This is a genomic window from Dactylosporangium sp. CA-092794 (genome assembly GCF_050948465.1).
In the GTDB taxonomy this organism is placed as follows: domain Bacteria; phylum Actinomycetota; class Actinomycetes; order Mycobacteriales; family Micromonosporaceae; genus Dactylosporangium.
In genome coordinates, this window is sequence record NZ_CP192044.1 from 10,791,886 (window position 1) to 11,021,653 (window position 229,768).

The window sequence follows — 229,768 nt, forward strand, 5'->3', positions numbered from 1 at the left end:
CCGCCGCCTCGCCAGCGGCCGGACCATTGGCCGGACCATTGGCCGGACCATTGGCCGGACCGACCGCCGAGCCGATGGCCGGGCCGGACGGTCCCCCGGTCCGCCTGGTGCCGGCCGGCCCTCCCCCGGCCTGGCCGCCGCCCGAGCCCGCGGACCGCACGCCCTTCGCGGAGCCGGGGCCGGAGCTGGAGCCAGACCTGGAGCTGCGGCTGGAGCCTGCGTCGCGGCCGGACCCGGAGCCGGCTCTGCCGCGGCGGGAGTTCCCGCGCTTCATCCACGGCGAGCTGGTGCCGCCCGTCGATGAGCCGCCCCCCGCCGATGTGGCTGCGGAGACGTGGACGCCCCGGCCGACCACTCCCCGCGAGGAGCGCACGCCCACGCTGGCGGAGCCGCAGCCAGGACCCGAGCCGGACGAGCGGGTGACGGCGCCGCTGCCCGTCGTGCCGGCGGCGCCGGATCCCGTGGTACCACTGGCGGAAACACCGTCGCCGCGAAGGCCCGGGCCCTGGGACACCGCGCCGCATCCGGCGTTCCCGGAGGCCACCGCGCGGATGTTCCGCATCCTGCCCATCGCCGCCGACCTGCTGCCGCTGGAGATCAGCGAGACCCGGCACGCGCGGCGCGTCCGGCGGCTGGTGGTCGCCGGGGTCGTGCTGGTCGCGGCGCTCGTCGTGGCCTGGTACGGCCTCGCGGTGCGGCAGTACGACGCCGCGCAGGAGGACCTCGGCCGGGCCGACGACACCCGGCAGGGCCTCATCCGCGACAAGAACCGCAACTACGGCGAGCTGACCCGGACCAAGACCCAGGCGGACGACATCGAGGCGCGGCTGCGCAAGGTGATGGAGCGCGACCTGTCCTGGTCCCGGCTGCTCGCCGCGGTGCGCGCCGCGGCCCCGGCGAACGTCGCGGTCACCGGCGTCACCGGGTCGCTGAGCCAGGACACGGCCACGGGCCCGTCCGCACCGCCGACCGACACCGTCGGCGCGCTCACGCTGACCGGCACCGCGCCGTCGAAGAAGGCCGTCGCCGACTACGTCGACGCGCTGACCAAGGTGACCGGCGTGGCCAGCCCGTTCCCGACGGACGCGACGCAGGAGGAGGACGGGGTGCGGTTCACCATCAGGATGGACGTCACGAAGGCCGCCCTCGGCGGCCGCTTCGCGGCGCCGTCGGCGAGCGCCAGTGGGGGCAAGTGATGCGCCCCGACCGCCTGTGGCTGCTCGGCGGCGCGCTCTGCGCGCTGGCCATCGTCGCGTTCGGCTACTTCTTCCTCATCGGCCCGAAGTACGCCGACGCCGGCACGACGCGCTCCGACACCGCCGACACCCTGGCCCGGATCGGCGACCTGCGCGCCGAGCTGCGCCGGCTGCAGCAGCAGAAGGAGCAGATCGGCACGCTGCAGGCCACCCTGGAGCGGGACCGGGCCGCGCTGCCGGCCGCCGACTCGGCCTCGGCGTTCCTCAAGGAGTTGCAGGACGCGGGCGTGGCGGCCGGCGTCACGGTCAGCGGCGTCACCCTCGGCAGCGCCGTGGACCTCAAGGCGCTGGCCGGCTTCGAGGTGTACGCGCTGCCGGTGAGCCTCACCGTGGCCGGCCCGACCGACAAGATGAACCCGTTCCTGGAGCAGCTGCAGCAGTGGCAGCCGCGGGCGGTGCTCATCTCCAGCGTCAACTTCGCCCCGAGCAGCGCGGCGAACGCGGACCGCTCCGCCGTCACCGTCAACCTGCAGGCGTTCTACGCCCCGGCGAGCTGAGCGCCGCCGTGCCGCCCGATCCCCGCCGCGACGACGGCTTCAGCCTGGTCGAGACGCTCACCGCGATCGCCGTCATGGGCGTGGTAATGACCGCGCTCACCACGTTCTTCGTGTCGGCCACCAACACGGTCAACAAGCAGCGCGGCCGGCAGATGGCGATCCGCATCGCCAGCGACGGCATCGAGCTGGTCAAGTCGATGAACGGCCCGAGCCTCGCCGCCGGGCGCGGCGCGCAGGCCGTGGCCGAGCAGTTCAAGAACGACAAGGTGCCCGGCCTCGACCTCGCCGCGCTGCAGTTGACGATGGTCCCGGCGACGGACCCCGGCGCGGCCGGCAAGTCCCCGGTGCTGCCGCTGGACGAGGCGGTGCCGGTCAACGACGCCGTGTTCACGCGGCACTATTTCGTCGGCACCTGCGTGATGGATCCGCGGCTCGCCGGCAACGCCCCGTGCGGGGTGTCGGCGCTGGTCGCCAACCCGCTGTCGTTCTACCGCGTGGTGGTCGCGGTCACCTGGCAGAACACCCGCGCCTGCACGTCCGACAGCACGCAGCGCGGCGTGTGCTCCTACATCACCGACACGCTGGTCGCGGCGGCCACGACCGACCCGGTGTTCAACCCGGGCGTCACGGTGGTGCCGCCGCTGCCGGACAACCCCGGCAACCAGACGAGCGAGGTGTCGGTGCCGATCACGCCGCTGAGCCTGACCGCCACCACGTCGTACCCGCCGGTCACCTGGTCGGCCGACGCGCTGCCGCCGGGCCTGACGATCACCAACGCCGGGGTCGTCAGCGGTACCCCCACCACCGCCGGCACCTACGTGGTGCGGGTCGCGGTGCAGGACAACGCCAGCAGCAACGACGCCTCGTTCAACTGGGTCGTGAAGGCGGCCCCGGCGATCACCCAGCCGCCGAGCCTGACTTGGACCTCGGGCTCCGCCGTGGCCTACACGATGGCGCTCACCGGCGGCACGGCGCCGTTCACGTGGACCGCGACCGACCTGCCGCCGGGGCTGTCGATGAGCTCGGCCGGCGTGATCGGCGGCACGCTCGGGGGCGGCACCCGCTTCCTGCCGACCATCACCGTGCGCGACGCCCTCGGTGTCACGAACGCGCTGGTCGTGCCGATCAACGTCACCGTGTCCGGCACCGGGCTGCGGATCACCGCGCCGACGTCGTCGGCGCCGGACAAGACCGGCACCAAGGGGCAGTCGATCACGTCGTGGACGGCGACCGCGACCGGCGGCACCGCGCCGTACACCTGGACGATCACCGGCGCCCCGACCGGCATCGCCCTCGCGAACACCAACAACACCGCCGTGCTGACCGGGAAGCCCTCCGCCACCGGCAGCTTCGTGGTGACGCTGACGGTGACCGACCGCAACGGCGCCGCCGCCTCGTTCTGGTTCGTCTGGAAGATCTCGTGAGCCTCCGGCAGCGGGTGCGCGATGCGGCCCGCCGCGGCGACGACCGCGGCATCACGCTCGCCGAGCTCGCCGTCACCACCGGGATCATGTCCGTGGTCATGGCCATCTTCACCACCGGCGTGGTGCAGCTGTTCCGGGCCAGCGACAAGAACGAGGCGGTCGCGCTCACCCAGGCGCAGCTCAACACCGCGTTCCTGCGCCTGGACCGGGAGCTGCGCTACGCGGCCGGCTTCGGCCCGGTGCACACCGACACGGCCGGCAACGTGTTCGTGGAGTACGTCAACACCGGCACGGCCAGCGGCACGCCCGAGTGCGCGCAGCTGGAGCTCTACACCGCGACCGGCACGCTGCGCCGCCAGGCGTGGCCGCAGCAGACCGGCCAGCGGCCACTGAACCAGTGGGCGGTGCTCGCCAACAACGTGATCGTCGCCAAGAGCTCGTTCGCGCTGATCCGGCCCACGGAGAACACCGCCTTCCAGCGGCTGCGGGTGGTGCTGGCGGTGGCCACCAACCCGGGCACCGGCCACACCGAGGCGACCTCGGACCTGACGTTCACCGCGCTGAACAGCAAGTCGAGCACCGACCCGAGCACGATCTGCCCGGAAGCGAGGTCCTGAGGCATGATCCGGTTCCTGCCCCGCCGCCGGCGCGACGACGGCTCCCTGCCCCTCGCCATGATGCTCACTTTGGTGGGTACCTCCCTGAGCACCCTGATGGTCCCGGTCATCATCACGCAGCTGCGCGTCACCGCGGAGACCGTGGAGCGGGCCAAGGCGGTGCACGCCGCGCAGGCCGGCATCGACGTCGTCATCGGCAGCGTCCGCGCGTCGGCCGGCAGCATCGCCAACCTGCTGTGCCTGCCGGCCGCGGACCCGCTGCTGGGCGTGGTCGGCGGCGGGCTGCCCGGCCGCTACCGGGTGTCGGTGCAGTTCCAGGACGCGACGAAGACCGCGATGCCGTGCGCCGCGCGGTCCGCGCACCTGGTGAGCGTGCCGTCCTACGCGGTGATCACGTCGACCGGCACGGTCCAGGGCGACGCCGGCGATCCGTTCGACCCGATCGCGTCGCGCACGCTCACCGCGACCTACGTGTTCCGGTTCACCAACGAGAACGTCGAGGGCGGCCTGGTCCGCTTCCAGGGCGGCACCTACTGCCTGGACGCGGGCTCCGGCTCGCCGGCGGTCGACACCATCCTCACCACCCAGCCGTGCAGCGCGGGCGCGCCCCGGCAGACGTTCGCCTACACCAAGAACCTGACGCTGCAGCTGGTCTCCTCCAAGACGTCGGCGAACCCGCTGGGCATGTGCCTGGACTCCGGCGCGACGCCGGGCTCGGGCACGCTGATCCAGTTCCGGCCGTGCGGGTCGCCGACGGTGCCGTACTACCAGCGCTGGAGCATCGACGACAGCTCGCACTTCCAGAGCACCAAGACCGACGGCACCGGCCTGGGCGGCCTGTGCTTCCACGCGAAGTCCGCGAGCACGGCCGGCGCGTTCGTCGAGCTGATCGCGTGCGGCAGCGCGTCGGGCAACACCGGCATCTTCGCGCCCGAGGCGTCGGTCGGCGCGGGGGCGGCCGGGCCGCCGTACCAGCTGGTCAACTTCAAGCAGTTCGGCCGGTGCGTCGACGTGACGAACTTCAACGTGTCGCTGGGCTACCTCATCGTGTGGCCGTGCAAGCAGGCGCCGAACCCGCTCGACGTGGGCTGGAACCAGCGGTACACGATCCCGGCCACCGGCACCGGGACGGGCAGCGCCCAGGGCCAGATCAAGACCTCCGACGGCAGCAAGACCTACTGCCTGACCACCGCCGAGCCCGGCGCCGCGTCGCACTTCGTGATCGTGAAGGTCTGCCCGGCCACCACCGACGCGTCGACCATGTGGACGGTGTCCTACCAGGAGCCGACCTACGGGGCGAGCTACGTCATCAAGGACCACAACGGCAGCTGTCTGAGCCCGGCGAACCTCGACGACCCGAAGCTGCCGACCACCGACATCTTCTACGGCAGCACCACGGTCAGCAAGCTGGTCGTGGCCTCGTGCGACGGCTCGAAGCTGCAGAAGTGGAACGCACCGGCCAACATCGAGGACCCGTCCCCGCTGAAGAACGTCGGCGAGCGGTGACCTTCCCGTAGGGGCCGCCCCGGTCGCGGATTTCAGGGTCGGGTCGGTGCATCGCCTGGATGGCAGCGCGGCCGGCATCGACGAGGCTGAGCCCATGACCATCACGTGCGAGGCACCCGCGGCGCGGGTCCCACTCGCCCGGCAGGCGCTCGTGGGCCTGGGCGCCGTGACCGGGTACCTCCTGGTTCGCGGCGCGGTCGAGGCGGCCGACACCCGGGCGCTGGACCACGCGCGCGACGTCGCGGGGCTGGAGCGCTCGGCGGGGCTGGGCGGCGCGGTGGCGGCACTGCGCGACGGGGTGAGCGCCCGGCCGGCGGTGGCGTCCGCGTTCGAGTGGCTCTACACCTACGGTCACTGGGTGGCGGCCGGCGCGGTGCTGGTCTGGCTCGCCCGCCGCCACGCCGGGCTCTACTACGTGGCCCGGGACGCGCTGCTGGTGAGCGCCGCGGCCGCGCTGATCGTGCTCCTGGTGTATCCGGTGACGCCGCCGGACGCCGGCAGCGACTTCGCCGCCCTGCCGAGCCTGCGGGCCGGTAGCGACCTGATCATCGCCCTGGCGATCGGCGCCGCGGCCCGCGGCGTCTGGGCACGCCTGGCCGGGACCGGGCTCGCCGCGCTGCTGGCCGCCTCGGTGGTGCTGACCGGGCACCACTACGTGGTCGACGCGCTCGCCGGGGCCGGGCTGGCCGGGGCGGCCTGGCTGTACCTGACGGTCCGCCGCCGCCCGGCCGCGCTGCGCGGGTACGCCGGCTGGGACGGCCTCGACCTGCACTGATTCCCACTGCGAGCCGCATCGCCCCGGCTACCCTGTGCGCATGGGCCGCCTCGACGCCGAGCACGCCGGGTTCCCGGCCGACGTGATCCCGCTGCAGTACCAGTCGGTCCTGCTCGCCGACGAGCGGCGGATGGGGGCCTTCGCCGAGGCGATCGCGAGCGCGGTCCGCCCCGGCATGCACGTGCTCGACCTCGGCGCCGGCACCGGCGTGCTGAGCTTCTTCGCCGCCCGGCAGGGGGCGCGGGTCACCGCGATCGAGCGCGATCCGGGGGTGTTCGCCACCGCGCGGGCGGCGCTGCGCGCGGCGGCCGGCGACGCGGTCACGATCCTGCACGCCGACGCCCGCGACTACCTGCCCGAGGAGCGCGTCGACCTGGTGCTGTGCGAGATGCTGCACGTGGGCCTGCTGCGCGAGCGGCAGGTCGAGGTGATCGGCGCGTTCAAGCGCCGCTACCTGCGCCACGTCGGCGGCCCGCCGCCCCGGTTCCTGCCGGAGGCGTGCGTGCAGGCCGTCCAGCCGGTCGAGCAGGACTTCACCTACTTCGGCTACCCGGTGCCGGCGCCGGTGTTCCAGCTGCCGCAGAGCGTCCAGCCGCGCACCGTCGAGGCCGCCCCGCCGCAGGTGTACCAGCAGTTCTTCTACGCCGACCCGCTGCCGTCGCGGTGCACGGCCGACCTGACGTTCGTGGCCGAGCGCCCCGCCCTGATCAACGCGGTGCGGATCGTCACCAAGAACCTGCTCGCGCTCACCTACGCCCCGCCCGGCAGCGTCGACTGGACGATGAACTACCTCGTCGTGCCGCTGGCCGCGCCGATCGAGGCGCTGACCGGCGACGAGGTGCGCATCCGCTTCGACTACGCCCCGGGCGACGAGATCCCGGCCCTCACCGGCGGGCTGAGCGCCGCCGTCCTCGCCCACGCACACTAACGGCACCGGCCCGGCGCTGGCGGATCCCGCCGCGCTGAGGCTAGTCGCCGGTCAGGGCGGTCAGCTCGTCGACGATCTTCTGGGCGTTCGTGGCGTGCTTGGCGTAGGCGCTGGCGAACGCGCTGCGCTGGACGGCCTGGGCGGCGCCGGTGATGCTCATCTGCTGCCAGCCGCTGACCTTGGTCAGCTTGGTGAAGAACTTCGCCGAGGCGAACGCCGGGTCCATGAGCTGCTCGGGGGTGCCCCAGATGCTGACCCGCTGCTGGAAGATGCCCACCGAGTCGTAGTTCGTGCCGGTGCCCTCGTGCGGCAGCTTCATCGACGCCGCGACCTTCGGGTTGGCCAGGTTGCGCAGCTGGGTCTCCTGCAGGGCGGTCGCGATCGCCACGACCATGGCCCGCTTCGGCAGGTCCATCTGCCGGGCCACCTCGACGACGATGTATGCGTTGTTCGTCTGCGCCTGGTCCAGCCCGGCCACCGGCTTCGGCACCAGCGAGGCGCCGGGCAGGGCGGCCTGGGCGACGCCGCGGGCGGCGTTGGCCCGGGCGTGGGTCTCGTAGAACTTGGCCGAGTCGAAGCTGGTGTCGTCGGCCACCGGAGCCGGCTGGCCAGGGAAAATTGCCCACGACACACCGACACTGATCAATGAGGCGACCAGGCTGACCGCGGCAAGCAGCGCCATTCTGCTGATGTGCAGACGACGTGCGGCAGCGCGCCTGCGCCGGGGGGTGGCGCCACGCACCGCGACAGCTTACGAACGCGGCGCCCCCACCGAAAGATGGGATCCCCCGGGTAAATCCGAGCTTTAAAAAAACCTAAGGAAATGCACGGAGCGTCACCGGCTCGCGTCGCCGGTCAGGCCCCGCCGCTTCAGCAGCGGCTCGATCAGCGGGTCGCGGCCGCGGAAGGCGCGGTAGACCTCCATCGAGTCGGCGCTGCCGCCCTTGGCGAGCAGGCCGTCGCGGAACGCGTCGCCGCTGTCGCGGCGCAGGCCGCCGCGCTCGGTCAGCCAGTCGACGGTGTCGGCGTCGAGGACCTCGCTCCAGATGTACGAGTAGTAGCCGGCGCTGTAGGCGGCGCCGCTGAAGATGTGCGCGAAGTACGGCGTGCGGTAGCGCGGCGGCACGAACGGGGTGGCCACCCCGGCCCGCTCCAGGGCGGCCGCCTCGAAGGCCATCGCGTCCTCGACGGCGTCGGCCTCCGGCGGGGTCAGCGTGTGCCAGGCCAGGTCGAGCAGGGTCGCCGCGAGGTACTCCGTCGTGGCGTACCCCTTGTTGAACCGCTCCGCCGCCTGCAGCCGGTCCACGACCTCCTGCGGCAGGGGTTCGCCGGTGCGGTGGTGCAGCGCGTAGTTGCGCAGCACCTCCGGCCAAAGCATCCAGACCTCGTTGACCTGGGAGGGGTACTCCACGAAGTCCCGGGGAACCCGCGTGCCCGCGAACTTCGGGAAGTACACCTGGGAAAACAACGTGTGCAGCGCGTGACCGAACTCGTGGAAGAGCGTGCGCACCTCGTCGAGGGTGAGCAGCGTCGGCTCGCCGTCGGGCGCCCGGTTGATGTTGAGGTTGTTGACCGCGACCGGCGCGGTGCCGAACAGCCGGGCCTGCGGCACGAGCGCGTTGGCCCAGGCGCCGCCGCGCTTGGAGGGGCGGGTGAAGAAGTCGCCGACGTAGAGCCCGAGCGGCCCGCCGTCGCGGTCGAACACCTCGAACACGCGGGCGTCCGGGTGGTAGGCGCCCAGGTCCGGCCGCTCCTCGAAGCGCACCCCGTAGAGCCCGCCGGCGGCGAAGAACACGCCGTCGCGCAGCACCCGCTCGAGCTCGAAGTACGGGCGCAGGGCGGCCTCGTCGATCGCATACCGCTCGCGGCGGATCCGCTCGGTGTAGTAGGCCCAGTCCCACGGCTGCAGCGTGAACCCGCCGCCGTCGGCGTCGATCACCGCCTGCAGGTCCTCGGCCTCGGCGGCGGCGTTGGCGGTGGCCGCCGGCACCAGCTTGGCCAGCATCTCCTCGACCGCCGGCACCGAGCGGGCGGTGTTGTCGGAGATGTTGTACGCCGCGTGATGCTCGAAGCCCAGCAGCCGCGCCCGCTCGGCGCGCAGCCGCACGATGCGCAGCACGATGCCGGTCGTGTCCCGCTCGTCGCCGCGCGCGCCGCGGGTCACCGACGCGGTGTGCAGGCGCTCGCGCAGCGCCCGGTCGTGCAGCGCGGCCAGCGGCGGCTGGCCGGTGGGCAGGATCAGGTTGAGCGCATACCGCCCCTCGAGCCCGCGGTCGGCGCCGGCCACCGCGGCGGCCGCGATCGCGTCCGCGGAGAGCCCGTCGAGCGCGGCGGCGTCGTCGACGACCACCGCGCTGGCCTTCATCTCGTCGCGGACCAGGTTGCCGAAGTCGGTGGCCAGCGCCGCCAGCTCGGCGTTGATCTCCCGCAGCCGCACGTGCTGCCCGGCCGACAGCTCGGCGCCCGCGCGGACGAACTCGGTGTGGTACCGCTCCAGCAGCCAGGCCGGCTCGGGCTCCAGGCCCAGCTCCTCCCGGCGCTCGTAGAGGCTGCGGATCCGCGCGAACAGCCCGGCGTCGAGCATGATGGCGTCGCTGTGTGCGGACAGCTTCGGCACCACCTCGGCCTCGATCTCCTGCAGCCGCGGCGTGGTGTCGGCGCTGGTCAGCGTGAAGAACACCGCGGAGACGCGCTGCAAAATCCGCCCGGAGCGCTCGAGCGCCACCAGCGTGTTGTCGAACGTGGGCGGCTCGGGGTTGGCGACGATGACCGCGATCTCCTCGCGCTCCTCGGCCATGCCCCGCTCGAAGGCGGGCAAATAGTGCTCGACGTCGATCCGGTCGAAGGGGGGCAGCTGGTAGGGCAGATCGCTCGGCGCGAAGAACGGGTTGTCCGTGGTCACCTACCGACTGTATCGGCCTTCCCCCTCCGGCCACCTCCCCTGCAATCTTTCGGACGAGCGGTATCAGGGATCGCAAAGGGTCTATTCGAGGGGTCCGGTGTACGCGGCGCGGAGGCGGAGCCGGGTCGGCTTGGCGTACTCCTCCATCGCGTGCGCCAGCCATCCCACGGTCCGCGCGACGCCGAACACCGCCTCCCCCGCCCCGCGCGGCATCTGCGCCAGGTGCGTGAGCAGCCCGAGCGCGAAGTCGACGTTGACCGCCGGCAGCCGCCGCCGGCGCGCCTCGTCGAGCAGCGCGTCGGCGACCTTCAGCCGCGGATGGTCCGGCACCGCCCGCCGGATCCGCTCCAGCAGCGCGTCTCCGCGCGCGTCCCCGGAGCGGTAGACGGCGTGCCCGAACCCCGGGACCCGCTCGCCACGGCGCAGCCGCTCGCCCATGACGTACGACGCCAGTCCGGGCGACCGGATCTCGGCGAGCATCGACTCGACCGCGAGCGACGCCCCGCCGTGCAGTGCCCCGCCGGTCACCCCGAGCCCCGCGGTGACCACCGCATACGGATCGGCCCGCACCGAGGCGGCCACCCGCGCCGCGAGCGTCGAGGCGGCCAGCTCGTGGTCGGCGAGCAGCACCATGGCGAAGCGCAGCACGTCGATGAGCCGCTCGTCGGCCCCTTCCCCGGCCAGCTTGCGCCACAGCCGCCCGTGCACGGTGTCGTCGCGCCGCATCACCCCCGGCGCCACGGGCAGGTATCGCGGCGGCGGCGGATCGTCGAACTCGTCCCGCTCCGGCAGCGCGTCCACCATGCCCGCGACGATCCCTTGCCCGACGGTCGCGACGGCCGCGGGCTCGAGGTTGAGCCGCACGGGATCGGCCACGGCCAGCGCGGCGACGATGGCCTGGAGCCGCTCGAGCCGCAGGACGGCCCGCGGCAGCGCCCGCTGGGCGTGCCGGGCCGCGGTGATGGCCTCGTCGTCGCCCAGCCACGGGTCGACGTCGAGGGTGAACGCCGGCGGCTCGAGCCCGAACCAGAGCCAGGTCGCCACCTGCTCCACCTGCCAGCCCCCGGCGAGCTCGATGGCGTCGCGGCCGCGGTAGTAGTGGCGGTCCTCGCCGAGCAGCGTCACCGCGGACTCGATGACCAGCTCGTTGCCGCCCGGCCGCCGGCGGGGCCGCCCTTTGCGGGCCAACTGCTCGACCTCCCGGGCGTCGAACACGCTGCGGCCGTCCTCCGCCTTGCGGCGGGTCAGCACGCCCCGGCTCACGTACGAATACAGCGTTGCCGGCTTGACCCCCAGCCGCCGCGCCGCTTCGTCGGCCCCGATCCAGCCGCTCATCGCTCGTCGCTCCACTTCTTGTCTCTCCGCATTTCCGCTGTGCTCTCCCCCGGGGTCACGTCTGCCGGCGTGGCGTATGAGGTGGCCGGCGCTTGATCGTGGCGGTTGTTGCGAGGCGGCGGTCGGTTCGGTGGCTGGTGGTGGTGGCGCCCGGCCTGCGCGTCAGGCGCCGTACGCGGGGCACGGCCGGCGATCACGTCCCACCCGCCGGACGGTGCACGCCGCAGCGACCGGAAGTCTCCGCGATCATGCGCAACGCGGCATCGACACCAACGGTTTTTCATGATCACGGAGTGTCTATGTACACCCGTGTACCGAAAGTCTCCGGGATCATGGCAAACCCGGTGTGCGGCAACCGCGAGCATCATGATCACGGAGACATACATCCGGTCTCCGCGCGCTGCTCCCACCTCTCCCACCTCCATGTCCTGCTCCCTCCCCTGCACGCCGCCCCCGCGCCCCTCTTCCGAGCGCCGCCGCCCCTTCCGAGCGCCCCCGCCGTCGAGCGCCGCTCCCTCCGCCTCCACGCGCCTCGCGCCGCCCCGCCGCCTCCGCGCGCCGCCCTCCGCGCGCCGCCCTCCGCGCGCCGCCCTCCGCGCGCCGCCCTCCGCGCGCCGCCCTCCGCGCGCCGCCCTCCGCGCGCCGCCGTCGGCGGCGGGTTGGCCTCCGCTTCCGGCTGTGGCGGCGGGCGGCGGGCGGCGAGGTCGAGGTCGAGGTCGAGGCGCGCGAGGGCTGAGCTGCGATGTTGACTGGTCAATGTTGATTTTAGTCAACATTGACACTTCTTTGTCCATGTCGTCAATGTGGATGGCATGTCGACCGTAAGCAAGCCGCGCATCCACTTCCTCGACGTCACCAATCGCGACGGGGTGCAGACGGCCCGGACCGGGCTGTCCAAGTTCGGCAAGACGATGGTGAATTTCTATCTGGGCCGGCTGGGGGTGGCGCAGTCCGAGATCGGGTTCCCGTTCCTGTTCCACGAGGTGCCGTATGTCCGCGCGCAGGTGGCGTTGCAGCGGGCCGGGGCATTCGGGGAGCTGCGGCTGTCGGGGTGGTGCCGCGCGGTCGCGAGCGACGTGGAGCGGTCGGCCCCGCTCGGGCTGCGGCACTACAACCTGTCGATATCGACCTCGGACCAGATGCTGCAGAACAAGTTTCGCGGGCGGCTGGACCGGGCGGCGCTGATCCGGGAGATGGTCGCCGCGGTCCGGGCGGCCAAGGCGGCCGGGGCGCAGACCGTCGGGGTCAACGCGGAGGACGGGTCGCGCACCGACGAGGGGTTCCTGACCGAGTTCGCGCTGGCGGCGCGCGAGGCCGGGGCGGACCGGCTGCGCTACTGCGACACCATCGGCGGCGACACGCCCGGGCGGATCGGGGAGCGGTTCGCCAAGCTGGCCGGTGCGGTGGGCATGCCCGTGGAGACGCACTGCCACAACGACCTCGGCATGGCGGTCGCCAACTCGCTGGCCGGCGCGTTCGGCGACCTGGCGGCCGGGCAGGACGCGTGGATCAACACCTGCGTCAACGGCATCGGCGAGCGGTCCGGCAACGCGGACCTGGTCGCCTGCATCCTGGCGCTGCGCCACGGGTTCGGGGTGCCCGAGGGGGCCGAGATCGGCGACCCGCTCGACCTGGCGTGGGCGCGGCGGTTCGCGGGGTGGGCGGCGTACGCCTTCGGCCAGCCGCTGCCGAACAACCAGCCCGGCGTGGGGCCGAACGCGTTCGCGCACGAGTCGGGCATCCACGCCGACGGGGCGCTGAAGGACCACCGCAACTACGAGCTCTACGACGACGAGCTGCTCGGCCCGTTCCCGGCCGACCGCCACGCCCGGGCCGGGCGGATCGTGCTGACCGGGGAGTACGGCGGGCTGGCCGGCTTCCGGCACGTGATGGACGACCTCGGGGTGGAGGTGAGCGAGGAGGCGCTGACGTTCCAGCTCGTGCAGCTGTGCAACGCGGCGACCGGCCGGCCGCTGACGGACGACGAGCTGCGGCTCATCGCCGCGTACCCGCGCGAGCTGGCGCTGCTCTACCCCGGCTACCTCGACGACCGCCCCTGATCACCGGCAAGCGGCTCGACGCTGCGGCACCGAGGACGGCAAGCGGGAAAGGCGAGGCCGGGTCAGAGCATGGCGTGCTCGACGATCCAGCCGAGCCGCAGCGTCTCCTCGTGCGAGAACTCGAGGGCCACGAGATCGGTGAATCGCCGGGTGACCTGCATCGGCGTGAACCGGTGCACGGCGCAGTCCATCCAGATCGGGATCTGGGAGGCCGGGTTGGCCAGGACGACGTGCCTGCCGCAGCGATGCGTGTTCGCCATGCGGGCCAAGCTATCCGCGCCGCCCGGCCCTACCTACCCGGCCAGCGGGAGCGAAGAGGTCCGCCAATTGAACGATCCACTATGGACAGTACGCCCGAAATCGACACACTCCGTGGCGGGTACGATATCGCCGCCCCTGCGGCTAACGCTAGGCAAAACCGGAAATTTCCGGATTTGACATCGGTCAATCGGCCACCTGCGGGCCAGCCGACTGGACACCGAGCGGGTCGCCGACGATACTCAGCGCAACGAATGGAGTCCAACCCCAATCCGTGATTTCCGCGAAACGCACAGTTCACCGCAGAAACGCCGTTTCGACCTGACAGACCGAGCGGGGCGGGTCATGATTTGCCCGTGACAAGCCAACTGCGCGTGATGTCGATCTATGAGGGGTTCTTCTCCGGCGGCGCCCGGGCCCTGCACACCACCGTTGTGGCCGGACTGCACACCGGAGGCACTCACCAGCACTCCGTGCTGAGCCTCTACAGCGCCATGCGCCGCGAGACCATCCTGCAGCGCATGGAGGAGGACGCCAGTTACCGCTCACTGAGCGCGATCGGCGTCGAGGTACGGTCGCTGGGCCGCCGCATCGGCGGTGGCGCCGCGGCCCGCAAGGCGTTCAGCGCGGCCGAGGTCGCCACCGCGGTCGCGCACGCGCGGCGCGCGGACATCATCCTGTCGCTCAAGGAGCAGCCGCTGCGGCTGGTGAACCAGCCCGGGTTCCCGCGCAAGCCGGTGATCGTCTGCCTGCACCGCTCCGACCCGCAGAACCAGGGCAGCGCCCTGGCCGAGTTCAAGACCGCCGTCGCCGACGGGCGGGTGGCGGCGGCGATCTGCTGCGCCGAGTCGACCCGGTCCGCCTACGAGGCGGCCGGCATCCCGTCGAGCCTGCTCAAGGTCATCCCCAACGGCGTGGACCTGACCCGGTTCCAGCCGGTGCCCGTCCGCCGGCGGGCCGCGCTGCGCCGCTCGCTCGGCGTGCCGGCCAAGGCGTCGGTGGTCACGCTGGCCGCGCGGTACGACCCGATGAAGAACGTCCCGCTTTTTCTCGCCGCCGCGCGCCGCTGGCTGGAGCGGGAGCCGGCCGGCCACGTGCTCATGTGCGGCGCCGGCATGACGACCGCCAACATCGAGCTGTGCGGGCTGCTCAACGACCTGTTCGACGACGAGCCGCGGTATCTCAACCGCCTGCACCTGCTGGGCATCCGCCGCGACATGGAGGCCGTCTACGCCGCCACCGACGTGGTGGCGCTGACCTCGGTCAGCGGCGAGGCGGCGCCGCTGTGCCTGATCGAGGGCGCCATGTGCGGCGCGGTGCCGGTGTCGACCGACGTCGGCGACACCGTGCCGATCGTGGCCGGGCACGGGCTGATCACCGCGCCGGAGCCGGAGGCGATCAGCGCGGCCTGGTCGGAGGCGGTGCGCCGGCGGGCGGAGTTCACCCCGATGCTCCTGGGCAGCCGGGAGCGGTTCAGCCACACCCGGATGATCGCCTCCTACGCCGGCGTGATCGACGGAGCGCACCGCGACCTGGGTCTGCGGGTACCGCAGCGGTTGTGATCGACACCCTTCCGGTCTAACGCTGCGTGCGCCTTCGACTACACAGTGGCGTCGATCGGTAGCGTACCGCGCATGAGCGAACGCGTTGCTGTCATCGGTGCCGGCCCGGCCGGTGCGACGGCCGCGTACTGCCTGGCCAGGGCGGGCGCGGACGTCGACGTCTACGAGGCGTCCGACGGTGTCGGCGGCATGGCCCGCTCGATCGACCTGTGGGGCCAGACCGTCGACATCGGGCCGCAGCGCTTCGAAAGCTCCGACCCGCGGGTCAACGAGCTGTGGCTGGAGGTCATCGGCGGCGACTACGAGATGGTCGCCCGGCGCACCCGCGTGCTCGTCGACGGCCGGCTCTACGACTACCCGCTGCGGGCCGGCAACGCACTGCGCAACCTCGGCGCCCTGGAGGCGGCCCGCTGCCTGGCCGGCTACGCGCGGCAGCGCCTGCGCCCGCGCGCCCGCGACGCCGCCGACAGCCTCGAGTCGTGGCTCGTCTCGCGCTTCGGCGAGCGACTCTACCGGCGCCTTTGGGCGAAGTACCCCGAAAAACTCTGGGGAATCGGACCGGAGGAGCTCGACGCCGGCCTCGCCGGGCGATGCCTGCGCGGCGGCGGCGAGCAGTTCCCCCATCCGCGGCAGGGCACCGGCGAGGTCTACGCCAGGATGTGCGACTTCGTGGAGAAGCAGGGCGGACGGGTACACCTGGACACGCCCGTCGCCCGCCTCGTCCTCGACGGCGCCCGGGTCACCGGCGTGCAGCTCAACACCGCCGAGATCTACGAGTACGACCACGTGGTCTCCTCGATGCCGCTAACCCTGCTCGCCGGCCGCCTGCCGGACGTGCCGCCCGCGGTCGCCGCCGCCAACGCGAAGCTGACCTTCCGCAACACCGTCGTCGTGTACCTGCGCACCACGGCCGAGTCGGTCTTCCCCGACACGTGGATCGACGTGCCCGGCCCCGGCCCGCGCACCGTGCGGATCACGAACTTCGACAACTGGGTGCCGTCGATGCGCCACGGCGAGCGCGAGACGGTGCTCGCCCTGGAGTACCGCTGCAATGGCGACGAGGAGTTCTGGCGCTGGGACGACGCCCGGTGCGTCGCGCTGGCCCGCCGCGAGCTCGCGGCCACGGGCCTGGTCCGGCCCGCGGAGATCATCGACGGCGAGGTGCTCCGGGTCCCCAAGAGCCATCCGGTGTACCGCCGGGGCTACCGCCGGCACCTGCGGCTCGTCGAGGACCACGTGCGGCGCCTCGGCGGGCTGCAGGTGATCGGGCGGTACGGCGCGTTCCGGTACGCCGACCAGGGCCAGAGCATCCTCATGGGCCTGCTCGCGGCGGAGAACGTGCGGCACGGCGCCGGCCACGACCTGTGGGCCCTGGACGGGGCCGCCGCGCACCCGCGTCCGTCGCGCATCACCGCCACCGGCCTGGCCTAACCGGGGAGAGCGCTCTCCATCAGGGGCGGTAATCCGCCCGATTCGTCCGTAATTAGCAGCACCCGGCATGCGCCACGTATTGACGGGAGGGGTCGGCGGGCGCAACATTTGGAGAGCGCTCTCCGAGAGCGTTCCGGCCGGTCCGCCACCGGCGAACGGCACCCGCCCCACACCCCTGGGAGCTGCACTTGAGAACCAGACGGCTCAGAAGAATCGTGATCCCCGTCGGCGTCACCACCGCGGTCGTCGCGTCGATGGTGGTCGGCGCCCTCCAGATCACCTCCGCCAACGCCGCCACCGGCACGCTGCTGTCGCAGAGCCGCCCGGCGCTGGCCTCCTCGAGCGAGCTCGGCGAGACCCCGGCCTCCGCCGCGTTCGACGGCAACACGTCCACCCGCTGGAGCAGCCAGTGGAGCGACCCGCAGTGGCTGCGGGTCGACCTGGGCGCCACCGCCACGGTCAGCCAGGTCGTGCTGCAGTGGGAGGCGGCCTACGCCCGCGCCTTCCAGATCCAGACCTCGCCCGACGGCAACATCTGGACGGACATCTACAGCACCACCACCGCGACCGGCGGCACCCAGACCCTCAACGTCAACGGATCCGGCCGTTACGTGCGCCTGTACGGCACGCAGCGCGGCACCGGCTACGGCTACTCGCTCTACGAGTTCCAGGTCTACGGCACGCTGCAGAGCACGCCGCCGCCCACGGACGGCCCCGGCTACGTGATGGCCAACCCGCCCGTCACCGGCGTGGTGCCCTCGACGGCGACCCCGCCGCCGACCAACCCGCCGACGACCCACCACGAGTTCCAGGCCAACTGCTCGGTCAGCCGCACCAACCTGCCCGACGACCCGATCGTCTTCTTCGGCCTGCCGGGCGCCTCGCACTCGCACACGTTCATGGGCAACACCACCACCAACGCCAACACGACGCTCGCCTCGCTGCAGGCCGGCGGCACCGCGTGCATCACGCCCGGCGACAAGAGCGCCTACTGGATGCCGACGCTGCTCAACGGCGACCAGGCCGTGCAGCCGGTCGGCCGCCAGGTCATCTACTACAAGAGCGGCGTCATCGACTACCGCAGTGTCCGGCCGTTCCCGCCCGGCCTGCGCTACGTCGTCGGCAGCCCGTCGTCGACCCAGGCCGAGTTCCAGAACCACCCGGGCCACGTCGAGGGCTTCGAATGCGGCGACCTCACCAACCAGTGGGACATCCCGGCCAACTGCGTGGCCGGCAGCCAGCTCAACGTGCGCTTCCAGGCCCCGAGCTGCTGGGACGGCCTGCACCTGGACACGCCGGACCACAAGAGCCACATGGCCTACCCGGTCGTCGGCGTCTGCCCGTCCGACCACCCGGTCGCGGTGCCGATGATCGAGTTCAAGATGGCGTGGCCGGTCAGCGGCAACATGGCCAACGTCCACTTCTCCAGCGGGCGCGGCTACTCGTTCCACTACGACGTCTACAACGCCTGGGACGTCCCGACGCTGAAGGCCCTGTCGGACCACTGCATCAACGGCGGCCTGCAGTGCGACCCGCGCGGCTTCGACCAGTACAAGCCGGACCGCGGCGCCGCCCTCAACGAGAACTACGTCCTGCCCTAACCACCTCAGCCACCCTCGAGTTCCCACACGGCAGGCCCGCCCGGTCACCCCGGGCGGGCCTGTCCGCGTCCGGGCCGCTCAAGGCCCGCAGTCGAGCTCGCTGAGCGACATCGAGATCATCCGGCGGTGCTCCTGCAGCGTCGGTAGCGTGTCCTTGGCGAAGCGCACCAGGTCGGCGTTGCTGCCGTGCGCCGCCTGGTCCTGGAACACCCCGATGGTGGCGACGTGGTCGAGGTACTCGGTCGGCACGTAGGAGCAGTCGAACTCCTTGCCGTTCAGCCGCGACCAGGCCTTCAGGATGTTCTGCTGCTGCGAGTCCGGCAGGTCCGGCACGCTCGCGCCGTTCTGCCGGGCCAGCGCCGCGAGCCGGGTGTTCGCCTTGGTGTGGTCGGACACCATCCGCTGCCCGAACGCCTTCACGTCGGCCGTGCCGCCCCGGGCCTGGGCCAGCTCGCCGCCGGCGACCTCGAAGTTTCCGCCGTATCCGGCCGCCGCCACGAACGCGGAGTCCTGCGCCGACAGTGCCGCCGGCGCCGCCGAGGCGGGCACCGCCCCGACCGCTACCCCGCTGAGCGCCACGACCGCAAGCATCGGCAATCGCATGACAACCTCCCTTCGCTCCCCCTTGATCTCCACCCGTGCCGCCGGCTAACTCCCCCTCGGGTTGCAAACCGGGTCCCTCGCCGGCTGGCAATGGTGTCCGCCGGGTGGCGACGTGCTACAGGTGCTCAGGGCCGGATGGAGCGACCGGGGAGTACCAAAACATGATCAACACCACCTCTGCAGGCCAGACGTATCCGCACATGGCGGTGGACATGGCCGCGGTGGAGCACAACATCGCGGTGATGGCCGCCTGGTGCGCGGAACGCGGGGTCGGACTCGCCCCGCACGTCAAGACGACGATGTCCGAGCCGATCGTGCGGCGCCAGGTGGCGGCGGGAGCGGCGTGGCTCACGGTCGCCACCGTCGGACAGGCGGGCGTCGTGTTGTCGTGGGGGTACCGCCGGGTGCTCATCGCCAACGAGGTGGTGGAACCGGCGGCGCTGGAGCGGCTCCGGGGCTGGATCGACGGCGAGGAGGCCGCCGAGATCGTCTGCCTGGTCGACTCCGCCGAGGGCGTGGAGCGGGCGCGGCGCGCCTTCGCGGCCTCCGCGCGCGGGCTGGGGGTGATGGTCGACGTCGGCACCGCGGGCGGGCGGACCGGCGTCCGCGACCCGCGCGACGCGCGCCGCCTGGCCGAACTCGTGCACGCCAGCACCGGGCTGCGGCTCGTGGGCGTGGCCGGCTACGAGGGCGTCGTGGCCGCCGCGCGCGACGACGCCACCCTGCGGGCGGTCGACGAGCACTGCCGCCGGACGGCCGGCGTCTTCGCGGACCTGGCCGAGCTGTACGAGACCGACGCGCCGGTCTTCTCGATGGGCGGCTCGGTGTTCCCCGACCGGGTGGTGGCGGCCCGGCCGGAGCGCGGCACCGTGCTGCTGCGCTCGGGCTGCTACGTCACCCACGACCACGGCATGTACGCCCGGGTGAGCCCGATCCCCGGGCTGGTGCCGGCGATCACGATCCGGGCCGTGGTGCTGTCCGCGCCCGAGCCGGGCATGGTGGTGCTGGGGGCCGGCAAGCGCGAGCTGCCGCACGACGCGGGGCTGCCGGTGCTGCTTTCGGCCCCCGGCGCGGAGGTGACGGCGTTGTTCGACCACCACGCGGTCGTGACCGGGGCGCAAGGGCTGCGGGTGGGCGACGTGGCCGAGCTCGGCATCTCGCACCCGTGCTCCGCGTTCGCCCGGTGGGACGACGAGTACGTCATCACCCGCGGCGGCTCTCGCTTCTCTTGACAAGACCGGCCGCGCGGGCGTCGTGGCGTCCGCGCGGCCGGTTGCCGGGTCAGCCCGTGTAGCCGGCGAAGATCTTCGAGAACTCGTACGGCGACTGCGCGATGTTGGTGCACATGTACAGCGCGCCGGTGCAGGCGTTGCGGTCGCGGGTCTCCTCCCAGAACGCGAGCATGCCCAGGTGGTTGGTCTGCGCGAAGGAGACCAGCTGGCGGGCGTCGTTCTGGTCGTAGGTACCGCCGTCGTCGTTCTTGCCGAGCATCGGGGTCACGCCGAGCATGCGCCACACCTGGGCGTCGGTCTTGCTCGGGTACAGGCCCTTGAGCTGGGTGAACGTCGACTGCGCGGCCTGCACCGCGAAGTTGCCGTAGTCGCCGCTGGAACGCTGGTAGTCCATCGCCATGATGTTGACCAGGTCCAGGTTGACGCCGGCGTCGCGGGCCGAGCGGACCACGTTGAGCCCGTCGCTGGTCAGGCCCTCGGGCAGGACCGGCAGGGTGAGCGAGATCTTCACGCTCGGGCGGGCGGACTGCAGCAGGGCCAGGGCCTGCGAGCGGCGGGCGATCGTGGTCGGCTCGGCGACCGCGGCGCCCTCGATGTCCAGGTCGATGTACTTGAGGCTGTACGCGTCGACGACCGCCTGGTACTCGGCCTCGACCGCGGCCGGGGTGGAGCAGGCCTGGGCCAGCTCGATGCCGCTCGCGCCGCCGAAGGAAATCTTCACGTCGCCGCCGCGGGCGCGGATGGCGTCGATCTGGTCCTTGGCCCACGCGGCGCGCGGGTCGTACGCGTTGAACCAGGACGCCTTGCAGCCCGCGCTGTTGACGAAGGCGAGCGTGAAGTTCTTGAGGTTGCCCGCGGTGGCCATGTCGGTCAGCGTCGGGGTGGGCCAGGCGCCCATGTCGACGTACGGCGCGACGGCGAGCGCCGTGCCCCCGCCCCCACCGCCGCCGGCCTGGGTGGTCGCGCTGACCTGGTTGCTGGCCCCGGAGGCGTTGCCGGCCGCGTCGCGCGCCTTCACCGTGAACGTGTAGCTCGTCGATGCCGACAGGCCGGATACGGTACCGCTCGTGCCGGTCACCGAGGCCGCCAGCGTCCCCGCCCGGTAGATGTCGTAGCCGGTGACCCCGACGTTGTCGGTGGACGCGCCCCAGGCGAGGCTGACGCTGCTCGACGTCGTGCCGGTCACCCGCAGGTTCGTCGGCGCGGTGGGCGCCTGGGTGTCGGCCACGCCGGCGCAGGAGCCGCCGTTGAGCTTGCAGTTGGCCGGCTTGCCGGACCCGGTCACGATGAACCCGAAGCTCGCCGATCCCCCGGGCGCGACGGTGCCGTTGTAGTCCCGGTTGGTGGCGGTGACATGGTTGCCGCTCTGGCCGGCCAGGGTGTCCCAGTAGCTGCCGAGCGTGGAGCCCGACGGCAGGTCGAACTCGACCTTCCACGAGGTGACGGTGGCGGCCGTACCATTCGTGATCGTGTACTTGGCCTGGTAGCCGCTGCCCCAGTCCGAGTCGTAGGTGAGCGTGGCGGTGAGCGAACCGGCGGCCTGCGCCGGCGTGGTGATCGCCGCGATGCCGCCGGCGGTCGCCAGCACCACCGCCGCGGCCAGGACGAGCCGTAGTCGGGATCTCATCACTGCCTCCTGCTGAAAGACAGGGTCTATTGAGGCACAACGATAAAGAAAGTTAACTGAAAGTCAATCCTCGGCTTTGGTACCGCCCGGAGCCGCCCCTTGCGCAGGGCAGCGCGCCGCACGGGTTTGTTCGTGCCGCCCACCGACGCCTTCTCTCGGCCCTCTTGGGGGTATTTCCGGATATATCCAGCCACTTCGTGGCCGGATATATCCGACATTTCGTATATGCCCGCTTGTGCAAGCCGGTCGCGTCGCGTGCCGCCGCCACGGACTGATCGGCCCAGCACATCGGGCCGCCCCGGGCGGCCCACGCACGGCAGCACGGCAGCACGGCAGCACGGCGGTGCGGCAGCACAGCGGTGCGGCAGCACAGCGGTGCGGCAGCACAGCGGTGCGGCGGTGCGGCGGTGCGGCGGTGCGGCGGTGCGGCGGTGCGGCGGTGCGGCGGTGCGGCGGTGCGGCCCAACGCGAGACAGCCCCTGAGCGGTGCGGGCGTTGCGGATATCTCGCCCCTTGGGCGAAATATCCGATCGGTGCCGCCGGGGCGGACGTTTGTCTCCGTGATCATGATGCCCGCCGTGGCGATACCCGGGTTTGCCATGATCCAGGAGACTTTCGGTACACGGGTGTACATGGACACTCCGTGATCATGAAAAACCGTTGGTGTCGAAGGCGGGCGCGGCATGATCCCGGAGACTTCTGGCCGCTGCGCGTCGGGCACCACCGCACGGGCAGGCGCGGACGCGGAGCAACGCGGACGCCGGCACAGGGCGGCCACGCGAAGCGGCACGGGCGCGGGCGCGGCACGGGCGCGGGCGCGGCACGGGCGCGGGCGCGGCACGGGCGCGGGCGCGGCACGGGCGCGGGCGCGGCACGGGCGCGGGCGCGGCACGGGCGCGGGCGCGGCACGGGCGCGGGCGCGGCACGGGCGCGGGCGCGGCACGGGCGCGGGCGCGGCACGGGCGCGGGCGCGGCACGGGCGCGGGCGCGGAACGGGGTGGGCTGGGGCGGGCGCGGAGCGGCGGGCGGTGGGGCATGATGTGCCGATGGGGCGGCACGACTACCGGCGGATGGCGACCTCGCGCGTCGTCGCCGACCCGTCGGGGCCGACGCCGGCGCCCTGGTGGGTGTGGTTGTTGCCGCCGGCCGGGTTCGGGCTCTGGGTATGGTCGCCGCTCGCCGGGCTGCTGGTGGCCGTCGGGTTGGCGGTGGCGGTCGAGGGCTTCCGGCGGTACCGAAGCCGCAATGGCATCAGGCTCGTGGGGGCTCGGGCGCGGGAGTGGGACGACGCGGCGGTGCTGCTGGGTGAGATCCGGCGGTGCTGGCCCTCGCTGGGCGCGATGGCGGAGCCGGCCGACATTCGGCCGACGTTGGCGCGGACCGGGTACCAGTTGGCGAAGCTCATCGCGGCGCGGGCGCGGCTTTCCCTGCAGGCGCGGCAACTGCAAGCGGTGCGGGCGGAACTGGTGGGCGGGCGGCTGCGAGACGAGGTCGACGAGCGGTACGACGCGGTGGCCGACCGGCTGCGTGAGCTCGACGCGGTGTTCGCGGCGCGGGTCGTGGCGCTCGGGCGGCTGGCCGCGTCGCTGCGGACGCACGAGCGGGCCGAGCGGGTGCGGGAGCTACTGGTGAGCGGGCTCGAGCCGGTGCCCGAGGCCGGGCCGGACCCGCTCGCGGAGGTTGCGGGGCGCACGGCCGTCCGCCTGGAGGCCTATCGCGAACTGTCCGAGTTGCGACCGCTACGGTCCGAAACGTGATCGAACGGGCGACGCCGACCCAACTACGATGAAGGACATGTCACCGGCTTTCGGGCTCGGGATCGACTTCGGTACCTCGAACACGGTGGCGCTGATGCGCTGGCCCGACGGGCGGGTCAGGCCACTGCTGTTCGATGCCAACCCGTTGCTCCCGTCCGCCGTCTTCGCTCCGACCAAACCCGGTCCGGCCGCGGCCGCGACCCCCTCCGGCGGCTCCGCTGCGCCGGGTTCCGGGGTTGACGACCTGGTTGTGGGCGGGGACGCGCTGCATCACGCGCGGTTCGATCCGGCGGGGCTGGAGCCCAACCCGAAGCAGCACATCGACGACCAGGGCATCCTGCTGGGCGCGCGCGAGGTGGCCGTCACCGACCTCATCGCGGCGGTGCTGCGGCACGTCTTCGCCGAGGCGCGGCGGGTCGCCGGGTCCGACGACTTCTCGGTGGCGCTGGCGCATCCGGCCGGCTGGGGTACGGCGCGGCGGGCCGTGCTGGCCGAGGCCGCGCGCCGGGCCGGGCTGGGCGAGGCGCTGCTGGTGCCGGAGCCGGTCGCGGCCGCGCACGCCTTCACCGCCGTGCTCGGCCAGCAGGTGCCGACCGGCAAGGCCCTCGTGGTGTACGACCTCGGCGCCGGCACGTTCGACGCGAGCGTCATCCTGCGCCGCCCGGCCGGGTTCGAGGCGGTGGCCGTCGACGGGCTCACCGACGTGGGCGGGCTCGACATCGACGCGACGATCGTGCAGTGGCTCGCCGAGCGGTATTCGCCCGGCAACCCCGAGCTGTGGGCCCGCCTCGCCGACGCGCAGGACGCCGAGTCCCTGCGCCACCGGCGGATGCTGTGGCACGACTCCCGCGTGGCGAAAGAGATGCTGTCACGGGCCCCCGCAGTGGTACTGCAAATGCCCGCTCCCCTCGACGTCGACGCCCAGCTGACCCGCGACGAGTTCGAGGCGGCGGCGAAGCCCCTGCTGGAGCGGACGGTCTTCACCACGGCCGCGCTCATCCGCCAGGCGGGCGTCGCCCCCGACGACGTGGCCGGGGTGCTCCTGGTCGGTGGCGGCAGCCGCATCCCGCTCGTGGCGACCATGCTGCACCGGGCCCTGGGGGTCGCGCCCACCATCACCGAGCAGCCCGAGGTCGTCGTGGCCGAGGGCTGCCTGCTGTCGCTGACCGCGGCGCCGGCCGCCGACCCGGCCGCGGGCCAGCCCGGCGGGCCGCTGTGGCCGGCCGCGGCCGCCGCCGCGGCTCCCTACGCCTCGATGGCCACGGCGCCCTCCACCGCCGATGCCCCACCGGCCACTCCGGCCACTCCGCTCGCGGCGGCCACTGCGGCAACGACGGCCGCTGCCACGGCGGGGCCGGCCCCCGTTGACGCCGCCGCGGCCGGGCTCGTTGGCGCCGCCGGCGCAGGGGTGGGCGCTGCCGGTGCGGGGGCCGGTGCCGTCGGCGCCTTCGGGGCGGAGCCCGCCGCCTTTGCCTCGGGACCACCAGCGGACGCCGCGCCCGTGAGCGCACAGCCGTTCGCACCGCCGTACAGCGCCCCGCCGTCGAGCGCTCCACCGTTCACTGCTCCGCCGTCGAGCGCGCCGCCATACGGTGCGGCGCCTTCGAGCGCGCCACCGTTCACTGCCCCGCCGTCGAGCGCGCCGCCATACGGTGCGGCGCCGTCGGGGGCGCAGCCGTTCGCCGCGCCGGGCGCGGGAGCGGCGCCGGGCTCGGGGGCGGCGCCGGGCTCGGGGGCGGCGTATGGGGCGGCGGCCGGTGGGGCCGGCCCGGTGTTCGGGCAGGCCGGGGTTCCGGTTTCGGCGCCGCCGGTCTCCGGGCCACCCAGGGGCGGGCAGGGGACGGTGTACCAGACGGGGCACTACCCGCAGGTGACGCCGCCGCCGGCGGGGCCGCGCTATGTGCCGCCGCCGATGGCCATGCCCGGGGCACCGGTGTCGCCGGGGCAGGCGAGCCGGGTCATTCCGGTCTACGACGAGCGGGTTCAGCCGGCGGTACGCCCGCACAGCCCGGCGGCGCCCGCGGCTTCGGTGGCCACGAAGCGGCGGGGGCGGGGCAACCTGCTCAACGCGCTGCTGGTCGTGGTGGCGCTGCTGGCCCTGGCCGGCGCCGGCACCACGATCTACCTGGTCCAGCTCAACAACGGCAAGCCGGCCGCGTCCAGCCAGTCGCCATCGGCGGACGCGTCGACGGCGACCGACGGGACGAGCGCCGACGCGGGCGGCCAGGCCGGGCAGGGCGACGTCGGGGCGGGCGGGGACACGGCGACCACCACCCCCGACCACACGGCGACGGCAACCGCGACCGCGAACCGCACCGAGACGGTGACGATGCCGAACCTCATCGGGCTGCAACTGGAGTACGCCAAGGAGGAGCTCAAGGAGCACGGCTTCACCGGCACCGTGAACACCAAGTACCGCCCGGCGGACGACGCCGACGACGTGGGCCACGTGCTCGCGCAGGATCCCAAGGCGCAGAAGCAGGTGGCGAAGAACGGCACGGTCACACTCACGGTCGGTTCGGAGCCGAAGCCCTCGGCCAGCGCCTCGGCGAGCTGCCCGCCCTCGACCTGCCCGAGACCGACGTCCACCTGACCGCTTGCGGCACCGCGCCCACACCGGCCCGCCCGTCCAGCGCTACGCCCCGCCCGCCCGTCCAGCGCCCCGCCCGCCCGTCCAGCGCCCCGCCCGCCCGTCCAGCGCCGCGCCCGTCCAGGGCGGGGCCGCGCCCGTCCACGCCAGCGCCGCACCCGTCCAGCGCGGGGCCGCGCCTGCGTCCGGGGCAGGCGGCGCCCGCCCAAGCCGGGCCGCGCCGCGCCCGTCCAAACCAGCGCCGCACTGTCCAGCCGGCACCCCTCCCGTCCAGCAGGCCGCGCCCGCCCGGCGGGCTCGTGCAGCGGGCCGCGCATCGAGCGCTGCTGCCGGTGGGATCTGCTGCGCTGCTACCGATCGCGGCGAGCGCTAACCCGACGCCCGCTGCGACCAGAAGTCTCCGCGATCATGCCGGACCCGCCACCGACACCATCGGATTTTCGTGATCACGGAGTGAACATGTACCCCCGTGTACCAAATGTCTCCGCGATCATGGCAAACCCGTGGTGCGACCGCGGCAACGTGCATGATCACGGAGACTTACTGCCGATCGATTGGCCGACATATGAGGATTTAAAAGGATATGTCGGCTGTCGGGGTATAAATCCGAAAAGTCGTGGCGCGGAGCGCCCGACTTTTCGGGTCGCTCTTGGCGACGCGGGGGGTGTGCGGGCCCGAGTCACGAAGTTGTTGGGTTTGACAAGGGTGGTGAGACTGGGGCCGCACTGTCCACTGCGGACACCCCCTCAGGAGCGGCTGATGTCGAACACCAACACGTACCTCGACCAGGTGGTCAGGCAGCAGGAGCGGCTCGAGGCCGACCTGCGGTCCAAGCGCAGCGCGGCGCCCGCGCCGGCGGCGGGAGCGCCGCCGCAGCCGCAGCGGCCCGGTGGGGGTGGGGCGGTGCAGCCGACGCCCAACGCGGTGGAGGTTCGGGTCACCGGGTTCGGGCGGTGGAAGACCGTGTTGGTGCCGCCGAACGCGTTCGTCGTGCACACCCGGCGCGGGCGGCCGGAGCCGCTGCACGTCGGGCTCGGGGTGTCGTTCCGGTACAACCCGGCGACCGACTCGTACCTGGTCGTGCCGGGGGCGATGCAGACGATCCTGATCAACGCGTACTGCATCTGCCGGGAGCTGCAGGGCGTGCTCGTGCAGGCCTACGTGCAGTGGATCATTCAGGACTTCGCCACGGCGTACCGGCGGCTGGACTTCGGTGACGCCGAGGACCCGATGCGGCTGGTGAACCTGCAGCTGAAGGAGCAGGCCGAGGCCGCGATCAAGGACAAGGTGTCCACGATGGGCGTCGCCGACGTGCTCAGCGACAAGCAGCCGATCATCGAGGAGCTGACCGCCCGGCTGCGCGGGGTCGCGGAGGGGTCGGGCGGGGCCGACGAGGGGCTTGGGCTGCGGATCGTCACCGTGCAGATCAAGGAGGCGGTGGTCAGCTCGTCGCGGCTGTGGGAGAACCTGCAGAAGCCGTACCGCTCGGAGCAGGGGCGCATCGCGCGGCTGGCCGAGTTGGCCGCGGAGCAGGCGATCGCCGAGCGGGAGTTGACCGCCGGGCGGCAGCGCGAGACGCAGCGCATCGAGAGCGAGCGGGAGCTGGCCGACCTGCGGGCGCACAACGCGGCGCTGGAGTTCGACCGGGAGACGGCCGAGGCGCTGCGCCGCTCGCAGCGCGAGCAGGAGGACGCCCGGGCCCTCGCGGACCTGCAGGACGCCACGAACCGGCACGCGCTCGCCCTGGAGCGGGAGCGGGCCGCCGAGGAGGCGGAGATCGGGCGGCTGCGCATCGAGCGGGAGACGGAGCTGGCCCGGCTCACCGCCGACGCCGAGCTGGCCCTGGCCACGGCGCGCGCCCGGGCCGGGCACGAGCAGGCGCTGCTGGACCTGGAGCGGGCCCGGCTGCGCGCCGAGATCGACAACGGGCAGTCCGCGGAGAGCCTGCAGGGGCGGCTGATCGAGCGGCTACCGGCGATCGTGGAGCGGCTGCCCAAGCCGGCCGAGCTGCGGGCGGTGACGATCGGCGGCACCGACGGCTCCAGCGTCGCCGGGCTCATCGCCGAGCTGACCGCGGTCGTCGACGCGATCAGGCGGCGCGGGTAACCCGCCAGGCACGAAACGGCGCCCGGCCGGGAGGGCCGGGCGCCGTCGCGGTGCGGTGGATCAGCTCGCCGGGTAGCTCGTCACGTAGCTCGGCACACCGATGGCGTCGTTGTTGACCGGCGCCCCGGTGTCGTTGACCACGTGGTCGATCGTGCCGGCGCTGAGGTTGACCGTCAGCACGTCGTGGAGCTTGACGCCCGGACGGTTCGGGACCTCGAAGCCGTGCGCGGCGTGGATGGTCGGGTCGACGTTGGTGAAAATGTAGCTGCCGCCGCCCCACAGTTCGTGGGTGCGCACCCGGTCGGAGACCTTGTACGCGGCCCAGCCCAGCACGCCGTTGTGCTGCCACGCCGCCTGGTTCGGCGGGTCGTAGGGCAGCTCGTTCTGGAAGAAGATCGTCTTGCCGCGCTCGCCGTTCCAGATGACGTTGTACTGCTGGTAGTGCTCGACGAACAGGCCCGTGGCCGTGACGTCGTCGCCGTTGATGATGACGCCGTTGCGGCCGGTGTTGACCGTCCAGCCGACCGAGCCGTCCACGCCGTGGTCGGCGCGCCAGGCCCAGATGTCGTCCAGGATCACGTCGTCGGCGTTGACCTCGAGGCTCACGTCGGCCTTGCCCACGTGCGGGCCGCCGACGCGGAAGAACACGTCGTGCAGCACGGTCGGGTCGTTCGGGTCGCCCAGGTTGAGCGCCCCGCCGAGCTCGGTGCCGACCTGCATCAGCGCCGGCGAGTTGACGGTGCCGGCGTCGATCATGATGCCGGACACCGAGATGCCCTTGCTGTCGGCGATCCACATCGGCACGGCGCCGTGGACGGCGGTCAGCGTCGCGATGCCCATGCCGAGCACCACGGTGTCGGGCCGCCAGACCAGGATCGAGCGGTCGACGTTGTACACCCCGGGCGTGAAGATCAGGTGCTTGCCCAGGGCGAGCTGGACGTTGATCGCGGTGATCGAGTCGGACGGCTTGGCCAGGTAGAAGTCGGACAGCGGGATGGACTTGCCGCTGGCCGGACCGTTGGCCCAGGTGGCGCCCGACGCGTTCTTGCGCAGCGCGGGCACGAAGACCTTCCACTTGCCCTGGCCATCGACGTAGATAAACGGCCGCTCCTTGCTCACCGGGGTGGTGGCGAGGGTGGTGTACGGCGGGTTCGGGAACTGCTGCGCCGGAGCGCCGGCGGTGCCGCTGAACACCTGGTTCCACACCGCGTTGGACCAGGTCCCGATGTTGCTGTCGCGGACCAGGTACTGCTGCTGCGAGCCGTTGGTGATCGTGCCGGTCACCGAGTCGGCCATGAAGCCACCGCTGGCGTACTGCGGGCCGGCGGTGCAGTAGTCCATGAAGGTCATGTTGCCGTTGACCTTCACCCGCCGCAGCGGCGCGGCCTGCGACGCCGCCCAGAACTCACCGGAGGCGCGGCAGCCGGACTCGCCGGCCACGTTGATGGTGAGGTTGGACAGCGAGCGCCAGAAGTTGACCAGCGCGGTGCAGTTGTCCGCGGCGAGGCAGCGGTTGTAGACGTCGACGTGGCCGTTGATGACCACGTCGGTGGGGTTCAGCCCGAGGCCGGCGACCTCGGTGTAGTACCCGACCTGGAAGATCAGCGGGTGGTCGGGCGTGCCGTAGGTGCCCGGCTTGAACAGCAGCGTGTAGCGCCCGGTGCCCATCTCGCTGTCGACCTGCTGCGCGTAGACGGCGTCGGTGACCGCCTTGATCTGCTCGACCGACATCGACGGGTCGAAGATCTTGACGTTCGGGCCGAAGTCGGGCTGGCTGCTCGGCCGGCCGGCCGGTGCGGCCGCCGCGACGCCCGGGGTGGCGACGGCGGCGGCCGTCATGAGGGCGGCCGCCCCGAGGGCGAACCACCGGCCGAGGCGGCGGCGGGGCGCCTTGCCGGAGGGGACTAATGCCATGAAATGCGACCTACTTTCCCTACAGTGGCGCGCCCCGGCCTGGTCCTCGGCCCAGGGGGTGGCCATCGCGAGGCGGGGGTGACGCGCCACGAACCGTGAGAGAGCGCTTTCACGGGTGGACGTTACCTGCTCCATCACGACTGGTCCACTTGTACAAATCGCCCGCGCCGGGCCCGCAACCGCTCTCCGGCGGCGGATCGTCGCACCCCCGCGGGTACCGCGCCCGCCGGTCCCCGGGAGAATGGCGGGCAAATGACCCCGTTGCTCACCGCCGACGTGTTCGGCTGGACCGTGCGACCCGTGCGCTGGCGCCGCGCCCGCGCACTGCTCGTCGTGGCCGGCGCCATCTCGCTCCTGGCGCTGCACTTCTGGTTCGACCCGCAGGCCGGGTGCAGCGACGCCGCCCCGTGCGGCCCGGACCCGCTCAACGCCGTGCTGTTCGGGCTGATCATGGCCCTGCCGCTGGTCGCGTTCGTGTCGCTGCCGGTCGCCGCGGCGCTGGCCGCCGGGTTCGTGGTCGCCGACGTGTCGTGGCAGTTCGGGCACCCCGCCCTCGCCTCCCCGGCGTGGCTCACCGGCGCGGACGCGGCCCTGGCCGTGCTGGCCTTCGTGGCCTCCAGACTGGCCCCGCCGGGGCTCGGCAGCGCGGCCGAGATGTGGGCGGCGACGACGTCGCATCGCGCGCCGCCGGTGCCGCCGATCCTGCCGCGGTACGGGCTGGGCTGGCGCCTGCTCGCCGTACCACTGCTGCTCGGAGCTCTGACGGTGACCCTCGCCGCGCTGGTGTCGCAGTCCGCCGCGCAGGCCCGGCTGGCCTCGGCCGAGCGGGTGACGGCCGAGGTCACCGCCCACGCCGGGGACTCGGCCATCGACGTGCGGCTGCCGGGCGCCGACCCGGCCACCGTGCGGATCAACGTCATCGACGCCGGCGATCACCCGGTCGGCAGCCGGGTGGCCGTGCGGGTCGCCGGCGACGGGCTGTACGAGCTGGTCAGCGAGCCCTACGACACCAGCGGCTGGCTGAGCCTCGCCGTCATGCTGGCCGGCCTGGCGCTGGGCTGCCTGGTCCGGGCCCGGGAGCGGCGCGCGGCGGCCCAGGCGCTGTTCGCGGGCGAGCAGCCGGCGACCGAGGTGTACGTCTGGGCGCTCGGCGGCCGGGTCGCCGTCTACGCCACCGACGCGCGCCCGGGCGAGCCGGCCCTCGTGGAGTTCTTCGCCATGACCGGCGGCGGCTCCCCCGACATCCGCCCCGGCGTGCTCTTCGGCGTGCCCGCGCCGCGGCACTGGTGCGCGGCCGCCGTCGACGGCGAGCTGCTCGTGCCCCGCGGCCCGGCCCGCAGCGGCCGGTTCGCCCCGCCGTTCGGCACCGTCGACGGCGCGACCGGCGACCTCGATCTGGCGGCGGTGCCCGACGCGGCCCGGCTGCCGCTGCGCCCCGAGGAGATCATGGCGCTGCGCCCGGAGGACGTGACCGCCGACCCGGAGACCGTGCACACCCACCGGCACAACCGGTTCTCCGGCTACGCGGTGGTCCTGTTCGCCGCCTGGCCCTTCCTGTTCCTGCTGTTCCGGCTGCTGCCGGACCTGCCGTACTGGGGCGCGGTCGCGGTCACCGCGCCGGTCACCGCGATCGCCTGCGTCAGCGGCTGGCGGATGTTCCTGCGCCCGCGGGTCAGCTGGAACGGCGCCGGGCTCAGCGTCGTGGGCAGCATCGGCGCCCGCCTGCTGATCTGGGCCGACGTCCACGCGATCCGCAACGACCGGCACGGCGGCGTCATCATCGAGACCGACCACAACGGCGCGGGCCTGGTGGTGACGGCGCGCGGCGAGGACCCGCTGCTCCCCCGCGTCCTGGCCGGCAACGAGCGCACCGGCGCCGAGCTGGCCGGCGCCCTGCGCCTGGCGGCCGAGCGCGCCGCCGAGCGCGCCCGCACCCGCGTGCGCGACGTGGTCTCACTCCCCCCGGCCCCGGTGCCGCCGGTCGCACCCGCCCTGCTCTACGCGGCCTGGGCGCTCGAGACCCTCGTCTATGCGATGGTGCTCTGACGCGGTACCGCTAGAGCTCGGCCAGCAGCGCCTGCGCCTCGGCGCGGGCGGCGTGCGCGGCCGGGCCTTCTCCGGCGGCCGCGAGGGACTCGGCGAGAGCGGTCAGCGCGGCCGCTCGGCGGCGGTGGTCGCCCAGGCCGGCGGCGATCCGCTCCGCGCGCCGGGCCGCCCGCACCGACTCGGCCGGCCGGTCCAGGGCGCGCTCCACGTCCGCCAGCGTCACCAGGTCGTCGCAGAGGCCCGGGTCGTCGCGGGTGCGGGTGTGGGCGTCCACCGCCCGGGCGGCGTGCGGCCGGGCGCGGGCCGGGTCGGCCACGGCCAGGTGCAGCGCGGCCAGCGCCCGGTGGGTGGCGCCCTGATCGCGCAGCGAGCCCAGCCGCTCGCGGATGGCCAGGGCGCGCCGGTAGTGCTCCCCCGCCGCGGCGTGCTCGCCGGTCTGCAGCAGCGCGTCGCCGAGCTTGTGCAGGGCCGCCGCCTCGCCGTTGAGATGCCCGACGGCCCGGCAGGCGGCGAGGACGTCGCCGAGCAGCCGGGCGGCGAGGGCGGCCTCGCCGTTGCTCAGGTGTACCGCGGCCAGGTTGTTCAGGCAGACGGTCTCGGCCTCGGTGTAGCCGATGCGGCGGGCCAGGGCCAGGGCCCGGCCGAACGCGGCCGCGGCGCCCGCGAGGTCGTGCAGGCTGAAGCGGGTCGCGCCGAGGTTGTTGAGCGTGCCGACCTGGGCTATCTCGTGGCCGTCGCGCTCCGCGGCACCCAGGGCGGAGCGCAGCAGCGGCAGCAGCTCCTCCTGGTGGCCGCGGCGCAGGAACAGCTCCACGAGCACCTCCGGCAGCTGCCAGCCGTGCCGGTCGTGGCCGTTGCGGGTGGCCCACAGGCCCGCCGCGGCCAGGTTCTCGCGCTCGGCCTCGCACCAGGCCAGGGCCTCGGCGTCGGTGGTGAAGGCCTGCGGGTTGACGTCGGCGGGCGTCGGCAGGTCCGGCACGGACGGGCGGTCCGGGGCCAGGACCTTCACGGCCGCGGCGCCGCTGAGCAGGTACCAGTCCAGCAGCCGGCGCAGCGCCTCGCGGGTCCGCGCGGGCGGGTCCTCCGCGGCGGCGCGGTCGGCGGCGAAGGCGCGCAGCAGGTCATGCAGCCGGTAATGGCGGGCCACGTCGTGGCTGACCAGGTTGGTCTTGGCCAGCGCGTTGAGCAGCAACTCGGCCTGCTCGACGCCGACGCCCAGCAGGGCAGCGGCCGCGGGTGGGGCGATGCTCGTGCCGGGGTGCAGGCCAAGCAGCCGGAACAGTCGGGCGGCCACCGGGGTCAGGGCGCGGTACGGCCACGCGAACACGCTGCGCAGGCTCGCTTCCCGCTCGTCGTCCTCGGTCTCGTCGCCGTCGAGCAGGTGGGCGCCGACCTCGTCGACCAGGTCGGCAAGGGCGACCCGGGGGCGCTCGGCCACCTGCACGGCGACGATGCGCAGCGCCAGCGGCAGGCCGGCGCAGCGGTGGGCCAGGGCGGCCAGCGCGGCGGGCTCCGCGTCGGCCCGGCGGGTGCCGATCGTGCGGGCGAGCAGGGCCAGGCTGTCGGCGTCGGGCAGCGGGCCGACGGTGAGATCGGGCGCGCCGTCGCGCACGGTGAGCCCCCTCAGGCGGGTCCGGCTGGTGACGATTGTCAGGCACTCGGGCGGGGTCGGGATCAGCGGGCGGACCTGGCCGCTGTGCCGGACGTTGTCGAGCACGACGAGGACGCGCCGGCCGGCGAGCAGCTGGTTGAACCGGTTCCGGCGCGGCTCCAGGCCGGCCGGCATGCGGTCGGCGGGCACGCCGAGCACGTCGAGGAACCGGCCGAGCGCCTCCTCCGGGTCGACCGGGGCGGCTGGGCCGTAGGCGTTGCCGTCGAGGTAGAGCTGGCCGTCGGGGAAGCGCGCGGCGCGCAGGTGGGCCCAGTGGACGGCCAGGCCGGTCTTGCCGACGCCGGGCATGCCGCTGATCGCGACCACGCCGGCGCCGCCGGATCCGGTCAGCGCGTCGAGCTCGGCGAGCAGGTCGGCCCGGCCGACGAACCCGGCGACGTCCTTGGGCAGTTGTCCCGGCGGCTTGGCCGGCGGCGGTTTCGGCGGCGGGACCGCGGGCAGCGCGACGGCCGGTTCGGCGTGCATGTGGCGGCGGTACCGCCGGCGGAAATCGTGCAGGAACAATCGCGCCTCGGGGTCGCGCCCGGCCGCGGACAAAGCGGAGATCCACAGCTGCGCGAGCGTTTCATCGGTCTCCTCGCCGCGGATGACCGTCTCCAGATCGAGGAGCACGCGATGGTGCTGCCCGGTGCGCAGGCGATTCGCGGCGAGCAGTTTCCGGGCGGTCAGCAGCGTCGCGTTCATGCTGCGCCGGAGGTGCTCCGCCGGCGCGGTGCGCAGGTCGGCCAGCGGTTCGCTGCGCCACAGTGCGATCGCATTCTCCAGAATCCGTACCGCCTCCTCCGGCCGCCCTTCCTGGGCGGCCGTGCGGCCCTGCGCGACGAGCTCGGCGAAACGGTGAAAATCGACTCGGCCGCGGTCGACGTCGAGCCGGTAGGCGCCGATACCCGGCACCCGGTGCAGCGCGCCGGGCAGCCCGGCGGCGCCCAATGTCGCGCGGATTCTGCTGGTCAGCGTGTACAGATTCATCCGCCGATCGACGCGGGTCCGATCGGCCCAGAGATGTTCGATTATCTCGTCCGTGCGGACCGGTTCCCCGGCGTGATAGAGCAGCACCGCGAGCATGCCGCGCTGTTTGGCCGCGCCGAGCGGAACGGGCCGGCCGTCGTCGTACAACGCCGTCGGGCCGAGAATGACGAAGTCCATCCGGCGCCTCCCCCTCGCCGTCACGGTTCGGTTCCCAGTGTGTTCCGCCCGCGCCACCCCGCCAAGCCGATTACAGATAGGCGCGAATCCGACACCGCCGTGTCCAGCGGTCGGCAAGCGGTTTGCAAGGTTTCACACAATGCCTCCGACAACCCGCCCGGCGCAGCGTTGCCCTACCGCGAAGTTCCGTCGAGGGGGGTCGTTGTCGATGGACGGTACGAACTGGTCGTGCGTCCCAATCAGTATTGATGCAGCCACATGGACGAGCCGGTCCGCGAGCCGGCACGTGCTCGTGGTCGCACACACCCTGGCAAGTTGTCACCGACTGCTGGACGTCGTTGATGAAATTGAACGTGATTCACGCGTTCAGGTCGTATTCACGGTGGCGCCGGACGTATTCAATCACGACGTCGCGCAATTGCTCGACGGGCTCGGCGCGTGCGTGGTGGCGTGGGAACAGGCGATCCGGCATCGCTTCGACCTGGCGCTCGCCGCGTCCCTGGGCGGGCTGCACGAGCTGCACGCGCCGATCATGGTCATGGCGCACGGCGCCGTGCGGGGCAAGCACGCCCGCCCGGCCGCGGGCGGCGGACCGCGGCTGGCCGAGCCGGTCGTCTACGGTCTCGACGCACCGCGGCTGACCCGCGACGGCCGGGTCGTGCCCGCCTCGCTCGTGCTGGCCCACGAGCGGGAGCGCGAGATCCTGCGCCGGCAGTGCCCGGAGGCCCTGCCGGTGGCGGTGCTGGCCGGTGATCCCTGCCTCGACCGGCTCCTCGCCAGTCTGCCGATGCGGCGGCGGTACCGCGAAGCCATGGCCGTCGCGCCCGGCACCCGCCTGGTGCTGTTCAGTTCGACGTGGGGCCGCGACGGCCTGTTCGGCGCTGACCCGGACCTGCTGCCCCGGCTGGTCGCCGGCCTCCCGGCGGGCCTGCGCGCGGCCGCGCAGCTGCACCCCGCGGTGTGGGCCGCACACGGCCGCCGCCAGGTGCTGGCCTGGCTGCGCGACTGCCGCGACGCCGGCCTGCTCGTGCTGGACCCGGCCGGCGACTGGCGCGGCGCGGTGATCGCGGCCGACTGCGTCGTCGGCGACCACGGCTCGGTGACCGCGTACGCGGCCGCCGCCGGCCGCCCGGTCCTCTACGCGGGCGGGCGCCGCGCGGCCACGGTCCGCGGCTCGGCCCAGGACCTGGTGGCCGCGGCGGCCACGCCGCTGGATCCGCGCCGCCCGCTGCCGGACCAGGTGGCCCGGGCCCGCCCGGTCGGCGCGGCCGCGGTGACCGCCGCCCTCACCGGGGTGCCGGGCGGCGCGGGCGCGCGGCTGCGGGCGGCGATGTACGGGCTGCTCGGCCTGCCCGCGCCCGGGCCGCACCGCCCGCCCGCCCCGGCGCCGCTGCCGCGCCTGCTCTCCGCCGAGCCCTGACCGCGGCCCCCGCGCCACCCGCCCCGGAGCGCCGCGTCCGCCGGCGCGGTCCATGAGGGCAGCGCCTGACCGTGGTAGTTCATGTCGGGCGGCCGCCGCAGGCGCGGCGAGGCGGACGTATGTCTCCGTGATCATGATGCGGACGCGGCCGCGCCACGGGTTTGCCATGATCCCGGAGACTTCCGGTACACGGGGGTACATCAGCGCTCCGTGATCATGAAAAACCGTTGGTGTCGGCGGCGAGTAGTGCATGATCGCGGAGACTTCCGGTCGCTGCGCCGTGCTCCGCGGCGGCCGGCGCCCGGCGGGTGGGACGTGATCACCGACCGCGCCGCCCAGCGCGGCGGGACGCGGCGGGGCACCACCTCGCCGCAATGACGCCGGCCGATGCGGGGGACGGGGCGGGTAGCCGCCCGAAGGTCAGGGAATCGCGTCCAGCTCCGCGCGGACGGCGGCGGCGCGCGGGGAGGCCGCCGCGGTGAACAGGTCGACGGCGGCCCGGTAGTGGCGGCGGGCCGTGGCCGGGTCGCCCAGGCGGCGGGCGACGCGGGCCAGGACGGTCAGGGCCTCCGCGTGTTCGTGGGGCGCGCCAAGGTCGCGCAGGCGGTCGGCGGCCTCGGCGGCGGGCCGCTCGGCCGCGGCGGCGTCGCCCGCGGCGAGGAGGGCGGCGGCGAGGGCGAGCGTCGCGCGGGCGGCGTTGTACGGGTCGGCGCCGGCCGGTGCGGCGAAGATGGCCCGGGCCTCGCGCAGCAGCGGGACCGCCTCCGCGGCGCGGCCGAGGCCGGGCAGCAGCCGGCCCAGGCTCACCAGGGTCAGCGCGGTGCCGCGGGCGCGGCCGAGGCGGCGGTTGCCGGCGAGGACGGCGAGCAGCTCGGTGGCGGCCTCCTCGGGGCGGCCGGCCTCGGCGTGGACGGCGGCGAGGCCCTCCCGGGCGTCGAGGGCACCGGCGAGGTCGCCGGCGTCGGCGTAGCGGCGGACGGCGGCCCGCGTGTGGGCCTCGGCCGCGGCGAGGTCGCCGAGCTTCGCGCTGGAGCGGCCCAGGCGCTTGAGCATGACCGCCTCCGCCCACGGGTGGCCCCAGCGGCGGGCGGCGGCGAGGCCGTGGCGGTCGACGGCGGCCCGCTCCGGCGGGGCGGGCTTGCTGAACAGCAGTACCGGCCAGACCGCGTCGGCGAGGTGCCAGGCAAGCTCGGCCCGGTCGTGGTCGAGGGCGGCCCGGCCGGCGGCGACCAGGTTCGGGTACTCCCGCTCGAGCCAGTCGAGGCCGTCGTTCCGGCCGGCGAAGGACGGCAGGGCGGCGGGTGCGGTCCGCGGCGTGTAGGCGGGGCGGCGGCGGTACGGCGTGACGCGGGCATCGGCCCGCCGCGCGGCGAGGAGGTACCACTCGGCGAACAGCTCGACCGTGGCACGCCGGTCGGCGTCGGTCTCGTCGGTCCGGGCGCGGTCGAGGGCGTGGACCCGCAGCAGGTCGTGGTACCGGAAGCGGTCCTCCTCGGTCTCGTCCAGCAGGCTGGCCTGCAGCAGCCGGTCGAGCGCGCCGGGCGGGCAGCCGGGGATGGTGGCGGCGACCGCGGCGGCGACGCCGGCGGAGAACTCGGCGCCCGGGTGCAGGGCGAGGCGGCGGTACAGCGCGGCCGCGCCCGGGTGCAGGTGCCGGACGGACACGTCGAACACGGCGCGGACCGACGGGCCCTCGGGCGCGGCCAGCGCGGCGAGCCGGGTCGTCTCGTCGGCGAGCTCGGCGGCGACGCGGGCGACGGACAGCCGCGGCCGGGCGGCGAGGCGGGCGGCGGCGACGCACAGGGCCAGCGGCAGCCCGCCGCACAGCTCGGCGATCGCCCGCGCGGGCGCGCGCTCGCCGCCGATACGCTCGGGCCCGGCCGCGCGGGCGAGCAGGGCGAGGCCGTCGGCGGCGGGCAGCGGCGCGAGGTCGAGGATGCGCGCGCCGTCGGGGACGAGGCCGGCGAGGCGGCTGCGGCTGGTGACCAGGACCGCGCCGGCCGCCGAGGCCGGGATGAGGGGTCGCACCTGTTCGGCGGAGTGCGCGTTGTCGAGGACCGTCAGCAGGGCGCGGCCGGCCGTGACGGACCGGTAGAGACCCGCCCGCTCGGCCGTCGTGGGCGGGACCATTTCCGGGGGTACGCCAAGTGCCCGCAACAGCGCGCCCAGCGCCCCGGCCGGGTCGAGGGGCGCGCCCGGGCCGAAGCCGCCGAGGTCGAGCCAGAGCTGGCCGTCGGCGAACCGGTCCTGCCCGTGGGCCCAGCGCAAGGCGAGCGCGCTCTTACCGACGCCGCCGGCCCCGGCGAGAACGACCACCGGCGGCGGGTCGGCCGCGGCGAGGAGGGCGTCGAGCCGCGCCAACTCGCCGTCCCGCCCGGTGAAATGGGCGGCCTGCGCAGGCAATTGGCGCGGCACCGGCGGCCGATGCGGCGCCGCATGAATGTGGACGTCGCGCATTGAGCCGGATTGCACCACGGGCCCGAACGCCGAGCCGGAGAGATCATTTGAAGTGTTCGCGGCCTCGCCGGGCACGGGGCGCCTCCAGACGGCTGAGGCTGTCTACAGACTCTACCGCCTGGTCGCAAGCGCTTCGGTATTCATTGGTCGTGCACTAATTGCACAATCAACCAAATGGCATGTTCAGCCCAGGGTTGCAGATATGCCCCCCAATGCTGTATCTCATTTCTGGCCCGAAGTTGGCCATCCGATCACGTCAATCCCTCGAAAGGGCCTTCATGTCACAGGCCGCGACCTGGCTGATCTGGCTCCTCCCCGCAGTGATCACCGCAGCCCACCTGTGGCTGATCTGGCTGTAGCCCAACTCGCAACTTGCAACGCCCTGGCGGCCACTCATGGCCGGGTGGTCGCCAGGCGAACTCACGGATGGAGAATAGGGCCACAGGGCCATAAAGTCCAGTGGGAGTTCAGCGGGGCCAGGTGGACAGGGCGCGGTCGATGGCGGACAAGGTGGTGGACCAGCTGGCGTCGAGGTTCCGGGCGGCGTGGAAGCCGCCGTCGGTCTCGAGGTCGATGAAGCCGTGGATCGTGCTGTGCACGAAGCGCACCGCGTCCACGCCCGGGGGGCCCTGCAGGTCGTACCCCCGAAGCAAAATGGTGCAACCGGCGACGATTCTTGCCTGGGCGGCGGCGCCGGTCGGGTCGGACAGTGGGCGCTTCGTGGCGGCGTAGCGGCCGGGGTGGGCGGTGGCCCAGGCGCGCAGCGTGCCGGCGTAGGACTCCAGGGCCGGGTGGCGGGTGCGGCCGCGCAGTGCCGCGTCGAGGCGGTCGGCGATCTCCTCCGTGGCCTGGCCGGCGGCCGCGTCCAGCAGGTCGGCCAGGTTGCGGACGTGCTCGTAGAGGCTGGGAATGGCCACACCCAGGCGGCGGGCCAACGCTGTCATGGTGAGGGCCCGGATGCCCACCTCGTCGGCGAGTTCCAGCGCGGCGGTGCACACCTGCGCGCGGGAGAGTCCGGCCCGAACCATGCGGGCCAGCCTAAACGGCCCATTGCGCGGAGGCCGTTGCTGTCGGAAACTGCCCGTCGGCGTGCCCTCGTTGCGATGGTCATCTACCGTCCATAAGCACACCAGAGGGGGCAGACGATGAGGCGATCCACTTCGGTACCGCTGGGCCGAAGCTACCTCGCGATTGCGGCGCTGGCCGCGACCGGCGGCCTGGCCGCGTGCGGGCGCCAGCAGCAAACTTACTGCGCCGACTCCAGCGGCGTCGTCGTGCCCGACGCGCGGTGCGACAGTGGCACGCCCGGGTATTACTACTACTCGGGCAGCTACGGGCGCGGCCGCTCGCCGGGGTACCGGCTCAGCGGTGGCAGCCGGGTCTCGTCCACCGACTCGGTCGGGCGCTCCAACGCCGGGCTGCCCGCGACCGGGCACGTGAGCAACGGCCACGTGAGCTCCGGCGGGTTCGGCTCCAGCCACGGCAGCAGCGGTCACGGAAGTTCGGGCGGCTGAGGTGCGCCGGATCGCCGAGGGCGTCGTCCGGCCCGACTGGCGGCAGCAGCTCGCCACGCAGGGGATCGTCTACAACGACACCCCGACGCCGGACGGCGGCACCATGTCCTACTGGCGCGAGGGGCCGTTCTACGACTTCACCTCGGCCGAGATCGACGCGCTCTCGACCGGGGCGGCCACGCTGTTCGAGATGTGCGTCGCGGCCGGCGACTTCATCGTCGACCACAACATGTTCCAGCTGCTGGGCATCCCCGAGCTCGCCTGGGAGCAGATCAAGCGCACCTGGTGGGACGACGAGACCGAGCCCGGCGGCCGGTCCAAGGGCGACTTCTCGCCGAGCGTCTACGGCCGCTTCGACGTGCGCTACGCCGGTGAGTACGCCGGGCGCCCGCAGCTGCTGGAGTTCAACGCCGACACGCCCACGGCGCTGCCCGAGTCGGCGGTCTCCCAGTGGTACTGGCACCAGCAGACCGGCCAGGGCAAGGACCAGTGGAACGCGATCCACGAGATGCTGGTCGAGGCGTGGCGGCGCAACATCAGCCGGCTGCGGCAGGCGCGCACCCACCTGCTCGACCCGATGACCATCCACTTCGCCTGTGACCGGGGCGAGGACAGCGGCGAGGACCTGTTCAACACCGAATACATGATGGAAACGGCGCGCCAGGCGCTGGGTCCGCTGGGGTACCGCACCAAGTTCCTCTGGATGGACGAGATCGCCGCCGGCGACGTGGCCGCGGGCGACCGCTTCTACGACCCCGACGGGCAGCACATCGACGTCGTTTTCAAGCTGTACCCGTGGGAATGGATGGTCACCGAACAGTTCGCCAAGCAGTGCTTCCGCGACATGCGCGACCCGCGCCGCGACAGCACCGTCTGGATCGAGCCGCCCTACAAGATGCTGTGGAGCAACAAGGGCCTGCTGCCGGTCCTGTGGCACCTGTACGGCGACGACCCCGACAAGCGCGACCTGCTCCTGCCGGCGTACTTCGAGCAGGAGCGCCCGGCCTGGATGACCTCCTACGTGCGCAAGCCGCTGCTGGGCCGGGAGGGCGCCAACGTGTCGATCATCGTCGACGGCGTCACGGTGGCCAGCGCCCCCGGCGACTACGGCGGCCCGTTCGTGTGCCAGGCGTTCGCGCCGCTGCCCGCATACCCCGACTCGCGGGGTGGCGAGTGGCACCCGGTGCTGGGCGTCTGGATGATCGACGGCGAGCCGGCCGGCCTCGGCATCCGGGAGAGCGCCGGCCTGATCACCGACAACCTGAGCCACTTCGTCCCGCACACCATCGACCACAACGGCTGAGATTCTTGGTAGGAGTGACGGCATGAACGGTACCGCCGCCCTGATCGCGGTGCTCCAGGTGCTCATCGTGATCCTCGGCGTAGGCGGCGGCTGGTGGCTGCTCAACGCCGTCACCTCGTTCGACGACCACGTGGAGCTGTGGCAGCGGGCGAACTGGGGGTACCTGGTCCAGCGGGTCGGCTTCGTCGCCGTGCAGGTGATCGGGGTGTCCAGCCTGATCGGGCAGGACCTGCACAACTGGAGCTCGCTGGCCTGGGTCGGCGGCGGCATCGTGTGGGCGACGGTCCTGGCCATCCTCGGGTTCTGGATCACCGACTGGATGATCCTGCGCACCCGCGCCACTCCCCTCGGCGCGCTCAACGGCGTGCCGCTCTCCGTCGGCCTGGTCCGGCTGGGCTTCTACGCCGGCCTCGCGTTCGTCGTGCGGGCCACCTTCGTCGGCCAGGCGCCGAACCTGGGCACCTCGCTGCTGTCGACGCTGGTCTTCACCGTCGCCGGCGTGGCCGGCCTGGTCATCGCGTTCTACCTGCACGGCCTGGTCGCGCACGGCAACCTGCGCACCTCGGTCGTGGCGGGCGGGGTCACCGAGGGCCTGGAGTCCGCGGCCGTGCTCACCGCCGTGGGCCTGGTCCTCTACGGCGCCATCGCCGGCGACTTCACCACCTGGCCGGAGAGCCTGGCCGGCTTCGGCGCCGCGCTCGGGGTGGCCTACGTGGGCCTGTACGTGGCGCGGTACCTCATCGACTGGTTCGTCCTCACCGGCGAGTGCACCCTGAAGACGATCCACGCCCAGCAGCAGAAGGGCGCCGCCGCGCTGCTCGCCTTCCTGCTCGTCATGGTGGCGCTGCCGATCAGCGCGGTGGTCAACCTCTATGTCGAGTGAGCCGGCCGTCCTCACGACGCCCCGGCTCACCCTGCGCGAGATGCGGGAGCAGGACCTCGACGACCTGGCCGCCCTCCTGGCCGATCCCGAGGTCATGCGGTACTACCCACGGCCGCGCACCCGCGCGGAGACCGCCGACTGGATCGAGCTGAACCGCCGCCGCTACCGCGAACACGGCTTCGGCCTGTGGATCATGCACCTGCGCGCCGGTGGCGCCTTCGCCGGCGACTGCGGCCTGACCGTCCAGCGGGTCGACGGGGTGGACGAGCTCGAGCTCGGCTATCACGTGGTGCCGCACCTGCAGCGCACCGGCCTGGCGTCGGAGGCCGCCGCGGCCTGCCGCGACCACGCCCGCATCGCCCTGGGCGCGCGCCGGGTGATCGCGATCATCCATCCGGACAACGTCGCCTCGCAGCGGGTAGCCTCCAACGCCGGCCTGACGTTGGAGAAGCGCACCTCCGGCTACGCCTCGGGCGAGCAGGAGGTCCTCGTCTTCTCCGCGGCGCTGTGATCCGATAAGTCGGGCGCTCCGCGCCACGACTTATCGGATTTATCGCCTGACGGGCCGTATGTCCGATTCGGCGACCGTATGTCTCCGCGATCATGCACGCACCCACGCCGGCACCCCGGCTTCGCCATGATCGCGGAGACATACGGTACCTATGCGTACACTTTGGCTCCACGATCATGAAAAACACGTGGTGCACACGTCCCGTCGAGCATGATCACGGAGACATAGCGGGGGCGCCGGGCGGCAGCCCGGTTGTGCGGGGCCGAATGAGGGCGCGGGAGCGGCAGCAGCCGACGACGGCCGCGGGACGGCCATGATCGCGGAGACATAGCGAGCCGCCGGGCGGCGGCCCCGGCTGCGCGGCGCGCATGAGGGCGCGGAGAGCCACGGGGCGACAGAAGTCGGCGGCGGCCCGCTGACCGTCCGTCCGACGACACCGCTCCACTCGCCCCCTCGGGTTCGCGCGAAGCGTGGCGGAGGGCCGGCGGTGCGCCGCGATCACGGAGGCATAGCGAGCGGCGCGCAGGTGGCGAAGCCGCTGGGCTAGGCCTTGCCGACGATGACGGCGAGCAAGGCGCCGTCGGCGCCGTTTGGCCGGATTTATCGCCACTTAATGGCATCTTCCGACCATCGAGGGTGCGCGATACCTCACAGTTCGGCCGGTTTCACCCACACCCCACCCGGGTAGGGCATCGATATGGAAAGCGCGGTGTTCAGCAGTGACGTCACAGACCAACCGATGACGATCGAGCCAGAGGACGCCGCGGAGGACCCGTTCTGGTGGCCGGCCGATCCCGGCGTCAAGGGCCCTCTCGCAGACGAACGTTTCATCCTCTAAATACGGATAAGTCGGATAAATCCGGATGCGGAGCATCGGGATTTATCCGATGATGCCCGCTGACTCGGGCCGCGTCACTTGCAGACCGTTCCTCCCGCGAGACACCGGTCGGGCCTTGACGGCCCTCCCTGCCAGGCCCGCGGCGCCAAGAGCAACCGATAAGTCGGGCGCTCCGCGCCACGACTTATCGGACATATCATCATTTATCGTGATCAGAGCGCTTCAGCCGGAGGTGCCGCGAGTTCGAGGGCCTCGGTCGCGCGGCCGCGGCGCCGGGTATCGTCCGGCCATGACCGGCGTCGGCGACCCGCCCGTCTGGCTGCTCGACGTGGACGGTGTCATCAACGTCAAGCGGCCCGGCTGGCATGCGGCGCCGTTCTCGGGCCGGGCGCACGACGCGGACCTGGAGTACCGGCTGCGGTGGGCGCCGCGGCTCACCGCCCGGATCGGCGCGCTGCACCGGGCGGGCGTGGCGGAGGTGCGGTGGTGCACGACCTGGTGTGCCTACGCCGACCAGCTTGAGCGGCTGTTCCGCCTGCCCCGGCTGGAGCGGGCGTGGACCGAGGACCTCACCGGCGACGAGACGCCGGCGGTGAAGCTCGCCGCCGCCCGGGCCGTGCTCTCCGCCGGCCGGCGGCTCGTCTGGACCGACGACGCCGAGGTGCCGCAGCCGGGCCCGGCCCGCGACGACCTGGTCGCCGGCGGTCGCGCGCTGCTGATCCGCCCGGACGCCCGGAGCGGGCTGACCCCGGCGCACCTGGCCGCGATCGAGACCTTCGCCCGCGGACATTAGCGCCGCGCGGAAGGCCCGGTAGCCCCGCCCAGGGGCCAAACCCCGGCGCGGGCTGACCCCAGCACACCTGGCCGCGATCGAGGCCTCCGCCCGCGGACATTAGCGCCGCGCGGAAGGCCCGGTAGCCCCGCCCAGGGGCCAAACCCCGGCGCGGGCTGACCCCAGCACACCTGGCTCGCCCACGGGGCAGGAGCGCCGCGCCGGGCTAAGCGATGGACTGGCCGCCCCACTCCTCAGGAGCGACGTCGGCCAGGGTCTGGGAGAAGGTCCAGCGGTGTCCGGCGAGGTCCTCGGCGTGGTACTGCCGCTCGCCGTACTCGAAGTCGGTCGGCTCCATGACGATGCGCGCGCCGTGCGCCCGGGCGCGCTCGCAGTGGGCCCGGGCGTCGTCGACCCGGACCAGCACCGCGTGGGTGACGCCCTCGCCGCCGGGCGGCCGCCGGTCGGAGCCGGTGTCGGCGACGATGAGCGCGCCGTCGCCGAAGCGTAGTTGCGCGCGGTGATCCTCGCCGATGCGGACCCGCTCGGCGAACCCGAACGCCGCCGCCAGCCAGGCTACGGCGGCGCGCACGTCGGGGTACGTCAGGATCGGGACGACCTGGGCCGCGGGGATGCTGCGGTTGACCTCCATGGCGCGATTGAACCACTCGCGGCGGCCGCCCCGCGCGAGGGCGGCCCGGGCGCGGGACATAGGCTGCCGGCATGCTCGAAACGGTCGTACCGGGCGTCCACGCGTGGGTGCAGCCCGACGGCACCTGGTGGGTCAACAACGCCGGGTTCGTCGCCGGCGACGGTGACGTGTTCGTGGTCGACACCTGCGCGACCGAGGCCCGCACCCGGCGGTTCCTGGCGGCGGTCGAGGAGGCGGCGCCGGGGTCGCCGATCCGCAAGGCGGTCAACACGCACCAGCACGGCGATCACACGTACGGCAACAGCCTGCTGCCCGCGGCCACGGTGCTCATCGGGCACGAGCACATGCGCGAGGGGCTGCTGACCGACCCGATCATCGACGGGTGCCCGCCGTTCTGGGAGCCGGTGCCCGACTGGGGCGGCGTGACCCGGCGGGTGCCGGACGTCGCGGTCCACGACCGGCTGACCGTCCACGCCGGCGGCGCCCGCATCGAGCTGCTGCACCCGGGCGGCCCAGCGCACACGACCGGCGACCTGGTGGCCTGGCTGCCCGAGCACGGCGTGCTGTTCGCCGGAGACCTGGTGTTCAGCGGGCTGACCCCGCTGGTGTTCATGGGCTCGGTCGCCGGCGCGCTGCGGTCGCTGGACTGGATGGCCGCCCTGGAGCCCGCCCACCTGGTGCCCGGGCACGGGCCGCTGCTGTCCGGCGGCGAGATCGCGGCGACCTTCGACCGGCTCCGGCGGTACTACCAATGGATCCTGACCACGGCCGACGAGGGCCTCGCCGCGGGCCGCACCCCGCTGGAGGCGGCCCGGGCGTGCGACCTCGGCGAGTTCGCCGGCTGGGCGGACGCGGAGCGGCTGGTGCTGAACCTGCACCGCGCCTACGCCGAGCGCAACGGCACCGACCTGGACCTGGTCGCCGCCCTGATCGACGCGGTGACCTGGCGCGGCGGCCCCATGCCGACGTCGGTCTGAGCCAAACGCCCCTCGCTGACGAGGCGCCGCGACCGGAAGTCTCCGTGATCATGCGCAACCCGGCACCGACACCAACGGTTTTTCATGATCACGGAGTGGTGATGTACCCCCGTGTACCGAAAGTCTCCGGGATCATGGCAAACCCGGGGTGCGGTCACCGCGGGCATCATGATCACGGAGACATATGTCCCCCGGCGGCCATCGGTGCCGCGTGGCGCGGAGCGCCCGGCTTGTCGCGGTTGTTCTTGGCACCGCGGGCCTGGCAGGGAGGGCCGCCAGGCCCGAGCGGTGTCTGACGGGAGCAACGGTCGTCAGTTGCACGGACCGGAGTCATCCGGGGTGAGACGGAACACCGGCCAGCCGATCTCCGTGCGCCAGCGGTCCGGGACCGGGGTGTCGCGCGGCCCGATCAGGTAGGTCTCGTCGATCGGTCCGTCCACGGCCAGGGCGTGCCCGACCACCCACGCGCCCAGGCGGCCGTAGGTGACCTCGATGTCGTCGTGGGGCCCCTGGTGGACGGCGACGGCGAGGTCGGCCGCGGGCAGCTCGACGACCTCGATCCGGCCGGACGGGCGTGGCCGCCGGACCGGCCGGTAGACGGTCATGACGCCCGCGCCGGCGGTGAACAGCTCGTTCGCGTAGTGGCCGCCGGGCGGGCCGGTGCGTTCGGCGGGTGGGAACTCGGCGTCCAGGGCGGCCATCGCGGCGTCGTACCAACCGGTCGCGTCGGCCAGGGCGACCTCGCCGGTGACCGCGGCGACGGTGCGGGCCGGCACCGAGCGCAGCTCGACGTGGAGGTCCTCCGGGTCGGGGCGCAGCAGGCGGCGCAGCGAGACGACCGCGGCGCGGGTGCGGTCGAGCTCCTCCTCGAGGCGGCGCAGGTGGCCGGCGATGAGGTCGGCGCGGCGCTGCGGGTCGTCGGTGGCGAGGATGGATTTCACCTCGGCCAGTGGTACGTCGAGCTGGCGCAGCCGGTGGATGACCTGGGCGGGCGGGATCTGCTCGGCGGTGTAGTACCGGTAGCCGGTGAACGGGTCGACGGTGGCCGGCTCCAGCAGGCCCGCCTCGTGGTAGCGGCGCAGGGTCCGCACGCTCAGGTGGGTCAGCGTGGCGAACTCGCCGATGGTCAGTCCGGTGCGCATGCGACCAAGTCTTGACCCTCTCCCGGCGGGAGGGTCGAGGTTGGGTTCATGACCGATTTCGAGATCACCACATACATGGCCGCGCAGAACGCGCGGGACGTCGACGCGGCGATGGCGTGCTACGCGCCCGACGCGGTCGTGACCGACGACGGGCACACCTACCGGGGCACGGACGAGATCCGCGGCTGGCTGGCCGGGGCGGCGAAGGAGTACACCTACACCACCGAGCCGGTCTCCACCACGCGGCTCGACGACGAGCACTACGACGTGGTGCAGCACCTGGAGGGTGATTTTCCGGGCGGGGTGGTGGACCTGCACTACCGGTTCACCCTGCGCGGCTCCTCCATCGCCGAGCTCACGATCGAGCCATGAGGACCTGGTTCATCACCGGCGGCACGCCCGGGGGCTTCGGCATGGCGTTCGCCGACGCGGCGCTGGAGACCGGCGACCGGGTGGTGCTGACCGCGCGGCGGGTCGAGCCGCTGGCTTCGTGGGCCCGGGCGCACGGCGACCGGGCGCTGGTGCTGCCGCTGGACGTCACCGACGGCGCGCGGGTCCACGCGGCGGTGCGCGCGGCCGAGCAGCGGTTCGGCGGGATCGACGTCCTGGTCAACAACGCCGGGCGGGGATGGTACGGCTCGATCGAGGGCATGCCCGAGGACGCGGTGCGCCGCACGTTCGACCTGAACCTCTTCGCGCTGCTGACCGTCACCCGCGCGGTGCTGCCCGGCATGCGGGCGCGGCGGCGCGGCTGGGTGGTCAACATGTCCTCGGTCGCGGGGCTGCGCGGCGTGACCGGATTCGGCTACTACAGCGCGGCCAAGCACGCGGTCGAGGCCGTCACGGCGGTACTGCGTGACGAGGTCGCCCCGCTGGGCATCCGGGTGCTGGCGGTCGAGCCGGGGGCCTTCCGCACCAACGCGTACTCGGGCTTCGCCGACGAGCCGCTGGCCGAGACGGTCGACGGCTACCGCCCGATGCTGGAGAACGTGCGGGCGGCGATGATCGAGCAGGACGGCAAGCAGCCCGGCGATCCGCGCCGCGGCGCCCGCGCGGTCATCGCCGCGATGGCGCAGGACCCGCCGCCGCACCGGCTGGTGCTGGGCGGCGACGCCTACGACGCGGTCACCTCGACGCTGAGCGAGGCGCTGGCCGACATCGGCCGGTCCGAGGCCGCCGCGCGGGGCGCGGACTTTCCGCCCGGGGAGTGAGCCGTGCATCGCCCGGCCGGCCGGGCGATGCACGGCTCCACGGGGCTCAGGGCCGGCCCAGGGCGCGGTACTCCCAGCCGGCGCCGCGCCAGATCTCCGGGTCGAGCGCGTGCCGGCCGTCGACGATGCGCCGGTGCGCGACGACGGAGGCCATCGCCTCGGGCGCGATCTCGCGGAACTCGGACCACTCGGTCAGCAGGACCACGACGTCGGCCTCGTACGCCGCGTCGAGGGCACTCTCGCCGTACTCGAGCTCCGGGTGCACCCGGCGGGCGTTGTCCAGCGCGGCCGGGTCGAACACGCGCACCCGGGCGCCGGCCCGCTGCAGGGTGCTCGCCACGTCCAGCGCCGGGGCGTCGCGGATGTCGTCGGAGTTGGGCTTGAACGCGGCGCCGAGCGCGGCGATGCGGACCCCGTTGAGGTCGCCGCCGACCAGGTCGCGCACGAGGTCGACGGTGCGGGCGCGGCGGCGCTGGTTGATCGCGTCCACCTCGCGCAGGAACGCCACGGCCTGCCCGACGCCCAGCTCGCCCGCGCGGTGGGCGAACGCGCGGATGTCCTTGGGCAGGCAGCCGCCGCCGAAGCCGAGGCCGGGCTTGAGGAACTTGCCGCCGATGCGCGAGTCGTAGGCCAGCGCGTCGGCGAGGTCGTGCACGTCGGCGCCGGTCGCCTCGCACACCTCGGCCATCGCGTTGATGTAGGAGATCTTGGTGGCCAGGAAGGAGTTGGCCGCCACCTTCACCAGCTCGGCCGTCTTGCGGTCGGTGACCACGACCGGGCTGCCCTGCGCGATCATCGGCGCGAAGGCCGCGCGCAGCTGCTCCTCGGCCCACGCCGACGCGACGCCGAAGACCAGCCGGTCCGGGTTCATCGTGTCGTCGACGGCGAAGCCCTCGCGCAGGAACTCCGGGTTCCAGGCCAGCTCGATCTCGCTGCCCGCCGGAGCGGTGCTGGCGATGAGGTCGGCCAGATCGGCGGCGGTACCCACCGGCACGGTGGACTTGCCGACGACCAGTACCCGGCGGTGCAGGTGGCGCGCGAGCTCGCCGGTGGCGCCGTAGACGTAGCTGACGTCGGCCGCGTGCGAGTCCTTCATCTGCGGCGTGCCGACGCAGATGAAGTGCACGTCGCCGAACTCGCCGGCCTCGGCGAACGACGTGGTGAACCGCAGCCGGCCGGACTCCAGCGCCTTGGTCAGCAGCTCGGGCAGGCCGGGCTCGAAGAACGGCACCTCGCCGGCGGCCAGGCGCTCGATCTTGCGCTGGTCGACGTCGACGCCGAGCACCTCGTAGCCCTGGACGGCCATGCAGATCGCGTGCGTGGCGCCGAGGTATCCGGTACCGATGACGGTGAGCCGAGGCAAGGTTTCGGTGCTCATCGGTTCTCCTTTTTTTGCGAAGGGGTGGGCGGTACCGGGACGTCGCGTCCCGGTACTCAGGGTGGAAACGGGGTTCAGGCGCAGGGAATGTTGCCGAAGCCCTTGTCTGCGGCGGTCACCTTGTTGTCGCAGTCGGCCTTGTTGCCGTTGACCGGCGTGAAGTTGAAGCCGTAGCCGGGCCCGTTGACCTCGGCGGTGTTGCCCTTGAAGACGTTGTTCGAGCCCCAGCCCTTGACGACCTCGTGGGTCTGGAAGCCGTCCAGCTTGGAGTTGTGGCCCTGGTTGCCCTGGATCAGCCAGTCGTTGCCCTTGACGTCGATCCAGGAGTCGGCGTGCGAGCCGCTGAACTTGGCGCCGTCGAAGGTGTTGTTGATGACCTGGCCGCCGGTCGTACCTTCCTTGATGTCGACGCTCTCGGAGGTCGTGTCGGTGATCGTGTTGCCCTCGACGACGTTGCGGTCGCTGTTGTCGGGCTTGCAGTCGCTGACGGTGCACCAGTTGGACTCGGCGGTGCCGACGTAGATGCCCTCGCCGAAGGTGTCCCGCCGGTTGCCGGTGTTGCGCACCGTGTTGCCGCGCACCACGTTGTCGGAGCTGAAGTTGCGCAGGTGGATGCCCTCGTCGCCGATCTGCTCGACGGTCAGGCCCTGGATCAGCGCGCCCTGCACGTGGTCGGCCATCAGGCCCTTCTGCCCGTTGCGCAGAGTCAGGCCGAGCACCCGCCAGTAGCTCGCGCCGTCGAGGTGCAGCACGTAGCCGGCCTTGACGCCGCCGCCGTCGAGCACCGCGCCGGAGCCGCCGCACAGGTAGATCGGGTTGTCCTTGTCGGCGGCCTTCGAGGCCACGAACTTGCCCTCGTAGACGCCGTCCCGCAGGACGATCACGTTGCCCGGCTGGGCGGCCGAGAGCGCGTCCTCCAGGTCCTTGGCGTCGGACACGGTGGTCGTGGCCTTCGGGCAGTCGGCCGGCACCGCGCTCGGCGCCGGTGCCGGCCCCGCCGGGCCGGTCGGCGGCGCTCCGGCCGAGCCGCCGGCGCCGGGGGCCGGGCCGACGGGGCCGGTGGCGCCCGCCGTCCCGCTCTGCCCGCTCGGCTTCGCATCGCCGCCGCCGCCGGAAACCGCGACGATCGCGATGACCAGCGCGATCACGGCCACCAGCAGCGCGCCGCCGGTGAGCCAGACCAGTGGGTTGCCGGGGATGCGGGGCCGGGGGGCCTCGGGCCCGCTCGCCGGGGGCTCGCCGATCGGCTGTTCGCTCATCGGTTCAGTCATCGGGCAAAGTCCCCCAGCATGGGTACCCGGGCTCGGCCGCGGACCGTGGAGAGCTCGACCGTGTTCTCCATCGCGGGGTTGATGACCTCCGTCGGCGGCGCCGAGACCAGCGGCCGCTTGTCGGCGTACGGGTGGAACTTCGCGATGCGCCGCCTCGCCCCGCCCTTCACCGCCGCGAAGAGGATCAGCAGGAAGATGCCGGCCCACAGCAGCGTCATCGGGCTGGCATAGTGACGGAACTTGACCCAGAACGAGCTCGTGTCGTACCACGCGAACGTCTGGTTCTCCGTGACGTCCAGGTCGCCGCCGGAGCGGGCCAGGTCCAGCGCGCTCGGGCCCACGCCGCCGACGACGTTGAACGCGATGGTCGAGCCGTCGACCTTGCCGACCATGGTGATGCCGTGGTTCTTCGCGCTCTGGATCGTGTTGCCGCGCACCTCGACGACCGATGCGCGGACGTACACCGCGGTCTGCGCGCCGGTGATGACGTTGCCGGTCACCGCGGAGTCGGTCACCCCGTCGCGCACGGCGATGCCCTGGCGCTTCTGCCCGCTGAGCTGGTTGCCGGTGATGGCGATCCGGCTGCCGCCCTGCCGCGCGACGATGCCCATGTCGCTGCCGACCACGCGGTTGTTCTGCACGCCGATGTCGATGCCGCCGAGGACCTCGATGCCGTAGTGCTTGTTGTTCTGCGCGACGCTGTTGGAGATGGAGTTCGCGCCGTAGGTCGCGGTCGACTCGCCGGAGGCCGACGGGCCCTCGGCCAGCGCCTCACCGTTGACGGTGAACCCGTTGCCGCCGTTGTCCTGCGACGTCGCCCCGCTGATGCGCACCTCCTGGGTGGCGCGGGACATGACGAAGCCGTCGCCGCCGTTGCCGCGCGACACCGTCCGCTCGATCACCGCGCTCGACGCGCCGCGGTGCATCACCAGCCCCGAGGACAGGCTCTTCTCCACCACCGTGTCGGTGATGGTGATGCCCTGGGCGCTGGAGATGAACAGTCCGAACTCGTTGCCGGTCATGGTGGAGTGCGAGATGTTCACCGACACGTACGACAGGCCGGGCGTGGTGAACCGGCTGTCCGGGCTGGTCAGCGGCCCGCTCGGCTGCGCCGTCACGCTGCCGGCGGTCGGCGGGTCGCTGGACTTCGCCGGGCCGTCGCCGTTCTGCCCGGCCAGGCGGTCGTCCTTGGCCTGGTGCCGCTCGTCCTTGGTGAGGTGCTCGGGCGAGCTGACCTGGCCCGCGTCGGGCCGCTCGGTGCCGGTCAGGCTCAGCCCGCCGGTGCGGCCGCTCCAGAAGCCCAGGTTCGCGACGGTCGTGTACGACATGGTGAACTGGCCGCCGATGGCCCGGATGTAGGCCCGCCCGTCCTGCACGTCGGTGTCGGGCTGGTTGGTGCGCGGGTCCCAACTGGTGATCGTGGTCGGCGCCTGCGGTGTGCCCGCGATGCTGAGCTCACCGCCGAAGGAAACGATCGAGACGAATCCGTTGCTGTTGCTCACCAGGCGTAGCGTAAGCCCGCCCGGGTTGGTGAGGTTCAGCTTGGCCCCGTTGGACAGGTAGATGTTCTCGGTGAGCATGTAGGCGCCGTCGTTCTGCCGGACGAAGGTCTGCGGCGCCAGTTGGAGCAGGTCGGCGATCTGGTACGGCGTGCCGCGCTGGGTCAGCACGAGGGTGTATCCGCCGCCGGTGTCCAGCCGGTACGGCTTGGACCAGGTCAGCCCGCCCTGCATCGCGGCGACCGTGGCGACCGCCCGCACCTGGTTGAGCCGGGCGTCCTCGTAGTCCACCAGGGCGGCCTCGCGCCGCGCGGTGGCGTCGGCGGGGTCGTCGGAGGTGGTGCCGGGGCTGGTGGGGTCCGCGCCGGCGGCGCCGGGCAGGGTCAGCGTGCCCGCGAGCACGGCCAGCAATAACCCGGCCAGGACCCGGCGGGTGCGGCGCGGATGCGCGGCGTGCGGCATCGAAGTGGTCACGGACGGGACCTTCCCGGTTCGAATGCGAGCCCGGACACGGGTGCGGGGAACTGCCGGGGCACCTCGGCGCCCTGGCGCAGCGAGGCCGCGTTCTGCCCCTCGCCGCCGATCTGGTCGCTGGTCCGGGTCAGCCAGCCCTGCTTGTTCATGGTGATGAAGGCGTACAGCTTGATGGGCAGCGAGATGAGGATGACGGTGACCGCGAGCAGCGGCAGCACGAGGATGTCCTGCGGGTGCCGACGCAGGTGGGAGTAGCCGCGGACGGCCCGGCCGAGCATGACCCAGATGAGCACCAGGGCGATGCCGCGGCCGGTGAGCTCGAGCCGGCTGAGGAAGAGGTACCCCAGCGCCATGCCCATGGTGACCGGCGTGAACAGGATCTGCAGCACGGTGATCTTGGTGACCAGCGGCATGCGCCAGAGCCAGCCCTTGTACGCCGCGGTGAGGTAGCACCGGTAGGAGTTGCGGCTCCAGCGGATGCGCTGCTTGAAGAAGGCCCGCGGCGAGCTCGGGAACATCGACAGCGCCTTGGCGCTGGCCTGGTGGACCGTCTTGTAGCCCGAGGCCAGCACCAGCCAGGTCAGCCGCCCGTCGTCGCCGGCGACGCAGCGCCGGCCGAGGAAGAACTCGTTCTCGAGGTGCTCCAGCACCGGCATGATCGCCGAGCGCCGATACGCGGCGGTACGCCCGGACAGGCAGGCGACCGCGCCGGCCCTGCCCATGGCGGGCACGTAGTCGTAGTAGCGCAGGTTGACCAGCCAGTCGGCGATGCGCCGCCAGACGCTGGTCCGGCGCAGGTAGACGTTCTGCTGGGTACCGACGCCCCCCACGTCGGGGTCCGCGAACGGCATCTGCACCGCGGCGAGCAGGCCCGGCTCCCAGCGGGTGTCGGAGTCGGCGAGGACGACGACGTCGAAGCGGGCGGCCCGGATGCCGACGCCGAGCGCGGAGCGCTTGCCCCGGTGCTCGAAGGCGATGGTCCGCACGCGCGGGTCGTTCACCGCGCGCAGCCGCCTCAGCACCTCGGTGTCCTCGACGTCGGGAACGATGATGATCTCGTCGGGGTCCTGGCTCAGCCAGCTTTCGAGGCACTCCATGAGGATGTCCGGGTCTTCGCGGTACGCCGGCACCACGACCGACACGGTGGTGCGGAAGTCGTTGACGACCGGCCTTGCGAACCGCGACAGGATCGCCCGGTAGAGCCATAGGCCCCAGACCAGGATTCCCGCTATTCCGAGTGGTACGACATCCCGCCACGATGTCTGGCCGACCGCCTCGACGATCCACGACCAGACGGCGTCGAGCATTTCAGACACGCCGTTTTCCTCCCCCTGACTGCTTGCCGCAGGCACACCCGGGCTGTCCGCGTCGTTCGTTGGCCGGGGCCTACGTAAGCACGCTTCGACCCACAGGCATAGGTCGTACTGCAAGGTTCTGCAGCACGCACGTCGGGCGGCGAAGTACGGCAGACCGGCGCTGCCGGGGTAGTCCGAAAGTACGAACGCGTCCGGGAGCCGGTGGCATTTGTGGGGATATGTCCCGCCTGATTGGTGGAGTAAGCTGGCGCGCGTCCGATTTGACCGATCATGGTCGAGTGTCCGGATGGTCGAGAAAAGGTGGGCTTAAGAAATAGGTAGTGACCGATTTTTTCCGGAATGTTTCGCAATGGCCACATCCGCCGAGTTTTGCCAATTTCAACGCTCAGCGTATCGAGATAGACAACCCAGCGTGACCATTATTTGAAGCGCGGAGGACCAACGCGTTACAAAATTGTCAGCGAGACAGGACGTGACGTTCATCACGGTCGGCCGCTTGGTTTCCAAGCAATTTCCCCCGCATTGTCGACGCGCTTCCCCGAAACACCCCTGATGAACAACCATCTGGCCGCGCGGCGGGCGGGCCGGACGGGGTGTAACGCCGGGCGTCGGCGCGCCGCTGCTTGGGCCCATGTTGAGCGTTGTCACCGACCGCCGGCCCGCGCCGGCGCCCACCCAACGGTAGGCGGCCCATGCGGCATCTTCGATCCCTGCTCGCCGCGATCGTCATCGCCCCGTCGGCCTGGCTTTTGCTGGCGCTCGGCGAGGTCCGCGCCGCCGGCGCGCACGCCGGCGGGCTGGGCGTGACGCCACGCCGCTGACCCCGCTCGATGTCGATGGTGGATCGGTTAATCCTTTCCGGCCCCGGCGCCGTACTAGCGATCAAGACCGCCGGCGCGTCGACCTTCACACCATCGAGAGGTTGTCAGCGTATGTCAGCACGCACGCCGAACGGCTGGGACGAGCCACCAGGCCCACGCCGCGAGGCCGGCCTGTCGCGCCGGCGAGGTACCTGGCTGGCCATCGGCACGGGGGCGGCCGCGATCCTCATGGCGGTGCTCGGCCTGGGCATCGCATCCGCCCAGACGCGCAGCTCGTCGGCCGCTTCCGGGACGATCGTCTGCCCGTCGGTGGCCGACAAGCTGCCCGCCATTCCCGCGGCGGCCCAGGACGAGGTGCAGCGCAACCTCGCGCTGCTCAACACCCAGATCCAGGAAGCCAACACCCGCCTGCGCAACAGCGTGGGCCAGGGCGGCCCCAACTTCGTCAACAACGCCATCCTCGGCCCGCTGCGCGACAAGCGCGTGGCCACCATCGACCGCATCGCCATCGCCATCGGCCGGCACGCCACCAAGCCCACCGGCCTCGACTCGCTCGCCCAGTGCCAGCTGGTGACCGGAACCGTCCCCGCCACCGGTACGGCACCCGCGGCCACCACCGCGCCCGCGGCCACCACGGCACCGGCCGGCGGTGGAGCGGTTGGCGCCGGGCAGATCGTCTGCCCGGCGGTGGCCGACAAGCTGCCCGCCATTCCCGCGGCGGCCCAGGACGAGGTGCAGCGCAACCTCGCGCTGCTCGACACCCAGATCCAGGAAGCCAACACCCGCCTGCGCAACAGCGTGGGTCAAGGCGGGCCCAACTTCGTCAACAACGCCATCCTCGGCCCGCTGCGCGACAAGCGCGTGGCCACCATCGACCGCATCGCCATCGCCATCGGCCGGCACGCCACCAAGCCCACCGGCCTCGACTCGCTCGCCGCCTGCACGCTGGCGGCGGCCTGACCGAACCGGCAAGGCCGCGGTGGTGACCCGCCCGGGTCACCGCCGCGGCAACGCCCCTGGGGAGGAACCATGTTGAGAGTGCTCGTCAACGCCGACCGGCCCGCGCCCAGGAACCGGTAGCCGGCCATGCGACATCTTCGATCCCTGCTCGCCGCGATCGTCGTCGCCCCGTCGGCCTGGGTCCTGCTGGCACTGGGGCAGTCCGGCGCGACCGGCGCGTTCCCGGCCGGCGGCCAGCTGCACGCCGGCGACTTCCTGCGCCCGATGCTGCTGCTCGGCGCGGCCGGCCTGCTGCTGGGCCTCGTCGGCACGCTGCGGGTCTCCCCGCTGGGCGCGATGGTCATGGGCATCGTGTACACCTTGAGCTACACGACGCTGCTCGTCGCGCCGTCGAAGGTGGTGAGCCTGTTCAGCCACCAGCTGTCGCTGTTCGGCCAGCAGGTCGACCTGGCCGCCCCGATCCGCAGCGGCACCACGATGGTCCTGGGCGTGCTGCTCCTGGTCGCCACGGCCAGCACCCAGCGCTGGCGCCACTGGCCCCGGCCCGCCGACGAGCCGGCCGACGCCATGCTGGACCTGGACCGTCCACTGGGCACCGACGGCCTCGACGCGCTGCCCCGCTTCGGCGACCTCAGCGACCTGCCCCGCCGCGCCGACCTGCCCCGCCGCGAAGCCCCCGAGCCGGAGGAGCCTGGCCAGTACGTGCCCGTCCCCACCCGCTACGACAACAGCACCTACGGCTGGTAACCACCGCGAAAGCCCCCGGCGGCCGCCGAACCCCCGACGGCCGCCGGCCCCGGCTCACGCCGCGTGACCGTAATGGCGCTCGCGATACTCTTGCAGGGCTCGGCGGACGATCCCGGACTTGCCCTCGCGATCGCGCCCGGCGGCCTGCTCCAGCCAGTCGAGCATTGACGGCGGCAAACGGAATGTGGCCGGCCGCATCACGGGCACGCCCTGCTGGTCCACCTGGACGAACGGCTCGGCCGACCGCTCGGCCGCCGCCACCAGGCCGCTGGTGTCCTTGCTGAGGAACCAGTCGCCGATCTCTTCCTTCGTCATGGCGGTGAAGTCCGGCAGCTCACCCATTGCTGTTCCTTCCGAGCCAACTCTCGAACTCGGCGCCGTTCATCGGCTTCGCGCGCGCCACCCGCCAGACGAACGAGTCGTCGTGACGAAACAGCAGCACGGCGATGGCCCGGCGCTCCGCAGTCACGGAAGGTTACCCGGGTCGGGCGCCACACATCTCGGAGCACGGGCGCAGCGACAGGAAGTCTCCGCGATCATGCGAACCTGGCGCTGACACCAAGGGTTTTTCATGATCGTGGAGTGGTGATGTACCCCCGTGTACCACAAGTCTCCGGGATCATGGCAAACCCGGTGTGCGGTCACCGCGCGCAGCATGATCACGGAGACATACGGCCGGCCCAGCCCCGCGGATCGGCGGTTGCGCCCGGCGGGTGCGACAGCCGCACCGGTCCGCCGCGGCGCCCCGGAGTCGGTGCCGGTGACCGCTCGCGGTCCACCGGCGGCGGCCTGACCATCAACCAGCACGATCGGGTGCTGGGCGCCCGCGTGGCGGTTACTCGCGCTCGGCGCGGCGCAGCCCGTGGGTGGGGGTCCACCACTCGACGACGAGCAGGGTGGCCTCGGCGTTGAGGTGCGTGTGCACGACCTCGGCGATGTCGGCGTGGAAGCGGTCGCCCTCCGGGCCCTCGGTGATCGGCCCGGCGGCGACCGCCCGGCCGGAGATCTTCGCCTCGCCCGGCCACTGCGCCTCGGCGCCCTCGACCGGGTCGATCGTCGCGCTGTGCAGCGCGAACCGCGGGTCGCGGCGCAGGTCGGCGCCCTTGCGCGCCTTCGACATCGAGCCGAAGACCAGCTCGCCGTCCTCGAAGGCCGCCTCGATCCCGGAGATCCGCGGCGCCCCGCCGGCCCGCAGGGTGGCGATGGTCTTGTGCCGGTGGGCGTCGAACAGCTCCCGCACCACCCGCGCGAACTCCGGCGCCGCCAGCTCGACATCCCGCCACGCAGTCATGGCCTCATCCTCGCACGATACCGATGCGTATACAGAGCTGTAGACGGCACCGTCATCGGACAGATACACTGCCGGCATGGGCAGTGTGATGATTCGCGTGGACGAGTCCACCCGCGACGAGCTGACCCGCGTCGCGGGCGAGGACCTCGGCGGGGTGACCGCCGACGAGGCGATCCGGCGGCTGCTCGCCGAGCACTGGCAGGCCAAGGCGATCGCCTCCATGGACGCGTTCCGGGCGAGCGACCCGGAGGGCTGGGCCGAATACGTGGCCGGCGCCGACCGGGAGGATCGGGCGGCCGCGCCGGCTGCCGACCCCTGGTCCGAGGCCGCGTGACGGTCGTCCAGCCCTGGGAGGTCTGGTGGGCCGACCTCGACCCGACCGAGGGTCGCGAGCAGGCCGGTCGCCGGCCGGTGCTCGTGGTGTCGAGCGTCTTCCACCTCAGGCTGACCGGTGAGGCGCTGGTCAGCGTGCTGCCGATGACGACGCGCGAGCGGCCCGGCTGGCTGCACCGGGTCCCGCTCCGCGCCCCGCACGGTCAAGGCGGGTTCGTCATCACCGAACAGGTGCGGACCGTTGCCCGGTCCCGGCTGCAGGGACGGCGGCCGGCCTGGGTGCCCACCCACGATGAGGTCGCCGCCGTGAAGCAGGTGCTGCGGCAGATGATCGACGTGTAGCTAGATCGCCGGCGGGACGAGCGGCTGGAGCCAGACCGGGTTGGAGAGGGCGACCATCGCGGAGAGGCGGCCGAAGGCGGGGCGGCGCACTTCGATCCGGACGAAGCCGGCGCGGTCGGCGGTGGTGGTCCAGCGGACGCGGTGCGCGCCCGAGGCGCCGATCGCGGCGCGGGCGGCGCAGCCTTGTGCGGTGATGATGGCGAGGGTCGTGCCGGGGGCGCCGGTGACGGTCGCCGTGACGGTGACCGGGGTGCCGGGCGGCACCGCGAGCGTGTCGCCCGGGCCGGCCGTGCGGGTGCCCTCGCCGGTGGTGCTCGACGCCGTGAGCTCCAGCGTCACGTCGCTCGAGGCGGCGATGTACGACCGGCCGTGGCGCAGCGCCTCGACCAGCGCGGGGGTCGACAGGGCGGCGGCGTGCACGACGGTCTGCGGCAGGCCGACCCGCTGGTGGGCGGCGTGCGAGTCGCTGCCGCCGACCGCGACGATCCGCCGGCCGCGGCGCAGCAGCCGTTGCCAGATGCGCAGCGACACCTCGTCGTCGACGTTCCACACGCCGTTCCAGACCTCGATCGCGTCCACGTCCCGGTAACCGAACTCCCAGGCCGCGCCCGGCATCGGCACGGCCGGATGGGCGACGACGACCAGGCCGCCCCCGCGGCGGACCTGCTCGGCGTAGCGGCCGAAGACGCGGTCGCGCGGGGCGTAGCGCCAGTCGACCCACTCCCCCGGCCCCAGCCCCACCGCCAGCCAGTGCCCGTGCCGGGTGGTGACCTCCTCGCCGGCGACGACCAGCAGGTCGTCGGGCTGGGCCGCGGCCCACATCCGGTTGGCGGCGTTGGTGTTGTGCTCGGTCGAGACGATGAAGTCCAGCCCGGCGGCGCGGGCCTCGGCGACCAGTTCGGCGGGCCGGCGGCGGCCGTCGGAGTGCACGGTGTGCAGGTGGAGGTCGCCGCGGTACCAGCCGGTGCCCCGCCCGGCCGCGGCGGCAGGGGCCGGGCCGGTCGCCAGGCAGTCCCCGGGCTCGCCGTGCTCCAGCACGATCCGGGCCTGCCAGCGCATGCCCAGCGGGTTGAGCACCACCGGCCCCAGCGCCAAGGCCCACCGGCCCGCTTCGATGGGCCCGGCGAGGTACCCCGGCGTCGCATCGATCGCGGAGAGCGTGAACCCTTGGCGCGCCCCGCCCGACCATCCCCGGAAGCCCGGCGCCCGGCCGACGCCGTGCCCGTCCGGACCGAAGATGCCCAGGTCCAGCACGTTGCGCGCGACCCGGAACAGGGAGAACCGCTCGTGCCACGTCCAGACGCTGATCCGCCGCACCCCGGCCGGCACCGCGAACGGCACATACGCCCACCGGTCGATCCCGGGCCCGAACCGGCCGCGGAAGACCAGCGCCGTCTGCGCACCGGCCACGGCGGGCCCTGCGATCGCCTCTTCAATCGTCACCACGACCGCCCCCGATCAGCCTGCTCCCAGCATCCCCGGCCGGGGGAATGTCCCGGGTTACATCGACACGAACAGTCGCCGGCCGCGGCGTTAGGTCCATCCGGACCGCAACTGCTCGAACGCCAGGGCGGCGTCGGCGACGGCCTCGGGGTGGGCCTCGCGGGCCGATCGCCCGTCGACGATGCGCTGCCAGTTGGTCCGGGCGAGCACCCGCTGGACCGCCAGCACCTGGGCGGCCTGCAGCCGCGCCGCGACGCCCGCGCCGAGGGCGGCGGCCAGGGCCTCCTCGTCGTCGAGCAGGTACTGGGTGAGCCGCACCCCCAGGCTCGGCGTGTCGAACACCAGCCGGTGGAACGCCAGCACCTCGGGGTGGTCGTTGAGGCCGGTGACCGGCTCGCAGCGGTCGAGGCCGGCCCGGAAGTGCCGGTGCAGCGCGGCCAGCGGCGCGAGGCCGGGCTCGCGGTGGCGCACGACGCGGGCCGCCTCGCCGCTGTGATCGGCGAACCGGTGCAGGACCATGTCCTCCTTGGTGGCGAAGTACCGGAAGAGGGTCGGCTTGGAGACCTCGGCCGCCGCGGCGATCTCGTTGACCGAGACCGGCTCGAAGCCGCGCGCCAGGAACAGCGAGATCGCCGCGTCGGCGATGGCGTCGCGGGTGCGCGCCTTCTTGCGGGCCCGCAGCCCGGTCGTCTCGCTCACCCGGGCAGCGTAACATTCGTTACCGGGTTGCTTTTTTAACCGAGTTACGTTTTTCTGAGGGCGTGACGCAGACAGATGTCCTCGTGGTGGGCGCCGGGCCGACCGGCCTGACCCTCGCCTGTGATCTCGCCCGGCGCGGCGCCGGGGTGCGCATCGTCGACCGGGTGCCGCGGTTCCCGGCCGGTTCCCGCGGCAAGGGGCTGAGCCCGCGCAGCCTGGAGGTCCTCGACGATCTCGCGGTGATCGACCGGGTGCTGGCCGCCGGGGTCACCCACCTGCCGCACCGCAAGTACCGGGGAGCGGAGGTGATCGCCGAGGCCGACCCGGAGGCCGCGACGGTGCCGACGCCGGACGTCCCCTACCCGACCGGCCTGATGATCCCGCAGTGGCGGGTGGAGGAGATCCTGCGCGACCGGCTGGCCGGCCTCGGCGTCGCGGTCGAGCTGGGCACCGAGCTGCGCGACCTGGGCCAGGACGCCGGCGGCGTGACCGCCACGGTCGGCACTTCCCCGATTCGGGCGCGGTATCTGGTCGGCTGCGACGGCGGCCGCAGCACCGTGCGCAAGCTGCTCGGCCTGAGCCTGCGCGGCGAGACGCCGGACGTCCAGCTCATGGCCGTCGGCGACGTCGAGGTCGACGGGCTGGGCCGCGACGCGTGGCACCAATGGTTCGCCGCCGACGGCGCGATCATGCTGTGCCCGCTGCCCGGCACCGACGCCTTCCAGGTGCAGGCGTCCCATGAGGTCGACGGGGACGGCTCGCCGCTGGAGCCGACGCTGGAGCGCTTCCAGCGGACCTTCGACCGCATTGCCGGTGTTCCGGGGGTACGGCTGACAAGCCTCGCCTGGCGCTCGAGCTACCGGGTCCAGGTGCGCATGGTCGACCGGCTCCAGGTGGGCCGGGTGTTCCTCGCCGGCGACGCCGCGCACGTGCACCCGATCGCGGGCGGCCTCGGCATGAACACCGGCATCCAGGACGCCTACAACCTCGGCTGGAAGCTGGGCCTCGTGCTGGCCGGCCGCGCCGCGCCGGACCTGCTCACCACCTACGAGGAGGAGCGGCTGCCGATCGCGAGCCGGCTGCTCGACATCACCTCGGAACGGCTCGCGGTCGTCCTCGATGCGATCAAGGCGCGGGGCGGCGGCGTCGACGCGGTGGCCACGCCCGAGCTGTCGCAGCTCATGGTGCGATACCCGTGGAGCCGGCTCTCCCGAAGTACCACCGCCACAACCAACGGACCCCGGCCGGGCGACCGCGCGCCGGACGCGCCGCTGCGCGACGCCGCCACCGGCGCGCCGGTCCGCCTCTTCGACCGCTTCCGCGGCCCGCACTTCACCCTGCTCGGCCTGGGCGAGCGCGCCGCCGCCGCGCTGCGCGGCAGCACGGAAACGGACGTCGTCAAGCCCTGCCCCGTCGGGCCGGACGGCCTGCGGGACGACGCCGGTCACGCCGCCCGCGCCTACGGCACCGACGCCCTGATCCTGGTCCGCCCGGACGGCCACATCGGCCTGATCGCCGACCCGGCCGGACCGGAGGCCGTCGACGAGTACCTCCGCGCGCCTACGGCGGGAGGATCGGCGCGACGTCCGGCCCGAGACCGCGCGTGACGGCCCACCAGCGGGCGTAGGCGGCCACGGCCTCGCCGGTGAGCGGCGCGAACCGGTCGTGCGGGTGATGCTCCTCCCGCAGCCGGTATCCGGTCGTGGTGCCGCGATGCTCGGCGAAGCCGCAGTTCTGCCCGGGGTACCGCTTGATCCGGCTCATCAGGCCCGGCAACCGGCGGTCGTGCCAGTCCGCGACCAGCGACGGCGTGGATTGCGGGCCGTGGTAGGCCTCCGCCCACGCGTCCTTGAGCCAGAGCAGTTCCTCGACCACCTCCCCGTGCAGCATCCAGCACTCGGGCAGGGCCTCGCGGGCCGCGACGTGCCGGACCAGGATGCGCGCGACCCAGTCGGTCAGGTCGGTGAGCAGGGCGACCGCCCGCTCCGCGTCGGCCTCGAACCAGCTGGGTCGCGGCGGCGCGGCGGCGGTCCGGTGCGGCGCCTGGTCGGTCAGCCGCTCGCTGAGCGCGGTGACGTCGGCGGCGATCCCGGCCAGGTCGTTCACGGCCGCCGTGACCGAGGCGAGCCGCTGCTCGACGTCGAGCAGCCGGGCACGCAGCCGGGCGACCTCGTCGGTGAGCGGGGCGTCGTTCACGGCGTCCACACCACCTTGCCGTCGTCGCCGGTGGCGGCCTGGCCGCCGACGGAGAACGCGACGGTTTCGCTGAACGCCGTCCAGCGTCTGGGCTCGAGGATGTCGGTGCTCCAGTCGTAGCTGACCAGCGCCTCCCCTTCGGTGACGGTCCGCACGAGCACCGGGCGCGCGTCGCCGACGGCGAGCGTCAACTGCGGATACCGGGTCACCCGCCATGTGACGTTTCGGGTGATGGTGTACCGATCGAGCGCCGAGAACGGGCAGTCGTTCCCGCTCAGCAGGGCCGGGTCGGTGTCCGGCCGGACGGTCTCCTGCCCGGCGCAGGCGTCGATGCGCTCCTTGACCTGCCGGTTCACCTCCGCCGCGAGATCGTCGCGCAGCCGTGCCACCGGACTGATCCTGGTCTCCTGGGCGCTACCGCCGACCGTGAGCGTGATCGGGTCGGCGGTGTAGAGCGGGTCGTCGGCGACGGTGACCGTGTAGACGCCGGGCAGCGCCCACGCCTTGCCGGAGAAGCCCTGCCCGTTGTCGCGGCCCGCCGCGACCGTCGCGGCGGCGACCCGTACCTTCGGAAGCTGGGCGCTGGTCAGCACCAGCGGCCATCCGGGCGCCGCCGCGATCGTCCAGTCGTCGAACCAGCCGCCCCGGCGCAGCGCGATGACGTCGTCGAAGGACTTTCCCCCGGCCTGGTACCGGACGAGGACGGCCACGCTGGACCGATCGGGCAGGCGCGTGGGCTCGTCCTGACCCGCGCCGCTGCCGTAGCGCACGTCCGTGATCTCGAGCCCGGCCGGCGGGACGTAGCCGGCATCGAGCGCGCCCGGTTCGCACAGCGGCCCGTAGCGGCAGTTCGTCAGCGCTCGGATCGCCGCGGTGTCCTTCGCGGTGAGCGCCGCGAAGAAGGCCCGCACGCTGCGCTCGGGTTGGTGCAGGACGCGGTCGGCCGTGATCGCGGTGAGGTAGCCGGAAATCACGGCCAGCACCAGCGCGCCGCCGATGATGATCCGCCGCCGGAGCCGGCGTCGCTGCAGCGGCGCGTCCACCGTCGTCGACGCCGGCTCGTCCGGTGCGACGGGCGCCACCTCGTCCGGTGCGACGGGCGCCGGGTCGCCGCTCAGTGGCCGGCCGCAGGCGCGGCAGAACCGCGCGTCCGGCCGCGTGGCGGCGCCGCAGTGCGGGCAGCCCGGCGCGGGCGCGGGCAGGTTCACGACGTCACCTCGGCCCGCAGCGGCCCGGAGAGCAGCCGGTAGGGCTCCATGAGTCCGGCCGGGCGGGTCTCGACCAGCAGCGGCGGGTCGGAGCGGTAGAACAGCCAGGCGTGCAGCGGCGGCAGCTGCTGGATCGCCTCGATCGGCAGGACCGGCCGGTACAGCCCGCTGACCGCGTGCATCCGGCCGACGTCCTCCTCCCCGGCCAGGCCGCCGCCGGGCCGCGGGCCGCGCATCATCGCGGTCCGGGTGGTCCCGCCGGCGTAGTAGGTGACCTGCGGGTCGCGCCACTCGCCGGCCCAGCTGGAGACGTTGCGCAGGTCATCGCCGTTGCTCATGCCGCCGTAGATCAGCTTGGCGGTGGTGGCGGCGAGGATGGCCTGCTGCTCGTCGGCGCCGTAGCGGGCGCGCAGCTGCGCCAGGGACTGCACCGCCCACATGGTGATGATGCCGCGGCCGCCGCCCTCGCTCACCAGGCTGGGCAGGCTGCGCAGCGGCGCGATGTTGGCGACCTCGTCGAGGGCCAGCAGCAGCGGCTCGGCCAGCCGGCCGCCGGGCGCCCGCGCGGCGAGCTCGGCGGCGCGCTGCGCGATGGAGTCGACCAGGCCCACGATGAGCGGCGCGACCGCGTCCTGGTGGTGCGACGGGCCGACGATGAACAGCGCCGAGCCGGTGGCCAGGAAGCGGTCGAGGTCCAGGTCGGTGGCGTCGGTCGAGGCCAGTACCGTCGGCTCGGCGGTAGCGTCGAGACAGTTTCTCGCCACCGAGTAGAAGCTGCCGCGCTCCCGGTCGCCGATCTGCTCCATCGCCTGCAGGTCGTCGGCCCAGCCGCGGGCGGCGGTCCCGGTGTGGCGCAGGATGTCCGCGGCGGTGCGGACGTCCTGCTGGGCGAGCCAGCGGCGGACCTCCGCCAGATCGACGCCGGCCAGCGCCGCCGCGTGGAAGACGCCCCGCAGGATGATCGACGCACCGGCCCGCCAGTGCTCGCCGTCGGTGATCCCCCTGGCGACCACGCCGGTCATCGCCGCGACCCGGCGGTAGCACACCGCGGGGTCGGCGCAGCCGGCCAGCGGAGACCAGCGCAGGCCGGTGACGCCGGGCTCGGAGCCGAACGGGTCGTAGACGTAGACCCGCCCGCCGCGCCCGGCGGCCATCCGGCCGCGCCAGCCGCCGCAGAACCGCAGCAGGTCGCCGCGGGTGGAGGTGGCGACCACGGGACCGGCCCAGGTCATGAGCGTGGGGATGATGAGCCCCGAGGTCTTGCCGTAGCGCGGCGGGCCGACGATGCCGACGGAGTCCTCGGGACCGGACCAGCAGCGGCGGTGGCCGTCGGCCGGGTCCAGGCCGAGGTACACGTGCGGCCGCGGCTCGACTTGGAACGCGGGCAGCGGTGGCTGGGTCATGCCGCCTCACCGGTCCCGGTCGACGGTCGACGCCGGCGTCCAGCCCGGCAGGGCGGCCAGGACGGGACGATCGCCGGTCAGCGGGTACCGCCGGCCGGGCTCCTCGATCGCCTCCAGGCGCAGCTCGGTCGGCGGGTGGGTGGCCAGCACCGCCGCGTCCCAGCCGGAGCGCTCCCCGTCGAAGGATTGGCGGAGGTAGCTCAGCGCCCGGTGGAGCCCGGCGCGGTAGCCGGCCCGCACGGCCGCCGCGTCGGCGCGGTACTCGGCGTCGCGCCAGGTGCCGGCCTGGATCGGGATGACGAAGTACCGCACCGTGACGATGACGGACCAGAAGACGAACCGGATCAGGTAGTGCAGCGGCCGGCTGTGGACCATCCGCAGCAGCCGGGTCGCGATCTCGTACAGCAGGAACAGGGGCAGCGTGACGCCCTTGGCCCAGGCGAGCGCGATGGCGTCGCCCTCGCGCCAGTGCGCCAGCTCGTGCGCGAGCACCGCCGACACCTGGTCCCGGTCGTGGTCGAGCTGCTCCAGCAGGCCCTGGTTGACCACGATGTGCCGGATGCCGGCCGACGCGTTCGCCTCGCGCCGGTCGTCGATCAGCACGCGCGGCAGCGACCGCAGCCCGAGCCGCGCGGCCGCGTCGTGCACCATCGGCATCAGCCACTCCGCCTCCCGCCGCGACAGCCGCCGGGCGCCGGAGATCCGCAGCCGCAGCGGCTCGGTCACGACCGACCACAGCACGTAGAGGCCGCCGACGAAGACCGCGACCACCACCTGGCCGATCGCGAACGACACCGGCCAGAGCGGGTCCGTGGCGTACAGCCGCTTCCACGGCTCGGCGAAGGCCAGCCAGCCCAGCGTCCAGGCGCCGTTGACGCCGCCGACGATCGCCCCGACGATGCCGCCCACCTGCACGCTCGCGGTCGGCAGCAGCTGACCGGCGCTGAACGGCAGCGGCAGCACCCACTGCAGCACCCGGTCGACCCTGGCCACGATCTGCGGACCGAGGAACGAGCCGTGGAACAGCCCGACCAGCGCACCGACCACGGCGCCGATCGCCGACATCATGATCGTGAAGGGCACGTTGAACCAGGCCCCGAAAATGCCCGCGGCGCTACCACGAACGTTGCGCAAGAGGATCGCGCCGAGCCACGCCCGGCCGCCCGGTCCGCGGCCGAGCCGACCGGCGGCCGGCAGCAGCGGCGGCAGCCACTCACCCGCCGCCGGCCCGCGTGGCCCCGGCACCACCGGCACCGGCTCGACCGGCGCCGCGCAGCGCGGGCAGACCACCGCCCCGGCCGGCAGCCGGAGCCCGCATTGATCACAGTACATCGAACCATCCCCGTCAACCGTCATCGGCCTCGATGAACCAGCGCCCTGCAAGGATGCCACGGGCGGTCACGGTCCATTACCCTGTGAACAGGCACCGATGGGACGGGGGGATCCGGGGTGACCGATGATTCCGTGGCCGGCAGGCTCGAGCCGTTCGAGTGGAACCAGGCCGAAGCGGTCGGCTACGAAGTGGCTCTGGAGGTCATCAACGAGGCGGTGGCGTGCTACTCCGCGCTCATCGCCCGGGCGAGGGCGGCGGGCGACGAGCCGGAGGCGCAGCGGCTCTCAGGCGAGCGGTCCCGCTGCGTCGAGCGCCGCAACGGGCTCGACTCGACCGACCACGATGCCGTCGCCCGGATCACCCGCGAGCAGGCCGACCTGGTCCGCCGGCTGCGGGACCGCCTCGGGTGACCGGCCCGATCGATCCGCGCCGGTACCTGCTCTCCGACGAGGAGTCCCGGCGCATCTTCGGCACCGAGATCGTTCCCGACGAATTGGCCCACGGCGTGCCGCAGTCCGATCCGAAGGTCGTGTTCGTCGCGGGCCAGCCCGGCGCCGGCAAGACCAAGACCACCGAGCTGGTGAAGCGCCGGCTCGACGAGCGCGGCGGAGCCGTCGTCGTCAACTCCGATTTCTACAAGCCCTACCATCCCGACTACGCCCGGCTGCTGGGCGAGGACGACCGCACGGCCGCGCCGTACACGAGCATGGACGGCCGGCGCTGGATGGCCGCCGCCGAGCGCCACCTCATCGACCACCGCGTCGACACCATCATCGAGACCACCATGCGCGACCCGGGCGACTTCATCGAGCCCGCCCGGATGTTCCGCGCCGCCGGATACCGCGTCGAGGCGGTCATCATGGCCGTACCGGAGTCGCTGAGCCGGCTGGGGATCGTGGAACGCTACCGATCGCAGGTCGAGGCGACGGGTCACGGCCGGCTCACCGCCCGGGAGAACCACGACGCCTCCTACCGCGGCGTGCTGAGCGCCGCCGGGGCCATCGACAGCGACCGGATCGTGGACGCGGTGACCGTCTTCCGCCGCGGCAACGTGCCGCTGTACGAGAACACCCTGACCCCCGGCGGCGACTGGCGCGACAATCCGCGCGCCGCCGCCGCGATCGAGGCCGAGCGCAACCGCCCCTGGACGCCGGACGAGGCCCAGGCATTCGCGACCGCGACCGCCCGGCTCGCGACGCGAACCGGACCGCAGTGGCGCGACGAACTGGCCGACATCGCCCGGCTGGCCGGACCCCTCGCCGAGCTCCACCGGGCCGCCGAGGCGATCCACCGGGCCAGGCACGGCGTCAAGCCGGCCTACGCACCCGAACCGGCACCGTCAGCGCCAGAACCGCCCACCGCCGGTCCCCTCGAACGATGACCGGGCCCGCCGTCGGCGGGCTCGTCGTCGGAGTGAGCGATCCGCCAGAGCAGCAGGGCGACGGCGGCGCGGTGGCGGCCGACGGGTTCGGTGGGCGCGTAGCCGAGCCTGGTCGCGAGCCAGGCCAGGCGTTCCTGCACGGTGGAGTGGTGCACGTGCAGGATGGCCGATGCCTGCCGCAGCGTGGCCTGGCCGGTGACCGCCTGCAGGGTGTCGATGACCCACGGGCGGGCGATCAGCAGCTCGTCGAGGCGTCGCACGTCGTCGACGGCGGACGCCTCGGGTGCGCTGAACCGTTCGGCGACGGCGGCCAGGGCGCCGAGTTCGTGGTACGAGACGAGCGAGGGCCCGAGTCCCGCCGGCCGATCGGCCAGGCGGAGCGCGACGCGAGCGCGGGCGAACGCGGTGGGCAGCAGCTCGGGGCGCTCGGCGACCGCGGTGCCGGCCTGGATGTCGCCGGGCAGCGCGGGCGTGCCGGGCAACAGGGTCACGACGTGGGGGCCGATCTCGGCGCTTCGCGGTGACGGCCGCTCCCCCGCGGCCCTGACAACGACGGTGACCGGCCCGGCCAGGCCGAGCCGGGTCGCGGCGTCGCGCCGATCGGCGGGCGTGGCGTCCGGGTCGCAGGCGATTCGCACCGCGGCGCCGGCCGAGCGCGGAGCGGAGCTCGCGGACAGGGCGTGGATGGCGCGGGCGAGGCGCTCCAGGACGAGGGCGTCGAGCGGCCCCGGAGCGCCGGTGCGCTCGAGCCAGACCCACGAGCCGGCTTCGCCCGGCACCACCGCGCGCGGCCAGGCGTGGCTGTCGTCCTCGGGCAGCGCCCGGCCGTCCGCGGCGGACCGGCGGGTGAGCCCGCGGCCGGCGACGTGCAGGCCCGCGGGACACCCGGCCAGCACGGCCGCGGCCCGGACGAACGCCCCGATCGGCGCGTGTTCGTCGACCAGGCGGTCGAAGTAGTCGATGACGCGCAGCGCGCTGGCGGCGTCGCCGTCGACGACCTCGAGCCGGCCGATCAGGTCACGCACGCGCACCTCCAACGCCGGCGGCCGGGCGCCGCCCGGGCGGGTCAGCGCTCGATCGCCCGGCGGATGAACTCGTCCCGCGTCGCGCGCGAGGCTCGCGCGACGGCCGTGTGGGCGCCGATCACGTCGAACCCGTGGAAACCGCCACCCCACATGTGCAGGTCGACCATAACGCCCGCCTGCGACAGCCGCGTGGCGTAGTCGAGGACCTCGTCGCGGAACACCTCCACCGAGCCGACGTCGAGGTAGGTGCGGGGCAGGCCGGCGAGGTCCTCGGCGCGGGCGGGCGCGGCGTAGGGGGACACGTCCGGGCCGCCCCGCCGCTCGCCCAGCAGCGCGGTCCAGCCGAACAGGTTGGCGGTGCGGTCCCAGGTTCCCTCGCCGTCGAGCATCTGGCTGCTGTGCGTCTCCATCCGATCGTCGAGCATCGGGCAGATCAGCACCTGATGGCTGAGCTGCGGGAAGCCGCGGTCCCGGGCGAGGAGCGCTGTGCCGGCGGCCAGCCCGCCGCCGGCGCTGCCGCCGATGACGATCAGCCGCTTCGGGTCGATGCCCAGCTCGGCGGCGTGCTTCGCGGTCCACGCCAGCCCGGCGTAGCAGTCCTCGACCGGGGCCGGGTCGGGATGTTCGGGCGCCAGGCGGTACTCCACCGACACCACAACCGCGTTGCCCTCGGCGACGTAGGGCACCAGCAGCTCGACCCCGGTCCGGCGGCCGCCCGTGATCATGCCGCCGCCGTGGATGTGGTACAGCCCGGCAGCGGGCCCCGCGGCGTTCACCGGCCGCAGGATGACCACGGTCACGTCCGGCTCGCCGGGCGGCCCGGGCACTTCGCGCTCCTCGACCGTGACCGCGCCATCCGCCGTCAGGTCCGCCGCCGGCGTCCCCGGAACACCGTTGGCCGTTGCCTCCCGGGATGCCGGCAACGTCTCGACGGACGGCGGCAGCAGCATTTCACGGATCCCCTCGAGCAGCGCCGCGAGCTCCGCGTCGAACGGGGGGCGGACCGGTGTGCGTTCGTCCGGCATGTCAGCACTCCTTCGTCGGCTGGTCACCCCAGCTTCGACCGGCCACCGCCCCGGGATAACCCGCCCACGGCGGTATCTGCGCGACTTCCCCCGCCAGGTGGCGGTCCGTCGAGTGGGTCTAGCGCTCCGGGGCGTCCTTGACGAACACGATCCCGTCAAGGCCGGCCAGGTGGGCCGGGTCCAGCGCGGAGTAGCCGAACCAGGGTGACACGCGGGGCGCGGGCGCCGCCCCGCCGAGGATGGCGGCCAGGCGGCGGGCGTCGACGACATACCGGTCGCCCGGGAGCGCGTAGAGGAGCCCTTCGATGGTGTCCGGCGGTGGAGTCTCCACGCCGTGGTGGCGGATCGTGCCGAGGGCCGTGGCCATGAAGGCGTACTCCTCGCCGAGCCGGGCGCCGGCGATCGCCCCGGCGCTCCACCATTCCAGCGGCTGGCCGCCCATCCGCATGCTGCTCTTGTCCCGCTGGAGATGCGCGTTGTGGGCGTACACGAGCGCCGGGCCGCGCTCGGCGATGGCGAGCAGGTTGGCGGCCATCATCGACGCCCGGACGCACAGCAGCCACGCCATCCGGCCCGGTGCGGTGCCGGCCATCCAGCGGTGGTACCGCAGCAGCCCGGTGGCGGTGCGACCGTACAGGCGGGCCCGGTCCCAGTCGTCCCGCACGGACGCCGCGATCAGCCGTGGTGCCTGCGCGTCGAGCAGGGCCACCAGGTCGTCGGCGAGCAGCCGCAGCCGCTCGGCCTCGGGCGCCTGCCCCACGGACCGCGACGGGTCCATCATCGCGGCGGGATCGGTCCACCGGTCGTCGGCGCCGAGCAGGCGGTCGAGCGTTTCCGCGGTGCAGGGCAGCAGGTCGGCGCCGACCCGGGCGGCGAGGTACGCGTGGAGCGCGGTGAGGGCCGGCCGGGGACTCGCGGCGCCGGTGATCTCCAGCGGGCCGTCGAACCCGGCGAAACGCAGCCGATCGGACGCGGGCCGGCCGTCGTTGTAGGCGCGCATCCAGCGCACGAACTCGCGGTTGGCCGCGGACGCGCCGAAGCCGTGGCTGAAGCCCCGCTCCATGGCCTCGTCGAGGGTGCCGGTGCCGGACGTGACGTAGTCGTCCGCGACCAGGCCCATCAGGCAGTCGCTCTCGATCGCGATCGTCCGGTACCCCTCCCGCTCGACGAGTTGCCGGAAGAGATCGTTGCGCAGGTCGAGCAGGACGTCCTCGCCGTGGGTGGGCTCGCCCAGTGCGAGCAGCCGCGGCCGGGCCGGGAGCAGCCGCATGACGGCAGCGGCGTCGACGGCATGGGCGGCGGTGATAACAGCGGTCATTCCCTCAACGGTATCGTTGAACCTTCGGTTGAATCTTCTTCAGCGATTACGGCAGGACAGTGCGGCGAAACCTTCAAGACGGTGGGCGGCTCCGGCCGGTCGACCTGGCGCGCGTGCACGGCCTGTCCACGCAGGCGATCAGGAACTACGAGGCGGCCGGGATCCTGCCGGACGCCGAGCGCACCCCGCACGGCTACCGCACCTACACGCCGCTGCACGCGCAGGCGCTGCGCGCGTTCCTCGCCCTCGTGCCCGGACACGGCCACCAGACGGCCGCGTCGATCATGCAGGCGGTCAACCGGGGCGCGACCGAGGAGGCGCTTCGGCTCATCGACGAGAGCCACGCCCAGCTGCTGGACGACCGCCGCACCCTCCAGGCCGTCGAGGCCGCGCTGCGCGACCTCGGCCCCGTGCCGCAGGAGCGCGGCGACACGTTCGTCGGCCCCCTGGCCAGAAGGCTCGGCATCCGCCCGGCCACCCTGCGCAAGTGGGAGCGCGCCGGCCTGGTCCGGCCGCGCCGCGACCCGCAGACCGGCTACCGGGTCTACGGCGCGGCCGACGTGCGCGACGCCCAACTCATCCACCAGCTCAGACGCGGCGGCTACCGGCTACGGCAGATCGCCGCGCTGATCGTCCAGGTCCGCTCCGCCGGAGGCGTCGCGCCCCTCGCATCGACGCTGCGCGACTGGCACGAGCGCCTCTCGGCCCGCAGCCGCACCATGCTCACCGGCGCCGCCGCCCTGGACGCCTACCTCGACCACCGGCCGGCTGAGTCGCGGACCTGACCGCGGAGCACTCAGGACGCGGTGGCCTTCGCCGCGGCGAGCGCTTCGCGTATGACCTGGGCGCCCTCCGACGCCGCCAGATCCAGGGGCCGGCTCAACCCCATCGATCCACAGCGGCGCGACCCCAGCGACCCTGCCCGCCGCGCCCGGCGCCGGTGGCCCCCGCGGCCGGTGCGGCGTTTTGCTTCCGTGATCATGCACCGAAGACGTCCACGGGCTGGGATCCTCATGATCGCGGAGTGATAGTGCCGCTCCTGGTACATCGTCGCTCCACGATCATGGAGATCTCGCCATTCGGAACGCTCCTCGGCATGATCACGGAAAGTAAACGCCGCCGGGGGCCCCTAACGGTTCTTGGTCGTCCAACCAACGACCGGAGACCTCGCTCGTTGTCGATCTCAACCACCGCCGACTTCGGCACAGGCCCCGCGTAGGCGAGGGTGTCCCGCCGGATGCGCCAGTTCTCGGCGAGCGGGCCGGCGTCCACGGTGTCGAAGCCGAGGCTGTCGAAAAGCTCGGCCGCTGTTCTTCACCACTTGTTTCAACATTGATTTCATCCTTGAATTGAGTCTAGTGTCGATACCGCACGTGCCCGTCGTCCTGCAAGGAGAGTGCCCGTGAAGCTCGGCATCATGCTGCCCGTGTCCGGAGTCCACGCGTCACCGGCGACCATCACGACCATCGCGCAGGCCGCCGACAGACTCGGCTACGACTCGTTGTGGACCTACGAACGCCTGTTGCGCCCGATGGCACCACTGCTCCCCGGCCCGGACGGCACCCTGGAACGCATCCCCGACGTCTACCGCACCACCTTCGAGCCACTGGAGACGTTGAGTCACGTGGCCGCGCTCACCAGCCGCATCGCGCTGGGGACCAACATCGTCAACCCGCTGTTCCACGCCCCGGTCGTGCTGGCCCGCAGGTACGCCACGCTCGACCAGTTCAGCGGCGGCCGCGCCATCGCCGGATTCGGGCAGGGCTGGATGCCCCAGGAGTTCGCGACCGCCGGCGTGCCCATGAAGCGCCGCGGCGCCGGCTTCGACGACGTCATCGCGGCGATCCGGGCCTGCTGGGGACCCGACCCCGTGGAGTACACGGGCCGCTTCTACTCGATCGAAGCCTCCGAGATCAACCCGAAGCCCGTCCGCGGCGACATCCCGATCGTCATCGGCGCGAACACCGACGGCGGCATCGACCGGGCCGCCCGGATCGCCGACGGCATCACGCCGCTGACCTGGGCCCTGGACACGGTGACCGCACAGGCCGAGCGCTTCCGGACGACCGCCGAACGCCTCGGGCGAAACCCGGCCGCGCTCACCGTGACGGCACAGACCAACCACGTCATGCAGCCCAAGCCGATCGGCGGCGATCGCCCGTTCCTCGCCGGCTCCCCGCGGCAGCTCGCCGAGGACATCGAGCAGTTGCGGGACCGTGGATTCGACGGGGTCCTGTTCGCGTCCCCGCCGGCCGACGAGATCCCCACGCAGATCGAGATGCTCGACGAGCTCCGCTCCCTGGTGCCCGCCGGGTGAGCATCAGTGGTCCGGCCTGCGTGGATGGGTATGATCGCCTGCGTGGAGGGCCAGGGCGAACCCCGGTGGCTGTCGCCGGACGAGCGCGACGCCTGGATCTCCCTGTCCTGGCTGATGGTCAAGCTGCCGGGCGAGATCGACGCTCAGCTGCAGCGCGACAGCGGCATCTCGTTCTTCGAATACCTGGTGCTCGCCGCGCTGTCCATGTCTCCCGACCGGTGCCTGCGGATGAGTGACCTGGCCCAGCACGCGAACGGTTCGGTGTCCCGGCTGTCCAACGTGGCCAAACGCCTGGAGCAGCGCGGCTGGATGCGACGGGCGCCCAGCGCGGAGAACGGCCGCTACATCGAGGCGACCCTCACCGAGGCGGGCATGGCGGTGGTCGAGCAGGCCGCACCCGGCCACGTGGCGGCGGTCCGGCGCTACGTGTTCGACGCGCTCACGCCCGAACAGGTGACCGGGTTGCGCGACATCGGCCGCCAGATCGCCAGCCAGGTCGAAGGCGAGCACCCCGGGACGCCGTCCCTAGGACGGGCCCTGCGACGGCCTTGACCCGCGCACGGTGCGGTGCTCCTCACGAGCCTGCGTCACCGCGGCTGACCCATGCGCCGGCACGACCCGCGGGCCCGCCATATTCCGCTGGGCCGGGTGGCATGAAGCTGCACTCACAGTGCTGATTCTTTCGGGACCTTCATTTCCGCCTTAAGGATCCGGGCCGACCTTCCCTGAGCAGCCAGAACGGCGCGAGTGTGGGTGCCGTTAGCGCACGTGCTCGGTGTTCGTGGAGGGTTCAGTGGCAAGGTTGCAGCGCGTTGGGTCCCGCCGGTTGACGGCGATTTCGGTGTTGACGGGCGTGATGCTCGTCGGTGGCGCGGTGACCGCGCCGTTCGCCTCGGCGTCCGTCGGGGGCGGCGAGTCCGGCACCGGCCTCGTCCAGCGGTTGTTCTCCTGGTTCAGCGGCCAATCGGGCCAGGTTTCCCAACCGGCCGCCGGAGCGGCATCCTTGCCGACGTCGTGGCCGACCGCTTGGCCGCAACAACTCGGTGTGGCCGGCCTCGGCGTGGCCGGCCTCGGCACGGCGCCCGGCGTCGCCGCGACAACCTCGACGCCCACGGCCACGTCTACCGGGGCGGCCCCGGCCGGCGGCGCCGACTGCGCCGATGTCGAGTTCGTGTTCGCCCGGGGCACCGGTGACATTCCCGACCTCGGCGTGCTGGGCACCCCGCTCGCCAGCGCGATCCGCTCCGCCCTGCCCGGCCGTAGCGTCAACGCCTACGGCGTGCAGTACGCCGCGGAGGCGTCGCAGGCCAGCGCCGGCCCCGGCGCCACGGACATGAGCCGGCACGTGCGCACGGTCGCGGCGGCGTGCCCCGGCACCAAGTTCGTGATCGGGGGGTACTCCCAGGGGGCGACCGTCACCGACATCGCGATCGGCATCCAGTTCGGCCTGTCCACCGGCGAGGCGATCCCCGCCGACCTCGCGCCGCGGGTAGCGGCCGTGGTCGTCTTCGGCAACCCGCTCGGCATTCTGCACCAGACCATCAGCGAGCGCAGCCCGCTCTACGGCCCCAAGACCAAGGAGTTCTGCGGCCAGGGTGACCCGGTGTGCGGCAACGGCGCGAACTCGATCGCCCACCTGCAGTACATGACCGACGGCTCGGTCCAGCAGGCCGCCCAGTTCGTGGCCACCAAGCTCGCCGGCGCGTGACCGGGGAGCCCCGGGCATCCGCCCACGCGTGGCGGACGCCCGGGGGCGACGCGGCTACATGCCCAATGCCTCCCACGAGCCGAAGGGCTGGTCACCGCCCGCGGCGACCTGCTGGGCGAGGTACACGCCATCGGTGCCGATGGTGAGGACGATCGCCCAGCCCTGCACCCCTACCACCGCCGACGGATAGTCGAGAACGACGCCGAACTGGTCCGTCCAGGATCCGTATCCGAGGTTGGGCGCCGTTTGGCGGGCCGTGCTGACGCCGGTCCCCTTGTTCCGCTCGAACAGCATGACGCGGGCGTCGGTGCCGGAGGGCGCGGTGACCGCGCCCGGCGGGCCGACGCCGCCCTGCCCGCCGAGGTCGACGGGGGTGGGATTCCAGGTGCCGGCCGTGGTCTGCCGTACCGCGATCAGGTGCGAGGTCGACGGCTGCCGGTAGATGACGTCGATGGTGCCCTGCTGGTTCAGCGCCACGCTGGGCGGGCTCGCGGGCGTCCCGGCCGGAAACGCGGTGTCGACCAGGAATGCGCCGTTCGGGGTTTGCTGGTACCAGTGCAGGATGCTCTGCCGCGTGCTGCCGAAGACATTGATGGCGCCCGACGGGGTGGTCACCGCGGCGAGACCGTCCTGGAGATCGGTGCCGCCCATGTCGACCCAGCCGGCCCAGCCGCCGCTCGTGGTCTGCACGCGCGTGCTGATCCCGCCGCCACCGTTCTTCACGAAGACCTGCAGCAGGCCGTCGGCGGTGGCCGCGACCGCGGGCGTGCCGACGTTGTCCTCGTTGCCGAGCCCCTGGTTGGGGTTGCCGAGGTCCTCCCAGGAGCCGCCGAACGCGCCGTTGGCCGTCAGCTGCCGCAAGGCGAGGATGTGATGGTCGGACAGCCGATGCGCGAAGATCGCCAGGCGTCCGTCCGAGCTCCGTCCGACGGCGATGCCGGGAGCGAGCCGGCCGCCGGGAGCCGCCAGGAGCAGCGGTGCGTCCCACAGGCCGGCGGCGGTCTGCGCGTAGGTGTAGACGGCGCCGTTGCGCACGACGAACGCCTGTGCCCGGCCGTCCTGGTTGCGCCCGGTCCACTGCGTGCCGTTCGACCACCGGTAGTACATGCGTAACGTCCACGCGTACTGGTCCGACCCGGTGTTCGCCAGGTCGTTCTTGAGCGTCGTGTCGTAGATCGCGTACTTCTGGATGATGGCGCGCTTGCGTGTGCCTTCGCTGGTGTCGAGGTTCTGCGGCACGCTCGCGATGTTGTAGTCCCGGTAGCTCACCTCGTACAGCGGATCGGTGTAGCTCGCGGTGGCTTCCCGGGCGAAGCTGGCGGCGGCGACGTGATCCGCGTGATCCGGTGCATAGCCGGCGCGCCGGTCGGGCTCGGCATCCTGAGCCCGCACGACGGTTGGGTGGAGCGCGGACATGATCGCGGCCAGGACGGCGACCGCGTCAGCGTGACCGTACTGCTGGGGTGCGGACACGATCGTCTGTCCGGACGGGACGATGGTGTTCTGCGGGGTGCCCCCGTAGAGATCGCCGAGCTCGCCGTCGCGCAGGTCCATGAACGCCACCTGGATGGTGTTACGGGCACGCAGCGTGTAGCGCTCCACGACCTTGCCGCCGACGGACCACGCCGCACCATCCCATTCGTTCTGCGAGTTGTCGTCACCGTCGGCCAGGCCGGCCATGCTGGCGTAGGCGTTCAGGGCGCCCTTCTGGCGGTTGCGGGCCCTGGCCTCCGGCGTATCGCCGTCGCCGGTGATCTGTCCGGCGGTCATGAACACGGTCGCGACGGGTATGCCGGCGGCGATCGTATTGTCGAGATCCGGATTCATGAAAATCAGGTCGTCGTCCTCATGGGCGACGATTTGCAAGAACATCTCTTGCGGTGGGTCGGCGGCCCACGCTGCTGGAACCTGAAGCACCGACGCGGCCGCCACAGCGGTCACCAACACACAGTGAAAAACCGTCCTTGTCAACCGACACATGGGATTCACCTGCCAGGTGCATCGATGGAGTGCCGATCGTCCCACAACGACCCGCAAGGTCGGAATCAGCATGGTGGCGATGAGTTCCATCCACCGGAACGGCGGACACCAGCCGCAGGTCGTCGCCGCCCCGCCCGGACACACCATGATCCCCGGAACTCCGGCGGGATCGACGCCGACGATCAAGCCACCGACACGGGACGCGGGTGACGTGTCAGCAGACTATGCGATCACCCAGCATTTTCATCCTCATTCCCAGGCCGGAGCCATTGGCTATAAACAGGCGGAAACAACGATGCCCCATACCGGCACCGGCTATTCTGATCCAGCCGCCGGGGTGCGCTGCAACCGGCGTAGAGGTGAGGGATGACGTGGAACATATTGTAATGTCGGTCTTCGATGACATTGGGAACCCGCACTACGGCGGCGGAGGACCGGTGGTCGTTCAGCAGATCGCCAAGAGACTGGCCAGAGACTATCGGGTCACGGTCTACAGCGCCTCGTACAAGGGCAGCAGGTCCCAGATCCGCGACGGCGTCCGATACATTTTCCTGCCGGTCGGATGGGCCGGTCCGCGGGGCGGCCAGCTGCTGTTTCAATGCATGCTGCCGCTGGTCGCGCTCGCGAAGCGACCGAATCTGTGGATCGAAACGCTGACCCCGCCTTTCTCGGCGAGCCTGCTGCCCGTCGTGTCGCGCCGGCCGGTCATCGGCCTCGTGCAGATGCTGAGCGGGGTGGACATGGCCCGGAAGTACAAACTTCCATTCCCGCTCATCGAGCGGCAGGGCCTCAAGCTGTACGAACACTTCATCGTGCTGAACGAAACGGACCGGGCCACGGTCCGCCGGTCCGCCAAGCGCGCCACCTGCGCCATCATTCCCAACGGCGCGGACCGGCCGCAGGTCGCCGACAGCCAGTTCGGGCGTGGCGACCACATCCTGTATCTCGGCCGGATCGACGTCGAGCAGAAGGGGCTCGACCTGCTGCTCGCCGCGGTTCATGACGATCCTCCCGCGCTCCCGCTCGTCATCGCCGGCTCCGGTGTCGCACGCGAGGAGAAAAGGCTCCGCCAGTTGGCAGCCCCGTTCGGAGAGCGGGTCCGGCTCGCCGGGCGGGTCGACGGCCGGCGGAAAGCGGAGCTGCTGCGAAACTGCGCATTCGTTGTCGTGCCGTCCCGGTTCGAGACGTTCTCCCTCAGTGCGCTGGAGGCGATCACGCACGGAAAGCCGGTCGTGTGCTTCGACCTGCCCCAGCTCGACTGGATCGCCTCCGACTGTGCCCTGCGCGTTCCGCCCTTCGACATCGCGGCGCTGGGCAAGGCCATCGTGACGCTGGCTGCCGATGCGACGCAGCGCGCGGCTATCGGCCGCCGGGCCTACGCGTTGGGTGGCAACTACGATTGGGACGTCATAACGGATCGCTACCGCGAGGTGGTGGCCGCGACGCTCGACCGCCGGTAGCCACCAGGCGACCGCCCACGGCCGGCCGTTCAGCCCGGCAGCCCGGCGGTTGGGAGGCCGGTCGACGGAAGCAGCGATGCCGCGAACCGGCTCATGAGTGCCGTGGACGCGTCGTGGACCGGGCCGGGGTCGCTGATGTAGTGATCCGGCATGAAGTTCCACGCGAACAGGCCGTGGTTCGCCAGGTCGGCGACCGACGACCGGGTGAACATCACCCGAGCGAACTTGTCGAAAGCCCGTACCTGGCATGCCGGGTCGCCCCACAGCTTGAAATGCGAAATCATGACGGGCTTGCCGTAGGACCCCAGTTGCCGCACGGAACTGCGGATCTGGGCAACCAGCGCGCTCTGGCCGTTGCGCTCGTTATCACAGGCATGCATCTGCTGAACGGCGGTGAAATCGCTGGCGGCGATCGCGTCGGACCAGAACGACAGGTCCCGATTGGGCTCATCGCCCCATTCATATCCACCGAATCCGAGCGCGACCCGCGCGCCGGCGTATTCCTCGTGGATCGCCGCTGCCGCCTTGAGATAAGCCGCCTTCAGACGTCCGGGATATGCCGCGTCCGTCGAGTAGGTCTCCAACTCCGTGAAGAGGACGACGTACAGCGGACCATAGTTCGGCCCGCTGCCCTTCAACGCCGAGACGACGAGCCTGATGTCGTGCTGAAACTGATCACTGACCGCGTATTCCGGGTGGTCGGCCAGCCACACCACAAGTTCGACCGCCTTGCCGGCGCCGTACAGGTCAGAAATCGTCGACGGCCGGGCGTAGCCGCTGATCCACTCCAGATCATCGGGGCCGTTGTACCACGTGGTCACCATATTGACGCCCGCGTCGCGGTAGGTCGGATTCGCAACGGCGTCGTCGAGCCCCGGACCGAAACCCCACAGCACCCGCGGTTGCGGCGACGGCGAGACCGAACTCGACGTGTTGACGCCCGCCATGTAGATGGCGTAGCCGAGCAACACCGTCACGACGGAAACCAGCGGAATCCACCGAAGTGCCCTGGCGAAGACGCGCGTGCGCCGCGTCATGGCTTCACCCTCAAGTCCTTCGAAACACCGCGTCCCGCGGCGTGCTCGCCGCCCGGCAGGACAGTTGATGAGGAACCGCAGAGTCAGGTGCCAGGCGAGATGTTACCTGGATGCTGCCCGGCCGGCCGGCGAACCGAGAAACCGGGCGTGCGAGGCCGCGTCCAGGTCCCCGAGCCGATGGGCCCGGCGGAGCGTCGGCTGGCAGACTGGCCGATGTGCCGAATGCGGACCCGACCGGTGTGGTCATCCCGAGCGTCGACGGCAAGCCCAGCACCTCGGCGCTGGGGCGTCTCGTGGTGGCCGATGCGCTGCGCGGTGTCGATCCGGTCGGGGCCCGGGGTGCCGAGGCGTCGACCGACTGGCGCCACGACTACCTGCTGCATTTCCGCCGGCTGGTCGAGGCGGGGCTGCCGTCCCGCGACGCGGCGCTGAGGATCGCCCGCGACGGGCTCGCGTCGCTGCACGAGCGCATGCGGTACCGCGGAAACCCGGACGGCGGTGAAGAACCCCTCGACGCCGCCTTCACGCCGGGTGGTCCGCCGCTGGCGACGGTGACCGTAGCGGGGCGGGGCGAGCCGGAGCGTGAGCTGATCGTGCCGTACCGTGGCCATCGCCTCGCCGGCGAGGAGCTCGACCGGCAGCTCGAGCGCTGGGTCGAAGCCGGTGCGATCGAGCGCTCCTTCGCCGGCACGATCAGGACCGTTGCCGCGAACCCCGGCTGGCTGTCCCTGCCAGGGCGGCGCGTCGCCGTCCTCGGCGCCGGCGCGGAGATGGGCCCGCTGCGGGCGCTGCTGCGCTGGGGCGCCGACGTGGTCGCCGTCGACCTGCCCCGGCCGGCGATCTGGCAGCGGCTGACCGCCCTGGCCGAACGGCACGCGGGCCGGCTCCACCTGCCGGTGGCCGGCGAGGAACGCGGCGCCGACCTGCTGCACGATCTCGGCCGGGTCGCCGAGTGGATCGAGGGCCTCGACGGCCGGCTCGTGCTCGGGAACTACGTCTACGCCGACGGGGCACTCAACGTGCGGGTCGCGATGGCCGTCGACGCGCTCACCGTCCGCCTGCGGCAGCGCCGGCCCGACCTCGGGCTCGCGTTCCTGGCCACACCGACCGACGTGTTCGTCGTGCCCGACGACGCCGTCGACGAGGCGAACCGGCGCTACGCGGCGGCGACGGGCATCGGGCGGTTCCGGCGCCCGCTGCGGGTGCTCAGCGCCGACCGGCTGCTCACCCGCAACTATCCGCCCGGCCTCTATCCGGGGATCAACGACAGCCTGGTACCACAGCAGGGTCCGAACTATGCCCTCGCGAAACGGCTGCAGCGCTGGCGAGCGGCCGAGGCCCGGGCCGCGGGCATGCCGGTGTCGTTCGCCGTCGCACCGGCCACCCGCACCCGCAGCGTGGTGAAGAACCGCCTCCTCGCCGCCGCGTTCGCCGGCGCCCACCGGTTCGGCATCGAGGTCTTCGAGCCGGCGACCAGCAACACGCTCATGGCCGCGCGGCTCGTCCACGACCTCAACGCCGGCGGTCCGGTGCACGAGCACCCCTGGCAGGACGAGGCCTACGCGGCGGCCCACGGCGGGCTGTGGCGCCAGCCGTATTCCGCCCGCAGCGCCCTCGGCATCGCGGTCCTGATGGGCATCGGCGCCACCCGCAGCTGAAGGCCGGCGGCCCTGTGGCCGTGCTAGGGAACCAGCGGCGCGAATCCGTCCCGACCTGCCCGCCAGCCGACCGCAGACCACCCCGTGGAACCCCCACGCGCGGCTCGACCAGAACGCAGTTTCTTCTTGATACCTGCTTTCAAGATGTTCCTACTGCTCGGATGCCCGGGTGAGACCGAGGTGGGCCCGGGACCGCTCCCCCGAACCCGACGAGCCGCCGGCCGTGACCGCCGGGACGGCCGGTCGGCGCCGGGCCCGCTGGTCGTGCGGCACGTCGGCGCGCGGCGGCGCGTTGACGACCCGCAGGCGCTCGGGCACCGCCCACCACTGGTCCGGCCGGTCCACGACCGCGGCCGCCGCCGGGCCGTCCTCGACGAACCGGGCCAGGCGCAGCAGGTAGGCGGCGATCCCGGCGGCGCCCTGCATCCACGAGGTCCGCGGGGCCAGCAGCGGCGGGTCCTGCCGGTACTCGATGAACCGCCAGCGCGCGCCGTCGCCGTCGACGACGGCCCGCTCGACGAGGGCGTCGCCCATGACGAGCGCGTGCCGGGCGTACTCCGCGCTGTCGCGTTCGTCGGCGAAGCCGGACTGCGCCGCGTCGAGCAGGATGTCGCCGACGCCGGCCGTGCCGCAGCAGCGCCCGTCGTTGTCCCAGAACCCCGGCCGCAGCCGCTGCGGCACCCCGGAGTCCAGCACCGAGCGCAGGCACCGCCGGCGCAGCTCGCCGACCTGGTACCCGCCCACCTCCGCCACGCCCGCGAACGCCAGCGCGGCGAACAGCTGCGACGTGCCGGCCGGCCCGTGGCACCAGTTGTAGGTCACCGGCTCGACCTCGCGCTGCGAGCGCGGGTGCGTGTGCTCGACGATGAAGCCGCCGTCGTCCAGCGAGCCGACCGCGAGCAGATGCCGCGCACCCTGGACCGCGGCGGCGACGAAGTCCGCCCGCCCCAGCAGCCGCCCGGCGACGGCCAGCGCGCTGGCCACCCCGGCCGTACCGTGCGAGAAGTTCGGCGAGCTGGACCGGTAGCCCGGCCACATCCGCCAGTCCAGGCCGCCCGCGGCCGGCTCGGCGGCCCGCAGCAGCGCCTCCCCGCCGCCGGCCATGATGCCGGCGCTGTCGTCGCCCCCGGCCCACGCCGCCGTCATGACGACGCCGGCGGTACCCATGGTGACGTCCGTGATCGGCCCGGGCGGGTCCAGGTCGACGTCCAGCGTGGTGGTCCACCCGGCCGGCGTGCGCAGCTCGGCCAGCCGGCGCAGCGGCACCCGCTCCCGGCCGGGCGCCAGGATCCGCAGCGCCAGCACGTCGCCGCCGAGCCCGTCGTAGAGCGACGGCTCCGCGCGCACCGCCGCCCGGTCCGCGAGCCGCCCGGCGATGCCCGTGGCGAGCGCGCGCTCGGCCGCCGTCAGCGGGCCGTGCTGGGCGAGCTCGGCGAACACCGGCGCCAGGCCGGCGATCCCGGCATAGAGCGAGTCACGGTCGGCGGGCGGCTCGGGCGGTACCCCAGCACCGGCCTCGGCATCCGTGATCTCCTCCGGCAGCCAGGGGCCGTCGCCGTCGCGGATCTGGCGCAGGACCCAGGCCCATGCGGCCTCGCCCAGCTCGCGATACGTCGCAGCATCGGCCATGGGCCAACAGTATCCGCCGCCGCTACAGGTTTTCCCGTCCGCGTTCAGAGGCGGGCGGCCGCCCGCACGAGTGTGGCGACGGCCAGTGATCGGCTGTGCGAGGGCCAGGCGATGTGGGTCGTGATCGGCGGCGCGTCGAGGAGCGGGACGGCCGTGACGCCGCCGGGCAGGGACGGCCGGCTCGACTCGGCCAGGACGGCGCAGGTAAGGCCGAGCGCGATCAGCTGGAACAGCTGGGTGCCGTCCTGGACGGTGGGGCCGGGCCCGTCCGGGTAGGTGCCGTCCGTGCGGGGCCAGCGCGGCTGCGGGAGATCGGGCAGATCGGCCCTGGTCAGCGAGGTCCGGGTGGCCAGCGGGTGCCCCGCGGGCAGCACCACGATCTGGCCCTCGGTGGCGATGTCCTCGTGGTCGAGGCCGGCGGATGAGTAACACTGCGGTTGCAGGACCGCGACGTCGGCACGGCCGTCGCGCAACATCTGCTCCGGCTCGCCGGCTCCGGGGCGCGCGAGGACCACCTCGACGGCGGCCGCGTCCGGTTCGGCGGCATACGCGTCGAGCAGCTTCGACAGCAGCTCGACGGACACTCCGGCCATGCTCACCAGCACGATGCCGGGCCGCCCGGCCTTCGCTTCCCCGGCCCGGCGGGCGCGGCGGCCGGCGGCGTCCACCGCATCCAGGGCGTTTCGGCCCTCGTGCAGCAGCACCGTTCCCGCCTTGGTGAGGGTGACCGTGCGGCCGGACCGGACGAACAGCGGTGTGCCCAGGCTGCGTTCGATCTTCTGAATGGTCCGCGACAGCGCCGGCTGGGCGATACCGAGCCGCTCGGCCGCCCGCCCGTAGTGCGACTCCTCGGCAACGGCGACGAAATATCGCAATTCACGCGTCTCCACGACGGGCAACGGTACCCCGACCGATAACCCAGCGGCATCGGTCGGCACCCACTCGGCATTGGAGATCACGGCCGGCGAGAACGCAGGATCGAACGGTCACCTCCGCCCGATGGGAGCAACAAAACATGGATCTGGAGCTGAAGGGCAAACGCGTCCTCGTCACCGGCGCCAGCAAGGGCCTCGGTCTGGCGACCGTGAAGGCCTTTCTCGGCGAGGGCGCCGAGGTCGTCGGCGTCGCCCGGCGCAACACGGCCGAGTTCACCGCCACCGGGGCCACCTTCGTGGCCGCCGACCTGGCCCAGCCGGACGGGCCGCGGCGCATGGTCGACACCGTTCTCGCCACCGACCGCCGCCTCGACGTCCTCGTCAACAACGCCGGCGGCGGCGACCTGCCCGACGATGCCTTCGCCGACATCTTCGAGGGAGACGACGGCGTCTGGACGGACATACTCGCGTTGAACCTGTTGTCGGTCGTGCGGGTGACCCGGGCCGCGCTGCCGGCGTTGACCGAGGCCCGCGGGGCCATCGTCAACATCAGCTCGGACGCCGGCCGGCGGCCCGGGGCGGCACCGCTGCCGTACGCCGCCGCCAAGGCCGCCCTCAATTCGGTGTCGCGGGGGCTGGCGGAGAAGCTGGCGGCCTCGGGCGTGCGGCTCAACACCGTGTCACCTTCCGGGATGCGCACGTATCTCCTGGAAGGCGAGGACGGCTACGTCGCGAAGCTCGCCAAACACCTGGGCCTGGACCATGCGGCCCTGCTCGATGCCCTGCCGGGGCAGGGAGGAATGCTGACCGGGAAGCTGGCCGAGCCGGACGAGGTCGCCCGGGCGGTGCTGTTGCTCGCCTCGCCGACCATCCCGAGCGCGATCGGCGCGAACTGGGCCGTGGACGCCGGAGCCGTCAAGGCCGTGTAAGCCACGGTGGCTACGGCATCGTCGCGTGGGCCCCGACGAACGACGGCGTCCAGACGACCGTGCCGTTCGCGACGGCGTCGTCACGCAGCCGGTCTGCGAGGGTGTCCAGCTCCCCGGGCACGTCGAGCCCGAGCCTGGGCATCAGCGGCGCGAGCCCCCGCACGACCCCGGCCAGCCAGGCATAGCCCGCGAAACCGGGCCCGCCGCCGACCAGCGCCTCGTCGCACATCGCGGGCTCGGGCAGGCCGGCGGCCACGAACGCGCCGAACAGCCGCCGGCCCATGCGGACCTGCATCCCCGCCCGGCGGAACGCCTCGGTGACGAGCCGGCCGGTGTCGTTCCACAGCGAGTCCTCGGGCAGCGACCGCGCGCCGACCGCCGGGTCGAGGTCGAGCTCCTGGAACGCGACCACCCCGCCGGGGCGGACCCGGCCGGCGACGCCGCGCAGCGCTGCGGCGGGGTCGGCGCCGTACATGAGAACCAGCCGGCCGATGGCGGCGTCGAACCCGTCCCCGGCCTCGGCGGCGGCCAGGTCGCCCTCGACGAACCGGACGTTCGCCAGCCCGAGAGCCTCGACCCGGCCCCGGGCGGCCCGGAGCGCCCCGCCGTCGACGTCGATCCCGACAACCGCGCCTTGCGGCCCGACGATGCTCGCGGCGAGCAGCGCCACGTCCCCGGCCCCGCTGCCCACGTCGAGGACCCGCATGCCGGGCCCGAGGCCCGCGGCCCGCAGCAGCCGCTCCGTGGTGCCGTGCAGGAACAGCGCCTGCCGGCCGAGCCGTTCGTACTCTTCCGGCGACCGCGCCAGCGCGTACGCCGGGTCACCTGACGAATGCACCATCGCCCCATGCTGGCCGCGCCGACCCGAGCCGCGCAGCCAGCATCAAGACAGCGGCCGGTTGAACCGCCGGCCCGTTCCGTGCGTGCGGCCGGATCGACACCGACGACAAGCCGGCGGCGACATCGGCCGCGCGCCGGGCGGATCACCCGGGCTGCCGGGTTCGATAGGCCGACCAGCCGGGGCCCGCACGCAAGCCGGCAGATTTCGCGCCGGCGGGCACAACCCCCGATCTGCGCGGCCGGGCCGGGCGGACGAAAGTCTCCGTGATCATGATCGCCGCGGTGGCCGCACCACGGGTTTGCCATGATCCCGGAACCTTTCGGTACACAGGGGTACATCACCACTCCGCGATCATGAAAAACCGTTGGTGCCGGGGCCCGGATGGGCATGATCACGGAGACTTCCGGTCGCTCCGCCGTTCCCCGCGGGGTGCAACGCCCGACGGCCGGACAAGGCTTGATCGCCGGCCTGGCGCCTGCACATGGGACCGGTGCTGGGGTCTGTGGGCTATCGTGGTGGCATGGGTTGCTTCGCCTGCATGCAGATTCGCGCTGCCGCTTAGCGGCGGTATCGCGGTTGTCGTAACCGCGGCCTCATTGCCTGCCCCGGCCGGGGTCAGTGCCTGGCATACCGCCGGATCGGTGTCCCGCCGGCAGCCCATTCGCGTGTCTCGCTGTGCTGCCGGATCGTCCTGCGTGATCCGGGGAGCAATCTGTGTCGCAGCGTTTCCATCCAACGTACCAAGATCCTTTCTCTCGCCCGTCCGGGGTAATACCGGCGGTCGCCGTTTCCGAGCGGGTCGCCCTGTCGCTCCGGGCGGTGGGAGCCGCCGGCGAGGCGTGGCTGGCCGGACTTCCCGGTCTGCTCGCCGGCCTGGCGGCCGACTGGTCGATCACCGTCGGCGCCCGGCTGGACGGCGGGCGGACCGCCTACGTCGCCGAGGCGACGACGCACGAGGGCACGCCCGCCGTCCTCAAGGTGTCAATCCCGCCGGGGATCGACGGGGTCACCCCGTTCGACCGGCAACTGGCCGCCCTGCGCCTCGCGGGCGGTGACCCGTACGTCGGACTGATCCGGCACGACGTACCGCGCCAGGCCCTGCTCCTGGAACGCCTCGGCCAGCCGATGGCCGCCCTGGACTGGCCTGCCTCACGTCAGCTGGAGGCGCTCACGCGTACCGCTGCCCGGGGATGGCGTCCGGTCCCCGATCACGGCCGGCTACCCGGCTGGGCAGAGGCGGCCCGCTGGCATGCGGCCTTCATCCCCTCCATGTGGGATGACCTCGCCCACCCCTGCTCGGAAGCGGCCATCGACTTGGCCGTCCGCTGCGCCGGCGCTCGGGAAGCCGCCTTCGATCCCGGCCGAGCGGTGCTCGTACACGGGGACGTGCACGCTTTCAACGCCCTGCAGAAACCGGGGCCGGCTCGTGCGGACATGGGCTTCCGGCTCGTCGACCCCGGAGGGCTCATCTCCGAGCCCGCTCACGACCTCGGCGTGATCCAGGCCCGCGGCGTGCAGGGCTGGCTCGACGAGCTCGCGGCCGGCCGGCCGCAGCAGGCGCTGCACAAGGTGGCCAGCAGCTGCCGGCACGCGAGCCGGATAACCGGAGTCGACCCGGAAGCCATCTGGCAGTGGGCGTACATCGAGATGGTCTCCACCGGGCTGCACGTCCTACGCCTCGGCGACCACGAGGAAGCAGAAACATTCCTCGCCGTCGCCGACAAGCTGGCCGCGGCCACCGCGAAAGCGAAGCCGAACCAGGCGCGGCCGGGCGAGCCGTTGACACCGCCGCGGGTCGCCGGAGAACGCCGGCCGACCCAACAGCATCACCGGCCGACGCCGGAGCCTGACGGCGCGCGGCCCGAACCCGCCAAGCTCCTGCTGATGGTCGGGCTCCCCGGCGCCGGAAAGACCACCCGAGCCAAAGAGCTCGCCGCGGCGCACCACGCGCTGCGGCTCACCCCGGACGAGTGGATGATCTCCCTGTACGACGGGTCGCAGCCCGATGGCAAGCGCGACCTGCTGGAAGGCCGGCTCATCGCACTGGCCCTGCAAGCGCTGCAACTGGGCACCAACGTCGTGCTCGACTTCGGCCTCTGGGGCCGCGACGAACGATCAGCGCTGCGTTGGCTGGCGACATCGGCCGGAGCATCCTGCCAAGTGATCTACCTGCCCATCGACACCGACGTCCAACGCGCCCGGATCGCCCACCGCCAGGCAACCGAACCGCACACCACGTTCCCGATGACCGAAGCCGACATCGCCAAATGGCGGAAGCAGTTCCAGGCCCCCGATGCCACCGAACTGCGGGGCGGCACAATCCCCGGCCCACCGCCGGGGTGGCCAGGCTGGCCCGAGTGGGCCGTGGACCGATGGCCCTCACTCTCAGACAGCTACGCCTTCCAGTCCTGAAGAAATGGCCAGAACGGGGGTATCGGCACGTAAGGTCATCGCCGGGCCACGTCCGCCGGCGTGGTGTATGAGCTTGGCGTGTCCGTCACAGAAAACGGCATCGGTACGGCCGGGGTGCGGGTCGGTCCGCAGCCGCCGTGGTCTGCCCGCGCCCGGCACCGGCCAGCGCCGCGCGGGAACCGGCACCGCTGGCCATGCCCGCCGGCGACCGAGCGGTGCCTGGCCCGCGCGTCCCAACGCCCCGGGGCACGATCGGCGATCACGTCCTACACGTCGGGCGGCCGCACGCCGCGGGGCCCGGCGCAGGGGCCGGAAGTCTCCGTGATCATGCGCAACGCGGCGTCGACACCAACGGTTTTTCATGATCACGGAGCGCTGATGTACCCCCGTGTACCACAAGTCTCCGGGATCATGGCAAACCCGGTGTGCGGCCACCGCGGACATCATGATCACGGAGACATACGTCCGGCCCGGCCGCGCGGATCGGAGGTTGCGCCCGATGGGTGCGATATCCGCACCGGTCGGCCGCGCCGCACCGGGTCGGGTCGGGTCGGGTCGGGTCGGGCGTCGATGATCGCTTGTCCCCGCCGATGGCCACCGACGCCCAGCCCGCGGCGGCCACCGGCGGCCGGCTGACATCAACCAGCACGATCAGGCGCTGGCCTCATACACCACGCCAGCGGACGTGACCGACGCTGGCCGGCCTCGTGCCGGTGGTGGTTCCGGGTGCTGTGCGAGGCTTGGGCTGCGGGGGGTGCGGTGATCGTCGTCGCTGCAAGGGCAACGAGCTGACACGCCGGCGATCGCCGGCGATCGCCGGTGGACGGCGCGCTCTGCTTGGCGCAGGTGCGATCCATGAGCTCGCGGTCGGTCACCGGTGCGCCGCCGGCCGGGATGCGGGCGGCGCGCCAGCGGTCGTCAGCTGCTGAGTGCGGGGCAGAACGCCGCCGCGTCCGCGGTCGCGGCGTCGATCTTCTTGTCGAACTCCGGGTCGGCGACGCCTTCGGGAGTGAGCAGCTTGGCGAAGTTCGCGACCAACTTGTCCAGCGCCGCCTTGAACTTCGGGTCGGACGCCTTGACCGACTCCGTGTTGACCGCCTTGGTGACCCGGCCGACGAGCGCGTCGGCGTCGGCCTTGGCCTTGGTCTTCGCGGCCTGGTCGCCGCCCTCGTTGGCCGTGAGCAGCTCGACGACCACGTTGGCCAGCGCCGCCTTCTCGGGCTCGAGGGCGTCGACGATCGCCTTACAGACCTGTTCGGTGTTCGCCTTCGCGTCGCCGGCCCCGCCCGGCGCCGTGCTGGCCGGCGCGCTCGACGGTGCGCCAGCGGTCGCGGACGTCGCGCCGCCACTTGCGGAGGCCGCGCCGCCGGCCTCGGCGCCGGAACCGCACGCCGCGCTCAACGCCGTTACGGCGGAAAGGGACATGACCAACATCAACCGTCGTACCCGCACGATGCGCTCCTCGTTCACCCGTGGCTTGGACCCACGAGAGCATAGGAGCGGCCCAGGTAAAGGGTTGGGGCCGGGCGGGTGCCCGGCCCCGAGGGGTTTACTTGGTGGAGTTGGTCAGCCAGAACTGCTGGTTGCGGCCGCCGTTGTAAGGCCACTGGTCCATCGCGCCGCCCGGCCATGCGTAGGCGCTCTGCACGTCCATGACGTAGCCGCTGCGGCCGTTCGTCACCACGTAGGTGGTGTTCAGCGCGATGTAGCCGAAGTACCACAGCTGGTCGGTGCCGCCGAAGCACGGGTACTGCACGAGCGGGCTGCCCGCCGACAAGGAGTTGCCGAAGTCGGACAGGCACTGGCCGCTGTTGCGGTTGACCACCTCGTACCAGCCGGCGTAGTACGGGCTGGGGATGAACGCCCAGTCCTGGTTGTATCCGCTGTTCCAGGTCCAGGTGACCACCTTGGTGTCGGGGGTCTGCGAGGCGTTCGTCACGTCGAGAACCAGCAGCTGCCCGGAGGACGTGTAGGTCCAGATGTCGTAGTAGACGGTGCTGAACGGGTTGAACACCGACTCCAACTGGCTGAGCAGCACGTTGCTGTAATAGCCCAGGCCGCCCAGCGCGTTGAAGAGGTCGTACTGCTGATAGCCCAGATCATGCATCGTGGTCATCATCGACTGGATCGACGCGCCGTAGGAGATGAAGTAGCCGACGAGGGTGGTGACGCTGTCGGTGGTGTCCGACCAGCTCAGGCCGCCGCCGGGCAGGTACAGCTGGAAGCGCATCGTGCCGAACTGATGGCCGTTGAACAGGATCCCGCCGTATGCGGACGCGGCGAGCTGCGCACCCGAGCCGTCGCCGCTGACGCTGCCCTGCAGCGAGGCGTTGAGCTGCAGGAAGGACGGCACTCCGGCCCGCACTTCGGCGGTGATCGACGCGCCGTTGGCCGTGCTGCCGAAGGCCAGGTCGACCCTCAGGTTGAAGGAGCTGCTGCCGTAGCTGAACCCGCCGGAGAAGCCGAACTGGATCTGCGTCGGGCTGAGGTTCATCAGGAAGCGGGTCGATGCCAGGGTCACCGGGCCGATCGAGTAGCCGCCGACGCTCACGTTGACGAACAGCGACGGCGGTGTCACGCCCACCGAGCCGAGGACCTTCACCGGCACGTTGTCGACCGTGGCGTCGAACTTCACCGCGAGCCCGGGTGAGATGTAGACGCCGGCGGCCGTCGTACCGCCGAACGGAGACATGAAGAAGCTCGCCTGCTTGATCTGCAGGGAGTTCACCACGCTCTGCTGGGCCGGGGTGAGCGGGATGCCGGCCGCGATCTGCCCGGCGTAGCCGACCGCCAGCGGCGTCAACGCGACCCCGCCGGGGGCGGGCGGGTCGATGGCGAAGGAGAGCAGCGGCTGGGTCAGGCTGATCGTGGCGTTGAGGCTGATCCGAGCACCGGCGGCCAGGCCGATCGCCTGTGGCCAGCCCGACGGCAGGGTGACCTGGTCGGCGGTGAAGCTCACCGACGGGTTCTCGGAGATGCCGATCGAGCCGGCGAGGCTCTTGATGGACATCCCCGGCACCCCGAACGCGTTGACCCAGTTGTTCAGGCCGAGCGAGATGATCGGCGACGCCGTGTCGAGGTCGAGCGCGGCGCTGACGGTCACCCCGGTCTGCGACGCCGCGCCACCCGACCACATGGCCGGCAGCTTCAGGTAGCCGGCGCCGGCCAGCGTCACCCTGGTGCCGCCGCCAACGGTGATGGTCAGCGACACGTCGTCGATGTAGAACGCCGAGCCGTTCTGGTCGAACAGCTTCGCCCCGCCCGCGTCGGTGCCGAAGTTGACGTCGAGCGTCGCCGAGATGCCGGCGGTGGACACCTGCGCCACGGCGAGAATCTTCGTACCGGACGGGATGCTCGCGTGCACCGAGTTGAGCGCCGAGGTGACGTCCGACGGCAGGCCGGCGACGGTGTAGGAGTACGCGAGGTTGACGCCGGCCTGCAGCGGCACGGTCGCCGGGAAGGGGCCGCCGGTGAGGCCGTAGTCGGCCGGGCGGAAGCCGGCGATCGACTTGGTGGAGACGTAGACCGCGCCGCTGCCGGACAGGCTGGAGCTGAACTTGCTCAGGTCCGGGACCGTCACGCCCACCAGCACGCCGTCGGTGCCGAACGACACCGCCGCGCTGAGGGCGGTCACCGGGCCGGCCGGCGCGTGGACGGTGAGGTCGGCGCTGCCGGTGACGGTGAAGGTGCCGGAGAGGCTGCCCGACACCGTGAGCGCGGCATTGCCGAGGTTGTACACCGGGTTGCCCGGCAGCAGGGTACCCGGCGCGGTGGTCTTGATCTTGAAGGAACGGTTGGTCAGGTCGAGGCAACCGTCCGCGGTCAGCGGGGACATGCCCGACGGGGTGTAGCTGAAGCTGCCCCGCAGATCGAGCCAGACGTCACCGGTGCCGGTCTTGGGGCAGGAGACCGTGGCCGGCGGGGGCAGGTTGGACAGCTCGAAGCCGGTGACGGACAGGGTCGCGCCCGCGCCCGGGCTCCAGCTGACGACGCTCGCGGACGACACGTCGAAGCCGACGGTGCCACCCTGCTTGCTGAGCGAGGCGGTGAAGCTCGGGTACAGCGTCACACCGGACACCGGCTGCCAGGACTGGCCCGGCGTGGTGGTGACCGACAGCGACCAGTTCGTGAGCGAGGCGAGCGAACCGCTCACCGAGACCGAGAAGGTGTCCTGGCCGATGCCGACCAGGGCCGTGCCGGTGACCGACAGGCCGGTGTCCGTGCCGATCGAGACGGCGCTGCCCGGCTGCAGCGTGACGGCGCCGCCGGCCATCGGCAGCGCCGCGGCCAGGGTGCCGGTGAGCGAGGCGCCGAGGGATCCGCCGCTGTAGGTGAGGGCACCGGTCAGCGTGACCGTCGCGCCCTCGATGAACGGCACGTTGCCCAGCGTCAGGGTGGCCGTCAGGTCGGCGCCGTCCGACAGGGTGGTCGTGCCCGCATTGCGGATGGTCACCTGCAACGTGCCGGTCACGGAGCCGGTCGCCGAGGCGGCGAGGGTGACGGTGTTGCTCGACTCGTCCACGGTGATGGTGGTGGCGCCGAAGACCGGGTTGGGAACGCCCGAGGGCAGGTTGACCGGCAACCGGCCGGGCGCCCCGACGACGATCGTCAGGGTGTGCCCGGACTCGTCGCCGGAGACGGTCGGCGAGTCGAGCGGGATGCCGAGCTTCTCGTCGATGAGGTCGAACGCCCCGGGCGACAGTGTGTAGCTCGTACCGTCGGCGGGCTCGTCGCCCGCCTCGGCCAGCGCGGTCTGGGTCTTCCCGGTCGTCGCGAGCTCGGTCTTCGCGGCGGCGTGCAGCAGCGTGCCGGCGTGCGGCGCGGTCGCCGAGACACCGGCGGGCAGGTCGGGCGCGGCGCCGGCCGGGCCGGTGAAGCCGCTCGCCCCGGCGGCGGCGGACCAGTAGCCGGTGACCGGGGTGCCCCGGCGGCCGAGCCCGAGGGCGGCGGCGTCGGTCGGGAACTGGGCGATCAGGGCGCCGGCCGCGCTGACGTGCAGCGAGGCGTCGGCGGGCACCTCGGCGCCGCCGGCCGGCGTGATGGTGAGCAGGCCGGTCCCGTCGACCGAGCCGCTGATCGCGGCGTCCGCCACGGTGAGCCGGCCGCCGAACCGGGCGGCGCCGAGCGTCACCCGCCCGGGTGCCGGGCTCAGCTCGAAGGTGCCGTCGTGGCGGGCCGACAGTGCGCCGGCCCCGGTGGCGAGGTTGATCGCGACGGTACCGCGCGATCCGACCGCACCGGCGCGCCCCGCGGTCACCGCCACGTCACCGGACACGGCCAGCCACGGCGTCGTCGGACCGGTGCCGGGGGCCGCGAGCGACCCGTCGCGGGCCGGCGTGTTGCCCAGCCGCACCGTCCCGCCGGTCACCGTCACACCCGGCAGCAGCCGCCAGGCGCCGCTCTGCGGGGCCCGGACGTCGTACTCGACGCCGCCCGGCCCGCGGGTCACGGTGCCCGTCACCGTGCCGCCCAGGGTCAGGCCCGGCACCGGCGCCGCGGCGGGCGCGGCGCCGACGACGCCCAGGGACCACGAGTCGCCGCCGGAGACGCGGCCGTCCACGCCGACCCGCACCTGACGCTTCGCCGGCCCGAGGTCCGCCGTCCCGCTCAGCCGCAGCTCCGTGGAGGTGAGGCCGACCTGGGCGCCCTTATCCAGCACGGCCACGTCGCGCTGCAGCACGACCGGGTCGGCCAGGGTCCCGGTCAGGGACACGCCCGGCGCGCCGCCGGAGTAGGTCAGCTGCCCGGACAGCGCGACCGTGGCACCCAGCACCGCGACGCTCAGCGTGACCTGGCTGGTGAGGTCGTGCTCGTCGGTCAGGGTCGTCTTCGAGGCGTGCGCGACGCGCACGGTCACCGCCGCCTGCTCCGCCGAGGCGGTCAGCGTGAGCGTGTCCGACGCCGGATCCACCACCAGCGTGCTGTCGGGGAACGACGGCGGGCGCACCCCCGCCGGCACGGCGAAGGTGAGTTGCGGGCCGGTGCCGAACCGCGCGCGCAGCGTGCCGCCGGTCGGGTCCGGCCGCAGGCCGGTCAGCAGCGGCGAGCCGACCGGCAGGCCGAGGCCCGGGCCCAGCAGCTTCGCCACCGCCGGGGACACCTGGTAGCCGGCGGTCTCGGCCAGCGGCGGCGGCTGCTGCGCCGCGTGCGTGCGCACCGCGTCGAGCGCGTCCTGCTCCTGCTTCGCCCGCTGCGCCCGCGCAGCGGCCTCCTGCTTGTCCACCGGCGCCACCGGCCCTGGCGGCGCCAGCGGCGGCCGGGGGTCCGTCGCGGTGCGGAAGCCGTCGTTGGGTGGCGGGGTGTGTGCGGACACCGGAGGGCCGGCGGCCACCACGGCGACGCTCGCCGCGGCGATACTCGCCGCGATGAGGGCGAGCCACCGGCGGCCGGCCCCTTGCTTGTCGAGCATGTCAGTCCCTTCCTCAAGGCCCCATACCGCGCCGCCGGAGTGCGACATCGGAAACGTACGGGCCTAAGGCACCGCCACGCCTCGGGCGGATTCCTTATCTCCGCGCCGGATCGCTACCTCAGGGCCGCCTAAGGTAGCGACCGGTATCGACGCGTCACGCCGCTCCCGCTCCACGGGTGGACGCGCGTGAGCCGGGCGGCCGGGCGCTCGCGCGGAGCCCGCTCAAGAGGCGCGGCGGTCAGTCTTCGGCGAAGCGCGGGAAGCGGCCGGCGGTCGCTACCTCGGCGGGGTCGGGCAGGGGTGGTCGCGCCGGACGGGACGTGGCCGGCCACCACCGGCTACGGCGACGAGGATCAGCCGCGAAAGTCGGGCGACACCGCGAGGTCGGCCAGCTCCTGGTCGGTGAAGACCGGCTGGTCCAGCATGCTGCCGATGGGCTCGCGGTCGGTGCCGTTGGGCAGCTGCTCCAGGGACACCGCCCGGTCGTCGGCCACCCAGGTCGCCCGGACCTCACGCGGCACCTTGCCGCTGCCGCCCCGCCAGGTCACCGCGACCGGGGTACCGGTGACCGCGGTCAGTACCGTGCAACCGTCGTACGAGCCGGCGGCCTGGTAGGCGGCGGCGCACGGATCGTTGGTGCCGGGCGGGCCGTAGTCGGTGAACGAGCTGACCCGCACCGCGCCGACCTTGCCGTCGCGGTAGACCTCGGTACTGACCAAGTAGAGCCAGCCAGTCTGCTGCCAGCCCTCCACACGTGCGGAACGGGTGCGCGGATTGCCCGGCGCCGGAGTGGTGTATCCGGCCGGTATCGCCGCAATGAGCGCGGCCAGCATCTGGTCGGCGCGCTGCTGCTGGGCTTCCGGGATCTTCGACACCGCACGACCGGTGGGCGACTTGGCCACCCCCGGGCTGGCCGCGCCGGAGGTGCCTGGCGCGGCGGAGGTGCCTGGCGCGCTGGCGGTGCCTGGCCCGGCGGATGCGCTTGGAGCGCTGACGGTGCCTGGCGCGCCGGATACCGGTACCACCTGGATCGTGGCCGCCACCGCGGCGACCGCGGCCAGCGCGACTCCACCAGCCCACCACCGGCGCCGGTGGTTTCTGGCCCGCCGCCCGGCCGCTATCATCGCCTCCCGGCTCGGCGGCGGCGGCCCGGCCTCGCCGAGCACCCGCACGAGTAGGTCCCGCACGTCGTCGTTGGACATCGTCACTCCTTGCTTATGGAAGCGTTGTCGGGCACGCCGAGGCGGCGGCGCAAGGTTTCCAGCCCGCGGGCGGCCTGGCTCTTGACCGTGCCGGCCGAGATCCCGAGCAGCTCCGCGGTCTCCTCGACCGACAGGTCCTCCCAGAACCGCAGCACCAGTACGGCGCGCTGGCGTGCGGGAACCGCCGCCAGGGCGCGGCGCAGGATCAGGCGGTCGTCGACCCGGTCGGTCCCGGCCGGGGCACCCGGGTCGAGGTCGACGAACTCGGCCGTCGGCCGCTCCCGGCGCCACGGCCGGCGGCGCTCGTCGAGGAAGACCCGCACGAGGGTGCGCCGCACGTAGCGGTCGACGGGCTCCTTACGTTGGAGCCGGGGCCACGCTAGATAGAGCTTAGTGAATGCAGTCTGGGTGAGGTCGTCCGCCAAGTGCCAGTCGCCGCACAACAGGTAGGCCGTCGCCCGGAACGCCGCGCCCCGGGCGGCGTAGTAGTCGCCGAACTCCTGATCGCGGCTCGTGCCCGATCCCATGCAACCTCCCTCGTCCCTGACGCCAATACTCACGTAGGCAACGGGCTGGCGGGTTGCACCGGATTGCGGGCGCTCGGACACGGTCGGCTGCTGCGCGACGGGCTCGGGTTCTCCGACATGGAGATTCGGTGGATGGTCCATCTGGACGCCGCTAACGTGCTGCGGTTGTGGCGATCATGGACGGGATACCAGATCTACGAGGCGCAGGTGGTACTTGACGCGCCGGGCGCCCGCGCGACCATCGCGGTACTGAAGGTGGAGCAGCACCCGGGCCGGTTCACCGGCCTGCTGTCCAACGAACCGGCCCTGTTCGAGCGGATACTGATCTCACCTCCGGCGCTTCCGGGCCGGCCACACACCATATGGGCCGTCGCCTTCTGCCGGCCCCGCGCCAGAACCGTGGCCACCGATCGAGACCGAGGTCGCCGAGTAGCTGCCGCAGATAGCGCTCGGTGGCGGCCCGTACCCGGCGACCTCGACATACGCGATGGCCTGCGCGGGACGACTGCCGTTACGCGACGAGTACCTAAACGCGTTCGCGCGCACGGTCGGCCTCCCGGTCGGTGACCTCGCGGCGCTGCTCGGGCTCGACGTCGCGGAGGTTCCATGGGCCCCGACGTACCCGTGGCGGGCCGACGTGGTCGAGTTCGCGTGGGCGGCCAGTCGGCTGGACGACGCGCAACTGCGGGCAGCGATGGACTACGCCGAGGGCCGGTCGCGCGGGACCTCGTAGCCGGGTTCGCGCGCTGGGTCAGCCGATGGGCGCTCGCCACATCGTGCGCGGTCGTCGGCAGTTCATGAAGGCCGCGCGGGCTTGCAGGGCTGTCACCGGCCGTAGCAGGCCGCGACTTGCTGCGCGCACGATCGGCGGCATGAGCGTGCGCCATTTGACATTCTTCGTCGATGGTCGGGGCGGGTGGTTGCGGCGGGGTTCTGGGAGAATCAATGAATGGCGCAGCTACAGCTTTTTACCAGGAGCGAATTGGCTGCCATGCGCGACCGGACCAGGTCGCGTCGCTATTGCCCGGCAAAAGAAGAATTCCGCCGGGAACACGAACGACACCGGGCCTGGGGGCTGGCCAGACGTCACGCCGACAAGCTCCGCCGCATCCACGGCACCACTCCACCGGCGACCACCGTCGAGGATCGGCGGGACGACACGGCGCCCGAGACGGCGCCCGTTCCGGCCCCGGAAACAACTACTGAACAGGCCGGACCTCGCGCGCGTGACACCAGTCCGGACCACCACACCACCGTGCCGGACCAGACGCCTGGCGCCGATCGACCCAGCCCGGTCCGCCAGCCCCGGTGCACACCCGGCCCGCCGCGCTGGCCCGCCACCGCGGCAACGAGCGGACCTGTAGGCAGCGGCACCTCGCACCCGCCGACGCGTCAACGCCGTCGCTGCGAAATGTCAGGCGCGAAACGCTCCACCCATTATCCGAACGAGCCGCCGGCGCCATTCTCGCGAACGTTTTCACAACGACGCTGCACGCGCGCTCATCGGCAGAAGCGGATGCGGGCGACTGGCGGAGCTAGAGGTCCCCCGTTACGCATCGTTACGGTCGCCTCGGCCACTCCCGCGCCGGTCGGACAGCTGATCGCAACGGTGGACCGAGCCGTAGCCGGCAAGGCTCGCGCAGGCCCGGACTCGAAGATTTCGACCGGCACGTGTGCGCGGCCGGATCCCCTCCAATGGCCAGTTGCGCGGCTCGGCCGAGGTCTGTGGGTGGCGGAGTGGCGCCCGGCGTAGCCTGCCGTGTATGCAGCCCGCCTCGAAGCTGGAGCGTCGCGTGGTGACCGCCGCCGAGCAGGCGCTGGCGCGTCAGTCCTTCGTGAGCCCGCTCGACGTGCTGACCGGGATGGGCTGGGTGCCTCTCGGGCTGGTGGTGGACTGGCGGAACGGCCGGGCTCAGCACCTGGAGGCGGTCGCGGTGGTGTCGGCCGACCGGCTGAACGCCGCGCTGGAGGTGTTCCAACGCTGGGTGGCCGCTCGCGGCCTGCTGCCCAACGAGGTGGATTACCTGGCCGCCACCCGCGACCAGCGGCCGTTGCGCTTCACCGCCGCCGGCGATGCCGCGCTCGAGCTGACGTACCGCACCCACTGGATGCCGCCGGACCTGCCGCAACGGCAGCGGGAGCGGCTGACCGCCCGGCAGAGCAAGCCACCGGACCTGGTGGTGGTGCAGCCACTGAAGACGTTCACCTGTGTCAGCTGCGGGCGGACCGACGCCGACATGCTCACGATGGACGACGCCGGGCCGCTCTGCCTCACCTGCGCGGACCTCGATCACCTGGTGTTCCTGCCGGCCGGCGACGCGGCGCTGACCCGTCGCGCCAAGCAGGCCAGCCGGATCTCGGCCGTAGTGGTACGGTTCAGCCGCTCCCGCAAGCGCCACGAGCGGCAGGGTCTGCTGGTCGAGGAGGCGGCGATCGAGCAGGCCGAGCAGGAGTGCCTGTCCGACGAGGACGCCCGCGCCCGCCGCCGCGAGCGGGACCGGGAGCGGCGAGAGGCCGCGGACGAGCGGTTCCAGGAGGAGTTGGCCGAAGAGATCGGCCGGCTGTTCCCCGGCTGCCCGCAGCAGCGGGCGGCGGCAATCAGCCAGCACACCGGCCTCCGCGGCAGCGGCCGCGTGGGACGCACCGCCGCCGGCCGAGCACTCGACCCGGACGCCGTAACCCGAGCCGTGATCGCCTCGATCCGGCACGAAGACACCGACTACGACAAACTGCTCATGGCCGGCCTACCCCGAGAACAGGCCCGCGACCGAATCCGCCCCGACGTAGACCACCTCCTCAACCAATGGCGAAACCCAACCTAACCCCAACCGAGCCCAAGCCGAAGCCGAGGCCCAAGCCGAGGCCGAATCCTCAGCCCCGCCCGCGCTAACGGTGGGGATGCGGGGTGCGGCACTCAAACCCGCAACCATCGGACGGACAACAACCACCGACATGGGGGGTGTGGGTGGCGAAGCCCCCACCGGGGAGCGAGCGAAGCGAGCGCGAGGAATCCACAGGCTCCCAGCGAGCAGTCCGGAACGGACTGCGAGCAGGGTGAGCCCAAGACTGTGGGGCGGGCGGGACTCGAACCCGCGACCAAGGGATTATGAGTCCCCAGCTCTAACCTGCTGAGCTACCGCCCCCGAGCGTCGCAAGCTTACCGAGCCGCGCAAGCCGAATCCGCCCCGGAGCATCACAGGCGCGAAAAAGGCCTGTGAAAAAGGTTGTTTGGGAGCTCCCGCGATAGGACTCGAACCTATAACCTGCCGGTTAACAGCCGGCTGCTCTGCCAATTGAGCTACGCGGGACCGCGTCTCCCCCTGTTCAAGGGCGACCGGGAAAGAGTACAGCACGACTCGGGGGGTCAACGCCAGCGGGTATCCCCCCGCGTCGCGGAGACCACCGCATCGTGTGCCAGATTCCGGCAAAGCGTCGCAAGATCGATGTGTCGGTACGACGATGGATGGGTATATCAACGCAGACGGCGCAACCGGCACCGATGACCTGCGCCGTCAGAAGGAGGTCGTCGCCATGCGCGGCAAGCTACTGTTCCTCGGCGGTCTGGCCGCGGGCTTTGTGCTCGGTGCCCGGGCCGGGCGGGAGAAGTATGAGGAGCTCAAGACCACTGCTCTGAAGATCAAGGAGAGCCCGACGGTCCAGGAGGCCGCGGGTGTCGTCCAGGAGCAGGCGGCGCGGCTCTACAGCGAGGGCAAGACGAAGGTTACCGATCGGCTCGCCAACAGCCGGTTCGCCGAGACGGACCTCGGCCAGCGCCTGCTGCACACGTCGTCGGGGCCCGCGATCGAGCGGGACATGGCGACGAGCGGCGCGCCCACCACGCCGACGACGGGCACGAGCTTCTAAGGAACCGGGCATAACCGAAATATCCGATATGTCCGGCACGAAGTGCCGGACATATCGGATACCGGCCTAAAAGGCGCAGGCTCAAGACGACGAGGAGAACGCCGCGTCGAAGGCGGCCGACGGCGCGTCGAAAGCCAGCCGCCGCACGAACTGCAGCGCCTCCGGGGCGCCGACCAGGCGGTCCATCCCGGCATCCTCCCACTCGATCGAGATCGGCCCGGTGTAGCCGATCGCGTTGAGCGCCCGGAAGCAGTCCTCCCACGGCACGTCCCCGTGGCCGGTCGAGACGAAGTCCCAGCCACGCCGCAGGTCGGCCCACGGCAGGTGCGAGGCGAGCCGCCCCCGCCGTCCGTCCCCGGTGCGCACCTTCGCGTCCTTGCAGTCCACGTGGTAGATGCGGTCCGCGAAGTCGAGGATGAAGTTCACCGGGTCGAGCTCCTGCCACACGAAGTGCGACGGGTCCCAGTTGAGGCCGAAGGCCGGGCGGTTGCCGATCGCGTCGAGCGCGCGCCGGGCCGTCCAGTAGTCGTAGGCGATCTCGCTCGGGTGCACCTCGTGCGCGAAGCGCACACCGACCTCGTCGAAGACGTCCAGGATCGGGTTCCACCGGTCGGCGAAGTCCTGATATCCAGCCTCGATCATTTCCGGGGGTACCGGCGGAAACATGGCCAGCGTGTGCCAGATGGACGAGCCGGTGAAGCCGACGACCACGTCGACACCGAGCTTGCGGGCGGCCCGGGCGGTGTCCTTGATCTCCTCGGCGGCGCGTTGCCGCACCCCCTCGGGCTCGCCGTCGCCCCAGATGCGGGCCGGCAGAATGCCCTGGTGCCGCTGGTCGATCGGGTGGTCGCAGACCGCCTGGCCGACGAGGTGGTTGGAGATGGCCCAGACCTTCAGGTTGTACTTCGCGAGCGTCTCGCGCTTGCGGTCCACGTAGGACTCGTCGGAAACGGCCTTGTCCACCTCGAAATGGTCGCCCCAGCAGGCGATCTCGAGGCCGTCGTAGCCCCACTCGGACGCGAGCCGGCAGACCTCCTCGAACGGCAGGTCGGCCCACTGGCCGGTGAAGAGCGTGATTGGACGCGCCATGCTGCTGTCCTCCGATAAAGGGGGTCCAGGCGCGAGGGATACCTGTTGGTTCGGTCAATCAACGGTGAACGTGGGTTGCGCCCCCACATCCGCAATCCTAAAAGACGGGCAATCAAAGCAAAAGAGGTTCCCCGCCCGCCCGGACCGCACCGGACCTGCGATTCCGGGCGGCGTCGGCGTCGCCGCCCGGGATCCGTCGCGGCGCGTCGGATGTCCGGACGGGCGGGGCCCGAAGGCGAGGCCGGTCGGCGTCTCGGCCCCACCCCCGTCAATCGGCGGCCGACCAGGTCAGCCGATCAGCGTGAACTCGTCGATGTCGAACAGCGCCCCGGATCCGCCGTGGAACACGAGGTACACCATGGAAGCGGCATTCGTGGCGAGCGGGATTGATGCCTCCCGGAACGTGTCCCAGCTGCCTGTGCTCGTCACCGGCAGCGTGCCGAGCAGCGCGCCGGTGCTCGAGCCGGCCCGGAACTCCACGGTGCCGCCGGCCCCGGCGGACGACCACTTGACGCGCGCGCCGGCGACGGTCGAGAGGTTGACGCCGGTGTAGGCCGCCCAGTCGTTGTTGTCGATGAAGCCGGCGGTCTGACCGCCGGATGCCGTGCCGTGCGCGGCGACCTGCAGGCCGCTCATCGACGACCAGGCCTCGGCCTGCCGCGTGGTGGCGTTGCGCGCCAGGGTGAACTGGTCGACGTCGAACAGCGAGGAGCCGCTGCCCCGGAACACCAGGTAGAGCGAGGTGGCGGCATTGCTCGCCAGCGGTGTGAACACGTCGCGGAAGGTCTCCCAGCCGCCGGTGCTGGGCGCCGCGACCGAGCCGAGCAGCGTGCCCGTGGTGGATCCGGCGTGGAATTCGACGGTACCGCCGGAGCCGGCCGAGGCGGTGCGCACGGTCACGCCCTTGACGTTGGACAGGTTGACGTTGTTGAACGCGATCCAGTCGTTGTTGTCGATGAACCCGGCGGTCTGCCCGCCGGCGGCCGGCGCGTGGGCGGCCGCTTGGACGCCACCGGTGGCGTTGAACGCCTCGCCCTGGTAGACGGAGCTGTTCGACAGCGCCGGCGGTGCACAGTTGGCGTCGACGCGCTTGGCGGTGTACCGGATGGCACCGAGCAACAGGTTGACGAAGTTCGCCTCGGTGTAGCTCTCCTCGGTGTGTCCCAGGCCGGTGTAGAAGGAGCGCCCGCTGTCGATGGTCTTGCACCAGGTGATCGGGTGGTCGCCGTTCATGGTGCCGCCGGAGTACGACGACTCGTTGAGCGAGGCCAGCACGTGCGCGGTGCCGCGCGGGTTGGACTGGTAGTTGTACCACTCGTCGGTCCGCGTCCAGGTCGCGGCGAGGTGGGCGGTCGCCGGGTTGGTGCGGTCCTCGACGTTGACCGTGGCCGCCTGGATCGCCGGGTGCGCGGAGAACCAGGCCCCGACCAGGGTGCCGTAGAAGGGCCAGCTGTACTCCGTGTCGGCCGCCGCGTGCACGCCGACGTACCCGCCGCCGCCGCGGATGTACGCCTCGAACGCGGCCTGCTGCGTGTCGTTCAGGACATCGCCGGTCGTCGACAGGAACACGACGGTCTGGTACTGCGCCAGGTTCGCCGCGGTGAACGCGGCGGCGTCCTCGGTGGCGGTGACGGTGAAGCTGTTGGCGGCGCCGAGCGACTGGATCGCCGCGATGCCGTTGGGGATGGACGAGTGGCGGAAGCCGGCCGTCTTGGAGAAGACCAGCACCTTGTAGGGCGCGTCGGCCGCGCAGGCGGGCGCGGCGTTGAGCGCGGTCGCGGCCAGGAGGCCCACCGTAGCGGCGGCGAGCCACGAGCGGATGGTCATGACAGTTCCTCACGATCGACTCGTCGGTCTGCGCGCGCCGCCGCGCTGTCATGCTCGTCGTGCCTATTCGGTTGTCCGGTCCCGGCGCGGCGCCTGGCGGGCGCCGCACCGGGTCGCCGGTTTCTCACCCTCTGCTCCGGTACCCACGCCCGCGGGGCGCAACCGCGGGCGGTCCCTCGCTACCGGAGCCGAGGGCAGCCTGGTTCAGCCACGGATCCCCAGCAGGTGCTCCATGGCCAGCTGGTCGAGCCGCTCGAACGCCATGCCCCGGGCGGCGACCGTCTCGACGTCGATCTCCTCGGCGCGCAGCTGCGCCAGGGACTCCCCCGGCAGCAGCGTCGGCACCGACAGCTCGTCGACCCGCGCGGTGGCCAGTGCGGCGGACACCTCGGGGTCGTCGCGGAACGCGCGGACCTTCTCCTTGAGGATCAGGTAGTTGCGCATGCAGGCCGCCGCGGTGGCCCAGACGCCCTCGGCGTCCTCGGTGCGCGGGGGCTTGTAGTCGAAGTGGCGCGGGCCGGCGTACGCCGTCGGATAACCGGAACTGTTCTCCAGCACGTCGACGGTCCAGAACGCGCCGCGCAGGTTGCCGGCGCCGAAGCGTAGGTCCTGGTCGAAGCGCGGCCCGTGCTGGCCGTTGAGGTCGATGTGGAACAGCTTGCCGTGCCACAGCGCCTGCGCGATGCCGTGCGCGAAGTTGAGCCCGGCCATCTCCTCGTGCCCGACCTCCGGGTTGAGTCCCACCCGCGACGGCTCGTCCAGCGTGGAGATGAGCGCCAGGGCGTGGCCGATCGTGGGCAGCAGGATGTCGCCGCGCGGCTCGTTGGGCTTGGGCTCGATGGCCAGCCGGATGTCGTAGCCGCGCTCGCGGATGTAGGCGCAGATCGCGTTGATCGCCTCGCGGTAGCGGTCCAGCGCGGCGCGCATCTGCTTGCCGGCCCCGGACTCCGCGCCCTCGCGGCCGCCCCACAGCACGTAGGTGGGCGCGCCGAGCTCGGCGGCGAGGTCGATGTTGCGCAGCACCTTCTGCAGGGCGAAGCGGCGCACGGCGCGGTCGTTGGCGGTGAACGCGCCGTCCTTGAAGATCGGGTGGCCGAACAGGTTGGTGGTGGCCATCGACACGACCAGGCCGGTGCCGGAAAGCGCCTCGCGGAAGCGGCTCACGACCTTGTCGCGGACCGTCTCGTCGCTGCCGAACGGGATCAGGTCGTCGTCGTGGAAGCTGACCCCGTACGCCCCCAGCTCCGCCAGCCGGTGCACGGTCTCGACCGGGTCGAGCGCCGGGCGCGACGCCGAGCCGAAGACATCCTGGGCCTGCCACCCCACTGTCCACAGGCCGAAGGAGAACCGATCGGCGGGCGTGGGGGCGTACGGGTCGTTCATGCCGGCACGCTCACCCACGACGAGTCCGAACGCTGCACCGCGTCGAGTACCAGCTGCACCTGCAGCGCGTCCTCGAACGACGGGGTGGGGTCGGCACCCGTCGCGATCGCCTCGATGAAGTCGCGCATCTCGTGCGTGAAGGAGTGTTCGTAGCCGATGAGGTGCCCCGGCGGCCACCAGGCCGCGAAGTACGGGTGCTCGCCCTCGGTGACGAGGATGCGGCTCCACCCCTGCTCGGCGGCGGGCCGGGTGGCGTCGTAGAACTCGAGCTCGTTGAGGCGCTCGAGGTCGAAGGCGAGCGAACCGTGCTCGCCGTTGACCTCCACCCGCAGCCCGTTCTTGCGGCCGGTCGCGAACCGGGTCGCCTCGTAGGTGGCCACCGCGCCGCCGTCGAGCCGGGCGATGAACAGCGCGGCGTCGTCGACGGTCACCTCCCCGGTGGCCGAGCCGGCGCTGGCCGACAGGCCGCTGGAGGCCTCGGGCAGCGGGCGCTCCTTGATGAACGTCTCGGTGAGCCCCGACACGCCGGTGATGCGCTGGCCGGTGACGAACTGGGTGAGATCGATGATGTGCGCGCCGATGTCGCCGAGCGCGCCCGAGCCGGCCCGCTCCTTCTGCAGCCGCCACACCAGCGGGAAGCCGGGATCGACGATCCAGTCCTGCAGGTAGACGGCCCGCACGTGACGGATGGCGCCGAGCCGGCCGGCGGCGACGAGGTCGCGCATGAGGCTCACCGCCGGCACCCGGCGGTAGTTGAACCCGCAGGCCGAGCGCACGCCGGCGGCCCGGGCCTTGGCCGCCGCGGCGACCATGGCGCGCGCCTCGTCGACGGTGTTGGCCAGCGGCTTCTCGCACAGCACGTGCTTGCCCGCCTCGAGCGCGGCGATCGCGATCTCGGCGTGGCTGTCGCCCGGGGTACACACGTCGATGACGTCGATGTCGTCCCGGGCGATCAGCGCGCGCCAGTCGGTCACCGCCTCGGCCCAGCCGAGCCGGCCCGCGGCCTGCCGCACCTTCGCTTCATCGCGACCGCAGACGGCGACCATGGTCGCCCGCGCGGGCAGGTCGAAGACCCGGTTCACGGTACGCCACGCCTGGGAGTGCGCGGCGCCCATGAAGGCGTAGCCGACCATGCCGACGCGCAGTTCCCCGCTGCCCTGACTGGACACTGGCGGTTCCTTTCTCGTACAGGAAAATCAGCAAACTCAGGACTTGAAGCCCAACGGCAGGTACTTGTCGACGTTGTCCTTGGTGATCGTCTCCGACTGCAGCACGATCAGCTTGGGAACCTGCAGCTCGACCAGGTCGCTCATGCCCTTGCCCTGGGCCGCGAGGCGGGCCAGGATGATCGCCGACGAGGCCATCGACGGCGGGTAGGTCACCGTCGCGGTCAGCACCGTGTCGCCGGACTTGATGTGGTCCATCGCGTCGCGCGAGCCGGCGCCGCCGACCATGAAGAACTCCTTGCGCCCGGCCTGCTGGATCGCGGCGAGCACGCCGACACCCTGGTCGTCGTCGTGGTTCCACACCGCGTCGAGCTTCGGCGCGGCCTGCAGCAGGTTGGCCGCGGCGGACTGGCCGGTCTGCACCGTGAACCCGGCCGCGACCCGGTTCTTGACGCTCAGCCCGTAGGTCTTGAGCGTGTCGGCGAAGCCCTTCGAGCGGTCCTTGGTCAGCTGCAGTTCGTCGATGCCGGCGATCTCGCCGATGACCGCGTCGGTCTTGCCCTTGAGCTTCTCGCCGACGTAGTGCCCGGCGGCCACGCCCATGCCGTAGTTGTCGCCCTTGATCAGGCAGAACGAGGCGGCGGAGTCGGAGAACTCGCGGTCGAGGTTGATGACGATGATGCCCGCGTCGGTCGCCTTCTTGCCGACCGCGGTCAGCTGCGCGCCGTCCTGCGGCAGCAGCACGATCGCGTCCGGCTTGCTGGCGATCAGGGTCTCCAGCGCGGCGATCTGGGCCGGCGCGTCCTTACCGGCATCGACCACCTTGAGCGTCACGTCGGAGAACTTCGCCGCCTGCGCCCTGGCGTTGTTGGTGATCGCGCCGATCCAGCCGTGGTCGGCGGCCGGGGCGGAGAAGCCGATGGTGACCGGCTTGCCGGGGACGGCGCTGGCGGCGTTGGCGTCCTTGACGTTGGTCTGCGCGGAGTCGTCGTTGGTCTCGTTCGACGTGCAGCCGGCCAGCAGCGCGCCGGCCCCGAGGGCCGCACCACCGAGCAGCAGCCGGCGGCGGGACATGTCGGGCGAGGTTGCGCTCATCACGACCTCCTGGTCGTCTTCGGGATGTTGGATTTTCGGGGTGTACCTCATGAGCCGTTCACGGGCGCACTGATCCACACCGCCGTCTCGGCGTGGACGGCGGAGTCGTGACCCGATCTGGAGCAGAGCTATGAAGTGCTGGGTTTGCGCCAGAGCGACGAGACCCGGAATGCCTGGATGAGCACGGCGACCACGATGATGCCGCCCTTGATGATCCGCTGCAGGTCGAGCTGCAGGTTGTTGATGACGAACAGGTTGGTGATCTGCGTGAAGATGACCACGCCGAGCAGCGAGCCGACGATGGTGCCGCGGCCGCCGGTCAGCGCCGTGCCACCGATGATCGCGGCGGCGATCGCGTCGAGCTCGTAGAGGTCGCCGTGGGTGTTGCTGCCCGAGGTGGTCTGCGACACCACGATCAGCGCGGCGATGCCGCAGCAGATGCCGGACAGCACGTAGAGCAGGACGGTCTGCAGCCGCACGTTGATGCCGGCCAGCCGGGCGGCCTCGGCGTTGCCGCCGATGGCGACCGTGCGCCGGCCGAACGTGGTGCGGTTGAGCAGCACCCAGCCGACCGCGACGACGGCCAGGAAGATGACGACCACCCACGGAACGCCGGCGATCTTGTCGGCGGCGAAGCCATTGATGAACGTGTCGTGGTTGATCTGGGTGTGCGAGCCGGAGATGCTCTGGGCGAGGCCGCGGGCCGAGAGCATCATGGCCAGCGTCGCGATGAACGGCACCAGCCGGCCGTAAGAGATCAGCGCGCCGTTGATCAGGCCGGCACCGGCACCGACGGCGAGCGCGGTGAAGATCATCGACCCGGCGCCGTAGCTCTGCGTGGCGACCGTCGTGCACCACACGCTGGCCAGGGCCAGCAGCGCGCCGACGGACAGGTCGATGCCGCCGCTGATCATCACGAACGTCATGCCGACGGTGAGCACGCCGATGCTGGAGGCCTGGGTGAGCACCGTCAGCTCGTTGTTCCAAAGATGCTCGCCGTCGAGGAAGATCTCCGGCGCCGTGATCGCGCCGATGACCAGCAATAAGATCAGCACACCGAGCAGGGCGAGGTTGCGCTTGGCGTTGTCCGCGCCCTCCCGCTGCCAGAAGCCCTGCGGGCGGACGCGGGGCGGGTCGGTATGGACATCCACAGGTTCAATAGCGGTGCTCATGGCGACACCTCGCTGGCGCTCGGCGTCGCCACGAGGCACGACGCACGCTGCAACATGACTCGCTCGCTACGCTCACTCATGCCGACACCTCGCCGGCGCTCGGCGTCGCCACGAAGCACGACGCACGCTGCAACATGACTCGTTCGCTCCGCTCACTCATGCGGCGGTCCCTTCGGGGGCGGTGCTCTCCAGGTCGGCGCCCTCGAGCAGCGAGCCGGCCATCACCAGGTCGAGCACGGTGTCTTCGTCGAGTTCGTCGGCGGGCGCCTCGCGCACGACCCGGCCCTCCCGCATGACCAGCACGCGGTCGGCGAGGCCGAGCACCTCGGGCACCTCGCTGGACACGAGCAGCACGCCGACGCCCTCGTCGGCGAGCCCGCGGATGACCTGGTACAGCTCGGCGCGCGCACCCACGTCGACGCCGCGGGTGGGCTCGTCGAGCAGCAGCAGCCGGGTGCCGCCGAGCAGCCAGCGGCCGACCACGACCTTCTGCTGGTTGCCGCCGGACAGCGTGCGCACCGGCCGGCGCACGTCGGCGGGGCGCAGGTCCAGGCCCCGGGTCACGCCCTCGGCGGCGGCGCGCTCGCGCCCGGCGTCGGTGAACCCGGCCCGGGCGTAGCGGGCGAACCCGGCCAGGGTCACGTTGCGATAGATCGGCTCGCCGAGCAGCAACGCCTGGCTCTTGCGCTCCTCCGGCGCCATGCCGATGCCGGACCGCACGGCCGCGTTGACGCTGCCGCGGCGCAGCCGCCGGCCGTCCAGCTCGACGGTGCCGGCGGCGGGCCGGCGCGCGCCGTAGATCGCCTCCAGCACCTCGGAGCGGCCGGAGCCGACCAGGCCGGTGATGCCGACGATCTCTCCACCGTGGACGGTCAGCGACACGTCGGCGAACCGGCCCGGCACGGTGAGCCCCTCGACCCGCAGCAGCGGGGCGCCGTCGAAGGCGCGCGCGGCGGGCCGCTCGGGGAAGACATACTCGATGGTGCGGCCGGTCATCCGGCTCACCAGCTCGCGGTTCGGGGTGGTCTTCGCGTCGAGGTTCGCCGCCGTGGTGCGGCCGTCCTTGAGCACCGTCACCCGGTCGCCGATCTCGCGGATCTCGTCGAGGCGGTGCGAGATGTAGATGACCGCGATGCCCTGCGCGGTCAGCCCGCGCACGATGCGGAACAGGTTCTGCACCTCGTCGTGGGCGAGCACGGCGCTCGGCTCGTCCATGATGAGCAGCCGCGCCTCGCGCGACAGCGCCCGGCCCATGCTGACGATCTGCTTCGCCGCGGCGGGCAGCTTGCCGACCTCCCGGCCGGCCGGGATCTCCGGGTGGCCGAGGCGCCGCAGGATGGCGGCGGCGCCGCGGCGCATCGCCCGGCGGGCCACGAAGCCGGCGCTGTGCGGCTCGTGGCCGAGGTAGATGTTCTCCGCCACGCTGAGCCCGTCGACCAGGTCGAGCTCCTGGTAGATGGTGGCGATGCCGGCCTTCATGGCGGCCTGCGGGCCGCTGAAGGTGACCGGCTCGCCCTGCCACAGGATCTCGCCCGAGTCCGGCGTGTGCGCGCCGGACAGGATCTTGATCAGCGTCGACTTGCCGGCGCCGTTCTGCCCGAGCAGGCAGTGCACCTCGCCCGCGCGGACCTCCAGCTGCACGCCGTCGAGCGCGCGGACGCCCGGAAAGGTCTTGACCACGTCGGTGAGCCGCAGGACCACGTCATCGGATGCCTGTGCCGGTGGTGCCGTCATGATGGCCGTCCATATGCGAGTTCGCTGGCCAGCACCGCGGCGCCGACGACGCCGGCGCGGGGGCCGAGCTCGGACAGGACGACCGGCAGGTTGCCGGTCGCGAGGGGCAGCGAACGCCGGTACACGACGCTGCGGATCTCGGCGAGCAGGATGTGCCCGAGGCCGGCGAGCCCGCCACCGATGACGATCATCGACGGGTTGATGAAGCTGACCAGGCCGGCCAGCACCCCGCCCACCCGCCGCCCGCCGTCGCGGATGAGCCGGATGCAGGTGACGTCGCCCTCGGCCGCGCCGTCGGCGACGTCCTTCGCGGTCACCGAGCCGTTGGCGGCGAGCCGGTCCGCGAGCGCGGGCGAGGCCCCGCTGCGGGCCGCCGCAGTGGCGTCGCGGGCGAGCGCGCCGCCGCCGAAGAGCGCCTCCAGGCAGCCGACGTTGCCGCACGAGCACACCGGCCCGTGGCTGTCGACCTGGATGTGGCCTATGTCGCCGGCGCAGCCGTCGGTGCCCCGGTACACCTCGCCGTTGAGGTAGATGCCGCACCCGATCCCGGTGCCGACCTTGAGGAACAGCAGGTTGTCGACCGAGTGCGCGACGCCGCCGTAGCGCTCGCCGATGCTCATGATGTTGACGTCGTTGTCGACGACGACCGGGCAGTTGTGCTCGCGCCCGAGCACCTCGCGCACCGGGAACCGGTCCCAGCCCGGCATGATCGGCGGCGACACCGGCACGCCGTCGCGGAAGCTGACCGGCCCCGGCACGCCGATGCCGATGGCGTGCAGGCGCTCGTAGGCGCCCTCCGCCTTGAACTTCATCAGGATCTCGTTGACCCGCTGCAGGATCACCTTCGGCCCGGACCGGATGTCGGCCGGCTCGCCGTATGCGGCCACCGGCTCCAGCCGCCCGTCGGTGATCTCCACGTCGATCGAGCTCGCGCCCAGGTCGACCGCGGCGAAGCGCAGCCCCGGGTTGAGCTCCACCAGGGTCGAGCGCCGCCCGCCGCGGCTCGCGGCCGGCCCGGCCTCGCGGATCAGCCCGGTGGCGACCAGCGCGTCGAGATCCGCGAGCAGCCGCGGCCGGGGCACCTCGAGCCGGTCGGCCAGCTCCGCCCGCGACAGGGCACCCGTGTCCCGCAACAGGCGGAGCAGGCGCGACTGGACCGGGTTGTCGATGGCACTGACCGAGTTCATAGAGGACACCTCCTCGTCGGGTCGCAGGCCAGGGGTGTCCGCGACATGCGGCTACACCACCACACCGCCGCAAAGGTGCTGGTTGCTGGGGCGTGTGCGGTGCGTTACACCCGTGTTGCAGCGAGACTTTAGGCGGTCCCAACCCGCCGCGTCTAGAGCTTCTATCTCCCGTTACCAAACTTTTGTTGGATCAGACGGAAGTTCGGATGATGCCGAAAATATGCCTGTTTCCACAGCTCAGATGCCTTCCCGGGAGATCATCCGACTTTGCCAAATCCGGACAAACTACTTCAGCAGAAGTTTTTCCAGCCGCCGGCTCGCCAGCCACAGCCCGCCCGCCGCGAGGGCAACCAGATAGGCGGCGTGCCAGGCCAGCCCCCACTGCGGCGAGCCCGTGCAAATGCCACGAATCAGCACAACCCCGTGGTACAGCGGCGTCAGCTCCACCACGACCCGCGCCGCGGCCGGGAAGCCCGACGGCGGCGCGAACGTCCCGCTGAACAGGAACAGCCCGAACAGCCCCACGTTGACGTAGTCGAAGTCCTGCCAGGACCGCAGCAGCGTGGAAACCGCCAGCCCCAGCCCGCCGAAGGCGAGCCCGACCAGCAGCGCCGCCGGGAGGGCGGCCAGCGCCCACCCCGCGGAGGTCAGCCCGAGCACGACCATGACCGCGAGGAACGCCGCCGAGTAGAACCCGCCGCGCACCAGCGCCCACAGCAGCTCCCCGCCGGACAGCTGCACCGCCGTCACCGGCGTGGCCAGCGTCGCGTCGTAGAGCCGCATGAACTTGAGCTTCGCGTAGAAGTTCATGACGGTCTCCGCCATGGCCCCGTTCATGCTCGACGCGGCCAGCATCGCCGGCGCCACGAACTGCGCATATGTCACCAGCCGCCCGTCGCTCAGCGGCATGTCGCCGACCAGCCGGCCCACCCCGACCCCGATCGACAGCAGATAGAGCAGCGGCTCGGCGAACCCGGACATCAGCACCCACCAATACGCCGCGTGCCGCGCCGCGGCCAGGTTGCGCGAGGCGACGGCGAGCGCCCCGCCGCCCCGGCGCTGCATCTGCCCGTAAACCGTCGTGGTGACCATCAGTCCTCCAGCCGGCGGGTGAAGGCGCGCGGCGCCGCTGCGGAACCGGTCGCGACCCGGGCCGCGTCGACCGTCGTGGTGACCATCAGTCCTCCAGCCGGCGGGTGAAGGCGCGCACAGCCAGCGTGTAGCCGACGGCGATCCAGGCCAGCAGGACGGCCGCGTGGATCGGGATGCCCCAGGCGGTCGGCGTGCCCAGAATCGCGGCGCGGCACAGCTCGACGCCGTGCCAGAGCGGTGAGACGTAGGCCAGGGCGCGGGCCGCCGCCGGCAGCCCGCCGACCGGGAAGAAGACGCCGGCGAACAGCGACATCGGCACCACCACCAGGCGGAACAGCACCGCGAAGTAGCCGTCGCTGTCCACCACGGCCGCGAAGGCGAACGTCGGCGCCGCCAGCGCCAGGCCGGCCAGGACCGCCGCGAGCAGGGCGGCCGGCGACCACCACGAGCGCAGCACCCCGAAGGGCAGCAGCACGAGCAGGAAGGCCGCGCTCGCCAGGGCGATGCGCAGGGCGATGAACGACAGATGGCCGCGCACGATCGCCCCCGCGGTCAGCGGCGTCGCCCGCATCGCGTGATAGCTGCGAATCCAGTTGAACGACGAGAACACCGGCCAGGTCGACTCGCCGATCGAGACCTGCAGGGCCGTCGAGGCGAGCAGGCCGGGGCCGATGTAGGCCAGATACGGCACGCCGAGCCCCGACCCGCCGCGGGCGTCGACATAGCCGCCGACGGTGACGCCCATGGCGATCAGGAACATGGCCGGCATCGCGAACGAGCTGAACACCGACGAGCGCCAGACCCGCCGGTAGGAGGCCAGGTGATACCCCAGGGCCGCGAGGGTGTCCATCACTCCACCAACGTCCGGCCGGTGAGGTGCAGGAACACGTCCTCCAGCGAGCCGCGGCGGACCAGCGTGCTCGACGGGGCGAGGCCCCGCCCGGCGATCTCGGCCACCGTCGCGTCGCCGTCGCCGGTGTAGACCAGGATCCGGTCCGGCAGGACCTCGGTGCGCTCGCCGATGCCGTCGAGCTTGTCGCCGAACGCCTCCGTCGCCTCCACGCCGAAGCGCACCTCGACCACCTCGCGCGTCGAGTGCAGCTCGATCAGCCGGCGCGGCGAGCCCTCCGCCACGATCCGCCCGGCGTCCATCACCACCAGCCGGTCGCACAGCTGCTCGGCCTCGTCCATGTAGTGCGTCGTCAGCACCAGCGTCACGCCGCGCTGCTTGAGCCGGAACAGCCGCTCCCAGACCAGGTGCCGGGCCTGCGGGTCCAGGCCGGTGGTCGGCTCGTCGAGCAGGACGATGTCGGGCTCGTTGACCAGGGCCCGGGCGATCGTCAGCCGCCGCTTCATGCCCCCGGACAGCGGCTCCACCTTGTCGCCCGCCCGGTCGGACAGTTGCACGAAATCGAGCAGCTCCCGGGCCCGCTCCCGGGCGACCCGGCGCGGCACCCCGAAATAGCGCGCATATACCACCAGGTTTTCCAGCACGGTCAGCTCCGGATCGAGCGAGTCCTGCTGGGGACACACGCCCAGCCGGGCCCGGATCGCCGGCCCGTCCCGCGACGCGTCGAGGCCGAGGATGCGCAGCGAGCCACCGGTCGGCCGCGACACGCACCCGATCATCCGCATGGTCGAGGACTTGCCCGCCCCGTTGGGCCCGAGGAAGCCGAAGGCCTCACCGGCCGCCACCCGCACGTCGATCCCATCGACCGCGGTGAACTCTCCGAACCGCTTGACCAGTGATGTCGCCGATATCAATGCCCCGTTGTCAGCCACGGCCCCGACCCTAGTCCGGGGGTACGACAATTTTCGCCGCCATTACGATGCCCCAGTGCGCCTCAACCCGCGCTGGCTCGGGCTGGCCGGGACGACTCTGCTGGCCGCCAGCGGATTCCTGGCCGGCAAGCCGGTGCATCCCGACCCCGCCTGGGTGACCGGTGTCTGCCTCTGGTTCGCCGGCCTGGCGGTGCTCGGCCGCGCCTGGTGGGCGCTGCGTGACGCCCCGAGCCCGCGCGAACTGCTGGTCACGGGCGCGATCTGGAGCGTTCCGCTCCTGGTCGCACCGCCGATGGGCGCCCTGGACGTCTACGCCTACGCCTGCCAGGGACAGCTCTTCGACGCCGGCTTCGACCTGTACCAATCGGGCCCGTCGGCGTTGCCCTGCACCTGGCTCAGTGCGGTACCCCCGCTGTGGCATGACACGCCAACGCCTTATGGCCCGCTGTGGTTCGCGATCTCTGGCGGCGTCGCCTGGCTGGCGCACGGTCACCTGATCGTGGCGGTCGGGCTGTTCCGGCTGGTCGCGCTCCTCGGGCTGCTGCTGTGCGTGGCCGCCGCCCACCGCCTCACGGACGGTAACGCGGCGATCGCGGCCAGTCCACTGGTGCTGATTCATGTCGTATCCGGGGTACATAATGATGTCCTGCTGGCGGGGTTCGTCCTGACGGCCTTCGCGCTCGCGACGCGGGGCCGTTCCGGGCTGACCGGCGTCGCCCTCGGCCTGGCGGCCGCGGTCAAGATCACGGCGCTGGTCGCCGCCCCGTTCGCGGCGCTGCTGGTGCTGTTCCGCGCCGACCGCCTGTGCCGCCGCGCGCCGGTGAGCCTCACCGCGACGATGGTGCTCACCTATGCGGTGCTCGCCGTCGCCACCGGGCACGGCCTCGGGTTCGTCCGCGCGCTCGGGGCCACCGCGGGCCTGGTGCAGTGGCTGTCGCTGCCGACCGGCCTCGGGATGGCGGCGGGCTACGTGCTGCGGCTGTTCGGCCGGGGCGACCTGTTCGCGACGGCGGTCGCCGTGGCCCGCGCGATCGGCCTCGCCGCCCTCGCCGCCGTGCTGGTCGCGCTGTGGTGGCGGGCGCTGCGGGCGGCCCGCCGCCGGGTGCCGGACCTCACCGACCGCGTGCTCACCGCCTGCGGCCTGGCGCTGCTGGCGACCGCGGTGCTCGGGCCGGTGTTCTATGCGTGGTACACCATCGCGGGCATCGCCGTCCTGGCCGGCACGACGCTCGGCGGCCGGCTGCGCACCGGCGTGCACGTGGCGGTGGTGGCCCTGCCGTTCCTGACGCTGCCGGACAGCCTCGGCCTCGCCACGAAGACCAAGGTTCCGGGAGCGTTCCTCGACGTGGCCATCGTCATTGCGGCGGTGGTACACCTGGTGCGCACCCGCCGCGCCCGAGCCCCCGGCCCGAAGACCGGCTAGTAGTACTTTGTTACGTCGGCGTGTCGTGGGTGTCCGTCGGGCGGTTCGGGAGTTGCATGCCTTGGTGACCCCTGAGGAGCTTTCGGTTGTGCGGCAACGCCTTGAGGCGTTCGCGGCGGAGATGTTCGCATCTATGGCCCGGTCGGATCAGCGGGTGAAGGGCGAGACGTATCTGCGTGGGCTGTTGCTGGACGGTCGGCGCAAGTCGATGCAGCCGATGGCGGAGCGGCTCGGCGTGGATCATCAGGGGTTGCAGCAGTTTGTGACGACCTCGACCTGGGACACGGCGGCGGTGCGGGCCCGGCTGGCCGCCCGGGCGGTGGACCTCGTGCAACCGGTGGCGTGGGCGATCGACGACACCGGGTTCCCGAAAGACGGCACCGGGTCGCCCGGCGTGGCCCGGCAGTACTCCGGCACCCTCGGCAAGGTCGGCAACTGCCAGATCGGCGTCAGTGTGCATGCGGTCACCGACACGGCGTCGTGTCCGCTGGACTGGCGGCTGTTCCTGCCCGAGTCGTGGGACACCGTCAAGGCCGGACCGGCGGCGGTGAAAGCAGCCAAAGCCAAGCAGCGCAAGACGTTGAGCAACGCCCCACGCGCCGCCGCGCCTGCTGCGGCCACAGCTGTCGCTGTCGATGTCGAGGCGGTGACCGAGGCGGCCCGGCAGCGACGCCGCAAGTCCGGGGTGCCCCAGGAGGAGGGTCATCGTCCGAAGTGGACGCTGGCGATCGAGATGATCGACGGGCTTGCCGGGCACGGGTTGCGGCCGCCGCTGGTGGTCTCGGACTCCGGATACGGTGACAGCGGCCCGTTCCGGTCCGCGTTGGATGAACGTGGCATCGTCTACAGCGTCCAGGTCAACGGCGAAACCCTCGCCCACCCCGCCGAGGCGAGACCGGTGGCGCGCACCTGGTCCGGGCGCGGCCGACCGCCGGCGTCTCCCCGGCCGGACTACTCGCACGACGCGATCAGCGTGGCCCAGCACGTCCTGGACGCCGGGCGTGGCGCGGCGGTCACCGTCTCCTGGCGCGAGGGCAGTAAAGGCACCCTCACCTCGCGGTTCGTGTTCCTGCGGGTCCGCCCGGCCGGGCACCGCATCCCCCGCGACGCGGACGGCAGCCTGCCCGAACGGTGGCTGATCGCCGAATGGCCCGACAACGAGGACGAGCCGGTCACCTACTGGCTGTCCAGCCAACCCGCCGACACCCCCGCCGCTGACCTGATCCGCTACGCCAAGATCCGCTGGCGGATCGAACACGACTACCGCGAACTCAAGACCGGCCTCGGCCTGGACCACTTCGAAGGCCGGTCCTGGACCGGCTGGCACCGCCACGTCACCCTCGTCACCGCCGCGCACCTGTTCATCACCATGCTGCGACTCGACCCAAAAGCGGATGCGCCGGCCTGACCCTCTACAAGGTCATCCACGAGCTGCAACTGCTGCTCGCAACCTGGACCGGCGCATGCCCCACCTGCCACCAGACGGTGAAACCGTTACACCGCAACAACCATCGACAGACCTAACAAAGCCCTACTAGCGCCTGCGTCGAAGTCGGCGGTATTGGCGGACCGCGCTGAGGTTCAGGCGTGTCGACATCGGCAATGAGCGAGGTCTCCGGTCGTTGGCTGAACAACCAAGAACCGTAAAGGGCCCGCGGTGCGGCGCTTTCTCTCCGTGATCATGCCGAGGAGCGTCCCGAATGGCGGGATCTCCATGATCGTGGAGCGATGATGTACCAGGAGCGGCACTATCGCTCCGCGATCATGAGGATCCCAGCAAGTGGACGCCTCCGGCGCATGATCACGGAAGCAAAACGCCGCACCGGCCGCAGGGGCCGCCAGCGCCGCGCGCGGCGGGGCGGGGCCGCTGGGGGTCGCGCCGCTGTGGATCGACGCGGTTGAGTCGGCCGCTGGATCCGGCGGCATGGGAGGGCGCATGCCGGGGTTCGAGAGCGGCCGGGCACCGGCTTCGGCCCCGTAACCCCGCCAGCAGTGCCACGCGGTGAAGTGCGGGTCGAGCGCAACCGCGCCGTCGCGGCCCAGGGTGGCGCACCTGGTTGGCGACGAAACCGCGGCGCACATCGCCGCGATCAACGAATGGCTGTGATACAGGCCATAGCGGCTCCGCGGCTACGCGGGCGTTGCCGTCGCCAGCGGCCCGGCCCTTGCGCTCACCGCCTCGCCAGCCTGGCCTCCGCAGCCGGGGAGCGTCCGCGCCAGGACGGCAGCCGGCGCTACGGCACGGTGCCGACGCCGGATCTGGCCCAGGCGACCAGCTCCTGGGTGTGCTCGGCCACGCCTGGGGCCTGCGGGTCGATGCCCTCGTCGTAGCGGACGGTCCAGCGCAGGCCGTTGACGCCCGGCACGCGCCGCCCCACCACGCGCACGCCGCCGCGCCGGCCGGTGATCTCGTCCAGCGGGTGGTGCGAGGTGTGCGCGATGGAGCGGTTGACGCGCACCCGCACCTGCTCCGGCACGCGGTCCGGGTCCAGCAGGGTGATGATCAGCGGCGGCAGGTCCTCCGTGACGGTGTACTCCTCGCCGCCCGCCGGCACCTCCCGCGCCGCGACGACGGCGAGCTGCCGGCCCGACCAGGTGGCCTTGTGGATCTCGTGCCAGCCGAGCCGCTCCCCCGCCCCGGGCAGCCACAGCCCGTGGTTGGTGGCCACCACGACGTTGTCGCCGGTGGCGCCGGCCCAGGCGACCACCCGCTCGTCCCCGCCGAGCTTGGGCCGGTGCTCGGCGGCCAGCCGCCGCCGCTTCAGAAAGCCGAACACACCCATCGATCCCTAGATATCGTGATATTGGCGAAATGTCCGGACGCGCCAGCGGCCGGACATTTCGGGTATGCACCGAACCGGGCGGGCTCGCAGACACCGGCTGAGACCGCGGACGCACGCGACAGGGCCGCCGCGCGCACCGTGCAGCGCGGGCGCACCGTGCAGCGCGGGCGCACCGTGCAGCGCGGGCCGTGGCGCGGTCACCAGCGGCTCGCGCCGCGGTCGCGCAAGGCCCGGGCGTGGCCCTCCAGCGAGACGAGCTCGCTGAACAGGCGCAGGTGCTCGTCGGCGTTGGTGACCGGGTTGATGCGCTGCAGCTTCGACTTGAGCTCGGCGATCGTCCGGTTCAGCGCCATCAGCTGCAGCCGGTTGAGCGTCGCCTCGACATAGCGCGGGTCGGGCTCGCCGTCCAGGCGCAGCGGCTCCACCGCCAGCTCCGCGACCAGGGCGCCCGAGGCCAGGTCCAGGCAGGACTCGCGGACCCGCTCGATCCACACCGCGCCGCCGCCCGCGCTCGATGCGCCGCCCGCCTCGGCGACCGCACCGCGCAGGGCCAGGTACACCGGGTGGGTGTAGACCTCCGGGCCGACCGCGTCGAACATCGGGCCGGCCAGCGCCGGCTGCTGCAGCGCCAGCTTCAGCGCCTCCCGCTCGACCAGGGCCTCGGGGCTGTCGGGAGCGAGCACCCGGCGCTGGGCCTGGGCGGGGATCGGGTCGACCGCGCCCTTGCCGGCGGCGGCCACGGCGCGCTGCACGGTCTCCAGCTCCATGCCGAGGTCGCCGGCGAGCTTTCGGGCGTACTCGGGGCGGAGGGTGCGGTCCTTGATCTTGGCGACCAGGGGGGCGGTGGCCCGCAGGGCGCCGACGCGGCCCTCGGCGGTGTCGAGGTCGAAGCGCAGGATCACCGAGCGCAGCGCGAAGTCGAGCAGCGGCTGCCGGTCGGCGACCAGGTCTCGCACGGCCGCGTCACCCTTGGCCAGGCGCAGCTCGCAGGGGTCCATGTTGTCGGGGCCGACCGCGATGAACGTCTGGGCGACGAAGCGCTGGTCGTCCTCGAACGCGCGCAGCGCCGCCTTCTGCCCGGCCGCGTCGCCGTCGAACGTGAAGATGATCTCGCCGCCGTAGCCGTCGGCGTCCATGAGCAGGCGGCGCAGGACCGAGATGTGGTCGGCGCCGAACGCGGTGCCGCAGGTCGCCACCGCGACCGGCACGCCGGCGAGGTGGCAGGCCATCACGTCGGTGTAGCCCTCGACGATGACCACCCGGCTCTGCTTGGCGATCTCCCGTTTGGCCTGGTCGATGCCGTAGAGGACGTGCGACTTCTTGTAGAGCGGGGTCTCGGGCGTGTTGAGGTACTTCGGGCCGTCGTCGTCATCGAACAGCCGCCGCGCGCCGAAGCCGATCACGTCGCCCGAGATGTCCCGGATCGGCCAGACCAGCCGGCGGCGGAACCGGTCGATGAGCCCGCCCGAGCGGCCCTCGCGGCAGAGGCCGGCGCTGATGAGCTCCTGCGCGGAGTACCCCTTCTGGCGCAGATGCTTGCTGAGCAGGTCCCAGCCCTCGGGAGCGAACCCACACCCGTAGCGCTCGGCCGCCTCCTTGCTGAACCCGCGCTGGGCCAGGAACTCCCGGGCCGGCCGCGCGCCGGGCGTGCCCAGCTGCTCGGCGTAGAAGCGGGCCGCCTCGGCGTGGGCCGCGATCAGCCGCTGCTTCTGCCCGGTCTGGCGGATCGGCGCGCTGCCCGCCTCGACGTAGCGCAGCTGCAGCCCGGCCCGCCCGGCCAGGCGCTCGACCGCCTCGACGAAGCTCAGGTGGTCGTGGTCCATCAGGAACTTGATGGCGTCGCCACCGGCGCCGCAGCCGTGGCAGAAATACACCCCGCGGGCGGGCGAGACGTTGAACGAGGCGGTCTTCTCGTCGTGGAACGGACACAGGCCCTTGAGGTTGCCGCCGCCCGCGGAACGGAGCGTGACGTGCTCGGAGATCACGTCCTCGATCGACGTGCGCTCCCGGACCAGGGCGATGTCCTCGTCCTTGATCTTGCCGGCCAACCGCCACCTCCCGCCGTCCATCCTGCCTCGCGGCACCGCCAATCTACGACTCGCGGGACAGCGGCGGGTTGCCGGGCCGTGCCATGCTGCGCGCATGGCGACCGAGACCGAGCCGCAGAAGCCCAAGACCCGCCCGTGGTACCGCCGCCGCTGGGTGATGATCGCCACGCTGAGCCTGTCCGGGCGGCTGAGCGACGACCGGGCCCGCCGCCGTCGCACCCTGCGCCGCCTGGTGTTCGCCGCCGTTGTTGTCGCGGCGGTGGTACTCACCCCCAGCGCCTGGATCCGCATCGAGGCGGCCGGGCGCGTCGTCGCCGCCGACCGGGCACCGGCGGCGGACGTGGCCATCGTGTTCGGCGCGCAGCTGGAGAACGGCGCACCGATGTCGTTCCTGCGCAACCGGCTCGACACGGCCGCCGCGCTGGTGTCCTCCGGAAAGGTGAAGGCGCTGCTCATCTCCGGCGACGCGCACGGAGCCTCCGGCAACGAGGTCGACGTGATGAGCGGCTACCTGCGCGAGCACGGCGTCGACCCGGCCCGGCTGGTCGTCGACCCATATGGCCTGGACACCTATGACACGTGCCGCCGCGCGCACGACGTCTACGGCGTCAACCGGGCGCTGCTGGTCAGCCAGGACGCGCACGTGTATCGCGCGGTCACCCTCTGCCGCGCCGTGGGCGTCGACGCGTGGGGCGTGCCGTCCGGGTGCAAGGGCTGCCAGCAGCTGACAATTTGGTACAACGACACCAGAGAGGTCGGCGCCGGCTGGAAGGCCGCGTCGGACGCGATCCGGCACCGCGCGCCCGCCGTGCAGTCCCCCGCCGATCCGGCACTCCAGCAGGCGGTGGCCGCACACACTCCATAGTGGACGGCACCTGGTCCGGGCCACCCTGGCGCAGCCGCGGCGGACCGGAGCGGGCGTCCGCATCCGCGCGGGACGACACGCGGAATATCGCGCGACACGCGACGGACGGGCGACAACCCCCCGCGCGACACCCGGCCGCCATCGCCGTTTTCGCCGTGCGCGGCCGGTCGCGACGGCATACTTGACCAGGTCCGTGGGGCCGGCGGCCCGGATCGACCGGTTCCGATCCGGCCGGCGAGCGATGCGATGGGTGGTGCGAGTCCGGTGACGGCGAGCGTGCGAGGGCGGCGCGGCTGATGGTCATCGTGTTGCGGACGACGGACGACGTCCTGCGCTGGGCCGGCCGGCTCGTCGGACCCCCGCTGCGGGCCGCGATCGGCCGCCTGCCCGAGCCGTCCCGCGAGGTCGCCGAGCTGCAGCTGGGCTGGCACAGCGGCGGTGACACCCAGCTCGTGACCCCGCGCGGCGCGACCGGCCGGCTGCCGGACCCGCCGGACGAGATCGCCGAGCTCCAGCTGGGCCGGCACGGCGGCGACACCCCCGTCGCGACACCGCGCGGCGCGATCGGCCGGCTGCCGGAGGTGGCCGGCGAGGTCGCCGAGTTCCGGTTTGGCCGGCCCGGCGGCGGCGACGCGCCGGTCGCCACGCTGCGCAGCGCGCTCACGCTGGTGTGCGCGGACGCGGTGGGCGGCGACCCGCACGACGCGGTGCCGGCCGCGGTCGCCGTCGAGCTCATGCACCAGTGGTCGGCGATCCGCCGCGACCTCGTCGACGAGCGCGCCGACGGCGCCGCGGGCGTGGTCGGCCCGCAGCCCGCCGCGCTGGGCGGGGAGGCGCTGCTCGCGCTCGCGTTCGACGTCGTCGCCACCGGCGACCCGACCCACATCGCGCCGGGCCGCCCGCGCCAGCGCTCCGGACAACCCGGCCCGGACCGGACCATGATGCGCATCCTGGGCGACACCGTGCAGGAGCTCCTGCACGGCCAGCACGCCTCGCTAGCCCTGCAAGGCACCCGCCCCGACCCGGCCGGCGAGGAGCGCACCGACCTGCTGCGCGACTGCCTGGCCATGGTCGAGCAGCGCACCGGCGCCCTGTTCGGCTGCGCGTGCGCCCTCGGCGCCGTGGCCGGCGGCGGCGACCCGGCCCAGGTCGAGCGGCTACGCTTGTTCGGCGTCCGGCTGGGCCTGGCCGTGCAGTTCGCCGAGGACCTGCTGGGCATCTGGGGCGAGGACCCGGCCCCGGGCCGCCCCGCCTACCCCGACCTGCGCCGCCGCCGGCGCTCCCTGCCGGTCGCCGCCGCGATCGCCGCCGGCGCCGAGGAGCTGACCGGGCTGTTCGACGGCCGCGGCCGGGTGAGCGACGCCGACGCGGAGCGCGCCGCGAAGACCATCGAGCAGTCCGGCGCCCGCGACTGGTGCCGCCGCCAGGCCGACGAACTGCTCTCCCAGGCGCTGCTCGCGCTCGACCTGGCCAGCCCCTCCCCCACCGCCGTCGCCGAACTGGTCGCCCTCGCCCGCCGCGCCACCACCGCCCCGCGGTAGCCAAAGCCCCGCCAGTCCCGCGCGTCACCGCGACCCACCACCGCGTCACGACCCATCCACGCCACCCCGCCGTGCCCGCCGCACCGCACCGCACGGCACGGCACCGCACCGCACCGCACCGGCGCACCACACCGCACCGCGGTGGTGCCCTCGCACCGCCGCGCCACCGCAACCGCCCGCCGCCACGCCACCGCACCGACCCACCGCGCCGCCCACCGTGCCACCGCCTCGCACTGGTGCGCCGCCGCCGAACCAAATCGGGGTCCGGACACGCCGTAAGGGTGAAGCGGGGAGGACGGCATGGCGGACGCGGGCGAGCAGGAGTTCCAGGAGTTCGTGCGGTCGCGGTTGCCGGCGCTGCGACGGGCCGCATATCTCCTGTGCGGGGACTGGACGCGCGGCGACGACATCGTGCAGCGGGCGCTCACCGATGCGTACGTGCGGTGGAAACGCATCCGGCGGGTCGACAACATCGACGCCTACGTGCGCGCGATTCTCGTTCACCGGTTCGTCGACGAGCAGCGTCGCGGGTGGGCGCGAGTGCGGCTGCTGGACCGGCTGCCCGACGGCCCGGCCGAGGACGCCGCGCTGCAAAGCGTGCCGGCCGGCCTCGACCTGCGCGACGCGCTCGCCGAGCTGCCGCCGCGGCAGCGGGCGGTACTGGTGCTGCGCTTCTACTACGACATGTCCGTCGAGCAGACCGCGGAGGCGTTGCGCTGCGCGCCCGGCACGGTCAAGAGCCAGACCGCGGCGGCGCTGCGCGCGATGCGGCGCATTCTGTCGCCGGTCGACGCGGGGAGGACGCGATGAGCGAACCACAGTTCGACGAGGGAACCCTGCGGGTGCTCATGCGCGCGGACGACGACCCGCCGGAGTCCCGGGTCGATCTCGCCCTGGTGCTCGCCGACGGGCGACGACGGCGGCGCGCGCGGCAGGGCGTCACGATGGCGGTGACGGCCGCGGTCACGGTGCTGGGGCTGACCGGCGCCGCGGCGGCGACCCTGCAGCCACCGGCCCCGGCGCCCGGCCCGCCGCCGACCGCCGCGGCCGCACCCTCCGAGTCGCCTTCGACCGCCGCGGCCGGGCCGGCCGGCTCGGCGGCGGCGCGGCGCTCGGCCGGCGGGTTCGAGCCGATCCTGATGCTGCGGTTCGCCCCGGGCTGGCTGCCCGCCGGCGTGCACCCGACCGGCGAGCCATCGCTGTGGGCGGCCATGCAGTCGGCGTCCTTCACCGACGAAACCACCAAAGCCGACAAGGCCACCGAAGCCGACGGCGCCGACGAAGCCACCGAAGCCGACGGCGCCGACAAAGCCACCGAAGCCGACGGAACCGGCGAAGCCGACAGAGCCGACGGCGCCGGCGGAACCGGCACGGCCGATAGAGCCGACAGAGCCGGCAGCGCTGATGGAGCCGGCAACGCCACCGAGTTTGCGATCACGCTGTATGCCCCCGGGTTCCGGCCGCGCTGGCTCGACCCGGCCACGGCCGGCGGCGAACCGCCACACACCCGCAGCCCGGCACCACCGCTGGGCGAGGCCGGCGCCGACTGGTACACCGTCGAGGCCGGCAGCAACGGGCTGCTGTGGCAGTGGGCGCCCGGCGCGTACGCCACCGTCGAGGGCACCGCACCGGGCACCCTCGAGCAGAACCGCGCGCTCTGGCGGCGCGTGGCCGGACAACTGCGCACCGATGTGCGCGCGCCCGAACCGATCGGCGTGCGCCTCACGTCGGTGGCGGCGCCGCTGGTCCTCATCGGCGTCGACCGATCGATCGACCCGGCGACCGGCGCGACGACGACGCTGACCCTCGCCCACCGCGCCTACGTGCCGCCGGCCGACCGCTCCGGACCCGGCTACCGCGTCACCGTTTCCGATGATTCGGTACACCTGGATGCCTCCGCCGCGGCCGGCCCGCCACCGAGCGCCGAGCCGATCCCGGACCGGGCCGACTGGACGACGGATCCGATGCCCTGAAGCTCAGCTGAGCGCGGCCACGACGGTGGCCGCCCGGTTGGCGTGCTTCTGGTACGCCCCCGGGTACGCCGAGCGCTGTACCGCCTGCGCGGCCGCCGTCACGCTCATGCGCTCCCAGCCGTTCACCTGCACCAGCGCGTTGTAGAACAGCGACGCCGAGCGGGACGGGTTCATGAGCTCGGCCACGCTGCCCCAGCCCTGGCCGGCGCGCTGCTGGAACAGCCCGACCGAGTCGTGGTCCTGGGAGACGCCCTCGTGCGGCAGCCGCAGCGACGCCGGGACGGCGGGGCTGGCGACGTTGTACAGGTCGCTTTCCTGCATCGCGGTGGCGATGGCGACGACCAGCCCCCGGTCGGGCATCCCCTGGGCGCGACCCTGCCGCACGATCGCGGCGGCGTTGTTCATCTGGGTCTGGTCGAGCCCGGCGACCGGGCGCGGCGGCTGCGGCGCCGGCGGTGGAGGCGGCGGCTGGGACGGCGGCGCCGACGCCGAGGCGGACGGGGCCGGGGAGCCGGTGGGCGACGGCGACGCGGACAGCGCGGCCGACGGGCTCAGCGAGGTGAACAGCGAGACATCGTGGGCATATACCGGCGCGGCCGCGGCGAACGGCACGTGCCCGGTGCTCGACCCGCCGGCCGAGCCGGTGGCGAACAGCGTCGCGGACAGCACGGCGGCGGACACCGCCCCGGTCTTGAGCGGCACGCGCACACGGCGGTGCCGGGGCTGAAACTGGCGTGGCAATGGCTTCACGGAAAGGTTTCCTCTTCGAACGGCGCGAAAACGGACGCGCGAAACGAACCGCGCGAAACGAACCGCGCGAAACGAACGCGCGAAACGAACGCGCGGAACGGACCGCGCGAAACGAACCGCGCGGAACGAACCGCGCGGAACGGACCGCGCGGAAGTGGGCGCGCGAAACGAACGCGTGCAACGAACGCGCGAAAGTGGAAGCGCGAAAGTGGGCGCGCGAAAACGGACAGCACGAAGCGAACGACGCGAAATCAGCGCACGGCGAAGCGCGAAACCGAACCGGCGCACGGCACGCCGAGCCACGCCCGAGAAAACTCGAAAAGGGCGCGCGGCATCGGCACGACCGACCGGCTCAGCCGGGATCGCGCGGTGATTTCAGACGTCGATCAGCGTTGCTCGGTGAGCGCTATGACCTGGCGCTCACCCGTCCGAGAGGAATGCGGCGGGCGACCGCGGGCAACGAGGCGAAGTGCAAGAGCTGTTCTCCTTCCGGTGCCGCCTACCGGGTTAGCTGACGGGTTCGGACGGGAGGATTCGCCCTACCGTGACTCGGTCACGGATACACCCCAGGACTACTTGGGTCCCCGGCCCGCGACGCCGAAGTGTGCGGCGCGGCTCGACGGCGCCTGCCCGGTGGCACCGTTTGCGGTGCCGGTCGGCCGGAGCAGACGACCCGACATTACTGGGCGGTTTCCGGCTCGACCAGCCGGAGCAACGAGATCCCACCCGCCGCACCCGATCGATCACCGTGCGCTGTCACCCGGCCGGTCATCCCGGCCGTCCTCCCGTTGCCATGCCGTCGGTCTTTTGCCTGGTACATAGCTATGTCGGCGGCACGCAGCGCGGCGCCGGCATCGGCGACCGTGTCATCGATCACTGCCACGCCGACGCTGACCCCGATGTGCAGTGCGTAACCGGCGTACACCAGCGGCGCCGACACGGCGCGCTCGATCCGTTCGACCAGCCGCGCCCGGCCCGAGTCGTCGACGTCGGCGGTCAGCAGGACGAACTCGTCACCGCCCAGACGGGCCACGATGTCCTGCGGACGGACCAAAGAAACCAGCCGTTGGGCCACCGCGATCAGTACCGCGTCGCCGGCCTCGTGCCCGAGCGTGTCGTTGACCACCTTGAAGTCGTCGAGGTCACAGAAGAGCAGCGCGCCGCGGCCCTCCCCGGCGTGCGCGCGCCGGATCGCGGCCGAGAGCGGGGGCGCGAGCGCGTCGCGGTTGGCGAGGCCGGTGAGCGGGTCGTGGGTTGCCCGGCGTACCAAATCGGCCTCTGTGGCTTTTCGATCGGTGATGTCGTGGGCCTGCATGATGGCGAAGGACGGCGGCCCGGCCACCACCGACATGGTCGCCGCGACCCAGATCACCGACCCGTCGCCGCGCAGGCAGCGCATCTCGTAGCCGCGCACCTGCTCGCCCTGGCGGGTCAGCGCGGTGGCGAACACCACCTGGGCGAGGTCGAGGTCGTCGGGGTGCAGCAGCCCGCCCATCTTCATCGCGAACAGGTCGTGCTCCGAGCGGCCGACGAGCTCGCAGAAGGCGGGGTTGACGCGGGTCAGCCGGGTGAAGCCGGTGCTGTCCAGCCCGATGATGCACATGCCGACGCCGGCGCCGTCGAAGGCCAGCCGGAAGGCCTCCTCACTGGCCGCGAGGTGCCGCCGCTCGCGCTGCAGCGCCTCGACCAGGTTGGCGTTGTCGATCGCGATGCCGGCCTGCGCGGCGAGCAGCTCCAGCAGCTCGCGTTGCAGCGGCCCGGGGCGCCGCCCGTCCTGGGGCAGATCGACGCCGAGGACGCCGACCAGCTCGCCGTCGGGCGCCCGCAGCGGCGCGAACAGGGCGTCGAGCGGATGCCAGCGCTCCTCCTCGGGCACGCCGTCGCCGCCGGGGACCTCGTCGGGTACCCAGGACGGAATCTGCTCACCGAAGTCGGCGTGTGGCAGGAAGCGCAGTTGCCCCCAGCGCTCGGCGCGCTCCAGCAGCGCGTCCATCTCGGCCGCCGGGTACCGCACGCCGAACAACGCCTCCCGGGCCTCCTCCGGCGCCCCGGCCAGCGCCACGGCCTCGTACTCGCCCTCGGGGTGCAGGTAGTTCACGACGGCGGCGCCGAACCCGACGCCCCCGACCACCGCATCCACGATGAGCTGCAGCGTCTCCGCGAGCGTGGTGCCGGTGTTGATCCGCCCGGTGATCTGGTAGACGGAGCGGATCGCGGCCATCGCCGCATCGCGATCGGGCTCGACGCCACCCCCAGGCTCTTGCACACGTACATCGACGCATCAAACCGGTTGTGAAGTAAACCCTTCCATGCCAAAAAATCGGCCGACCTAGGGTGGAACAATGAGCATCCCGACAGTGAGTCTGAACTCCGGTTTCGACATGCCCGTCGTCGGCTACGGCACCTACCCGCTCAAGGGCCACCGCGCCACGGACGCGATCCTGGCCGCGATCGAGTCCGGCTACCGGCTGATCGACACCGCCGCGTCATACGGCAACGAGGAGGCGGTCGGCGCCGCCGTGCGCGAGTCGCCCGTGCCGCGCTCCGAGCTGTTCGTCACCACCAAGCTGCGCGGCAGCGACCAGGGCCGCGGCTCCACCCGGGCCGGCCTGGCCGGCTCGCTCACCCGCCTCGGCCTCGACTACGTCGACCTCTATCTCATCCACTGGCCGCTGCCCAGGGTCGGGCGTTTTGTGGAGTCGTACGCTGAAATGGCCGATCTGCAGCGGGAAGGCCTGATCCGATCGCTCGGCGTCTCCAACTTCCTGCCCGAGCACATCGCCGCCGTGGTCGCCGAGACCGGCATCCAGCCCGCGGTCGACCAGCTGCAGGTGTCGCCGTCGCACGCCCGGGCCGACCTGGTGACGGCGGTGCGGACGACCGGCACCGTCGTGCAGGCGTGGAGCCCGCTGGAGCGCAACACCGGCGTGCTGGACGACCCGTCGGTCACCGCGATCGCCGGCCGCCTCGGCGTCACCGGCGCCCAGGTCGTCCTGCGCTGGCTGGTGCAGCGTGACATCACCTCGGTACCGCACTCGAGCGACCCGGACCGGCAGCGCACCAACGCCGACCTGTTCGGCTTCGAGCTGACCGCGCAGGACATGGCCGCGATCGACGCCCTGGACACCGGCGTACCCGTCAAGCAGGACCCGGCCACCTGGGAAGAGTTCTGACGCATCGACCACCCGGTGGACCTCGGCGTCACCGATGCGCAACGCGTTCGCGACCACTCCTCCCCGCCTTTCGGCCGTTTTGCTGAACCGGCTCCGGGTCACGGCCATGGTCCACTGGTACCCGGCTACGCAGGGCTCAGGGGTGGGAGCGGTGGGTTGAGCGTCACGCTTGTTGGCCGGTACCGGCTGGAATCGGCCGTCGGCGCCGGCGGCATGGGCACCGTGTGGCGGGCCACCGACCTGCGGCTGGAGCGCCAGGTCGCGGTCAAGGAGGTGCGGTTCCCGGCGTCGCTGTCGGACGAGGAGCGCGCCGAGCTGACCGACCGCGCCATGCGGGAGGCGCGCAGCGCCGCCAAGCTCGACCACCCCAACATCGTGGCCGTGCACGACGTGGTGGTCGACGACGGCCGGCCGTGGATCATCATGCGCCTGATCGAGGGCCGCTCGCTGGACCAGGTGATCCGGGCCGACGGCCCGCTCGAGCCGGCCGAGGCGGCCCGGATCGGCCTGGCGCTGACCGAGGCCCTGTCCGCCGCCCACGCCGCCGGCATCGTCCACCGCGACGTCAAGCCCTCCAACGTGCTGGTCCAGCCGGACGGCAAGATCCTGCTCACCGACTTCTCGATCGCCGCGGCCTTCGGCACGGGTACCCTCACCCGCACCGGCATCCTGCTCGGCTCCCCCGGCTACATCGCGCCGGAGCGGCTGCGCACCGGCAAGGCAGGCCCGGAGGCGGACTACTTCTCGCTGGGCGCGACGCTGTTCTTCGCGGTCGAGGCCCGCAACCCGTTCGAGGTCTCCGGCGACGCCCTGGCCGGCATGTTCGCCGCGGCGACCGAGCCGCACCCGCGGCCGGAGCGGGCCGGCGCGCTGACCGCCGCCATCGACGGCCTGCTGGCCAAGGACCCCGGCGCCCGCCTGACCGGCGAGGCCGCGCGGGCGTCACTGCTCGCGGTGGTCAAGTTCGGTGAGACCGAGGTGGTACCACAAACGCTGCGCGAATCCGCCCCGCCGCTCCCGGTGTTCACGCCGGGCCGGGTGGCGGCCGTCGGTTCGGAAGTCGCCGAGGCCGTCGCGTCCCCGGCCCTCGCCCCGGCCGCGGCGGCCCCGGCGGCGGTGGCCCCGGCGGCGGTGGCCCCGGCGCACTCGTCGACCCCGGCGCCTCAGCCGGACACCCCGCCCGTGCACGACCAGACCCCCGACGCGGCGCCCACGGCACCGGTCGCCGGACACGACCGCACGCCGGACCAGGGCCCGCCCGCCGACTCCGGGCCCCCGCCCGACGCGCCGGCCGGCGGGGGTTCCCCGGCCGAGCCGGGTGCGGATGCGGATGCGGGTGCGGGTGCGACGGTGCAGCTGGATCCGGGTGCCACCGTGCCGCAGGACCCCGGTTCGCCGTTCGACGACCGGCCGGGGCCGCCGCGCTGGTCGCGGCGGGCGGCGGCGCTGGTCGGCTCCGGTGTCCTCGCGCTCCTGATCGTCATCGGGATCCTGGGCCGCGGCGCCGGTGACCCGCCGAAAATCGCCGAGGAGCCCGCCGCGCCCACGACGGCCGCCTCGTCCTCGCCCGCCGGCTCCCCGTCCCCGCAGGACTCACCCAGCGACACCGCCCCGCCGGCCACCGAGGTTGCGGCACCGGCGCCGACCGAGGCCCCCGTCGTGGTCGACCGCCCGGTCGACAACACGACGACGAAGCCCGCGAGCCGGCCCAAGACCACCACCGCGGCCGCGCAGCCGCCGCCCCCGCCGCCGCCCGCACCCGCCGCCACCGGCGCGTCGCTCTCGCTGAGCTCGACGACGTACACCGGCTACTGCGGCCCGACCAGCACCCGGGTCACGATGTCGGTCACCATCCGCGTCAACGTGACCTCGGCGACCGCGGTCCGGTTCGAGATGCACTCCACCGACGGGTACAACAACGGCGGGTACTCCGGCACGGCCAACGGCGGCAGCTACTCGACGAGCTTCGCCGTCGACGTCGGCATCGCCTCGCAGCCCGCCACGACCGACTTCTGGTTCGTGGTAACCGCACCCGGCCAGCGCACGTCCAACCGGGTCACCTTCCACAACAACTGCTACTGAACCCTGGTGTCAGTCGCGGTCCTCCACCCGGACGGGAAGTTCCGAAAACAACGTGAACTCGAATTCGGTCTGCGTGGTGTCGGGTGCGTCGTCGGGCGTCACGAGATACGACTCGACGCGGAAGCCCAGGTTGAGCACATCGGCGGCGCGGATGTGCTCGACCAGTTCGTCGGCGGCCGAGAGGTAGACGGTGTAGATGGTCGACGGCTCACCGGAAGTCTCGAAGGGCGCCTCAGTGGTGCTCTCGCTGGGCACCTCGGCTGCAAAATCAACGGTCACGAGCCGCGAGCTTACGGCAGCCCGCTCCGCCCTGCGATCCGCGACACGTCCCACGCGCCGGGCGCCGCGCAACGCCGCGCGCAGCGACCGGAAGTCTCCGCGATCATGCCGAACCCACGGCCGGCACCAACGGTTTTTCATGATCACGGAGCGTTGATGTACACCCGTGTACCAGAAGTCTCCGGGATCATGGCAAACCCGTGGTGTGGCCACCGCGGGCATCATGATCGCGGAGACATTCGCCCGCCAGGCGGCCTTACCTATCGGATATTTCGCTTGAAGGGTGATCCATCCGCAATGTCAGCTTTGCCGTGCCGCCCGGGGCCGGCGCCGAGGAGCGCCGCGCCCCACGGTGGCCACCGCCTGCTCGGGTGGGCCCTGGCCGCCGTCAGTTGAGCAGGTCCCGCAGGGGCACGCCGGGGTCGGCGAGCCGGTCCAGATCCACCGCCGTGCCGGACCAGCCGGCGCGGACCAGGGCCTGGATGTCGTCGGTCACGTCCCAGACGTTGGCGTTCATGCCGGCCAGCACGCGGCCGTCCCGCACCCAGAAGGCGATGAACTCCGGCGCCTTGCCCTCCGCCACCGACGGGTCGCCGCGGAAGATCACGCGGTCGTAGCCGCCCGGGGCGACGTAGCCGGAGTACTCCATGCCGAGGTCGTACTGGTCGGAGTAGAAGTACGGCACGCGGTCGTAGACGACCGGCTCGCCCAGCAGGGCGTGGGCGGCCGCCTTGCCGCCGTTGAGGGCGTTGGCCCAGTGCTCGACCCGGATGCGGCGGCCCAGGCCGGGGTGGTTGGCGCTGACCACATCGCCGGCCGCGTAGATGTCCGGGTCGGAGGTACGCAAGGACGCGTCGACCACGATGCCGTCGTCGACCGCGAGGCCGCCGTCCACGGCGAGCTCCGTGTTGGGCTGGATGCCGATGCCAATCACGGCGACGTCGGCGGGCAGCTCGGTGCCGTCGGCGAGGATCACCGAGGTCAGCCGGCCGTCGGTGCCGCGGAACTCGGTGGCCGTGGTACCGAAGCGGAAATCGACGCCGTGGGCGCGGTGCAGGCCGGCGTAGACCGCGGCGACCTCGTCGCCCAGCACGCGCTGCAGCGGCAGGGGTGCCGGCTCCACGACCGTGACGGAGGCGCCGTGCCTGCGGGCCGCGGCGGCCGTCTCCAGGCCGATCCAGCCGGCGCCGAGGATGACGACGTGCGCGGCGGCCTTGAGGTGCTCCAGCAGGGCGTCGGACTCGTCGACGGTGCGCAGGTAGCGCACGCCGTGCAACCCGGCGCCGGGCAGGTCCAGGGTGCGCACCCGGGAGCCGGTGGTGAGCAGGAGTTTGTCGTACCGCAGCGGCTCGACGCCGTCGAGGGTGACCGTGTGCCCGGCCGGGTCCAGGTGGGTGACCCGGGTGGCGAGGCGCAGCTCGACGTCGTGCTCGGCATACCAGCCGGGCTCGTGGACGAACGCCTTCTCCCGGGCGCCCTCCTTGCCCTGCAGGTGGTCCTTGGACAGCGGGGGGCGCTCGTACGGCCGCTCGGTCTCCTCGCCGATCAGGATCACCCTGCCGGTGAAGCCCTCCGCGCGCAGCGTCTCGGCCGCCTTCGCGCCCGCGAGGCTCGCCCCGACGATCACAAACGTCCGCTCATCAGCCATATGTCCAGCCTTCCACACAACTCAGCCAAGCCGCGCGGGCCAGGCCGAGACACAACTCAGCCAAACCGCGCGGGCCAGGCCGAGACACAACTCAGCCAGACCGCGGGAGACGCACAAACTCAGGTGAGCCGCGCGTGCCAGGCCGGCGCGGACTGGTCGGTCAGGCTCGCCACCTGGTCGATGACGACCCGCAGGCGGGCCGTGTCGTCGGGGGCGGCGCGCCACATCGGGGCGAAGACCGGGTCCAGGCCGTCCGGCGCGCGATCCAGCAGGGCGGCGACGAGCGACTGCAGGATGGCCACCTCGTCGGAGTACCGCTGCCGGGACCCTTCCCGTCGCATCACATAGCGCAGCGCGATGCCCTTCAACAGCGCGCAGTGGGCGCGGACCAGGGACGGCACGATCAGGTCGGCGGCGTAGCGGCGCAGCGGCTCGGGGCCGTAGCGCTCCCGGGTCGCGGTGACGGCCGCCGCGGCGAAGCGGCCGGTGAGCACGCTCGTCATGCGCTTGAGGGCGACCTGCGCGCCGTGGCTGCCGTCGTAGGAGTCCAGCGGCTCGAACACCGGGTCGGCGAGCAGTTCCACCAGGATCGGGCCGAGGTCGGCGGCGGACTCGTCGGAGTAGGCCTCGGCGACGTCGGCGCACAGGGCGGCGCGCTCGTCGGCGTCGCGGCGCAGCAGGCCCAGGCCGACGTACCCGCCGTGGATGCCGTCCTCGAGGTCGTGGACCGAGTAGGCCACGTCGTCGGACCAGTCCATGACCTGCGCCTCCAGGCAGCGCCGGGTGCCCGGGGTGACGCGCAGCCAGTCGAAGACGGCCCGGTCGTCGGGGTAGACGCCGAACTTGCGCCGGCCCGGCTCGCGCGGCCACGGGTACTTCGACACCGCGTCCAGCGACGCCCGGGTCAGGTTGAGCCCGGCCCCGTCGACCTTGGCCTCCAGCCGGGTGAGCACCCGCAGCGTCTGCGCGTTGCCCTCGAAGCCGCCGCACGGCCCGGCGACCGCGTCGAGCGCGTCCTCGCCGTTGTGCCCGAACGGCGGGTGGCCCAGGTCGTGGGCCAGGCCGGCGGTGTCCACCACGTCGGGGTCGCAGCCCAGCCGGGCGCCCATCTCGCGGCCGATCTGGGCGACCTCCAGCGAGTGGGTGAGCCGGGTGCGCAGGAACGCGTCGGTGCCCGCGGTGTGCACCTGCGTCTTGGCCGCCAGCCGGCGGAACCCGGCCGAGTGCAGCACCCGGGCGCGGTCGCGCTGGAACGGGGTCCGCCCGTTGTCGGCGGGCGCGGTGACCCGGTCCTTCTCCGGCTCCGGTACGAAGCGCGCGTCGTCCGCAGGGCTCACGTATCGAGCTTAGAAGAGTCCTCATCTCTCGGCGCGGGGATCGGCACCGGCGGATCCGCGGGCGGCTCGCGCTCCGGCGGCTCGTTGAGCGCCTCCACCACCGGGGTCATCAGCACCTTGATCGCGGCGGCGATGGGAATCGCCATCAGCCCGCCGGCGATGCCGAGCACGGCCCCGCCGGTGAGGGCGGCGAGCAGTACCGCCACGGAGGACAGATCGACCGTGTTGCGCTGGACCCGGGGCGAGATCAGGTAGTTCTCGACCTGCTGGTAGGCCACGAAGAAGACCAGGACCACGATCGTGTCGACGATGTCGCCGCCGGCCAGCGTGACCAGCAGGCAGCCGGCGGCCCCGACGGTGGCGCCGATCATCGGGATCAGGTCGGTGACGGCGACCCACACGGCCAGCGGGAGGGCGAACGGCACCCGCAGCGCCATCAGGCAGATGAAGGTGGAGACGCCGGCGAAGAGCGACACGATCAGGTTGCCGATCATGAAGCCGCCGACCTTGTCCACGACCACGTTGATCGCCTGCGCGGCCCGCGGCCGGCTGGCCCGCGGCACCAGCCGGACCAGGCCCCGGCGCAGCCGTGGCAGGTCGGACATGAAGTAGATCGTGAGCACGGTGACCAGCAGGACGTTGACCACCGCGCTGAAGAAGCCGGTGACGAGGCCGAACGCGCCGCCGGTCACCTTCGCCGGCAGCGTCGTGGCGAGGTCGGTCAGCCGCTCGGTCAGCCCGTAGCGGTCGGCGATCTCGCGGTATGCCCGGGATCGCTCCGGCAGCTGCTGGAGGTACTTCGGGATGTTGTTGATCAGGTCGCCGGCCTGCCCGACCAGCGGTGGCACCAGCGACCAGACGAACCCGGCCAGGATCACCAGCGCAACCAGCACGATGATGCCGACCGCGACCGAGCGGCGCATCCCGTGCCGGACCAGCAGGCGCACCGCGGGATCCAGGCTGACCGCCAGGAACAGCGCGAACACCACCTGGACCAGCACGCCCCGCACGGTGTAGAGCGCGAACCCGCCGGCGGCCACGGTCAGCAGGCCCAGTCCCGCCGCGATGGCCAGCCGGTACGTCCGGCCGAAGGTCATCGCGCCGGCCGGATGATGCGAAACTCGTTGCCCTCGGGGTCGGCCAGAACCACCCATCCGGGCTCCACCGGAGGGCTGACATCCACGTGCCGGGCTCCCATGTTCACCAACCGCTCCAGCTCCGCGTCGAGATCGTCCGGGCGCAGATCGAGGTGCAGCCGGTTCTTCGCCTGGTGCCCGTCGTCATGCCGCAGAAACACAATACGGGGATGCCCGTCGATGGCGGGGCCGATCACGACCTCCCGCGGCGAGTGGCTCTCCACCCGGTGGTCCAGCACCTCGGCCCACCAGCGGGCCAGCCGCTCCGGATCGACCGCGTCCACGATCAGGGCGTACCAACGGCTCCCCATACCCACCTCCGCGGTCGACGTGGGCACCCACCATACGCCGCGCCGCGGGCCCTCGCAGCCTGATCCACTACCGCGGGGCCGCGCACTTTAGTCCCTGACCAACGCCCGTGTGGGCCAAACGTGCTGATTGCAAAACTCAAAGGCCGTTCGGCTAATCGTAATTGCCCGAATGCACGGAGTAGATGATCAACGAGCGCGGGGTACCTTGCCCGTCGTGTCCGCGATCGATGACTGCCTGCGCCGTGCAATGACCATCCGGGGGGCGATCGGCGCGAGCCTCATCGACTACACCACCGGCCAGACCCTCGGGCTGGAGGGGGGCCAGGAGGGCATCGCGCCGCACGCGGACCCGGCCGCCGCCGCGATGGGCAGCGCGAACGTCATCCACGCCGCGATGCAGACGGCGGCGTGCGCCCCGGCGGCACCGGGCGACACCGTGGAGGACGTCATCATCAGCACCTCGGCCGCGTACCACCTGATCCGGCCGGTACGCACCAGCTTCGACTCCCGCCTGGTCCTCTACGTCTGGCTCGACCGGAACGAGGGCAACCTGGCGATCGCCCGGCGCCGGGTCCGCTCGCTCGCCGACGACCTCGCGTGAACTTCGCCGACGGCGCCACACCGGCCGCGGCGCTCGCCCAGCTCGCCGCCGAGGGCGCGACCGGCGCGCTGACCGTGCTCGGCGAGCCCGGCGGGGTGGTGTTCCTGCGCGACGGCCGGGTCAACGGCGTCGAGTCGCCGGCCGCGCCGAGCGTCGACCGGCTGCTGACCGCCTGCGGCCGGGTGCCCGAGCGGGTGTGGGAGACGATCCCGTCCCGGCCGGCCCGGATGCTGGTCGAGGGCGGCCACGTGACCGCGGCCGAGATGGAGCTGTGCGCGCTGCAGGCCCTCCACGACGCGGCGTACTTCGTGCTCGGCACCGCGCGGGCGGAGCTGCGCTTCGACGCGGGCATCGGGCACTGGCTCGGCGCGGAAGGCACGGTCGCGGCGGACGCGTTGTGCGACCAGGTGGCCCGGCAGCGGCGCATCCTCGACGAGGTGTACCCCTCGCCGGCAACAGATCTCGCGCCGGTCGTGCCCGTGCTCCGGCCCGGGCTCGACCGGGTGCTGCTGTCCGGCCTGCAGTGGGAGATCGTCCTGCATGCCGACGGGCGGCTCACCCCGCAGGAGCTGGCCGGCCTGCTCGGGCGGTCCGCCTACGCGGTGACGCTGGACGTGCGCCGGCTCGCGGCGGCGGGGCTGATCGTCGTGCCGCCGGAGCAGTCGGCCGACCGGCCGGAAGAGCCAAGAGCTTTGGCGGCGGTACCCCATGAGGCCGCGCTTCTGCCACAACGGGTGCCCGGCATCTACACATTCGACGACTCGCCGGCGCCGATGCCGGTCCGGCGGGAGCTGCCCGCCGGGGTCAGCGCGCTGGCGGTGCTACCGGGGGCGATCGACCGGGCGCCGGACGACAACCTGCTCAAGCGGATCGTGGCGGCGCTGCAGTCGCTGCGGTAACGGCGGGGGGCGACGGAAAGGAGGAGAAGACTCGATGAGGACCGACGCGGAGCTGCGTGGCGACCTGCTCGCGGAGCTCGGCCGGCTGCGCCGGGCCGTGCCGGAGATCACCGGCTGCCTGGTCGCCAGCACCGACGGCCTGCTCATCGCCGACGACGCGCGGGCGCTCGTGGTCGAGGGGGTCGCCGCGCTCGCCGCGGCCTGCCTCGGAGTGAGCCAGCGCATCGCCGACAGCGCCGGTCATGACGCCTTCCAGGAGGTGCTCATCAGCAGCACCGGCGGGCATGCCGCGATGTACCTGGCGGGGCACGGCGCGGTGCTGGTCCTGCTGGCCGACGCCGATGCCAACATCGGCCGGCTGCACCACGAGGCGCGCAAGGCCACCGCGGGGATCTCGCGCGTGATGGCCGAGGCCGCCCTGACCTTTGCCCAGGCGTTGCCGGAGCCGGCCCGATGGTGAGCCGCAACGGCGGTGTGCACCGCAGGCCCCGACGAAGTACCGAAGCACTCAGCACTCCCCCCGTTTCCCCTAGCAGAGAGCTCACGGAGGTTGCCATGGCGGACATGGAGACTGCGCTCAAGGAACTGATGACGATCGACGGCGCCATCGGCGTCGCGCTGGTCGACTACAACAGCGGCATGGCCCTGGGCGTGCTCGGCGGGTCGAAGGACCTCGACCTGACCGTCGCCGCGGCCGGCAACACCGACGTCGTGCGGGCCAAGATGCGCACCATCGAGATGCTCAACCTCAAGGAGGGCATCGAGGACATCCTCATCACGCTGGCCAACCAGTACCACCTGATCCGCCCGGTGACCGGCCGCTCCGGCAAGGGCCTGTTCCTCTACCTGGCACTCAGCCGGCAGCGCGCCAACCTGGCGCTGGCCCGTCACCAGCTGCTGCGCATCGAGGACGACCTGGAGATGTGATCACCGCCCGGCTCGGCACCGGGCACGGAAAAGGCCGGGGCGCCATTGCCCCGGCCTTTCCTATGTTCACCGGGGACTCGAAACCCGGTGACCTTTCACCGGGAGTCGGACCCGGTGGACTCGATGGCCGCGCGGCCCGCCTCCAGGCGCGCCACGGGGACCCGGAACGGCGAGCAGGACACGTAGTCCAGGCCCACCTCGTGGAAGAAGTGCACGGAGTCGGGGTCGCCGCCGTGCTCGCCGCAGACGCCGAAGTGCAGCTCCGGCCGGGCGGCGCGGCCCTCGTCCACGGCGATGCGGACCAGCCGGCCGACCCCGTCGCGGTCGATCGACTCGAACGGCGAGACGCCGAAGATGCCGAGTTCGAGGTACCGCCAGAAGAAGGCTCCTTCGACGTCGTCGCGGGAGAAGCCCCAGCCCATCTGGGTCAGGTCGTTGGTACCGAAGGAGAAGAAGTCGGCGGCCTGCGCGATGTCGCCGGCGGTCAGCGCCGCCCGCGGCACCTCGATCATGGTGCCGATCTTCACGTCGACGTCGAACTCGCCGATGATCTTCTCCGCCTCCGCGCGGATCGTCTCCAGCTCCTGCACCGCGCCGACCAGCGGCACCATGATCTCCGGGTGGGCGCCCGGCACGGCCGCGGCCGCCTCGACGATCGCCCGCACCTGCATCGCGAACAGCCCCGGGATCACCAGGCCCAGCCGCACCCCGCGCAGGCCGAGCATCGGGTTCTCCTCGTGCATCCGGCGCACCGCGTCGAGCAGGTCCTTGTCGTGGCCCGGGTCCTCGCCGCGCTCCTGCGCGACGGCGACCTTGACCGCGAGGTCCTCCAGCGGAGGCAGGAACTCGTGCAGCGGCGGGTCGATGAGCCGCACCGTCACCGGCAGGCCGGCCATCTCGCGGAAGATGTCGGTGAAGTCGCTGCGCTGCAGCGGCAGCAGCTCGGCCAGGGCGGCCTCGCGCTGCTCGGGGGTGCGGGCCAGGATCAGCCGCTCGACCAGGGCGCGGCGCTCGCCGAGGAACATGTGCTCGGTGCGGCACAGCCCGATGCCCTGCGCGCCGAAGCGCCGCGCGCGGGCCGCGTCCTCGCCGGTGTCGGCGTTGGTGCGCACCCGCAGCCGGCGCCGCTCGTCGGCGTGCGTGAGGATCCGGTGCACCGCGGCGACCAGCGCGTCGGCCTGCGGGTCCAGCGTGCCCTCGAAGTACTTCACCACCGGCGACGGCTGGACCGGCACCTCGCCGAGGTAGACGCGTCCGGTCGTACCGTCGACGGAGATGACGTCGCCCTCCGAGACCACGTGACCGTCCACCGTGAACTGTCCCTTGTGGAGGTTGACGTCGAGCTCGTCGGCGCCGCACACGCAGGTCTTGCCCATGCCCCGGGCCACCACCGCGGCGTGCGAGGTCTTGCCGCCGCGACTGGTCAGGATGCCCTGGGCGGCGATCATGCCGGGCAGGTCGTCCGGGTTGGTCTCCCGCCGGATCAGGATGACCTGCTCGCCCTCCTTGGCCATCGCCACCGCGTGCTGCGCCTCGAAGACCGCCTTGCCCACGGCCGCGCCCGGCGACGCGCCGACCCCGCGGGTCAGCTGCTCGGGCTCGCTGGACAGGTCGAAGGTGGGGAACATCAGCTGCGCCAGCTGGGCGCCGGTGACCCGCTGGGTCGCCTCGTCGAGGTCGATCACGCCCTCGTCGACGAGGTGCGTGGCGATCACGAACGCCGCCGCCGCGGTGCGCTTGCCGACCCGGGTCTGCAGCATCCACAGCTTGCCGCGCTCGATGGTGAACTCGATGTCGCACAGGTCCTTGTAGTGCTCCTCGAGCTTGGCCATGATCGCCATCAGCTCGTCGTAGCTGGCCTTGTCGCGCCCCTCGAGGTCCTGCAGCGGCATGGTGTTGCGGATGCCGGCCACCACGTCCTCGCCCTGGGCGTTGGCCAGGTAGTCGCCGTAGACGCCGCGCTCGCCGGTGGCCGGGTCGCGGGTGAACGCCACGCCGGTGCCGGAGTCGGCGCCCAGGTTGCCGAAGACCATCGCCACCACGTTCACCGCGGTGCCGAGGTTGGCCGGGATGCGCTCCTGCCGGCGGTAGAGCACCGCCCGGTCGGCGTTCCACGAGCCGAACACCGCGCCGATCGCAAGGTCGAGCTGCTCGCGCGGGTCCTGCGGGAAGTCGCGCCCGGTGTGTGTGCTGAAGACGGTCTTGTACTCCGCGACGAGCGCCTTGAGCGCCTCGGCGTCCAGCCCGAGGTCGTCGCGGGTCTTGCGGGCGGCCTTCGCGTCCTCCAGGACGTGGTCGAACTCCTCGCCCGGCACGCCGCAGACGGTCTTGCCGAACATCTGGATGAGCCGCCGGTAGGAGTCCCAGGCGAACCGCTCGTCGCCGCCGGCCTGCGCGGCGAGCCCCGCGACGCTCTCGTCGGTCAGCCCGACGTTCAGCACGGTTTCCATCATGCCGGGCATGGAGAACTTGGCGCCCGAACGCACCGAAACGAGCAGCGGGTCGGCCGGGTCGCCGAGCCGGCGCCCCATTTTCGCCTCGAGCGCGGCCAGGTGCTCACTGATCTCGTTGCGCCCGGGAATCTCGCCGGTTTCGAGGTACGCGCGGCAGGCGTCCGTGGTAATCGTGAACCCGGGCGGCACCGGCAGCCCGAGATTCGTCATCTCGGCCAGGTTGGCGCCCTTGCCACCCAGCAGGTCCTTGAGGTCGCGGTTGCCCTCTTCGAAGTCGTACACGAACTTCTGCACAACGCCTCCATACCCACAGCGCCACGGCCTAAGTCCTGGTTAGGTAAGTGGGTGTGCGGCACACCGTAAGGCGTCCTAACCGTGCCCGGCCATGACACGTGACGAGTCGCACAAGAATCGGTATGCCGGTCGATTTTAAATGCATTTGGGAGCGCTACCACGCGCAGTTTCGCGCAATCTCGCCCGGGAGAGCGCTCTCTGTTCGGTCTTGTTGGAATGCGTACACCTGATTTCAATCGAGGAATTGCGCGCAGTTTCAATCACCGGTATCGCGTTTTGGGTCCCGCCGTACCCGTGCGATGCTCGGAGGCGTGCTGCAGCTCGGACCCCACGCCGTCGACCCGCCCGTCGTGCTCGCCCCGATGGCCGGGATCACCAACGTGGCGTTCCGCCGGCTGTGCCGCGAACAGGGCGCGGGCCTGTACGTCTGCGAGATGATCACCACCCGGGCCCTGGTCGAGCGCAACCCGAAGACGATGTCGATGATCCGCTTCGGCGCCGGCGAGCACCCGCGCAGCCTGCAGCTCTACGGCGTCGACCCGGCCACCATCCGCAAGGCCGTCGAGATGGTCGTCCAGGAGGACCTCGCCGACCACATCGACATGAACTTCGGCTGCTCGGTGCCCAAGGTCACCCGCCGCGGCGGCGGCTCGGCCCTGCCGTGGAAGCGCCGCCTGTTCGGCTCGATCGTCGCGAGCGCCGTCGAGGCCGCCCAGGGCCGCCCGGTCACGGTGAAGATGCGCATCGGCATTGACGACGATCACCGCACGTTCCTGGATGCCGCCCGCACCGCCCAGGATGCCGGCGTGGCCTGGGTCGCCCTGCACGCCCGCACCGCCGCCCAGCGCTACTCGGGCAGCGCCGACTGGTCCGCCATCGCCGAGCTCAAGCAGACCCTCGACATCCCGGTCCTGGGCAACGGCGACATCTGGGAGGCCACCGACGCCCTGCGCATGATGGCCGAGACCGGCTGCGACGGCGTGGTGATCGGCCGCGGCTGCCTCGGCCGCCCCTGGCTCTTCGCCGACCTGGCCGCCGCCTTCGCCGGCCGCCCCGAGCGCACCCTGCCGGCCCTGGGCGAGGTGGCGGCGCTGATGTACCGCCACGCCGAGCTGCTGACCGAGTGGCTGGGCACCGAACGCGACGGCGTGACCGACTTCCGCAAGCACGTGGCCTGGTATTTGAAGGGCTTCCCGGCCGGCGGCGACCTCCGCCGCGCCCTGGCCATGTCCTCCTCGCTGGCGGAGCTGTCCGACCTCCTGGCCCAGCTCGACCACGCGGCCCCGTTCCCCCGCGAGATCCTCGGCCAGCCCCGCGGCCGCACCGGCACCCCGGGCAAGGTGGTCCTCCCCGACGGCTGGCTCACCGACCGCGACACGGACGCCGTCCCGCAGGACGCCGAGCTCCCCGACAGCGGCGGCTGAGCCGCGGTGCCTGTGGAGGAGGTCGCGGGCGGCCTGGCCGGTCGGGTCATCCGCGAGATCGAGCGGCTCAAGGGCGTGGTGCCCGACGACTTCGCGCCGGCCGAGCGGGTCGTCGACACGTTGCTCGGCCCGCGGCGGCTGCCCGTCGGCGTGCAGGCGCTCGCGGCCGTGCGATGGAGCGACGGTTCGCTGCGCACCGACGACGAGTTCGAGAAGCGGATCGAGCTGTCCGCCGGCCATGCGGGCGACGACGAGCTGTTCAGCGAGCGGCGCGCCTGGTGGGTCATCGGCCGCGACCACTGGCACGACCGGTACGTCGTGGACCTCGACGACGAGGACGGGCACGACCCGACGGTGTACCGCTCCGACGGCTGCGGCGACGAACCCTACGGCTGGCACCTGTCCGCGGTGCTCGCGGGGCTGACGTTCATCCCACCGGCGACGCCGGCCGACCGGTTCGCCCGGCAGTGCGCGTCCGGTGATGTCGCGGCGGTGACCGCGGCGCTGCCCGGCGGACCGCCCCTCGGTCCGCTCGACGACTCGGGCCTTACCCCGCTGCACCTGGCGGTGTTGTCCCGCTCCCCCGCGCTCGTCCGGGCGCTGCTGGCCGCCGGCGCCGACCCCACCGCATCGATCGTGCGCGAGGCCTCGACCCCGTGGCGCTTCGTCGACCAGCAGCACTGCCGGCCCGGCACGCTGCCGGCCGGGTCCGGCCCGCTGCACCTGGCCCTCGACGTGGAGGCCCCGCGGCCGGGCGGCGACCGGGCCGCCAACGTCGAGATCGTCGGCATCCTGCTGGCCGCCGGCACGGATCCCAACGCCACCAACGAGCGCGGGCAGACGCCGCTGCACCTGGAGTGCCGCGGCCGCGGCGGGGGCGAGCCCGCGTTCGATGCGGGCACCGCGATCGTCGAACTGCTCCTCGGCAACGGCGCCGACCCCAACATCGCGAGCCCGATCCACGGCACGCCCCTCACGCTGGTCGCGGGCAACTCGCGCGACGTCGACGTGGCGGTGGTGCGCCTGCTCCTCGCCGCCGGCGCCGACCCACACCTCCACGCGCCCCTTGCGAAGGCTCTCTACGGTGGCGAGGCGCCGGTGCGCCTGCTGCTGGCCGCCGGCGCCGATCCCGGCCGGCCGTCGACCCTCACCCAGTACGACGTGAGCGGACCGACCCCGCTGCACCAGGCCACCCTGTTCGGCCGCGGCGAACTGCTGACGCTGCTGCTGGCCCACGCCTCGGACCCGGACGTCCGCACGACCGGCGGGGTGACACCATTGCATTTCGCGGTGGCCCTGCCGCCGGCCCGCGACTCGACCCACGCGGTCGACCTGCTCCTGGCCGCCGGCGCCGACGTCAACGCCCACCTCCCCAACCCGGCGGCGCTGGCGCCCGGCCTGACCGCCCACACGCCCCTGGCCATCGCCCGCGAGCTCGGCAAGCCCACAATCGCCGCCGCCCTACAACAAGCCGGCGCCCTAGAGTCCTGACCCGCACGTGGTTTTCCTGGTGCGCCCAGAGGTGAGTGCAATGGTGAAGGAGATCGGTGCCGGGTGGAGCGCGTACGACAGCCCTGCGGAGCTGCTGGCCGAGCTCGATCTGACCGACGAGGACATGGCGCAGGCGCGACAGGTCACCGAGGACCACATTCGCGCCTGCGATCGCGATGACCGCCTGACCTGAGTGCCACATCGCGAAGGCCCGGGAGGCGATGCCTCCCGGGCCGGTTGCCGCGTGGTGTGTGTCAGATGAGCCAGCGGTTCTTCTGGACGATGGGGAGTTTGGCCCACCAGCGGCCGAGGCCCCAGGTGTGGCCGGCGTAGGCGGCGGCCAGGACGATGAGGACGGCGGCGTAGATGACGTGGTAGTCGGTGAGCGGGTTGGTGGAGCCGGTCGGGGCGCCCTTCGCGGTGTGCTGAGCCAAGGGGAACTCCGCCAGCCACATGCCGGCCATGATGAGGGTGCCGGAGGCGGCGGCGACGCGCAGGCCGATGCCGGCGATGAGGGCGAGGCCGACGCCGAGCATGCCGAGCATGAACAGCCAGTTGGCGTACCAGGTGCCGGCGATGGTGTGGAAGAAGCCTTGCAGGGGTCCGGCGTCCACCGAGGCGAGGAAGCCCTTGGTGGGGTTGCCGCCGTTGATCCAGGCTTTGGCTTCGGGGGTGGAGTAGCCCAGGCCGAAGGTCTTGTCGAGGAAGGCCCAGAGGAACAGGAAGCCGGTGGCGTAGCGCAGCACGGCGAGGGCCTTGGCGGCGGTCTTGGTGAGCATGCTGCCCGGCGCTTCGACGCGCTCGAGGGTGCTGGCCTGGTGGATGTGTGCGGTGCTCATGTCCGGCCTCCTGCCGTATCCCTTTGACACACACATCGTCATCCCGGGCCTGGACCGGGCGCCCGTGCCGAACCTCCCGACCCCGCCGGGACCCACGTCCCGAAGACGCCGGGACCGTGGCTACGCCGCGACCGGCGCGGGCTGCTCGAGCGCGGCGGTCACCACCAGGGACTCGATGCCGCGCAGGCAGTCCTCCAGCATCGCCGGGGAGACGGAGGCGGTGTCGACCCGCCAGGTCAGCTCGATCGCGTCGGCGGTGGCGTCGACGTGCAGGTAGCAGGTGGCGTCGAACTCGTTGGAGCGCGGGCCCCAGCGCAGCTCGGTGCGGGGCAGGGCGGCGGAGATCAGCGGCGGCGGCGCGGGCTCGCCGGCCGGCGCCTGGGCGGCCGAGCGGCGGCGGTCGTTGAAGTAGCAGAGGGTGTCGATCTCGGTGCCGCGCTCGGCACTGACCCGCTCGACCAGCGCCCACAGGTCGCGGGGGTGGTAGTAAGCGTGCATGCCGGCCGCGAGCTGGCCGCTCCAGGCGCGGGCGACGACGTCGGCGAAGGTCGCGCCGGCGGTGTCGACGACGGCGAGGCCGGCCAGCGCCAGGTTGCTCACCGACGGGGCGAAGCCGGGGCGGAAGCGGTTGCTGACCACGATCCGGAACGCGCCGACCGGCTGGCCGGAGAGGCGGCCGAGCATGACCGAGTACGCCGCGAGCAGGACCGTGCCGGTGTGGACCTTCGCCCGGTCGGCGACGGCGGCGACGGCCAGGCCGAGCGCGGGCGTGGTGAGGGTGGCCTCCCACCACCGCTCCTCCTGCGGGGCCAGGCGCTCGGCGAAGCGGCGCGGCTCGATGGCGCGCAGGTGCCGCTCCCAGTACCGCAGCGAGCCCGCGTGCTGCCGGCGGGCGACCGGGCCGCGCTGCGCCCGGGCCAGCTCCAGCGGCTGGACGCCGTCCACCGGCGCCAGGGCCCGGCCGGTGGCCGGGTCGAGGTTGGCCAGGTCGGCGTTGAGCGCCTCGAATCCGTAGCCGTCAATGGCCATGTGGCAGTAGAGGGCGACGAGGTGCACGGCGCGCTCGCCGTCGGCGATCACCGCCATCCGCACCGGCCAGTCGGTGGCCGGGTCCCAGGGTGCGGCCTCGTACTGCGCGCGGACCGTGGCCGCCAGCCGCTCGGGATCACCGTCGTTCTCGTACACCTCGAGCGTGATCTCCCCGCCCCGGGAAAGCCGTTGTTTCGGCGGCCCGTCGCCGTCGATCAGCAGCCGGGTGCGCAGCGATTGGTGGCGGCTCATGACGAAGCCGAGCAAGGTCACGATGTCCCGCACGGTCAGGCCGTCGTCGAGCGGCATCGTACCGCCGGTCCACTCCACGGCCTCGACCACCTGCATCGACCGCCAGGCGGCGAACTGCGCCCAGGTCAGCTCCTCGACGCCCGCCCCGTCGCCCTCGAACGGCACCGTGACGCGGTGTTTCACCGGCATTTCCGCTCCTTTTCGAAACGTCGGGTAAGGAGCCTGCGCCGGCGGCATTTGCGCAGCTCACCGGCGCAGCGTCGAGGTGATTCGGCTCCTTAGAGCGTGCGCACGGCCTTCATGAGCGACCTCCTTCCGAATGGCGGTGATCGATCGATGAACCGAAGACTAACCCCATCCAACCATCGATGGAAAGCACTGGTTTTTCGAAAGGAGTCAATCAAGCAGAATGTCCAAAGCATTCACTATGTTCGAGGTCTGAATCGTAGGGTGAGGCGAGGGTTTCCGCCGTTGCAACCCCACAATTCGTACGGGTCCGAAATTCCCGGCGTAACTGTTCACGGTCGGGGCGTGAGCGCTACCGGGGGCCGGTGGCGCACCAGCACGGTCACGAGCGCCAGCAGCGCCACCGCGGCGGCGGCTCGCCCAGGACATGCCGCCCGGGTCGCCGGAGATCACCGCGAGGACCGGCAGCCCGGCGTTGTACACCCCGTAGCCGGCCGCGGCGGTGAGCGCGGCGATCAGCAGCACCCGCAGCAGCCGCCGGTCGGCGAGCACCGCCGGTAGCCGCCCGCCGCCGCCCGCGCCTCCGCCGACCCCGGCCGGGCCAGCGCGTGGGAGGCCCAGACGGCCGCCACCGCCCTACCGGCCGGCGCCGGGGTGCTGCTGCGCCTGCGCGTCCAGGCGATCCTCGGCCTGGCCGGCAGCCTGCGCCGCCGCTACGCCGGCGCCGAGCGCCTGTGCCTAGACGCCCACGCCGCCGCCGCGACCGAGTACACCGAGCCGGATCCTCGCGCCGCGGGTCGCCCGCGACCACCCGGCCCTGCGTCTCGTGACGGCCCTGCTCGGCTGAGGGCCTAGGGTCGTACCCATGCTGCAACCGATCATGCCGCCGGAACTGCCAGCGCCTCCGGCCCGCTATGCGCACGCCGTGCTCGTCACCAACCCGTCGCGCTGGCTGCACACCGCCGGCGTGGTCGCCATCGACCGGGACGGTTCGGTGCCCGACGGGGTGGCGGCCCAGGCCCGGGTCATCTGGCAGAACATCGCCACCCTGCTCGCCGCGGCCGGCATGTCGGCGGACGACGTCGTGAGCGTCACGACCTACGTGGTCGCCGGCGCGATGCACACCGGGCTGCCCGAGGCGATGGCCGAGCGGGACGCGTTCATGCAGGGCCGGATCGTGGCCAGCACGCTCCTCACCGTGCCGGCGCTGGTGCGCCCGGAGTGGCTCATCGAGATCGCCGTGGTCGCCGCCAACTGACCGGGGCCCTAGGATTGCCCCCGTGACCGAAGGCACCGCCGACCTGCACATGCACACCAACCTGGGCGACGGCTGGATCAGCCCGGCCCGGCTGGTCCAGACGGTGACGGCCAAGGGCCTGTCGGTGATCGCGGTGACCGACCACGACCACCTGGAGGGCGCGCGGCGGGTCGAGGAAATCCTCGCCGCGCAGGACTCCCCGGTGCGGATGATCACCGGGGTCGAGGTCTCCACCCGCGGCGGCCACCTGCTCGGCCTCTTCGTCACGAAGGCGCCGAAGCCGATGCGCCCGGTCGAGGAGAGCATCGACGCCATCAAGTCACAGGGCGGGCTGGTAATCGTGCCGCACCCGCTCGGCCGGCTGGTGCCGAGCCTGAGCCGCCGGAAGATCGACGCGCTGCTCTCCGGCGGGTACGAGATCGACGGCCTGGAGCTGTACAACCCCAGCCCGGCCAACGCGGCCCAGCGGGCGGCGGTGCGGGCGGCCAACGCGGAGTGGGGGCTGGCCGAGATCGGCTCGAGCGACGCGCACTTCTGGCAGCACCTCGGGGCCGGCTACACGCGCTTCGCCGGCTCCACGCCCGACGACCTGCGCCGGGCCATCGTCGAACGCACGGTGCGGGAGGGCGGGCAGGAGCGGCCCCCGGCCCGGCTCAACCCGGGCGCCTACGTGGCGCAGTGCGCCTGGAGCTGGTTCGTCGACCCGCCGCGCCGCATGGCCCGCCGCCGCCGCGAGACCCGCGCCGAGCGCCTGGCCCGCAACGCCTGACCCCACCGCGAGGCCCGCGCCGAGCGCCTGGCCGCAACGCCTGACCCCACCGCCAGGCCCGCGCCGAGCGCCTGGCCGCAACGCCTGACCCCACCGCCAGGCCCGCGCCGAGCGCTTGGCCCGCAACGCCTGACCCCGCCGCCAGGCCCGCGCCGAGCGCCTGGCCGCAACGCCTGGCCCCGCCCCCACGCCGCACGGCTCGCCGCCGCGAGCCCGCGCCGATGCGGGTCCCGCACGGCGGGGCGCTGCACAGCCCAGCGACCACAAGTCTCCGCGATCATGCCGCACCCGCCGCCGACACCACGGTTTTTCATGATCACGGAGCAAACATGTACCCCCGTGTACCACAAGTCTCCGGGATCATGGCAAACCCGTGGTGCGGTCACGACGAGCCTCATGATCACGGAGACAAACGTCCGCCCGGCCGCACGCCGGCGGACTGAGCCGTTCCGGCCCGGCCGAGCAGCCCCGACGGCCGAGCAGCCCCGACGGCCGAGCAGCCCCGACGGCCGACGGCCGCCGGGCAGCGCCACTGCCGAACGGCCGAGGCGCCGGCGGCGCTAGGCGGCGAGGGCCTCGGCGGTCTCGGCGCCCGGGGCCGACGGGTCGGCGTCGTCGGGCCAGAAGCGGCGGAACATGAACCACTGCGTCGGCGACTGCCGCACCACTTCTTCCTGGCAGGCGAACATGTACTGGGTCAGGCGCTGGATCTCCCGCAGGCGCTCCGCCGCGCCGCTCACCGGCCGCGGGAACATCGGCGGGAACGCGCGGATGTAGTAGCGGTTGCCCGGCGCATACCAGACATAGCCCGGCATGACCGCGGCGCCCGACTTCACCGCCAGGGCGGCGGAGCCGATCGGCACGTAGGCGCGGTGGCCGAAGAACGTGACCTCCACGCCCCGCTCCCGGGTCACCGGCCGGTCGATGACGATCGCCACCGCCCGGCTCGCGTCGAGCTCCTGCATCACCCGGCGCGCGGCGACCGACACCGGAATGACGCTGACGTTCTTCTCCTGGCGGTGGCCCTGGAGGAGGTTGTTGAGCCGCGGGTCCTTGAACGCGTCGGCGATGGCGGAGATCGGCACCAGGCGCGCGACGAGGGCGCCGGCCAGGTCCCAGCTGCCGAAGTGGCCGGTGGTGATGATCATGCCCTTGCCGGGGGCCATCGCCTGCCGGACGCAGTCGCGCCAGCTCATGCCCTGGGTCAGGTCCTGGCAGCGGGCGTCGACGTCGAGGATGTCCATGTACGGCAGGCAGATCAGCGACGCCGCGGTCCGCCCGTAGTTGCTCCAGGAGGACAGGGCGGCGCGCTTGACGCGGCGGTCGGAGGCGGGCAGCCCGAGGACCTTCGCCATGTTCTCCTGCGTGACGAGGCGCTTGGAGCGCCACCCCAGGTAGCTCGCCGAAGTGACGGTCGAGGCGAGCCCATGCCGAATGCGACGCGGCGTCCGGCCGGCAACGACGATGCCCGAGCGCGCGAGCCAGTATACGGATGACACCGTGCGGTCTCCCTACGTCCGGAGACATTCCATCATCAAAGATCAACACGGAACCAGACAGTGTGGATGTCTGAAATCTGTATGTCCTGGTGGTTAACCTGCCTCTCTGCACATGCCTGCCGTAGCAGACTAGAGCGCCGGGCGCCCGGCTGGGAAGCTCCTGGACGCGGCCGGAGTGGAACTAACCGCGCATGCATGGCGACAATCCAGTCGTGGAATGTGAGCGGTACCGAGAGGCGCTGTCGGCAAGGCTGGACGGCGAGACCGAACCGATCGAGCCGGCGCTGGTCGACGCCCACCTGGCCGGCTGCGCGGCGTGCCGGCAGTGGGAGCGCGAGGCGGCCGCCGTGACCCGGCTCGTGCGCCTGCAGCCGATGCCCGACGCCCCGCCGCCCACCGAGCGCCTGCTCGTCGGCTTCCGCTCCCGCCGCCGCCTGGTCCTCCTGCTGCGGGTACTGCTCGGAGCCTTCGGCGCGGCCCAGTTCGTGCTCGGCATCACCCAGGCGGCGACCGCCGCCACGGTCGCCCACCTGCACGGCTCGGGCCACGTGTTCCACGAGTCCGCCGCCTGGAACGTGGCGATCGGCGCCGGTTTCGCCTGGATCGCCACCCGCCGCGCGACCCCGGCCGGCGCCCTGCCGATGCTGACCGCGTTCGTCGCCCTGCTCGCCCTGCTCAGCGCCGGCGACCTGCTCAACGGCACGGTGGAGACGACCCGCCTGATCAGCCACGCCTTCGTCCTGGCCGGCTACGCCATCGTCGTGGCCCTGTCCCGCCCGGCCCTGGACCCGGGCCGCCCCCCGGCCGACCGCCAGGGCCCACCGTGGCGCTGGCGCCGCCCGGCCGCCCTGGACGAGGACCCCGCGCCCACCCCACCCCCGACCCGCCTGCGCCTGATCCAGGGCCAGGCCCGCGCCGACTCCCCCCTCCGCAAGGCCGCCTGACCTCCGACGACCGCAGCGGTCGCGTCGCCATCGGGGCGACCCGGCCGTTATGCGGGAGCCGGCCGATCGCGGCGCAGCAGATACGTGTCCATGATCCAGCCCTTGCGGTCGCGGGCTTCCCGGCGTACCGCCGCGATCTCGTCTATCACGTCGGACAGCCGGCCCGCGACCAGCAGCTCGTCGGGCGTGCCCAGGTAGGCGCCCCAGTAGATGTCGATCGGCTGGTCGCGGTAGGCACGGCAGGCGAGGCCCGCGTCCAGCATCACGACCACGTCGTCGCAGCCCTCGGGCCAGCCCGCGGCCAGCCGGCGGCCGGTGGTGACGTGGACCGGGCCGGCGACCCGGTTGAGCGTGACCCGGTGGCGCGCGGCGAGGGCCTGCACGCTGCTGATACCCGGGATCACCTCGAAGTCCACCGCGTGGCCCGCCTCGCGGATGCTCTCCAGGACGCGGATCGTGCCGTCGTACAGCGCCGGGTCACCCCAGGCCAGGATGCCGCCGGCGCCGCCCTCGGGGAGTTCCCGCTCGATCGCCTCGGCCAGCAGCCGGGCCCGCTCGTCGCGCCAGTCGCGCACCGCCCCGGCGTAGTCGGCCGCGGCGCGGTCCCGCGGCGGGTCCGGGATGATCACGGTCCGGAAGTCGTTTCCGGTGACGTACCGCTCGCAGAGCGCCCGCCGGGCCGCGGTCAGCTCGGCGGCGGTGTCGCCCTTGTCGAGGACGAAGAACGCGTCCACGGCGTTCATCGCGTTGATCGCCTGGACGGTGACCTGGTCCGGGTCCCCGGCACCGACCCCGATGATCAACACTGTGCGCATGCCGACCATCGTAGGCAGCGCTCAGTGGCAGGCCAGCAGGCCCCGCTCGGTGAAGAAGTCGCGAGCCTCCTTGACGTCGGTCTCGGGCAGCAGCGTCCAGGGCAGCACCAGCACGCCCGCGCCGCCGATCACCACCACCCAGAACTCGTCCGTCTCCTCGACCCGCTCCACCGCCGACCAGGCGTAGCCGGAGCGCAGGCTCGGGGTGTGCACGGAGACGGAGTCCTCGGTCAGCTCGTAGGTCGCCGTCTCGGCGAACACGCCGGTGCGGGCCCGCGGGGCGGCGAGCACCAGCAGCCACGGGCCGACGAGCAGGGTCATGCCGGGCGCGAGCAGCACGCCCGCGCCGATCGGGGTGCCCAGGATGAGCGCGCCGAGGCCGGCCACCGACAGGCCGCCGCCGACGAGGTTCCACGAGCGCAGCTTGCCCCGGGTGCGGGCGCGCACCGACCGGCGCGTGCGACGGCTGTCGGGCTGAACGGTCAGCGTGATGTGCATCGTTCCCCGCTCATTGACAATGCTGCCGCGACAGTACGCCATCGTCGATCTCTCACGCGCCCGGCACCCGGGGGCGCGGGTGACCAGCGCGCCGATGCGTCGGGGGGTCAGATCCCGTCGGTGGACGAGCCGACGGTCCAGTAGACGCGGTTGTACTCCTCGAGCGCGAGGCGGTCGTCGTCGGCGCGGTAGGTGGTGATCCCGCAGTTGGCCGGCGCGGCGCCCTCGGGCCATCGCTGGGCCTGCGAGTAGCTCCAGCCCTCCAGCAGGAACCGGAAGCAGCGCAGCGTGCCGCCGTGCGTCACGACCATGATCTTCTCGCCGGCGTGCTCGCGGAACAGCGTGTCGAGGAAGGTGTGCACGCGGCCGGTGACGTCGGCGAGGCTCTCCCCGCCCGGCGGGCGGGCCATGAAGCCGCCGAAGGTCTGCCAATACTCATTCAGCCAGGGAAACGCCGCCTCGGCCTCGGCGGTCGTCATGTCGTAGGCGAAGCCGGGGTCGCGCTCGCGGATGAACAGCTCGGTCTTGAGCCGCATCCGCTCCCGCTCGGCGCCGGTGTAGGCGCCGAGGATGCCCTCGGCGGTCTGCTCGGTGCGCGCGTAGCCGGAGGTGAACACGTAGTCGAAGGTGCCGAACCGGTCGCGGATGGCCAGGCCGGTCTGCTCGGCCTGCTTGTGCCCGTCGGCGGTCAGCTCGATGAGGTGGTCGGGCACGCCCCGGACCACCTGGCGGGCCGCGTCATCGGCGAAGTAGACGCTGCCCTTCTTGGCGATGTTGCGGGCGGACTCGGCGTGCCGGACGAGGACCAGCAGGGCGGGGAGTGTGCGGGTCACCTATGACTCGTACTGCTCCTGAGGCACCGGGATCAAGGTGACCTCGGACACCTCGATATACGGGATCGCCTCGCCGTTGACGTCGTCCTGCAGCTCGCGGCCGGTGTATTTGCCGGTGACCCGCAGCCACTGCTGGTCGGCGAGGCCCTCGGGCAGTTCCCCGGCGAGCGCGACCTTCACCGGGCGGGCGTCGGCGGCGCAGCAGCTGACCATCATGCGGGCGAGGATCCAGCTGTCCTGCGGGCCGCGCATGGCGAAGCCGGTGAGCTCGATGCGCCGCTCGCCGAGGGAGGCGCCCTTGTCGAAGATCGCCCGGGAGGCGTAGTCGAGCATGGTGAGCTTCAGCGGGTCGCCGGCCGGCAGCGGGGCATACTCGGAGCGGGCGGTGACCGCCGAGCCGGAGCGGCCAGCCGCGTAGGAGCCCAGCGCCGGCGGCGCGAAGAGCAGCAGCCCGAGCACCGGGGCCAGCAGCAGCCACGCGACCTTGGGGCCGCCGTGCGCGTGGCCGTGCCCGTCGTCGTCCGCGTGCTCGGCGTCGCCGTGCGCGTGCTCGGTGCGGGGGCGGGACCTCAGCTCGTACCACAGCGTGTAGATGCCGGCGAGGACCAGGATGCCACCGGCGACGATCAGATACGGCTGGAGACCGGGCTTGACGTAGTTGAGGTACTGCCCGGTGAGGCTGGCGCGCAGCACCGCGCCCCCGACCAGCAGCAGAATCACGGCCTGCGCCTGCTTGTTCACAACAGCACCGGTCCCAGGACGGCGGAGACGAGGATCGCCACGACGAACGTGGCCGGGGCGAAGCGCAGCGCGAACCGGCGGCCGAAGATGCCGGCCTGCATGGCGAAGAGCTTCAGGTCGATCATCGGCCCGACGACGAGGAACGCCAGCCGCGCGGTCAGCGAGAACTGGGTCAGCGACGCGGCCACGAAGGCGTCGGCCTCCGAGCAGATCGACAGCAGCACGGCGAGCAGGCCGAGCGCGACGACCGCCACCGCCGGGTTGCCGGCCAGGTGCGCGAGCCACGCCTTGGGCACCACCACCGCGATGATCGCGGCCGAGGCCGCGCCGATGACCAGGAACCCGCCCGCGTGCAGCACGTCGTGGCGCACCGAGGCCCAGAACGCGGGCCACTTGGCCAGCCCGTCGAGATGGGTCCGGGACGGCATGCGCAGCCAGCTGCCCTTGCCGAAGGCCTGCCACAGCCAGCCCATCAGGCAGGCGACGACGAGGCTGGCCACGGCCCGGCCGACCACCATCTGCGGCTGGCCGGGGAAGGCGACCGCGGTGGAGATCAGCACGACCGGGTTGACCGCGGGCGAGGCGAGCAGGAAGGCGAACGCGGCGGCGGGCGTGACCCCGCGGCGCACCAGCGCGCCGGCCACCGGCACGGACGCGCACTCGCAGCCGGGCAGCACGACCCCGGCGACGCTGGCGGTCGGCACCGCCAGGGCCGGGTGCGACGGCAGCGCCTTGGCGAAGAAGGACGGCGGCACGAACACCGCGATGATCGCGGAGAGCACGATGCCGAAGACGAGGAACGGCATGGCCTGGGTGAGCACGGAGACGAACACGGTCAGCCAGGTCTGCAGCGCCGGCGTGGCGAGCGACCGGGTGATCGGGCCGCGCAGCACCACCACCAGGACGAGCAGCGCCGCGAGCACCTCGACCGAGCCGGGCCGCCACCGCCGCGCGGGCGCCGCCGGCTCGGGCGGCGCGGGCGTTTCCTGCGTCAGCGTCACGCTGAGGAGGCTACCGCGTCGATTGGTACCGTCGGCATGAAGCGCCGACAAACACTTCGGAGCGTGCACACATGACCACTGAATTCGACTCGCTCGGCTGCGCCCTGGCCCAGGGGACCGTCGAGCCGGCCCCGGACGGCCGCGCGGTCGTCGCGGTCTTCGACTCGCCGGTCGCCGCGCACCTGCTGCACTTCGCGGCGGAGCTGGGTTATCGGGTACAGCTGGCCGAACCGGACCTGGGCAAGGTCACGATCGACGCGAACACCGACGTCGTCGTCACCGACCACGACCGCCCCGAGCTGGGCGAGGTGCTGCGTGACGCGCTGGCCTCGCCGGCTCGCTGGATCGGGGTGATGGGCACCCCGCGGCACGAGGGCCCGCACGTGGCCGCGCTGCGCGGGCTCGGCGTCGCCGAGGCGGACATCGCCCGGGTACACCGCCCGATCGGGCTCAACATCGGCTCGAGGACGCCGCCGGAGATCGCCCTGGCCACCCTCGCCGGGCTGGTCGCCGATCGCAACGACCGGCCCGGCGGGTTCTACTGAGCGATGCAAGACCGCCCCCACCGCGCGAAGCGGCATGGGGGTTGTGGGGTGGGCCCCCCACCGATGCTCGAGCGAAGCAAGAGCCAGGCTAGCTAACAGCCGGGCAGGCGCTCGATCAGGTAGCGCTCGACCTGGTCGAGGGAGACGCGCTCCTGGGCCATCGAGTCGCGGTCGCGGACGGTGACGGCGTTGTCGTTGAGCGTGTCGAAGTCCACCGTGAGGCAGAACGGCGTGCCGATCTCGTCCTGGCGGCGGTACCGCCGGCCGATGCCCTGCGCGTCGTCGAAGTCCACCGTCCAGCGCTTGCGCAGCTGGGCGGCGAGGTCGCGGGCCTTGGGCGACAGGTCGGCGTTGCGCGACAGCGGCAGCACGGCCGCCTTGACCGGGGCGAGCCGCTTGTCGAAGCGCATGACCGTGCGCTTGTCCACGCTGCCGCTGGTGTTCGGGGCCTCGTCCTCGTCGTAGGCCTCGAGCAGGAACGCGAGCACCGCCCGGGTCAGGCCGGCGGCCGGCTCGATCACGTAGGGCACCCAGCGCTCCTTCTTCTCCTGGTCGAAGTAGGACAGGTCGACGCCGGAGTGCTTGGAGTGCGTGGTCAGGTCGAAGTCGGTGCGGTTGGCGATGCCCTCGAGCTCGGAGAACTCCTGGCCGCCGAAGCGGAAGCGATACTCGATGTCGACCGTGCGCTTCGAGTAGTGGGAGAGCTTCTCCTTGGGGTGCTCGTAGAAGCGCAGGTTGTCCGCGGACAGGCCCAGGTCGAGGTACCAGTTCCAGCGCTCCTGCAGCCAGTAGTCGTGCCACTGCTCGTCGCTGCCCGGCTCGACGAAGAACTCCATCTCCATCTGCTCGAACTCGCGGGTCCGGAAGATGAAGTTGCCCGGGGTGATCTCGTTGCGGAAGCTCTTGCCGACCTGCGCGATGCCGAACGGCGGCTTCTTGCGCGCGGCGCCGGCGACGTTGTTGAAGTTGACGAAGATGCCCTGCGCCGTCTCCGGCCGCAGGTAGTGCAGGCCCTCGTCGTTCTCCACCGCGCCCAGGTAGGTCTTCATCAGGCCGTTGAACATCCGCGGCTCGCTGAAGGTGCCCTTGTTGCCGCAGTTGGGGCAGTTGATGTCGCCGAGCACGAACGGCTTGCCGGTGCCGTTCTTCTCGACCCAGGCCTCTTCGAGGTGGTCGGCCCGGAAGCGCTTGTGGCAGGAGGCGCATTCGGTCAGCGGGTCGACGAACGCGTCGACGTGGCCGGAGGCCACCCACACGTCGCGGGCCAGGATGACCGCGGAGTCCAGGCCGACGATGTCGTCGCGCTGCTGGACCATCGTCCTCCACCACTGGCGGCGCACGTTGTCCTTGAGCTCGACGCCGAGGGGGCCGTAGTCCCAGGCCGAGCGCGTGCCCCCGTAGATCTCGCTGGACGGGAAGACAAAGCCGCGGCGCTTCGCGAGGCTGACGACGGAATCGATGCGATCTGCGGCCATGGTTCCTCCTCGGCCTCACGGCGACTGGCTGTCGGCAAGGCGTGGTTGTCGGGAAAATCGTGACAAGACGGTTGGCGCGGGCAAACCGTCAACGTCACCATCGACGGTACGGTTACGCCGTGACGAGCCGCACCAGATTAACCGGCGGCGCGCGGGGCCCGGCCGGTCGGGGCGGCCTAGTCCAGTCCGCCGCAGATCACATAGCGGGTGCCGTTCTGTTGCATGAGGTACTCCTGCTCGGTCCAGGTGCCGCCTTGCTCGACCCGGGCCGGCACGACGATCTGGTCGGTGATCCGCACGTCGTCGGCGTTGACCGTGAAGTCGGTGACCCGGTTCTGGTCGTAGTGGTCCTCGAACCAGCCGACGGTGTGCGTGCGCGCCTCGGTGTCGCAGAGCTGCCGCCGGGCGGTGGCGTAGTCCTCGTCGCGCACCGCCGTCAGGTAGTCCTCCACCACGGCGGCGACCTGGGCCTGCCCGAGCGAGTTGGCATACGGGATCAGGAAGCCGATGCCCACGATCCCGCCGACGCAGCACAGCACCGCGACCAGGCCGCCGATGCCCAGCGTCCACCACAGTCCGCGCAGGTCGCGGTCGCGCGGCGGCGCGGCGAACGGGGCGAGCACGCCAGGGCCGCGCGGCGGTGGCGGCACCTCGTCGAGCTGCGGCGGCATCATGTGGATCAGCCTATCCAACCTCAGGCGCGATCACTGGTGGTGACCTTGAGCTCGCCGCCCGGCGCGCTCTCGGCCAGCACCTCGAACGCCGAGGGCTCGTCGAGCGACTGGGCCAGCAGCGGGGTGGCGTGCACCTTGACGTCGAAGGCGGACAGCGCCCGCCGGTAGGCCCCGACCGACTCCCACTCGGTGACGATGCTCCAGTGCGCCGGGTCGTCGTATGCGCGGGCGAGCCGCCCGCGCAGGTACCCTGGGCATGCCGCGAGCGCGGCAAGTGCGGCGTGCGCGCGCCCGGCGAATTCGTCGGCGGCGTCCGCCGTATCGTCGATGACGAACCTGGTCATCACGAGCATGCCGCCAAGCATATGGAAGGACTGCGCCCCATGACCGAGCGCGTGCTCATCCGGCTGTCCCGGATGAACAAGACCCTGGTCTTCCTGGCCGGCGTCGCGGTCGTGTTCGCCGGGCTGCTGCTGCCCGGCATCGTCGGTGCCGCGATCCTGGTCGTACTGGTCGCCGGGCTGGGCTGGCTGCTGAGCCGGACCTGGGCGGTGACGCCGCCGCCCATGCGGGCCACCCGTGTGATCATCCTCGCCCTGCTGCTGTGTGTCGCCGCCTACAAGGCAAGTTGACAACGATTCCCATTATCGGGCACGCTCGGAGAGTGGTTCTCCAGGTCGAACGGGCGGTCGTCGCCTACGATGGCCGGCCGGTGCTCGACGGGGTGTCGCTCACCGTCCACGCCGGCGAGGTGGTCGCCGTGCTCGGCGCCAACGGCTCCGGCAAGTCCACGCTGGTCAAGGCCGCGATGGGGCTGACCCCGCTGGCCGGCGGCGAGGTGCGCCTCTTCGGCACCCCGCTGCGGCGCTTCCGCGGCTGGCACCGGATCGGCTACGTGCCGCAGCGCGTCGGCGCCGGCGGCGGCGTGCCCGCCACGGTCGGCGAGGTGGTCGCCGAGGGCCGGCTGGCCCGCCGCGGCTTCCTGCGCCCGGCCTCGGCCGCCGACCGGCGCGCCGTGGGCGAGGCACTGGCCGCGGTCGGCCTCGCCGAGCGCATCCGCGAGCCGGTCTCCGTGCTCTCCGGCGGCCAGCAGCAGCGGGTCCTCATCGCCCGCGCCCTGGCCGGCGCCCCGGAGCTGCTGGTCCTCGACGAGCCGACGGCCGGCGTCGACGCGGTGAGCCAGGAGCTGTTCGCCGACTGCCTGCACCACTTCGTCGCCCAGGGCGGCACGGTGGTGCTGGTCGCGCACGAGCTCGGCCCGCTGCGCCCGCTGATCAGCCGGGCCGTGGTGGTGAACCGGGGCGAGATCGTCCACGACGGCGCCCCGCCGGCGACCGACGACGACCACGTGCACCCGCACGCCGCGGCCGCCTGACCGGTGGACATCTTCACGTACGACTTCATGATCCGCGCCCTGCTCGGGGCGCTCATCACCGGCGCGTCCGCCCCCGCGATCGGCATCTATCTGGTACAGCGGCGGCTGTCCCTGATCGGCGACGGCCTGGGCCACGTCGCGCTCACCGGCGTCGGCCTCGGCCTGCTGCTGCACCGCTCGCCGGTGCTCGTGGCGGTCTTCGCCGCCGCGGCCGGCGCGGTCGTCATCGAACTGGTCCGCCAGCGCGGCCGCACCTCGGGCGACATCGCCCTGTCCATGCTCTTCTACGGCGGCATCTCCGGCGGCGTGGTGCTGGTGAACCTGTCCGACGCGCAGAGCAGCCGCAGCCTGGTGTCGTACCTGTTCGGCTCCCCGCTGACGACCAGCCGGCAGGACCTGACCGTGATGCTGATCCTGGGCTGCGCGGTGCTGGCCGTCGCGGTGCTGCTGCGACCATGGCTGTTCGCGGTGTGCCACGACGAGGAGTACGCCCGCGTCTCCGGCCTGCCGGTGCGCACCCTCAACCTCATCCTGGCGATCACCACCGCGGTGACCGTGACCGTCGCCATGCGCGCCGTCGGCCTGCTGCTGGTCAGCGCGCTGATGGTGGTACCGGTGGCGACCGCCCAGCAGATCACCCGCGGCTTCCGGGCCACGATGCTGGCCGCGATCGGCCTGGGCCTGCTGGCCTCCGGCGGCGGGATCTGGCTGTCGACCGCGATCGACACCGGCCCCGGCGCGACGGTGGTACTCCTGGCCATCGCCGGTTTCTTCGCGGCCACGGTGGGCGCCGGCGCGGCGCGCAGGGTCCGCGGGGTGCGCCGTCCGGAGCCCCCTCCGGCGACCGCTCCCCCGCCCCCCGGCACCGGCGCCGGCCCCCTAGACCTGGCGGGCGATGCACGTGCCGGGGCCTGACGGCTACGCCGCGCCGGCCCCCGACGGCTACGAGGCGGCCGGGGAACTGCTGCGGGCGCTGTCCGCCCCGCTGCGCATCCGCATCGTCACCGAACTGGCCGACGGCCCGCGCTGCGTGCACGAGTTGGTCGAGACCCTCGGCGCGCCACAGCCACTGGTCTCGCAACATTTGCGCGTGCTGCGCGGCGCCGGCGTGGTCCGCGGCGCCCGCCGGGGCCGCGAGATCGCTTACTCCCTGTTAGACGAGCACGTGGCCCACATCGTCGCCGACGCCGTAACCCACGCCCGCGAGCCCCACTAACCCCTCCCGCCCCCGCCCCCGCCCCCGCCCCCGCTGCCCGCTCCTCGCTCCCTCGCCCCGTTCCCGCTGCCCGCTCCGCGCCCGTTCGCCCAAATCGGATTTTTCCCCTGACAGGCCATATATCTGATTCGTCCAGGCGGAAAGTCTCCGCGATCATGCACGCAACCAAGCCGACACCCCGGGTTCGCCATGATCCCGGAGACATCCGGTACCCAGGCGTACGTTTTGTCTCCGCGATCATGAAAAACCCGTGGTGCACACGGCCGGTTGAGCATGATCACGGAGACAAAACGCGCCACCGGGCAGCGGGCAGCGGGCAGCGGGCAGCGGGCAGCGGGCAGCGGGCAGCGGGCAGCGGGCAGCGGGGATTCAAGATCAACGCACGGAAGGCGTCAAGCGGGCGGGATTCCCGCGGATACGCCACGCTTGATGTCATGAAGGTCTATGCCGATCGCGCGCCCGTCGCCCTGCGTCAGGTACTCACCGATGTGCTGGTCGTCGTGTGGGTGTACGCCTGGGTGAGGCTGGGCATGATGCTGTTCGACCTGATCCAGAAGCTGGCCGTGCCCGGCCAGCAGCTCGAGGGCGCCGGCGACGGCCTGGCCCGCAACCTCGGCGCGGCGGGCGACAAGATCAAAGGCGTGCCAGGCGTGCCCGACTCCGTGGCCTCGCCGTTCACCGACGCCGCGGGCGCCGCCACGTCGCTGGCCAACGCCGGGCGCGAGCAGCAGACCATCGTCCACGACCTGGCCTGGGTACTCTCCGTGGTAATCGTCGTGCTGCCCGTACTCCTCGTCATCGCCGTCTGGCTGCCGCTGCGCATCCGCTGGATGCGCAGCGCCGGCTCGGCGGCCCAGTTGCGCGCCGTGTCCGCCGGGCGCGACCTGCTGGCCTTGCGCGCCCTCACCACCCAGCCGCTCAAGCGGCTGCTGCGGGTCGACCCGGAGATCGCCGCACGCTGGCGGCGCGGCGATCCCGACGCGGTCGAGGCCCTGGCCCGGCTACAGCTGCGCTCCCTGGGCCTGCACTAGGCACTGTCTCCTGGATCTTGGGATGATCTATGCCGTCCGATTTGTTACTCGGACGCTATGACTGCCCGATTCGAACTCACCGACGCCGAATGGGAACTGCTCCACCCGCTGCTGCCCGCCGACCCACCACGCGGCGGGCGGTGGCGGGACCACCGCACCGTGATCAGCGGCATCCTGTTCCGCGAACGCACCGGCATCCCGTGGCGGGACCTCCCCGCCCGATTCGGCAACTGGAAGACCATCTACCAGCGCAAACGCCGCTGGGCACTGGACGGCACCTGGCAACGCATCGCCGAACGGCTCCGCCTGGACACCGACCTCGACGACGGCGACGACTGGACCCTCGGCATCGACAGCACGGTCGTGCGCGCCCACCAGCACGCCGCCGGCGCCCGCCACCAGCCACCAGCCGACCAGCCGCCGGCCGGCCGGTCAAAACCGTAGCGGCGACCATCCCCGAACAGGCCGCTGAACCCGAAGCCCTGGGCCGGTCCCGGGGAGGATTCAGCACCAAGCTGCACCTGGCCGCCGACCGCCGCAGCCGACCCGTCAGCCGCACCATCACCGCCGGGCAACGCCACGACCGCATCGGCTACCCAGCGGTGATGGCCGGCATCCGCATCCCCCGCCGCCGCGGCCGGCCCAGGACCCGGCCCGCCCGCATCCTGGGCGACAAGGCCTACTCCATCCGCGCGATCCGCGCCGACCTGCGCCGCCGCCGCATCGCCGCGACCATCCCCGAACGCGCCGACCAGCAGGCCAACCGCCGCAAACGCGGCGCCGCCGGCGGACGGCCACCAGCGTTCGACACCGAACGCTACAAGGAACGCAACACCGTCGAACGCGCGGTCAGCAAACTCAAACAGTTCCGCGCCGTAGCCACCCGTTACGACAAGAGAGCCTTCATGTACCTCGCGGCCATCGACATCGCCACCATCAAAATCTGGCTTCGCGACCTCGCCGCAGATCCACGAGACACGGCCTAGCCCAGCCAACGCGATGACCGCTAGCCCAGCCAACGCGATGACCAAAACCGGCCAATGCGCGGACCGCTCAATCACCGCAGCGCACCGCCGGCCCGCCGGTCGTGCCGGCCCTCCGCCGCGCTTCGCGCGAGCCCGCCGGACCCAGCCAACGCGCGGACCCAGCCAACGCGCGGACCCAGCCAACGCGCGGACCCAGCCAACGCGCGGACCCAGCCAACGCGCGGACCCAGCCAACGCGCGGACCCAGCCAACGCGCGGACCCAGCCAACGCGCGGACCCAGCCAACGCGCGGACCCAGCCAACGCGCGGACCCAGCCAACGCGATGACTGCGGACCGGCCAACGCGCGGACCCGAGACCAGCCAGACGCGCGGACCGGCGGGCCAGTGCGGTGGACTAGATGCGACCAGTGGCGGGGCCGGCGCTGGCGATCAGGTCGACGCCTGCGGAATTCGGTAGCCGTGCGGACCTCGGTGGTGCGCCCAGCAGATTCCTGCACCCTAGCATCACCCAACAAACCCGCGCACGACCCCATCACGCACCGTAATCAGACCAGTCGTCGGCGGACGTCCGGGGTGGTGGACGGGCCCGGTGACCACGGGGCCGTCGACGGGCCGTCCGTGGTCGCCGGCACGATGCCGTCCTCCAGCGAACGGTACCGGCCGGACAGCACCCGCTTGGCCGCGGACGCCTCGACGGAGTCGGCGTTGTCCCACAGCTGGCGGAACAGCGCCTCGGCCCGCAGGGTCGCCTGCCGGCAGAACAGGTCGGCCAGCTCGATGCCCTCCGGTCGCTCCGGCCGCTCGGTGCGCGCCTTGACGCAGGCCGCCGCCATCGCGAACAGTTCCGCGGCGATGTCCACGACCCGGCCGAGGAACCCCTGCTTGTGCTCGAGTTTGCCCTGCCAGCGGGCCATCCCGTAGAACGTCTCGCGGGCCAGCCGGCGGGAGGCCCGTTCGACGTAGCGCACGTGCGCGGCGAGCGGGCCGAACTCCTGGTAGCCGCCGGGCAGCTGGCCCTTGCCGGCCACCAGGGTCGGCAGCCACTTGGCGTAGAAGCCGCCGGCCCGGCCGGCCGCCTTGGCCTTGCGGGTGAGGTTGGCCTCCGGGTCGATGATGTCGCCGGCGACGGAGAGGTGGGCGTCGACGGCCTCGCGGGCGATGGCCAGGTGCATGATCTCGGTCGAGCCCTCGAAGATGCGGTTGATCCGCAGGTCGCGCAGGATCTGCTCGGCCGGGACCGCGCGCTCGCCGCGGGCGGCGAGGGAGTCGGCGGTCTCGTAGCCGCGGCCGCCGCGGATCTGCACCAGCTCGTCGGCGATCTTCCAGGCCAGTTCGCTGGCGTAGAGCTTGACCAGGGCGGCCTCGATGCGGATGTCGTTGCGGTTGTCGTCGGCCAGGCGGCAGGACACCTCCAGCATCGCCTCCATGCCGTAGGTCGATCCGGCGATGAACGCGATCTTCTTCGCGATCGCCTCGTAGGCGCCGATCGGCTTGCCCATCTGGACCCGCTCGGCGGCCCACTCGCGGGCCGCGCCGAGGCACCACTTGCCGGCGCCGACGCACATCGCGGGCAGCGACAGCCGGCCGGTGTTGAGCGTGCTGAGCGCGATGCGCAGACCCTGGCCCTCGCCGCCGATGACGTTGGCGGCGTGCACGCGCACGTCGTGGAAGCGGGTGACGGAGTTCTCCAGGCCGCGCAGGCCCATGAAGGCGTTGCGTCGCTCGATCGTGACGCCGGGTGCGTCGCCCTCGACCACGAAGGCGGTGATGCCGCCGCGATGGCCTTCGCTCTTGGGTACCAGTGCCATGACCACGAACAGCGTGGCCAGGGTGCCGTTGGTGGCCCACAGCTTCACGCCGTTGAGCAGATAGTCACCTTCCGGCGTCGGTACCGCAGAGGTGCGCAGATTCGCCGGGTAGGAGCCCACCTCCGGCTCGGTGAGCAGGAACGCGGACACCTCGCCGCCGGCGAGCCGGGGCAGGAAGCGGCGCTTCTGCTCCTCGTTGCCGACCAGCTTCAGCGGCTGCGGGACGCCGATGGACTGGTGTGCGGACAGCAGTGCGCCGATGGCCGGGCTGACCGAGCCGACGAGCATCAGCGCGCGGCAGTAGTCCAGGTTGGTCAGGCCCAGCCCGCCGTACTTCTCGTCGATCTTCATCCCGAAGGCGCCCAGCTCGCCGAGCGAGCGCAGGACCTCGTCCGGGACGTAGGCGTCCCGCTCGATCTGCTGGCCGTCGACCTCGGCGGACAGGTACGCGGCCAGCTTGGCCCGGAACTCGGTGCCGCGCGCCTCGGCGGCCGGGTCGAGCTCGGGCAGCGGGTCGATGAGATCGAGGCGGAGCCGGCCCAGGAAGAGCTCCTTGCCGAAGCTGGGCTTGCGCCACTCGGTCTCGCGGTTCTCCTCGATGACCTTGCGCGCCTCACGCTCGGCGCGCACCGACGTGGAAACCATGGCCACCCCCTGGTAGACGGGCCTCTGATCCAGGTTATTACCCGCCGGTAGCCGCTGTTAAGCCCGCACTCGATGAAACGGATTTTTCTCCTGTCAGGGTATAAATCCGAAAAGTCGTGGCGCGGAGCGCCCGACTTTTCGGACCAACGGCCTCAGGCGCGACAGCCGGCGACGATCGTGGTGCGGAGCGCCCGACTTTTCGGACCGAACGGTCGCAGCACCCAACGCCCGACTTTTCGGACCGAACGGCCGCAGCGCTGAGAGCCAACGGCCTCAGGCGCGACCGCGGGCGACGATCGCGGCGGCGACCTCGGCCGGCGCCTGGTCGGGAATCCAGTGGCTGACGCCGGCCAGGGGGACGAACCGGTAGTCGGCCGCCACGTGTTCCGCGCAGGCGCGGGCCGCCGTGGGGCCGATGGCCACGTCGCCGTCGCTCCACACGTAGGTGGTGGGCATCGTGGCCGGGCCGAGGCCCTCGAGGTCGCGGCGGTTCATCGCGCGGTACCAGTTCAGCGCCGCGGTCAGCGCGCCCGGCACCAGCAGCGGCCGCACGTAGGCGCCGACCCGCGCGTCGTCCAGTCCGGAGCCGTCGAAGAGCCGCCGCAGCCGCCGGGCGTCGTCGGCGAGGAGCACCTCCTCGGCCTTCCCCGCCTCTCTGAAGAGTTTGATGTACGCCGAACGCTCCTGCTGGTCCGGATCGGTCGCGTAGGCGTACGCGGTCGCGAGCGGGTGGGGCACCGAGACCGCGGTGAGGGTGCGGACCCGCTCGGGATGGCGCAGGGCGACGTGCCAGGCGCAGATCGCGCCCCAGTCGTGGCCTACCAGGTGTACCGCCGAAAGATCCAGCTCGTCGAGGACGGCGACGACGTCGAGGGCGCACTCGGTGATCCGGTAGTCCTCGACCGCCTCGGGCCGGGCGCCCGGCGAGGTGCCGCGCTGGTCGAGGGCGTAGGTGCGCAGGCCCGCCGCGTGCAGGTACGGCGCCACCCGGACCCACTCGCCGCTGTGCTGGGGGAAGCCGTGCAGCAGCAGGACCGGCTCGCCGCGGGCCGGGCCGTCCGCGACGACGTCGAAGGTCAGCGAGCGCGCCGTGATTTTCATGACCTGAGACTACGAGCCGGCGTCGTTCGCTGTTACCGTCGGGAAACAACTTCACATCCGACAGGGGAGCGCACAGCGCTGAGAGTGCGGCCGCCGATGGCGCCGCAGACCCTCGAACCTGATCTGGGTAATGCCAGCGCAGGGAGCTCGGTCACCTCACGCCAGCCACCACGTCCGCGCGGGTCGCGCGGCGTGGTGTCGCGTCTCCTTCTGGTTCACCTGCGAACTGGGAGGTACCAAGCAATGCAGACCCGTTGGCGCACCGTCGACATCGTCGTGGCCTCGATCATCGCCGTCGCCTTCGCCGGCGTCTTCTACGCGTGGAACAACCTGTGGACGGCGCTGGAGAACGGCTTCGCCCTGCCCTGGCGGGCGGTCATCTACGGGGTGTGGCTGGTGCCGGCGGTGCTCGGCCCGCTGGTCATCCGCAAGCCCGGCGCCGGGCTGTTCACCGAGCTCGTCGCGGCGATCGTGTCGGCGCTGTTCGGCTCCGCGTGGGGGCTCAGCGTCATCGTCTCCGGCCTGGTCCAGGGCATCGGCGGCGAGTTCGGCTTCGCCGCGACCGGCTACCGCTCGTACAAGCTCGGCAATGCCCTGATCGCGGGCGGCCTGGCCGGCGCCGGTGCGACGCTGTTCGACCTGAGCACCTACTACAGCGACGTCTTCACCACCGGCCAGAAGTGGACGTACGCGGCGCTGGTGGTGCTCAGCGGCGCGGTGATCGCCGGCGCGGGCAGCTGGGCGCTGCAGCGGGCGCTGTCGAAGACCGGCGTGCTGGACCGGTTCCCGTCCGGCCGGGAGCGGGTCGCCGTCTGAGCACGGTCGAGCTGCGCGGCTTCGGGTGGCGCCACGCCGGGCGCAAGGCCTGGGCGCTGCGCCACCTCGACCTGCGCATCGAGCACGGCGAGCGGGTGCTGCTGCAGGGCGCCTCGGGCGCGGGCAAGAGCACGCTGCTCGCCGCGCTCGCCGGCCTGCTGGCCGAGGACTCCGGCGAGCAGGAGGGCGAGATCCTCATCGACGGCCGCCCGGCCCAGGGGCTGCGCGGCGAGACGGGCATCGTCTTCCAGGACCCGCAGACCCAGCTGGTGATGAGCCGGGCCGGCGACGACGTCGCGTTCGGCCTGGAGAACCGGGGTGTGCCGCGCGCGGAGATCTGGCCGCGGGTCGACGCGGCGCTGGCCGCGGTGGGTTTCCCCTACGGCCGCGACCGCGACACCGCGGCGCTGTCCGGCGGCGAGCAGCAGCGGCTGGCGATCGCCGGGGTCGTCGCGCTGCGCCCGGGGCTGCTGCTGCTCGACGAGCCGACGGCGAACCTCGATCCGGAGGGCGCGCACCTGGTCCGTACCGCGATCGCGAAGGCGCTGCAGGACCTGGACGCGACGATGGTCCTGGTCGAGCACCGGGTGGACGAGGCCCTGGCCCTGGTGGACCGGACGGTCGTCATCGGGGATCATCCCGGCGCGGTGTGGGCGCCGGGCGCCCCGCTGCCGGAGCGCAGGGCTCCCGGGCCGCCCGGCGAGGCGCTGCTCACCGCCGAGGCGCTCGAGCTTCGACACACCAAGAACAAGATCGATGATGTGGTACTGCGGGGGCAGGCGCTCGCCGTCGAGGGCCCCAACGGCGCCGGCAAGACCACCCTGGCGCTGCTGCTCGGCGGGCTGACCAGGCCGACCGGCGGCCGGGTGGTGGCCTCGCCGGCGCTGGCCGGGCGCGACGCGGGCCGCCCGCCGCACCGCTGGCGGGCGGCCCGGCTGGCCCGGCGGATCGGCTCGGTGTTCCAGAATCCGGAGCATCAGTTCGTGACCGACACGGTGCGGGCCGAGCTGGCGCTGGGCGGCGCCGCGCCGGCCGTGGTCGACGGGCTGCTGGAGCGGCTCTACCTGGACCGGCTGGCCCTGGCCAACCCGTTCACGCTCTCCGGCGGCGAGCAGCGCCGGCTCAGCGTCGCCACCGCCCTGGCCGCCGCGCCGCAGGTGCTGGTGCTGGACGAGCCGACGTTCGGCCAGGACCTGCGCACCTGGCGGGAGCTGGTCACGCTGCTGGCCGACCTGCGCGACGAGGGCCGGGCGCTGGTGCTGGTCACGCACGACCCGCAGCTGGTCGCCGCGATCGGCGACCGCCGCCTGAGGCTGACGCGATGACCACCTGGCTCGCGCGCCGGGACGCGACCGCGAAGCTGCTCGCGGCGCTGCTGGTCACCGCGGCCGTGGTGACCACGCTCGATCCCTTGGCGATGCTGACCGTGATCGCGGTACTGTGCTGTGCGCTGCCGCTGACCGGCCTCTCCCCCGGCACGCTGTGGCGGCGCGGCTGGCCGATCCTGGTCTCGGCGGCCGGTGTCTTCGCGTTCACCGTGCTGCTCGGCTCCCGCGACGCGCCGGTGCTCGCCCACGTGGCCGGCCTCGACGTGCGGGCCAACGCGGTCGGCTACGGGCTACGGCTGCTCGCCCTGGGCCTGCCCGGGTTCGTGGTGTTCGCCACCATCGACCCGACCGACCTGGCCGACTCCCTGGTGGCGCACCTGCGGGTGCCGCCGCGCTTCGCGATCGGGGCGCTGGCCGCGCTCCGGCTGGCGCCGCTGCTGGCCGGGGAGTACCGCCTGATCAGGCTGGCCCGGCGGGCCCGCGGTACCCACCGGGGGCTCTTCTCCACGCTCTTCGGGCTGCTGGTCGCCGCGATCCGGCGCGGGATCCGGCTGGCGACGGCGATGGAGGCGCGCGGGTTCGACCGGGACGGCCCGCGCACCATCGCCCGCGAAACCCATTTCGGCTGGTCCGATGCGTTCGTAGCGTTCGCCGGCCTGGCCCTGGCGGCCGCCGTGATCATGCTGAAGTTCGCGCACGCATAGCTATATCGCTACCTGTTGTTCGTTCTGGCGGTCGAGATTCGCCGGTGAGGGACCACCGACTGCCGAAACGGAGACTTCATGGGCCACGGCCACCACCACCACGAGGACATGCCGCAGACCACCGGCGACGTCCCCGCCGTGCTCGACGCGTCCATCCCGGACAGCGAGCTCTCCCCCGCCGACGTCTCCCGCCGCGGTTTCCTGCGCCGCGCCGGCCTGCTGGGCGCGGCCGCCGCCGCGGGCGGCGCGCTGGCCAACGCGGGTGTCGCCCACGCGCACGGGGACGATCACGACCACGACTTCGACGGCTTCGACCGCCACGGTCACGGCCGCCCGGTGTTCAACAGCTACAAGTGGCTCGCCGGCGACCACCACATCCACACCCAGTACAGCAGCGACGCCATGTACCGGCCGGACGACCACGTCAAGCACGCCTCCGCCTACGGGCTGGACTGGATGGTCATCACCGACCACGGCACCGTCCAGCACGCCAAGATCGGCGTCGAGCGGGTCAACCCGCAGATCCGCCAGGCGCGCGAGGACTACAAGGACATGCTCGTCTTCCAGGGCCTGGAGTGGAACATCCCGGCCGCCGAGCACGGCACCGTCTTCGTGCACCCCGGTGCCAACGAGGTCGCCGTGCTCAAGGAGTTCGAGAACACGTTCGACGGCTCGGTGCAGGGCGCGGTCAACCCGGCCAACGTGACCGAGGCGCTGGCCATCGCCGGCATCAAGTTCCTCGGCGACCAGGTCACCAAGCGGCGGGTGCAGGACGCGCTGTTCCTGGCCAACCACCCGGCCCGCAACGGCATCGACTCGCCGCACGAGATCCGCGGCTGGCGCGACGCCAACCCGAAGATCGCGATCGGCTTCGAGGGCGCGCCGGGCCACCAGGCCGCGGGCTTCGCCAAGCCCAACGGCGGCGGCGCCGGCCGCGGCTTCTACGAGAACGCCCCGAACGCCAACTCGTTCCCCGGCTACCCGCTGGAGAGCTACCGCACCTGGGGCGGTTTCGACTGGATGACCTCGACCGTCGGCGGGCTCTGGGACAGCCTGCTGGCGGAGGGCAAGACCTGGTGGATCACCGCCAACTCGGACTCGCACGTCGTCTTCGAGGAGACGGCGAAGCGCCCGGACAACACCGACTTCGCCACCAACGGGTACCACTTCGACCCGGTGTACGGGCAGCCGGCCAACCTCACCGCGGGCGACTTCTGGCCCGGCTTCTACAGCCGGACCCACGTCGGCGCGGGCAACTTCAGCTACGCCGCGGTCATGGACGGCCTGCGCGCCGGCCGGGTGTGGGTCGACCACGGCGGCCTGATCAGCGACCTCGACGTGCAGGTGCGCGTCAAGGGCACCCCGTTCGGCGTCACCCTCGGCGACGCGCTGGTGCTGCGCCGCGGCCAGCGCGCCGAGCTGGTCATCAAGATCAACCTGGCCAACCGGGCCAACTGGGCGAACTTCGTGCCGACCCTGTCGCGCGTCGACGTCATCCGCGGCGACGTGACCGGAGCGGCGTCGAACAAGGACACGTTCCAAGCCCCGAACACCAAGGTCGTGCAGAGCTTCGAGGTGAACAAGTCGACCGGCACCGTGTCGTTCACCTACGACCTGGGCGTGGCCGACCAGCCGTTCTACGTCCGCCTGCGCGGCACCGACGGCAACCGCACCGCCCCCGGCTTCCTGGGCGCGGCGATCGACCCGACCGGCCCGGCGATCGACGTGCTCGGCGACGCCGACCCGTGGAAGGACCTCTGGTTCTACGCGAACCCGATCTTCGTCTACCCGCGGTGACCAGGTTCACCGACGTCCAGGCGGCTGACCATCACATCCTGACGGCCGGCCGCCCCGCGTTCACGTACTTCGACGCCGGCCAGGTCGCCGTCGGCGCCGAGGCGGACCCGCCCCCGGAGGGCGCCCGCCAGGTACTGTTCGAGGGCGCGGAGCGACTCAAGGGCACGCTCGCCGTCTCGGCCATCGTGGCCGGCTCGGCGATCGACCGGGTCGTGATCCTGGGCGGCATGGTCGCGGTGCCGGAAATGCTCGTCGACACGCGCGACTTCGTCCGCCCCATCTGGCGCGCCGGCGTGCTGACCCTGGTGACCCAGTTCGCCCGCAACGGCGTGCTGGTCCCCTTCGAGCCGCCGGCCAACCGCCCCTGCTGCACCGACCACTGACCCGTCCGCTCACCGCCCCGGGGCCCGCCAACCACGGCGGGCCCCAACCGCTGCGCCGCGGTTCACACCACCGTGGAAGCCCACGTGATCATTGCGACCAAAGCGATGTTTTCTCTCCGCGATCATGCAGAAGAGCGTCCCGAATGGCGGGATCGCCATGATCGTGGAGTGAAACCGCTCGCATAGCGGCGCTTTGGCTCCGGGATCATGCGGATCCCGGCCAGTGGACGGCTCAAGTGCATGATCGCGGAAGAATAATGCCGACCGGAGCGCCCGTGTCAAGATCGACGCTGTGGCTGCGGGGCGCGATCGCCGGCCCAGGCTAGCGGCCGATCTTGTCCAGCTCGGCGTGGTCGTCGTCGGAGAGGGAGAGTCCCGCGCCCGCGAGGTTTTCGCGCAGGTGGGTCGTGGACGAGGTGCCAGGGATCAGCAGGATGTTCGGCGAGCGCCGCAGCAGCCAGGCCAGGGCGACCGACATCGGGGTGGCCGCCAGCCGGGCGGCCACGCTCGACAGCGCCGAGGACTGCAGCGGGCTGAAGCCGCCGAGCGGGAAGAACGGCACGTAGGCGATGCCCTGGGCGGCGAGCGCGTCGATCAGCTCGTCGTCGTGGCGGTGCGCGAGGTTGTACATGTTCTGCACGCAGACGATCGGCGCGATCGTCTGCGCCTCGGCGACCTGCTCCGGCGTCGCGTTGCTCACGCCGAGGTGGCGGATCAGGCCCTGCCGCTGGAGTTCGACGAGCGTCCCGAACGCCTCGGCGACCGAGCCGGGCTGGGGTCCCTCGGCGTTGCCGAGCCGGAGGTTGACCAGGTCGAGCGCGTCGAGACCGAGGTGCTCGAGGTTCTCGTGCACGGCCCGGCGCAGGCTTTCCGGGTCGCGGGCCGGGGGCCAGCCGCCCTGCGCGTCGCGGTTCGCGCCGACCTTGGTGACGATGTGCAGCGACTCGGGGTACGGGTGCAGCGCCTCCCGGATCAGCCGGTTGGTGACGTGCGGCCCGTAGGCGTCGGCGGTGTCGATGTGGGTGATGCCGAGCTCGACGGCTTCGCGGAGGACGGCCAGTGCGCCGTCGTGGTCGGCCGGCGGTCCCATGACCCAGGGGCCGGCGAGCTGCATGGCGCCGTAGCCGAAGCGGGTGACGGTCAGGTCTCCCAGTGTCCAGGTGCCGCCGGGCAGGGAAGTGGAGGCCATGCTCATACCTCTGGCTTTCGTGTGTCGCGGATGCCTGCTCCACTATCAGGGGGTAACTTCCTCACGGGAAGTAGGCACCCGCAGGTGCGTAACGCACCAGGAGCTGGAAGGGGCGGTTCGATGGCGACGACGACGGCGGCGCAGCAGCGGGCACAGGCCAAGGTGGAGTATGACGCTTTCCTGGCGCAATGCCCGAGTCGCCGGCTGCTCGACCGCATCGCCGACAAGTGGGTCACGCTGGTGCTGGCCGCGCTGCGCAGCGACGGCTCGCATCGGTTCGGCGCCGACTGCGCCGGTGAGCCCCGGTCGATGCGGTATTCGGAGCTGTCGCGCCGGCTGGCCGGGGTCAGCCAGAAGATGCTGACGCAGACGCTGCGCGCCCTGGAACGCGACGGCCTGATCACCCGCACCGTGGTGCCGACGGTGCCCGTCACGGTCAGCTACGAGCTGACCGACCTCGGCCTCTCCCTGCACCAGTTGATGCACGGCCTGAAGTCCTGGGCCGAAACGCACATGGACGACGTGCTCGCCAACCGCGCGGCCTACGACGGCCACGCCGCCTGAGCGGTCAGGTGGTGAGGGTGGGGACGACCGGGTTGGGGATGGCGCCGCCGAAGCGGCGGTCGCGCTTGGCGTAGACCTCGCAGGCGTACCAGAGGTGGCGGCGGTCGAAGTCGGGCCACAGGGTGTCGATGGAGACGAACTCGGCGTAGGCCGCCTGCCAGATCATGAAGTTCGACCAGCGCATCTCGCCCGAGCTGCGGACCAGCAGGTCCACGTCGGGCAGGTCCGGCTCGTCCAGGTAGCGGGCCACCGTCTTCTCCGAGACGCGGTCCGCCTTGAGCCGGCCCGCCTCCACGTCGGCGGCGATGCGGGCCGCGGCGTCGGCGATCTCCGCCCGGCCGCCGTAGTTGACGCACATCGTGAACGTCAGCTTGTCGTTGTGGCGGGTCAGCTGCTCGGCGTGCTCGAGCTCGTTGATGACCGACCGCCACAGCCGGGGGCGGCGGCCGGCCCAGCGGACCCGGATGCCCATCTCGTGGAACTCGTCGCGGCGGCGGTGGATGGTGTCGCGGTTGAAGTTCATCAGGAAGCGCACCTCCTCCGGGGAACGCTTCCAGTTCTCCGTCGAGAAGGCATAGGCGCTGATGTACTTCACGCCGAGCTCCAGCGCGCCCTCGATCACGTCGAACAGGGCCGCCTCGCCCGCCGTGTGGCCGGCGGTGCGGGGCAGGCCGCGCTGCTTGGCCCAGCGGCCGTTGCCGTCCATGATGATCGCCACGTGCTGCGGCACGGTCTCCTTCGGCAGCACCGGCGGGCGGGCACCGCTGGAGTGCTGCGACGGCGGGCGGAAGTTGCTCACGGAAGTTCCTTTCGCAGGGGGCGTGCATCGCGATCGACCAGCGGCAGCGAGCGCAGCGCGCGCTCCAGGTGCCACTGCAGGTGCGCGGCGACCAGGCCGCTCGCCTCGCGCTGGTGGGGCGGCGCGGCGGCGTCGGCGATCGTCCAGTCGCCCTCGGCGAGGGCCGACATCAGCTCGAGCGTCGCCGGCGCCGGATGGGCGGCGCCCGGCGGGCGGCAGTCCGGGCAGACGGCGCCGCCGGCCGGCACCGAGAAGCCGCGGTGCGGGCCCGGGGTGCCGCAGACCGCGCACTCGCGCAGCGCCGGCGCCCAGCCGGCCACGCTCATCGCCCGCAGCAGGTACGCGTCCAGCACCAGGCCGCCGGCGTGCTCGGCCACGGCGAGCGCGCGCAGGGCGCCCAGCGTCAGCTGGAACAGCCGCAGCGACGGCTCCTGCTCCACCGGCGTCAGCCGCTCCGCGGTCTCGGCGATCGCGCTGGCCAGCGTGTAGCGGGGATAGTCGTCCAGGAACCGGCGGCCGAACAGGTCGACCCCCTCCACCTGGCTGATCACGTCGAGGCTGCGCCCCTCCAGCAGCTGCACGTCGACGTGGCCGAACGGCTCCAGCCGGCCGCCGAACTTCGACGTGGTGCGCCGCACGCCCTTCGCGACCGCGCGGACGCGGCCGTGGTTGCGGGTGAACAGGGTGACGATCCGGTCGGACTCGCCGAGCTTCTGCACCCGCAGCACCACGGCGTCGTCCCGGTAGAGCTTCCCGCGGAAGCCGGCCGCCCCGGACATCAGAAGCCCAGGCGGCGCAGCTGCTTCGGGTCGCGCTGCCAGTCCTTGGCCACCCGGACGTGCAGGTCGAGATAGACCCGGCCGCCGAGCAGGTCTTCGATCTCGCGGCGGGCCCGGGTGCCGACCTGCTTGAGCCGGCCGCCCTGGTGGCCGATCACGATCGCCTTCTGGCTCGGGCGCTCCACGTAGATGTCGGCGTAGACGCGGGTCAGGCCGCTCTCTTCGGGAAGTACCTCCTCCACCAGAACGGCGATCGAATGCGGCAGCTCGTCGCGGACGCCGTCCAGGGCCGCCTCGCGGATGAGCTCCGCCATCAGCACCTGCTCGGGCTCGTCGGTGAGCATGCCGTCCGGATACAGCTGCGGCGAGCGCGGCAGGTGCCCGATCATGACGTCGACGAGCGTCTCCACCTGCGCGCCGGACACGGCGCTGACCGGCACGATGTCGGCGAACTCGCCCAGCTCCTGCACGGCCACCAGGCGCTCGGCGAGAGTGCCGCGGTCCACCAGGTCGGTCTTCGTCACCACCGCGACCAGGGTCGCCTTGAGCTCGGCGATCTCGCCGCTGATGAACCGGTCGCCGCGCCCGATCGGCTCGTCGGCGGGCAGGCACAGCCCGATCACGTCGACCTCGCTCCATGTGGCGCGGACCAGGTCGTTGAGCCGCTCGCCGAGCAGCGTGCGGGGCCGGTGCAGGCCCGGCGTGTCGACGAGCACCAGCTGCGCGTCGGGCCGGTGCACCACGCCGCGGATCGTGTGCCGGGTGGTCTGCGGTTTCGGGGAGGTGATCGCGATCTTCTGGCCGACGATCGTGTTGGTCAGCGTCGACTTGCCGGCGTTCGGGCGGCCGACGAAGCAGGCGAAGCCCGCGCGATAGTCACCAGTGGTCTGCACGATGTTTCAGGGTACTCAGACTTCCAGTCGCAATTGGCGGGGGCGCTGTGAAGGAGTTGTGGCCTTCGCCGGGGCGGCCGTGGCCACCTGGAGCTCCACGGTACCCTCGACCAGCCCCCGGCCCGCCGAGCGCAGCACGATCCGGCCCGGCATCAGCCGCGACAGCGACGTCGGCACCGCGCTGCGCTGCTCGGTGGCCAGCACCAGGTGCACGCCGACCGGCCGGCCGCCGGCCGCCAGCGCGGTCAGGGCGTCGTTGAGCACCGGGTCGTGGCCGTCGACCAGCACCAGCACCCGGGCCCCGTCGTGCTCGGCCAGCGCGGCGCGCTCGGCGACCAGGCCGGCGATCGTCTCCAGCAGCGCCTCCGCGGCCGGCGCGTCGCTGCCGTCCACGCGGTAGACGCGCAGCGCCGCACCGTCGTACCGGCGCCCGAACGACGCCGCGATCGTGTCCAGCAGCGTCGTCTTGCCGGCCCCGACCGGGCCGTAGACCAGCAGGTGCCCCAGCTCGTCGAGGTCGAGCGGCCACACCTGCACCGCTTGCGAGTTCGGCAGGTCGACCATGCCGATCGGCGCGGCGAACGCCGTGGTGTCCGATTGATCGGACAGCTCGGACAAGTCGTACGTTGCGGCGAGCGGCGGGTGCCAGGCGCGCGGCTGGTCCGGGACGCGGGCCTCGCGGTGCGCGGCGCAGACGGCGTCGACGAGCCGCCGCAGGTCGGTGACGTCGCAGTCGGCCGGCGCGAGCGACGCCGCCGTCGTGGCGACCGGCGCGTGCAGGCCCGACTCGAAGTGCCACTCGGTCACCAGCGTCGGGCCGGCGGCCCGGTCGGCCGGCGAGCAGGCGCCGCCGTAGGCGATCTGGACCGCCTCCGCGTCGGCCGCCCCCGCGCGGACGAACGCCCGGCCCGGCAGCAGCGGCGACAGGTGCGCCGCGTCCGGGCGCTCCAGCACCTCCAGGCTGTCCTGCTCGCTGTCCACCCGCAGCGCGATGCGCAGCGGCGCCTCCGCGCGCAGGTCGTCGTCCACCGCGCCGTGCGGGTGCGCCGTTGACAACAGGAGGTGTACCCCGGCGTTGCGGCCCCGCCGGGCCAGTTCCCGCAGCCCGGTGACGAAGTCCGGCGGCGCCGTGGTGAGCTCGGCCACGACGACGAGCAGGTTCGCCGGGGCCGCGGCCGGGTGCCGCCGCTCCATCTCCACGATGTCGCGCACCGAGTGCCGGCGCAGGATCCCCTCCCGGCGGCGGACCTCGGCGCCCAGCGACAGCAGGACGCGGCGGGCCCGGTAGGCGTCGTCGCCGCGGAACACCCCGACCGTGTGCGGCAGCCGCACGCAGTCGCCGAACGTGTCGCCCTGCGGGTCCACCAGCACGAACGTGAGCCGGTTCGCCGGGTAGGTGGCGGCCAGCGCGGCCAGGTAGGAGCGCAGCAGCCACGAGCGGCCCGAGCCCGGTGCGCCGGCGATGATCCCGTTGGGCCCGTCGCGGCGCAGGTCCACCACGACCGGGCCGGTGCCGCCCAGGCCGATCGGGGCGGCCAGGCCGCGGTCGCGGGTGGCCGGCACCCAGCGCTTCACGATCGCGCTCGGGGCCGGGTCGCCGCCGAGCTTGAGCACCTCGCCCAGCGCCGCCGTCCGGGGCGCCGCGCCGCCCGCCGCGTCGCGGGTCGCGGCCAGGGCGTGCGCGACCCGGTCGGCGACCGCCGCGCCGATGCCCTCGGCGTCCGGCGCCACCACCCCCGGCGGCAGCCCGGCCGCCGTCTCCGCGCCGGTGAGCAGGCTGATGCCGCCCCGGGGCCCGTCCTCGACGAGCCGGGCCAGCGACTCCGGCGGTACCGAATCGGGGTCCGGAAGCACCACCACCACGTGCGGGGCGAACTGCTCGGCGATCGCGTGCCGGCCCAGCCGCCGCTGCCGCAGCAGCGCCTCGACCAGGGCCAGCACCCGGCGCCGGTCGTCGTCCTGGGCGGCCACCGTGCGGGCGCCCGGCGCGAACGCCGCGGTCAAAGTGCGGGTGTGCGGCAGCCAGCCGGTCCACGCCCAGTGCTCGGTCTCCTCGGGCGTGGTGAGCACCACCAGCGCCAGGTCGGCCGGGGCGGCCAGGGTGGCCAGCTGCACGATCCAGGAGCGCAGCACCGCGCGGCGCGCCTGCGGGTCACCAATCGCGCCGAGGGCGCCGAGCGCCCGCAGGTCAGCCTCCACCGGTACATCGGGATCCACGGCATAGCGGCCGCGCAGCGCGGCGATCCGCTCGGTGTGCCCGGGGTCGAAGTCGCCGGTCGTCGCCGCCTGCTCGAAGCGCAGCCGGCTGGGCTGGTCGGCGGTGGCCACCCGCAGCGTCAGGAAGTCCCGGTCGTCGGGGCGGCGGGCCGGCTTCTCCTGCCGGTCGGCGGCCCGGGCCAGGTGGGCGACGCTGGGCATCTCGGCCCGCCGCGCCTGCACCACGGCCCGATGCTTGATCGCCGCGTCGGCCTCGGCCCGGTCCATGGCCGCGGCGAACTCCGCGGCCGGATCGACGCCCCGCCGCCGCAGCGCCAGGCGGCGTCGTTTTGGCGGCTGCGGTACCACCGGAAGCCAGACCGCCGGCGGCGGACCCTTGGGCGCCGGGGAGTCCGCCGGCACCTCCTCGACCGTGACCAGGGTCGCCCCGAGGCGCAGCAACTGCCCGCCGGCCAGGGTGGCCGTGCCGGTCAGCGGCTCGCCGTCCAGCCGGGTGCCGGCCGGGGAGCGCAGGTCGGTGGCGGCCACCTCGTGGCTGCCGATGCCCAGGTGCAGGTGGCGCCGCCCGGCCGTGGCGTCGGTGAGGACCAGGTCGCTCGCCGGGTCGGTGCCGATCACGAACTCGCCGGGCGGCAGCGGCAGCCAGATCCCCGCGTCCGGCCCGGCCACGACCAGCAGCTCGAACCGGTGCCCCTCGGCCCGTGCCGGCCGCTCGGGGCGCTGCTCGGGCGGGGCGAGCAGGATCGCGTCGCCGCAGCGCAGCCCCTGGTCGCCGAGCGGGCGGGCCGGGTCCAGCCGGCGGCCGGTGCGCACCAGCCAGGCCCAGGTCGTCTGCTGTGGCCGGTCCGCCGGGTCGAGCAGCCCCAGCAGGGCCGGGACCAGGTCGGCCACGCTCCCGCCCGGGTCGGCCCGCAGCCGGACCGTGCGATCCAGCGTCGCGGTCGAGTCTCGCCTCGCCACTCGCACGTCGATCAGCAGGTCCATCGGCCGGCCCCCTTCTTCCCGCGCAGCATCGATCCGTCGTCGGTCTTCCAGAAAGCCTGGTGGCGGGGCGGACGCTCTGCAGGGCTCCGCCCTCGACAGTAAGCTCCGCAAGGCCGGGTGGATCGCATCGACGCGCGCCAGGATTTCGTGCTATACGCTCATAAAACGGGCGGAACGGCGCGTCGGTTACCCTGGTCAACCCTGACGGTGCGAGTCGGCTCAGGCGGCCGGCGGGTCCGCGCGGTCGTGTCCCAGCCGCAGCAGGGCCTCGGCGGCCTCAGTCGTGGACGGTGGCGAAGACCGTGGCGTCGGGGGCGGCCAGGTGGATCGGCGCGGCGGGCGACACGTCGCGGACGGCGGCGTGGCCGAGGGCGTCCAGGGTGGAGGCCTCGGTGACGACCGCCGCCGCCTCGAGCTTCGTCGCGCCGGAGGCGACCGCCGCGGCGACCGCGAGCTGCAGCGCGGTGAGCGAGAGCGACGGCAGCGACACGGACGCCGCGTTGTAGGTGCGGCCGTCGCCGTCGCGGACCGCGGCGCCCTCGGCGGCGCCGACGCGGGCGCGGGCCGCCCGGGCGAGGGTCACCAGCTTGGTGTCCTCGGCGGGCAGCGCGGCGGTGGCGGGGTCAGGCATCGGCGTGCTGCCTCTCGGTCTCGTGGCTGGCCTGGTCCTCGTCCTCGGGCTCGGCCCGCCGGACGAGCAGCGTCTCGATGCGGTTGCGCCGGCCGGTGGCCCCCTCGGCGACGAGCACGAGCCCGCCGACCACGGCGGTCGCGCCGGGGATCGGGACGCGGCCGAGGGCCTGGGCGAGCAGCCCGGCCACGGTCTCGACCTCGTCGGCGGGCAGCTCGACGCCGAAGAGCTCGCCGAGGTCCTCGATCGGCAGGCGGCTGGTGACCCGGACGGCGCCGTCGGGCAGCTCCTCGATCGGGGGGCGCTCGGCGACGTCGTACTCGTCGGTGATCTCGCCGACGATCTCCTCGAGGATGTCCTCGATGGTGACCAGGCCGGCGGTCCCGCCGTACTCGTCGATGATGACGGCCATGTGCGTGCGGGCCGCCTGCATCTCCCGGAGCAGGTCGTCGACCGGCTTGGACTCCGGCACGAAGGTGGCGTCGCGCATGACCTGGGAGACCGGGATGTCGCCGGCGGCCGCGTCGTCGCCGGCGGTGCGGCGCACGACGTCCTTGAGGTAGACGATGCCGAGCACGTCGTCGACGTTCTCGCCGACCACGGGGATGCGGGAGAAGCCGCTGCGCATGGCGAGCATGAGGGCCTGGCGGACGGTCTTGTGCGCCTCGATCCACACCATTTCGGTACGCGGCACCATGACCTCGCGCGCGATCGTGGTACCGAGGGCGAAGACAGAGTGGATCATGTCGCGCTCGCCGTGCTCAACGACGCCGCGCTGCTCGGCGATGTCGACGAGCTCGCGCAGCTCGATCGTGGTGGCGAACGGGCCCTCGCGGTAGCCCTTCCCGGGCGTGACCGCGTTACCGATGAGGATGAGCAGCCGGGCGAGCGGGCCGAGGGCGGTGCCGAGCCAGCGCACCAGCGGCGCGGCGAACCGGGCCACGTGGTAGGCGTGCTGGCGCCCCATGGTGCGGGGCGCGACGCCCACCACCACGAAGCTGATCACCGTCATCACCCCGGCGGTGATGAGCGCGGCGAGCCAGTCCCGGTCGCCGCCGACCGCCGCGGCGGTCTCCAGGGCCACGAACGTGGTCGCGGTCAGCTCGCACAGCAGGCGCAGCAGCAGGAGCAGGTTGATGTAGCGGGCCGGGTCGGCGGCGATGACCTCGAGGGCGCCGCTGCCGGGTTTGCCCTCGCGGGCGAGCTCGTGGGCGCGCGCCGGGGAGACCACGTTGAGCGCGGCGTCCGTCATCGCGAACAGCCCGGCGAGCACCACCAGGCCGGCGGCCGCAGTCAGGAGTGTGACGTCACTCACAGGGGTCAGGACCTTCGCCAGCTCTCCAGGAGCCGGGCCTGCAGGCCGAACATCTCGGCCTCCTCCTCCGGTTCCGCGTGGTCGTAGCCGAGCAGGTGCAGGATGCCGTGGACGGTGAGCAGCGCCAGCTCGTCGACGGCGGCGTGCCCGGCGGTGGCGGCCTGCTTGGCGGCCACCTCCGGGCAGAGCACGATGTCGCCGAGCAGGGCGGGCTCGCCGGCGCCCTCGCCGGGCCCGTGGTCGACGCTGCCCTCGTCCATCGGGAAGGCCAGCACGTCCGTCGGGCCCTCGCCGTCCATCCAGCGGTGGTTGAGCTCGGTCATGTACTCCACGTCGACGAGCAGCACCGACAGCTCGGCGAGCGGGTTCACCCCCATCTCGTCGAGGGCGTGCCGGGCCACCGCGAGGATGGTGTCCGAGTTGACCTCGGCGCCGGACTCGTTGGCGATCTCGATGGACAACAGCGCTCCCGTGGCTATCTGCGTCGCCCGGGCCGGCCGCCCTGTGCGGCGCGGTCCGGGACGGCGCGCACCGGCTGCTGAGCCTCCTGCGCTTCGTCCCAGCGGGCGTAGGCATCGACGATCTCACTGACCAGCCGGTGGCGCACGACGTCGGCGCTGCCGAGCTGGGCGAAGTGCACGTCCTCGACGCCGTCGAGGATCTCACGGACGACGCGGAGGCCGCTGCGGGTCCCCCCGGGCAGATCGACCTGGGTCACGTCGCCGGTGACGACGATCTTCGCGCCGAAGCCGAGCCGGGTGAGGAACATCTTCATCTGCTCGGGCGTGGTGTTCTGCGCCTCGTCGAGGATGATGAAGGCGTCGTTGAGCGTGCGGCCGCGCATGTAGGCCAGGGGCGCCACCTCGATCGTCCCGGCCGCCATCAGCTTGGGGATGGACTCCGGGTCGATCATGTCGTGCAGGGCGTCGTAGAGCGGGCGCAGATACGGATCGATCTTGTCGTAGAGCGTGCCGGGCAGGAAGCCCAGCCGCTCGCCGGCCTCGACCGCGGGCCGGGTGAGGATGATCCGGTTGACCTGCTTGGCCTGCAGCGCCTGGACGGCCTTGGCCATGGCCAGGTAGGTCTTGCCGGTGCCGGCGGGCCCGATGCCGAACACGATCGTGTGCTGGTCGATCGAGTCGACGTAGCGCTTCTGGCCCAGGGTCTTGGGGCGGATGGTGCGCCCGCGCCGGGAGAGGATGTTGAGCGTCAGGACCTCGGCCGGCCGCTCGGCGGTGTTCTGCTGCAGCATGCCGACGATGCGCCGCACGGTGTCCTGGGTGAGGGTCTCACCCTTGCGCACCAGCTCGATGAGTTCGCTGAAGATGCGCTCGGCCATCGCGTTGTCGGCCGCCGCGCCGGTGATGGTGATCTCGTTGCCCCGCACGTGCACATCGCTCTGCACCGACCGCTCGACGAGCTTGAGAATCTCGTCGCCGGCGCCGAGCAGCCTGACCATGACGTGCGGATCGGGGACCGTGATCTTGCTGATGGCCCGCACGGGCTGCTCCGACGACGCTGCCGGCACGGGGTTTGGGGTCTCGGTCATACCTTGGCCGCGTTGGGCCTCAAGCACCTGCTTCCGGGCTCGCTCCAGCCTGGGCTCATGTCCAGGCTCTTCATCGTATCGGCTGACCGCCCGCGGTACCGATCGCAATTTTTCCCGGTGACCTTCCGCCACGAATCGGTTCGGCCGATCATGCCGTCTGCACCGATTCGCCCGCGCCACCCCCAGCTGTGCTGGTAGGGAGGCAGATGACCGATTCGACAGGAGGCCGAGGCGATGGTCGAACGCACCGGGTACATCGACGGCGAGCCGTGCTGGGCGGACGTCGTGGCGGCCGACGTACCGGCCGCGCAGCACTTCTACGGGGCCGTGTTCGGGTGGACGTACGAGGACACCGGGGCGGAGTTCGGCCACTACGTGATGTGCCTGAAGAACGGCCGGATCGTGGCCGGGATGAGCCCGCCGATGCCGGGCTCGGAGCAGTTGCCGGCCGCGTGGAGCCTGTACCTGATGTCGCACGACCTGGCCGCCACCGCCGAGCGCGTCGCGGAGCACGGCGGCAAGCTGCTGGTCGCGCCGATGGAGATCCCAGAGAACGGCCGGATGCTCTTCGCCATGGACCCGTCGGGCGCCGCCTTCGGCGCCTGGGAGCCGGGCCGGCACACCGGCTCGCAGCTGTTCGACGAGAACGGCGCCCTGTGCTGGGCCGAGGTGACCACGAGGGAACCGACCGTGACCGACTTCTTCTACCACGGCCTCTTCGGCTACCACCAAACCCCCCTCCCCAGTAATGTCGGACCCGGGGACGAACCCTTCGACTACTCAGCGTGGAGCCTCGGTGACACCGACCCGGTCGCCGGCCGCCTGACGATGAACTCGAGCTGGGCGGGCGTCCCGGCGCACTGGACGGTCTACTTCGCCACCGACGACACGGACGCGGCCGCCGACCGGGTGCTGGCCGCGGGCGGCCGGGTGCAGCACGGCCCGTTCGGCTCCCCGCACGGCCGCCTGGCCGTGATCGAGGACCCGAACGGCGCCGTTTTCACGATCATTTCCCGATGAAGCGGTACCCGTCGAAAGCCTCCTGCCCGCGGGTGAACCGGTAGGTCGCCCAGTGCATCAGCACGACCGTCCCGTCGGCGTCGCGGGTGAGCCGCAGCAGTTCGCCCGTCTCCCGGCCGGAGACGGTGCGCAGCACGTCGGGCTCGCCGTCGACCGGCGCGAACACGGCCGGCGGCCGCTTGCCGGGCTGCTCGACCGACCGGGCGTGCAGGGCGCCGTCGCGCCAGCTGAAGGTGTACTCGTTGCCCTCGCTCCACCAGCGCCCGAGCGCCGAACGGAACCGCTGCGGCGCCGGCGGGCCGGGGACCCAGGGCGCGATGTCCGCGGGGTCGTGCTCGACGACGGCGGCGAGCAGTTCGTGCGGCAGTTCGCAGATTTCCCCGGCGGTACCCGATGAGCCAAGACTCGCCACGGCCAGCGCTTTGGGGGTGTCGGCCCCGCCGGCCCGGCCGTAGGCGCCGGCCAGGAACCCGGGCATCGCGCCGTCGTGCCCGACGTGCACGACCCGCTCGGCGCCCGGCTGCGGGTGCAGGATGAGGCCCAGGCCGAAGCCGCGGGCCCAGAGGACGTCCTCGGTGACGGCCTGCGGCGCCCGCATCTCCTCGACGGTCGCGGCGGCGAGCACGGTGCCGTTGGGGTCCATCTCGCGCGGATCGGCCAGGAAGGCGGCCCAGCGGGCCAGGTCGGCGGCGGTGCTCCACAGCTGGGCGGCCGGGCCGATGGCGCCGAAGTTGTCGGGCGGCTCGGGGTGGGCGTAGTCGGACCAGGCATCGACCTGGTAGCCGGTGACCGGCCGCTGCGGGTCGGCCGCGGTGTCGTGCAGGGCGAGGGGCTCGAGGATGCGCTCGCGCAGGACCTCTTCCCAGGTGCCGCCGCGCAGCCGGCCGACGAGGTGGCCGAGCAGGGCGACGGCCAGGTTGGAGTAGTGGAAGCGCAGGCCGGGGCGCAGCACCTGCTCGGCCCGGTCGAGCTGGGCGAGCAGCGTCTCCAGGTCGGGCGCCTGCATGGTGTCCCAGATGTCGCCGAACGGCTCGCGCTGCAGGCCGGACAGGTGCGACAGCATGCGCCCGACGGTGAGCTCGCCGTGGGCCTTGACCGGCAGGTGGCGGGCGATCTGGTCGTCGAGGTCGAGCAGGCCCTCGTCGCGGCACTGCATGACGAGCACGGCGGTGAACGTCTTGGTGATCGATCCCATCCGCAGCTGGCTGCCGGCGTCGACCCCCTCACCGACCTGGAAGGTCCACAGTGGCCGGTCGGCGCGGTGGATCGCGACGCTGAGTGCCGGGACCCGGGCGTCGGCCTGGACGCGGCGGATCATCCGCTCGTACCGCTGGGAAATGCTCATGAGCCGGCATCCTCTGACTCGCATCCGGGCTCGCAACTGCCGGATCTTGGCGTTTAGGGTACCGGTATGGCTGCTCGCAGGGTGCTGGTGACCGGCGCGGCCCGCGGGATCGGCGCCGCGGTCGCCCGCGCGTTCGCGGAGCGCGGCGACCGGGTGGCGGTGCACCGCCGCGCCCCGGGCGACCCGGGCCTGCCGGGCGAGGGCCACGTGGTGGTCCGCGGCGACCTGGCCGACCCGGAGGCGACCCGCGCGCTGGTCGACACGGCCGCGACCGCCCTGGGCGGCCTGGACGTGGTGGTGAACAACGCCGCGGTCTACCTGGAGCACAAGATCCTCGAGACGGACTACGACGAGTGGCTGGCCGCCTGGCGCGAGACCGTGGCGGTCGACCTGCTCGGCCCGGCCAACGTGTGCTGGTGCGCGGCCCGCCACCTGCCCCCCGGCGGCCGGATCGTGAACGTGAGCTCCCGCGGCGCCTACCGCGGCGAGCCGGACCACCCGGCCTACGGCGCCGCGAAGGCCGGGCTCAACTCGATGACCCAGAGCCTGGCCCGCGCCCTGGCCCCGCGGGGCATCGCGGTGACCGCGGTGGCCCCGGGCTTCGTCGCCACGGACATGGTCCGCTCCCTGGTCGACTCGCCGGAGGGCGCCGCGATCCGCGCCCAGAGCCCCTTCGACCGGGTCGCCCGCCCGGAGGAGGTCGCCGCCGCCGTGCTGTTCCTGGCCTCCCCGGACTCCGAATGGACCTCCGGCGCCATCCTCGACCTCAACGGCGCCAGCTACTTCCGCTGAGCGCCGTTCCCGGCCTGCTCGTCGCCGCTGCCCGAGGGCGGCAACATTTGCTCACGCATCCGCCGGCGGCGCGCCACGCGCTCGGCGCTGTCCCAGCCGGGGTCGACAACGCGAGCCTTCGCCTTGACGTCCCGCCAGTTCGCGGCCTCGGTCATGACTCGTCCTCCGCTTTCAACGCCAGGCCAGTATAAGCCGGACAAATAGCGCCAGCTCAATCCGCCATCGGAGGGCAGGGTGGTCACCAGCGGCCGAAGCAGATGGAGAGGGCGGATACAGCGGCGGCGCCTGCCATTGAGGTGCGGAGTTGGCGTTACAGCAGGCCGTGCTGCCTCGCGAAGGCCGGAAACCCGTCGCCGGAGCACGGCAGCCGCATGCCGTCGGCGCGTAGAGCATCTACGAGCCGCCCGGCGCTCGGCTCGGTCAGCTTGCCCGCCCTGCAGAACTGGGCGATGAGCCACAGCGTGCCGTGGACCTGCGCCCCGTGCTTGCGCGCGACCTTCACGGCGCCGCGATCGTCCGTGATCGCGATGCCGTGCCTGAGCTCGGCCGCGGCGAGGACGCTGGCCTCGCCGAGGCCGTGTTCGCCGGCGCCCAGCCACCGTGTCCATTTCACGAACGCCTGGAGTTCCGCCAGCGAATCCAGCGTCGCGACCCGCATCCAGTCGACTTCCAGCGCTCGAGCCAGGTGCGGGTGCGCGGCCACGCCGTCGCTCAGCTCGCTGCGGACCACCGACGTCGTCCAGCACTCCCAGCCGACCAGCAGGTCGCGGAGAACGTCCAGGCGGTCGGCACCGGCGAAGCCGGACAGGCACATGCTGTCGAAGCAGATGGGGCCGGGACCGGCGGGTTGGGCGAAATCGGTCGTCATGGCGCGAGGTCGGCGTCCGGATCGGCCGGCAGGTCCTGGTCCTGCAGCTGGCCGCGCATGAGTTCGATGGTGCGGGCCCGGGTGATCAGGTCATCTCGCCAGGCGCGCAGCACTGCCTTGGCGTACGCGGGCGGCACCCGGACCGACTCGAGGTCCGGCGGCGGTGTGAAGCCGAGCGCCTCCAGGAACTCGGCTCGGGTGGGAGCCGACTGGAGCCAGCGGCGCGGAACCGGCGGGACTCCCGCGGCCTCGGCTTGGCGACAGGTCAGCGACCATGACGCCCGGTATCGCGCGGCGACCTGCAGCAGCCGGTCCCGCGCGATCGGCGCCGATGCCGCCGCGTCGGCGGCGAACGCGGCGACCGGCACCAGCAGCTCGGCGGCGAACGCGTCGATGACGGCTTCCCGGTCGGCGCGCGAGGCGTGGACCCCGAGATCGCTCGAGTACTCGTCGCCGAGCACGAGGTGGCCCAGCTCGTGTGCGGCGGTCGCGCGTCGCCGGCCCGGGTCGCCTCGCACGCTGATGACGGCGGCCGCGAGCGCGCCGTCGACGGCCGATGCGCCATCGCCCTTCACGCCGGTGACGACGGCGAACTGGCCGGCGCGTTCGCACAGGCTCAGCATGCTCTCGATCGGGCCGTCGCCGATGTCCAGCTGCCTTCGAACCCAGCCGGCCGCGAGCCGCGCATCCGCTACGGACGCGACCGGCTGCGGGTATCGCAGCAGCGGCGGCAGCGCCAGATGCCCGGAGTCGATCAGTTGTCGCAGGTCTCGCATCCATTCCGCGAGCGCGGCCTCCAGCGCGGCCGACTCGCGGGCGACCTCACTGTCGGTGTCGTCGGTGAGCGTCACGCTCCGCCGCGACAGCACGGCCGGTGGCGGCTCCAGGAAATGCGCCATGGAGAGGCCCAGCGCGGACGAGAGCCGGACGAGCTCGAGCGCGTCGATCCGCCGGGTGCCCGCCTCGATCTTGGCGACCATGGTCCGGTCCAGGCCGATGCGCTCACCGAGGTCACCCTGGGTCAGGCCGGCGGCGACGCGCGCCGCGCGAATGCGGTCGCCCACCATGCTCCAGTCCTGGGACTCCACCATGTTGCGATAATCGCACAATCGGCGTGCCCCAGCTAACACGTCGCGGAGCGGAGCCCCGATCGGTCACCAGCGGCCGAGGCGGATGGAGAGGGCGGATACGGCGGCGGCGCCCGCCGTTGAGGTGCGCAGGACCTCGTGGCCGAGGCGGACCGGGGTGCCGCCGAGCAGCGGCAGTTCCTCCGGGGCGACGCCGCCCTCCGGGCCGACGACCAGGGTGATCTCGCCGGTCTCGGGGAGGGGCACGGCCGACAGGGGCTCGGCGGCCTCCTCGTGCAGGACCAGGACGGTGCCGGTGAGGGCGAGCTGCTTCGTCGTCCGGGCCTGCTCGACCGGGGGCAGCCAGGCGCGGCGGGACTGCTTGGCGGCCTCGCGGGCGGTGGACTGCCAGCGCTCGAGGGGCTTGGCGTCCTTCCAGCGGGCGATACTGCGGGTGGCCTGCCAGGGCACGATCCGGTCGGCGCCGACCTCGGTGAGCAGTTGCACGGCCAGTTCGCCGCGCTCGCCCTTGGCGATGCCCTGGACGACGGTGATCGACGGGTCGGGGGGCGGCACGTGCGTGGGGGCGTCCAGGGTGAGGTCGAGCGCGCCCTTGCGGGCCGCCGTGACGACGGCGCGGGTCAGGCCGCCGCGGCCGTCGCAGAGCAGCAGCGCCTCACCCGGGGCAAGGCGCTGCACGTCGGCCGCGTGGTGTCCCTCCGTACCGCTCAGCACGAAACTGCCGGCGGCGGGCAACTCGGCGACCAGGAACAGCGGCAGGCTCACGCGTGGCCGTTGAAGGCGTCGCGCATCCGGGAGAAGAAGCCGCCCTGTTTCGACAGCTCGGCGACCTCCTCGCCGCGGCTGCGGGCGAACTCGCGCAGCAGCCGCTCCTGCTCCGGCTCCAGCCGGGTCGGGGTGCGCACGTCCAGGTGGACGTAGAGGTCGCCGCGGCCGGCGCCGCGCAGGTGGGGGACGCCCTTGCCGCGGATGCGCAGGGTGGAGGTCGGCTGGGTGCCGGCCTTGACCTCGACCGTTTCCTCGCCGTCGAGGGTCTTGATGGTCAGGCGGGTGCCCAGCGCCGCGGCGGTCATCGGCACGGTGACCCGGCAGTGCAGGTCGTCGTCCTTGCGCGAGTACACGTCGTGGGGGCGCTCGTGGATCTCCACGTAGAGGTCGCCGGGCGGGCCGCCGCCGGGGCCGACCTCGCCCTGCTGGGCGAGGCGGATGCGCATGCCGTCCTCGACGCCGGAGGGGATCTTGACCGTCAGGGAGCGGCGGGTGCGGACCCGGCCGTCGCCGCCGCAGGTCGCGCACGGGTGCGGGATGACGGTGCCGAAGCCCTGGCAGGCCGAGCACGGGCGGGCCGAGACGACCTGGCCGAGGAAGGTGCGCTGGACCGACTGGACCTCGCCGCGGCCGCCGCAGATCTCGCAGGTCTGCGGGTGGGTGCCGGGCGCGGTGCCGGCGCCGGTGCAGGTGGAACACACGACGGCGGTGTCGACCTGGATCGGCGCCTCGACGCCGAACGCCGTCTCGTGCAGGTCGAGGTCGAGGCGCAGGATCGCGTCGGCGCCGGGGCGCACCCGGGGGCGCGGCCCGCGGGCGGACTGGGTGCCGAAGAAGGCGTCCATGATGTCCTGGAAGCCGACGAACGCGCCGCCGGCCGGGCCGCCACCGCCGCCGCTGGGGGCCAGCGGGTCGCCGCCCAGGTCCACCATCTCGCGCTTGCGCGGGTCGGAGAGGACCTCGTAGGCCGCGTTGATCTCCTTGAACTTCTCCTGCGCCGCCGGGTCGGGATTGACGTCCGGGTGAAATTCGCGGGCCAACCGACGGTAGGCCCGCTTGATCTCATCGGCTGTGGAGTCCCGCTTGACGCCGAGAATCCCGTAATAGTCCTTCGCCACTGAGTCCTATACCCCTGAGATAGATGTCAACTCTGTGCCAGCAGGTCGCCGACGTAGCGTGCAACGGCCCGCACGGTCGCGATGTTTCCGGGGTAGTCCATGCGGGTCGGGCCGAGGACGCCCATCCCGCCGACGACCATCGAGCCGGGTCCGTAGCCGGTGGCCACGATCGACGCGGTCCGCAGGTCTTCGATCTCGTTCTCGTCGCCGATGCGGACCCGGGTGATGCTGGGCTCGACCTCGCCGAAGAGCTTGAGCAGGATGACCTCCTCCTCGAGCGCCTCGAGGATGGGCCGCAGCGAGCCCTGGAAGTCCAGCAGGCCGCCCCGGGCGAGGTTGGCGGTGCCGGCGAGCGCGATGCGCTCCTCGGACCGCTCGACCAGCGTCTCCAGCAGCACGGTGGACAGGGCCGTCATCGGGGGCCGCAGGTCGGCCGCCGCCTCTTCGACGAGCGCCAGCACCAGCGGCGGGGTGTCGGCCAGCCGCTTGCCGACCAGCTTGTCGTTGATCAACCGGCGCAGCTCGGTGACGTCGTCGGAGAGGATCGGGCGGGGCAGGTCCACGAGGCGCTGCTCCACCCGGCCGGTCTCGGCGATCATCACCACCATGAGCCGCGTGGTGGAGATCGGGACCAGCTCGAAGTGCCGCACGCTGGCCCGGGACAGGCTCGGATACTGCACCACGGCGACCTGCCGGGTGAGCTGCGCGAGCAGCCGGACGGTGCGGTGGACGACGTCGTCGAGGTCGACCGCGCCGATCAGGAACCGCTCGATCGCCCGGCGCTCGGCCTGGCTGAGCGGCTTGACCCGGGAGAGTTTGTCGACGAAGAGCCGGTAGCCGGCGTCGGTGGGCACCCGGCCGGCGCTGGTGTGCGGCTGGCGGATGTACCCCTCCTCCTCCAGCACGGCCATGTCGTTGCGCACGGTCGCCGGGGAGACGCGCAGGTTGTGCCGCTCGACGAGGGCCTTGCTGCCGACCGGCTCCTGGGTGGCGACGTAGTCCTCGACGATGGCGCGCAGCACTTCAAGCTTCCGCTCGTCAAGGGCCATGGCACCTCCTCCGGGACTGGCACTCCCATCTAGTGAGTGCCAGTCTACGTCAGGCGTGCGCGCTCACGCGATGATCGTTTTGCGCACGATGTGCGGCACCAGGCCAGGACCGGGCAAAACTTGTCCAAAAGAAGTCATGTCGTGTCGCTGGCGTCACTTGATCGGTCCCCTTACCGTGGCCGTCATGAGTGAACCACCTCGCCCCCCGGGGGAATACGGCTCGCCGTCAGACCCCAACTATGTCCCGCCGCCCACCAGCGGCGGCGGCGCCTACCCCCCGCCGCCGACCTCGGGCGCGGGGTACCAGCAGCCGGGGTACCAGCAGCCCGGTTATCAGCAGCCGGGGTACCAGCAGCCCGGCAACGCCTACGGCTACCAGCAGCCCGGCGCGTACGGCGCACCCGGCGCACCCGGCGCCCCGGTCGGCTACGCGAACAGCGACGAGAAGACCTGGGCGCTGATCGCCCACTTCGGCGGCATCATCGTGGGCTTCATCGCCCCGCTGGTGGCGCTGCTGGCCAAGGGCAACGAGTCGCCGACCGTCAAGGCGCACGCAAACGAGGCGCTGAACTTCCAGATCACCTGGGGCGTCGCGATGATCATCGCGGTGATCCTCAGCGTCTGCTCGTTCGGCATCCTCGTCTTCCTGCCGTTCCTGGTCTGGATCTTCATCGTCGTGTTCGCGGTCATCGCCGGCATGAAGGCGAACAACGGGGAGCTCTACCGCTACCCGGCAACGGTCCGCCTGATCAAGTAAGCAGCTCTGCGCGTAGGGCGGCCGTCACCCCCGGCGGCCGCCCTGAAAACCGCTCAGGTCAGGGCGCGCGCCACCCCGTCGGCGAGCAGCCGGCCACGTAGCGTGAGCACCGCCCGGCCCGCCTCGAACGCGGCCGGCTCCAGCTGCCCGTCGGCCAGGCAGTCCCGCGCGCCGGCCAGCCCGGCGGCGTCCAGCACCGCCAGCGGCAGCCCGTCGGCGAGCCGGATGCGCAGCAGCACGTCCTCCAGGTGCCGTTCTTGCGGCGTCAGTACCTCACGTGCCTGCCCCGGCGACGCCGCGTCCGCGAGCCGCGCGGCGTAGGCGTGCGGGTGCTTGACGTTCCACCAGCGCACGCCGCCGACGTGGCTGTGCGCGCCGGGCCCGAAGCCCCACCAGTCGCCGCCCCGCCAGTAGAGCTCGTTGTGCCGACACGGCGAGTCCTTGGACCAGTTCGACACCTCGTACCAGGCGAACCCGGCCGCGGCCAGGGCCTCGTCGGCGGCGATGTACCGGTCGGCGGCCACGTCGTCGTCCGGATACGGCAGCTCACCGCGGCGCATCCGGGCCGCCATACGCGTGCCGTCCTCGACGATCAGCGCATACGCGCTGACGTGGTCGGCCCCGGCGTCCACGACCGTGCGCAGCGAGTCGGCGAAGTCCTCCGGCCGCTCACCCGGAGTACCGTAGATCAAATCAAGATTCACCCGGTCGAACCCGGCGGCCCGGGCCTCGCCCGCCGCCTGCGCCGGCCGGCCGGGCGTGTGCCGGCGGTCCAGCACGGCCAGCACGTGCGGCGCGACGGACTGCATGCCGAGCGAGATCCGGTTGAACCCGGCCGCCCGCAGCTCGCGCAGCGCGGCCCGGTCGACCGACTCGGGGTTGGCCTCGGTGGTCACCTCGGCCCCGGCGGCCAGGCCCCAGGTGCGGTCGATGCCCTCCAGGATGCGGCCCAGCTCCGCCGGGGGCAGCAGGGTCGGCGTGCCGCCGCCGAAGAAGACGGTGTCGACCCGCGGCGGCCGGACCACCTTGGCGGCCAGGGCGAGCTCGTCGAGCACCTGCCCGGCGTAGCCGTCACTGAGCACGCCCTCGCCGGCCGTGTAGGTGTTGAAGTCGCAGTAGCCGCACCGCGTGGCGCAGAAGGGCACGTGGACGTAGACGCCGAAGCCCGCCCGCCCGGCGCCGTCGGCGACCCCGCCGGGCAACGCGCCGTCGCGCGGGACCGGCTCACCTTCTGGCAGTACTCCTGGCACCTCACTAGTGTGCCCGCATGACTTTCGTACGGTCGCAGACGGAGCACGGTGTGGCGACGCTCGTCCTCGACAACCCGGCCACCCGCAACGCGCTGTCGACGGCGGTCATCGAGGAGCTGCTGGCGGCGCTGGCCGCGGCCGAGGCGGACGACGCCGTGCGGGTCGTCGTGCTCAGCCACGCCGGGCCCGTGTTCTGCTCCGGCGCCGACCTGCGGGAAACCGCGGACGCGTTCGACTCCGGCCGGCCGCCGGTGAGCCGGCTCGGCGAACTCCTCGCCGCGATCTGGGAGGGGCGCAAGCCGGTCGTGGCCCGGGTGGGCGGGCCGGCCCGGGCCGGCGGGCTGGGCCTGATCGCCGCCGCCGACATCGCTGTGTGCACCGCGGATGCGACGTTCGCGTTTTCCGAGGTACGCATCGGTGTCATCCCCGCCGTGATCTCCGCCACAGTGCTGCCGCGGCTGGCCCCGCGGGACGCCGCCGAGCTGTTCCTCACCGGGGCGACGTTCGACGGGGCCCGGGCCGAGCGGATCGGGCTGGTGACCGCCGCGGTCGAGCCGGCCTCGCTCGACGCCGCCGTCGCGGGCTACGTCGTCGAGCTCCTGCGGGCCGCGCCGGGCGCGCTGGCCGGGGCGAAGGCGCTGCTGCGGCACCGCCGGGCCGACACCTTCGGGGCGGAGATCGCGGCGCTCACCGAACTCTCGGTCGGATATTTCGGATCCGCGGAGGGCAGGGAAGGCATCATGGCATTTCGGGAAAAACGCCGACCCAGTTGGATCCCGGACGGCGCCGTGTGATCGGGACGGGTGGCGCCGGGACCGTACGCTGGTCGGCCTGAACAGCGGGAAGGTGACGATGCGGGTTCGACGGTTGATGGCGGTGGCGCTGTTCGCGATCATCGCCGTCGCGGTGTGTGCCTACGTCGTCGTCCACCAGATCGGCCAGAACATCCCGCTGCGCCTGCCGCCCGTCGCCCGCGACTGCGTGGTCAACGCCGGCAACGCGTCGGTCAACGCGACCGGCGACGCCACCGGCGAGGTCGAGCTCGGCGCCGAGCAGCTGGCCAACGCCGCCACCATCACCGCGGTCGGGCTGACCCGCAAGGTACCGCAGCGCGGCCTGGTCATCGCGCTGGCCACGGCCTGGCAGGAGTCGAAGCTGGAGAACCTCACCGGCGGCGACCGCGACTCGATCGGGCTGTTCCAGCAGCGGCCCAGCCAGGGCTGGGGCCGCCCGGACCAGATCGCCGACCCCCGCTACGCGGCCAACGCGTTCTACACCGCCCTGCTCAAGATCAAGGGCTGGCAGCAGATGCGGATCACCGACGCCGCCCAGCAGGTGCAGCGCAGCGCGCACCCGGAGGCCTACGACAAGTGGGTCGACGAGTCCGAGATCATGGCCCGGGCCCTCAGCGGCGACGTCACCGGCGCGGTGGCCTGCGGCCCCGCCGAGACCACCAGCCACGGCCCCGACGCGGTGCGGTCGCTCGGCGCCAGCCTGAAGCTGGACTGGGGCACCGTCAGCACGGCCGACGTGGCCAACCTGGCCGGGGTGGCGCTCAAGGTCCGCGAGCCGAAGGCCGGTTGGCAGTACGCCCACTGGCTGGTCGCCCACGCCCAGGACAACGGCGTGAAGCGGGTCGTCTTCGCCGGCCTGCAGTGGACGGCCGAGAGCGGCGCGTGGGCGCACGTGACGGAGCGTGGCGGCATCGACGCCGGCCCGGCCGGCGAGCGGGTCGTCGCCGAGGTGTACTAAAAGCCTTGACGTTCAACGCGACCAGCAGGTTGTCGCCCGTTCGGACATTGTCAGGTGGCCAACTCCCGAGTCGGGCGCCCGTACACCTCGCGTTACCATCGGTCGTTCGATCGGTCGCTCCGGCTTTCGGGCCTTCCGGTTTTGAACTGCTCCGGTTTTGGGGCATCAGCAAGGCACGACCAAGTCAAGAGGTAAGGGGAGGACATGACGTCCGCTGCACCCGACTACGGCGGCCTCACCGGCTATGAGCCGATCAGCGAGGCCGACCGCAAGGAGTTCCTGGATCAGGGCTTCCTGCTGGTCCGCAACGTCCTCAAGGAGGACCACCGCGCCCAGCTCGAGGCGGCCGTGGACCGGATCTGGGCCGAGGAGAAGGCGGCCGGTTCTTCGAGCATGAAGAAGGACGGCACGCTGCACCTGCTGGGCTTCCTGACGCGGGACGACCTGTTCGGGCACCTGCTGACCCAGCCGACCCTCTTCCCCTACATGTGGGGCCTGGCCGGCTGGAACATCTACACGCACCACAACCACCTCGACGTGACGCCGCCCACCTCCGAGGAGGAGCCGCCCTCGTGGGGCTGGCACCAGGACGGCTACCGCCAGAACTCCGACCCGGAGACGATGGACCCCAACGTCCCCCGGCCGATGTTCTCGCTCAAGATCGCGTACGTGCTCTCCGACCTCTCGGAAACGGGCCGCGGCGCGACCAAGGTGATTCCGGGCAGCCACCTGTGGAACTCGCTCGCCCGCCCCGCCGACACCACGGTGCACAACCCCGACCCCGAGGGCACCGTCGAGATCACGGCGAACCCGGGTGACTGCTTCATCTTCGACCGGCGGCTGTGGCACTCGCGGTCGCCGAACTACTCGAACATCACCCGCAAGATGCTGTTCATCGGTTACACGTACCGCTGGATCCGCCAGCTGGACGACATGCCGGTCGACTACGACGGCGAGTGGTGGGCCAACCGCACGCCGGTGCAGCGCCAACTGTGCGGCGAGGCGACGCACACGGCCAATTATTGGGGCATCAACTGGAACGGCTACATCGACGAGGAGATTCCGCTCCGCAAGGAGCTGAAGACCCGCGGGCTGCTGGACCGGTCGGTTCCCTGGCTGCGCTAGCGCCTGGAAGCGCGGGGGGTTCCTTACCGGGAGCCCCCCTTGCGGCTTTTTGGCCCGCCCGCACCCGCACGCCGTGCCGCCCCGCACCCGCACCCGCACACCGACCCGCGCCCGGCCCCGCCCCGCACCCGCACACCGCCCCGCACCCGCACCCGCACACCGCCCCGCACCCGCACGCCGCCCCGCCCCGCACCCGCGCGCTGTTCCGCACCCGCACCCTGCCCCGCACCCGCGCGCCGTGCGGGCTCGCGCGAAGCGCGGCGCCCCACCCCGCGCGCCGTGCCGGCCTGCGCCGCCCGCGAACCGGCGCCTCCGTGCGCGCCGGCGACCGCTCTCCCCCTCGGCGAGCTCGGTCCGCGACCAGGTCCGCGCGCCGCGGCGGGCGCTGCACACCGGGGAGCGCAGTGCAGCGACAGGAAGTCTCCGCGATCATGCCGCGCCCGCTGCCGACACCAACGGTTTTTCATGATCACGGAGTGATCATGTACACCTGTGTACCAGAAGTCTCCGGGATCATGGCAAACCCGTGATTTCGCCACGACGGACATCATGATCACGGAGACATAAGTCCGCCCCGATGCTTTCCGCGCTGCGCGGCCCTGACGTCCCGGTTGCGGTGCCCCATCGCGCCTCCGGTGCAGTCGCCGCGGTCCCCGATCGCGCCTCCGGCGCAGTGGCTGGCTACCCCTGTCGCGCCTCCGGCGCAGTAGCTGTGCTTCCCTGGCGCGCCTTCGGCGCGGTGGCTGCGCTTTCCCATTGCGCCTTCGGCGCAGTGGCTGGGGCCCTTATGGCGCCTCCGGCGCGGTGGCTGGGGTTTCTTGTCGCGCCTCCGGCGCATTTGGCTGGGGTCCGAAATTCTAGCCACGCGCGACTCCGTCGCGGCGCTTGCCTGGGGGGTTCCCACCCCAGACCCCCCATGGCCGCTCCGCGGCCACTCTCTTCCGCGCTGCGCGCCCCTGACGTCCCGGGCACGGTCCCCCATTGCGCCTGCGGCGCAGTGGTTGCGGCACCTTGTGGCGCCTTCGGCGCGGTGGCTGGGGTTTCTTGTTGCGCCTTCGGCGCATTGGTTGGGGTCCGAAATTCTAGCCACGCGCGACTCCGTCGCGGCGCTTGCCTGGGGGGTTCCCACCCCAGACCCCCCATGGCCGCTGCGCGGCCACTCTTTTCCGCGCTGCGCGCCCCTGACGTCCTGGGCGCGGTCCCCCATTTGCGCCTCCGGCGCAGTGGTTGCGCTCCCCAATCGCGCCTTCGGCGCAGTAGCTGCGCTTCGCTGTCGCGCCTTCGGCGCAGTGGCGGCGCCTTATGGCGCCTGCGGCGTGGTGGCTTGGGGTTTGTTGTTGCGGCCTTGGCGCATTGCGGGTGGCCCCCGGGGATCCCGGGGGCCACGTGGTTCGGTTTTTTTAGAGGGCGCGGCGGCCGCGGCCGGCGAAGCCGGCTACCAGGGCTACGCCGATGGCGGCCAGGATGACCTGGACCAGCAGTTCGCCCCAGTCGACGCCGGGGGTGTCCGTGGAGATGCCGATGGCGTTCGCGACCACGGTGCCCAGCAGCGCGGCGACCACGCCGATGACCATCGTCAGCCAGATCGGAATGCTCTGGCGGCCGGGGACGACCAGTCGCCCGAGCGCGCCAATGATCAGACCGACAATCAGCGCGGTGATGATACCGGTGACAGTCACTGGTCTCCTCCTCTTCCAAGCTCAACCCGGGGGGCGGGCTTTTGCGGTTGAGCTTGTAGTGCCCGTGGGCTCAGGAGGCCAAACGCGACGAAGATGCTCGAACGAGGGGATTGCGCAGTGCCACGTCCATGGTGGGGAATGCCATTTCCGGCGGATCGGTCAACGGCAACCAGGTGTACTCCGTGCCCTCCGACGGATCCAAGGTGATCTCGCCGGCGGTGATCCGGGCTACCCAGAAGCAGTCCAGAATGGGCAGTGGCTCGTCCTGGAACTCGTACGTGCCGATGTACATCCCGGCGAACTCGCCCAGCTCGATCTCGACGCCCAACTCCTCGCGGGCCTCGCGCACGGCCGCGTCGGCGGGGTGCTCGAAGCCGTCGCAGAAGCCGCCGGGCAGGTCCCACCAGCCGGCGCGGGGCGGGCGGGCCCGGAGGATGGCCAGGAAGCGGTCGCCGTCGAGGATGATCGCCGAGCCGGTCGGACGCGGGTTGAGAAACGCCTGGTAACCGCAGGCGCCGCAGACCGCCGGCAGCGGGCCGGTGCGCCCGCCGCAACGTGGGCAATGCCGGCCCCCCGCCGCCGCAGGAGCGGCCGTCACCAAAGCTGCCGCCGCAGCAGAGGCCGCCGCAGCAGAGGCCATCACCGAAGCTGCCGCCGCAGGAGAGGCCGCAGCAGGAGCGGCCGTTACCGAAGCTGCCGGCGCGGAAGAGGCCGGCGCGGAAGAGGCCGGCGCGGAAGAGGCCGGCGCGGGAGAGGCCGGCGCGGAAGGGTGGGTCACTTCTTCGGCTTGTCGGTGGTTGGGGTGTCGGAGGTCGACAGGGCCGCGATGAACGCCTCCTGTGGCACCTCGACCCGCCCGACCATCTTCATCCGCTTCTTGCCTTCCTTCTGCTTCTCCAGCAGCTTGCGCTTGCGGCTGATGTCACCGCCGTAGCACTTGGCGAGCACGTCCTTGCGGATCGCGCGGATCGTCTCGCGGGCGATGATCCGGCTGCCGATGGCGGCCTGGATCGGGACCTCGAACTGCTGGCGCGGGATGAGCTTCTGCAGCTTGCCGGCGATCGTGACGCCGTAGTTGTAGGCCTTGTCCTTGTGCACGATCGAGCTGAACGCGTCGACCGGCTCGCCGTGCAGCAGGATGTCGACCTTGACCAGGTCGGCCTGCTGCTCGCCGGAGGGCTCGTAGTCGAGGCTCGCGTAGCCCTTGGTGCGGCTCTTGAGCTGGTCGAAGAAGTCGTAGATGATCTCGCCGAGGGGCAGGGTGTAGCGCAGCTCGACGCGGTCGGCGGACAGGTAGTCCATGCCCAGCAGCGAGCCGCGGCGGCCCTGGCACAGCTCCATGACCGCGCCGACGTAGTCGTTGGGGGTCAGCACCGTGGCGCGGACGGTCGGCTCGAAGATCTGGCCGGCCTTGCCGTCGGGGAACTCGCTGGGGTTGGTCACCGCGTGCTCGGTGCCGTCGTCCATGATCACGCGGTACACCACGTTGGGCGCGGTCGAGATCAGGTCGAGGTTGAACTCGCGCTCCAGCCGCTCCTGGATGATCTCCAGGTGCAGCAGGCCGAGGAAGCCGCAGCGGAAGCCGAAGCCCAGCGCCGCGCTCGTCTCCGGCTCGTAGACCAGGGCGGCGTCGTTGAGCTTGAGCTTGTCCAGCGCGTCGCGCAGCAGCGGGTAGTCCGAGCCGTCGATCGGATACAGCCCGGAGTACACCATCGGCTTGGGGTCCTTGTAACCGCCCAGCGCCGCGCTCGCCGGCCGCGTGTTGATGGTGACCGTGTCACCCACCCGCGACTGGCGCACGTCCTTCACGCCGGTGATGAGGTACCCCACCTCGCCGGCGCCCAGCCCCGGCCCCTTGATCGGCTCGGGCGAGATGACGCCGATCTCCAGCAGCTCGTGCACGGCGCCGGTGGACATCATCCGGATCCGGTCGCGGGCCTCGATCCGCCCGTCGACGACCCGCACGTAGGTGACCACGCCGCGGTACACGTCGTAGACCGAGTCGAAGATCATGGCGCGGGCGGCCCCGGCGGCGTCGCCGATCGGCGCCGGCAGCTGCCGCACGATCTCGTCCAGCAGGTGCGGCACGCCGACCCCGGTCTTGCCCGACACGCGCAGGCAGTCGTCCGGCTCGCAGCCGATGAGGTGGGCGAGCTCCTCGGCGTACTTCTCCGGCTGCGCCGCCGGCAGGTCGATCTTGTTGAGCACCGGGATGATCTGCATGTCGTTCTCGAGCGCGAGATACAGGTTCGCCAGCGTCTGCGCCTCGATGCCCTGCGCGGCGTCGACCAGCAGGACCGCGCCCTCGCAGGCGGCGAGGCTGCGCGAGACCTCGTAGGTGAAGTCGACGTGCCCCGGCGTGTCGATCATGTTGAGCACGAACTCTTCGCCGGCCAGGCCGCCCTCGCGGACCGTCCACGGCATGCGCACGGCCTGGCTCTTGATCGTGATGCCGCGCTCGCGCTCGATGTCCATGCGGTCGAGATACTGCGCCCGCATCTGCCGGGCCTCGACCACCTCGGTGAGCTGCAGCATCCGGTCGGCCAGGGTGGACTTGCCGTGGTCGATGTGGGCGATGATGCAGAAGTTGCGAATCCGGTCCGGCGCGGTGGCGCCGGGGCGGTTCACGCCGGGGTCGATCGTCGGTGGCACGGGCGTCCGTTCTCCATCGGGCTTGGGGATCTCATACATCGTCCCACGCCCGGCGCACCGGTGGCTCACGGCCGTACCGGCCGGTGATCCGCCCATGCCCGATTGCTCCGGATAACGTCGGGCATGGGCGTCGAGAGGCACCCGAGAGCGGTTCGATAGGCGATCGAGAGGCCTGAACCCAATACTGATCCGGCTCGGCGGAACCCGGCCGGCCCACCGAGCGGCAGAAGCCGCGCTAGAGCAGGGCACCCTCGTCGTGCAGCCAGTCGACGAAGCCCAGGGCCACCACGGTGGCGCAGTCGACCAGCTCGGCCACGAGGGCGTCGTGCGCGCCGGAGAGCAGCGGGACCTGCATCTCGGCGTAGATGGGCAGCTGGCCGCGGTCGGTGGGATCGCCGATATAGGCCTTGTAGAAGCGGCGCGTGTGGTTCCACTCGTTGACCACGCGATAGGAGCGGTCGGCCCAGTCCGGTGGCACCGTGGCGTGCGGCCGGGCCCGGATGACCAGGATCTCGTCCGACGGGCCCTCCAGCGCGAAGAGCACCGCGTGGCGCTCCCACAGCGCGAGCAGGCTGCCGTCGCCGTCGGTCAGGTATCGGATCTCCAGCTTCTCGAGGGCCTCGGCCACCCTGAGCAGCGTGATCGGAGCGATCAGCGCGGTGCCGTCCTCCGGCACCACCTCGACCGCCGCGTCGATCGTCGGGGTCGCGTCTTCCCGCGGCAGCTGAGCGACGATCGAGTCGGCCTTCGACCCGTTCGGCTCGGCACGCCATGGCCACCTTGGCATCGTCCCGGCTCCCTGCTCCCCCGTGCGCCTCCACCCGCATGTGCGCGGTCCCACGCCGAGCGAAACTCGCTGGGCGGTGGACCCGAAAGAGGACGGTACCCGTTCGGCCGAGATTCAGCAGCCCCCAATTTCACCCTTTCCCCACCCGTTCGGGTGAGGGTCTTACAGCCGTCTATCCGATGAGGGGTGATCCGCCCGCGCGATGCCAGGCAGAGCCATATGCGCAGGCCAGAGCGGTCCACGGACCGGAAATCCGGACATCGACGAAGTCCCCGGGACCGGACGAGGTAAAGCCCATACGGATGACCGCCTGGACGAGCCGCTGGGACACCGGTATACGCCGCTCACCCTCCGTGGTCACCACGATCGGCACGTGGTCGAGGAGCGCGTCGCGCAACATCCGCGACCCGACCGGCCGGCCGCCGACGCCCTCGGCCGCGGCGGTGCGGACGGTCTGCGCCGCCGCCCGGCCCACCCGCACGACGTCGGCGCCGGGGATCCGCTCGACGGCGGCGCCGGGGACCGCCGGCAGCGACCAGCGCCAGTCGGTGTCCCGGGATGTGGGAAGCTCACCGTCGACGGCGGCGAGCAGGTCGCGCACCGAGACGGTGCGGTCACGGGCGACTCGGGCGGGAATGCCGCGACAGACGAGTACCCCCCAAGGCAAGCGGGACCACAGCGTGACCGCGCCCTCCCCGGCGGGCCGCAACCGCACGACCGCGCCGGGGTCCAGCCGCGCCACCCGGGTGAGGAACGCCACGGCGTCCGAGCGGCCGGATTCGGCTATCCAAGCCATGGTGCGAGGAACTCGCGCTCGACGTCCTTGACCCGGCGGGGCCGGCCGGCCTCCAGGTCGTAAGGCACGCACACCGTTCGCGCCCGCGACGCGAGGGCGTCCCCGTCGAAGAGCTCATACGCCACGATCAATCGAGAAGCCTTGATCTCCTCGATCCACAGCTCGATGCGCACGGGGTCGCCGTAGTCGACTGGCCGCAGGTAGTCGATCTCATGACGTGAGATGACGATGCCGTTCTCGAACGACGACAGGCCGGCCGCCTGGGCGGCGGTGAACATCAGCGCAACGCGCGCCTCCTCGTAGAGGGTGAGGAAGCGCGCGTTGTTGACGTGCCCATACGCGTCCAGGTCGGACCAGCGCAGGGCGCAGTGGTAGACGAACCTGGCCACTGTTCAGTCGCGGGTCAGCTTGCGGTAGGTGACGCTGTGCGGACGCGCCGCGTCCGCGCCGAGCCGGTCCACCTTGTTCTTCTCGTACGACTCGAAGTTGCCCTCGAACCAGAACCACTTGGCCGGGTTCTCGTCGTCGCCCTCCCAGGCCAGGATGTGCGTGGCCACCCGGTCCAGGAACATCCGGTCGTGGGAGATGACCACGGCGCAGCCGGGGAACTCCAGCAGCGCGTTCTCCAGCGACGACAGCGTCTCGACGTCGAGGTCGTTGGTCGGCTCGTCGAGCAGGATCACGTTGCCGCCGATCTTCAGCGTCAGCGCCAGGTTGAGCCGGTTGCGCTCGCCGCCGGACAGGACCTTGGTCGGCTTCTGCTGGTCGGGGCCCTTGAAGCCGAAGGCGGCGACGTAGGCCCGCGAGGGCATCTCGACCTTGCCGACCATCAGGTGGTCCAGGCCGTCGGAGACGACCTCCCACACCGTCTTGTCGCCGTCGAGGCCGGAGCGGTTCTGGTCGACGTAGGACAGCTGGACCGTGTCGCCGATGCGCACCGTGCCCGCGTCCGGCTTCTCCAGCCCCACGATGGTCTTGAACAGCGTGGTCTTGCCCACACCGTTCGGGCCGATGATGCCGACGATGCCGTTGCGCGGCAGCGTGAACGACAGGTCGTCGATGAGCAGGCCGCGCTCGTCGAAGCCCTTGCGCAGGCTGCCGGCCTCGATGACCAGGTTGCCCAGGCGCGGGCCCGGCGGGATCTGGATCTCCTCGAAGTCCAGCTTGCGGGTCTTCTCCGCCTCGTTGGCCATCTCCTCGTAGCGGCCGAGGCGGGCCTTGGACTTCGTCTGGCGGGCCTTGGCGTTGGAGCGCACCCACTCGAGCTCCTCGCTGAGGCGCCGCTGCAGCTTGGCGTCCTTGCGGCCCTGCACGGCCAGGCGCTGGGCCTTCTTCTCCAGGTAGGTGGAGTAGTTGCCCTGGTAGCCGTGGACCTGGCCGCGGTCGACCTCGGCGATCCACTCGGCGACGTGGTCGAGGAAGTAGCGGTCGTGGGTGACGGCCAGGACGGCGCCGGCGTACTTCTGCAGGTGCTGCTCCAGCCACTGCACGCTCTCGGCGTCGAGGTGGTTGGTGGGCTCGTCGAGCAGCAGCAGGTCGGGCGCCTCCAGCAGCAGCTTGCACAGCGCGACCCGGCGGCGCTCACCACCGGAGAGCTGGGACACGTCGGCGTCCGGCGGCGGGCAGCGCAGCGCGTCCATGGCCAGCGCCAGCTTGGAGTCGATGTCCCACGCGTCGGCGTGGTCGAGCTCCTCCTGCAGCCGGCCCATCTCCTCCATGAGCTCCTCGGTGTAGTCGACCGCCATCTGCTCGGCGACCTCGTTGAACCGGGCGAGCTTGGCCTTGGTGTCGGCGACGGCCTCCTCGATGTTGCCCAGGACCGTCTTGCTCTCGTTCAGCGGCGGCTCCTGCTGCAGCATGCCGACCGTGAAGCCGGGCATGAGCCGGGCCTCGCCGTTGCTCGGCTTGTCCAGGCCCGCCATGATCTTGAGCAGGCTCGACTTGCCGGCGCCGTTGGGGCCGACCACACCGATCTTCGCGCCGGGCAGGAACGACAGCGTGACGTTGTCGAGCACGACCTTGTCGCCGTGCGCCTTGCGCGCCTTTTCGAGCACGTAGATGTACTGCGCCACGGCGCTCCTACCTCCGGTGAACTCTTGTGTGTGTCGGGTCAATCTTTCCAGGCGGGCGGCCGCCTCCCAAATCGGGATTCAGGGAGCCGGGTTCGCCTGGACGGCCGGCTCGGTGTAAGTCTGCCCGCCGGTGACGGTGAGGGCATCCGGTGTGACGGTGTACGTCGTGTTGTCGTTCTTGAGGACATAGGTCCGGTTGGCCGGAGTTGTCACGCCCGGGCGCAGCAGGCCATTGTCGCCCTCGACCGGGATCTCCCCGCCGTCGGACTCGTACCAGTCCTTGCGCTTGTCATGGCCCTGGTACCACAGGCCCGAGCCGTCGGACTCCCGGCAGATCCACACCTCGCGGTTCTTGGTGCGGATGTACTGCACCAGGTACAGCGTGACGGAGGCGTTGCGGTCCTGCGCCTTCACACCCTGGCTGATGAAGCCGGGACAGGACGACGGCGGGAAGCTGGGCCCGCGGCGGGTGCTACCCGTGGCCGGCACCGCCGACGGACCGTCACCGGACGATGACTTACTCTCATCGATATCACGCTGACCGAGCACGTACCCGAACAACGCCCCGATGACCGCGAGGATGAGCAATGAGAGCAGGACGACGGTAGTGGTCCGGCTCGATCCCGGTTCGGGCTCGGCCTCGTATCGCGACATGCACAGCAGGATCGCACCTGTGAGCCAGCACTCCGCAGGCTGCCGGGTGGCTACCGGTATCAGTAGGCTGAAAGTACGACGGTCTCTACACCAAAAAGAGGACAACCGCCCTGGGGAGGACACGACACGTGGCCGGAAACAGTGCATTCGTGGTGGTCGCCAACCGGCTGCCCGTCGACAAGGTGGTCGGCCCGGACGGAGAAGTCAGCTTTCGCAGGAGCCCGGGCGGTCTGGTGACCGCGCTCGAACCGGTGCTGCAACAGCGTAACGGGACCTGGGTGGGCTGGCCGGGCGGTTCCGGCGAGGCCGACCAGTCGGACGAGACCTTCGAGGTGGGCGGGGTGCAACTGCACGCCGTTTCCCTCACGGCGGGCGAGATCGAGCGCTACTACGAGGGCTTCTCCAACTCCAGCCTCTGGCCGCTGTATCACGACGCCGTGGAGACACCCGTCTTCAAACGACGATGGTGGGAGTCGTACCGGCTGGTCAACGAGCGCTTCGCGAAGGCCGTCGCCGACGACGCCGCGCCGGGCGCGACGGTGTGGGTGCAGGACTACCAGCTGCAGCTCGTGCCGGCCCTGCTGCGCGAGACCCGGCCCGATCTCAAGGTCGGTTTTTTTCTGCACATCCCATTCCCCCCGGTCGAACTCTTCATGCAACTACCGCGCCGCGCCGACATTCTCAAGGGTTTGCTCGGTGCCGATCTGGTTGGTTTCCAACGGCCACTCGGCGCGCAGAACTTCGTCCAACTGGCCCGACATCTGCTGGGCACCCGGGTGCGGCGCGGGATCGTCGAGTGGGAGGGCCGCACGGTGCGGGCCGAGGCGTTCCCCATCTCGATCGACGTCGAAGAGATGCGCCGGCTCGCCTCGTCACCGGAAGTCCAGGCCAGGGCCAAGGCCATCCGGACCGAGCTGGGCGATCCGCGCACCATCATCCTGGGCGTGGACCGGCTCGACTACACCAAGGGCATCGAAAGGAGGCTCAAGGCGTTCAGAGAATTGCTGTCGGAAGGACGACTCACGGCGCCCGAGACGGTGATGGTACAAGTGGCTACGCCGAGCCGGGAGCGGGTGGAGCACTACCAGACCCTCAGGGTGAACGTCGAACGCGAGGTCGGGCGGATCAATGGCGAGTACGGACGAGTTGGCCAACCGGCCGTGCACTATCTCCATCAGTCGTACAGTCGGGCTGAGCTGGCCGCTCTGTATGTTGCGGCCGACGTCATGATGGTGACTCCGCTGAGGGACGGCATGAACCTGGTGGCCAAGGAGTACGTCGGCGCGCGCGCCGACGGCGGAGGCGCCATCGTGCTGTCGGAATTCGCGGGCGCAGCGGCCGAACTGCGCCAGGCGTTCCTGTGCAACCCGCACGACCTCGACGGGGTGAAAGACGCACTCATGCGTGCGATTCACGTCGACCCGGTCGAAGGGCGCAAACGGATGCATGCTATGCATTCCCACCTGCGCGCGCACGATGTCCGCACCTGGGCGGACGCGTTCCTCGACGCACTCGGCGCGGCATCATGAACCGCCCACCGCAACGATCCCGACACCCTGAACGCCTCTACGACCTCCTACGCTCCCACGAACAGGCCGGACATGAACCAGACCTCGGCGACAGGCAACGTCCTCTCGCTCGACCCGGACCTCCGCGCGGCGGTGCTTCGCGTCGCCCGCGTGCCCAACCTCTTGGTGGCATGTGACTACGACGGCACGCTCGCGCCGATCGTCGCGGACCCCACCAAGGCGACCCCGACCGCAGAATCCGTAGCCGCCGTACGCGCCCTGTCCTCGCTGCCGCAGACGACGGTCGGCGTGATCAGCGGTCGCGCCCTGCGCGATCTCGCCGCCCTGTCCCGCCTTCCCGCCGAGGTGCGCCTGGTCGGCAGCCACGGCTCCGAGTTCGACGTCGGCTTCGTCGACGAGCTCCCGCCCGAGCGCCAGCAGCGCCGCGCGGAGTTGCACGCGGCGCTCAACGCCATCTGCAACAACCAGCCCGGCGTGCGGCTGGAGGGCAAGCCGGCCAGCATCGCCGTGCACACCCGGGCCGCGCCGCGCGACGTGGCGCAGCGGGTCTTCGACGCGGTGCGCAGCGGCGCCGCGCTCTGGCCGGACATCGAGGTGACCACCGGCAAGGAGGTCATCGAGCTTTCGGTGGTACCGACCGACAAGGGCCTGGCCGTCGACGCCCTGCGCATGCAGGTCTCCGCGAGCGCCGTGGTCTACCTCGGTGACGACGCCACCGACGAGAAGGCCTTCGCCCACCTGCACGGCCCCGACCTGGGCATCAAGGTCGGCATCGGCGACGAGACCCAGGCCCGGTACACCATCGACGGCGCGGCCGACGCCGTCGCGGTGCTGGAACTGCTGCTCTTCACCCGGCGGCGCTGGCTCTTCGGCGAGCAGGCGGTGCCGATCGAGCGCCACTCGATGCTGTCCAACACCAACACCGTCGCGCTGCTCACCCCGGCCGCCCGGGTCACCTGGCTGTGCCACCCGAAGCCGGACTCCGGCGCGGTCTTCGCCGACCTGCTCGGCGACACCGCCGCGGGGCACTTCACGGTGCAGCCGGAGCGGGGCGGGATCCCGCTCGGGCAGCGGTACCGTCCGGGCACCATGACCGTCGAGACCCGTTGGTCGGGGCTGACCGTCACGGACTGGCTCGACCACCACCGCACCGGCAACTCGCTGATCCGCGTGCTGTCGGGCAGTTCCCGGGCGCGGATCGACTTCGTCCCGCGCCCCGACTTCGGCCAGGTGCACATCCGCCTGCAGCCGCTCGGCGACGACGGCCTGCTCGTGCTCGGCTCCAACGAGCCCATCGCGCTCTACTCCCCCGGCATCGAGTGGGAGATCACCTCCGACGGCCACAGCGACCTGGCCCGCGCCACGGTCGACCTCGGCGCCGTCGGCGGCAGCGCGATGCTCGAGCTGCGCCTGGGCACCGACTCGATCGAGGCGCCCCGGGTGCCGCTGGCGGAGCGGCAGATCGCCGCCGAATCGAGCTGGCGGGACTGGTCGGACTCGCTGAAGCTGCCCTCGGTCGCCAAGGACCTCGTCCGCCGCAGCGCCCTGACCCTGCGGGGCCTGTGGCACAAGCCGACCGGCGCCATCCTGGCCGCGGCGACCTCGTCGCTGCCGGAGGAGGTCGGCGGCTCGCGGAACTGGGATTACCGGTACTGCTGGCTGCGCGACGCCTCGCTGACCGCCAAGGCCCTGGTCGACCTCGGCTCGACCGAGGAGGCGGAGTCGCTGGTGCGCTGGACGCTGCGCATCGCCGACAACACCGACGGCCACCCGGAGCGGCTCCACCCGCTCTACACCCTCGACGGCAACGAGCTCGGCCCGGAGGCTGTGATCGAGGCGCTGCCCGGCTACGCCGGCTCCCGCCCGGTCCGCGTCGGCAACGCCGCCAACGGCCAGGTCCAGCTCGACGTGTTCGGCCCGGTCGCCGACCTGGTCTGCGCCCTGGCCGACGTGCGCCCGCCCGAGGATGGCGACTTCGCGCTCATGAACGCGATGGTCGAGGCCGTGGAGCGCCGCTGGCACGAGCCCGACCACGGCATCTGGGAGGCCCGTCGCCGTCCCCGGCACTACGTGTACTCCAAGGTCATGTGCTGGATGACGGTCGACCGCGGCATCCAGCTCTTCGAGCGCCAGGGCCGGCCGGTCCCCGAGGTCTGGCGCACCCTGCGCGCCACGATCGCGGAGAACGTCCTGGACAAGGGCTGGAACGCCAAGATCGGCGCGTACACCGTCGCCTACGGCTACGAGGAGATGGACGCCTCGGTCCTGTGGATCGGCCTCTCCGGCCTGCTGCAGGACGACGACCCGCGCTTCCTGGCCACCGTCCTCGCCGTCGAGGCCGAGCTCCGCGAGGGCCCCACGGTCTACCGGTACCGCTGGGACGACGGCCTCCCGGGCGTCGAGGGCGGCTTCCACCTGTGCACGACGTGGATGATCGAGGCCTACCTGCGCACCGGCCGCCGGGCGGACGCGGAGGAGCTGTTCGCGCAGTTCATCGAGTGCGCCGGCCCGACGGGCCTGATCCCGGAGGAGTACGACCCGATGACCGAGCGGGCCCTGGGCAACCACCCCCAGGCCTACTCGCACCTGGGCCTGATCCGCTGCGCTTTGGAGCTGGACCGCTCCTGACCCGCACTGGGGCGCCCTCTCCTACGGGGGCGCCCTCCCCTAGCCCCTGACAGACCCCTGACGGACCTCCCCCTGACGGAACCGCCGGAAACCGGATAAATCCAGACACTCCGTGTCCGGATTTATCCGACTTATACCCCGGCAGGCGACTTGTGCCCTGACAGGCGATAAGTCGGCGCTCGACGCCTGGCGGGCGTCGCTATGTCTCCGCGATCATGCGAAACCAGCCGCGCGCACCACGCGATTTTCGTGATCACGGAGACAAAACGTACACATAGGCACCGTATGTCTCCGCGATCATGGCGAACCCGGTGTCTCAGCATGGCCGCACGCATGATCACGGAGACTTGGGGTCGCCAAATCGGATTTATGCCCCGCCGGGAGAAAAATCCGTTAAGTTTTCCTGTCCCTTCGGGTGACGCCGCGCAGGCGTGAAAACGGGGGCGGGTTGCGCGCCGTCGCCGGTCTGGTAGGTGGGCCCGCGGGAGGATGGTGCCGGGTTGCCCGCTGACGTCGGTCCGTTACCTGGGACGTAGGAGCCCGTCGATAAGTTTGACGTCGGGGCCCGACCCTGAAGGGTCACGCACTGTTGCCTTGAGCACGCCGGTCAGCATTTCGGTTCCCGACCGTGGCCCCCGGGCGGCCCGCCATTGTTGCCCTCGGTACTGGTGATGGAGGACTGGCCGCGGTGATCGACGAGCCCGAAGAGATTGCCGATCAGGAGTACGAGCAGCTCGTGGAGCGGGTCTGCGCGATCGATGTGGCCAAAGAGTTCGGGAAGGTGTGTACCCGGCTGCCGGGCCCGGGCGTAGCGGGCCGGCGGGTCAGCCGGGTGTGGGACGTGCCGGCCACCACCCGGGCGGTCGCCGAGCTCGCCGGCCAGCTGGTGGGGTCGGGGATTGAGAAGGTGACCGTCGAGTCGACGTCGGACTACTGGCGGATCTGGTGCTATCTGCTGGAAGCGGCCGGGCTGGACGTGCAGCTGGTCAACGCCCGGGACGTGAAGAACGTGCCGGGCCGGCCCAAGACCGACAAGCTGGATGCGGTGTGGCTGGCCAAGCTGACCGAGAAGGGGCTGTTGCGGCCCTCGTTCGTGCCGCCCGGCGAGATCCGGGTGTTGCGGGACTACACCCGGATGCGGATCGACCTGACCCAGGAACGGACCCGGCACTGGCAGCGCCTGGAAAAGCTCCTCGAAGACGCGCTGATCAAGGTGTCGTCGGTGGCCAGCAGACTGGACACGCTGTCGACCCGGGACATGTTCGAGGCGCTGATCGCCGGTGAACGCGACCCGCAGACCTTGGCCGGGCTGGCCCGGGGCAAGATGAAGGCCCGGCACGCCGCCCTGATCGAGGCGCTGACCGGCCGGTTCGACGACCACCACGGCGAGCTGGCCCGGATCCTGCTCGACCAGATCGACGCACTCGACCGGCAGATCGAAACCCTCACCACCCGGATCGAGGAACTGATCGCCGCGATCCCGACCCCGGCCAGCCCCGACAGCCACGACAGCCACGACAGTCCCGCGGGCAGCCCCGGCCAGGCCGCCCCTGCCGGGCTGGGTGCCCTGGACCGGCTGGTCGAGATCCCCGGCATCGGCCCCCGCGGGGCGCAGATCATCCTGGCCGAGATCGGCCTGGACATGACCCGCTTCCCCACCCCCGGCCACCTGGCCTCGTGGAGCAAACTGTGTCCCCGCACCATCCAGTCCGGGGCCACCCACACCACAGGCCGGACCGGCAAAGGCAACCCCTACCTCAAAGGACTCCTCGGCGAAGCCGCCGCCGCAGCCGCCAAAACCCACACCTTCCTCGGCGAACGCTACCGCCGCATCGTCAAACGCCGCGGCAAACGCCGAGCCCTCGTCGCCGTCGCCCGCTCCATCCTCGTCATCGTCTGGCACCTCCTGGCCGACCCCACCGCCCGCTACCACGACCTCGGCCCCGACTACCACACCACCCGCGTCAACACCGACCGCAAGATCCGCAACCTCATCCGCCAACTCGAAGCCCTCGGCCACACCGTCACCCTGCAACCCGCCGCCTAGCTCGAAACCGAACACCCACCGCCCGGACCCCCGAGAGGATCCCGGGCCGATCCCACACGCCCAGGCCCGCAGTGGTTGAGGTCATTTTCCGGTCAGTCGCGGCGCGGAGCGCCCGACTTATCGGGACTTGGCCAGACGGACGCGGCCGGGCCGGACCAGACGGACGCGGCGGGCCGGAGAGGCTGACGAGGCCGGGCCGGAAAGCTCAGGTGTCCAGGGGCGGGAGTGCGGAGACCACGGCGCCGATGACGATCACGGCCGGCGGGCGCAGTGCCGCCTCCTTCGCCGCGTCGGCGGCCGTGGACAGCGTCGCGCGGACCGTGCGCTGAGCCCGGGTCGTACCCTCCTGGACCACGGCCACCGGCGTGTCCGGCGCCCGCCCGTGCTCCTGCAGCACCGCGGCGATCGCCGGCAGGTTCTTCAGCCCCATGAGCACGCAGATCGTCCCCCGCAGCCGGGCCAGCGCCGGCCAGTCGACCAGCGAGTCCGGGTGGTCCGGCGACAGGTGCCCGGAGACGACCGTGAACTCGTGCGCGAGGCCGCGGTGCGTGACCGGGATGCCCGCCGCCGACGGCACGGCAATCGCGCTGGTCACGCCCGGTACCACCAGGATCGGCACGCCCGCGGAGGCGCAGGCCAGCAGCTCCTCGCCGCCCCGGCCGAAGACGAAGGGGTCGCCGCCCTTGAGGCGGACCACGAAGCCGCCGGCCTTGGCGCGCTCGACGAGGACCCGGTTGATCTCCTCCTGGGCGGCGGACGGGCCGTACGGAATCTTGGAGGCGTCGAACAGCTCCACCTCGGGCCGCAGCTCGTCGAGGAGCAACCCGGCCGCGAGCCGGTCGACCACGACGACGTCCGCGGCGGCGAGCAGGCGGCGGCCGCGGACGGTGAGCAGTTCCGGGTCCCCGGGGCCGGAGCCGACGAGCGCGACGGTACCGCGCATTGTCTCCCGATCGGTCCCGTCGAGGCCGCCGGTGGAAAGCTGCTCGCCGATCGCGTCGCGCACCGCGACCGCGCGGATGGGGTCTCCCCCGGCCAGGACCGCGACCGTGACCGGGCCGTGCCGGGTGACGGCGGGCGTCCAGGCGGTGGCGGCGTGGCGGTCGTCGGCCCGCACGGTGAAGATCCGCCTGGCCTCGGTCACCTCGCTGATCGCGCGGCCGGCCTCCGGGTCGTTCACGGCCACGTGCACCAGCCAGGCGTCGTCGGCGTCGGCCGGCTCGAACCGGCGGGCCCGCCAGGTGAGCCGGCCGGCGTCGACGTGGGCGCGCAGCGCCGGGGTGATGTGCGGGGAGACGAGCACGACGTCCGCGCCGGCGTCCAGCAGGGCGGGCACGCGCCTGGTGGCGACCGTGCCGCCGCCGACGACCAGGACGCGCCGGCCGTCGAGCCGCAGGCCGAGGGGGTAGGGGTTCACTTGTGGGCAACTCCAGCTGAGTCGAAGGTGGCGACTTCGTGCAACACGCGGACAGCACTGGCCACGATCGGCAGCGCCAGCACGGCGCCGGTGCCCTCGCCCAGGCGTAGGCCCAGGTCGACGAGCGGTTCCAGCTCAAGATAGTCCAGCGCCACCGAGGCGCCCGGCTCGGCCGAGCGGTGCCCGGCCACCATCGCGCCGGTGACCGCGGGCGCCAGCGCGTGCGCGGCGAGCGCGGCCGAGGCGGCGATGACGCCGTCGAGGATCACCGGCACGCGCAGCGCGGCGGCCCGCAGAATGTACCCGGCCAGCGCCGCGTGCTCCAGCCCGCCGACCGCGGCCAGGATGTCGACCGGGTCCTCGACGTGCAGGCCGACGACGGCCGAGGTGACGACGGCCACCTTGCGGGCGTGCGTCTCGCTGTCGATGCCGGTGCCGAGCCCGGTGACGGCCGCCGGGTCGGCGTGCGTGAACGCGGCGATCAGCGCCGCCGACGGCGTGGTGTTGGCGATGCCCATGTCGCCGGTGAGCAGCGCCCGGGCGCCGCCGGCCACGAGGTCCTCGGCCACCCGCATGCCGGTCTCGAGCGCCTGCAGGGCCTCCTCGCGGGTCATCGCCGGGCCGGCGCTCAGGTCGCGGGTGCCCGCGCGTACCTTGCGGTCGAGCAGCCCCTCGGCCGGCTCCAGCACGGCCTTCACGCCCACGTCGACGACGGTGACCGCGACGCCGGCCTGCCGCGCGAACGCGTTGACGACCGCTCCGCCTGCCACGAAGTTCGCCACCATCTGCGCGGTGACCTCCTGCGGCCAGGGCGTGACGCCCTGCGCGTGCACGCCGTGGTCGCCGGCGAAGATGGCCAGGGCGGCCGGCTCCGGGATCGGCGGCGGGCACACGCCGGCCAGCCCGGCGAGGCGCACGGCGAGGGTCTCCAGCGTGCCGAGGGAGCCCATCGGCTTGGTCAGGCGGCCCTGCAGGGCCCGGGCGGCGGCGATGGCCTCGTCGTTGAGCGGCCCGATCGCGGCGATTGTCTCGTTCAGCATGTTGACCCTCCCAGTACGTCAGACAACACCGCGACGAAGGCGTCACTCGTGGCAGTGTCTCGCACGGCAATACGTAACCAGTCCGGGCCCAGTCCCGGGAAGGTTTCGCCACGTCGCACCGCGAACCCGCGCTCGCGCAGCGCGGCCCGCACCCGTTCGCCGCCGTCCACCCTGACCAGCACGAACGAGCTCGCCGGCCGCCCGGCGACGCGGATCCCGGCCCGCTGCAGCGCCGCGACGAGGTGCGCGCGGTCGGCCACGAGCCGGGTGGCGATCTCACGCTCCGTGTCGACGGCGCGCGGCGAGGCGCAGGCGATCGCGGCGGCCAGCGCGGGCGTGGAGACGCTCCACAGTGGAGCATGTTCGCGCAGCCGCTCGATCGCCTCGGCCGGACCCAGGACGTAGCCGATGCGCAGCCCGGCCAGCCCCCACGTCTTCGTGAGGCTGCGGATCACGAGCAGGCCGGGCAGGTCGCGGTTGCCCGCGAGCGACTCGGGCTCGCCCGGCACGGTGTCGGCGAACGCCTCGTCGACGACGAGCACCCGCCCCGGCCGCGCGAGGGCGGCGACGTCCGCCGCCGGATGCAGCACCGATGTCGGATTTGTCGGATTGCCAACCACGACGAGATCGGCACTTGCCGAAAGGTCGAGATTTCGAAGTACAAATCCGGAATCTTCCGACAAAATCGCGCGCGAGACCGGATAGCCGGCGGTGCGCAGCGCGGCCTCCGGCTCGGTGAACTGCGGGTGCACCACCACCGGGTGCCGCGGGCGCAGCGCCGGGCCGAGCAGCGTGAACGCCTGCGCCGCGCCGGCGGTCAGCAGCACCTCCGACGGCGGCCGCCCGTGCCGGGCCGCGATCGCCGCCGTCGCCTCGGCCGGGTCGGGGTAGCGCGCCAGGTTCGCCAGCGACGCGGCGATCGGGCCGGTCAGCCACGACGGGGGCGCCTCCTGCCGGACGTTGACCGCGAGGTCGACGAGGCCGGGGGCGACCTCAGCATCGCCATGAAACCGCAGCATCAGGCGATCGTCGCGTACGCCGGGCCGAATTGTCCTAGCTTAAGAATGTGATCGCGCGCACGAAACGGGTGGCTCGCGCCACGCTCACCCTCCTGCGGACCGGCCTGCTCGCGGGCCTTGCCGTCGCGGCGCTGATGTACCCGCTGATCGCGATCACCGGGCTCGGCGCGAAACAGGGCGCCGACGCCCTGGACATGGCGCCGGAGGCGTTACGCCAGTCGGTGCCCGCGCAGACGACGCACGTGTACGCCGCCGACGGCACCACGATGCTCGCGCAGTTCTACGAGGAGTACCGCACGTACACCCCCATAACATCGATGTCTATCAACGTCCAACACGCTATCGTGGCCGCCGAGGACGCGCGGTTCTGGGAGCACCACGGGGTCGACTTCAAGGGCGTGGCGCGCGCGTTCGTGGCCAACCAGAAGTCCGGCGGCGTGTCGCAGGGCGCGTCGACGATCACCATGCAGTACGTCCGCAACGTCCTGCGCGACTCCGCCCGCACCCCGGCCGAGGTCAACGCGGCCACCGAGCAGACCGGCGCGCGCAAGCTGCGCGAGATGAAGCTCTCCATCGAGCTCGAAAAACACATGAGCAAAACCGAGATTCTCGAGCGGTACCTCAATGTCGCCTACTTCGGCCATCGCGCCTACGGCATCCAGGCCGCCGCCGAGGTGTACTTCTCGAAGAAGCCCGCCGATCTGACCGTGCCCGAGGCGGCGCTGCTGGCCGGCCTGGTGCAGGCGCCGTCGGCCTACGACCCCGGCAACGCCGACCCGAAGGTCGCGACCACGCGCCGCGACTACGTCATCGACCGGATGGTCGACCTGAAGTACCTCACCGCCGCCGACGCCACCGCCGCGCACGCCACGCCCATCGCGCTGAAGCTCTCCGACCCGCCGAACGACTGCCTGGCCACCCGCCCCGGCTGGGGCTTCTTCTGCGCGATGCTGCGCTCCTGGTGGAGCGACCAGCCGGCCTTCGGCACGACCGCGGACGAGCGCCTCGACAAGTTGCGCCGCGGGGGGTACCGCATCGTCACCTCCCTCGACCCGCGCATCCAGGAGATCGCGCAGCAGCAGATCGCCAAGCGCGAGAAGAACCGCAGCCCCTACGCGCTGGGCCAGGTCGCGATCGAGCCCGGCACCGGCCTGATCCGGGCGATGGCGGTCAACCGGGTGTACTCGCTGGACCGCGCCGGCAACGGCCCGCACTCCGACCCGCGCCAGCGCAACCGGCTGCGCGGCAACTACCCGAACACGGTCAACCCGCTCCTCGGCGGCGGCGACATGGCCGGCTACCAGGCCGGGTCGACGTTCAAGATGTTCACCATGCTGGCCGCGCTCGAGCAGGGAATGCCGCTGTCGACCGCGATCTATGCCCCGAAGACGTACCAGTCGCAGTACCGCACCGGCCGCAACAGCCCCGCCCACTGCGGCAACGACTACTGGTGCCCGTCCAACGCCTCCAGCTCCATGACCGGCCGGCAGACCATGTGGTCGGGCTTCGGCAAGTCGGTCAACACGTACTTCGTCCAGCTCGAGCAGCGCGTCGGCGCCGACGCCGCGGTCCGCATGGCCGAGCGCTTGGGCCTGCGCTGGCGTACCGGCGTCGACAAGCTGCAGGCTTCCCCCGCCAAGGCCAAGAGCTGGGGCGCCTTCACGCTGGGCGTGGCGGACACCACCCCGCTGGAGATGGCCGGCGCCTTCGCCACGGTCGTCGCCGACGGCATCCACTGCGACCCGATCCCGGTCGTCTCGATCACCGACCCGGCCGGCAAACCGGCCGTCGACGACAAGGGCGTCGAGGTCGCCAAGCCCCGCTGCACGCAGGCAGTCTCCCCCGACGTGGCCCGCGGCGCCGTCGACGCGGCCCGCTGCGTGACCGGCTACCGCGCCGCCACCGGCGACTGCGGCGGCTGGTCGACGGCCTCCGGCGTGTACTCGACGGTCCGCCGCCCGGTCGCCGGCAAGTCCGGCACCACCGACGACGACCGCACGGCGTGGTTCGTCGGCATGACTCCGGGCCTGACCATCGCCGGCTTCATCGCCGACCCGGACAACCCGCTGCACCGCGTCGGCTCCGGCAACGCCGGCAAGCCCCGCGAGACGGTCGCCGAGACGCTACGCGACGCCCTGGCGGGCACTCCGGTCCGCGGCTTCACCCCACCAAGCCCGGCCATCACCGGCAAGCAGGCCGCCGCCCCCAAGCCCCGCACCCGCACCACCCACGCCACCCCAGCCCCCCGCGGCCACTGACCCCACCGGCACCGACCGCATCCCGGCGCGCCCGCCGCCAACAGCGCCGTAGGCCCGCGACCGGCAGCGCCGTAGGCCCGCGACCGGTCGCGCCGTGGGACAGCGGCGGACGGCAGCGGGTGGGGTCAGCGGATGTCGGAGGGGACGAGTGACCAGCTCTCCAGGTCGACGCGCCCGCTGGCGAGCGAGCCGGCGTTGCGCAGCAGGCCCTCGTACGTGAAGCCGGCTTTCTCGGCCACGCGCCGTGAGGCTACGTTGCCCGGGGCGACCCGCAGCTCGATCCGCTGGAACCGGTGCTCCAGCAGCAGGGACAGGGCCAGCACGTCGACCGCCTCCGGCGCCACGCCGTAGCCGCGGGCGTCGGCGGCGACCGCATACGCGATCTCGGTCGACCGGGTCAGCCAGTCCGTGTTCTTCGTCCACAGGCAGCCGACCAGGCGCTCGTCCTCGCGGCGGACGATGCCGTAGTGATCACCGGCCCCGCTGTCGCGGCGCTCGACGGCGAGCTCGGTGCACCAGGCGTAGCCGTCGAACGCCTCCAGCTCGTCCTGCGCCACGGGCAGCCACCGCCGCACGAGCCGGTCGGCGAAGATCTCGGCGACCCGCTTGTCATCGTCGGCGCACAGCGGCCGAACGGTCAGCCGCGGCGTCTCCACCAGCAGCGCGGGAAAGCGGCGCAGCGCCACCGACCAGGTCGACACTAGGCGGCCTCGTTCGAACCACCGGCCGGCGATTCATCGCCGCCGCTACGCTCGCCCGCCGCCCCACCCAACGACGACGGCGGCGCGGAGACCGGGCTCGAACCGGACAAATCGGACGTCGATCCAGCAGCAGGCACAGGAGGCATGGAACCGGACACTACCGAACCCGACCCGGCAGACCCCGCCCCCGACACGGGCGCGCCGGAGATCGTCCCGGAATTGACAGACACGGACACGGGCGGCGCGGACGACGGCGGCGCGGACACGGGCGGCGCGGAGACCGGGGCCTGCTCGGCGAGCGGCTCCGAAGCCTCCCCCGGCTCGCCCGCCACCAGCTCAGACTCCGCCGCCGGCATCGCCGTCACCCCACCGGGCGCGGCCGACACCGGCGCCGTCACCTGCGGCATCGGCGCCGACGAGACCGGCATGGCCGCCGACGTCGCCGCTCCACCCCGCTCCGGCCCGACCGGCGCTGTCCAGACCGGCTCCACCGCCGACACCGCAGGCGCCAGCGGCCCGGCCGAGACCGGCCGCACGGCGTCAGCCGCGGCCAGCGGCCCCGACGAAACCGGCCGCACGGCGTCAACCGAGGCCAGCGGCCCCGACGAAACCGGCCGGACAGACCCGGCGCCCGGCAGCGGCCCGGAGGACACCGGCCGCACCGATTCGGCGTCGGACAGCGGTCCGGACGAAACGGGCTGTGCGGCGGAGAGCAAACCGGAGGAAACGGACTCCATGGCGGACAGCGGGCCGGAGGAGACCGGGTGCGCGGCGGAGAGCGGGCCGGCGGAAACGGGCTGTGCTGGCGGGGCTGAGGACACAGGCTGGGTGGCGGTCGGCACAACCCCAGACGATGGCAGGCCGGAGATGGTCGCGGGGGCGTTCGCGGCGGAAGGCACCCCAACGCTCGCCTCATCCGTCGCGCCCGGCGGTGTGTCACCGGCAGCCACGCTGGTGGCGGCGGGCAGCACGGTGGTCGCCTCGTCGTCCGGCGCGGAGGACCAGGGCCCCGACGGGATCAGCCCGGCCGCGGGAAGCCCGGCCGCGGCTCGGCCCCGGTCACCGGCATCCGCCGGCCACACAGCATCAGACCCGGCCAAGCCCGGCAAATGCGAAATATCGGATTCGCCCGCTTCATCCGAAAAGTCGGAAGGGGCGGCCTCGACGGCCGGTCCCCCGGTAGCCGGCGCCCCCGCGGCACCCGGCACACCCGGGGCCGACGCCGCCGACACACCCGGCACAGGTGCCCCGAACGAGCCCGGACCTCCCGACGCGGGCGCGACCGACGAGCCCGGAACCGCCGACGCGGGCGCCACGGACGAGCCCGGAACACCCGACGCGGGCACGGCCGACGAGCCCGGAACCGCTGAGGCGGGCGCCGCCGAGGAAGCCGGAACGGCCGACGCGGGCACCACCAAGGCGGCCGGCAGCGATGAGGCTGGCGCGGAAGGGACCGCCCGGGCCGCGGAAGCCGGGTAAGAGGAGGGTGAGGAGGTCAGGGCGGCCGGATCGGGCGGCGTGGGAGAGGTCCACGGCGTCGGGATCGCGGGGCCGAGCGCCGGGCCGAAGGGCGACGAGGCACCGGGCGAGGTAGGCGCGTTCGCGGGAGCCTCCGAGCCGCCCCCGACGCCACCGCCACCGATAACCGCAGCTCCGGCCACACCGCCGACGGCACCACCGGCCACACCGCCACCGGCACTGCCGGCAACGCCGCCACCACCGGCACTGCCGGCAACGCCGCCACCACCGGCACTGCCGGCAACGCCGCCACCACCGGCGACCGCCGCGGCGGGGGCGCCGGAGACGGCCGCGGCGGGGGCGGAGGTCGGGGCGAACGGGGCGGAGGCGGAGACCGGGGCGGCCGCGGCGATCGAGCCCGGGCCGGCCGGGTGGGCCAGGACCGAGCCGGGGATCGGGGCGCGCGGTGGGGCCGGCGGCTCGGGCGTGGTGTAGCTCGCGGCGTAGCTCGGTGTGCCCGCGGCGGCCGGGACGCCGGTCACCGGGGCCGTGGGGAAGGTCATCAAGGGGACGGACGGGCGGCCATACGGACTGGTGGACGGCGTGCTCCACTGGCCCGGCGCCGGGGCGGCGGTGGCGCCGGCCGCGGCCACGAAGCGCGTGGCGATCGACGGCGTGCCAGCCCAGTGCAGGCCCAGGTAGGAGGCGTGCACGCCGCGCTGGACGAAGCCCTCGGCCGGGCCACCGGCCCAGGTCCAGGCGGCCTGCAGGCCGGACCGGGGCGTGACGCTGGTGCGGTGCATCTTGTGGCCGATGACCTGGGCGCCGACCGGCAGCAGGACCGACGACGAGCGCGCGGTGGCCTCTCGGTAGCCCAGCACCACGAGGTCGGTCTCCCGGGCCGAGGCGTCCAGCACCCCGCACATCGGGCGGCCGTTGTAGTCGCGGCAGAGCCAGACCAGGCCGGTGCCCTCGGCGGCGATCGGCTTGCCGGCCGCGGCGTGAGCGGCGACGGCGGAGCGGAGGCGGCCGTTGAAGGTGAGCTCCTCGGCATAGGACTCCGGGAGGGCGGCGCCGATCACCAGGCCGTCGACGCCGGTCGGCAGGGCCTCGTCGCGCAGCGGGTCGAACGGGACGACCTCGGCGCCGGCGGCGGTGAGCAGCTCGGCGGTCTCCGGGTAGGCGAAGGCCACGCCGATGACCGGGCGGCGGCCGATGCGGGTCGAGGCCAGGGAGGCGAAGGCGGCGTCGCTGGCGCCGGCCTCGGCGAGCTCGGCCTCCGGATTCCACGCGTCGGAGGTCAGCCGGGGCGCCGAGCGGGCCAGGGCCATGGTGCGGTCGATGTCGACGGCGCCCGCGATGACCTCGCCGAGACGGCGCACGGCGCGCACGGCGTCGATGTTGTGGTGCACGACCGGGGCGACGCCGTGGTGGCGCGAGGGCAGCGGCGCGCCGGCGTCGCCCACGTCGGTGAGCGCGTGGCGGCGCAGGGCGCCCAGGACGGGGACGCCGATGTCGTCGAGGGCCTCGCGCAGCAGCTGCTCGTGGCGGGAGGAGGCGACCCGGTTGAGGATCACGCCGCCGAGCCAGAGCAGCTCGTCATAGGCGCGGAAGCCGTGCACGAGCGCGGCGACCGACTGGCCCATCGCGCCGACGTCGACGACCAGGATGACCGGGGCGCGCAGCAGGCCGGAGATCTGGGCGGTGGACTCGCTGTCGGTGCGCCCGGCGAGCCCGTCGAACAGGCCCATCGTGCCCTCGACGACGGCGATGTCCAGCGAGGCGGCGCCGTGGGCGAACAGCGGCCCCATCCGCTTCGCGCCGACCATGCGCGGGTCGAGGTTGCGGCCCGGGCGACCGGCGGCCAGGCCGAGGTAGGCGGCGTCGACGTGGTCCGGCCCGATCTTGAAACCGGCCGCCCGGTAGCCGCGGGCGGTCAGCGCCGCGAGCAGGCCGACCGACACGGCGGTCTTGCCGTGACCGGACGACGGGGCACTGATCACGAGCCGTGGGATGGTGCTCATGGTCTCCTCCGGCGCTGAGGCGTAACTGTGTCCCGGACGATACCGAACCGATGCCACCCCGACGGTCCCGAAGCGAAGGGGATACCGTGCTTGGTTGTGTACCGGTTTCTCGCGACGCGCCACTGGCTCGGCTACGCCGCGCTGACGGTCGCCGCGGCCACCGTCATGGTGCTGTTGGGCCTGTGGCAGCTCGACCGCTATCACCAGCGGGCGACGATCAACGCGCGGATCGACGCCGGCACGTCGGCGACGCCGGTGCCGCTGGGCGACGTGATCGGCGCGCCGGGGCGGGCCGCCGGGACCGCCGGGCCCCCGCCCGCGAGCCACACCGAGTGGACCCGGGTCACCGCGACCGGCAGCTACGACCCGGCGCACGAGATCCTGGTCCGCGGCCGCACGGTCGAGGGCTCGGTCGGCTTCGAGGTGCTCACGCCGCTGGTGCTGGCCGACGGCTCGGCGGTGCTGGTCGACCGGGGCTGGGTGCGCCCGGCCGCGGCCGGCGCGCTCACCGCGCCCGACGTGCCGGCCGCGCCGGGCGGCACGGTCACCGTCTCCGGGCGGCTGCGGCCGCCGGAGAGCCGGGGCGAGCGGCCCCAGGCGGTCGCCGGCCACACGGAGATCCGCCGGATCACGCCGGTCGTGATCGCCCCGACGCTGCCCTACGCGATCTTCGACGCCTACGTGACCGCGGACCAGCCGGCCGCCGGATTCACCGCGGTGCCGGCGGAGAAAGAGAACGCGCTGCAGAACGCGGGCTATGTGCTGCAGTGGTGGCTCTTCGCGGCGATGACCGCCTACGGCTTCATCTACCTGGCCCGCAAGGAAGCCCGCGGCCCGGAGCCGGCCGACCTGCTGGCCGACGACCTGGACGGCGAGCCGGCCGACGGCCCCGAGGGCAAAGAGGAGCCTCACGCCGCGCCCTTGTGAATCGCGCGGACCGCGTCGATGGTGTCGGCCTCCTCGGGCCGCTTGTCCTCGCGATAGCGCAGCACGCGCGCGAAGCGCAGCGCCACCCCGCCCGGATAGCGCGGCGAGGTCTGCACCCCGTCGAAGGCGACCTCCACCACCAGCTCGGGCCGCACCCGCACGACCCACTCGGACTCCTCGACCGCCAGGGACCGCAGCTTCTCGGTCTGCCAGCGCAGCATCTCGTCGGTCATGCCCTTGAAGGTCTTGCCCAGCATCACGAACCCGCCGGTCGCCGGGTCGCGGGCGCCCAGGTGCAGGTTGGACAGCCAGCCCCGGCGCCGCCCGTGGCCCCACTCGACGGCGAGGACGACCAGGTCGAGGGTGTGCCGGGGCTTGACCTTGACCCAGGCGGCGCCGCGGCGGCCGACGTCGTAGGGCGCGGCGGCCGACTTGATCACCAGCCCCTCGTGGCCCTTGGCGACCGCCCGGGCGAAGGCCTGCTCGGCCTCCTCCGGGGTGGTCAGCATGGTGCGCCCGACCCGCAGCGGCCCGGGGACCACGCGCTCCAGCGCCGCCCACCGCCGCCCGGCCGGCTCGTCGAGCAGGTCGACGCCGTCGAGGTGCAGGATGTCGAAGAAGAACGGCGCGAGCACGGCGACCCCGTCGCGGCGGGCGGCCCGGCTGGAGGTCTCCTGGAACGGGATGGCCCGGCCGCTGGCCGGGTCGACGCCGACCGCCTCGCCGTCGAGCACGATCGCGGCCACGTCCAGCGCGGCGACCGCGGCGACCACGCCCGGCACCCGGGCGGTGATGTCGTCGAGGCTGCGGCTGAAGACGGAGACGGCCGGCCCGTCGCGGTGCACCTGGATGCGCACCCCGTCGATCTTGATGTCGGCGGCGGCCGGGGTGCCGGTGGCGGCCAGGGCCTCGGTGGCGTTGGGGGCGCTGGAGGCGAGCATCGGGGCGAGCGGCCGGCCAACGGTGAGGCGATAGGCCGCCAGTGCGGCCTCGCCACCGAGCAGGGCGTCGGCCGCGACGGTCTTGAGGTCGCCGGCCAGCAGCAGGGCCCGGCGCACCGCGGTGGCGGGCAGGCCGGCCGCCCGGGCCAGCGCGTCGGCGAGCAGCCCGGCCTGCGCGCCCTGGCGCAGCTCGCCGCTGAGCAGCCCGATGAGCATCTGCCGCTCGGCGGCGGTGGCGGCGCCGAACAGGGCCGCGACCTCGGCGCGGCGGGCGGCCTGGGAGCCCTTGCCGGACAGCCCCGCCATGCGCTCGAAGGCGAGGTCGACGTCGGCGACGCTCAGCGAGGCCTCGGCGGCGGGCGGCGGCAGGTCGCGCAGGCTCGCATAGCCGACCCCGGTCTGGCGCTGGCGCAGCTCGCCGGAGAGATAGCCGGCGCCGGCCGCGACGGTGCGCTCGTCGCCGGATCCGGCCAGCGACCGCAGCGCCGCCGCGAGCAGGTCGATCTTGGCGTTGCGCGCCGGCGTGGCCGCCACCGCCCGCGACACCCCGGCCAGCTCCTCGAATCGCATACCCGGATTCTGCCCGGGGGGTACGACAAAAAATCAGACGTACGCCCGGCGCACCGCGTCGAGGACCCAGCACATCCGCCCGACGGCCATGTCGGGGTGCTCCCCGAACTCCTGCGCGACCAGCGCCGCGCAGCCCCGCGGCCCGTGCCGGCGGACGCTGCGCATGACCGCCTGGCGGATGCGCAACGCGTCCAACGGCTCCGAGCACTGCACGTCGGACACGAACAGTGCCTCGGCGCGAACGTGTTCCAGCAGTTGAGGAGTCATGCAACCAAGCAGACGCCCGGCCCGGAGCACCGCCGTGTCCGCAAAGGTGCAGACGCGGTGGCAAAGGTGCGCCCATGACGGAGAATGGTGATGTGAATACGGTCGGTGAGATCGTCGCGTTGATCACGGGGGCTGCCGCCGCGGCCACCGTCCTGATCGCCACCCGGCGCCACCGTCCGCCGGGCCGCGCCGGCTGGTATCTGCTCGGCGCCGCCGTGCTCGCTCACGCCGCCGACGCCCTGCACGTCGCGCAGTACCCCTTGATCATCGCCGCCCTCGCGAGCTTCCTGCGCCGCCGCACCGGGCGCCGGCCCGCCCCGGCGCTGCTGGACGCGGCGGTCGCGGCCACCGCCGCCGGGCTGTTGGCCTGGGTGTACCTCATCGGACCGACGCCGGCGATCCTCGCCGCGTTCGTGCTGGCGCTCGCCCTGCGCCTGCGGCCGGGCGGGGGCGCCGGCCTGATGCTGCTCGCCGGCCTGGTCGCGATGTTCGCCGGGGACATCGCGCACTCGCTGCGCGGCGACGCCGCGGCGACCGGGGCGTGGCTGCTGGCATACGCGCTGCTCGCAGGCGCGGCGCTGCACCCGGGCATGCGGCGGGTCGACGACCCCGCGCCCGTGCGCGCCGTTTCCGGCCCGGCCGCCCGCGTGGTCCTCCTGGCGGCCGCGTCATTACTTGCCCCGGTGGTACTCCTGGTGCAGTACCACCGCGGCGACACGCGCGACGTCCCGGTGATCGCCGTCGCGTGCGCGCTGCTGTTCCTGCTGGTCATCGCGCGGATGGCCGGCCTGGTCGCGGACCAGCACCGCCTCGCCGTGACCGACGCGCTGACCGGCCTGCGCACCCGGCGCGCGTTCGAGGAGCGGCTGCGCGGCCGCCGGCCCGGCCGCCCGGTCGCGGTGGTGCTGCTGGACATCGACCACTTCAAGCGGGTCAACGACGCGTTCGGGCACCCCGCGGGCGACGCCGTGCTGCGCGAGGTCGCGTGCCGGCTGCGCGCGCAGGCCGGCCCGGAGGTGACCGTCGCGCGCTACGGCGGCGAGGAGTTCGCCCTGCTCGTGCCCAATGCCTCGGGCGCGGACGCGGCGGGCCTGGCGGAGCGGCTGCGCGCGGCCGTCGGCGCCGATCCGGTCGACCTGGGCGGTGGCGTGCTTCGCGACGTCACGGTTTCCGGGGGTACTGCGGTGCTGCCGGCCGACACCGCCGAGCCGGACGAGCTGGTCCTGCTCGCCGACCGGGCGCTCTATGCGGCCAAGCGCGCCGGCCGCGACCGGGTCGTGTCCGCCGATCGGATCCCGGCGGTTTCCGCGCTCACCGGCCCTGGCCGGGCGACCGAGGGCGAGGAGTGGCCGGTCCCGCTACCGCGCCCGCGCCGCTCCGAGCTCGAGGCGGCCTGAGAGGAGCGCATCGAGCTCTTCCGGGGGTACCGCCGCGGAAAACAGAAACCCCTGAGCGTGCTCACAACCGAGGGCGCGCAGCGCGGCGGCCTGTTTCTCCGTCTCGACCCCTTCGGCCACCGTCTGCAGCGCGAGCCCGCCGGCCAGCTGCAGGATCGCCCGCATCAGCGTGGTGTCGACGGCGGTGGCGAGGAAGGTGCGGTCGATCTTGAGCACGTCGACCGGCAGGTGCACCAGGTAGGCCAGCGAGGAGTACCCGGTGCCGAAGTCGTCGATGGCCACCCGGACCCCGTCCGCGCGCAGCACGTCGAGCCGCGCGGTCGACTCGGCGTCGGCGACCAGGCTGCTCTCGGTCAGCTCCAGCACGAGCGCGCTCGGCGGCAGCCCGCCCTCCTCCAGCGCGCCGCGCACCCGCTCGACGAAGTCCGGCTCGCGCAGCTGGTGCGCGGCGACGTTGACGGTGAGGCTGACGCCGTCGCGCGCGTGCCACTCGCGCGCCTCCGCGCACGCCCGGCCGAGCACCCACCAGCCCAGCGGCACGATCAGCCCGGTGGCCTCGGCGACCGGGATGAACACGCCGGGCGGGATCGGCTCGCCCCCGGGCGGGTGCCAGCGCAGCAGCGCCTCGACGGCGGTGATCCGGCCGTCGGCGAGCCGCACGACCGGCTGGTAGTGCACCGCGAACTCGCCCTCGCGCAGCGCCCGGCGCAGCCCGGCGGCGAGCTCCCGGTGCCGGTCGGCGGCGGTACGCAGGCCCGTGTCGTAGCGCACGATGCGGTCCTTCCCGCCGCCCTTGGCCGCCTGCAGCGCCAGGTCGGCGTCGCGCAGCACCTCGGCCGAGGTCCGCTGCCCGTCGGCCACCACGACGCCGGCGCTGCCGGTGAGGTGCACCTGGCGCCCGGCCACCTGGTACGGCGGGCGCAGCCGGGCCAGCGCCCGCTCGGCCGCCCCGGCCGGCGCCGGTCCGCGCCACACCGCCGCGAACTCGTCGTCGCCGGGCCGGGCCATCAGGTCGGCGTCGGGCAGCGCGTCGCGCAGCCGCCGGGCCACCTGCACCAGCAGCGCGTCCCCGGCCTGGTGGCCGAGCTCGTCGTTGATCTCCTTGAACCCGTCCAGGTCCAGCAGGACCACGGTCAGCCCCGGCCGGATGTCGGCGAGCAGCGCGGTGAGCAGGGCCCGGTTGGCCAGGCCGGTCACCGGGTCGCGGGTGGCCCGCTCGCGCAGCTGCTGCTCAAGCCCCCGCCGGCGCGCGGACGAGCGGGCCAGCGACCGGGCCAGCCGCCGCGACCGCCGGCGGACCAGCGCCACGGCGACGAGGCCGGCGGCGAGGGCCACGAGGCCGGCCAGCACGGATGAGAATTGCCGGATCATCGCCGGTACCGCCGCCAGAAATGCCACACCGCACACCGAAACGGCGACAAGCAGCGCCCTTTCGCGACCCACCAGCCCGGGCCGCCGCGGACGAGGGCTCGGCTTGCGACGCACAGGCCGATGCTAACGGCAACATATCCGATTTTTCGGACTTAACCGACAACACGCTGATCGTGCGTGTTATCGGCGCCCTTGACGGGACGTACAGCGTACGTCAAGCTTGGACGTACAGCGTACGTCTCGGAGGTGTTCTCAGATGACCGATGATCGTCCCGGGGGCGGCGGCCTGCTCCACCGCCTCACGCACCGGCTGCCCGGCGTCCCGGACCACGTCGACCGGCCGCGCGGCCATCAGGGCAGCTCACCCCATGGGCATCAGGGCGGCTCGGCCCGGCCGCGCAACCACGGCCTGCGCCACCCGGCCGGCGCGAACCGCCCGCCGCGCGTCCTGGTGGCGTGGCAGCGCCGCATCGCCGCCCTGTTCGGCCAGCGGCTGCCGTGACGCCGAACCCGGCCCTCTCGGCGCTCACCACGCTGCACTGGCGGGGCCGGCTCGTCGAGCTCTTCCTGCCGCCGCTACTTCCGGCGCCCACGCCGCACGCGGACGCCTCGATCGCGGATCACCTTGCCGGCACCCACGCCGCGCGTGGGCGTCAGCTGGACGCCGGTGCGCACGCCGGGCTCCACGACGCTGCGGCGGACACCAGGGCACCGGCGACGGTGAGAGGCCACGATGGCCGGGAAGCGGGCCTCGAAGGCTCCTCCTCGCCGCCGCGTCCCGCGCCGGTTTGACCAGATATATCGCGAAAAATCAGCCCAAAATGGCAGTGGCGCCGCGACGAAGTGTCGCGGCGCCACTGCTCGTATTGGATGCGTCAGTTCCGCCATGCGAAGCCGGACTCGACGGAGACCTTGTCCGCCGTGGCGGCGATGCGGTCCGCGAACTTGTTCGCGTGGTGACCGCAGAAGGCCAGCTCGCCGGTGCCGAAGGTCACCACCAGCTTGGCCGCGGCGCCGCAACTGTCGCAACGCTCCCCGGACAGTTCGGGGACGACGTGAACGGCCGGGCGCGAGATCAGCATCGGGGTCATCTCAGTCTCCTCGAGGGGTCGTAGCGACGAGTCGCGGCGTGATATGTGGCATTTCCTTGTCTTGCGGCTTACTCGACTAACACTACGTTCGCCGGAATTGCCCGCCTAGTTCGGAAGCGTTGGGTTTCGGTCACAGGTGGGTTGCCGGTTCCGTCCGTTCGTCTGATGCATCACGGGCGGAATGCACATACCCGCTCGGCAACGTTTCGACACCGGGCCGCCGGCCGCGGCGCCGATCGCCTTCCCGAGCGCGACCAGTCCACAGTGGACACAGCGGCCCGGCCGCGGACACCCCAACGGCAACTTGCGGCGAACCGGGGGCGTAACCGGGGGTCCCGAATCTTGTGGAGGTCCGGATGACAACGCCGGGCAGCGCACCACTCCAGAAGGTTCCGCCGACCGAAGGGCTCCGCATAGTGATTCGCCGCCACGCCCGCGCCATCATGCCGATCGCCGCGCTCGCCATCGGTGCCGGATTCGGCACCACCGCCTTCAGCGGCACCGCCGCTGCTGCGACGACCGACGTCGTGCGCTCGGGCGCCGCGGACGACAGCTACAGCTCCAGCGCCCGCCCGTCGTACAACTTCGGCGCCTCCGACACCCTCGTCGCCGGCCGCCAGGGTACCGACACCATGATCTCGTTCCTGAAGTTCAACGTCGCCGGCCTCGGCACGGGCGTCACCGTCAAGAACGCCAAGGTGACCCTGACCAACGCGTCGCGCACGCTGCCCGGCTCGATCTCGCTGAGCCGCGTCGCCGACGCGAAGTGGTCGGAGCAGACGCTGTCCGCCAAGAACGACCCGGCGCTCGGCGCGGTCGTCGCCACGGTGAAGCCGGCCTCCGGCGCGACCTCGGTGACGTTCGACGTGAGCGGCGTGGTCAAGGGCGCCGGGACGTACACCTTCGCGGTGACCTCGACCGCGGCGAACTCGCTCGCGCGGTTCTCCTCCGCCGAGGCCAAGAGCGGCCAGCCCGCGCTGAACCTGACCGTGACCCGCCCGGCCGCCCCGGCGCCGGCTCCGACCACCCCCGCGCCGACTACGCCGGCCCCCACCACGCCGGCCCCCACCACCCCGGCTCCGACCACGCCGGCCCCGACCACGCCGAGCGACTGCGCGGTGGGCGCCAAGCTGGTCCCGACCTGCGGCGTGCTGTGGGGCGCGGCGGCCGGCGGCTTCTCGGACGTGCCGCGCGACGAGGCCCTGAAGACCTTCGAGGCGAAGTCGGGCCGGACGTCGACGATCTACCACACGTACCACAAGGGCGACGAACTCTTCCCGACGAAGGACGAGATCGCCATGACCAACGACCCGGCGCACCCGCGCACGCTGATGCTGAACTGGAAGGTCTCCTACGGCACCACGTGGGCCAAGGTCGCCGCCGGCAGCCAGGACGCCCGCATCGACCGCCTGGCCACGTACCTGAAGGCCAACTACACCAAGCAGTTCTTCATGGTGCTGCACCACGAGCCCGAGAACGACGTGAACCCGGCCGCCGGCTCGGGCCAGACCGCCAAGGACTTCGCCGCGATGTTCCGCCACACCGCGCTGCGCCTCAAGGCCGACGGGGTCAACAACGCGGTGTTCGTGATCGCCTACATGAACTACGAGAAGTGGAACAACACCGCGTGGTGGGGCGACCTGTACCCGGGCGACGACGTCGTGGACTGGGTCGGCGTGGACACCTACAACAACGCGCAGCCGGGCGGCTTCCACTACGGCGACTTCAACTACCTGATGAACCGCACCAACAGCGCGAGCTTCCCCGGTTGGTACACCTGGGCCACCACCAAGCACCCGGCCAAGCCCATCATGGTCGCCGAGTGGGGCGTGTACGACTCCTCGACCAAGGTCGACGGCCGCAACAAGGCCAACGTCTACGCGACCGTGCTGCCGCAGCTGGCCAAGATGCCGCAGATCAAGGGCCTGGTGTACTTCGAGACCGCGCACGACCAGAGCGGCCACGACATCCGCATCGACGACACCCCGGAGGCGCTGGCCGGCTTCCAGAAGATCGCCGCCGACCCCCGCTTCAACGTCAAGCTCTGAACACCCGGTTCCCCCCGGTGAGCGAAGGCCGCTCGGACTCAGGTCCGGGCGGCCTTCGCCATTCCCCCGCCGGGCCAGCAAGGCGGTCCGCGGCGCCGGGCCAGCAAGGCGGCGCGGCGCAGGGCCAGCGACACGGTTCGCGGCGCAGGGCCAGCGACACGGTTCGCGGCGCAGGGCCAGCGACACGGTTCGCGGCGCCGGGCCAGCGAGGCGGTTCGCGGCGCCGGGCCAGCGAGGCGGTTCGCGGCGTTTTCCTTGCGGGGCCATCGCGCAATCGAAATGCCCTGACGCCGCCCCGTTCTGCCGGCGAGCCCGGCTTCCAGCCACCGTGCCCGCGCCCGCGCCCCCGCACGCCGCGCCGGCCCGCACCACCACGGACAGCGCAGCCCAGCGACCAGAAGTCTCCGTGATCATGCTCTACCCGCCGTCGACACCAACGGTTTTTCATGATCACGGAGCGCTGATGTACACCCGTGTACCACAAGTCTCCGAGATCATGGCAAACCCGCGGTGCGGCCACGGTGACCATCATGATCACGGAGACATACGTCCGCCCCGGCCACACCAATCGGATGTTCGCCCGCCGCGGTGATACATCCGCAACGCTCGCCCTGCCCCGCCGCCCGCTGATCGACGCCGATGACCGCCGTGCCCCATCGGCGGCCAGCGACACCCAGCCGCGATGGCCGCCAGCTGCCGCCGGACAGCAACCACCACGATCAGGCGCCGGCCACGTCACACACCAAGCCCGCCAGCGCGCCGCGGGGCCCGCCGCGAAGGCGCGCACGGGCGCGGAAGCGCGGGGCGCGGGGCGCGGGGGCACGGCGCGGGGGCACGGGCGCGGGGGCGCGGAAGCGCAGGGCGCGGAAGCGCAGGGCGGCGCGGCGCGGGGGCGCGGCGCGGGGGCGCGGCGCGGGGGCGCGGCGCGGGGGCGCGGCGCGGGGGCGCGGCGCGGGGGCGCGGCGCGGGGGCGCGGCGCGGGGGCGCGGCGCGGGGGCGCGGCGCGGGGGCGCGGCGCGGGGGCGCGGCGCGGGGGCGCGGCGCGGGGGCGCGGCGCGGGGGCGCGGCGCGGGGGCGCGGCGCGGGGGCGCGGACGCGAGGACGCGGGGGCGGGGCGCGGACGCGCCCCCGCGCGGACGCGGACGCGAAAACCAGGGCGCCGAGGCGAAGCGCGGGCGCGGGCGCGACCAACCCGTTCGGCAACCGGCGGCAACCGAAGGCGGCGAGCGCGCCCCGGAACCACGGCAACCGCGCCGCTCCCGCAGGGGTCCCGAGCCCGCCACCCGCGGCCGCGAATCTTATTTCAGCAAGGAAATGCGCCACCGAAAAACAGCAAGACCAAATGACGCAACGAAATGCCCGCTCACCGTTAGGGATGCAGACATAATGACGAAGAACATCGCCCGTCGCGCCATTACCGGAATCGTCCTCGGCACCGCTGCCACGGCTGCCACCGCCTTCACGTTCGCTGCGGCTGCGGCCGCGGCGCCGGCCGAAGGTACCGTCCAGGGTGCCGGTGTGGCCGGTGCGCTCACGGACCAGTACATCGTGGTCATGAAGGACGGCTCGACGACGACCTCCGACGCGCTCGCCGGCAAGGTCGGCGGCAAGGTCGAGGACCGGTTCGACAGTGCGGTGCGCGGTTTCTCCGGCCGGATGAGCGCCTCCGCCGCCCGCCGCCTGGCCGCCGACCCGGCCGTCCAGTACGTCGAGCAGGACCGCACGGTCTCCATCGAGGCCACCCAGACGCAGACCGGCGCCACCTGGGGCCTGGACCGCATCGACCAGCAGGCGCTGCCGCTGAACGGCTCGTACACCTACGGCCCAGCGAGCAACGTCACCGCGTACATCATCGACACCGGCGTGCGCCTCACCCACAGCGAGTTCGCCGGCCGGGCCCGCTCCGGCTACGACTTCGTCGACAACGACGCGGACGCGAGCGACTGCCAGGGGCACGGCACGCACGTCGCCGGCACCGTCGGGGGCAAGACCTACGGCGTGGCCAAGGACGTCAAGATCGTCGCGGTGCGGGTGCTGGACTGCTCGGGCAACGGGTCGTACTCGCAGATCATCGCCGGTGTCGACTGGGTCACCAAGAACGCCGTCAAGCCGGCCGTGGCGAACATGAGCCTCGGTGGCGCGGCGGGCACCACGCTGGACACCGCGGTCAAGAAGTCGATCGCGTCGGGCGTC

Annotated in this window: 194 protein-coding genes, 2 tRNA genes, 2 pseudogenes and 2 riboswitches (2 of these 200 running past the window's edge); of the genes and pseudogenes, 91 read left to right on the forward strand and 107 right to left on the reverse strand. The window is 72.5% G+C overall.

Annotated features, from left to right (window positions below):
- The 7 genes in view from ACQPXD_RS46560 to ACQPXD_RS46590 are tightly spaced (at most 46 nt apart) and all read left to right on the forward strand, a layout consistent with a single transcriptional unit that may run on beyond the window.
- Positions 1-1,196, forward strand: partial view of a PilN domain-containing protein gene (locus ACQPXD_RS46560; protein WP_432829935.1) — the 3' portion only. Its footprint begins 121 nt before the window's first position; only the last 1,196 of its 1,317 coding nucleotides appear in the window; the start codon falls outside the window, past its left edge; the stop codon is at positions 1,194-1,196.
- Positions 1,196-1,753: a type 4a pilus biogenesis protein PilO gene (gene pilO, locus ACQPXD_RS46565; protein ID WP_432829937.1), complete on the forward strand. Its 558-nt coding sequence runs from the start codon at positions 1,196-1,198 to the stop codon at positions 1,751-1,753. Before ACQPXD_RS46560 ends, pilO begins: the two co-directional genes overlap by 1 nt.
- Positions 1,754-1,761: 8 nt before the next feature.
- Positions 1,762-3,177 (forward strand): putative Ig domain-containing protein, encoded by a 1,416-nt coding sequence (locus ACQPXD_RS46570; RefSeq protein ID WP_432829939.1) that lies wholly within the window; start codon positions 1,762-1,764, stop codon positions 3,175-3,177.
- On the forward strand, positions 3,174-3,794 hold the full coding sequence (locus ACQPXD_RS46575) for a hypothetical protein (protein WP_432829941.1): 621 nt from the start codon (positions 3,174-3,176) through the stop codon (positions 3,792-3,794). The genes ACQPXD_RS46570 and ACQPXD_RS46575 overlap by 4 nt, the downstream gene beginning before the upstream one ends.
- A 3-nt stretch (positions 3,795-3,797) precedes the next feature.
- Positions 3,798-5,300: an RICIN domain-containing protein gene (locus ACQPXD_RS46580; protein ID WP_432829943.1), complete on the forward strand. Its 1,503-nt coding sequence runs from the start codon at positions 3,798-3,800 to the stop codon at positions 5,298-5,300.
- A 46-nt stretch (positions 5,301-5,346) separates the two neighbouring features.
- Positions 5,347-6,075 carry a phosphatase PAP2 family protein gene (locus tag ACQPXD_RS46585; RefSeq protein WP_432829945.1) on the forward strand — a complete coding sequence of 243 codons (729 nt, stop codon included), beginning with the start codon at positions 5,347-5,349 and terminating at the stop codon, positions 6,073-6,075.
- 40 nt (positions 6,076-6,115) lie between these two features.
- Complete coding sequence (locus tag ACQPXD_RS46590; RefSeq protein ID WP_432829947.1) at positions 6,116-7,003, forward strand: methyltransferase domain-containing protein; 888 nt, start codon at positions 6,116-6,118, stop codon at positions 7,001-7,003.
- A gap of 40 nt (positions 7,004-7,043) precedes the next feature.
- Here ACQPXD_RS46590 and ACQPXD_RS46595 read toward each other — a convergent pair whose 3' ends face one another.
- From ACQPXD_RS46595 to ACQPXD_RS46605, 3 genes are all read right to left on the reverse strand, one after another.
- Complete coding sequence (locus ACQPXD_RS46595; RefSeq protein ID WP_432829949.1) at positions 7,044-7,598, reverse strand: hypothetical protein; 555 nt, start codon at positions 7,596-7,598, stop codon at positions 7,044-7,046.
- Positions 7,599-7,838: 240 nt separating this feature from the next.
- Positions 7,839-9,905 carry a M3 family metallopeptidase gene (locus ACQPXD_RS46600; protein ID WP_432829951.1) on the reverse strand — a complete coding sequence of 689 codons (2,067 nt, stop codon included), beginning with the start codon at positions 9,903-9,905 and terminating at the stop codon, positions 7,839-7,841.
- Positions 9,906-9,986: 81 nt separating this feature from the next.
- Entirely contained in the window at positions 9,987-11,240 is a 1,254-nt protein-coding gene (locus tag ACQPXD_RS46605) for a citrate/2-methylcitrate synthase (protein WP_432829953.1), read from the reverse strand.
- 812 nt (positions 11,241-12,052) lie between these two features.
- Between ACQPXD_RS46605 and ACQPXD_RS46610 the strand changes: the two genes are divergently transcribed.
- Complete coding sequence (locus ACQPXD_RS46610; RefSeq protein WP_432829955.1) at positions 12,053-13,300, forward strand: LeuA family protein; 1,248 nt, start codon at positions 12,053-12,055, stop codon at positions 13,298-13,300.
- Positions 13,301-13,362: 62 nt separating this feature from the next.
- Here ACQPXD_RS46610 and ACQPXD_RS46615 read toward each other — a convergent pair whose 3' ends face one another.
- The gene (locus ACQPXD_RS46615; RefSeq protein WP_432829957.1) at positions 13,363-13,560 is read right to left on the reverse strand and encodes a hypothetical protein; all 198 of its coding nucleotides are present in this window, start codon (positions 13,558-13,560) and stop codon (positions 13,363-13,365) included.
- A gap of 354 nt (positions 13,561-13,914) precedes the next feature.
- On the opposite strand from ACQPXD_RS46615, the gene ACQPXD_RS46620 reads away from it, so the two are divergent.
- The 3 genes from ACQPXD_RS46620 to ACQPXD_RS46630 all read left to right on the forward strand — a co-directional run bounded on the left by ACQPXD_RS46620 (position 13,915) and on the right by ACQPXD_RS46630 (position 18,152).
- Positions 13,915-15,120 carry a glycosyltransferase gene (locus tag ACQPXD_RS46620; protein ID WP_432829959.1) on the forward strand — a complete coding sequence of 402 codons (1,206 nt, stop codon included), beginning with the start codon at positions 13,915-13,917 and terminating at the stop codon, positions 15,118-15,120.
- Between the two features lie 72 nt (positions 15,121-15,192).
- Positions 15,193-16,551 (forward strand): FAD-dependent oxidoreductase, encoded by a 1,359-nt coding sequence (locus ACQPXD_RS46625; protein WP_432829961.1) that lies wholly within the window; start codon positions 15,193-15,195, stop codon positions 16,549-16,551.
- A gap of 254 nt (positions 16,552-16,805) precedes the next feature.
- Complete coding sequence (locus ACQPXD_RS46630) at positions 16,806-18,152, forward strand: DUF1996 domain-containing protein (RefSeq protein WP_432844210.1); 1,347 nt, start codon at positions 16,806-16,808, stop codon at positions 18,150-18,152.
- A gap of 78 nt (positions 18,153-18,230) precedes the next feature.
- On the opposite strand, the gene ACQPXD_RS46635 is transcribed toward ACQPXD_RS46630, so the two are convergent.
- Entirely contained in the window at positions 18,231-18,755 is a 525-nt protein-coding gene (locus ACQPXD_RS46635) for a DUF4142 domain-containing protein (RefSeq protein ID WP_432829963.1), read from the reverse strand.
- 161 nt (positions 18,756-18,916) lie between these two features.
- Between ACQPXD_RS46635 and ACQPXD_RS46640 the strand changes: the two genes are divergently transcribed.
- Positions 18,917-19,987 carry an alanine racemase gene (locus tag ACQPXD_RS46640; RefSeq protein ID WP_432829965.1) on the forward strand — a complete coding sequence of 357 codons (1,071 nt, stop codon included), beginning with the start codon at positions 18,917-18,919 and terminating at the stop codon, positions 19,985-19,987.
- 49 nt (positions 19,988-20,036) lie between these two features.
- On the opposite strand, the gene ACQPXD_RS46645 is transcribed toward ACQPXD_RS46640, so the two are convergent.
- Positions 20,037-21,614, reverse strand: coding sequence for a cellulose binding domain-containing protein (locus ACQPXD_RS46645; RefSeq protein WP_432829967.1), 1,578 nt, complete (start codon positions 21,612-21,614; stop codon positions 20,037-20,039).
- Between the two features lie 1,046 nt (positions 21,615-22,660).
- On the opposite strand from ACQPXD_RS46645, the gene ACQPXD_RS46650 reads away from it, so the two are divergent.
- From ACQPXD_RS46650 to ACQPXD_RS46660, 3 genes are all read left to right on the forward strand, one after another.
- The gene (locus ACQPXD_RS46650) at positions 22,661-23,371 is read left to right on the forward strand and encodes a hypothetical protein (RefSeq protein ID WP_432829969.1); all 711 of its coding nucleotides are present in this window, start codon (positions 22,661-22,663) and stop codon (positions 23,369-23,371) included.
- 37 nt (positions 23,372-23,408) lie between these two features.
- Positions 23,409-25,964, forward strand: coding sequence for an Hsp70 family protein (locus tag ACQPXD_RS46655; protein WP_432829971.1), 2,556 nt, complete (start codon positions 23,409-23,411; stop codon positions 25,962-25,964).
- 756 nt (positions 25,965-26,720) lie between these two features.
- Positions 26,721-28,067, forward strand: a complete 1,347-nt coding sequence (locus ACQPXD_RS46660; protein ID WP_432829973.1) for an SPFH domain-containing protein — start codon at positions 26,721-26,723, stop codon at positions 28,065-28,067.
- Between the two features lie 60 nt (positions 28,068-28,127).
- On the opposite strand, the gene ACQPXD_RS46665 is transcribed toward ACQPXD_RS46660, so the two are convergent.
- Positions 28,128-29,981, reverse strand: coding sequence for an adenylyl cyclase (locus ACQPXD_RS46665; protein WP_432829975.1), 1,854 nt, complete (start codon positions 29,979-29,981; stop codon positions 28,128-28,130).
- 252 nt (positions 29,982-30,233) lie between these two features.
- Between ACQPXD_RS46665 and ACQPXD_RS46670 the strand changes: the two genes are divergently transcribed.
- Positions 30,234-32,027: a hypothetical protein gene (locus ACQPXD_RS46670; protein WP_432829977.1), complete on the forward strand. Its 1,794-nt coding sequence runs from the start codon at positions 30,234-30,236 to the stop codon at positions 32,025-32,027.
- Between the two features lie 10 nt (positions 32,028-32,037).
- Here ACQPXD_RS46670 and ACQPXD_RS46675 read toward each other — a convergent pair whose 3' ends face one another.
- Complete coding sequence (locus ACQPXD_RS46675; protein ID WP_432829979.1) at positions 32,038-34,845, reverse strand: BTAD domain-containing putative transcriptional regulator; 2,808 nt, start codon at positions 34,843-34,845, stop codon at positions 32,038-32,040.
- A gap of 382 nt (positions 34,846-35,227) precedes the next feature.
- Between ACQPXD_RS46675 and ACQPXD_RS46680 the strand changes: the two genes are divergently transcribed.
- A complete protein-coding gene (locus tag ACQPXD_RS46680) occupies positions 35,228-36,265 on the forward strand; it encodes a hypothetical protein (RefSeq protein ID WP_432829981.1) in 1,038 nt (345 codons plus the stop codon).
- 420 nt (positions 36,266-36,685) lie between these two features.
- On the opposite strand, the gene ACQPXD_RS46685 is transcribed toward ACQPXD_RS46680, so the two are convergent.
- Both ACQPXD_RS46685 and ACQPXD_RS46690 read right to left on the reverse strand, forming a co-directional pair.
- Positions 36,686-38,668 (reverse strand): tetratricopeptide repeat protein, encoded by a 1,983-nt coding sequence (locus ACQPXD_RS46685; protein WP_432829983.1) that lies wholly within the window; start codon positions 38,666-38,668, stop codon positions 36,686-36,688.
- Between the two features lie 521 nt (positions 38,669-39,189).
- Positions 39,190-39,750, reverse strand: a complete 561-nt coding sequence (locus ACQPXD_RS46690) for a TetR/AcrR family transcriptional regulator (protein ID WP_432829985.1) — start codon at positions 39,748-39,750, stop codon at positions 39,190-39,192.
- A 117-nt stretch (positions 39,751-39,867) separates the two neighbouring features.
- Here ACQPXD_RS46690 and ACQPXD_RS46695 point away from each other — a divergent pair, with 117 nt between their 5' ends.
- The 5 genes from ACQPXD_RS46695 (at position 39,868) to ACQPXD_RS46715 (ending at position 44,564) form a co-directional block, all read left to right on the forward strand.
- Positions 39,868-40,236 (forward strand): hypothetical protein, encoded by a 369-nt coding sequence (locus ACQPXD_RS46695; RefSeq protein ID WP_432829987.1) that lies wholly within the window; start codon positions 39,868-39,870, stop codon positions 40,234-40,236.
- Position 40,237: 1 nt separating this feature from the next.
- Complete coding sequence (locus tag ACQPXD_RS46700) at positions 40,238-41,539, forward strand: glutathionylspermidine synthase family protein (protein WP_432829988.1); 1,302 nt, start codon at positions 40,238-40,240, stop codon at positions 41,537-41,539.
- A gap of 22 nt (positions 41,540-41,561) precedes the next feature.
- Positions 41,562-42,422, forward strand: a complete 861-nt coding sequence (locus ACQPXD_RS46705) for a hypothetical protein (protein WP_432829990.1) — start codon at positions 41,562-41,564, stop codon at positions 42,420-42,422.
- Positions 42,412-42,933 (forward strand): GNAT family N-acetyltransferase, encoded by a 522-nt coding sequence (locus ACQPXD_RS46710; protein WP_432829992.1) that lies wholly within the window; start codon positions 42,412-42,414, stop codon positions 42,931-42,933. Before ACQPXD_RS46705 ends, ACQPXD_RS46710 begins: the two co-directional genes overlap by 11 nt.
- Before the next feature lie 1,127 nt (positions 42,934-44,060).
- Complete coding sequence (locus ACQPXD_RS46715; protein WP_432829994.1) at positions 44,061-44,564, forward strand: hypothetical protein; 504 nt, start codon at positions 44,061-44,063, stop codon at positions 44,562-44,564.
- Positions 44,565-44,769: 205 nt separating this feature from the next.
- Here the strand turns inward: ACQPXD_RS46715 and ACQPXD_RS46720 are convergent, their stop codons facing one another.
- Entirely contained in the window at positions 44,770-45,195 is a 426-nt protein-coding gene (locus tag ACQPXD_RS46720) for a VOC family protein (protein ID WP_432829996.1), read from the reverse strand.
- 71 nt (positions 45,196-45,266) lie between these two features.
- Between ACQPXD_RS46720 and ACQPXD_RS46725 the strand changes: the two genes are divergently transcribed.
- Entirely contained in the window at positions 45,267-46,172 is a 906-nt protein-coding gene (locus tag ACQPXD_RS46725) for an MBL fold metallo-hydrolase (protein WP_432829998.1), read from the forward strand.
- Positions 46,173-46,483: 311 nt separating this feature from the next.
- Here ACQPXD_RS46725 and ACQPXD_RS46730 read toward each other — a convergent pair whose 3' ends face one another.
- Positions 46,484-47,314, reverse strand: coding sequence for a MerR family transcriptional regulator (locus ACQPXD_RS46730; protein WP_432830000.1), 831 nt, complete (start codon positions 47,312-47,314; stop codon positions 46,484-46,486).
- A 48-nt stretch (positions 47,315-47,362) separates the two neighbouring features.
- On the opposite strand from ACQPXD_RS46730, the gene ACQPXD_RS46735 reads away from it, so the two are divergent.
- Positions 47,363-47,686 carry a nuclear transport factor 2 family protein gene (locus ACQPXD_RS46735; protein ID WP_432830002.1) on the forward strand — a complete coding sequence of 108 codons (324 nt, stop codon included), beginning with the start codon at positions 47,363-47,365 and terminating at the stop codon, positions 47,684-47,686.
- Positions 47,683-48,525 (forward strand): SDR family NAD(P)-dependent oxidoreductase, encoded by an 843-nt coding sequence (locus tag ACQPXD_RS46740; RefSeq protein WP_432830004.1) that lies wholly within the window; start codon positions 47,683-47,685, stop codon positions 48,523-48,525. Before ACQPXD_RS46735 ends, ACQPXD_RS46740 begins: the two co-directional genes overlap by 4 nt.
- Before the next feature lie 46 nt (positions 48,526-48,571).
- On the opposite strand, the gene ACQPXD_RS46745 is transcribed toward ACQPXD_RS46740, so the two are convergent.
- The 4 genes from ACQPXD_RS46745 to ACQPXD_RS46760 form a co-directional block, all read right to left on the reverse strand.
- Positions 48,572-49,903, reverse strand: a complete 1,332-nt coding sequence (locus tag ACQPXD_RS46745) for a UDP-glucose dehydrogenase family protein (RefSeq protein WP_432830006.1) — start codon at positions 49,901-49,903, stop codon at positions 48,572-48,574.
- Positions 49,904-49,977: 74 nt separating this feature from the next.
- A complete protein-coding gene (locus ACQPXD_RS46750) occupies positions 49,978-51,162 on the reverse strand; it encodes a right-handed parallel beta-helix repeat-containing protein (RefSeq protein WP_432830008.1) in 1,185 nt (394 codons plus the stop codon).
- 8 nt (positions 51,163-51,170) lie between these two features.
- A complete protein-coding gene (locus ACQPXD_RS46755) occupies positions 51,171-53,147 on the reverse strand; it encodes a right-handed parallel beta-helix repeat-containing protein (RefSeq protein WP_432830010.1) in 1,977 nt (658 codons plus the stop codon).
- A complete protein-coding gene (locus ACQPXD_RS46760) occupies positions 53,144-54,454 on the reverse strand; it encodes a glycosyltransferase family 2 protein (RefSeq protein ID WP_432844212.1) in 1,311 nt (436 codons plus the stop codon). The genes ACQPXD_RS46755 and ACQPXD_RS46760 overlap by 4 nt, the downstream gene beginning before the upstream one ends.
- Before the next feature lie 701 nt (positions 54,455-55,155).
- Here ACQPXD_RS46760 and ACQPXD_RS46765 point away from each other — a divergent pair.
- The 3 genes from ACQPXD_RS46765 (at position 55,156) to ACQPXD_RS46775 (ending at position 56,991) form a co-directional block, all read left to right on the forward strand.
- Positions 55,156-55,284: a hypothetical protein gene (locus ACQPXD_RS46765; RefSeq protein ID WP_432830012.1), complete on the forward strand. Its 129-nt coding sequence runs from the start codon at positions 55,156-55,158 to the stop codon at positions 55,282-55,284.
- Positions 55,285-55,395: 111 nt separating this feature from the next.
- Positions 55,396-56,244, forward strand: a complete 849-nt coding sequence (locus tag ACQPXD_RS46770; protein WP_432830014.1) for a hypothetical protein — start codon at positions 55,396-55,398, stop codon at positions 56,242-56,244.
- A gap of 126 nt (positions 56,245-56,370) precedes the next feature.
- A complete protein-coding gene (locus ACQPXD_RS46775; protein ID WP_432830016.1) occupies positions 56,371-56,991 on the forward strand; it encodes a hypothetical protein in 621 nt (206 codons plus the stop codon).
- A gap of 54 nt (positions 56,992-57,045) precedes the next feature.
- On the opposite strand, the gene ACQPXD_RS46780 is transcribed toward ACQPXD_RS46775, so the two are convergent.
- The 3 genes from ACQPXD_RS46780 to ACQPXD_RS46790 form a co-directional block, all read right to left on the reverse strand.
- Positions 57,046-57,333 (reverse strand): hypothetical protein, encoded by a 288-nt coding sequence (locus ACQPXD_RS46780; RefSeq protein ID WP_432830018.1) that lies wholly within the window; start codon positions 57,331-57,333, stop codon positions 57,046-57,048.
- Complete coding sequence (locus ACQPXD_RS46785) at positions 57,326-57,460, reverse strand: hypothetical protein (RefSeq protein ID WP_432830020.1); 135 nt, start codon at positions 57,458-57,460, stop codon at positions 57,326-57,328. The genes ACQPXD_RS46780 and ACQPXD_RS46785 overlap by 8 nt, the downstream gene beginning before the upstream one ends.
- Positions 57,461-57,826: 366 nt before the next feature.
- Positions 57,827-58,282 (reverse strand): pyridoxamine 5'-phosphate oxidase family protein, encoded by a 456-nt coding sequence (locus tag ACQPXD_RS46790; protein WP_432830021.1) that lies wholly within the window; start codon positions 58,280-58,282, stop codon positions 57,827-57,829.
- A 76-nt stretch (positions 58,283-58,358) separates the two neighbouring features.
- On the opposite strand from ACQPXD_RS46790, the gene ACQPXD_RS46795 reads away from it, so the two are divergent.
- Positions 58,359-58,616 carry a hypothetical protein gene (locus tag ACQPXD_RS46795; protein WP_432830023.1) on the forward strand — a complete coding sequence of 86 codons (258 nt, stop codon included), beginning with the start codon at positions 58,359-58,361 and terminating at the stop codon, positions 58,614-58,616.
- Positions 58,613-58,957, forward strand: coding sequence for a type II toxin-antitoxin system PemK/MazF family toxin (locus ACQPXD_RS46800; RefSeq protein WP_432830025.1), 345 nt, complete (start codon positions 58,613-58,615; stop codon positions 58,955-58,957). The genes ACQPXD_RS46795 and ACQPXD_RS46800 overlap by 4 nt, the downstream gene beginning before the upstream one ends.
- On the opposite strand, the gene ACQPXD_RS46805 is transcribed toward ACQPXD_RS46800, so the two are convergent.
- Together ACQPXD_RS46805 and ACQPXD_RS46810 are read right to left on the reverse strand one after the other, a co-directional pair.
- Positions 58,958-60,400, reverse strand: a complete 1,443-nt coding sequence (locus tag ACQPXD_RS46805; RefSeq protein WP_432830027.1) for a CehA/McbA family metallohydrolase — start codon at positions 60,398-60,400, stop codon at positions 58,958-58,960.
- Positions 60,401-60,490: 90 nt separating this feature from the next.
- A complete protein-coding gene (locus ACQPXD_RS46810) occupies positions 60,491-61,099 on the reverse strand; it encodes a TetR family transcriptional regulator (RefSeq protein WP_432830029.1) in 609 nt (202 codons plus the stop codon).
- Between the two features lie 62 nt (positions 61,100-61,161).
- Between ACQPXD_RS46810 and ACQPXD_RS46815 the strand changes: the two genes are divergently transcribed.
- Positions 61,162-62,706 carry an FAD-dependent monooxygenase gene (locus ACQPXD_RS46815; protein WP_432830031.1) on the forward strand — a complete coding sequence of 515 codons (1,545 nt, stop codon included), beginning with the start codon at positions 61,162-61,164 and terminating at the stop codon, positions 62,704-62,706.
- Here the strand turns inward: ACQPXD_RS46815 and ACQPXD_RS46820 are convergent.
- From ACQPXD_RS46820 to ACQPXD_RS46835, 4 genes are read right to left on the reverse strand one after another with little or no spacing between them, the layout of a single operon-like run.
- Positions 62,660-63,295, reverse strand: a complete 636-nt coding sequence (locus ACQPXD_RS46820; RefSeq protein WP_432830032.1) for a hypothetical protein — start codon at positions 63,293-63,295, stop codon at positions 62,660-62,662. The genes ACQPXD_RS46815 and ACQPXD_RS46820 overlap by 47 nt on opposite strands.
- Positions 63,292-64,503, reverse strand: a complete 1,212-nt coding sequence (locus ACQPXD_RS46825) for a zinc ribbon domain-containing protein (protein ID WP_432830034.1) — start codon at positions 64,501-64,503, stop codon at positions 63,292-63,294. Before ACQPXD_RS46825 ends, ACQPXD_RS46820 begins: the two co-directional genes overlap by 4 nt.
- On the reverse strand, positions 64,500-65,906 hold the full coding sequence (locus ACQPXD_RS46830) for a type IV secretory system conjugative DNA transfer family protein (protein WP_432830036.1): 1,407 nt from the start codon (positions 65,904-65,906) through the stop codon (positions 64,500-64,502). Before ACQPXD_RS46830 ends, ACQPXD_RS46825 begins: the two co-directional genes overlap by 4 nt.
- Positions 65,907-65,912: 6 nt before the next feature.
- The gene (locus tag ACQPXD_RS46835; RefSeq protein WP_432830038.1) at positions 65,913-67,238 is read right to left on the reverse strand and encodes a M48 family metalloprotease; all 1,326 of its coding nucleotides are present in this window, start codon (positions 67,236-67,238) and stop codon (positions 65,913-65,915) included.
- Between the two features lie 117 nt (positions 67,239-67,355).
- Here ACQPXD_RS46835 and ACQPXD_RS46840 point away from each other — a divergent pair, with 117 nt between their 5' ends.
- Both ACQPXD_RS46840 and ACQPXD_RS46845 read left to right on the forward strand, forming a co-directional pair.
- A complete protein-coding gene (locus ACQPXD_RS46840) occupies positions 67,356-67,649 on the forward strand; it encodes a hypothetical protein (protein WP_432830040.1) in 294 nt (97 codons plus the stop codon).
- Entirely contained in the window at positions 67,646-68,620 is a 975-nt protein-coding gene (locus tag ACQPXD_RS46845; RefSeq protein WP_432830042.1) for a zeta toxin family protein, read from the forward strand. The genes ACQPXD_RS46840 and ACQPXD_RS46845 overlap by 4 nt, the downstream gene beginning before the upstream one ends.
- Here the strand turns inward: ACQPXD_RS46845 and ACQPXD_RS46850 are convergent.
- The 3 genes from ACQPXD_RS46850 to ACQPXD_RS46860 all read right to left on the reverse strand — a co-directional run bounded on the left by ACQPXD_RS46850 (position 68,557) and on the right by ACQPXD_RS46860 (position 71,988).
- Positions 68,557-69,645, reverse strand: a complete 1,089-nt coding sequence (locus ACQPXD_RS46850) for a hypothetical protein (protein ID WP_432830043.1) — start codon at positions 69,643-69,645, stop codon at positions 68,557-68,559. The genes ACQPXD_RS46845 and ACQPXD_RS46850 overlap by 64 nt on opposite strands.
- 41 nt (positions 69,646-69,686) lie before the next feature.
- The gene (locus tag ACQPXD_RS46855; RefSeq protein WP_432830045.1) at positions 69,687-70,670 is read right to left on the reverse strand and encodes an alpha/beta hydrolase; all 984 of its coding nucleotides are present in this window, start codon (positions 70,668-70,670) and stop codon (positions 69,687-69,689) included.
- Between the two features lie 118 nt (positions 70,671-70,788).
- On the reverse strand, positions 70,789-71,988 hold the full coding sequence (locus ACQPXD_RS46860) for an erythromycin esterase family protein (RefSeq protein ID WP_432830047.1): 1,200 nt from the start codon (positions 71,986-71,988) through the stop codon (positions 70,789-70,791).
- A gap of 59 nt (positions 71,989-72,047) precedes the next feature.
- Here ACQPXD_RS46860 and ACQPXD_RS46865 point away from each other — a divergent pair, with 59 nt between their 5' ends.
- From ACQPXD_RS46865 to ACQPXD_RS46880, 4 genes are all read left to right on the forward strand, one after another.
- Positions 72,048-72,773 (forward strand): TioE family transcriptional regulator, encoded by a 726-nt coding sequence (locus tag ACQPXD_RS46865; protein ID WP_432830049.1) that lies wholly within the window; start codon positions 72,048-72,050, stop codon positions 72,771-72,773.
- A 617-nt stretch (positions 72,774-73,390) separates the two neighbouring features.
- Entirely contained in the window at positions 73,391-74,305 is a 915-nt protein-coding gene (locus tag ACQPXD_RS46870; RefSeq protein WP_432830051.1) for a TIGR03619 family F420-dependent LLM class oxidoreductase, read from the forward strand.
- Between the two features lie 42 nt (positions 74,306-74,347).
- Positions 74,348-74,857: a MarR family winged helix-turn-helix transcriptional regulator gene (locus ACQPXD_RS46875; protein ID WP_432830053.1), complete on the forward strand. Its 510-nt coding sequence runs from the start codon at positions 74,348-74,350 to the stop codon at positions 74,855-74,857.
- Positions 74,858-75,146: 289 nt separating this feature from the next.
- Positions 75,147-76,013, forward strand: a complete 867-nt coding sequence (locus ACQPXD_RS46880) for a cutinase family protein (RefSeq protein WP_432830055.1) — start codon at positions 75,147-75,149, stop codon at positions 76,011-76,013.
- Between the two features lie 54 nt (positions 76,014-76,067).
- On the opposite strand, the gene ACQPXD_RS46885 is transcribed toward ACQPXD_RS46880, so the two are convergent.
- Positions 76,068-78,179 carry a PIG-L family deacetylase gene (locus ACQPXD_RS46885; protein ID WP_432830057.1) on the reverse strand — a complete coding sequence of 704 codons (2,112 nt, stop codon included), beginning with the start codon at positions 78,177-78,179 and terminating at the stop codon, positions 76,068-76,070.
- 200 nt (positions 78,180-78,379) lie between these two features.
- On the opposite strand from ACQPXD_RS46885, the gene ACQPXD_RS46890 reads away from it, so the two are divergent.
- The gene (locus ACQPXD_RS46890) at positions 78,380-79,453 is read left to right on the forward strand and encodes a glycosyltransferase family 4 protein (protein ID WP_432830059.1); all 1,074 of its coding nucleotides are present in this window, start codon (positions 78,380-78,382) and stop codon (positions 79,451-79,453) included.
- A 29-nt stretch (positions 79,454-79,482) separates the two neighbouring features.
- Here the strand turns inward: ACQPXD_RS46890 and ACQPXD_RS46895 are convergent, their stop codons facing one another.
- Positions 79,483-80,490 carry a hypothetical protein gene (locus ACQPXD_RS46895; RefSeq protein WP_432830061.1) on the reverse strand — a complete coding sequence of 336 codons (1,008 nt, stop codon included), beginning with the start codon at positions 80,488-80,490 and terminating at the stop codon, positions 79,483-79,485.
- 215 nt (positions 80,491-80,705) lie between these two features.
- Here ACQPXD_RS46895 and ACQPXD_RS46900 point away from each other — a divergent pair, with 215 nt between their 5' ends.
- Positions 80,706-82,148, forward strand: coding sequence for a hypothetical protein (locus tag ACQPXD_RS46900; RefSeq protein ID WP_432830063.1), 1,443 nt, complete (start codon positions 80,706-80,708; stop codon positions 82,146-82,148).
- 150 nt (positions 82,149-82,298) lie between these two features.
- Here the strand turns inward: ACQPXD_RS46900 and ACQPXD_RS46905 are convergent, their stop codons facing one another.
- Complete coding sequence (locus tag ACQPXD_RS46905) at positions 82,299-83,777, reverse strand: lanthionine synthetase LanC family protein (protein WP_432830065.1); 1,479 nt, start codon at positions 83,775-83,777, stop codon at positions 82,299-82,301.
- A 44-nt stretch (positions 83,778-83,821) separates the two neighbouring features.
- Complete coding sequence (locus ACQPXD_RS46910; RefSeq protein ID WP_432830067.1) at positions 83,822-84,667, reverse strand: LysR family transcriptional regulator; 846 nt, start codon at positions 84,665-84,667, stop codon at positions 83,822-83,824.
- Between the two features lie 125 nt (positions 84,668-84,792).
- Here ACQPXD_RS46910 and ACQPXD_RS46915 point away from each other — a divergent pair, with 125 nt between their 5' ends.
- Positions 84,793-85,581 carry an SDR family NAD(P)-dependent oxidoreductase gene (locus tag ACQPXD_RS46915; RefSeq protein WP_432830069.1) on the forward strand — a complete coding sequence of 263 codons (789 nt, stop codon included), beginning with the start codon at positions 84,793-84,795 and terminating at the stop codon, positions 85,579-85,581.
- Positions 85,582-85,591: 10 nt separating this feature from the next.
- Here the strand turns inward: ACQPXD_RS46915 and ACQPXD_RS46920 are convergent, their stop codons facing one another.
- On the reverse strand, positions 85,592-86,422 hold the full coding sequence (locus tag ACQPXD_RS46920) for a class I SAM-dependent methyltransferase (protein ID WP_432830071.1): 831 nt from the start codon (positions 86,420-86,422) through the stop codon (positions 85,592-85,594).
- Between the two features lie 714 nt (positions 86,423-87,136).
- Here ACQPXD_RS46920 and ACQPXD_RS46925 point away from each other — a divergent pair.
- Positions 87,137-88,834, forward strand: a complete 1,698-nt coding sequence (locus tag ACQPXD_RS46925) for an AAA family ATPase (RefSeq protein ID WP_432830073.1) — start codon at positions 87,137-87,139, stop codon at positions 88,832-88,834.
- Positions 88,835-89,752: 918 nt separating this feature from the next.
- On the opposite strand, the gene ACQPXD_RS46930 is transcribed toward ACQPXD_RS46925, so the two are convergent.
- From ACQPXD_RS46930 to ACQPXD_RS46945, 4 genes are all read right to left on the reverse strand, one after another.
- A complete protein-coding gene (locus ACQPXD_RS46930; protein ID WP_432830075.1) occupies positions 89,753-90,259 on the reverse strand; it encodes a hypothetical protein in 507 nt (168 codons plus the stop codon).
- Between the two features lie 124 nt (positions 90,260-90,383).
- Positions 90,384-95,243 carry an RICIN domain-containing protein gene (locus ACQPXD_RS46935; RefSeq protein ID WP_432830077.1) on the reverse strand — a complete coding sequence of 1,620 codons (4,860 nt, stop codon included), beginning with the start codon at positions 95,241-95,243 and terminating at the stop codon, positions 90,384-90,386.
- Positions 95,244-95,596: 353 nt separating this feature from the next.
- The gene (locus tag ACQPXD_RS46940; protein ID WP_432830079.1) at positions 95,597-96,445 is read right to left on the reverse strand and encodes a hypothetical protein; all 849 of its coding nucleotides are present in this window, start codon (positions 96,443-96,445) and stop codon (positions 95,597-95,599) included.
- 2 nt (positions 96,446-96,447) lie between these two features.
- Positions 96,448-96,972, reverse strand: coding sequence for a SigE family RNA polymerase sigma factor (locus tag ACQPXD_RS46945; protein ID WP_432830081.1), 525 nt, complete (start codon positions 96,970-96,972; stop codon positions 96,448-96,450).
- A gap of 487 nt (positions 96,973-97,459) precedes the next feature.
- Here ACQPXD_RS46945 and ACQPXD_RS46950 point away from each other — a divergent pair, with 487 nt between their 5' ends.
- Both ACQPXD_RS46950 and ACQPXD_RS46955 read left to right on the forward strand, forming a co-directional pair.
- Positions 97,460-97,705, forward strand: coding sequence for a hypothetical protein (locus tag ACQPXD_RS46950; protein WP_432830083.1), 246 nt, complete (start codon positions 97,460-97,462; stop codon positions 97,703-97,705).
- 1,030 nt (positions 97,706-98,735) lie between these two features.
- Positions 98,736-99,794, forward strand: coding sequence for a DUF2293 domain-containing protein (locus ACQPXD_RS46955; protein ID WP_432830085.1), 1,059 nt, complete (start codon positions 98,736-98,738; stop codon positions 99,792-99,794).
- 247 nt (positions 99,795-100,041) lie between these two features.
- Here ACQPXD_RS46955 and ACQPXD_RS46960 read toward each other — a convergent pair.
- Both ACQPXD_RS46960 and ACQPXD_RS46965 read right to left on the reverse strand, forming a co-directional pair.
- Positions 100,042-100,115, reverse strand: a tRNA-Ile gene (locus ACQPXD_RS46960).
- A gap of 92 nt (positions 100,116-100,207) precedes the next feature.
- Positions 100,208-100,280, reverse strand: a tRNA-Asn gene (locus ACQPXD_RS46965).
- 223 nt (positions 100,281-100,503) lie between these two features.
- Here ACQPXD_RS46965 and ACQPXD_RS46970 point away from each other — a divergent pair.
- Complete coding sequence (locus ACQPXD_RS46970; protein ID WP_432830087.1) at positions 100,504-100,836, forward strand: hypothetical protein; 333 nt, start codon at positions 100,504-100,506, stop codon at positions 100,834-100,836.
- Positions 100,837-100,917: 81 nt separating this feature from the next.
- On the opposite strand, the gene ACQPXD_RS46975 is transcribed toward ACQPXD_RS46970, so the two are convergent.
- The 11 genes from ACQPXD_RS46975 to ACQPXD_RS47025 all read right to left on the reverse strand — a co-directional run bounded on the left by ACQPXD_RS46975 (position 100,918) and on the right by ACQPXD_RS47025 (position 114,363).
- On the reverse strand, positions 100,918-101,925 hold the full coding sequence (locus tag ACQPXD_RS46975; protein WP_432830089.1) for a sugar phosphate isomerase/epimerase family protein: 1,008 nt from the start codon (positions 101,923-101,925) through the stop codon (positions 100,918-100,920).
- 288 nt (positions 101,926-102,213) lie between these two features.
- Positions 102,214-103,752 carry a ThuA domain-containing protein gene (locus ACQPXD_RS46980; RefSeq protein WP_432830091.1) on the reverse strand — a complete coding sequence of 513 codons (1,539 nt, stop codon included), beginning with the start codon at positions 103,750-103,752 and terminating at the stop codon, positions 102,214-102,216.
- Positions 103,753-103,956: 204 nt separating this feature from the next.
- A complete protein-coding gene (xylA, locus tag ACQPXD_RS46985; RefSeq protein ID WP_432830093.1) occupies positions 103,957-105,135 on the reverse strand; it encodes a xylose isomerase in 1,179 nt (392 codons plus the stop codon).
- Positions 105,132-106,268, reverse strand: a complete 1,137-nt coding sequence (locus ACQPXD_RS46990) for a Gfo/Idh/MocA family protein (protein WP_432844214.1) — start codon at positions 106,266-106,268, stop codon at positions 105,132-105,134. The genes xylA and ACQPXD_RS46990 overlap by 4 nt, the downstream gene beginning before the upstream one ends.
- A gap of 72 nt (positions 106,269-106,340) precedes the next feature.
- The gene (locus tag ACQPXD_RS46995) at positions 106,341-107,396 is read right to left on the reverse strand and encodes a substrate-binding domain-containing protein (RefSeq protein ID WP_432830095.1); all 1,056 of its coding nucleotides are present in this window, start codon (positions 107,394-107,396) and stop codon (positions 106,341-106,343) included.
- 128 nt (positions 107,397-107,524) lie between these two features.
- The gene (locus tag ACQPXD_RS47000; RefSeq protein WP_432830096.1) at positions 107,525-108,568 is read right to left on the reverse strand and encodes an ABC transporter permease; all 1,044 of its coding nucleotides are present in this window, start codon (positions 108,566-108,568) and stop codon (positions 107,525-107,527) included.
- Between the two features lie 156 nt (positions 108,569-108,724).
- Positions 108,725-110,302: a sugar ABC transporter ATP-binding protein gene (locus tag ACQPXD_RS47005; protein ID WP_432830098.1), complete on the reverse strand. Its 1,578-nt coding sequence runs from the start codon at positions 110,300-110,302 to the stop codon at positions 108,725-108,727.
- Positions 110,299-111,489, reverse strand: a complete 1,191-nt coding sequence (locus ACQPXD_RS47010) for an ROK family transcriptional regulator (protein WP_432830100.1) — start codon at positions 111,487-111,489, stop codon at positions 110,299-110,301. The genes ACQPXD_RS47005 and ACQPXD_RS47010 overlap by 4 nt, the downstream gene beginning before the upstream one ends.
- Before the next feature lie 285 nt (positions 111,490-111,774).
- On the reverse strand, positions 111,775-112,581 hold the full coding sequence (locus ACQPXD_RS47015) for an ABC transporter permease (protein ID WP_432830102.1): 807 nt from the start codon (positions 112,579-112,581) through the stop codon (positions 111,775-111,777).
- A gap of 85 nt (positions 112,582-112,666) precedes the next feature.
- Complete coding sequence (locus tag ACQPXD_RS47020; protein ID WP_432830104.1) at positions 112,667-113,431, reverse strand: ABC transporter permease; 765 nt, start codon at positions 113,429-113,431, stop codon at positions 112,667-112,669.
- Complete coding sequence (locus tag ACQPXD_RS47025) at positions 113,431-114,363, reverse strand: ABC transporter ATP-binding protein (RefSeq protein WP_432830106.1); 933 nt, start codon at positions 114,361-114,363, stop codon at positions 113,431-113,433. Before ACQPXD_RS47025 ends, ACQPXD_RS47020 begins: the two co-directional genes overlap by 1 nt.
- A gap of 55 nt (positions 114,364-114,418) precedes the next feature.
- On the opposite strand from ACQPXD_RS47025, the gene mptB reads away from it, so the two are divergent.
- Positions 114,419-115,786, forward strand: a complete 1,368-nt coding sequence (gene mptB / locus ACQPXD_RS47030; protein WP_432830108.1) for a polyprenol phosphomannose-dependent alpha 1,6 mannosyltransferase MptB — start codon at positions 114,419-114,421, stop codon at positions 115,784-115,786.
- A 64-nt stretch (positions 115,787-115,850) separates the two neighbouring features.
- On the forward strand, positions 115,851-117,194 hold the full coding sequence (locus tag ACQPXD_RS47035) for an IS701 family transposase (RefSeq protein ID WP_432830110.1): 1,344 nt from the start codon (positions 115,851-115,853) through the stop codon (positions 117,192-117,194).
- Positions 117,195-118,020: 826 nt separating this feature from the next.
- Here ACQPXD_RS47035 and ACQPXD_RS47040 read toward each other — a convergent pair.
- Complete coding sequence (locus tag ACQPXD_RS47040) at positions 118,021-118,569, reverse strand: hypothetical protein (RefSeq protein WP_432830112.1); 549 nt, start codon at positions 118,567-118,569, stop codon at positions 118,021-118,023.
- 197 nt (positions 118,570-118,766) lie between these two features.
- Complete coding sequence (dnaG, locus tag ACQPXD_RS47045; RefSeq protein ID WP_432830114.1) at positions 118,767-120,638, reverse strand: DNA primase; 1,872 nt, start codon at positions 120,636-120,638, stop codon at positions 118,767-118,769.
- Positions 120,639-120,711: 73 nt separating this feature from the next.
- Between dnaG and ACQPXD_RS47050 the strand changes: the two genes are divergently transcribed.
- From ACQPXD_RS47050 to ACQPXD_RS47065, 4 genes are all read left to right on the forward strand, one after another.
- Positions 120,712-121,482 carry a SanA/YdcF family protein gene (locus ACQPXD_RS47050; protein WP_432830116.1) on the forward strand — a complete coding sequence of 257 codons (771 nt, stop codon included), beginning with the start codon at positions 120,712-120,714 and terminating at the stop codon, positions 121,480-121,482.
- Between the two features lie 296 nt (positions 121,483-121,778).
- Positions 121,779-123,023 (forward strand): polyprenyl synthetase family protein, encoded by a 1,245-nt coding sequence (locus ACQPXD_RS47055; protein ID WP_432830118.1) that lies wholly within the window; start codon positions 121,779-121,781, stop codon positions 123,021-123,023.
- 300 nt (positions 123,024-123,323) lie between these two features.
- Positions 123,324-123,833 (forward strand): SigE family RNA polymerase sigma factor, encoded by a 510-nt coding sequence (locus tag ACQPXD_RS47060; protein WP_432830120.1) that lies wholly within the window; start codon positions 123,324-123,326, stop codon positions 123,831-123,833.
- The gene (locus ACQPXD_RS47065; protein WP_432830122.1) at positions 123,830-124,996 is read left to right on the forward strand and encodes a hypothetical protein; all 1,167 of its coding nucleotides are present in this window, start codon (positions 123,830-123,832) and stop codon (positions 124,994-124,996) included. The genes ACQPXD_RS47060 and ACQPXD_RS47065 overlap by 4 nt, the downstream gene beginning before the upstream one ends.
- A gap of 3 nt (positions 124,997-124,999) precedes the next feature.
- On the opposite strand, the gene ACQPXD_RS47070 is transcribed toward ACQPXD_RS47065, so the two are convergent.
- Positions 125,000-125,698: a hypothetical protein gene (locus tag ACQPXD_RS47070; RefSeq protein ID WP_432830124.1), complete on the reverse strand. Its 699-nt coding sequence runs from the start codon at positions 125,696-125,698 to the stop codon at positions 125,000-125,002.
- Between the two features lie 529 nt (positions 125,699-126,227).
- Positions 126,228-126,368, reverse strand: a riboswitch (cyclic di-AMP (ydaO/yuaA leader).
- 57 nt (positions 126,369-126,425) lie between these two features.
- Entirely contained in the window at positions 126,426-127,967 is a 1,542-nt protein-coding gene (locus tag ACQPXD_RS47075; RefSeq protein WP_432830126.1) for a diguanylate cyclase domain-containing protein, read from the reverse strand.
- 121 nt (positions 127,968-128,088) lie between these two features.
- Between ACQPXD_RS47075 and ACQPXD_RS47080 the strand changes: the two genes are divergently transcribed.
- Positions 128,089-128,919: an aldo/keto reductase gene (locus ACQPXD_RS47080; protein WP_432830128.1), complete on the forward strand. Its 831-nt coding sequence runs from the start codon at positions 128,089-128,091 to the stop codon at positions 128,917-128,919.
- Between the two features lie 156 nt (positions 128,920-129,075).
- The gene (locus ACQPXD_RS47085; protein WP_432830130.1) at positions 129,076-131,001 is read left to right on the forward strand and encodes a protein kinase domain-containing protein; all 1,926 of its coding nucleotides are present in this window, start codon (positions 129,076-129,078) and stop codon (positions 130,999-131,001) included.
- 9 nt (positions 131,002-131,010) lie between these two features.
- On the opposite strand, the gene ACQPXD_RS47090 is transcribed toward ACQPXD_RS47085, so the two are convergent.
- The 5 genes from ACQPXD_RS47090 to ACQPXD_RS47110 all read right to left on the reverse strand — a co-directional run bounded on the left by ACQPXD_RS47090 (position 131,011) and on the right by ACQPXD_RS47110 (position 135,685).
- Entirely contained in the window at positions 131,011-131,493 is a 483-nt protein-coding gene (locus tag ACQPXD_RS47090) for a hypothetical protein (protein WP_432830132.1), read from the reverse strand.
- 175 nt (positions 131,494-131,668) lie between these two features.
- Positions 131,669-132,928: an NAD(P)/FAD-dependent oxidoreductase gene (locus ACQPXD_RS47095; protein WP_432830134.1), complete on the reverse strand. Its 1,260-nt coding sequence runs from the start codon at positions 132,926-132,928 to the stop codon at positions 131,669-131,671.
- A gap of 119 nt (positions 132,929-133,047) precedes the next feature.
- The gene (locus ACQPXD_RS47100) at positions 133,048-134,265 is read right to left on the reverse strand and encodes a deoxyguanosinetriphosphate triphosphohydrolase (protein ID WP_432830136.1); all 1,218 of its coding nucleotides are present in this window, start codon (positions 134,263-134,265) and stop codon (positions 133,048-133,050) included.
- Positions 134,262-135,362, reverse strand: coding sequence for an AI-2E family transporter (locus ACQPXD_RS47105; protein WP_432830138.1), 1,101 nt, complete (start codon positions 135,360-135,362; stop codon positions 134,262-134,264). Before ACQPXD_RS47105 ends, ACQPXD_RS47100 begins: the two co-directional genes overlap by 4 nt.
- Entirely contained in the window at positions 135,359-135,685 is a 327-nt protein-coding gene (locus tag ACQPXD_RS47110) for a VOC family protein (RefSeq protein ID WP_432830140.1), read from the reverse strand. Before ACQPXD_RS47110 ends, ACQPXD_RS47105 begins: the two co-directional genes overlap by 4 nt.
- 241 nt (positions 135,686-135,926) lie before the next feature.
- Between ACQPXD_RS47110 and ACQPXD_RS47115 the strand changes: the two genes are divergently transcribed.
- From ACQPXD_RS47115 to ACQPXD_RS47130, 4 genes are all read left to right on the forward strand, one after another.
- On the forward strand, positions 135,927-136,313 hold the full coding sequence (locus ACQPXD_RS47115) for a hypothetical protein (protein ID WP_432830142.1): 387 nt from the start codon (positions 135,927-135,929) through the stop codon (positions 136,311-136,313).
- Positions 136,310-137,212, forward strand: coding sequence for an ADAM 12 protein (locus tag ACQPXD_RS47120; RefSeq protein ID WP_432830144.1), 903 nt, complete (start codon positions 136,310-136,312; stop codon positions 137,210-137,212). Before ACQPXD_RS47115 ends, ACQPXD_RS47120 begins: the two co-directional genes overlap by 4 nt.
- A 34-nt stretch (positions 137,213-137,246) precedes the next feature.
- The gene (locus tag ACQPXD_RS47125; RefSeq protein ID WP_432830145.1) at positions 137,247-137,672 is read left to right on the forward strand and encodes a roadblock/LC7 domain-containing protein; all 426 of its coding nucleotides are present in this window, start codon (positions 137,247-137,249) and stop codon (positions 137,670-137,672) included.
- A 95-nt stretch (positions 137,673-137,767) separates the two neighbouring features.
- Entirely contained in the window at positions 137,768-138,139 is a 372-nt protein-coding gene (locus tag ACQPXD_RS47130) for a hypothetical protein (RefSeq protein WP_432830147.1), read from the forward strand.
- Positions 138,140-138,234: 95 nt separating this feature from the next.
- On the opposite strand, the gene ppdK is transcribed toward ACQPXD_RS47130, so the two are convergent.
- On the reverse strand, positions 138,235-140,886 hold the full coding sequence (gene ppdK / locus ACQPXD_RS47135; RefSeq protein WP_432830149.1) for a pyruvate, phosphate dikinase: 2,652 nt from the start codon (positions 140,884-140,886) through the stop codon (positions 138,235-138,237).
- Positions 140,887-141,185: 299 nt separating this feature from the next.
- Here ppdK and dusB point away from each other — a divergent pair, with 299 nt between their 5' ends.
- Genes dusB through ACQPXD_RS47150 form a run of 3 tightly spaced genes read left to right on the forward strand, consistent with a single transcriptional unit; the run spans position 141,186 to position 143,994 of the window.
- Positions 141,186-142,310, forward strand: a complete 1,125-nt coding sequence (gene dusB, locus ACQPXD_RS47140; protein WP_432830151.1) for a tRNA dihydrouridine synthase DusB — start codon at positions 141,186-141,188, stop codon at positions 142,308-142,310.
- Positions 142,311-142,316: 6 nt separating this feature from the next.
- Positions 142,317-143,801, forward strand: coding sequence for an ankyrin repeat domain-containing protein (locus tag ACQPXD_RS47145; protein ID WP_432830153.1), 1,485 nt, complete (start codon positions 142,317-142,319; stop codon positions 143,799-143,801).
- Positions 143,802-143,841: 40 nt separating this feature from the next.
- Complete coding sequence (locus ACQPXD_RS47150; protein WP_432830155.1) at positions 143,842-143,994, forward strand: hypothetical protein; 153 nt, start codon at positions 143,842-143,844, stop codon at positions 143,992-143,994.
- A 61-nt stretch (positions 143,995-144,055) separates the two neighbouring features.
- Here the strand turns inward: ACQPXD_RS47150 and ACQPXD_RS47155 are convergent, their stop codons facing one another.
- Entirely contained in the window at positions 144,056-144,640 is a 585-nt protein-coding gene (locus ACQPXD_RS47155) for a hypothetical protein (protein WP_432830157.1), read from the reverse strand.
- A 120-nt stretch (positions 144,641-144,760) separates the two neighbouring features.
- Positions 144,761-146,110 carry a condensation domain-containing protein gene (locus ACQPXD_RS47160; RefSeq protein ID WP_432830159.1) on the reverse strand — a complete coding sequence of 450 codons (1,350 nt, stop codon included), beginning with the start codon at positions 146,108-146,110 and terminating at the stop codon, positions 144,761-144,763.
- A 342-nt stretch (positions 146,111-146,452) separates the two neighbouring features.
- Here ACQPXD_RS47160 and ACQPXD_RS47165 point away from each other — a divergent pair, with 342 nt between their 5' ends.
- The 3 genes from ACQPXD_RS47165 (at position 146,453) to ACQPXD_RS47175 (ending at position 148,134) form a co-directional block, all read left to right on the forward strand.
- On the forward strand, positions 146,453-146,668 hold the full coding sequence (locus ACQPXD_RS47165; protein ID WP_432830161.1) for a hypothetical protein: 216 nt from the start codon (positions 146,453-146,455) through the stop codon (positions 146,666-146,668).
- Positions 146,669-146,972: 304 nt separating this feature from the next.
- Positions 146,973-147,365, forward strand: coding sequence for a RidA family protein (locus tag ACQPXD_RS47170; protein ID WP_432830163.1), 393 nt, complete (start codon positions 146,973-146,975; stop codon positions 147,363-147,365).
- A gap of 22 nt (positions 147,366-147,387) precedes the next feature.
- Positions 147,388-148,134: a PHP-associated domain-containing protein gene (locus ACQPXD_RS47175; RefSeq protein WP_432830165.1), complete on the forward strand. Its 747-nt coding sequence runs from the start codon at positions 147,388-147,390 to the stop codon at positions 148,132-148,134.
- A gap of 560 nt (positions 148,135-148,694) precedes the next feature.
- Here the strand turns inward: ACQPXD_RS47175 and ACQPXD_RS47180 are convergent.
- Positions 148,695-149,633: a lysophospholipid acyltransferase family protein gene (locus ACQPXD_RS47180; RefSeq protein WP_432830167.1), complete on the reverse strand. Its 939-nt coding sequence runs from the start codon at positions 149,631-149,633 to the stop codon at positions 148,695-148,697.
- 212 nt (positions 149,634-149,845) lie between these two features.
- On the opposite strand from ACQPXD_RS47180, the gene ACQPXD_RS47185 reads away from it, so the two are divergent.
- Positions 149,846-150,577 (forward strand): zf-HC2 domain-containing protein, encoded by a 732-nt coding sequence (locus ACQPXD_RS47185; RefSeq protein ID WP_432830169.1) that lies wholly within the window; start codon positions 149,846-149,848, stop codon positions 150,575-150,577.
- A gap of 47 nt (positions 150,578-150,624) precedes the next feature.
- Here ACQPXD_RS47185 and cobF read toward each other — a convergent pair whose 3' ends face one another.
- From cobF to ACQPXD_RS47210, 5 genes are all read right to left on the reverse strand, one after another.
- A complete protein-coding gene (cobF, locus tag ACQPXD_RS47190) occupies positions 150,625-151,392 on the reverse strand; it encodes a precorrin-6A synthase (deacetylating) (RefSeq protein WP_432830171.1) in 768 nt (255 codons plus the stop codon).
- A gap of 21 nt (positions 151,393-151,413) precedes the next feature.
- Entirely contained in the window at positions 151,414-151,890 is a 477-nt protein-coding gene (locus ACQPXD_RS47195) for a YcxB family protein (protein WP_432830173.1), read from the reverse strand.
- Positions 151,891-151,997: 107 nt separating this feature from the next.
- Complete coding sequence (locus tag ACQPXD_RS47200) at positions 151,998-152,723, reverse strand: histidine phosphatase family protein (RefSeq protein WP_432830175.1); 726 nt, start codon at positions 152,721-152,723, stop codon at positions 151,998-152,000.
- Positions 152,724-153,464, reverse strand: coding sequence for a TIGR03943 family putative permease subunit (locus tag ACQPXD_RS47205; RefSeq protein ID WP_432830177.1), 741 nt, complete (start codon positions 153,462-153,464; stop codon positions 152,724-152,726).
- Positions 153,461-154,465 carry a permease gene (locus ACQPXD_RS47210; RefSeq protein WP_432830179.1) on the reverse strand — a complete coding sequence of 335 codons (1,005 nt, stop codon included), beginning with the start codon at positions 154,463-154,465 and terminating at the stop codon, positions 153,461-153,463. Before ACQPXD_RS47210 ends, ACQPXD_RS47205 begins: the two co-directional genes overlap by 4 nt.
- A 71-nt stretch (positions 154,466-154,536) precedes the next feature.
- Here ACQPXD_RS47210 and ACQPXD_RS47215 point away from each other — a divergent pair, with 71 nt between their 5' ends.
- Positions 154,537-155,010: an XdhC family protein gene (locus ACQPXD_RS47215; RefSeq protein ID WP_432830181.1), complete on the forward strand. Its 474-nt coding sequence runs from the start codon at positions 154,537-154,539 to the stop codon at positions 155,008-155,010.
- A 92-nt stretch (positions 155,011-155,102) separates the two neighbouring features.
- Here the strand turns inward: ACQPXD_RS47215 and ACQPXD_RS47220 are convergent, their stop codons facing one another.
- From ACQPXD_RS47220 to ACQPXD_RS47230, 3 genes are all read right to left on the reverse strand, one after another.
- Positions 155,103-156,485, reverse strand: coding sequence for a glycine--tRNA ligase (locus ACQPXD_RS47220; protein ID WP_432830183.1), 1,383 nt, complete (start codon positions 156,483-156,485; stop codon positions 155,103-155,105).
- Between the two features lie 176 nt (positions 156,486-156,661).
- A complete protein-coding gene (locus ACQPXD_RS47225) occupies positions 156,662-157,159 on the reverse strand; it encodes an Rv0361 family membrane protein (protein WP_432830185.1) in 498 nt (165 codons plus the stop codon).
- Between the two features lie 20 nt (positions 157,160-157,179).
- A complete protein-coding gene (locus tag ACQPXD_RS47230) occupies positions 157,180-157,512 on the reverse strand; it encodes an antibiotic biosynthesis monooxygenase family protein (RefSeq protein ID WP_432830187.1) in 333 nt (110 codons plus the stop codon).
- A gap of 30 nt (positions 157,513-157,542) precedes the next feature.
- Between ACQPXD_RS47230 and ACQPXD_RS47235 the strand changes: the two genes are divergently transcribed.
- From ACQPXD_RS47235 to ACQPXD_RS47260, 6 genes and pseudogenes are all read left to right on the forward strand, one after another.
- The gene (locus tag ACQPXD_RS47235) at positions 157,543-157,791 is read left to right on the forward strand and encodes a DUF6703 family protein (protein ID WP_432830189.1); all 249 of its coding nucleotides are present in this window, start codon (positions 157,543-157,545) and stop codon (positions 157,789-157,791) included.
- Positions 157,792-157,823: 32 nt separating this feature from the next.
- Positions 157,824-158,534: a metal ABC transporter ATP-binding protein gene (locus ACQPXD_RS47240; RefSeq protein ID WP_432830191.1), complete on the forward strand. Its 711-nt coding sequence runs from the start codon at positions 157,824-157,826 to the stop codon at positions 158,532-158,534.
- A gap of 3 nt (positions 158,535-158,537) precedes the next feature.
- Positions 158,538-159,449 carry a metal ABC transporter permease gene (locus ACQPXD_RS47245; RefSeq protein ID WP_432830193.1) on the forward strand — a complete coding sequence of 304 codons (912 nt, stop codon included), beginning with the start codon at positions 158,538-158,540 and terminating at the stop codon, positions 159,447-159,449.
- Complete coding sequence (locus ACQPXD_RS47250; protein WP_432830195.1) at positions 159,436-159,750, forward strand: ArsR/SmtB family transcription factor; 315 nt, start codon at positions 159,436-159,438, stop codon at positions 159,748-159,750. Before ACQPXD_RS47245 ends, ACQPXD_RS47250 begins: the two co-directional genes overlap by 14 nt.
- Before the next feature lie 434 nt (positions 159,751-160,184).
- Positions 160,185-160,781, forward strand: coding sequence for a hypothetical protein (locus ACQPXD_RS47255; RefSeq protein WP_432830197.1), 597 nt, complete (start codon positions 160,185-160,187; stop codon positions 160,779-160,781).
- Between the two features lie 57 nt (positions 160,782-160,838).
- Positions 160,839-161,767: pseudogene (locus ACQPXD_RS47260) on the forward strand (IS5 family transposase).
- A 546-nt stretch (positions 161,768-162,313) separates the two neighbouring features.
- On the opposite strand, the gene ACQPXD_RS47265 reads toward ACQPXD_RS47260, so the two are convergent.
- Both ACQPXD_RS47265 and ACQPXD_RS47270 read right to left on the reverse strand, forming a co-directional pair.
- Positions 162,314-164,221: an acyl-CoA dehydrogenase family protein gene (locus tag ACQPXD_RS47265; RefSeq protein ID WP_432830199.1), complete on the reverse strand. Its 1,908-nt coding sequence runs from the start codon at positions 164,219-164,221 to the stop codon at positions 162,314-162,316.
- A 273-nt stretch (positions 164,222-164,494) separates the two neighbouring features.
- Complete coding sequence (locus ACQPXD_RS47270) at positions 164,495-165,322, reverse strand: alpha/beta fold hydrolase (RefSeq protein ID WP_432830201.1); 828 nt, start codon at positions 165,320-165,322, stop codon at positions 164,495-164,497.
- 52 nt (positions 165,323-165,374) lie between these two features.
- Positions 165,375-165,485: riboswitch (TPP riboswitch) on the forward strand.
- Between the two features lie 80 nt (positions 165,486-165,565).
- Between ACQPXD_RS47270 and ACQPXD_RS47275 the strand changes: the two genes are divergently transcribed.
- The 5 genes from ACQPXD_RS47275 (at position 165,566) to ACQPXD_RS47295 (ending at position 170,350) form a co-directional block, all read left to right on the forward strand.
- Positions 165,566-166,138 carry an ECF transporter S component gene (locus ACQPXD_RS47275; protein WP_432830203.1) on the forward strand — a complete coding sequence of 191 codons (573 nt, stop codon included), beginning with the start codon at positions 165,566-165,568 and terminating at the stop codon, positions 166,136-166,138.
- Positions 166,135-167,463: an ABC transporter ATP-binding protein gene (locus ACQPXD_RS47280; protein WP_432844216.1), complete on the forward strand. Its 1,329-nt coding sequence runs from the start codon at positions 166,135-166,137 to the stop codon at positions 167,461-167,463. The genes ACQPXD_RS47275 and ACQPXD_RS47280 overlap by 4 nt, the downstream gene beginning before the upstream one ends.
- The gene (locus ACQPXD_RS47285; RefSeq protein ID WP_432830205.1) at positions 167,460-168,170 is read left to right on the forward strand and encodes an energy-coupling factor transporter transmembrane component T family protein; all 711 of its coding nucleotides are present in this window, start codon (positions 167,460-167,462) and stop codon (positions 168,168-168,170) included. The genes ACQPXD_RS47280 and ACQPXD_RS47285 overlap by 4 nt, the downstream gene beginning before the upstream one ends.
- Positions 168,171-168,248: 78 nt before the next feature.
- Positions 168,249-169,967: a PHP domain-containing protein gene (locus tag ACQPXD_RS47290; RefSeq protein ID WP_432830207.1), complete on the forward strand. Its 1,719-nt coding sequence runs from the start codon at positions 168,249-168,251 to the stop codon at positions 169,965-169,967.
- The gene (locus ACQPXD_RS47295) at positions 169,964-170,350 is read left to right on the forward strand and encodes a hypothetical protein (RefSeq protein ID WP_432830209.1); all 387 of its coding nucleotides are present in this window, start codon (positions 169,964-169,966) and stop codon (positions 170,348-170,350) included. The genes ACQPXD_RS47290 and ACQPXD_RS47295 overlap by 4 nt, the downstream gene beginning before the upstream one ends.
- Positions 170,351-170,672: 322 nt before the next feature.
- Here the strand turns inward: ACQPXD_RS47295 and ACQPXD_RS47300 are convergent, their stop codons facing one another.
- The gene (locus tag ACQPXD_RS47300; RefSeq protein ID WP_432830210.1) at positions 170,673-171,539 is read right to left on the reverse strand and encodes an aldo/keto reductase family oxidoreductase; all 867 of its coding nucleotides are present in this window, start codon (positions 171,537-171,539) and stop codon (positions 170,673-170,675) included.
- 120 nt (positions 171,540-171,659) lie between these two features.
- On the opposite strand from ACQPXD_RS47300, the gene ACQPXD_RS47305 reads away from it, so the two are divergent.
- Positions 171,660-172,103 (forward strand): winged helix-turn-helix transcriptional regulator, encoded by a 444-nt coding sequence (locus tag ACQPXD_RS47305; protein ID WP_432830212.1) that lies wholly within the window; start codon positions 171,660-171,662, stop codon positions 172,101-172,103.
- A gap of 4 nt (positions 172,104-172,107) precedes the next feature.
- On the opposite strand, the gene ACQPXD_RS47310 is transcribed toward ACQPXD_RS47305, so the two are convergent.
- The 8 genes from ACQPXD_RS47310 to ACQPXD_RS47345 all read right to left on the reverse strand — a co-directional run bounded on the left by ACQPXD_RS47310 (position 172,108) and on the right by ACQPXD_RS47345 (position 181,270).
- Positions 172,108-172,902, reverse strand: a complete 795-nt coding sequence (locus tag ACQPXD_RS47310; protein ID WP_432830214.1) for an isoprenyl transferase — start codon at positions 172,900-172,902, stop codon at positions 172,108-172,110.
- Positions 172,899-173,681: a DNA repair protein RecO gene (gene recO / locus ACQPXD_RS47315; RefSeq protein WP_432830216.1), complete on the reverse strand. Its 783-nt coding sequence runs from the start codon at positions 173,679-173,681 to the stop codon at positions 172,899-172,901. Before recO ends, ACQPXD_RS47310 begins: the two co-directional genes overlap by 4 nt.
- Complete coding sequence (gene era / locus ACQPXD_RS47320) at positions 173,681-174,574, reverse strand: GTPase Era (protein WP_432830218.1); 894 nt, start codon at positions 174,572-174,574, stop codon at positions 173,681-173,683. Before era ends, recO begins: the two co-directional genes overlap by 1 nt.
- A 15-nt stretch (positions 174,575-174,589) precedes the next feature.
- Positions 174,590-177,775, reverse strand: coding sequence for an FtsK/SpoIIIE domain-containing protein (locus ACQPXD_RS47325; protein WP_432830220.1), 3,186 nt, complete (start codon positions 177,773-177,775; stop codon positions 174,590-174,592).
- Positions 177,776-178,052: 277 nt separating this feature from the next.
- Positions 178,053-178,406: a cytidine deaminase gene (locus ACQPXD_RS47330; RefSeq protein WP_432830222.1), complete on the reverse strand. Its 354-nt coding sequence runs from the start codon at positions 178,404-178,406 to the stop codon at positions 178,053-178,055.
- Positions 178,399-179,658, reverse strand: a complete 1,260-nt coding sequence (locus tag ACQPXD_RS47335) for a hemolysin family protein (RefSeq protein WP_432844218.1) — start codon at positions 179,656-179,658, stop codon at positions 178,399-178,401. Before ACQPXD_RS47335 ends, ACQPXD_RS47330 begins: the two co-directional genes overlap by 8 nt.
- Positions 179,659-179,726: 68 nt before the next feature.
- Positions 179,727-180,182 (reverse strand): rRNA maturation RNase YbeY, encoded by a 456-nt coding sequence (ybeY, locus tag ACQPXD_RS47340; protein ID WP_432830224.1) that lies wholly within the window; start codon positions 180,180-180,182, stop codon positions 179,727-179,729.
- A gap of 14 nt (positions 180,183-180,196) precedes the next feature.
- Complete coding sequence (locus ACQPXD_RS47345) at positions 180,197-181,270, reverse strand: PhoH family protein (protein WP_432830226.1); 1,074 nt, start codon at positions 181,268-181,270, stop codon at positions 180,197-180,199.
- A 234-nt stretch (positions 181,271-181,504) separates the two neighbouring features.
- Between ACQPXD_RS47345 and ACQPXD_RS47350 the strand changes: the two genes are divergently transcribed.
- A complete protein-coding gene (locus ACQPXD_RS47350; protein WP_432830228.1) occupies positions 181,505-182,290 on the forward strand; it encodes a VOC family protein in 786 nt (261 codons plus the stop codon).
- Here ACQPXD_RS47350 and ACQPXD_RS47355 read toward each other — a convergent pair.
- The gene (locus tag ACQPXD_RS47355) at positions 182,277-183,635 is read right to left on the reverse strand and encodes a serine hydrolase domain-containing protein (protein WP_432830230.1); all 1,359 of its coding nucleotides are present in this window, start codon (positions 183,633-183,635) and stop codon (positions 182,277-182,279) included. The genes ACQPXD_RS47350 and ACQPXD_RS47355 overlap by 14 nt on opposite strands.
- 66 nt (positions 183,636-183,701) lie before the next feature.
- On the opposite strand from ACQPXD_RS47355, the gene ACQPXD_RS47360 reads away from it, so the two are divergent.
- On the forward strand, positions 183,702-184,427 hold the full coding sequence (locus tag ACQPXD_RS47360) for an SDR family NAD(P)-dependent oxidoreductase (RefSeq protein ID WP_432830232.1): 726 nt from the start codon (positions 183,702-183,704) through the stop codon (positions 184,425-184,427).
- Here the strand turns inward: ACQPXD_RS47360 and ACQPXD_RS47365 are convergent.
- The 6 genes from ACQPXD_RS47365 to hrcA form a co-directional block, all read right to left on the reverse strand.
- Positions 184,415-184,582 (reverse strand): hypothetical protein, encoded by a 168-nt coding sequence (locus ACQPXD_RS47365; RefSeq protein ID WP_432830234.1) that lies wholly within the window; start codon positions 184,580-184,582, stop codon positions 184,415-184,417. The two genes, ACQPXD_RS47360 and ACQPXD_RS47365, sit on opposite strands and share 13 nt — an antisense overlap.
- A gap of 155 nt (positions 184,583-184,737) precedes the next feature.
- A complete protein-coding gene (locus ACQPXD_RS47370) occupies positions 184,738-185,295 on the reverse strand; it encodes a hypothetical protein (RefSeq protein WP_432830236.1) in 558 nt (185 codons plus the stop codon).
- Positions 185,292-186,386, reverse strand: a complete 1,095-nt coding sequence (locus tag ACQPXD_RS47375) for a helix-turn-helix domain-containing protein (RefSeq protein WP_432830237.1) — start codon at positions 186,384-186,386, stop codon at positions 185,292-185,294. The genes ACQPXD_RS47370 and ACQPXD_RS47375 overlap by 4 nt, the downstream gene beginning before the upstream one ends.
- A gap of 63 nt (positions 186,387-186,449) precedes the next feature.
- The gene (locus tag ACQPXD_RS47380) at positions 186,450-187,148 is read right to left on the reverse strand and encodes a 16S rRNA (uracil(1498)-N(3))-methyltransferase (protein ID WP_432830239.1); all 699 of its coding nucleotides are present in this window, start codon (positions 187,146-187,148) and stop codon (positions 186,450-186,452) included.
- Complete coding sequence (gene dnaJ / locus ACQPXD_RS47385) at positions 187,145-188,269, reverse strand: molecular chaperone DnaJ (protein ID WP_432830241.1); 1,125 nt, start codon at positions 188,267-188,269, stop codon at positions 187,145-187,147. The genes ACQPXD_RS47380 and dnaJ overlap by 4 nt, the downstream gene beginning before the upstream one ends.
- Before the next feature lie 26 nt (positions 188,270-188,295).
- Positions 188,296-189,318 (reverse strand): heat-inducible transcriptional repressor HrcA, encoded by a 1,023-nt coding sequence (hrcA, locus tag ACQPXD_RS47390; protein ID WP_432830243.1) that lies wholly within the window; start codon positions 189,316-189,318, stop codon positions 188,296-188,298.
- A gap of 184 nt (positions 189,319-189,502) precedes the next feature.
- Between hrcA and ACQPXD_RS47395 the strand changes: the two genes are divergently transcribed.
- Positions 189,503-190,075 carry a DUF4870 domain-containing protein gene (locus tag ACQPXD_RS47395; RefSeq protein ID WP_432830245.1) on the forward strand — a complete coding sequence of 191 codons (573 nt, stop codon included), beginning with the start codon at positions 189,503-189,505 and terminating at the stop codon, positions 190,073-190,075.
- A 53-nt stretch (positions 190,076-190,128) separates the two neighbouring features.
- Here ACQPXD_RS47395 and hemW read toward each other — a convergent pair whose 3' ends face one another.
- A complete protein-coding gene (gene hemW / locus ACQPXD_RS47400; protein ID WP_432830247.1) occupies positions 190,129-191,325 on the reverse strand; it encodes a radical SAM family heme chaperone HemW in 1,197 nt (398 codons plus the stop codon).
- A gap of 17 nt (positions 191,326-191,342) precedes the next feature.
- Between hemW and ACQPXD_RS47405 the strand changes: the two genes are divergently transcribed.
- The 3 genes from ACQPXD_RS47405 to ACQPXD_RS47415 all read left to right on the forward strand — a co-directional run bounded on the left by ACQPXD_RS47405 (position 191,343) and on the right by ACQPXD_RS47415 (position 194,202).
- A complete protein-coding gene (locus ACQPXD_RS47405; protein WP_432830249.1) occupies positions 191,343-192,119 on the forward strand; it encodes an enoyl-CoA hydratase-related protein in 777 nt (258 codons plus the stop codon).
- Positions 192,120-192,171: 52 nt separating this feature from the next.
- Positions 192,172-193,077 carry a hypothetical protein gene (locus tag ACQPXD_RS47410; protein ID WP_432830251.1) on the forward strand — a complete coding sequence of 302 codons (906 nt, stop codon included), beginning with the start codon at positions 192,172-192,174 and terminating at the stop codon, positions 193,075-193,077.
- A 204-nt stretch (positions 193,078-193,281) separates the two neighbouring features.
- Positions 193,282-194,202, forward strand: coding sequence for a phytanoyl-CoA dioxygenase family protein (locus ACQPXD_RS47415; protein WP_432830253.1), 921 nt, complete (start codon positions 193,282-193,284; stop codon positions 194,200-194,202).
- A 1,400-nt stretch (positions 194,203-195,602) separates the two neighbouring features.
- Here ACQPXD_RS47415 and ACQPXD_RS47420 read toward each other — a convergent pair.
- From ACQPXD_RS47420 to ACQPXD_RS47455, 8 genes are all read right to left on the reverse strand, one after another.
- Complete coding sequence (locus ACQPXD_RS47420) at positions 195,603-195,881, reverse strand: GlsB/YeaQ/YmgE family stress response membrane protein (protein ID WP_432830255.1); 279 nt, start codon at positions 195,879-195,881, stop codon at positions 195,603-195,605.
- Between the two features lie 70 nt (positions 195,882-195,951).
- A complete protein-coding gene (locus ACQPXD_RS47425) occupies positions 195,952-196,521 on the reverse strand; it encodes an NUDIX domain-containing protein (RefSeq protein ID WP_432830257.1) in 570 nt (189 codons plus the stop codon).
- Positions 196,522-196,655: 134 nt separating this feature from the next.
- Complete coding sequence (gene lepA, locus ACQPXD_RS47430; protein WP_432830259.1) at positions 196,656-198,533, reverse strand: translation elongation factor 4; 1,878 nt, start codon at positions 198,531-198,533, stop codon at positions 196,656-196,658.
- Positions 198,534-198,768: 235 nt separating this feature from the next.
- Positions 198,769-199,320, reverse strand: a complete 552-nt coding sequence (locus ACQPXD_RS47435; RefSeq protein ID WP_432830261.1) for a YbjN domain-containing protein — start codon at positions 199,318-199,320, stop codon at positions 198,769-198,771.
- Positions 199,321-199,492: 172 nt separating this feature from the next.
- On the reverse strand, positions 199,493-200,116 hold the full coding sequence (locus tag ACQPXD_RS47440; protein ID WP_432830263.1) for a hypothetical protein: 624 nt from the start codon (positions 200,114-200,116) through the stop codon (positions 199,493-199,495).
- On the reverse strand, positions 200,104-200,505 hold the full coding sequence (locus ACQPXD_RS47445; RefSeq protein ID WP_432830265.1) for an acyl-CoA thioesterase: 402 nt from the start codon (positions 200,503-200,505) through the stop codon (positions 200,104-200,106). Before ACQPXD_RS47445 ends, ACQPXD_RS47440 begins: the two co-directional genes overlap by 13 nt.
- 3 nt (positions 200,506-200,508) lie before the next feature.
- Positions 200,509-202,188, reverse strand: coding sequence for an energy-dependent translational throttle protein EttA (gene ettA, locus ACQPXD_RS47450; RefSeq protein ID WP_432830267.1), 1,680 nt, complete (start codon positions 202,186-202,188; stop codon positions 200,509-200,511).
- Positions 202,189-202,266: 78 nt separating this feature from the next.
- A complete protein-coding gene (locus ACQPXD_RS47455) occupies positions 202,267-202,842 on the reverse strand; it encodes a hypothetical protein (RefSeq protein ID WP_432830269.1) in 576 nt (191 codons plus the stop codon).
- Between the two features lie 128 nt (positions 202,843-202,970).
- Here ACQPXD_RS47455 and ACQPXD_RS47460 point away from each other — a divergent pair, with 128 nt between their 5' ends.
- From ACQPXD_RS47460 to ACQPXD_RS47470, 3 genes are all read left to right on the forward strand, one after another.
- Entirely contained in the window at positions 202,971-204,371 is a 1,401-nt protein-coding gene (locus ACQPXD_RS47460; protein ID WP_432830271.1) for an alpha,alpha-trehalose-phosphate synthase (UDP-forming), read from the forward strand.
- A gap of 72 nt (positions 204,372-204,443) precedes the next feature.
- Entirely contained in the window at positions 204,444-206,999 is a 2,556-nt protein-coding gene (gene otsB, locus ACQPXD_RS47465) for a trehalose-phosphatase (RefSeq protein ID WP_432830273.1), read from the forward strand.
- A 688-nt stretch (positions 207,000-207,687) separates the two neighbouring features.
- Positions 207,688-209,046 (forward strand): IS110 family transposase, encoded by a 1,359-nt coding sequence (locus tag ACQPXD_RS47470; protein ID WP_432824405.1) that lies wholly within the window; start codon positions 207,688-207,690, stop codon positions 209,044-209,046.
- 205 nt (positions 209,047-209,251) lie between these two features.
- On the opposite strand, the gene cobA is transcribed toward ACQPXD_RS47470, so the two are convergent.
- From cobA to cobC, 3 genes are read right to left on the reverse strand one after another with little or no spacing between them, the layout of a single operon-like run.
- The gene (cobA, locus tag ACQPXD_RS47475; protein ID WP_432830275.1) at positions 209,252-210,463 is read right to left on the reverse strand and encodes a uroporphyrinogen-III C-methyltransferase; all 1,212 of its coding nucleotides are present in this window, start codon (positions 210,461-210,463) and stop codon (positions 209,252-209,254) included.
- Positions 210,460-211,503, reverse strand: a complete 1,044-nt coding sequence (gene cobT / locus ACQPXD_RS47480) for a nicotinate-nucleotide--dimethylbenzimidazole phosphoribosyltransferase (protein ID WP_432830277.1) — start codon at positions 211,501-211,503, stop codon at positions 210,460-210,462. The genes cobA and cobT overlap by 4 nt, the downstream gene beginning before the upstream one ends.
- The gene (cobC, locus tag ACQPXD_RS47485) at positions 211,497-212,522 is read right to left on the reverse strand and encodes an Rv2231c family pyridoxal phosphate-dependent protein CobC (RefSeq protein WP_432830279.1); all 1,026 of its coding nucleotides are present in this window, start codon (positions 212,520-212,522) and stop codon (positions 211,497-211,499) included. Before cobC ends, cobT begins: the two co-directional genes overlap by 7 nt.
- Before the next feature lie 47 nt (positions 212,523-212,569).
- Here cobC and ACQPXD_RS47490 point away from each other — a divergent pair.
- Positions 212,570-214,711, forward strand: a pseudogene (locus ACQPXD_RS47490) (transglycosylase domain-containing protein); the annotation flags it as partial.
- 194 nt (positions 214,712-214,905) lie between these two features.
- On the opposite strand, the gene ACQPXD_RS47495 reads toward ACQPXD_RS47490, so the two are convergent.
- Positions 214,906-215,481 (reverse strand): GNAT family N-acetyltransferase, encoded by a 576-nt coding sequence (locus ACQPXD_RS47495; protein WP_432830281.1) that lies wholly within the window; start codon positions 215,479-215,481, stop codon positions 214,906-214,908.
- Entirely contained in the window at positions 215,481-218,963 is a 3,483-nt protein-coding gene (locus ACQPXD_RS47500; RefSeq protein ID WP_432830283.1) for a cobyrinate a,c-diamide synthase, read from the reverse strand. Before ACQPXD_RS47500 ends, ACQPXD_RS47495 begins: the two co-directional genes overlap by 1 nt.
- Before the next feature lie 90 nt (positions 218,964-219,053).
- Here ACQPXD_RS47500 and ACQPXD_RS47505 point away from each other — a divergent pair, with 90 nt between their 5' ends.
- Complete coding sequence (locus ACQPXD_RS47505; RefSeq protein ID WP_432830285.1) at positions 219,054-219,890, forward strand: SURF1 family cytochrome oxidase biogenesis protein; 837 nt, start codon at positions 219,054-219,056, stop codon at positions 219,888-219,890.
- On the opposite strand, the gene ACQPXD_RS47510 is transcribed toward ACQPXD_RS47505, so the two are convergent.
- Entirely contained in the window at positions 219,872-221,401 is a 1,530-nt protein-coding gene (locus ACQPXD_RS47510; RefSeq protein WP_432830287.1) for an ATP-dependent DNA ligase, read from the reverse strand. The genes ACQPXD_RS47505 and ACQPXD_RS47510 overlap by 19 nt on opposite strands.
- Positions 221,402-221,434: 33 nt before the next feature.
- Positions 221,435-221,668 (reverse strand): hypothetical protein, encoded by a 234-nt coding sequence (locus tag ACQPXD_RS47515; RefSeq protein ID WP_432830289.1) that lies wholly within the window; start codon positions 221,666-221,668, stop codon positions 221,435-221,437.
- A 74-nt stretch (positions 221,669-221,742) separates the two neighbouring features.
- On the opposite strand from ACQPXD_RS47515, the gene ACQPXD_RS47520 reads away from it, so the two are divergent.
- Complete coding sequence (locus tag ACQPXD_RS47520) at positions 221,743-223,065, forward strand: GGDEF domain-containing protein (protein WP_432830291.1); 1,323 nt, start codon at positions 221,743-221,745, stop codon at positions 223,063-223,065.
- Here ACQPXD_RS47520 and ACQPXD_RS47525 read toward each other — a convergent pair.
- The gene (locus ACQPXD_RS47525) at positions 223,027-224,463 is read right to left on the reverse strand and encodes a putative bifunctional diguanylate cyclase/phosphodiesterase (RefSeq protein ID WP_432830293.1); all 1,437 of its coding nucleotides are present in this window, start codon (positions 224,461-224,463) and stop codon (positions 223,027-223,029) included. The genes ACQPXD_RS47520 and ACQPXD_RS47525 overlap by 39 nt on opposite strands.
- A gap of 229 nt (positions 224,464-224,692) precedes the next feature.
- Here ACQPXD_RS47525 and ACQPXD_RS47530 point away from each other — a divergent pair, with 229 nt between their 5' ends.
- Positions 224,693-224,938: a hypothetical protein gene (locus ACQPXD_RS47530; protein ID WP_432830295.1), complete on the forward strand. Its 246-nt coding sequence runs from the start codon at positions 224,693-224,695 to the stop codon at positions 224,936-224,938.
- A 373-nt stretch (positions 224,939-225,311) separates the two neighbouring features.
- Here ACQPXD_RS47530 and ACQPXD_RS47535 read toward each other — a convergent pair whose 3' ends face one another.
- Positions 225,312-225,527 (reverse strand): DUF7455 domain-containing protein, encoded by a 216-nt coding sequence (locus ACQPXD_RS47535; RefSeq protein WP_432830297.1) that lies wholly within the window; start codon positions 225,525-225,527, stop codon positions 225,312-225,314.
- A gap of 416 nt (positions 225,528-225,943) precedes the next feature.
- Between ACQPXD_RS47535 and ACQPXD_RS47540 the strand changes: the two genes are divergently transcribed.
- Together ACQPXD_RS47540 and ACQPXD_RS47545 are read left to right on the forward strand one after the other, a co-directional pair.
- On the forward strand, positions 225,944-227,575 hold the full coding sequence (locus ACQPXD_RS47540; protein ID WP_432830299.1) for a CBM96 family carbohydrate-binding protein: 1,632 nt from the start codon (positions 225,944-225,946) through the stop codon (positions 227,573-227,575).
- Between the two features lie 1,386 nt (positions 227,576-228,961).
- Positions 228,962-229,768, forward strand: partial view of a S8 family serine peptidase gene (locus ACQPXD_RS47545; RefSeq protein WP_432830301.1) — the 5' portion only. Its footprint extends 861 nt past the window's final position; only the first 807 of its 1,668 coding nucleotides appear in the window; the start codon lies at positions 228,962-228,964; the stop codon falls past the right edge of the window.

What these genes read in the sequence shown, in the direction of transcription:
- pilO (WP_432829937.1), top strand. Translation starts at nt 1,196, where the DNA reads ATGCGCCCCGACCGCCTGTGGCTGCTCGGCGGCGCGCTCTGCGCGCTG.
- ACQPXD_RS46580 (WP_432829943.1), top strand. Translation starts at nt 3,798, where the DNA reads ATGATCCGGTTCCTGCCCCGCCGCCGGCGCGACGACGGCTCCCTGCCC.
- ACQPXD_RS46590 (WP_432829947.1), top strand. Translation starts at nt 6,116, where the DNA reads ATGGGCCGCCTCGACGCCGAGCACGCCGGGTTCCCGGCCGACGTGATC.
- ACQPXD_RS46605 (WP_432829953.1), bottom strand. Translation starts at nt 11,240, where the DNA reads ATGAGCGGCTGGATCGGGGCCGACGAAGCGGCGCGGCGGCTGGGGGTC.
- ACQPXD_RS46610 (WP_432829955.1), top strand. Translation starts at nt 12,053, where the DNA reads ATGTCGACCGTAAGCAAGCCGCGCATCCACTTCCTCGACGTCACCAAT.
- ACQPXD_RS46615 (WP_432829957.1), bottom strand. Translation starts at nt 13,560, where the DNA reads ATGGCGAACACGCATCGCTGCGGCAGGCACGTCGTCCTGGCCAACCCG.
- ACQPXD_RS46625 (WP_432829961.1), top strand. Translation starts at nt 15,193, where the DNA reads ATGAGCGAACGCGTTGCTGTCATCGGTGCCGGCCCGGCCGGTGCGACG.
- ACQPXD_RS46630 (WP_432844210.1), top strand. Translation starts at nt 16,806, where the DNA reads ATGGTGGTCGGCGCCCTCCAGATCACCTCCGCCAACGCCGCCACCGGC.
- ACQPXD_RS46635 (WP_432829963.1), bottom strand. Translation starts at nt 18,755, where the DNA reads ATGCGATTGCCGATGCTTGCGGTCGTGGCGCTCAGCGGGGTAGCGGTC.
- ACQPXD_RS46640 (WP_432829965.1), top strand. Translation starts at nt 18,917, where the DNA reads ATGATCAACACCACCTCTGCAGGCCAGACGTATCCGCACATGGCGGTG.
- ACQPXD_RS46645 (WP_432829967.1), bottom strand. Translation starts at nt 21,614, where the DNA reads ATGAGATCCCGACTACGGCTCGTCCTGGCCGCGGCGGTGGTGCTGGCG.
- ACQPXD_RS46650 (WP_432829969.1), top strand. Translation starts at nt 22,661, where the DNA reads ATGGGGCGGCACGACTACCGGCGGATGGCGACCTCGCGCGTCGTCGCC.
- ACQPXD_RS46655 (WP_432829971.1), top strand. Translation starts at nt 23,409, where the DNA reads ATGTCACCGGCTTTCGGGCTCGGGATCGACTTCGGTACCTCGAACACG.
- ACQPXD_RS46660 (WP_432829973.1), top strand. Translation starts at nt 26,721, where the DNA reads ATGTCGAACACCAACACGTACCTCGACCAGGTGGTCAGGCAGCAGGAG.
- ACQPXD_RS46665 (WP_432829975.1), bottom strand. Translation starts at nt 29,981, where the DNA reads ATGGCATTAGTCCCCTCCGGCAAGGCGCCCCGCCGCCGCCTCGGCCGG.
- ACQPXD_RS46670 (WP_432829977.1), top strand. Translation starts at nt 30,234, where the DNA reads ATGACCCCGTTGCTCACCGCCGACGTGTTCGGCTGGACCGTGCGACCC.
- ACQPXD_RS46675 (WP_432829979.1), bottom strand. Translation starts at nt 34,845, where the DNA reads ATGGACTTCGTCATTCTCGGCCCGACGGCGTTGTACGACGACGGCCGG.
- ACQPXD_RS46690 (WP_432829985.1), bottom strand. Translation starts at nt 39,750, where the DNA reads ATGGTTCGGGCCGGACTCTCCCGCGCGCAGGTGTGCACCGCCGCGCTG.
- ACQPXD_RS46695 (WP_432829987.1), top strand. Translation starts at nt 39,868, where the DNA reads ATGAGGCGATCCACTTCGGTACCGCTGGGCCGAAGCTACCTCGCGATT.
- ACQPXD_RS46705 (WP_432829990.1), top strand. Translation starts at nt 41,562, where the DNA reads ATGAACGGTACCGCCGCCCTGATCGCGGTGCTCCAGGTGCTCATCGTG.
- ACQPXD_RS46710 (WP_432829992.1), top strand. Translation starts at nt 42,412, where the DNA reads ATGTCGAGTGAGCCGGCCGTCCTCACGACGCCCCGGCTCACCCTGCGC.
- ACQPXD_RS46715 (WP_432829994.1), top strand. Translation starts at nt 44,061, where the DNA reads ATGACCGGCGTCGGCGACCCGCCCGTCTGGCTGCTCGACGTGGACGGT.
- ACQPXD_RS46720 (WP_432829996.1), bottom strand. Translation starts at nt 45,195, where the DNA reads ATGGAGGTCAACCGCAGCATCCCCGCGGCCCAGGTCGTCCCGATCCTG.
- ACQPXD_RS46725 (WP_432829998.1), top strand. Translation starts at nt 45,267, where the DNA reads ATGCTCGAAACGGTCGTACCGGGCGTCCACGCGTGGGTGCAGCCCGAC.
- ACQPXD_RS46730 (WP_432830000.1), bottom strand. Translation starts at nt 47,314, where the DNA reads ATGCGCACCGGACTGACCATCGGCGAGTTCGCCACGCTGACCCACCTG.
- ACQPXD_RS46735 (WP_432830002.1), top strand. Translation starts at nt 47,363, where the DNA reads ATGACCGATTTCGAGATCACCACATACATGGCCGCGCAGAACGCGCGG.
- ACQPXD_RS46740 (WP_432830004.1), top strand. Translation starts at nt 47,683, where the DNA reads ATGAGGACCTGGTTCATCACCGGCGGCACGCCCGGGGGCTTCGGCATG.
- ACQPXD_RS46745 (WP_432830006.1), bottom strand. Translation starts at nt 49,903, where the DNA reads ATGAGCACCGAAACCTTGCCTCGGCTCACCGTCATCGGTACCGGATAC.
- ACQPXD_RS46750 (WP_432830008.1), bottom strand. Translation starts at nt 51,162, where the DNA reads ATGAGCGAACAGCCGATCGGCGAGCCCCCGGCGAGCGGGCCCGAGGCC.
- ACQPXD_RS46760 (WP_432844212.1), bottom strand. Translation starts at nt 54,454, where the DNA reads ATGCTCGACGCCGTCTGGTCGTGGATCGTCGAGGCGGTCGGCCAGACA.
- ACQPXD_RS46765 (WP_432830012.1), top strand. Translation starts at nt 55,156, where the DNA reads ATGCGGCATCTTCGATCCCTGCTCGCCGCGATCGTCATCGCCCCGTCG.
- ACQPXD_RS46770 (WP_432830014.1), top strand. Translation starts at nt 55,396, where the DNA reads ATGTCAGCACGCACGCCGAACGGCTGGGACGAGCCACCAGGCCCACGC.
- ACQPXD_RS46775 (WP_432830016.1), top strand. Translation starts at nt 56,371, where the DNA reads ATGCGACATCTTCGATCCCTGCTCGCCGCGATCGTCGTCGCCCCGTCG.
- ACQPXD_RS46780 (WP_432830018.1), bottom strand. Translation starts at nt 57,333, where the DNA reads ATGGGTGAGCTGCCGGACTTCACCGCCATGACGAAGGAAGAGATCGGC.
- ACQPXD_RS46790 (WP_432830021.1), bottom strand. Translation starts at nt 58,282, where the DNA reads ATGACTGCGTGGCGGGATGTCGAGCTGGCGGCGCCGGAGTTCGCGCGG.
- ACQPXD_RS46795 (WP_432830023.1), top strand. Translation starts at nt 58,359, where the DNA reads ATGGGCAGTGTGATGATTCGCGTGGACGAGTCCACCCGCGACGAGCTG.
- ACQPXD_RS46830 (WP_432830036.1), bottom strand. Translation starts at nt 65,906, where the DNA reads ATGACCCAGCCACCGCTGCCCGCGTTCCAAGTCGAGCCGCGGCCGCAC.
- ACQPXD_RS46835 (WP_432830038.1), bottom strand. Translation starts at nt 67,238, where the DNA reads ATGTACTGTGATCAATGCGGGCTCCGGCTGCCGGCCGGGGCGGTGGTC.
- ACQPXD_RS46855 (WP_432830045.1), bottom strand. Translation starts at nt 70,670, where the DNA reads ATGCCGGACGAACGCACACCGGTCCGCCCCCCGTTCGACGCGGAGCTC.
- ACQPXD_RS46860 (WP_432830047.1), bottom strand. Translation starts at nt 71,988, where the DNA reads ATGACCGCTGTTATCACCGCCGCCCATGCCGTCGACGCCGCTGCCGTC.
- ACQPXD_RS46890 (WP_432830059.1), top strand. Translation starts at nt 78,380, where the DNA reads ATGTCGGTCTTCGATGACATTGGGAACCCGCACTACGGCGGCGGAGGA.
- ACQPXD_RS46895 (WP_432830061.1), bottom strand. Translation starts at nt 80,490, where the DNA reads ATGACGCGGCGCACGCGCGTCTTCGCCAGGGCACTTCGGTGGATTCCG.
- ACQPXD_RS46905 (WP_432830065.1), bottom strand. Translation starts at nt 83,777, where the DNA reads ATGGCCGATGCTGCGACGTATCGCGAGCTGGGCGAGGCCGCATGGGCC.
- ACQPXD_RS46915 (WP_432830069.1), top strand. Translation starts at nt 84,793, where the DNA reads ATGGATCTGGAGCTGAAGGGCAAACGCGTCCTCGTCACCGGCGCCAGC.
- ACQPXD_RS46920 (WP_432830071.1), bottom strand. Translation starts at nt 86,422, where the DNA reads ATGGTGCATTCGTCAGGTGACCCGGCGTACGCGCTGGCGCGGTCGCCG.
- ACQPXD_RS46930 (WP_432830075.1), bottom strand. Translation starts at nt 90,259, where the DNA reads ATGTCCCTTTCCGCCGTAACGGCGTTGAGCGCGGCGTGCGGTTCCGGC.
- ACQPXD_RS46935 (WP_432830077.1), bottom strand. Translation starts at nt 95,243, where the DNA reads ATGCTCGACAAGCAAGGGGCCGGCCGCCGGTGGCTCGCCCTCATCGCG.
- ACQPXD_RS46940 (WP_432830079.1), bottom strand. Translation starts at nt 96,445, where the DNA reads ATGTCCAACGACGACGTGCGGGACCTACTCGTGCGGGTGCTCGGCGAG.
- ACQPXD_RS46945 (WP_432830081.1), bottom strand. Translation starts at nt 96,972, where the DNA reads ATGGGATCGGGCACGAGCCGCGATCAGGAGTTCGGCGACTACTACGCC.
- ACQPXD_RS46950 (WP_432830083.1), top strand. Translation starts at nt 97,460, where the DNA reads ATGGCCTGCGCGGGACGACTGCCGTTACGCGACGAGTACCTAAACGCG.
- ACQPXD_RS46955 (WP_432830085.1), top strand. Translation starts at nt 98,736, where the DNA reads ATGCAGCCCGCCTCGAAGCTGGAGCGTCGCGTGGTGACCGCCGCCGAG.
- ACQPXD_RS46970 (WP_432830087.1), top strand. Translation starts at nt 100,504, where the DNA reads ATGCGCGGCAAGCTACTGTTCCTCGGCGGTCTGGCCGCGGGCTTTGTG.
- ACQPXD_RS46975 (WP_432830089.1), bottom strand. Translation starts at nt 101,925, where the DNA reads ATGGCGCGTCCAATCACGCTCTTCACCGGCCAGTGGGCCGACCTGCCG.
- ACQPXD_RS46980 (WP_432830091.1), bottom strand. Translation starts at nt 103,752, where the DNA reads ATGACCATCCGCTCGTGGCTCGCCGCCGCTACGGTGGGCCTCCTGGCC.
- xylA (WP_432830093.1), bottom strand. Translation starts at nt 105,135, where the DNA reads ATGAACGACCCGTACGCCCCCACGCCCGCCGATCGGTTCTCCTTCGGC.
- ACQPXD_RS46990 (WP_432844214.1), bottom strand. Translation starts at nt 106,268, where the DNA reads ATGGTCGGCTACGCCTTCATGGGCGCCGCGCACTCCCAGGCGTGGCGT.
- ACQPXD_RS46995 (WP_432830095.1), bottom strand. Translation starts at nt 107,396, where the DNA reads ATGAGCGCAACCTCGCCCGACATGTCCCGCCGCCGGCTGCTGCTCGGT.
- ACQPXD_RS47000 (WP_432830096.1), bottom strand. Translation starts at nt 108,568, where the DNA reads ATGAGCACCGCTATTGAACCTGTGGATGTCCATACCGACCCGCCCCGC.
- ACQPXD_RS47005 (WP_432830098.1), bottom strand. Translation starts at nt 110,302, where the DNA reads ATGACGGCACCACCGGCACAGGCATCCGATGACGTGGTCCTGCGGCTC.
- ACQPXD_RS47010 (WP_432830100.1), bottom strand. Translation starts at nt 111,489, where the DNA reads ATGAACTCGGTCAGTGCCATCGACAACCCGGTCCAGTCGCGCCTGCTC.
- ACQPXD_RS47015 (WP_432830102.1), bottom strand. Translation starts at nt 112,581, where the DNA reads ATGGTCACCACGACGGTTTACGGGCAGATGCAGCGCCGGGGCGGCGGG.
- ACQPXD_RS47020 (WP_432830104.1), bottom strand. Translation starts at nt 113,431, where the DNA reads ATGGACACCCTCGCGGCCCTGGGGTATCACCTGGCCTCCTACCGGCGG.
- ACQPXD_RS47040 (WP_432830112.1), bottom strand. Translation starts at nt 118,569, where the DNA reads ATGGGTGTGTTCGGCTTTCTGAAGCGGCGGCGGCTGGCCGCCGAGCAC.
- dnaG (WP_432830114.1), bottom strand. Translation starts at nt 120,638, where the DNA reads ATGGACGGCGGGAGGTGGCGGTTGGCCGGCAAGATCAAGGACGAGGAC.
- ACQPXD_RS47050 (WP_432830116.1), top strand. Translation starts at nt 120,712, where the DNA reads ATGGCGACCGAGACCGAGCCGCAGAAGCCCAAGACCCGCCCGTGGTAC.
- ACQPXD_RS47055 (WP_432830118.1), top strand. Translation starts at nt 121,779, where the DNA reads ATGGTCATCGTGTTGCGGACGACGGACGACGTCCTGCGCTGGGCCGGC.
- ACQPXD_RS47060 (WP_432830120.1), top strand. Translation starts at nt 123,324, where the DNA reads ATGGCGGACGCGGGCGAGCAGGAGTTCCAGGAGTTCGTGCGGTCGCGG.
- ACQPXD_RS47065 (WP_432830122.1), top strand. Translation starts at nt 123,830, where the DNA reads ATGAGCGAACCACAGTTCGACGAGGGAACCCTGCGGGTGCTCATGCGC.
- ACQPXD_RS47075 (WP_432830126.1), bottom strand. Translation starts at nt 127,967, where the DNA reads ATGGCCGCGATCCGCTCCGTCTACCAGATCACCGGGCGGATCAACACC.
- ACQPXD_RS47080 (WP_432830128.1), top strand. Translation starts at nt 128,089, where the DNA reads ATGAGCATCCCGACAGTGAGTCTGAACTCCGGTTTCGACATGCCCGTC.
- ACQPXD_RS47095 (WP_432830134.1), bottom strand. Translation starts at nt 132,928, where the DNA reads ATGGCTGATGAGCGGACGTTTGTGATCGTCGGGGCGAGCCTCGCGGGC.
- ACQPXD_RS47105 (WP_432830138.1), bottom strand. Translation starts at nt 135,362, where the DNA reads ATGACCTTCGGCCGGACGTACCGGCTGGCCATCGCGGCGGGACTGGGC.
- ACQPXD_RS47125 (WP_432830145.1), top strand. Translation starts at nt 137,247, where the DNA reads ATGAGGACCGACGCGGAGCTGCGTGGCGACCTGCTCGCGGAGCTCGGC.
- ACQPXD_RS47130 (WP_432830147.1), top strand. Translation starts at nt 137,768, where the DNA reads ATGGCGGACATGGAGACTGCGCTCAAGGAACTGATGACGATCGACGGC.
- dusB (WP_432830151.1), top strand. Translation starts at nt 141,186, where the DNA reads ATGCTCGGAGGCGTGCTGCAGCTCGGACCCCACGCCGTCGACCCGCCC.
- ACQPXD_RS47150 (WP_432830155.1), top strand. Translation starts at nt 143,842, where the DNA reads ATGGTGAAGGAGATCGGTGCCGGGTGGAGCGCGTACGACAGCCCTGCG.
- ACQPXD_RS47155 (WP_432830157.1), bottom strand. Translation starts at nt 144,640, where the DNA reads ATGAGCACCGCACACATCCACCAGGCCAGCACCCTCGAGCGCGTCGAA.
- ACQPXD_RS47160 (WP_432830159.1), bottom strand. Translation starts at nt 146,110, where the DNA reads ATGCCGGTGAAACACCGCGTCACGGTGCCGTTCGAGGGCGACGGGGCG.
- ACQPXD_RS47170 (WP_432830163.1), top strand. Translation starts at nt 146,973, where the DNA reads ATGCTGCAACCGATCATGCCGCCGGAACTGCCAGCGCCTCCGGCCCGC.
- cobF (WP_432830171.1), bottom strand. Translation starts at nt 151,392, where the DNA reads ATGCGCACAGTGTTGATCATCGGGGTCGGTGCCGGGGACCCGGACCAG.
- ACQPXD_RS47195 (WP_432830173.1), bottom strand. Translation starts at nt 151,890, where the DNA reads ATGCACATCACGCTGACCGTTCAGCCCGACAGCCGTCGCACGCGCCGG.
- ACQPXD_RS47215 (WP_432830181.1), top strand. Translation starts at nt 154,537, where the DNA reads ATGACCACTGAATTCGACTCGCTCGGCTGCGCCCTGGCCCAGGGGACC.
- ACQPXD_RS47220 (WP_432830183.1), bottom strand. Translation starts at nt 156,485, where the DNA reads ATGGCCGCAGATCGCATCGATTCCGTCGTCAGCCTCGCGAAGCGCCGC.
- ACQPXD_RS47225 (WP_432830185.1), bottom strand. Translation starts at nt 157,159, where the DNA reads ATGATGCCGCCGCAGCTCGACGAGGTGCCGCCACCGCCGCGCGGCCCT.
- ACQPXD_RS47230 (WP_432830187.1), bottom strand. Translation starts at nt 157,512, where the DNA reads ATGCTCGTGATGACCAGGTTCGTCATCGACGATACGGCGGACGCCGCC.
- ACQPXD_RS47235 (WP_432830189.1), top strand. Translation starts at nt 157,543, where the DNA reads ATGACCGAGCGCGTGCTCATCCGGCTGTCCCGGATGAACAAGACCCTG.
- ACQPXD_RS47255 (WP_432830197.1), top strand. Translation starts at nt 160,185, where the DNA reads ATGAAGGTCTATGCCGATCGCGCGCCCGTCGCCCTGCGTCAGGTACTC.
- ACQPXD_RS47265 (WP_432830199.1), bottom strand. Translation starts at nt 164,221, where the DNA reads ATGGTTTCCACGTCGGTGCGCGCCGAGCGTGAGGCGCGCAAGGTCATC.
- ACQPXD_RS47270 (WP_432830201.1), bottom strand. Translation starts at nt 165,322, where the DNA reads ATGAAAATCACGGCGCGCTCGCTGACCTTCGACGTCGTCGCGGACGGC.
- ACQPXD_RS47275 (WP_432830203.1), top strand. Translation starts at nt 165,566, where the DNA reads ATGCAGACCCGTTGGCGCACCGTCGACATCGTCGTGGCCTCGATCATC.
- ACQPXD_RS47285 (WP_432830205.1), top strand. Translation starts at nt 167,460, where the DNA reads ATGACCACCTGGCTCGCGCGCCGGGACGCGACCGCGAAGCTGCTCGCG.
- ACQPXD_RS47290 (WP_432830207.1), top strand. Translation starts at nt 168,249, where the DNA reads ATGGGCCACGGCCACCACCACCACGAGGACATGCCGCAGACCACCGGC.
- ACQPXD_RS47300 (WP_432830210.1), bottom strand. Translation starts at nt 171,539, where the DNA reads ATGGCCTCCACTTCCCTGCCCGGCGGCACCTGGACACTGGGAGACCTG.
- ACQPXD_RS47305 (WP_432830212.1), top strand. Translation starts at nt 171,660, where the DNA reads ATGGCGACGACGACGGCGGCGCAGCAGCGGGCACAGGCCAAGGTGGAG.
- recO (WP_432830216.1), bottom strand. Translation starts at nt 173,681, where the DNA reads ATGTCCGGGGCGGCCGGCTTCCGCGGGAAGCTCTACCGGGACGACGCC.
- ACQPXD_RS47325 (WP_432830220.1), bottom strand. Translation starts at nt 177,775, where the DNA reads ATGGACCTGCTGATCGACGTGCGAGTGGCGAGGCGAGACTCGACCGCG.
- ACQPXD_RS47330 (WP_432830222.1), bottom strand. Translation starts at nt 178,406, where the DNA reads ATGCCTGACCCCGCCACCGCCGCGCTGCCCGCCGAGGACACCAAGCTG.
- ACQPXD_RS47335 (WP_432844218.1), bottom strand. Translation starts at nt 179,658, where the DNA reads ATGACGGACGCCGCGCTCAACGTGGTCTCCCCGGCGCGCGCCCACGAG.
- ACQPXD_RS47345 (WP_432830226.1), bottom strand. Translation starts at nt 181,270, where the DNA reads ATGACCGAGACCCCAAACCCCGTGCCGGCAGCGTCGTCGGAGCAGCCC.
- ACQPXD_RS47350 (WP_432830228.1), top strand. Translation starts at nt 181,505, where the DNA reads ATGGTCGAACGCACCGGGTACATCGACGGCGAGCCGTGCTGGGCGGAC.
- ACQPXD_RS47355 (WP_432830230.1), bottom strand. Translation starts at nt 183,635, where the DNA reads ATGAGCATTTCCCAGCGGTACGAGCGGATGATCCGCCGCGTCCAGGCC.
- ACQPXD_RS47360 (WP_432830232.1), top strand. Translation starts at nt 183,702, where the DNA reads ATGGCTGCTCGCAGGGTGCTGGTGACCGGCGCGGCCCGCGGGATCGGC.
- ACQPXD_RS47365 (WP_432830234.1), bottom strand. Translation starts at nt 184,582, where the DNA reads ATGACCGAGGCCGCGAACTGGCGGGACGTCAAGGCGAAGGCTCGCGTT.
- ACQPXD_RS47370 (WP_432830236.1), bottom strand. Translation starts at nt 185,295, where the DNA reads ATGACGACCGATTTCGCCCAACCCGCCGGTCCCGGCCCCATCTGCTTC.
- ACQPXD_RS47375 (WP_432830237.1), bottom strand. Translation starts at nt 186,386, where the DNA reads ATGGTGGAGTCCCAGGACTGGAGCATGGTGGGCGACCGCATTCGCGCG.
- hrcA (WP_432830243.1), bottom strand. Translation starts at nt 189,318, where the DNA reads ATGGCCCTTGACGAGCGGAAGCTTGAAGTGCTGCGCGCCATCGTCGAG.
- ACQPXD_RS47395 (WP_432830245.1), top strand. Translation starts at nt 189,503, where the DNA reads ATGAGTGAACCACCTCGCCCCCCGGGGGAATACGGCTCGCCGTCAGAC.
- ACQPXD_RS47405 (WP_432830249.1), top strand. Translation starts at nt 191,343, where the DNA reads ATGACTTTCGTACGGTCGCAGACGGAGCACGGTGTGGCGACGCTCGTC.
- ACQPXD_RS47415 (WP_432830253.1), top strand. Translation starts at nt 193,282, where the DNA reads ATGACGTCCGCTGCACCCGACTACGGCGGCCTCACCGGCTATGAGCCG.
- ACQPXD_RS47425 (WP_432830257.1), bottom strand. Translation starts at nt 196,521, where the DNA reads ATGGCCTCTGCTGCGGCGGCCTCTGCTGCGGCGGCAGCTTTGGTGACG.
- ACQPXD_RS47435 (WP_432830261.1), bottom strand. Translation starts at nt 199,320, where the DNA reads ATGCCAAGGTGGCCATGGCGTGCCGAGCCGAACGGGTCGAAGGCCGAC.
- ACQPXD_RS47440 (WP_432830263.1), bottom strand. Translation starts at nt 200,116, where the DNA reads ATGGCTTGGATAGCCGAATCCGGCCGCTCGGACGCCGTGGCGTTCCTC.
- ACQPXD_RS47455 (WP_432830269.1), bottom strand. Translation starts at nt 202,842, where the DNA reads ATGTCGCGATACGAGGCCGAGCCCGAACCGGGATCGAGCCGGACCACT.
- otsB (WP_432830273.1), top strand. Translation starts at nt 204,444, where the DNA reads ATGAACCAGACCTCGGCGACAGGCAACGTCCTCTCGCTCGACCCGGAC.
- cobT (WP_432830277.1), bottom strand. Translation starts at nt 211,503, where the DNA reads ATGCTGAACGAGACAATCGCCGCGATCGGGCCGCTCAACGACGAGGCC.
- cobC (WP_432830279.1), bottom strand. Translation starts at nt 212,522, where the DNA reads ATGCTGCGGTTTCATGGCGATGCTGAGGTCGCCCCCGGCCTCGTCGAC.
- ACQPXD_RS47500 (WP_432830283.1), bottom strand. Translation starts at nt 218,963, where the DNA reads ATGAGCACCATCCCACGGCTCGTGATCAGTGCCCCGTCGTCCGGTCAC.
- ACQPXD_RS47510 (WP_432830287.1), bottom strand. Translation starts at nt 221,401, where the DNA reads ATGCGATTCGAGGAGCTGGCCGGGGTGTCGCGGGCGGTGGCGGCCACG.
- ACQPXD_RS47515 (WP_432830289.1), bottom strand. Translation starts at nt 221,668, where the DNA reads ATGACTCCTCAACTGCTGGAACACGTTCGCGCCGAGGCACTGTTCGTG.
- ACQPXD_RS47520 (WP_432830291.1), top strand. Translation starts at nt 221,743, where the DNA reads ATGACGGAGAATGGTGATGTGAATACGGTCGGTGAGATCGTCGCGTTG.
- ACQPXD_RS47530 (WP_432830295.1), top strand. Translation starts at nt 224,693, where the DNA reads ATGACCGATGATCGTCCCGGGGGCGGCGGCCTGCTCCACCGCCTCACG.
- ACQPXD_RS47535 (WP_432830297.1), bottom strand. Translation starts at nt 225,527, where the DNA reads ATGACCCCGATGCTGATCTCGCGCCCGGCCGTTCACGTCGTCCCCGAA.